The 230686-nt window shown below is 63.5% G+C and carries 197 protein-coding genes, 3 tRNA genes, 3 rRNA genes, 3 pseudogenes and 1 riboswitch (1 of these 207 cut by a window edge); of the genes and pseudogenes, 83 read left to right on the forward strand and 123 right to left on the reverse strand.

What is annotated here, in order from left to right:
- The coding region (locus HX613_RS00005; protein WP_235343434.1) for an aldehyde dehydrogenase family protein at nt 1–2124 on the forward strand (2124 nt) is incomplete at its 5' end.
- Here the strand turns inward: HX613_RS00005 and HX613_RS00010 are convergent.
- Nucleotides 2114–3043, reverse strand: coding sequence for an alpha/beta hydrolase (locus HX613_RS00010; protein WP_235343435.1), 930 nt, complete (start codon nt 3041–3043; stop codon nt 2114–2116). The genes HX613_RS00005 and HX613_RS00010 overlap by 11 nt on opposite strands.
- A 64-nt stretch (nt 3044–3107) precedes the next feature.
- On the reverse strand, nt 3108–4127 hold the full coding sequence (locus tag HX613_RS00015; protein WP_235343436.1) for an SDR family NAD(P)-dependent oxidoreductase: 1020 nt from the start codon (nt 4125–4127) through the stop codon (nt 3108–3110).
- A gap of 102 nt (nt 4128–4229) precedes the next feature.
- Here HX613_RS00015 and HX613_RS00020 point away from each other — a divergent pair, with 102 nt between their 5' ends.
- The gene (locus HX613_RS00020) at nt 4230–4919 is read left to right on the forward strand and encodes a TetR/AcrR family transcriptional regulator C-terminal domain-containing protein (RefSeq protein ID WP_235343437.1); all 690 of its coding nucleotides are present in this window, start codon (nt 4230–4232) and stop codon (nt 4917–4919) included.
- A 15-nt stretch (nt 4920–4934) separates the two neighbouring features.
- On the opposite strand, the gene HX613_RS00025 is transcribed toward HX613_RS00020, so the two are convergent.
- Entirely contained in the window at nt 4935–6119 is a 1185-nt protein-coding gene (locus HX613_RS00025; RefSeq protein ID WP_235343438.1) for an FAD-binding domain, read from the reverse strand.
- A gap of 185 nt (nt 6120–6304) precedes the next feature.
- On the opposite strand from HX613_RS00025, the gene HX613_RS00030 reads away from it, so the two are divergent.
- Nucleotides 6305–9172, forward strand: a complete 2868-nt coding sequence (locus tag HX613_RS00030; RefSeq protein WP_235343439.1) for an ExeM/NucH family extracellular endonuclease — start codon at nt 6305–6307, stop codon at nt 9170–9172.
- Between the two features lie 12 nt (nt 9173–9184).
- Here the strand turns inward: HX613_RS00030 and HX613_RS00035 are convergent, their stop codons facing one another.
- From HX613_RS00035 to HX613_RS00045, 3 genes are all read right to left on the reverse strand, one after another.
- Complete coding sequence (locus tag HX613_RS00035; protein WP_235343440.1) at nt 9185–10351, reverse strand: PrpF domain-containing protein; 1167 nt, start codon at nt 10349–10351, stop codon at nt 9185–9187.
- Nucleotides 10348–11607 carry an MFS transporter gene (locus HX613_RS00040; protein WP_235343441.1) on the reverse strand — a complete coding sequence of 420 codons (1260 nt, stop codon included), beginning with the start codon at nt 11605–11607 and terminating at the stop codon, nt 10348–10350. The genes HX613_RS00035 and HX613_RS00040 overlap by 4 nt, the downstream gene beginning before the upstream one ends.
- Nucleotides 11608–11673: 66 nt before the next feature.
- Nucleotides 11674–13137, reverse strand: coding sequence for a benzaldehyde dehydrogenase (locus HX613_RS00045; protein ID WP_235343442.1), 1464 nt, complete (start codon nt 13135–13137; stop codon nt 11674–11676).
- Nucleotides 13138–13359: 222 nt separating this feature from the next.
- On the opposite strand from HX613_RS00045, the gene HX613_RS00050 reads away from it, so the two are divergent.
- Entirely contained in the window at nt 13360–14133 is a 774-nt protein-coding gene (locus HX613_RS00050; protein WP_235343443.1) for an IclR family transcriptional regulator, read from the forward strand.
- Nucleotides 14134–14158: 25 nt separating this feature from the next.
- On the opposite strand, the gene HX613_RS00055 is transcribed toward HX613_RS00050, so the two are convergent.
- Nucleotides 14159–14545 (reverse strand): DUF1304 domain-containing protein, encoded by a 387-nt coding sequence (locus HX613_RS00055; RefSeq protein WP_235343444.1) that lies wholly within the window; start codon nt 14543–14545, stop codon nt 14159–14161.
- Nucleotides 14542–14805 (reverse strand): DUF2277 domain-containing protein, encoded by a 264-nt coding sequence (locus HX613_RS00060; RefSeq protein ID WP_235343445.1) that lies wholly within the window; start codon nt 14803–14805, stop codon nt 14542–14544. The genes HX613_RS00055 and HX613_RS00060 overlap by 4 nt, the downstream gene beginning before the upstream one ends.
- A gap of 112 nt (nt 14806–14917) precedes the next feature.
- On the opposite strand from HX613_RS00060, the gene HX613_RS00065 reads away from it, so the two are divergent.
- The gene (locus HX613_RS00065; RefSeq protein WP_235343446.1) at nt 14918–15661 is read left to right on the forward strand and encodes a GTP pyrophosphokinase; all 744 of its coding nucleotides are present in this window, start codon (nt 14918–14920) and stop codon (nt 15659–15661) included.
- A 17-nt stretch (nt 15662–15678) separates the two neighbouring features.
- On the opposite strand, the gene HX613_RS00070 is transcribed toward HX613_RS00065, so the two are convergent.
- Complete coding sequence (locus tag HX613_RS00070) at nt 15679–16242, reverse strand: dihydrofolate reductase family protein (protein WP_235343447.1); 564 nt, start codon at nt 16240–16242, stop codon at nt 15679–15681.
- Nucleotides 16243–16797: 555 nt separating this feature from the next.
- On the opposite strand from HX613_RS00070, the gene HX613_RS00075 reads away from it, so the two are divergent.
- The 3 genes from HX613_RS00075 (at nt 16798) to HX613_RS00085 (ending at nt 19146) form a co-directional block, all read left to right on the forward strand.
- Nucleotides 16798–17478, forward strand: coding sequence for a type IV toxin-antitoxin system AbiEi family antitoxin (locus HX613_RS00075; RefSeq protein ID WP_235343448.1), 681 nt, complete (start codon nt 16798–16800; stop codon nt 17476–17478).
- Nucleotides 17475–18263 carry a hypothetical protein gene (locus tag HX613_RS00080; protein WP_235343449.1) on the forward strand — a complete coding sequence of 263 codons (789 nt, stop codon included), beginning with the start codon at nt 17475–17477 and terminating at the stop codon, nt 18261–18263. Before HX613_RS00075 ends, HX613_RS00080 begins: the two co-directional genes overlap by 4 nt.
- A 124-nt stretch (nt 18264–18387) precedes the next feature.
- Entirely contained in the window at nt 18388–19146 is a 759-nt protein-coding gene (locus HX613_RS00085; RefSeq protein ID WP_235343450.1) for an SDR family NAD(P)-dependent oxidoreductase, read from the forward strand.
- Between the two features lie 3 nt (nt 19147–19149).
- Here HX613_RS00085 and HX613_RS00090 read toward each other — a convergent pair whose 3' ends face one another.
- The 5 genes from HX613_RS00090 to HX613_RS00110 are packed head-to-tail and all read right to left on the reverse strand — an operon-like array spanning nt 19150 to nt 21576.
- A complete protein-coding gene (locus HX613_RS00090; RefSeq protein ID WP_235343451.1) occupies nt 19150–19743 on the reverse strand; it encodes a thiamine pyrophosphate-dependent enzyme in 594 nt (197 codons plus the stop codon).
- Between the two features lies 1 nt (nt 19744).
- Nucleotides 19745–20287 (reverse strand): thiamine pyrophosphate-binding protein, encoded by a 543-nt coding sequence (locus tag HX613_RS00095; protein ID WP_235343452.1) that lies wholly within the window; start codon nt 20285–20287, stop codon nt 19745–19747.
- An 8-nt stretch (nt 20288–20295) separates the two neighbouring features.
- On the reverse strand, nt 20296–20664 hold the full coding sequence (locus HX613_RS00100) for a VOC family protein (RefSeq protein ID WP_235343453.1): 369 nt from the start codon (nt 20662–20664) through the stop codon (nt 20296–20298).
- Entirely contained in the window at nt 20661–20999 is a 339-nt protein-coding gene (locus HX613_RS00105; RefSeq protein ID WP_235343454.1) for a hypothetical protein, read from the reverse strand. The genes HX613_RS00100 and HX613_RS00105 overlap by 4 nt, the downstream gene beginning before the upstream one ends.
- Before the next feature lie 43 nt (nt 21000–21042).
- The gene (locus HX613_RS00110) at nt 21043–21576 is read right to left on the reverse strand and encodes an O-acetyl-ADP-ribose deacetylase (protein ID WP_235343455.1); all 534 of its coding nucleotides are present in this window, start codon (nt 21574–21576) and stop codon (nt 21043–21045) included.
- Nucleotides 21577–21686: 110 nt separating this feature from the next.
- Here HX613_RS00110 and HX613_RS00115 point away from each other — a divergent pair, with 110 nt between their 5' ends.
- Nucleotides 21687–22565 (forward strand): class II glutamine amidotransferase, encoded by an 879-nt coding sequence (locus HX613_RS00115; protein WP_235343456.1) that lies wholly within the window; start codon nt 21687–21689, stop codon nt 22563–22565.
- A gap of 12 nt (nt 22566–22577) precedes the next feature.
- Here the strand turns inward: HX613_RS00115 and HX613_RS00120 are convergent, their stop codons facing one another.
- The 7 genes and pseudogenes from HX613_RS00120 to HX613_RS00145 form a co-directional block, all read right to left on the reverse strand.
- Nucleotides 22578–22811, reverse strand: coding sequence for a hypothetical protein (locus HX613_RS00120; protein WP_235343457.1), 234 nt, complete (start codon nt 22809–22811; stop codon nt 22578–22580).
- 308 nt (nt 22812–23119) lie between these two features.
- Nucleotides 23120–24475, reverse strand: coding sequence for a signal peptidase I (locus tag HX613_RS00125; RefSeq protein ID WP_235343458.1), 1356 nt, complete (start codon nt 24473–24475; stop codon nt 23120–23122).
- Nucleotides 24476–24477: 2 nt separating this feature from the next.
- Complete coding sequence (locus HX613_RS00130; protein WP_235343459.1) at nt 24478–24924, reverse strand: hypothetical protein; 447 nt, start codon at nt 24922–24924, stop codon at nt 24478–24480.
- 57 nt (nt 24925–24981) lie between these two features.
- Nucleotides 24982–25209: pseudogene (locus HX613_RS22905) on the reverse strand (SipW-dependent-type signal peptide-containing protein); the annotation flags it as partial.
- A gap of 14 nt (nt 25210–25223) precedes the next feature.
- The gene (locus HX613_RS00135) at nt 25224–25829 is read right to left on the reverse strand and encodes a SipW-dependent-type signal peptide-containing protein (RefSeq protein WP_235343460.1); all 606 of its coding nucleotides are present in this window, start codon (nt 25827–25829) and stop codon (nt 25224–25226) included.
- A gap of 263 nt (nt 25830–26092) precedes the next feature.
- On the reverse strand, nt 26093–26317 hold the full coding sequence (locus tag HX613_RS00140) for a sulfurtransferase TusA family protein (protein ID WP_235343461.1): 225 nt from the start codon (nt 26315–26317) through the stop codon (nt 26093–26095).
- Entirely contained in the window at nt 26314–27369 is a 1056-nt protein-coding gene (locus HX613_RS00145; protein WP_235343462.1) for a YeeE/YedE family protein, read from the reverse strand. The genes HX613_RS00140 and HX613_RS00145 overlap by 4 nt, the downstream gene beginning before the upstream one ends.
- A gap of 277 nt (nt 27370–27646) precedes the next feature.
- On the opposite strand from HX613_RS00145, the gene HX613_RS00150 reads away from it, so the two are divergent.
- The 11 genes from HX613_RS00150 (at nt 27647) to HX613_RS00205 (ending at nt 39315) form a co-directional block, all read left to right on the forward strand.
- On the forward strand, nt 27647–28831 hold the full coding sequence (locus HX613_RS00150) for a 4-hydroxybenzoate 3-monooxygenase (RefSeq protein WP_235343463.1): 1185 nt from the start codon (nt 27647–27649) through the stop codon (nt 28829–28831).
- Between the two features lie 46 nt (nt 28832–28877).
- Complete coding sequence (pcaH, locus tag HX613_RS00155; RefSeq protein ID WP_235343464.1) at nt 28878–29678, forward strand: protocatechuate 3,4-dioxygenase subunit beta; 801 nt, start codon at nt 28878–28880, stop codon at nt 29676–29678.
- On the forward strand, nt 29671–30243 hold the full coding sequence (gene pcaG, locus HX613_RS00160) for a protocatechuate 3,4-dioxygenase subunit alpha (protein WP_235343465.1): 573 nt from the start codon (nt 29671–29673) through the stop codon (nt 30241–30243). The genes pcaH and pcaG overlap by 8 nt, the downstream gene beginning before the upstream one ends.
- Before the next feature lie 51 nt (nt 30244–30294).
- Nucleotides 30295–31680 carry a lyase family protein gene (locus HX613_RS00165; protein ID WP_235343466.1) on the forward strand — a complete coding sequence of 462 codons (1386 nt, stop codon included), beginning with the start codon at nt 30295–30297 and terminating at the stop codon, nt 31678–31680.
- 6 nt (nt 31681–31686) lie between these two features.
- Nucleotides 31687–32988: a bifunctional 3-oxoadipate enol-lactonase/4-carboxymuconolactone decarboxylase PcaDC gene (gene pcaDC, locus HX613_RS22910; RefSeq protein WP_442862575.1), complete on the forward strand. Its 1302-nt coding sequence runs from the start codon at nt 31687–31689 to the stop codon at nt 32986–32988.
- Nucleotides 32989–33158: 170 nt separating this feature from the next.
- A complete protein-coding gene (locus HX613_RS00180; protein WP_235343467.1) occupies nt 33159–34361 on the forward strand; it encodes an MFS transporter in 1203 nt (400 codons plus the stop codon).
- A 223-nt stretch (nt 34362–34584) separates the two neighbouring features.
- On the forward strand, nt 34585–36027 hold the full coding sequence (locus tag HX613_RS00185) for an MFS transporter (RefSeq protein ID WP_235343468.1): 1443 nt from the start codon (nt 34585–34587) through the stop codon (nt 36025–36027).
- A gap of 53 nt (nt 36028–36080) precedes the next feature.
- Nucleotides 36081–36551: an FABP family protein gene (locus tag HX613_RS00190; protein WP_235343469.1), complete on the forward strand. Its 471-nt coding sequence runs from the start codon at nt 36081–36083 to the stop codon at nt 36549–36551.
- A 200-nt stretch (nt 36552–36751) separates the two neighbouring features.
- Entirely contained in the window at nt 36752–37549 is a 798-nt protein-coding gene (locus tag HX613_RS00195; protein ID WP_235343470.1) for a transporter substrate-binding domain-containing protein, read from the forward strand.
- Nucleotides 37550–37735: 186 nt separating this feature from the next.
- Entirely contained in the window at nt 37736–38530 is a 795-nt protein-coding gene (locus tag HX613_RS00200; protein ID WP_235343871.1) for an amino acid ABC transporter permease, read from the forward strand.
- Nucleotides 38530–39315 carry an amino acid ABC transporter ATP-binding protein gene (locus HX613_RS00205; RefSeq protein WP_268826463.1) on the forward strand — a complete coding sequence of 262 codons (786 nt, stop codon included), beginning with the start codon at nt 38530–38532 and terminating at the stop codon, nt 39313–39315. The genes HX613_RS00200 and HX613_RS00205 overlap by 1 nt, the downstream gene beginning before the upstream one ends.
- A 112-nt stretch (nt 39316–39427) precedes the next feature.
- Here the strand turns inward: HX613_RS00205 and HX613_RS00210 are convergent, their stop codons facing one another.
- Entirely contained in the window at nt 39428–40474 is a 1047-nt protein-coding gene (locus HX613_RS00210) for a proline racemase family protein (protein WP_235343471.1), read from the reverse strand.
- A gap of 6 nt (nt 40475–40480) precedes the next feature.
- On the reverse strand, nt 40481–43351 hold the full coding sequence (locus tag HX613_RS00215; RefSeq protein WP_235343472.1) for an aminotransferase class I/II-fold pyridoxal phosphate-dependent enzyme: 2871 nt from the start codon (nt 43349–43351) through the stop codon (nt 40481–40483).
- A 110-nt stretch (nt 43352–43461) separates the two neighbouring features.
- On the opposite strand from HX613_RS00215, the gene HX613_RS00220 reads away from it, so the two are divergent.
- Both HX613_RS00220 and HX613_RS00225 read left to right on the forward strand, forming a co-directional pair.
- Nucleotides 43462–45219, forward strand: coding sequence for a thiamine pyrophosphate-dependent enzyme (locus HX613_RS00220; RefSeq protein ID WP_235343473.1), 1758 nt, complete (start codon nt 43462–43464; stop codon nt 45217–45219).
- Between the two features lie 232 nt (nt 45220–45451).
- Nucleotides 45452–47083 (forward strand): amidohydrolase, encoded by a 1632-nt coding sequence (locus tag HX613_RS00225; protein ID WP_235343474.1) that lies wholly within the window; start codon nt 45452–45454, stop codon nt 47081–47083.
- Between the two features lie 77 nt (nt 47084–47160).
- On the opposite strand, the gene HX613_RS00230 is transcribed toward HX613_RS00225, so the two are convergent.
- Nucleotides 47161–48522, reverse strand: coding sequence for an aspartate aminotransferase family protein (locus HX613_RS00230; RefSeq protein ID WP_235343475.1), 1362 nt, complete (start codon nt 48520–48522; stop codon nt 47161–47163).
- Nucleotides 48523–48622: 100 nt separating this feature from the next.
- On the opposite strand from HX613_RS00230, the gene HX613_RS00235 reads away from it, so the two are divergent.
- The gene (locus tag HX613_RS00235) at nt 48623–49234 is read left to right on the forward strand and encodes a YigZ family protein (protein ID WP_235343476.1); all 612 of its coding nucleotides are present in this window, start codon (nt 48623–48625) and stop codon (nt 49232–49234) included.
- Between the two features lie 15 nt (nt 49235–49249).
- On the opposite strand, the gene ybaK is transcribed toward HX613_RS00235, so the two are convergent.
- Together ybaK and HX613_RS00245 are read right to left on the reverse strand one after the other, a co-directional pair.
- On the reverse strand, nt 49250–49750 hold the full coding sequence (gene ybaK, locus HX613_RS00240; RefSeq protein WP_235343477.1) for a Cys-tRNA(Pro) deacylase: 501 nt from the start codon (nt 49748–49750) through the stop codon (nt 49250–49252).
- A 245-nt stretch (nt 49751–49995) separates the two neighbouring features.
- On the reverse strand, nt 49996–50343 hold the full coding sequence (locus HX613_RS00245; RefSeq protein ID WP_143922255.1) for a metallopeptidase family protein: 348 nt from the start codon (nt 50341–50343) through the stop codon (nt 49996–49998).
- Nucleotides 50344–50526: 183 nt separating this feature from the next.
- On the opposite strand from HX613_RS00245, the gene HX613_RS00250 reads away from it, so the two are divergent.
- The 3 genes from HX613_RS00250 (at nt 50527) to HX613_RS00260 (ending at nt 50862) form a co-directional block, all read left to right on the forward strand.
- Nucleotides 50527–50599, forward strand: a tRNA-Glu gene (locus HX613_RS00250).
- Between the two features lie 48 nt (nt 50600–50647).
- Nucleotides 50648–50721 (forward strand) — tRNA-Asp (locus tag HX613_RS00255).
- A gap of 68 nt (nt 50722–50789) precedes the next feature.
- Nucleotides 50790–50862: transfer RNA gene (locus tag HX613_RS00260), tRNA-Phe, on the forward strand.
- Nucleotides 50863–50937: 75 nt separating this feature from the next.
- Here HX613_RS00260 and HX613_RS00265 read toward each other — a convergent pair.
- The 4 genes from HX613_RS00265 to HX613_RS22420 all read right to left on the reverse strand — a co-directional run bounded on the left by HX613_RS00265 (nt 50938) and on the right by HX613_RS22420 (nt 54721).
- Entirely contained in the window at nt 50938–51636 is a 699-nt protein-coding gene (locus tag HX613_RS00265; protein WP_235343478.1) for a tyrosine-type recombinase/integrase, read from the reverse strand.
- Between the two features lie 384 nt (nt 51637–52020).
- Nucleotides 52021–52449 (reverse strand): hypothetical protein, encoded by a 429-nt coding sequence (locus HX613_RS00270; RefSeq protein WP_235343479.1) that lies wholly within the window; start codon nt 52447–52449, stop codon nt 52021–52023.
- A gap of 268 nt (nt 52450–52717) precedes the next feature.
- A complete protein-coding gene (locus tag HX613_RS00275; RefSeq protein ID WP_235343480.1) occupies nt 52718–53107 on the reverse strand; it encodes a hypothetical protein in 390 nt (129 codons plus the stop codon).
- A 774-nt stretch (nt 53108–53881) separates the two neighbouring features.
- A complete protein-coding gene (locus HX613_RS22420) occupies nt 53882–54721 on the reverse strand; it encodes a CPBP family intramembrane glutamic endopeptidase (RefSeq protein ID WP_235343481.1) in 840 nt (279 codons plus the stop codon).
- Between the two features lie 213 nt (nt 54722–54934).
- Here HX613_RS22420 and HX613_RS00285 point away from each other — a divergent pair, with 213 nt between their 5' ends.
- The 3 genes from HX613_RS00285 (at nt 54935) to HX613_RS00295 (ending at nt 57495) form a co-directional block, all read left to right on the forward strand.
- On the forward strand, nt 54935–55831 hold the full coding sequence (locus HX613_RS00285) for an SDR family oxidoreductase (RefSeq protein WP_235343482.1): 897 nt from the start codon (nt 54935–54937) through the stop codon (nt 55829–55831).
- Nucleotides 55832–55876: 45 nt separating this feature from the next.
- Nucleotides 55877–56932 (forward strand): patatin-like phospholipase family protein, encoded by a 1056-nt coding sequence (locus HX613_RS00290; RefSeq protein ID WP_235343483.1) that lies wholly within the window; start codon nt 55877–55879, stop codon nt 56930–56932.
- Between the two features lie 122 nt (nt 56933–57054).
- On the forward strand, nt 57055–57495 hold the full coding sequence (locus HX613_RS00295) for a hypothetical protein (RefSeq protein WP_235343484.1): 441 nt from the start codon (nt 57055–57057) through the stop codon (nt 57493–57495).
- Here the strand turns inward: HX613_RS00295 and HX613_RS00300 are convergent.
- Together HX613_RS00300 and HX613_RS00305 are read right to left on the reverse strand one after the other, a co-directional pair.
- Nucleotides 57490–58329: an isocitrate lyase/PEP mutase family protein gene (locus tag HX613_RS00300; RefSeq protein ID WP_235343485.1), complete on the reverse strand. Its 840-nt coding sequence runs from the start codon at nt 58327–58329 to the stop codon at nt 57490–57492. The genes HX613_RS00295 and HX613_RS00300 overlap by 6 nt on opposite strands.
- A complete protein-coding gene (locus tag HX613_RS00305; protein ID WP_235343486.1) occupies nt 58326–59036 on the reverse strand; it encodes an ArsR/SmtB family transcription factor in 711 nt (236 codons plus the stop codon). Before HX613_RS00305 ends, HX613_RS00300 begins: the two co-directional genes overlap by 4 nt.
- Nucleotides 59037–59141: 105 nt before the next feature.
- Here HX613_RS00305 and mgtE point away from each other — a divergent pair, with 105 nt between their 5' ends.
- Complete coding sequence (gene mgtE / locus HX613_RS00310) at nt 59142–60509, forward strand: magnesium transporter (protein WP_235343487.1); 1368 nt, start codon at nt 59142–59144, stop codon at nt 60507–60509.
- 28 nt (nt 60510–60537) lie between these two features.
- On the opposite strand, the gene HX613_RS00315 is transcribed toward mgtE, so the two are convergent.
- Together HX613_RS00315 and HX613_RS00320 are read right to left on the reverse strand one after the other, a co-directional pair.
- Nucleotides 60538–62349 carry an ABC transporter ATP-binding protein gene (locus HX613_RS00315; RefSeq protein WP_235343488.1) on the reverse strand — a complete coding sequence of 604 codons (1812 nt, stop codon included), beginning with the start codon at nt 62347–62349 and terminating at the stop codon, nt 60538–60540.
- Complete coding sequence (locus HX613_RS00320; protein WP_235343489.1) at nt 62346–64103, reverse strand: ABC transporter transmembrane domain-containing protein; 1758 nt, start codon at nt 64101–64103, stop codon at nt 62346–62348. Before HX613_RS00320 ends, HX613_RS00315 begins: the two co-directional genes overlap by 4 nt.
- 83 nt (nt 64104–64186) lie before the next feature.
- Between HX613_RS00320 and HX613_RS00325 the strand changes: the two genes are divergently transcribed.
- Nucleotides 64187–65065, forward strand: a complete 879-nt coding sequence (locus HX613_RS00325; RefSeq protein ID WP_235343490.1) for an oxidoreductase — start codon at nt 64187–64189, stop codon at nt 65063–65065.
- Nucleotides 65066–65102: 37 nt separating this feature from the next.
- Here HX613_RS00325 and HX613_RS00330 read toward each other — a convergent pair whose 3' ends face one another.
- The 6 genes from HX613_RS00330 to HX613_RS00355 form a co-directional block, all read right to left on the reverse strand.
- On the reverse strand, nt 65103–66077 hold the full coding sequence (locus HX613_RS00330; RefSeq protein WP_235343491.1) for a fumarylacetoacetate hydrolase family protein: 975 nt from the start codon (nt 66075–66077) through the stop codon (nt 65103–65105).
- The gene (locus HX613_RS00335; protein ID WP_235343492.1) at nt 66074–67156 is read right to left on the reverse strand and encodes an amidohydrolase family protein; all 1083 of its coding nucleotides are present in this window, start codon (nt 67154–67156) and stop codon (nt 66074–66076) included. Before HX613_RS00335 ends, HX613_RS00330 begins: the two co-directional genes overlap by 4 nt.
- The gene (locus HX613_RS00340; protein ID WP_235343493.1) at nt 67153–68292 is read right to left on the reverse strand and encodes an FAD-dependent monooxygenase; all 1140 of its coding nucleotides are present in this window, start codon (nt 68290–68292) and stop codon (nt 67153–67155) included. Before HX613_RS00340 ends, HX613_RS00335 begins: the two co-directional genes overlap by 4 nt.
- Before the next feature lie 34 nt (nt 68293–68326).
- A complete protein-coding gene (locus tag HX613_RS00345; protein WP_235343494.1) occupies nt 68327–69346 on the reverse strand; it encodes a cyclase family protein in 1020 nt (339 codons plus the stop codon).
- Nucleotides 69343–70404 carry a fumarylacetoacetate hydrolase family protein gene (locus HX613_RS00350; RefSeq protein WP_235343495.1) on the reverse strand — a complete coding sequence of 354 codons (1062 nt, stop codon included), beginning with the start codon at nt 70402–70404 and terminating at the stop codon, nt 69343–69345. The genes HX613_RS00345 and HX613_RS00350 overlap by 4 nt, the downstream gene beginning before the upstream one ends.
- 68 nt (nt 70405–70472) lie before the next feature.
- The gene (locus HX613_RS00355) at nt 70473–71492 is read right to left on the reverse strand and encodes a VOC family protein (protein WP_235343496.1); all 1020 of its coding nucleotides are present in this window, start codon (nt 71490–71492) and stop codon (nt 70473–70475) included.
- Nucleotides 71493–71610: 118 nt separating this feature from the next.
- Between HX613_RS00355 and HX613_RS00360 the strand changes: the two genes are divergently transcribed.
- Nucleotides 71611–72555 carry a LysR family transcriptional regulator gene (locus HX613_RS00360; RefSeq protein WP_235343497.1) on the forward strand — a complete coding sequence of 315 codons (945 nt, stop codon included), beginning with the start codon at nt 71611–71613 and terminating at the stop codon, nt 72553–72555.
- Between the two features lie 53 nt (nt 72556–72608).
- Complete coding sequence (locus HX613_RS00365; protein WP_235343498.1) at nt 72609–73745, forward strand: amidohydrolase family protein; 1137 nt, start codon at nt 72609–72611, stop codon at nt 73743–73745.
- A 23-nt stretch (nt 73746–73768) separates the two neighbouring features.
- On the opposite strand, the gene HX613_RS00370 is transcribed toward HX613_RS00365, so the two are convergent.
- The 4 genes from HX613_RS00370 to HX613_RS00385 are packed head-to-tail and all read right to left on the reverse strand — an operon-like array spanning nt 73769 to nt 79473.
- A complete protein-coding gene (locus tag HX613_RS00370) occupies nt 73769–74965 on the reverse strand; it encodes an acyl-CoA dehydrogenase family protein (protein WP_235343499.1) in 1197 nt (398 codons plus the stop codon).
- Nucleotides 74962–76266: a CaiB/BaiF CoA transferase family protein gene (locus HX613_RS00375; protein WP_235343500.1), complete on the reverse strand. Its 1305-nt coding sequence runs from the start codon at nt 76264–76266 to the stop codon at nt 74962–74964. The genes HX613_RS00370 and HX613_RS00375 overlap by 4 nt, the downstream gene beginning before the upstream one ends.
- A gap of 26 nt (nt 76267–76292) precedes the next feature.
- Complete coding sequence (locus HX613_RS00380) at nt 76293–78005, reverse strand: acyl-CoA dehydrogenase family protein (RefSeq protein ID WP_235343501.1); 1713 nt, start codon at nt 78003–78005, stop codon at nt 76293–76295.
- A 55-nt stretch (nt 78006–78060) separates the two neighbouring features.
- Nucleotides 78061–79473, reverse strand: a complete 1413-nt coding sequence (locus HX613_RS00385; RefSeq protein WP_235343502.1) for an MFS transporter — start codon at nt 79471–79473, stop codon at nt 78061–78063.
- A gap of 119 nt (nt 79474–79592) precedes the next feature.
- Here HX613_RS00385 and HX613_RS00390 point away from each other — a divergent pair, with 119 nt between their 5' ends.
- On the forward strand, nt 79593–80537 hold the full coding sequence (locus HX613_RS00390; RefSeq protein WP_235343503.1) for a LysR family transcriptional regulator: 945 nt from the start codon (nt 79593–79595) through the stop codon (nt 80535–80537).
- Between the two features lie 21 nt (nt 80538–80558).
- On the opposite strand, the gene HX613_RS00395 is transcribed toward HX613_RS00390, so the two are convergent.
- Nucleotides 80559–82295 carry a CocE/NonD family hydrolase gene (locus HX613_RS00395; RefSeq protein WP_235343504.1) on the reverse strand — a complete coding sequence of 579 codons (1737 nt, stop codon included), beginning with the start codon at nt 82293–82295 and terminating at the stop codon, nt 80559–80561.
- A 77-nt stretch (nt 82296–82372) separates the two neighbouring features.
- Between HX613_RS00395 and HX613_RS00400 the strand changes: the two genes are divergently transcribed.
- Complete coding sequence (locus HX613_RS00400) at nt 82373–82981, forward strand: TetR/AcrR family transcriptional regulator (RefSeq protein WP_235343505.1); 609 nt, start codon at nt 82373–82375, stop codon at nt 82979–82981.
- A gap of 28 nt (nt 82982–83009) precedes the next feature.
- On the opposite strand, the gene HX613_RS00405 is transcribed toward HX613_RS00400, so the two are convergent.
- From HX613_RS00405 to HX613_RS00420, 4 genes are all read right to left on the reverse strand, one after another.
- Complete coding sequence (locus HX613_RS00405; RefSeq protein WP_235343506.1) at nt 83010–84425, reverse strand: aldehyde dehydrogenase family protein; 1416 nt, start codon at nt 84423–84425, stop codon at nt 83010–83012.
- A 55-nt stretch (nt 84426–84480) separates the two neighbouring features.
- Nucleotides 84481–85986: an APC family permease gene (locus tag HX613_RS00410; RefSeq protein WP_235343507.1), complete on the reverse strand. Its 1506-nt coding sequence runs from the start codon at nt 85984–85986 to the stop codon at nt 84481–84483.
- 133 nt (nt 85987–86119) lie between these two features.
- A complete protein-coding gene (locus tag HX613_RS00415) occupies nt 86120–87085 on the reverse strand; it encodes a helix-turn-helix domain-containing protein (protein ID WP_235343508.1) in 966 nt (321 codons plus the stop codon).
- A gap of 96 nt (nt 87086–87181) precedes the next feature.
- Nucleotides 87182–87811 carry a TetR/AcrR family transcriptional regulator gene (locus tag HX613_RS00420; RefSeq protein WP_235343509.1) on the reverse strand — a complete coding sequence of 210 codons (630 nt, stop codon included), beginning with the start codon at nt 87809–87811 and terminating at the stop codon, nt 87182–87184.
- Between the two features lie 101 nt (nt 87812–87912).
- On the opposite strand from HX613_RS00420, the gene HX613_RS00425 reads away from it, so the two are divergent.
- A complete protein-coding gene (locus HX613_RS00425; protein WP_235343510.1) occupies nt 87913–89874 on the forward strand; it encodes a primary-amine oxidase in 1962 nt (653 codons plus the stop codon).
- Between the two features lie 23 nt (nt 89875–89897).
- Here the strand turns inward: HX613_RS00425 and HX613_RS00430 are convergent, their stop codons facing one another.
- The gene (locus tag HX613_RS00430; protein WP_235343511.1) at nt 89898–90302 is read right to left on the reverse strand and encodes a winged helix-turn-helix transcriptional regulator; all 405 of its coding nucleotides are present in this window, start codon (nt 90300–90302) and stop codon (nt 89898–89900) included.
- Nucleotides 90303–90395: 93 nt separating this feature from the next.
- Here HX613_RS00430 and HX613_RS00435 point away from each other — a divergent pair, with 93 nt between their 5' ends.
- The 5 genes from HX613_RS00435 (at nt 90396) to HX613_RS00455 (ending at nt 96823) form a co-directional block, all read left to right on the forward strand.
- Nucleotides 90396–91421 (forward strand): NADP-dependent oxidoreductase, encoded by a 1026-nt coding sequence (locus HX613_RS00435; protein ID WP_235343512.1) that lies wholly within the window; start codon nt 90396–90398, stop codon nt 91419–91421.
- Entirely contained in the window at nt 91414–92286 is an 873-nt protein-coding gene (locus HX613_RS00440; protein WP_235343513.1) for an alpha/beta fold hydrolase, read from the forward strand. Before HX613_RS00435 ends, HX613_RS00440 begins: the two co-directional genes overlap by 8 nt.
- Nucleotides 92286–93485 carry an MFS transporter gene (locus HX613_RS00445; RefSeq protein WP_235343514.1) on the forward strand — a complete coding sequence of 400 codons (1200 nt, stop codon included), beginning with the start codon at nt 92286–92288 and terminating at the stop codon, nt 93483–93485. Before HX613_RS00440 ends, HX613_RS00445 begins: the two co-directional genes overlap by 1 nt.
- A gap of 343 nt (nt 93486–93828) precedes the next feature.
- Nucleotides 93829–95460, forward strand: coding sequence for a GMC family oxidoreductase (locus HX613_RS00450; protein ID WP_235343515.1), 1632 nt, complete (start codon nt 93829–93831; stop codon nt 95458–95460).
- Nucleotides 95461–95587: 127 nt separating this feature from the next.
- Complete coding sequence (locus HX613_RS00455) at nt 95588–96823, forward strand: threonine/serine ThrE exporter family protein (protein ID WP_235343516.1); 1236 nt, start codon at nt 95588–95590, stop codon at nt 96821–96823.
- 6 nt (nt 96824–96829) lie between these two features.
- On the opposite strand, the gene HX613_RS00460 is transcribed toward HX613_RS00455, so the two are convergent.
- Together HX613_RS00460 and HX613_RS00465 are read right to left on the reverse strand one after the other, a co-directional pair.
- Nucleotides 96830–97654 carry an SDR family oxidoreductase gene (locus tag HX613_RS00460; RefSeq protein ID WP_235343517.1) on the reverse strand — a complete coding sequence of 275 codons (825 nt, stop codon included), beginning with the start codon at nt 97652–97654 and terminating at the stop codon, nt 96830–96832.
- Entirely contained in the window at nt 97651–99051 is a 1401-nt protein-coding gene (locus tag HX613_RS00465) for a flavin-containing monooxygenase (protein ID WP_235343518.1), read from the reverse strand. Before HX613_RS00465 ends, HX613_RS00460 begins: the two co-directional genes overlap by 4 nt.
- Nucleotides 99052–99098: 47 nt before the next feature.
- On the opposite strand from HX613_RS00465, the gene HX613_RS00470 reads away from it, so the two are divergent.
- Entirely contained in the window at nt 99099–99848 is a 750-nt protein-coding gene (locus HX613_RS00470; RefSeq protein ID WP_235343519.1) for a TetR/AcrR family transcriptional regulator, read from the forward strand.
- Between the two features lie 51 nt (nt 99849–99899).
- Here the strand turns inward: HX613_RS00470 and HX613_RS00475 are convergent, their stop codons facing one another.
- From HX613_RS00475 to HX613_RS22430, 3 genes are all read right to left on the reverse strand, one after another.
- Nucleotides 99900–100853, reverse strand: coding sequence for an aldo/keto reductase (locus HX613_RS00475; protein ID WP_328284874.1), 954 nt, complete (start codon nt 100851–100853; stop codon nt 99900–99902).
- Nucleotides 100854–100925: 72 nt separating this feature from the next.
- Nucleotides 100926–101768, reverse strand: coding sequence for a transketolase-like TK C-terminal-containing protein (locus HX613_RS22425; RefSeq protein ID WP_328284875.1), 843 nt, complete (start codon nt 101766–101768; stop codon nt 100926–100928).
- Nucleotides 101741–103279, reverse strand: coding sequence for a hypothetical protein (locus HX613_RS22430; RefSeq protein WP_328284876.1), 1539 nt, complete (start codon nt 103277–103279; stop codon nt 101741–101743). Before HX613_RS22430 ends, HX613_RS22425 begins: the two co-directional genes overlap by 28 nt.
- A gap of 138 nt (nt 103280–103417) precedes the next feature.
- Between HX613_RS22430 and HX613_RS00485 the strand changes: the two genes are divergently transcribed.
- On the forward strand, nt 103418–103939 hold the full coding sequence (locus HX613_RS00485) for an Lrp/AsnC family transcriptional regulator (protein ID WP_235343520.1): 522 nt from the start codon (nt 103418–103420) through the stop codon (nt 103937–103939).
- 23 nt (nt 103940–103962) lie between these two features.
- On the opposite strand, the gene HX613_RS00490 is transcribed toward HX613_RS00485, so the two are convergent.
- A complete protein-coding gene (locus HX613_RS00490; protein WP_235343521.1) occupies nt 103963–104808 on the reverse strand; it encodes a DNA-formamidopyrimidine glycosylase family protein in 846 nt (281 codons plus the stop codon).
- A gap of 145 nt (nt 104809–104953) precedes the next feature.
- Between HX613_RS00490 and HX613_RS00495 the strand changes: the two genes are divergently transcribed.
- Complete coding sequence (locus HX613_RS00495; protein WP_235343522.1) at nt 104954–106900, forward strand: aconitate hydratase; 1947 nt, start codon at nt 104954–104956, stop codon at nt 106898–106900.
- Between the two features lie 23 nt (nt 106901–106923).
- Here HX613_RS00495 and HX613_RS00500 read toward each other — a convergent pair whose 3' ends face one another.
- Genes HX613_RS00500 through HX613_RS00520 form a run of 5 tightly spaced genes read right to left on the reverse strand, consistent with a single transcriptional unit; the run spans nt 106924 to nt 112049 of the window.
- The gene (locus HX613_RS00500) at nt 106924–107688 is read right to left on the reverse strand and encodes a FadR/GntR family transcriptional regulator (RefSeq protein ID WP_235343523.1); all 765 of its coding nucleotides are present in this window, start codon (nt 107686–107688) and stop codon (nt 106924–106926) included.
- Between the two features lie 11 nt (nt 107689–107699).
- Complete coding sequence (locus HX613_RS00505; RefSeq protein WP_235343524.1) at nt 107700–108503, reverse strand: 3-oxoacyl-ACP reductase; 804 nt, start codon at nt 108501–108503, stop codon at nt 107700–107702.
- Between the two features lie 60 nt (nt 108504–108563).
- On the reverse strand, nt 108564–109916 hold the full coding sequence (locus tag HX613_RS00510) for an aldehyde dehydrogenase family protein (protein ID WP_235343525.1): 1353 nt from the start codon (nt 109914–109916) through the stop codon (nt 108564–108566).
- Nucleotides 109913–110704: a gamma-glutamyl-gamma-aminobutyrate hydrolase family protein gene (locus tag HX613_RS00515; RefSeq protein WP_235343526.1), complete on the reverse strand. Its 792-nt coding sequence runs from the start codon at nt 110702–110704 to the stop codon at nt 109913–109915. The genes HX613_RS00510 and HX613_RS00515 overlap by 4 nt, the downstream gene beginning before the upstream one ends.
- Nucleotides 110685–112049 carry a glutamine synthetase family protein gene (locus HX613_RS00520; RefSeq protein WP_235343527.1) on the reverse strand — a complete coding sequence of 455 codons (1365 nt, stop codon included), beginning with the start codon at nt 112047–112049 and terminating at the stop codon, nt 110685–110687. The genes HX613_RS00515 and HX613_RS00520 overlap by 20 nt, the downstream gene beginning before the upstream one ends.
- Nucleotides 112050–112515: 466 nt before the next feature.
- On the opposite strand from HX613_RS00520, the gene HX613_RS00525 reads away from it, so the two are divergent.
- Complete coding sequence (locus HX613_RS00525) at nt 112516–114078, forward strand: amino acid permease (RefSeq protein ID WP_235343528.1); 1563 nt, start codon at nt 112516–112518, stop codon at nt 114076–114078.
- 146 nt (nt 114079–114224) lie between these two features.
- Here HX613_RS00525 and HX613_RS00530 read toward each other — a convergent pair whose 3' ends face one another.
- The 4 genes from HX613_RS00530 to HX613_RS00545 all read right to left on the reverse strand — a co-directional run bounded on the left by HX613_RS00530 (nt 114225) and on the right by HX613_RS00545 (nt 118447).
- Nucleotides 114225–115712, reverse strand: a complete 1488-nt coding sequence (locus tag HX613_RS00530) for a catalase (protein ID WP_235343529.1) — start codon at nt 115710–115712, stop codon at nt 114225–114227.
- Between the two features lie 227 nt (nt 115713–115939).
- On the reverse strand, nt 115940–117322 hold the full coding sequence (locus HX613_RS00535; RefSeq protein ID WP_235343530.1) for a hypothetical protein: 1383 nt from the start codon (nt 117320–117322) through the stop codon (nt 115940–115942).
- A gap of 225 nt (nt 117323–117547) precedes the next feature.
- Nucleotides 117548–118063 carry a HutD family protein gene (locus HX613_RS00540; RefSeq protein WP_235343531.1) on the reverse strand — a complete coding sequence of 172 codons (516 nt, stop codon included), beginning with the start codon at nt 118061–118063 and terminating at the stop codon, nt 117548–117550.
- A gap of 21 nt (nt 118064–118084) precedes the next feature.
- The gene (locus tag HX613_RS00545) at nt 118085–118447 is read right to left on the reverse strand and encodes a VOC family protein (protein WP_198398124.1); all 363 of its coding nucleotides are present in this window, start codon (nt 118445–118447) and stop codon (nt 118085–118087) included.
- A 66-nt stretch (nt 118448–118513) separates the two neighbouring features.
- Nucleotides 118514–118619, forward strand: a riboswitch (TPP riboswitch).
- Between HX613_RS00545 and HX613_RS00550 the strand changes: the two genes are divergently transcribed.
- From HX613_RS00550 to HX613_RS00565, 4 genes are all read left to right on the forward strand, one after another.
- Nucleotides 118616–119308 carry a TenA family protein gene (locus tag HX613_RS00550; protein ID WP_235343532.1) on the forward strand — a complete coding sequence of 231 codons (693 nt, stop codon included), beginning with the start codon at nt 118616–118618 and terminating at the stop codon, nt 119306–119308. It overlaps the preceding riboswitch by 4 nt.
- 130 nt (nt 119309–119438) lie before the next feature.
- Nucleotides 119439–120428, forward strand: a complete 990-nt coding sequence (locus HX613_RS00555) for an ATP-grasp domain-containing protein (RefSeq protein ID WP_235343533.1) — start codon at nt 119439–119441, stop codon at nt 120426–120428.
- A complete protein-coding gene (locus HX613_RS00560; protein WP_235343534.1) occupies nt 120428–121096 on the forward strand; it encodes a uridine kinase in 669 nt (222 codons plus the stop codon). The genes HX613_RS00555 and HX613_RS00560 overlap by 1 nt, the downstream gene beginning before the upstream one ends.
- 9 nt (nt 121097–121105) lie before the next feature.
- Entirely contained in the window at nt 121106–122584 is a 1479-nt protein-coding gene (locus HX613_RS00565) for a phytoene desaturase family protein (RefSeq protein WP_235343535.1), read from the forward strand.
- Here HX613_RS00565 and HX613_RS00570 read toward each other — a convergent pair.
- The gene (locus HX613_RS00570) at nt 122556–123536 is read right to left on the reverse strand and encodes a DMT family transporter (RefSeq protein ID WP_235343536.1); all 981 of its coding nucleotides are present in this window, start codon (nt 123534–123536) and stop codon (nt 122556–122558) included. The genes HX613_RS00565 and HX613_RS00570 overlap by 29 nt on opposite strands.
- Before the next feature lie 178 nt (nt 123537–123714).
- Here HX613_RS00570 and HX613_RS00575 point away from each other — a divergent pair, with 178 nt between their 5' ends.
- Nucleotides 123715–124614 carry an AraC family transcriptional regulator gene (locus HX613_RS00575; RefSeq protein WP_235343537.1) on the forward strand — a complete coding sequence of 300 codons (900 nt, stop codon included), beginning with the start codon at nt 123715–123717 and terminating at the stop codon, nt 124612–124614.
- 87 nt (nt 124615–124701) lie between these two features.
- Here the strand turns inward: HX613_RS00575 and HX613_RS00580 are convergent, their stop codons facing one another.
- The 3 genes from HX613_RS00580 to HX613_RS00590 all read right to left on the reverse strand — a co-directional run bounded on the left by HX613_RS00580 (nt 124702) and on the right by HX613_RS00590 (nt 128364).
- On the reverse strand, nt 124702–125889 hold the full coding sequence (locus tag HX613_RS00580; RefSeq protein ID WP_235343538.1) for an aminotransferase-like domain-containing protein: 1188 nt from the start codon (nt 125887–125889) through the stop codon (nt 124702–124704).
- 187 nt (nt 125890–126076) lie between these two features.
- Nucleotides 126077–127315: a hypothetical protein gene (locus tag HX613_RS00585; protein ID WP_235343539.1), complete on the reverse strand. Its 1239-nt coding sequence runs from the start codon at nt 127313–127315 to the stop codon at nt 126077–126079.
- A gap of 104 nt (nt 127316–127419) precedes the next feature.
- Nucleotides 127420–128364 (reverse strand): EamA family transporter, encoded by a 945-nt coding sequence (locus HX613_RS00590; RefSeq protein WP_235343540.1) that lies wholly within the window; start codon nt 128362–128364, stop codon nt 127420–127422.
- Nucleotides 128365–128454: 90 nt separating this feature from the next.
- Here HX613_RS00590 and HX613_RS00595 point away from each other — a divergent pair, with 90 nt between their 5' ends.
- A complete protein-coding gene (locus HX613_RS00595; protein WP_235343541.1) occupies nt 128455–129342 on the forward strand; it encodes a LysR family transcriptional regulator in 888 nt (295 codons plus the stop codon).
- Nucleotides 129343–129373: 31 nt separating this feature from the next.
- Here the strand turns inward: HX613_RS00595 and HX613_RS00600 are convergent, their stop codons facing one another.
- The 3 genes from HX613_RS00600 to HX613_RS00610 all read right to left on the reverse strand — a co-directional run bounded on the left by HX613_RS00600 (nt 129374) and on the right by HX613_RS00610 (nt 131758).
- Nucleotides 129374–130237: a hypothetical protein gene (locus HX613_RS00600; RefSeq protein ID WP_235343542.1), complete on the reverse strand. Its 864-nt coding sequence runs from the start codon at nt 130235–130237 to the stop codon at nt 129374–129376.
- Entirely contained in the window at nt 130234–130803 is a 570-nt protein-coding gene (locus HX613_RS00605; RefSeq protein WP_235343543.1) for a hypothetical protein, read from the reverse strand. The genes HX613_RS00600 and HX613_RS00605 overlap by 4 nt, the downstream gene beginning before the upstream one ends.
- A 139-nt stretch (nt 130804–130942) precedes the next feature.
- Complete coding sequence (locus tag HX613_RS00610) at nt 130943–131758, reverse strand: hypothetical protein (protein ID WP_235343544.1); 816 nt, start codon at nt 131756–131758, stop codon at nt 130943–130945.
- A gap of 128 nt (nt 131759–131886) precedes the next feature.
- Here HX613_RS00610 and HX613_RS00615 point away from each other — a divergent pair, with 128 nt between their 5' ends.
- A complete protein-coding gene (locus HX613_RS00615) occupies nt 131887–132114 on the forward strand; it encodes a DUF3073 domain-containing protein (RefSeq protein WP_009881540.1) in 228 nt (75 codons plus the stop codon).
- Between the two features lie 139 nt (nt 132115–132253).
- On the opposite strand, the gene purM is transcribed toward HX613_RS00615, so the two are convergent.
- From purM to HX613_RS00630, 3 genes are read right to left on the reverse strand one after another with little or no spacing between them, the layout of a single operon-like run.
- Complete coding sequence (gene purM, locus HX613_RS00620; RefSeq protein WP_235343545.1) at nt 132254–133348, reverse strand: phosphoribosylformylglycinamidine cyclo-ligase; 1095 nt, start codon at nt 133346–133348, stop codon at nt 132254–132256.
- A 1-nt stretch (nt 133349) separates the two neighbouring features.
- Nucleotides 133350–134831 (reverse strand): amidophosphoribosyltransferase, encoded by a 1482-nt coding sequence (gene purF, locus HX613_RS00625; RefSeq protein ID WP_235343546.1) that lies wholly within the window; start codon nt 134829–134831, stop codon nt 133350–133352.
- A gap of 44 nt (nt 134832–134875) precedes the next feature.
- Nucleotides 134876–135262 (reverse strand): hypothetical protein, encoded by a 387-nt coding sequence (locus HX613_RS00630; protein WP_235343547.1) that lies wholly within the window; start codon nt 135260–135262, stop codon nt 134876–134878.
- A gap of 160 nt (nt 135263–135422) precedes the next feature.
- Between HX613_RS00630 and HX613_RS00635 the strand changes: the two genes are divergently transcribed.
- Nucleotides 135423–136400, forward strand: coding sequence for a universal stress protein (locus HX613_RS00635; protein WP_235343548.1), 978 nt, complete (start codon nt 135423–135425; stop codon nt 136398–136400).
- Between the two features lie 149 nt (nt 136401–136549).
- Here the strand turns inward: HX613_RS00635 and HX613_RS00640 are convergent, their stop codons facing one another.
- From HX613_RS00640 to HX613_RS00655, 4 genes are all read right to left on the reverse strand, one after another.
- Nucleotides 136550–137503: an EamA family transporter gene (locus HX613_RS00640; protein ID WP_235343549.1), complete on the reverse strand. Its 954-nt coding sequence runs from the start codon at nt 137501–137503 to the stop codon at nt 136550–136552.
- Between the two features lie 62 nt (nt 137504–137565).
- Nucleotides 137566–139008, reverse strand: coding sequence for an aldehyde dehydrogenase family protein (locus tag HX613_RS00645; protein ID WP_235343550.1), 1443 nt, complete (start codon nt 139006–139008; stop codon nt 137566–137568).
- Entirely contained in the window at nt 139005–139406 is a 402-nt protein-coding gene (locus HX613_RS00650) for a sterol carrier family protein (RefSeq protein ID WP_198398139.1), read from the reverse strand. Before HX613_RS00650 ends, HX613_RS00645 begins: the two co-directional genes overlap by 4 nt.
- A gap of 15 nt (nt 139407–139421) precedes the next feature.
- Nucleotides 139422–140582, reverse strand: a complete 1161-nt coding sequence (locus tag HX613_RS00655) for an asparaginase (RefSeq protein ID WP_235343551.1) — start codon at nt 140580–140582, stop codon at nt 139422–139424.
- 33 nt (nt 140583–140615) lie between these two features.
- Between HX613_RS00655 and purD the strand changes: the two genes are divergently transcribed.
- The 10 genes from purD to purQ all read left to right on the forward strand — a co-directional run bounded on the left by purD (nt 140616) and on the right by purQ (nt 153274).
- Entirely contained in the window at nt 140616–142883 is a 2268-nt protein-coding gene (purD, locus tag HX613_RS00660; RefSeq protein ID WP_235343552.1) for a phosphoribosylamine--glycine ligase, read from the forward strand.
- A gap of 250 nt (nt 142884–143133) precedes the next feature.
- Nucleotides 143134–144630 (forward strand): aminobutyraldehyde dehydrogenase, encoded by a 1497-nt coding sequence (locus tag HX613_RS00665; RefSeq protein WP_235343553.1) that lies wholly within the window; start codon nt 143134–143136, stop codon nt 144628–144630.
- Between the two features lie 80 nt (nt 144631–144710).
- Nucleotides 144711–146435, forward strand: a complete 1725-nt coding sequence (locus HX613_RS00670) for an amidohydrolase (RefSeq protein WP_235343554.1) — start codon at nt 144711–144713, stop codon at nt 146433–146435.
- Nucleotides 146432–147592: an ABC transporter ATP-binding protein gene (locus tag HX613_RS00675; RefSeq protein ID WP_235343555.1), complete on the forward strand. Its 1161-nt coding sequence runs from the start codon at nt 146432–146434 to the stop codon at nt 147590–147592. Before HX613_RS00670 ends, HX613_RS00675 begins: the two co-directional genes overlap by 4 nt.
- A complete protein-coding gene (locus tag HX613_RS00680; RefSeq protein ID WP_235343556.1) occupies nt 147576–148757 on the forward strand; it encodes a polyamine ABC transporter substrate-binding protein in 1182 nt (393 codons plus the stop codon). Before HX613_RS00675 ends, HX613_RS00680 begins: the two co-directional genes overlap by 17 nt.
- A complete protein-coding gene (locus HX613_RS00685; protein WP_235343557.1) occupies nt 148754–149698 on the forward strand; it encodes an ABC transporter permease in 945 nt (314 codons plus the stop codon). Before HX613_RS00680 ends, HX613_RS00685 begins: the two co-directional genes overlap by 4 nt.
- A gap of 1 nt (nt 149699) precedes the next feature.
- Nucleotides 149700–150563: an ABC transporter permease gene (locus HX613_RS00690; protein ID WP_143922320.1), complete on the forward strand. Its 864-nt coding sequence runs from the start codon at nt 149700–149702 to the stop codon at nt 150561–150563.
- A gap of 163 nt (nt 150564–150726) precedes the next feature.
- Nucleotides 150727–152148, forward strand: a complete 1422-nt coding sequence (locus tag HX613_RS00695) for an NAD(P)/FAD-dependent oxidoreductase (RefSeq protein ID WP_235343558.1) — start codon at nt 150727–150729, stop codon at nt 152146–152148.
- A 134-nt stretch (nt 152149–152282) separates the two neighbouring features.
- Nucleotides 152283–152537 (forward strand): phosphoribosylformylglycinamidine synthase subunit PurS, encoded by a 255-nt coding sequence (purS, locus tag HX613_RS00700; protein ID WP_009881520.1) that lies wholly within the window; start codon nt 152283–152285, stop codon nt 152535–152537.
- Entirely contained in the window at nt 152537–153274 is a 738-nt protein-coding gene (gene purQ, locus HX613_RS00705; RefSeq protein WP_235343559.1) for a phosphoribosylformylglycinamidine synthase subunit PurQ, read from the forward strand. The genes purS and purQ overlap by 1 nt, the downstream gene beginning before the upstream one ends.
- Before the next feature lie 98 nt (nt 153275–153372).
- On the opposite strand, the gene HX613_RS00710 is transcribed toward purQ, so the two are convergent.
- The 5 genes from HX613_RS00710 to HX613_RS00730 form a co-directional block, all read right to left on the reverse strand.
- Entirely contained in the window at nt 153373–154083 is a 711-nt protein-coding gene (locus tag HX613_RS00710) for a hypothetical protein (protein ID WP_235343560.1), read from the reverse strand.
- Nucleotides 154084–154535: 452 nt separating this feature from the next.
- The gene (locus HX613_RS00715) at nt 154536–155030 is read right to left on the reverse strand and encodes a peptidoglycan-binding domain-containing protein (protein ID WP_235343561.1); all 495 of its coding nucleotides are present in this window, start codon (nt 155028–155030) and stop codon (nt 154536–154538) included.
- A 322-nt stretch (nt 155031–155352) separates the two neighbouring features.
- Nucleotides 155353–157086 (reverse strand): hypothetical protein, encoded by a 1734-nt coding sequence (locus tag HX613_RS00720; protein ID WP_235343562.1) that lies wholly within the window; start codon nt 157084–157086, stop codon nt 155353–155355.
- Between the two features lie 396 nt (nt 157087–157482).
- Nucleotides 157483–159711 carry an ABC transporter ATP-binding protein gene (locus HX613_RS00725; RefSeq protein ID WP_328284877.1) on the reverse strand — a complete coding sequence of 743 codons (2229 nt, stop codon included), beginning with the start codon at nt 159709–159711 and terminating at the stop codon, nt 157483–157485.
- A 1-nt stretch (nt 159712) separates the two neighbouring features.
- Complete coding sequence (locus HX613_RS00730) at nt 159713–161446, reverse strand: ABC transporter ATP-binding protein (RefSeq protein WP_235343563.1); 1734 nt, start codon at nt 161444–161446, stop codon at nt 159713–159715.
- A gap of 229 nt (nt 161447–161675) precedes the next feature.
- Here HX613_RS00730 and HX613_RS00735 point away from each other — a divergent pair, with 229 nt between their 5' ends.
- Nucleotides 161676–162815, forward strand: coding sequence for a DUF6882 domain-containing protein (locus tag HX613_RS00735; RefSeq protein WP_235343564.1), 1140 nt, complete (start codon nt 161676–161678; stop codon nt 162813–162815).
- A gap of 813 nt (nt 162816–163628) precedes the next feature.
- Here HX613_RS00735 and rrf read toward each other — a convergent pair.
- From rrf to HX613_RS00800, 13 genes are all read right to left on the reverse strand, one after another.
- Nucleotides 163629–163747 (reverse strand): 5S ribosomal RNA (gene rrf, locus HX613_RS00740).
- Between the two features lie 160 nt (nt 163748–163907).
- A 23S ribosomal RNA gene (locus tag HX613_RS00745) occupies nt 163908–167024 on the reverse strand.
- Nucleotides 167025–167461: 437 nt separating this feature from the next.
- Nucleotides 167462–168995 (reverse strand): 16S ribosomal RNA (locus HX613_RS00750).
- The 16S, 23S and 5S rRNA genes sit together here, the layout of an rRNA operon.
- Before the next feature lie 536 nt (nt 168996–169531).
- Nucleotides 169532–170317 carry a sugar phosphate isomerase/epimerase family protein gene (locus tag HX613_RS00755; RefSeq protein WP_235343565.1) on the reverse strand — a complete coding sequence of 262 codons (786 nt, stop codon included), beginning with the start codon at nt 170315–170317 and terminating at the stop codon, nt 169532–169534.
- Nucleotides 170318–170370: 53 nt separating this feature from the next.
- The gene (locus tag HX613_RS00760; protein WP_235343566.1) at nt 170371–171846 is read right to left on the reverse strand and encodes a sugar porter family MFS transporter; all 1476 of its coding nucleotides are present in this window, start codon (nt 171844–171846) and stop codon (nt 170371–170373) included.
- A gap of 67 nt (nt 171847–171913) precedes the next feature.
- A complete protein-coding gene (iolG, locus tag HX613_RS00765; protein WP_235343567.1) occupies nt 171914–172927 on the reverse strand; it encodes an inositol 2-dehydrogenase in 1014 nt (337 codons plus the stop codon).
- A gap of 87 nt (nt 172928–173014) precedes the next feature.
- Nucleotides 173015–174091, reverse strand: a complete 1077-nt coding sequence (locus HX613_RS00770) for a Gfo/Idh/MocA family protein (RefSeq protein WP_235343568.1) — start codon at nt 174089–174091, stop codon at nt 173015–173017.
- Nucleotides 174088–174972, reverse strand: a complete 885-nt coding sequence (locus HX613_RS00775; RefSeq protein ID WP_235343569.1) for a sugar phosphate isomerase/epimerase family protein — start codon at nt 174970–174972, stop codon at nt 174088–174090. The genes HX613_RS00770 and HX613_RS00775 overlap by 4 nt, the downstream gene beginning before the upstream one ends.
- Entirely contained in the window at nt 174969–175940 is a 972-nt protein-coding gene (locus tag HX613_RS00780; RefSeq protein WP_235343570.1) for an NAD(P)-dependent oxidoreductase, read from the reverse strand. Before HX613_RS00780 ends, HX613_RS00775 begins: the two co-directional genes overlap by 4 nt.
- Complete coding sequence (locus HX613_RS00785; protein WP_235343571.1) at nt 175933–177183, reverse strand: Gfo/Idh/MocA family protein; 1251 nt, start codon at nt 177181–177183, stop codon at nt 175933–175935. Before HX613_RS00785 ends, HX613_RS00780 begins: the two co-directional genes overlap by 8 nt.
- Before the next feature lie 86 nt (nt 177184–177269).
- Nucleotides 177270–178058: an HpcH/HpaI aldolase family protein gene (locus tag HX613_RS00790; protein WP_235343572.1), complete on the reverse strand. Its 789-nt coding sequence runs from the start codon at nt 178056–178058 to the stop codon at nt 177270–177272.
- Nucleotides 178046–179980 carry a 3D-(3,5/4)-trihydroxycyclohexane-1,2-dione acylhydrolase (decyclizing) gene (gene iolD, locus HX613_RS00795; protein ID WP_235343573.1) on the reverse strand — a complete coding sequence of 645 codons (1935 nt, stop codon included), beginning with the start codon at nt 179978–179980 and terminating at the stop codon, nt 178046–178048. Before iolD ends, HX613_RS00790 begins: the two co-directional genes overlap by 13 nt.
- Before the next feature lie 134 nt (nt 179981–180114).
- Nucleotides 180115–181563, reverse strand: coding sequence for an aldehyde dehydrogenase family protein (locus HX613_RS00800; RefSeq protein ID WP_235343574.1), 1449 nt, complete (start codon nt 181561–181563; stop codon nt 180115–180117).
- Nucleotides 181564–181797: 234 nt separating this feature from the next.
- On the opposite strand from HX613_RS00800, the gene HX613_RS00805 reads away from it, so the two are divergent.
- Nucleotides 181798–182856, forward strand: coding sequence for a LacI family DNA-binding transcriptional regulator (locus HX613_RS00805; RefSeq protein ID WP_235343575.1), 1059 nt, complete (start codon nt 181798–181800; stop codon nt 182854–182856).
- A gap of 16 nt (nt 182857–182872) precedes the next feature.
- Here HX613_RS00805 and HX613_RS22435 read toward each other — a convergent pair.
- Nucleotides 182873–183016, reverse strand: a pseudogene (locus HX613_RS22435) (hypothetical protein); the annotation flags it as partial.
- 33 nt (nt 183017–183049) lie between these two features.
- On the opposite strand from HX613_RS22435, the gene HX613_RS00810 reads away from it, so the two are divergent.
- On the forward strand, nt 183050–184069 hold the full coding sequence (locus HX613_RS00810) for an epimerase (RefSeq protein ID WP_235343576.1): 1020 nt from the start codon (nt 183050–183052) through the stop codon (nt 184067–184069).
- Between the two features lie 39 nt (nt 184070–184108).
- Here the strand turns inward: HX613_RS00810 and trhO are convergent, their stop codons facing one another.
- Nucleotides 184109–185020: an oxygen-dependent tRNA uridine(34) hydroxylase TrhO gene (gene trhO / locus HX613_RS00815; RefSeq protein WP_235343577.1), complete on the reverse strand. Its 912-nt coding sequence runs from the start codon at nt 185018–185020 to the stop codon at nt 184109–184111.
- A 171-nt stretch (nt 185021–185191) separates the two neighbouring features.
- Between trhO and purL the strand changes: the two genes are divergently transcribed.
- Nucleotides 185192–187558, forward strand: coding sequence for a phosphoribosylformylglycinamidine synthase subunit PurL (gene purL / locus HX613_RS00820; protein ID WP_235343578.1), 2367 nt, complete (start codon nt 185192–185194; stop codon nt 187556–187558).
- Nucleotides 187559–187644: 86 nt separating this feature from the next.
- Here purL and HX613_RS00825 read toward each other — a convergent pair whose 3' ends face one another.
- Nucleotides 187645–188343, reverse strand: a complete 699-nt coding sequence (locus HX613_RS00825) for a hypothetical protein (RefSeq protein ID WP_235343579.1) — start codon at nt 188341–188343, stop codon at nt 187645–187647.
- Between the two features lie 167 nt (nt 188344–188510).
- Here HX613_RS00825 and HX613_RS00830 point away from each other — a divergent pair, with 167 nt between their 5' ends.
- The gene (locus tag HX613_RS00830) at nt 188511–189740 is read left to right on the forward strand and encodes a cobalamin-independent methionine synthase II family protein (RefSeq protein ID WP_235343580.1); all 1230 of its coding nucleotides are present in this window, start codon (nt 188511–188513) and stop codon (nt 189738–189740) included.
- A 15-nt stretch (nt 189741–189755) separates the two neighbouring features.
- Here the strand turns inward: HX613_RS00830 and HX613_RS00835 are convergent, their stop codons facing one another.
- Together HX613_RS00835 and betC are read right to left on the reverse strand one after the other, a co-directional pair.
- A complete protein-coding gene (locus HX613_RS00835) occupies nt 189756–191156 on the reverse strand; it encodes a TIGR01777 family oxidoreductase (RefSeq protein WP_235343581.1) in 1401 nt (466 codons plus the stop codon).
- A gap of 266 nt (nt 191157–191422) precedes the next feature.
- A complete protein-coding gene (gene betC / locus HX613_RS00840; protein WP_235343582.1) occupies nt 191423–192964 on the reverse strand; it encodes a choline-sulfatase in 1542 nt (513 codons plus the stop codon).
- A 138-nt stretch (nt 192965–193102) separates the two neighbouring features.
- Between betC and HX613_RS00845 the strand changes: the two genes are divergently transcribed.
- Nucleotides 193103–194140: a formylglycine-generating enzyme family protein gene (locus HX613_RS00845; protein WP_442862579.1), complete on the forward strand. Its 1038-nt coding sequence runs from the start codon at nt 193103–193105 to the stop codon at nt 194138–194140.
- On the opposite strand, the gene HX613_RS00850 is transcribed toward HX613_RS00845, so the two are convergent.
- Both HX613_RS00850 and HX613_RS00855 read right to left on the reverse strand, forming a co-directional pair.
- The gene (locus tag HX613_RS00850; protein ID WP_235343584.1) at nt 194099–196273 is read right to left on the reverse strand and encodes a BCCT family transporter; all 2175 of its coding nucleotides are present in this window, start codon (nt 196271–196273) and stop codon (nt 194099–194101) included. The genes HX613_RS00845 and HX613_RS00850 overlap by 42 nt on opposite strands.
- A 301-nt stretch (nt 196274–196574) precedes the next feature.
- Complete coding sequence (locus HX613_RS00855; RefSeq protein WP_235343585.1) at nt 196575–196943, reverse strand: hypothetical protein; 369 nt, start codon at nt 196941–196943, stop codon at nt 196575–196577.
- A 12-nt stretch (nt 196944–196955) separates the two neighbouring features.
- Between HX613_RS00855 and HX613_RS00860 the strand changes: the two genes are divergently transcribed.
- Nucleotides 196956–197324, forward strand: a complete 369-nt coding sequence (locus HX613_RS00860) for an alpha/beta fold hydrolase (protein WP_235343586.1) — start codon at nt 196956–196958, stop codon at nt 197322–197324.
- A gap of 11 nt (nt 197325–197335) precedes the next feature.
- On the opposite strand, the gene HX613_RS00865 is transcribed toward HX613_RS00860, so the two are convergent.
- The 4 genes from HX613_RS00865 to HX613_RS00880 form a co-directional block, all read right to left on the reverse strand.
- Complete coding sequence (locus tag HX613_RS00865) at nt 197336–198127, reverse strand: ABC transporter ATP-binding protein (RefSeq protein ID WP_235343587.1); 792 nt, start codon at nt 198125–198127, stop codon at nt 197336–197338.
- Between the two features lie 5 nt (nt 198128–198132).
- The gene (locus tag HX613_RS00870; RefSeq protein WP_235343588.1) at nt 198133–199173 is read right to left on the reverse strand and encodes an ABC transporter permease; all 1041 of its coding nucleotides are present in this window, start codon (nt 199171–199173) and stop codon (nt 198133–198135) included.
- Between the two features lie 81 nt (nt 199174–199254).
- A complete protein-coding gene (locus HX613_RS00875) occupies nt 199255–200241 on the reverse strand; it encodes an ABC transporter substrate-binding protein (RefSeq protein ID WP_235343589.1) in 987 nt (328 codons plus the stop codon).
- A gap of 334 nt (nt 200242–200575) precedes the next feature.
- On the reverse strand, nt 200576–202882 hold the full coding sequence (locus tag HX613_RS00880) for a S9 family peptidase (RefSeq protein ID WP_235343590.1): 2307 nt from the start codon (nt 202880–202882) through the stop codon (nt 200576–200578).
- A 224-nt stretch (nt 202883–203106) separates the two neighbouring features.
- Here HX613_RS00880 and HX613_RS00885 point away from each other — a divergent pair, with 224 nt between their 5' ends.
- Genes HX613_RS00885 through HX613_RS00895 form a run of 3 tightly spaced genes read left to right on the forward strand, consistent with a single transcriptional unit; the run spans nt 203107 to nt 206376 of the window.
- On the forward strand, nt 203107–204153 hold the full coding sequence (locus tag HX613_RS00885; RefSeq protein WP_235343591.1) for a Bug family tripartite tricarboxylate transporter substrate binding protein: 1047 nt from the start codon (nt 203107–203109) through the stop codon (nt 204151–204153).
- The gene (locus HX613_RS00890) at nt 204150–204827 is read left to right on the forward strand and encodes a tripartite tricarboxylate transporter TctB family protein (protein ID WP_235343592.1); all 678 of its coding nucleotides are present in this window, start codon (nt 204150–204152) and stop codon (nt 204825–204827) included. Before HX613_RS00885 ends, HX613_RS00890 begins: the two co-directional genes overlap by 4 nt.
- Nucleotide 204828: 1 nt before the next feature.
- On the forward strand, nt 204829–206376 hold the full coding sequence (locus HX613_RS00895; protein ID WP_235343593.1) for a tripartite tricarboxylate transporter permease: 1548 nt from the start codon (nt 204829–204831) through the stop codon (nt 206374–206376).
- 328 nt (nt 206377–206704) lie between these two features.
- Here HX613_RS00895 and HX613_RS00900 read toward each other — a convergent pair whose 3' ends face one another.
- A complete protein-coding gene (locus tag HX613_RS00900; RefSeq protein ID WP_235343594.1) occupies nt 206705–208279 on the reverse strand; it encodes an MFS transporter in 1575 nt (524 codons plus the stop codon).
- 87 nt (nt 208280–208366) lie between these two features.
- Between HX613_RS00900 and HX613_RS00905 the strand changes: the two genes are divergently transcribed.
- A complete protein-coding gene (locus HX613_RS00905; protein ID WP_235343595.1) occupies nt 208367–208888 on the forward strand; it encodes a TetR/AcrR family transcriptional regulator in 522 nt (173 codons plus the stop codon).
- A 291-nt stretch (nt 208889–209179) separates the two neighbouring features.
- On the forward strand, nt 209180–210121 hold the full coding sequence (locus HX613_RS00910) for a hypothetical protein (protein ID WP_235343596.1): 942 nt from the start codon (nt 209180–209182) through the stop codon (nt 210119–210121).
- 188 nt (nt 210122–210309) lie between these two features.
- On the opposite strand, the gene HX613_RS00915 is transcribed toward HX613_RS00910, so the two are convergent.
- Entirely contained in the window at nt 210310–212130 is a 1821-nt protein-coding gene (locus tag HX613_RS00915) for a flavin-containing monooxygenase (protein ID WP_235343597.1), read from the reverse strand.
- 113 nt (nt 212131–212243) lie between these two features.
- On the opposite strand from HX613_RS00915, the gene HX613_RS00920 reads away from it, so the two are divergent.
- Nucleotides 212244–213413, forward strand: a complete 1170-nt coding sequence (locus HX613_RS00920; RefSeq protein ID WP_235343598.1) for a GAF domain-containing protein — start codon at nt 212244–212246, stop codon at nt 213411–213413.
- Nucleotides 213414–213431: 18 nt separating this feature from the next.
- On the opposite strand, the gene HX613_RS00925 is transcribed toward HX613_RS00920, so the two are convergent.
- The 3 genes from HX613_RS00925 to HX613_RS00935 all read right to left on the reverse strand — a co-directional run bounded on the left by HX613_RS00925 (nt 213432) and on the right by HX613_RS00935 (nt 215771).
- Entirely contained in the window at nt 213432–213851 is a 420-nt protein-coding gene (locus HX613_RS00925; RefSeq protein ID WP_235343599.1) for a VOC family protein, read from the reverse strand.
- A 134-nt stretch (nt 213852–213985) separates the two neighbouring features.
- Nucleotides 213986–214819 (reverse strand): helix-turn-helix transcriptional regulator, encoded by an 834-nt coding sequence (locus tag HX613_RS00930; RefSeq protein ID WP_235343600.1) that lies wholly within the window; start codon nt 214817–214819, stop codon nt 213986–213988.
- A 37-nt stretch (nt 214820–214856) separates the two neighbouring features.
- Nucleotides 214857–215771, reverse strand: a complete 915-nt coding sequence (locus tag HX613_RS00935) for an arylamine N-acetyltransferase family protein (RefSeq protein WP_235343601.1) — start codon at nt 215769–215771, stop codon at nt 214857–214859.
- An 88-nt stretch (nt 215772–215859) separates the two neighbouring features.
- Here HX613_RS00935 and HX613_RS21945 point away from each other — a divergent pair.
- Nucleotides 215860–215979 (forward strand): annotated as a pseudogene (locus tag HX613_RS21945) (MarR family transcriptional regulator); the annotation flags it as partial.
- A 39-nt stretch (nt 215980–216018) separates the two neighbouring features.
- Nucleotides 216019–216489: an SRPBCC family protein gene (locus HX613_RS00945; RefSeq protein WP_235343876.1), complete on the forward strand. Its 471-nt coding sequence runs from the start codon at nt 216019–216021 to the stop codon at nt 216487–216489.
- Between the two features lie 6 nt (nt 216490–216495).
- Here the strand turns inward: HX613_RS00945 and HX613_RS00950 are convergent, their stop codons facing one another.
- The gene (locus tag HX613_RS00950) at nt 216496–216825 is read right to left on the reverse strand and encodes an ArsR/SmtB family transcription factor (RefSeq protein ID WP_235343602.1); all 330 of its coding nucleotides are present in this window, start codon (nt 216823–216825) and stop codon (nt 216496–216498) included.
- A 48-nt stretch (nt 216826–216873) separates the two neighbouring features.
- On the opposite strand from HX613_RS00950, the gene HX613_RS00955 reads away from it, so the two are divergent.
- Complete coding sequence (locus HX613_RS00955; RefSeq protein WP_235343603.1) at nt 216874–218154, forward strand: MFS transporter; 1281 nt, start codon at nt 216874–216876, stop codon at nt 218152–218154.
- A 2-nt stretch (nt 218155–218156) separates the two neighbouring features.
- Here HX613_RS00955 and HX613_RS00960 read toward each other — a convergent pair whose 3' ends face one another.
- From HX613_RS00960 to HX613_RS00985, 6 genes are all read right to left on the reverse strand, one after another.
- A complete protein-coding gene (locus tag HX613_RS00960) occupies nt 218157–218999 on the reverse strand; it encodes an urea carboxylase-associated family protein (protein WP_235343604.1) in 843 nt (280 codons plus the stop codon).
- Entirely contained in the window at nt 218978–220513 is a 1536-nt protein-coding gene (locus HX613_RS00965) for a tripartite tricarboxylate transporter permease (RefSeq protein ID WP_235343605.1), read from the reverse strand. Before HX613_RS00965 ends, HX613_RS00960 begins: the two co-directional genes overlap by 22 nt.
- Nucleotides 220510–221058: a tripartite tricarboxylate transporter TctB family protein gene (locus HX613_RS00970; RefSeq protein ID WP_235343606.1), complete on the reverse strand. Its 549-nt coding sequence runs from the start codon at nt 221056–221058 to the stop codon at nt 220510–220512. Before HX613_RS00970 ends, HX613_RS00965 begins: the two co-directional genes overlap by 4 nt.
- Nucleotides 221055–222047: a Bug family tripartite tricarboxylate transporter substrate binding protein gene (locus HX613_RS00975; RefSeq protein ID WP_235343607.1), complete on the reverse strand. Its 993-nt coding sequence runs from the start codon at nt 222045–222047 to the stop codon at nt 221055–221057. Before HX613_RS00975 ends, HX613_RS00970 begins: the two co-directional genes overlap by 4 nt.
- Nucleotides 222048–222292: 245 nt before the next feature.
- Entirely contained in the window at nt 222293–223579 is a 1287-nt protein-coding gene (locus tag HX613_RS00980) for an adenylosuccinate synthase (RefSeq protein ID WP_235343608.1), read from the reverse strand.
- Nucleotides 223580–223664: 85 nt separating this feature from the next.
- On the reverse strand, nt 223665–224180 hold the full coding sequence (locus HX613_RS00985) for a DinB family protein (RefSeq protein WP_235343609.1): 516 nt from the start codon (nt 224178–224180) through the stop codon (nt 223665–223667).
- 209 nt (nt 224181–224389) lie between these two features.
- On the opposite strand from HX613_RS00985, the gene HX613_RS00990 reads away from it, so the two are divergent.
- A complete protein-coding gene (locus HX613_RS00990; protein WP_235343610.1) occupies nt 224390–225661 on the forward strand; it encodes an aminotransferase-like domain-containing protein in 1272 nt (423 codons plus the stop codon).
- Here the strand turns inward: HX613_RS00990 and HX613_RS00995 are convergent.
- The gene (locus HX613_RS00995; protein WP_235343611.1) at nt 225655–226362 is read right to left on the reverse strand and encodes a TetR/AcrR family transcriptional regulator; all 708 of its coding nucleotides are present in this window, start codon (nt 226360–226362) and stop codon (nt 225655–225657) included. The two genes, HX613_RS00990 and HX613_RS00995, sit on opposite strands and share 7 nt — an antisense overlap.
- 63 nt (nt 226363–226425) lie before the next feature.
- Between HX613_RS00995 and HX613_RS01000 the strand changes: the two genes are divergently transcribed.
- The 3 genes from HX613_RS01000 to HX613_RS01010 all read left to right on the forward strand — a co-directional run bounded on the left by HX613_RS01000 (nt 226426) and on the right by HX613_RS01010 (nt 229167).
- A complete protein-coding gene (locus HX613_RS01000; RefSeq protein WP_235343612.1) occupies nt 226426–227181 on the forward strand; it encodes an SDR family oxidoreductase in 756 nt (251 codons plus the stop codon).
- 46 nt (nt 227182–227227) lie between these two features.
- A complete protein-coding gene (locus HX613_RS01005) occupies nt 227228–227557 on the forward strand; it encodes a nuclear transport factor 2 family protein (protein WP_235343613.1) in 330 nt (109 codons plus the stop codon).
- Between the two features lie 86 nt (nt 227558–227643).
- Nucleotides 227644–229167 carry an asparagine synthase-related protein gene (locus HX613_RS01010; RefSeq protein WP_235343614.1) on the forward strand — a complete coding sequence of 508 codons (1524 nt, stop codon included), beginning with the start codon at nt 227644–227646 and terminating at the stop codon, nt 229165–229167.
- Between the two features lie 29 nt (nt 229168–229196).
- Here HX613_RS01010 and HX613_RS01015 read toward each other — a convergent pair whose 3' ends face one another.
- The gene (locus HX613_RS01015) at nt 229197–230132 is read right to left on the reverse strand and encodes an ABC transporter substrate-binding protein (RefSeq protein WP_235343615.1); all 936 of its coding nucleotides are present in this window, start codon (nt 230130–230132) and stop codon (nt 229197–229199) included.
- 59 nt (nt 230133–230191) lie between these two features.
- On the reverse strand, nt 230192–230686 hold the 3' portion of the coding sequence (locus HX613_RS01020) for an ABC transporter permease (protein WP_235343616.1). The gene runs 300 nt beyond the window's last position; 495 of the gene's 795 nt are visible here — the last part of the coding sequence; its start codon lies beyond the right edge, outside the window; its stop codon occupies nt 230192–230194.

The following is a 230686-nucleotide window of genomic DNA, read 5'->3' on the forward strand; positions in this document are numbered from 1 at the left end:
CGGGAGGCCGACCGCTTCCAGGACTCCGTCAAACAGCTCGAGGAGATCCTCGCAGCCGATGGCGAGACTGCGCCCAGGCCGAACCGAAACCAGGATCGCTCGACCGAACGCGACGTTTCCGGGGCTGTCCCGACCGAGTTCTTCAATGAGCCGGATACCGATCCCTCGCTGCCGGCGAACCAGAAGTGGGCCAAGGAGATCATCGCCGAGGCGACCACCCCCGGATATCTCGACGACCGTCCGAAGACGCCGAAGGTCGACTCGGCCGCGAAGCTCGATGAGATGATCGCCGATGGCCGCGAGGCTGCCAAGGCCTGGCGTGCGCTGGGTGCCGCCGGTCGTGGAGAGGTCCTCCACCGGGCTGCCGAAGTGGTCGCCGCCCGCCGTGGTGAGTTCATCGCCGTCGAGGCCGCCGAGGTTGGGAAGATGCCGTCCCAGTCCGATCCGGAGATCTCCGAAGCCATCGACTTCATCCGCTACTACGCTCTCAATGCCGCAGAGCTGGACGGCCTCGAAGGAGCGAACTTCGTTCCCGATGAGATGGTCGTCGTGACTCCTCCGTGGAACTTCCCCATCGCCATTCCCACCGGCGGCACCGTGGCTGCGTTGGCGGCCGGTTCGGCAGTCATCCACAAACCGTCGAAGCCCACACCGCACTGCTCGGCCCTCATCATCGACTGCCTGTGGGAAGCCGGCGTGCCCAAGGACGTGCTGCAGCTGTGCACACCGTCCGACCGGGATCTCAGCCGTCACCTCGTCGCCCACCCGGATGTCGACCGTGTCATCCTCACCGGCGCCTCCGAAACGGCGGCCCTGTTCAAATCCTTCCGTCCTGACCTGCACGTCAATGCGGAGACCTCGGGCAAGAACGCACTGCTCATCACTCCGGCGGCTGACCGCGACCTGGCCGTGGCCGATCTCGTGTATTCCGCCTTCGGCCATGCCGGTCAGAAGTGCTCGGCCGCCTCGTTGGGCATCATGGTCGGCTCGACCTACGACTCCGAGCGCTACCGCAAGCAGCTCATCGATGCTGCTTCCTCGATGGTCGTCGACTGGCCGGCGAACATGTCGGCGACGATGGGACCGCTGACCGAGGATCCCTCCGACAAGCTCGAACGAGCCCTGACCTCCCTCGAACCGGGTGAGTCCTGGCTGCTCGAGCCCAAGCAGCTCGATGACACGGGTCGGCTGTGGAGCCCGGGAATCAAGGACGGCGTCAAGCCGGGATCCTTCTTCCACCTCACCGAGGTGTTCGGTCCGGTGCTCGGTCTTATGCACGCCCGCGACCTCGACGAGGCCATCGAGTTCCAGAACGATGTGGACTTCGGCCTGACCGGCGGCATCCACTCCCTCGACCCCGAGGAGGTGCGCACCTGGCTCGACCGCGTGCAGGTCGGCAACGCCTACGTCAACCGCGGCATCACCGGCGCAATCGTCAGGCGCCAGTCCTTCGGCGGCTGGAAGCAGTCCTCCGTCGGGCTCGGTTCGAAGGCCGGTGGCCCGAACTACCTCATGCTCTTCGGCCACTACACCGACGATCCCTCTACTCTGCCAGGCGCCACTGACGCAAGCCAGAGCCTCGAGCTCGCAAAAACTGACGATGAGCGTTGGCTGGCACGCGAATTCGGAGCGGCGAAGGATCACACGGGCCTGCAGTCCGAAGCCAACATCTTCCGCTACCGGCCCCGCCCGGTCACACTGCGAGTGACCTCGACGTCGTCGCTGTTCGATCTGGAGAGGTCACTGCACGCAGCGAAGTGCGTCGGGTCGACAGTGCAGCTGTCCGTCGCCGAGGAGGTGGCCTCCGAGGTGAAGATCGCCGCCACGAACGCGGGTGTCGCAGCTCGGACCGAGTCCGCAGCGACGTTCGCGAACATGGTCGGCGAAGGACGCTACGACGACTCCGTCGGTGCCCGCATCCGCGTGCTCGGACCGCAGGAACCTGAGCTGCTGGCTGCCACAGCACCACGCCCGGAGGTTGCGGTCATCGATGAGCCTGTGACCTCCTCGGCGCGGGTGGAGATGCGGTACTACGTGCAGGAGCAGGCAGTGTCGATGACCCTGCACCGCTTCGGCAATCCCAGCCGTGACTTCCACGAGCTGGCCGCCGAGCTCAAGGCCTGAGCTGTCGGACGGTCTCCGCGATCCTCTCGTAGACGGGAAGGACTGCCTCCCGTGAAGCACCGAGGATGTTGAAGCCGTGCCCCGCCTCGGGCAGGTCGATGTGGTCGATGAGAGACCCAGCCTGCTCGAGCCGATCAGCGTAGCGAACACCCTCGTCCCGCAGGATGTCCCGGCCGCAGGTGACCACCAGCGCCGGGGCTATCCTGTCGAGCGGCGCTGTGTCGTACTTGCCTGCCGGTGAGATGAGCCGATCCCGCCGCCGGCTTTCGTCGGGGCAGTACACGGCGTTGAAGATCGGGCCCATGTAGACGAGGAACTTCTCTTTGTCTGCCGTCCATTTCTGCGAGGAGGGAATGCTCAGGTCGAGCGCCGGATACATCAGCACCTGCAGCTCAATCGTCGAGAGTCCGTTCTCCAGCGCCAACCGGGCTGCCCCGGCGGCAAGCGAACCGCCAGCCGACTGTCCCCCAACGGCGCACCTGGCGCCGTCCCACGGTCGAGAAGCCTCCGTCGCCCACTTCACGACGTCGTAGGCCTGCTCGATGGGTCCCGGAAAACGGGACTGCGGGGCCGGTGTGTAGTCAACGTTGAGCACAGTGACGCCGGCCCTCGCTGCGAGGAACCGACACAGCGGATCGTCCTGTTCCGGATGGCGCAGGACGAATCCGCCGCCGTGGAAATTCACGTACACGCCACGACTGCCCAGGTTCTCCAATGCCGACCTGCTGTGGCCGTCCACGTCCGACGACGGCAGGTAGACCGTGGCAGGCAGGCGGCCATGACGAGTGGGTATCTCGATGTCCTCGGTGATCGCGTCGATCTCCGCGAACGATGTCTCCGGCGACTGCTGCGAGGAGCCCGGTGCCTTCTGCATGAGGCGGGCGAGGAGATCAGCAAGCCCTCGAGGAATCGTCATCATTTCTCACTTTCTCTGTCTGCTGTTTCATGCTGTGTCGACGTCCATCGCTGCCGGACCGACCAGATCACTGGACCGACCAGCCGCCATCGGAGGGAAGTATCACTCCGTTGATGTTGACTGCGTCGTCGCTGAGGAGGAACGAAATGGACGCTGCCAGCTGAGGCGCCGTGGCGATCGTCGGAATGGCACTCTGGAAAGGACCGAGTCGCGCAGATCCGGCTTCGGAGGTCTCACCCTGCGGCGGAATCCCCGTGGCCACGCCGCCTGGTGCGACTGCATTGACGCGAAGTCCCTGCGGTCCGTACATGAAAGCGGCGCTGCGCGTGAGTCCGACGACTCCATGCTTGGATACTGTATAGGCATTGCCCGAGGCGTTGCCCCGAAGCCCGGCCTCTGAAGCAACGTTGACGATCGCTCCGGCACCACGCTCAAGCATCGCCGGGATGACGGCCCGGGACAGTTTGAATCCACCGGTCAGGTTGATGGCGATGACGCGATCCCACATGGCGTCTTCGGTCTCGTGCAGCGGCGAGAAGTCGTCATTGATTCCGGCCACATTCGCCAGCCCGTCGATTCGTTCGCCCCCAGCTGCAACGATGGAATCAATGTCACTCTGCTTCGTGATGTCGCCGACGACGGTATCGATCTTCGCGTCAGGAAGCGATGACGACAGATCCTGCAGTCGATCAGCGCTGATGTCGACGGTAACAACGCGGCCGCCTTCGCGTGCAATCCTCTCGGCAACGGCGCGACCGATGCCGGAAGCGGCGCCGGTCACGATGACTGTCCTGCCCGAGAAGCGTCCCGAAGTCACCTGCTCCACCCATCCCGTTTCGTCACCCGCGTTCTCCGGGGCGACTCCGCCATTGGCCTGCATCACAAGGTCATCGACGACCGACTGCGGCATCTGCCCCTGGCTCATCACCACCAGCTGCTGCAGCGGCAGACCCCGCACCGGGGCGAGTGATTCTTCTCCTGCACCAGACGCTTCCAGAAGTCCTCGGACCAAGGGACCGCCCTCTGGGTGATCCAGCCACGTGCCGATCGTGCTGTTCGGAGTCAGAGGTGCTGATTCGTCAACCATCGGTGAAGCCCTTTCGCCAGAGGCCGCACTGATACGGCCGGTAGTTTCAGAGCCTAGTTATTCACGATCGTGAATACAAGACTTCCGAAGTAGACTGGTCAGATGACAGATACGGGCCAATCCGGTGATTCCGAACGTCGCAGCCGAGGAAGTCGGGCTGGACTGTCCCTGGCCGGCATCGCGGAAGCGGCACGTGGTCTGGACCCGAAGAAGATCACAGTGAAGGCCGTAGCGGACAGGCTTGGCGTCGACAGAGCCGCCATCCACCACCATGTCTCCGATCTCGACGGTCTGCGAGAACTCGTCGCCGGCGACGCATTCTCACTGCAGCTCAACCCTGTGGTCATCTCACAAGGGGCGGGATGGCGAGAAGCCTGCCGACTGCTCGCCGAATCGATGTATGATGCCGTGCTGACCTCAGGGGGCCTCGGTGCCTATCTGCGGATCAACGCCATCGACATTCGCCAGCTGGAATCGGTCGAGGATACTCTGCGAATCATGCTGGAAGCGGGATTCGACGACGAAATTGCGGCTCGCAGTCTTGCTGCTCTGGCATCATTGGCCTCCGCCAGCGCACGAGAGCGGATCCTTGCTCGCCGGTCGACCGGCCATCCGCAGGTGTCCGAGGTACGGCGTGTCCTCGATGACAGCATCTCATCCGAATTGCACAATCTCAGTCGATTGACGCAAGCGGACATGGTCAGCTTTGACCTCCGACAATTCGAGACGAGCATCGATCTGCTGCTGGACGGCATGGAGGCTAGGCTCGTAGACAACAGATCAGGGCCCTGAGCCGGAGGCCTGATGTCAGGCTACCGGCCAGGCGGGGAGCTCGATCGGGTCCCGCAGGCTGCGCCCCATGGCGAGATTCGCGACGGGCGGCAGTCCCATGAGCCTCATCAGTGTGTTTCGCAGCATGAGGCGTAGGCGATTCGGCGGAGCGAACGCCGTGCCGAGGCCCTTGGCCGCGTCCTGTTTGCTGCGCAGCATCGGCATCAGCCGACGTTCATAAGCATCGAAGGCTCGGCGATGGTCCTCAGGTGTGGCAGCCAGTTCGGCAGCCAGAACATAGGCCTCGACCATCGCCAACGCCGATCCCTGACCGGCGAGCAATGACGGGCTCGCCGCCGCATCACCGATCAGTGCGACCCTGCCACTGGTCCACGCGGGCATCCGGATCTGGTTCGCCCGGTCAAGGTAGAGTGTCCGTGCTCGCGGCAGCTCGTTGAGGATCGCTGGGATCTCCCACCCTGCATCGGCCAGGCTCGTGCGCAGCAGCTCCTGCTGGGCCCCGAGGTCATCGGTGGGGACAGGACCATGGTGGCGGAAGGTGAGCATGAACATCGTCAGGTCCTCGCGCAGCGCGACACGGATCGCTTGAAACCCGACTTCAGCATGCATGAGCGCGACGTGTTCATCGCGTGGGCGGTAGCCGACGACGTCGAACGCAGCGACGGCGATCCCAAGATCGCGCTCGTACAGGGCCTCTTCCCCGAAAGCCAGCTCACGGACGCGAGAATGCAGCCCGTCGGCACCGACGACGAGGTCGAATTCGCGTGGGGCGCCATGGTCGAACTCGACGCTGATGCTCTGTTCGCCCTCGGTGAGCCGGGCGACGGTGTCACCGAAGATCGTCTCGACTCCGTCGTCGAGGCTGTCATATATTGCGGCGGCGAGGTCTGCTCGAAGGATGCTGACATATTGGCCGCTGGCTCCCGCAACTAGACGCTGCGGATCAAGCGAGGCGATCCGGTGTCCGTCTCCTGCGACGTCGCGGGCCTCCCTGAGCTCGTATCCCTCTCGGCGCAGCCTGGGGACGAGGCCCATCCGCTCCGCCACGTCGAATCCTGTGCCCCAGAAGTCGATCAGGTATCCACCTCGGCGGAGGGCGGGCGCTCGCTCGAGGAGAGTGGGCTCATGCCCCGCTCGCTGCAGCCAATAGGCAAGCGTGGAGCCGGCGATTCCGGCACCGACGATCAGCACACGCATCATCTGCCTCCCTGCAGATCGATGGTTTGCCATCAGTCTAGATCTTTCAGCGTCAGTATCGGTGAGACATAGTACAGTCAGTTCACACCATATTCACAAGGTCGTCACCGATGACGCCTCGTCAACGGATAGTGTGCATGCGTCTGCGCCGTCATCCACCACGGTGCACAAAACTCCGAAAGGCTCCCATGACAGTCTCCAAGACGGCCTCATCGTGCGCGGCGCTCAGCCTCGTCGCGGCGATCGGCCTCACCTTTCCGGCGGCGCCGGCAACTGCCGCCGAGGATCCGCACATCAGCGAGATCGGGTACACGCTCGACACCGACTTCATTGAGATCGCAGCCGAGCCGGGAACCGATGTCTCCGGTTGGACTTTCGGGTCCGTGACTCGGGGCGGAAGCGTTCAGGCTGAGGAGAATCTCGCCAGCGTTCCCGCTGGCACCACCGTCGGCGACAGCGGAGCACTGGCGGTCGAGGTGTCGATCACGAACTCCGTGAAATCCGGGTCTGCCGGCGACGGCAGCTATGGCTCCTCGGCCTTCGCCATCGATGATGACGGCGTGCTCGTGGACTTCGATCAGGTCGGCGGAGTCGTCGACGGCAAGGGAGTCACGGGCAAGGCGAATACGAACACCCCGGAGGCTGTTGTCGGCACGGATGCCGAACCCACGGGTGCCACCGCCTCGGGCGGGCAGTCGATCCAACTCATCGACGGCATTTGGAACTCTGCGGCCCCGACCCCCGACGCACTTCCCGGCGACGATGGGGGCGGCGATGATCCGGCTCCTGAGGACGTCACGCCCATCGCCGACGTGCAGGGCACCGGCGAGGAGAGTCCCCTGGCAGGCACAACCGTCAAGACTCAGGGAGTCGTCACCGCCTCATACCCCACTGGCGGGCTGAATGGCTACTACGTGCAGACGCCGGGAACCGGCGGAGCCGTGGACGAGACCCCCGGAGCCTCGGACGGTGTCTTCGTCTACTCCCCCGACTCGGTTGACGATGTCAGCATCGGTGATCACCTCGAATTCACCGGCGCAGTCTCCGAACGCTACGGTCAGACCCAGATCTCCGTCAGCAGCAATGGAGTGACGGCCCTGGATGAACCCGCCGAGGCGGTCAAGCCCGTTGAAGACGCGTTCCCCACCGACGCTGCCGCACGTGAGGCACTCGAGGGCATGCTTCTGCAGCCCGGCGGTGAGATGACCGTGGCCGACAACTACAATACGAACACCTACGGAGAGATCGTCTTGGCCACCGGAGAGGGCACGCTCCCTCAGCCCACCGACGTCGCCCGCCCGGGCAGCGATGAGGCCAAGGCCATCGAGGCCGAGAACCTCGAGCGTGAGGTCGTCCTCGACGACGGCGCGACCGTCAACTACCTGCAGAACGACAAAGACATCCCTCTGCCCTATGTCTCAAACGACGCCCCTGTGCGTGTGGGTGCGAGCGCCACGATGACCTCTCCTGTGGTGCTGGGCTTCGACCATGAGAAGTGGCGCTTCCAGCCCACGACGCGTCTGACCGGGGACAACGCCGAAGCGATTCTGCCGGCGAGATTCTCGGACACCCGCACAGAAGCTCCGGAAGCTGTCGGCGGAGAAGTCAGCATGGCCAGCTTCAACGTCCTCAACTACTTCACGACGACTGGCGATCAGCTCTCCGGCTGTGATTACTATTCCGATCGCGAAGGCAACCCGATCACGGTTCGCGGCGGCTGCGATGCTCGCGGTGCTGCCAACGGAGAGAGCCTCAAGCGGCAGGAGACGAAGATCGTCTCGGCCATCAACAAGCTCGACACCTCGGTGGTCTCTCTCATGGAGATCGAGAACTCCGCCGCGTTCGACAAGGACCGCGATGCCGCGCTCGAGACGCTGGTCGAACGCCTCAACGAGGCCGCCGGCGCCGACAAGTGGGACTTCGTCCCCTCCCCCGACGACGTGCCGGCAGATGAGGACGTCATCCGCACAGCCCTGATCTATCAGCCCGCCGAGGTGGCCCCGCAGAAGGATTCGACGATCCTTGACGATGAGGCCGCGTTCTCAAACGCGCGCGAACCCCTCTCGCAGGCATTCGCGCCGAAGGACGAGTCAGGTGAGACTGACACGGACAAGACCTTCGTGACGATCTCGAACCACTTCAAGTCCAAAGGTTCGGGCTCAGGTCCGGGCAATGAGGACAGCGGCGACGGCCAGGGTGCCTCGAATGCTGACCGGGTGAAGCAGGCGGCGTCGCTCGTGGACTTCGCCGGGGAGCAGCAGGAGGCAGCGGACTCCGACTACGTCTACCTGCTCGGCGACTTCAACGCCTACACGCAGGAAGACCCGATGCAGGTCTTCTACGAAGCCGGGTTCAAGGATGTCGCGTCCGAGATGACGGACAAGTCGACCTACGTGTTCAAGTCCCGCACCGGCAGCCTCGACCATGTGCTGGCACTGGACTCTTCGGGCTCTGACGCCGTCGACCAGGCGGCGGCTCCCGGCGCACAGGCGGATCTGCCCTCGAGTGCCTTCGATGCGATCACCGGTGCCGATGTCTGGAACATCAACTCCGTCGAGGCCCTTGCACTCGAATACAGCCGCTTCAACTACAACATCAGCGACTTCTACGCCCCGGATCCGTTCCGTGCCTCGGACCACGATCCTGTGGTCGTCGGACTCTTCGGGCCAGAAGACGCGGACGGAAACGACGATGCAGGGTCGGCTGAGGCAAATGCTGACGGCGGAGAGGCTGAGGCATCGGCCGGTGCAGACGGTGCTGACTCGGGTACATCTGTGGGCGCGGATTCCGATTCCGACAGTGGCTCGAGCGACTCGTCCAGCGGTTCGGACGGTTCGAACGGTTCCTCGGCTGCGGGCGCAGGCGGGACCTCGGACTCGGCCGCAGATACCGGTGGCGCTGAGGATGACGCCAGCTCAGACAGCAATGCCGGCGCCGACCTGCCCCGCACAGGCGTTGATCCGACGCTGATGATGTCGATTGCGGCCGGACTGCTCGTCATCGGTGCGAGCATCGTGGTCTTCGCGCGGCGACGTCGACTGGGAGGACGCCACTAAGGCCGACACCCTTCAGACCGTGACGGCGACCTTTCCGACCATGAGCACCCGTGCGGTGCGGAACAGGGAAGTCGCCGCCACAGTCTTCTCCTCTTCATCCCAGACGGCCGCCGCGGTGACAGTGCCTGACGGTGTGCCCAGGCGGACCTCGGGGCCGGGCACCGAATGCTCAGAACGGGCGATGATGGCGTGGACGATGGTACCGGGGATCTGCGCGGCCGCGGCCAGACACATTGCCCCGGTACCCGGTACAGCCTTGTGGGTCTGGCCCATCGAGATCATGCGGACGACGACATCGGAATCTCTCGCGCCCAAGGTGGTGCCGTCGAGAAGGGTCGTCGGCTTCTGTGAGGTCACGACCGCGACCTTGGGTACGACCTGCGGAGCTTTCTCCGGAGTCTCGCACAAGCCCATTCGCACGGCCGCTTTGCGTCTCAGTTCCTCGATCATCAGCGTCGAGGGAACATTGGCGTCGATGGACTCCGGAGACTCATCGCCGTTGAGACTGATCGCTTCTGCGGGCACGATGACGACGGGCAGCGACGCATCGACCATGGAGACGTCGACCATGCGTCCGTCGACATCGATCGACTCCGACGGCGCTCCCGTGGGCAGAATCCCCGAGGTGCGGCTGCCTGCCGGATCGGGGTAGATGAGTTCGATCGGTGCTCCGGTGCCGCTGACACCGGTGAGTTCGAAGTCTCCCGCGACCGCAGCCTGTCCATCGACGACGGTGAGGCCGACGTCGACGAGCTTGTCCGTGTTCGTGTTGAACAGACGGAAGACGTGCCACCCATCCGCCGCGGAGACGATCTCGGCCAGCAGGGCGAAGGGCACGACACCCGAGGACAGATTTCCACAGTTGCCGGAATAGTCCACGACCGCCTCGGCGACATCGACCTGACCGAAGGTGTAGTCGAGGTCGACACCTGTCCGCATCGAGGCGGACACCACCATCACCTTCGACAATGACGATATTCCACCACCCATGCCATCAAGCTGACGGCCGAAGGCGTCCGGGGAGCCGAGTGCGGAACAGAAGATCGCATCCCACGCCGAGGTGTCGCCGGCGGCTCCCGGGGCTGGCACCGTGTCCAGCTCGGGCAGGGAATCGGCACGGAAGTAGAGTCCTTTGCTCGTGCCTCCACGTACGAACGCGGCATCGATCCAGTCGGTCATCGGCCTGCGGCGTCCACAGCCTTCGGAACGATGACCATCGCGGCGAAACCGAGAACGGCGACGACAGCGAAGAGATAGAAGCCCCACGGATAGGCAATGCCTGCCGTGACGAGGGTGCCGGTGATGAACGGTCCGACGATGGCGCCGATGCGGCCGACGGCCGAGGCCATGCCCAACGCCGTTCCGCGTGCGGTAGGCGGGTAGATCGCTGAGACGAAGGCATAGACGAGGACCTGGGCGGAGAAGACGAAGACACCGGTGATGAAGACGGCGATGTTGAGCAGGATCTGGCTCGTCATCGGGATGCTCAGTGCCGCGAGGAACACGGCCGCGAGGATGAACCACAGCAGCACGATCGGCTTGGTGCCGTGCTTGTCCGCAAGCCACCCGGCGATGACGAGGCCGACGACGGCGCCGACGTTCATCACGAACAGCATGACGAGGGAATCGGAGACCTCGTAGCCCGCATCGGCCATGATCTTCGGCAGCCAGGTGTTGAGTCCGTAGACGAGCAGCAGACCCATGAAGCTGGCGGCCCAGACGCCGATCGTGACCAGTTTGAACCGGCCGACGAACAATCCGGCCATGCCGGTCTTCGGAGCCACGGCAGTGGATTCCGCAGGTGCCTGCTTCGCCGCCTGAGCCTCGACGAACTCCTGAGATTCCGGCAGCTTCCACCACAGCAGCGGGACGAGGACGAGTCCGGCGACGCCGCCGGCGATGAAGAGCAGGTGCCAGTTGTGCGAGTAGAAGACGGCGAGCAGGGAGATCGCCACGGCGCCGGCGTGGTAGCCGGTCATCGTCAGGGTCGTCGCTTTGCCGGTCTTGCCTGATTTGTTGTGCTCGCTGATGTAGGCGAGGCAGCCGGGCATCACGGCACCCAGGGCAAGTCCGGCGATGAACCGGAAGGTCGTGAACAGGGCGACGTTCGGGGAGAACGCGACGAGAATTGTGAAGAGGGAGAAGACGAGCACGCAGAAGATGATCGTGTAGCGGCGTCCGAAGCGGTCGGCGATCGGTCCCACCGCCGCAGCACCGAGGCCCACACCCACCAGGCTCAAGGTCGCGACGAGCGTCGCAGCCTCAGGAGTGAAGCCGATGGCGTTGGTCGCCAGGAGTTCGGGGATCACGGCTCCCAGCACGACGAGGTCGAATCCTTCGAGTGCGACGGCCAGCCAGCACAGGATCGCCGGCCAGCGGGTATCGCCGGCGCGGGCAGTGTTGGCAGCGCCAGGGGCTGCGGCAGGTGTGGACATCAGTGTCTCCGGTCGTTCAGTAGGTCAGTGTGGTTGGACGGTCTTCGTGGTTGGACAGTCAGCAAATCAGAAGGGGTACGGCGCGATCTGCGAGCGCATCGTGACCCACTGGGTTTCGGTGAAGGCCTCGATGTTGGCTTCGGCCCCACCGAAGCGGGATCCGTTGCCGGAGTCCTTCGTGCCGCCGAAGGGCACATTGGCCTCATCGGAGACGGTCTGCTCATTGATGTGGACTTTGCCGGAGTCGACGAGGTCGGCCAGTTCGATGGCCATGCCCACATCACCGAGGATGCCCACCGACAGCCCGTATTCACTGGCGTTGATCAGTTCCGCGGCCTCCTCAAGAGTCGAGAAACGACTCACGGGCGCCACCGGTCCGAAGATCTCCTGCGTCCAAGCTGGGTTCGAGGGGCTGAGGTCAGCCAATACCGTCGGCGGCACGAATGCTCCTTCACCGGTTCCTCCGGCGACGAGTCGTGCACCGTCGGCCTGGGCCTTGTCGATGATGTCGCGGACGTGCGTCCGCTGTTTGTCGTCGATGATCGGCCCCAGCGCGACCTCCTCAGTGGCGGGATTGCCTACGGGCAGGTTCCTGGCGCGCTCGGCCAGCTGTTCGACGTATTCGTCGTAGATGGACTCGTGGACAAGGTGGCGCCCGGTGGTCATGCAGATCTGTCCCTGGTGCATCCATGAGCCGAATGCCCCCGCCGAGGTGGCCGGACCGACCTCTGCCCCGGGGAGGACGACGAGTGCGTTGTTTCCACCCAGTTCCAGGTGGCAGCGCTTGAGGAGGCGTCCGGCGGATTCGCCGACCTTGCGTCCGGCTGCGGTCGATCCGGTGAAGGAGATGACCGATACCTCAGGGGCGGAGACCACTGCTTCGCCGGCTTCCCGGCCTCCGGGCAGCACCTGCAGGAGCCCCTCGGGAAGCCCCGCCTCGGCGAAGATCCGGGCCAGACTCACGCCGCCGCAGACCGCGGTGCGTGGGTCCGGTTTGAGCAGCACCGCATTTCCCAGGGCCAGCGCCGGTGCGACCGAGCGGATGGAGAGGATGAGTGGGAAGTTGAACGGTGCGATGACCGAGACGACCCCGGCGGGCACCCGGCGGGAGAACGACCAGCGGGGCTCGTTCGAGGTCAGGACCTGTCCTTTGGGGTGGCTGGGCAGGGCGGAGGATTCGTAGCAGATCTGCTCGGCGGAGCTGACTTCCAGCCCGGCCTTGGCCGGAATCCCACCTGATTCGCGGATGATCCAGCCGGAGATCTCCTCGGCGTGCTCGGCCCACAGTGCGCCGGCCCGGCGGAGGACAGCGGCACGCTCGGCAGGTGGCGTCTTCGCCCACTCCTTCTGTGCTGCGGCCGCGCGGGTGGCGGCCGCATTCACGTCATCGGCGTTCGCAGCGCCCAAGCGCCCCAAGGTCTGACCTGTTGCGGGTTCGATGACGTCATAGGAGGCGTCTGCGCCGTTCGTCCACGCGCCGGTGAAGATCTTGCCGTGCCACTGGGTGCCTAGGAAACTGTTCTCGCTCATGTCGTTCTCCCCTATTCCTGCTCTGGTCGGGTTGTGACGGTGTTGACGTCGGTGAAGGGCGGTCAGGGCCCCGGCTGCCGCTCCTTCGAGGTCGGCCTTTTCGGGCACAGGTGATGCACATGACAGCCACGCTTACCGGCCACAATAGTGATGCGGACCACGAGGAGCCATCGGTGGTCCATTGATTGAGAATACGGGTGCGCTGGAGATACGATTGCGGACATGGCGAACTCTCAATCGGGCGATTCCATGATCGATCGACTGGTCCGGGTCCTCGGTTCGTTCGACCCCGATCATCAGAGCCTGAGCACCGACGAGCTCTCCGCGCGAGCGGCATTGCCGAAGTCCACGGCCTATCGGCTGATCAACGACATGATGCGGCACAATCTGCTGCAGCGCGACCCCGGCGGACGGCTGCGAATCGGCGTGGGAATGTGGGAGCTGTCGAACCGTGCCTCCGACGCCGTCGATCTCGCGACCGTGGCCAGACCGCACATGATGGCCGTCCACGATTTCGTCGGCGAGAACACCCAGCTGGGAATCCTGCGCGAACGCGAGGTCCTCATCATCGAGAGGATGTCGAAGCCGACTGCGGTCATCCACCGCTCGAAGACAGCGGGGAGACTCCCTGCGCATGCATCCTCGTGTGGGCTGGTGCTGCTCGCCCACGCCCCCAAGCACGTGCGGGAGGCCTACCTGCGCGGACCGCTGGCCGCAATCACCGAGAAGACGACGACCGATCCGGCGCTGCTGCGCAAGATGCTGGCCACGATCCGGACCTATCACTTCGCAGAGCTTGCCGGACATATCGATGACGGCACCACCGGTATTGCAGTTCCCGTCTTCGACAGTCATGGGCTGACGATCGCCGGCATCGGCGTCGTCGTCGACTCCGAACACCATGTGGGCGGGCCGGCGATCATGCAGGCCCTGCGCGCCGCCTCGGCGGGGATCACGAAGGATCTCGAGGCTCAGGGCAAGTCCGTGGTGGACTGATGAGAGTCAGCACCCGAGCACCGACTCAGACTGCAATGCCGATGAGCAAAGACGCGACCGCCAACAGAGGCAGGAGTCCCTGCTTGATCGCCGAGGCAGCGAGGCTCGGTGACGAGGCCACGAGCACCAAGGCCGCCGCCAGCATCGAGCCGACGCCGGTGAACACGAGAGTCAGGCCGATGATCGGCGCGCCCGCAAGGCAGACGATGATGCCGATGAATACTGCAAGGGCGAGGAAGAGATTGTAGAAGCCCTGGTTGAAGGCCATCGACTTCGTGGCCCCGGCTTCCTCCTCGCTGGTACCGAATGTCGCTCGAGCACGCGGACTCATCCAGGCAATCGATTCCAGATAGAAGATGAAGACGTGCAGAGCCGCCGCGAGACCGGCGAGAACGAGCCCGAGGATCGTCATGCGCGGGCTTCGTATCTGGCTCGTCGCTTCTCGGCCTCGACCTCACGGTTCTTCGGCGGAGCAGTGGTCACCAATGCGTCGAGGAGATGCTGAGTCGTGTGAGCGATCTCGTCGACGGCTGCCTCGAAGGCCTCCGCATTGGCCTGGGAGGGCTTCGTCGTGCCCGCGATCTTGCGCACGTACTGCAGTGCTGCGGCGTGCACTTCGTCCGAGGTCGCGTGGGGTTCGAAGTTATGAAGGGTTCTGATGTTCCTGCACATGTTCCAAAGGTACGCCGCGGGACTGACACGGGATAGGGGTCCGCCCCCGATAGACTTGTCGGGCGCCCCCTCAGCAGCCCAGCTCCCTCAATAGACCCAGCCATGGAGAACGATGTCCGATCGAATCCCATCCTCGAACATGGCGCTGACTCCTGGCCAAGTGGCGAGCGTGCGAGCCCTGCGGCGCGACTTCTCCAGGCTGCTCATGGAACACCGCTTCGTCATCGACGAGCTGCTGACCAAGATCTCCATCCTCAGCGAAGAGTCCTCCCACACACGCAGCTACAACCCGATCGAACACATCACCTCACGAGTGAAATCACCTCGGAGTCTGCTCGAGAAGGTCAATCGCCGTGAGCTTCCCCTCGACCTCGATGTCATCCGCACGAAGATCACCGACATCGCGGGCATCCGCATCACCTGCACCTTCATCGCCGACACCTATCATGTGCTCGAGATGCTGACCTCGCAGAATGATGTTCGGGTCGTGGAGATCAAGGACTACATCGCCCACCCGAAGCCCAACGGCTACAAGAGCCTGCATGCGATCCTCGAGGTGCCCGTGTTCCTCAGCGGCGGCCCGACCCCGGTGATCTGCGAGGTCCAGATCCGCACCATCGCCATGGATTTCTGGGCCAGTCTGGAACACAAGATCCACTACAAGTTCGCAGGCGAAGTTCCCGATCGGCTCGTCGAGGAACTCACTCGGGCCGCCGAGGTGGCCGGCCAGCTCGATCGCAAAATGGAACAGCTGCACACCGAGGTCCACGACGGTGAACCCGACGGCTCGGCCAGCGAGGACTTCGATGACGAGGCGATGCGCACCCTGTGGGAGCTGAGCAGGCGCGAGGCCTGAGGCCCGGGACCCGAGACCTACGGCTGCTTCGGGCGAAATCTGCGAAACCAAGCGTCTTTGTTGGCTTCATCCTCTGCGATGAGCTCCCAATAGACGCGCCTGCCTCCGGGAACATCGAAGATACGCGTGCCGTCGCCGAGGAAGATGGGCGCGACGAAGACCTGCATCTCGTCGATGAGGTCAACCTCGAGCGCCTGCCTGCCGATATCGGCGCTGATGATCTGGATGTCACGATCACCGGCGATGGCCTGTGCCCGGTCGACCACCTCGGCGATTGAGCAATTCAGGGCTGTGATCGTCGTGTCCTCGGCGAGCTCCTCGGGACGATGGGTGAGGATGAACTCGGTGCCCTCCCACGCTCCGCCGTAGGCTTCGGAGGTCATCTCGTCGCGCTCCGCCGCCTGTGCCTTGGCCGCGTCGTAACCGCGGCGGCCGGAGATGATGATGGCGACCTGCGATGCGAGGTCCTCGACGGTGCCATCTGAGAGCGAACCGAGCCCGGCCATCCAGGACATGTCGTGATTCGGGCCGGTGATGAACCCGTCGAGTGAACTCGTGAAACCCCACGTGACTCTTGCCATCGCTCCTCCTTGAACAGTCGGTGCAATCAGTATGACGATCTTTGGGTCACGCTGCTATGGCTCGTGTCGAAATTTGCTGCTAGGTTCCCAATTGAAGAGGGCCAGCTTCACAGGTAGGCCGGTGGAGAACCCGACTCAGGAGTGTCCTTGGATTGACAACTCCCCTGCCAAGTGTTCAATTTTTTCAGATGTTCAAGTATCCATGAACATATGGATGTGACTGAACATCGGAATCAAGATGCGCCCGCGTTCATCGAGCGGGCTGTCAGTCATCTCGCTGCGTTGGGCATGCGTGTCGGGTGGTCCGGTCATGCGGACGAATACGGGCAAGCCGTTTCAGGAACACTGACGATCCACAACGGGGGACGACCTCACAAGTTCTCAGCAATTGCGAGCCCTTCGAACACAAAAGCAGACGTCGCCATGTTCCCTCATGATCGAGACACGGTCCTGATTTCAGAGCGAATAACGCAAGCACGTGCGCAGCAGCTCGAAGACCGGGGGTGGGGAGGTTACGTGGACTCCTCGGGCAATGCTTCACTGCGCGGAGAGGGCTTGGTCATTGAAATCACGGGCCAACGCAATGGTGATTCGGCTCAGCAGGCTGCGACTACAGCACCGTTCACCCGCGCGGGGCTACCCGTGACGTTCTCACTTCTTGCCGCCAACGAGCATTTCGGCAGCACGCCCACTCAGCGAGCCCTTGCTGACAGTTCTGGAGCTTCCTTGGGAACGGTCAACCGTGTGATCAGGGCACTTCGCGAGCGCACTCCGTCGTTTCTGGACGGAAAGCACAATGAGCTGTTGAGAAGATCCACTTTGGAACACGAATGGATCTCAGCCTACTCAGCGATGCAGCCCACCGTCTGGCCCGAAGAACGTTTTACCAGCGACATCTGGAAGAAGCCCTCAGATCTGCTCGACGTGTCTCTTCCAACGGCTGCACTATTCGGCTCGGAAATCGCCGCCGCCCGCCTCGGCGCACCGATTCGGCCAGCATCCGTGCTCATCCACCTCGGCGGCAACGCCAGCGACCGGCGCGAGCTGATCCGACAGGGGAGACTCCGCAGAGACGAGCGCGGGATGATCCGAATCCGGCCTGCTATCTGGAAAAACCCACCGGCGCCGTCGCTCGATCAGACGGCTCCTCGCCTCCTTGTTCGCGCCGATCTGCTGCTCGAAGACGATCCGCGTGTCGACGAGATCAGAACTCAGTTCTTCGGTGACGACCGTTGATCGATCTCTTCGGACACAACGACGTCCCGGTGCCCGAAGAGGTCCTCGCCGAACTTGCAGCAGTCTGCAAGCAGGCAAACGTCGACATGCTCGTCGTCGGCGCAGCCGCTCGGGATCTCGTCATCCATTCCCAGCAGCAGAAAGAGCCCAGACACGCCACAGATGATATCGATATCGCTGTTGCAGTCCGCGCCGACGAACAGTTTCTCGAACTCACCGGAACCTTTGCCCGCAGAGGCAAAGCACCTCACAAGTTCAAAGTCCTCGGAGTCGAGGTCGACATCGTTCCGTTCGGCGGCAACGAAGCCGATCGCACTGTGACATTCACAGACGGCAAGCTTCTCGATGTCACTGGGCTTCAAGAAGCGCACTCGACCTCCGTCTCGGTGCGCATGCCGCGAGGAACCGAATTGCAAGTTATATCCCCTGCTGCTCTGACTGCACTCAAGATTCTCGCCTGGCATGATCGCCACACCGACAACCCCAAGGACGGACTGGGCCTCGCCGTCATCCTCAATGCGCTGTCTGAAAGACCATTCGATGATGAAGTTTGGGACGACGACGAAGCACTTGACGCTACCGATGCCGACATCATCACAGCGGCCAGTTACCACTATGCCCACATCGCAGCCCAGCCATTCTCGCCGCACGACGGGATGGCCGTGCTCGACATCCTCCGCGATCCGGCACAGAGACAGATGCTGATCCGTCACATGCGGAACCCGCTTGCCGGTGATCTCCTCACCGCCTATAGCCGAGGATTCGAAGCCGGCCTCAGACGATGACGAAAGACCGCCTGTCTGCTGTTCATCCGTCCTGGCAGGCGGAATGATCCCGCCGCCAAATCAGTTGCACCTGGTGAGGGCCCCGACAGTGGGCCCGAACCCGCGAAGGAAGAAGGCAATCGCAATGGCAGATTTCACGAACAAGGTCGCGCTCGTCACTGGCGGAGGCTCCGGTCTCGGCGAAGCCATTTCCAAGGACCTCGCTGCCAGGGGCGCGAAGGTCGTCGTCACCGATATCGACCTCGCCGCCGCACAGCGAGTCGTAGACGAGATCAGCGAGGCCGGCGGAACCGCCTCGGCGATCAAGCAGGACACCAGCGTCAAGGACGACTCCGCGAAGGTCGTGAAGTTCGCGATCGACACCTACGGCGGACTCAACTATGCCGTGAACAATGCCGGCATCGGCGGCAAGCAGGTACCAGCGGGCGAAACCGACCTGGACAACTGGGACAAGGTCATCGACGTCAATCTCAACGGCGTGCTCTACGGCATGCGCTACCAGATCCCGGCGATGCTCAAAGCCGGAGCCAAGGAATCGGCGATTGTGAACATGGCGTCTGTCCACGGCTCGGTCGCCGCGATCAACAACGGTGCCTACACCGCGGCCAAGCACGGCGTCGTCGGCATTACGAAGAACGCCGCCGCCGAATACGGGACACAGGGGCTGCGCATCAACTCCGTGGGGCCGGGCTACATCTCGACTCCGCTGCTGGAGAGCAGCATGGATGCCGAGGCCCTCGAAGGCCTCAAGGCCAAGCACCCGCTCGGCCGTCTGGGCACCGCCGAGGAGGTCGCAAAGGTCGTGAACTTCCTACTTTCGGACGACGCCTCCTTCGTCACCGGCGCCTACTACCTCATCGACGGGGGCTATACCGCGCTCTGATCCTCAGCTGGTTCCACTGCTGCCGACCAGTCTGGCGGTCAGCCAGGTCTGGAAGCGGTGGGCCAGGACGACTGGGTCGACGAGGAGCTTGGGGACGTCGGCCGTATTGCCGGCCTCGATGCTCGCATGCAGCAGCGTCGGCCCGGTCGTTGTCAGCAGGCGATCGAATTCGCCGCGCAGCTGAGATTCGTCCTCGGCTCGGCCGACCGTCCACCCCGCGGCTTCGGCGAGCGCGCCGAGGTCGACGTGTGAGGAGTAGGTCGGCAGGCCGGCCGTCGATCCGTACACCTGGTTATCGAGGAGGATGAGGAACAGCTTTTCGGCCCCTAGGAATCCACCGGTGGGCAGCACGTTCGGGTTCATCAGCAAGGATCCGTCGCCTTCGAGACCGATGACTTTGGGCAGGTCGGAGTCCTTCGCCGCCAGGGCGAGGCCTGTGGTGATGGAGCCGACGAGGCCCATCGAGTCGAGGACGTAGAAGTGGTTGTCCCGGTTCTCCACGGACGCCAGCTCACGGCTGGTCGCGGCACAGGTCACGACGACGGGCAATTCGGCGGTCAGTTCGTTGAGGACTTGGAGTGCTTCGATGCGCTTCATCTCAGGCCACCTTCCCATCGGTGTTCCAGAAGGAACCGAGCACGACGACCGGACGGTAGGTCATACGGGCATGAACACCCGCCTCGGCGACGGTCTGCTCCCAATCCTCGGACGACGAGCGCCGATCGAGTTCGAGGACTTGGAGTCCTACCGTGCGCAGCACCGTCGGCATGGGCTGGCTGATCGAGTGGATCATCGAGTTGTACTCCCCTGGGCCGCCACGGGTGTTGGCGAAGATGAGCAGCGGCAGGTGGTAGGACATCGAGCACGTCGTCAGTGCCGTGAGGCTGTTGCCGAAGCCGTTGTCCTGCATGACGACGGCCCCGAACTTCCCCGCCAGCGGCAGTGCCCCGAGTACGCCGATCGCTTCCTCTTCACGCGAGAGCGGCTTCACTCGCTCCGAGCTTCCGGCTCTCCCTCCATCGGCAGTGACCAGATGGTCGATGACGGGCGCGATGGTGACCGAGGGGATGTAGCCGATGAGATCGGCGCCTGCACCCCAGATCCCATCGGCGACGGCCTGCGTATATGACTTCGCTGTCACAGCATTCCTCATTCCCTGTCTTCGCTGGATCGGTGCGCGGTGATGTTGATGATGTTGCCGTCGGGGTCGCGGACGAAGAATCGCGTCACGCCCCATTCCTCGGTGGTGAGCGGATGGACGATGTCCAAGCCGCGATCAACCGCCTCGGCGTAGGCGGCATCGATGTCATCGACCTTGAGCGAGAGCACCGGGGTGATGGGAGCGGTGGCGTCCTTCGTGACGAGCTGGACGTGGGCTCCGGTCGCCGCCGAGGTGAAGCGGGCCACCCAGCCGAGGTTGAACTCCTCGATGCCCAGGCCGAGGAAATCTCCGTAGAAACCTCGGGCCGCGTCTATGTCGGAGACCGGAATGTCAGGGATGACGTCGTGGACCTTCATGTTCTGCCGCCTTCCGATCGAGCAGGGGGTACGAGCCCGGCCCTGATCTGCTGCACATTGTACTTGTTCTTTCCCCAGTCGAAGATCTGGAGGGGAAAGGCACAGGCGCTCCGGATGCGCACGAAAGTGCCGTCCGATGCCTGACCGACTTGGACGGTGATCTTCTCGCCCCAGCTCCTCCACGTCGTCCTGAAAGAAGCGGACAGCACCCCCGAATGCGACATCGCAATCGCCCCGGCGGCGCCCTGCTGACTCCGCAGCACTTCGAATGCCCTCTGCCAAACATCGGCGGCGGCGATGGGGACGGTCATCGTCTCTTCATAGCTTGTGCCCATGAAACCAGAGTAGCCGCGGGCTACTGTCCACGTCAGTTGATTTTCACCATTGGTCGTGGTCGAATACCTGGCAGAACACGCTCGTCATCGAGTCGCTGAAGAGGACGAAGACCACCTCGGCGATGGACTCCCAACGCCCGCGTTCGCGGCCGTCGACGATGACGGCGTGAGCCGCCTCGGCGACGGCCCGGGCCGACCAGCCGTAGACTCCTCCCCCGATGGCAGGAAAGGCCACCGAGGCGGCACCGAGCTCCTCGGCCACGTTGAGGCTCGATTCGAAGCAGGATTCGAGCACCTCGGGATCGGCTTCGCCCTGGTGACGATTCGGACCGACGGTGTGGATGACCCACTTGGCCTCGAGCGCGCCGGCGGTAGTGGCGACGGCCTGACCTGCGGGAAGGCCGCGCGGGTGGCTGGTTTGGCGTACCTCTCGGCAGGCCTCGAGCAGTTCGGGTCCGGCTGCCATGTGGATGGCGCCGTCGACGCCGCCTCCGCCGAGCAGACTTGAGTTGGCGGCATTGACGATCGCGTCCACGGACTGCTCGGTGATGTCTCCCTCGAGTACCGTGATCTTCATGGTTCGAGTCTAGTCAGCACTACGTTCCGGGAACAGTGTGCGGACGTACGATGAAGGTCATAGCCGCCTCGGCGAGGCAGACGGCCTTCTGCGGAAGGAAACGACGTACCATGTGCAGACTTCTCGGCTACATCTCCCCCACTCCGGCGAGCGCAGCGGATCTCATCGGTGCCGAGGAATGTCGGCCGTGGCAGAACTTGGGCCGACTCCATGCCGATGACTGGGGCACCGCGTGGATCCGACCGGAATCTGATTCAGCCGAATCACCCCGTCCGCAGGAAACCACCTCGGGCACCTTCGACACCGGCCCCGACGTGCAGGACACCGTGCCTCGGGGAGGACGTCTTGAAAGGTATCGCACTCCGCACGAGGGAGCCGACGACCCTCATCTCACGGAAGTCCTCACCTTCCGTCCGACGGTCGCGCGGATCACTCACTTGCGCATGGCCACGCACGGGGCCGTCGACCTCACCGAGAATTCGCACCCCTTCCTCGCCGACAACATCGCCTTGGCTCACAACGGGTCCATCCAACCGATAGAACGCCTACGCGAATACGTCACGGCTGCCGAGGCCGAGCGCATCGGCGGAACTACAGACACCGCAATCCTGTTCGCCCTCATTTTGCGACGATTGGGTCAGGGCGAACCTCTGTTCGATGCCACAATAGCGACCGTTCGGATGCTGCGGGCAGACTTCGACCATCCGGGGATCAATCTGCTCGTACTCAATGCCGAGGAGATGATCGTCGTCCATGCGACTGCGGGAACACCGATTCCATATAAGAACTTCGGCACTTCCGGCACTGGCGGCGAACTGCCACGCGATCACAAGGACCGCTGCCACCGAATGAACTGGCAGCACTTCGAGAACGGAGCGATGATCGTGTCGTCCTCGGGCCTTGATCATAAGGGTTGGAGTCTCATCGACCAGAACACGGCGATGCGCCTGACTGTGGCGGATGGTGCGAGGACTGTGGTGGGGGTGTGAGGCTCAGAATATTTATGTCAGGTTGCGACAGTTTCCGCCGATTCCGCCCAGCAGACCAGCGTTGCTCGCGACGGAGGCGGGCTTCGATTGCCAACCGCTTTCATGCTCGGCCACGAACGCGATCTCCAGTTCGGTTCCGAGACCGAGCAGCCCGCCGAGGAGGTTGGTGGGTACATCAGTTGTATAGGTGCCGTCACCGTTGGAAGTGGTGTTCGACGTGAGGCTGAACCCAGTCAGTGGTGCCAACACGGATCCAAGACCACGAGTAGATGCTTTGACGACGATGTCATCGAGTTGATAGCCCGCCGGCGGTTTCCAGTACACCCTAACTCGAGCCCCAAGGCCGAGGACCGATCTGAATTCGCAGGATTTGGTCAAGGCTGGTGCTGGGATCGTCGCGGCTGAAAACGACCCAGCCGATTCCTCTGAGTCAGCCCACCCGGCCATGGTCGAGCGCGCACCCGACAGGCCCAGCGCGAGCATGACGAGAGCCAGGCCAGCGATGAGGGCCTGAACTCGTCGGTTCCGAATTATCCGTAGCCTATCGTTTCGAGTCATGACGTTCTCCGACTACGCGTCCTGGCAACGACTGTCGAACCTGTTGCGATGAGTACGCTCGCGAAAAGCAGAATCCACATCCATCCCTCGATGCCGGTTCGCGGGAGGTCACCGGGGGCGTCAGGATCGTCAGGACCCGGTGCTACAGGTTCACCCGGGTTCCCAGGGCCGAGTGAGACCTCTTCTCCTTGACCAGTTGCGGTCAGACGGACTCCGCTGCGGTGGCCGGCGACCGCCTCCGCGTCGGCATTCTCATTCATCGTGACCGTCACCTGCACTCGTCGTTTCTCATCGCTGGGCATTTCGAGCAGTCGTCGATCATTGTCGGGTGCAGCCCCGAGGTCGGTCAGCGCCGCTCGAGTAATCGGCTTCGCCGCCCCGCCGGGGCACTCGTCGATCGGCACCATCTGTGAACAGGTGCGTACGTCGACAACCAGCTCGGAGGCGATCGGCTCCGTCAGCTGTCCGGAGCCAATCTCCAACTCCACTGTCCCTGGATCCGGCGCATCAGCCCAGACATCGACAGTCCAGTCCGCGGAGGCACCCGGGCTCAGGCTGAGCATCTTCGTCTCGTCACCAACGGCACGCATCCGCAGGTACTGCCCGCGCACCTCGGCGGTGGTGTTCTCTGCGGTGGCGCCGACTGCCGAGGCAGCGACGCCTTCAGCGGTTGCAGCCACTGGCATCGGCCCATCGATCGAGCCGAATGGACCGCTGTTGGTCGCCAGCAGCACAACCGCGACCGGCAGCACGAATGCATGCTTCGGTGAGCGGGTCACGGCTGATTGGGCAGTGAAGTGCGCCGAAGGCTGTGCAGCCGTGGTGGCGTCCTCGCCCTTCTCCGCGAGTTCATCACCATCGTCCTTCTTCGCGTGTCGTGGCCAGAAAGCCCAGACGACGAGCAGGGAAGCTGCGATCGTGATGCCGCCGAGCAGGAATGGATTACGCATCGATTGGATGGCGGGCGCGACCCCTGGAATCGAGAACATGACCTTGCGGACGGTGTCCGCCGTGTAGGGCTCGGGGTCCTTCGCTTCGTTGGCATCGCCCTTCATCTCGAAGGTGACCTGCCCGGACGAACTGCCAGCGTCCAAAATCGACGTCACGCGGTGGGTCACGGGAAGGACGTTCTCGCCGCGATCGGCGGTGATGATGTCTCCGACCTTCATCTCCTCGGCGGGGATCTCTTGGACGAAGGCGATCGATCCGGCTTCGATGGTCGGGCTCATCGATCCCGTCTTGAACATCATGATCGATATGTTGAAGACGAAGCTGAGGATGACGAGGACGATGCACACCGCCCCCAGTGCGGCGAGGACGTTGAGCAGTGCTCCGCCGAGCCACTTAACCACGATCAGCCACCTGCCGGAACAGATTCACCGTTGAACGTCCACGTATGAGCGGCGCTCGTTCCCTGGGCAGCACTCGGAGTGGCGGTCGGTAGGACGACTTCGAAGCAGTAGGCTTGGACCGACCCTGCTGTGGAGCTGACCGTCTGCTTCGATGCGCTCGTGACAGAATTTCTCAACGGCTGTTTGGAGGCTCCCCCACCGAAGACAAAGCTCGGCGAACCGGCGAACGCCGAGGCGTCGCAGGCAGAGGCGAAGGCCTCGGCAGCCGAGGGGAAGGATTTCGTCACCGCACGGTATTCGAGATTTCCGGCAATGGTGCTCGAGGTCCCGGCTACGCCGTTGCCTGCGACCTGGATCTGACCTTTCATCGTGGTATCGGCCGTCGTCCTCACATAGGCGGGAGCGTAGACAGTCGAGCCCGGGTACATTCCGGTGGCTTTGAAGGTCATTTCGCGGCTGTTGCTCCATGTCTTGTCGACTGACAGGTCGATTTTGAACCTGCCTGCCTCGAATGTCCCCGAGGCAGTCTCGGTATCGGTCCAGGCTGCAAGGGTTGCGGTGGCGCCGATGCCGAAGACCAGGCCTCCCGCGAGAACCGCTTTGATCCGCTGGTTGCGCAGCGCTCGACTATTCCGCGCATGAGCCCGGTTTTGCCGTCGACTGTCTGAGCGGGGCCCTGACGAGACCCGCTCAGACGGGTTGGGGTCACGCAGCGGACCCGAGGTGAACCTCACGGAGACCGATCTGACTATTCAGCCGAGGTCGCGGTGAACTGCCACTGGGCAGTTGCGGCCTGACCCTGTGTCAGGCTGTCATCGGCGGTGACCTGGAAGCACAGAGTGACGGGTGCACCTGCAGTGGCGTCTGCGCCGGCAGTGAGGTCAAAGCCCTGGGCGCCTGCGACAGAGCCTATGGCCGTGCCAGCAGGGACGATCGAGGTGCCGGTCGCGTCCGCACTGCAGGCGCCTGCGTTGGCGACAGAGACTATTCCGTAGGTCAGCGCCTCAGCGTTGCCGCCGCTTCCCGCAGCATTTTCGAGAACCACGCTCGCGTCATATGAGGTGTCGCCGTCGAGCCTGAGAACGAACGGTGCCGCCACGGTGTCGCCGGGGGTGAGGTTGTCGCCGCCGTCGAGGTCGAATGTCAGATTCGCCGCACCATCGGCACTGGTGTGATCGGTGAAGTCGGTGCCATTGGTGCTTCCCTGCACATTGAACGAACCGGCGCCGAAGGTCCCTTCGGCCCATTCGTTGTCCGTCCAGGCGGCCAGCGTCACCGCAGCTCCGACACCGAGAACGATGCCACCCGCGAGGATGGCCTTGAACTTGCGAGAACGCGTCGTGGACTGCGTCATTCTGACTCCTTGAAAAAGCACATATGTGCACAAAACACCAACAGTGGTGACTTGCTCATTATCATACAATTACTTTTGCAATAAAATCGTTAATCACACCTGTGCTTTTCGGCACAGCCACGAATGCCAAACAGCCACAGCCCCCGATCCCGGATCGATATTCGCAATCTGCCCGCGGGCAGCACAAAGGCGGCCCTGCGAATTTCGCAGGGCCGCCTCGGCAGTGGGGATGGTCGCGTGCTCGAGGGGAGCTCTGTGGCCGATCAGGCCTTCTGAACAGTGATCGTCCAGCTGGCGCCTCCGGTGCGATCGAAGTGGGTCACGGGGTATCCATTCTCCGCAGCCCACTGGGGAATCGCCTCGGTGGCTTGGGTGCAGTCGAAGTTGATGACGAGCTCATCTCCGTTGTCCATTCCGCCGATTGCATCCTTGGCCTCAACCAGAGGGAAGGGGCAGACAAGACCGTTTGTCTCTAATACCTGTTTCATACGCTCCTGCTCTCTACGGGCTGCGCGGCACCTGTCCGCGCTCCTGACTTGATGGTGAATTTCGCGGCGACTCCAGCGCCGACGATCATGAAGAAGGTCGCGACCCAACCCTGATATTCGAACTGTGCGGTCGAGACCATGGCGTTGCCGACGGTGCAGCCGCCGGCGATCGCGGCACCGACGCCCATCCCGCTTCCGCCGAGGATGGACTTGACCACGGTCCCCTGATCGGGAACGCGAATCCGGAACTCGCCTGAGGCCTTCGCCGCGATGAACGATCCGAGGAGGATGCCGATGACGAGCATGACGCCCCAGTCGACGAGCGAGGAGTCGCCCGTGCCGAGGAATGTCGTGAGATTCGCCGAGGGGGTCGTGATTCCCAGACCCGAGTTCCGTCCGGTCGCAGCCGAGAGCGGCCAGGCGATCGTGGCGATGACGCCGATGACAACGGCCGTGACGAACGGGTTCCAGCGCTTCTCCGTGAGGATATGGGCCAGGCCCTTCTTCAGCGGCGGCAGGGTCGCGACGGGCGTGGCGGTCTTCTTGTTGTGGTGGACGGTGACGGCAATGGCCACGGCGGAGATGATCGCAACGAAGACCCACGGGCTCAGCCCCGTCGATGCCTGGAGCGTGCCGCTCTCGATCGTGATCGAGCGCAGCCCCTCCGTCGCCGAGGCGAGCGGACCGTTCTTCATCACCGCGGAGACGAGCGCATAGAAGATCAGTGCGAACCAGCTGCCGACCAGACCTTCACCGGCCCGGTAATAGGTGCCGGTGGCACATCCGCCGGCCAGCACCATGGCGAAGCCGAAGATGAGGCCGCCGATGATCGACGCCAACCAGGGGAATGGCGAGGCCTCCAAGGTAATGACGCCGAGCCCGTTGAGCAGGAACAGCCCGATCGAGTGCACGGCGATGAGGAGGATGAGTGCCGAGAACCACCTGGTGTTCCCAGTCAGTGTGAGATCGCGGAAGGCTCCGGTCACGCAGAAACGCCCCCGCTGGAGGACGAACCCGAGTGCCAGGCCGACGATCAATCCGGTGATGATCATTCATGAGCTTTCTGCTTGTAGGCAGCTGGCTGCCGTGACGATTCATGTGTTGAGCTATCTTTTGCCGAGGCGGGCTGGGTAGAACGCTCGCACCTCACCTCGTGAACACAACGCCCTTCATTCTGCTCAACAATCTGATCGTTCGTCAACATCACCGCCCGAATCCCCGTCGATCCCGGAGTCCGCACAGACGTTCTTCTCATTCATTGATAACTTCCTCGCCTTGTGTCAGTGACTGGGCGCACACTGAGAGGACAGTTACGGCAAGGAGGCCCAGGTGCCAGAATTTCAGACCGACGTCGCTATCGTCGGAGCAGGTCCGGCCGGGCTTCTGCTCGCCCACACGCTGCATAATGCAGGGATCGACTCAGTCGTCATCGACAACCGCAGCCGCGACGACATCGCCCACACCCACCGGGCAGGCATCCTCGAGGCCGGGTCCGTGCGCATGCTCGAGGCCCAAGGCATCGAGTCCCGCGTGCACACCGCCGGCCACCGCCACGACGGCATCGACATCCGCGTCGACGGTGTCAGCCACTCCTTCGACTTCCCGAGCCTCGTCGGCGAATCCGTGTGGCTCTACCCGCAGAACGAGATCTTCGTCGACCTCTCCGCTGCCCGCGAACGCACCGGACGCCCCACCTTCTACTCGGTCACCGACACCGCGATCGGCGATATCGAGACCGAGCAGCCGTGGGTGAGTGCGACGACCGAGGACGGCGAGGAACTGACGATCAATGCCCGCTACGTCATCGGCTCCGACGGCTCCCGCGGGCCCTGCCGGGCGATGATCCCAGCAGGCACGAAGCAGCGCTTCTTCCACGAATACCCCTTCGCCTGGTTCGGGATCCTCTGCGAGGCACCGGCCAGCCACGAGGTACTCATCTACTCCCGCTCCGAACGCGGCTTCGCCCTGATCTCCCAGCGCAGCGAGTCCGTGCAGCGCATGTACTTCCAAACCTCCCCCGACACCGAGGTGGTCGATTGGTCCGATGACCGCATCTGGTCGGAGCTGCAGTCCCGAGTCGACGGACCCGACGGCTTCCAGCTCAAAACGGGTGCGATCATCGACAAGAACATCCTGCCCTTCCGCTCGGCCGTGACCGAGCCGATGCAGCACGGTTCCCTGTTCCTCGCCGGCGACAGCGCCCACACCGTTCCACCCACCGGGGCCAAGGGCCTCAACCTCGCCTTCGCCGACGTGTCAGTGCTTGCCCCGGCGCTGATCTCAGCGTGCAAGAACTCCGACGCCGAGGCGCTGGCCGGGTATTCGCAGACCGCGACGAAACGTGTGTGGAAGGCTCAGAACTTCTCCTACCAGATGACCCGGATGCTCCACACCGACCACAGCCAGGATGCGTTCGAAACGAAGCGCAGCCTCGGCGAACTCAATTCGATCCTCGAATCCGAGCACGGGCGGCGCTACCTTGCCGAGTGCTACACAGGCTGGCCCCAGGGCTGAGCAGGCACAACACAAAGAACCCCCACACCGAGAAGAAAGGTTCGACATGGGAGCACAGAAACTCTCCGGCCCGGACGATGCAGCCGAATCACAGCAGACGTTGTCTGCCGAGATCGAAGCCATCGAGACCGAACATAAGAACGCAGTCGCCGCCGGCACACCGGCCGAGACACAGCCGCGCCTGGACTACCCGCCGTACCGGTCCTCGATTCTGCGGCACCCGACGAAGGACCCTCGGCACACGGATCCGGAGACCATCGAGCTCTTCTCCCCCGCATTCGGCCACCGCGACCTGGCGAACCTCGAATCCGACCTCACGATTCAGGCTGGCGGGGAGCCGATCGGCGAACGCATCAAGGTCACCGGTCGCGTCCTCGACGGCAACGGCCGCCCGGTCCGAAACCAGCTCGTTGAGATCTGGCAGGCCAACTCCGCCGGACGCTACATCCACAAGCGCGACCAGCACCCGGCCCCGATCGACCCGAACTTCACCGGCGTCGGCCGCACCCTGACCGGCGACGACGGCTCCTACTCATTCACGACGATCAAGCCCGGCCCCTACCCGTGGAAGAACCACCACAATGCGTGGCGACCGGCCCATATCCACTTCTCGCTCTTCGGCTCTGAGTTCACCCAGCGCATGATCACTCAGATGTACTTCCCGGGCGATCCGCTGTTCGCCCTCGATCCGATCTACCAGTCGATCACGGATCAGAAGGCCCGCGACCGCCTCGTCGCCACCTACGATCACAACATCACCGAGCACGAGTTCCTCATGGGCTACAACTGGGACATCGTGCTCACCGGAGGCAACCGCACCTGGATGGAAGAAGAGGACGATGACTGACCAGAAGCTCACCGCGACACCCGGCCAGACCGTCGGCCCGTTCTACGGCTATGCCATGCCGTGGCCCGGCGACAACGAACTCGTTCCCCCAGGCAGGAACGGGGCCGTACAGCTCCACGGCTATGTCTACGACGGGGCAGGTGCACCCGTTCCCGATGCGATCCTCGAGATCTGGCAGCCTGATGGCAACGGCAATGTCTCCCGCAATTCGGGATCCCTGCGCCGTGATGGATTCACTTTCACCGGGTTCGGTCGCAACGAGGTCGACCCGGAAGGCCGCTACGTGTTCTCCACCCTCAATCCAGGGGCGACTGAGGCAGGCAAGGCACCGTTCATCAGCGTCGTCATCTTCGCCCGCGGACTGCTGAACAGGCTGTTCACCAGGATCTATCTCCCCGAGGACACCGAGGCTCTGGCGGCCGACCCGCTGCTGTCCTCCCTCGATGAGACAGAGCGGGACCGTCTCATCGCGACTCGCGGGGCTGACGGATCGCTGCGTTTCGACATACGGTTGCAGGGTGAGAACGAGACCCCATTCCTGCGGTTCCCCAGTCACGAAGACTGACAGGACTCACGAAGACTAAGTCACCGTTGCCGCCACCGGAGAGGACACACAATGACTGACACCGCTGCCCATACGCGCCTCCTGTTCGCCCCGGGCGACCTGCGAGGCGCAGAGGCCATCGACGATGTCGCCCTCGTGTCTGCACTCGGCGATGTGGAGTCGGCGTGGATCAACGCTCAGGCACATGCCGGGCTGATCTCCTCCGATGCCCGCGCCGAGGCGGTGACGGGCATCGAAGCCACCACCCGGTCGCTTCTCTCCGACTCCACCGAACTCGAGACGCTGGCCGCTGACGCCGAATCCGGTGGCAATCCGGTCATTCCGTTCCTCAAGACCGCGCGCTCACGACTCGGTCCGGATGCGTCCCGTGCATTGCACAAGGGCCTGACCAGCCAGGACGTCATGGATTCGGCGCTAGGACTGCTCATGGCCCGAGTTGCCCGCCAGACTCATGCACGCCTCGACGTCATCGCCGAGGTGCTCGTCGGGCTCTCCGAGGATCATGCCTCGACCGTGTGCTTGGCTCGCACCCTGACCCAACCGGCAATGCCGACGACCTTCGGGCTCAAGATCGCCTCCTGGGCCGCCGAAGTACACGAGGTCCAGAGCCTGACCCCGCGCATCGACTACGTGCAGGTCGGAGGGGCCGCGGGCACACGAGCCGCGATCCGCGAGTTCGCGGGGACCCAGACCGAGGCGCTGCTGCGCGAATTCCATGTGCAGCTGCGCGGACCCGACGCCGCGCTCACCAGCATCCCCGCGCCCTGGCACACCGACCGCGTCCGGGTCCTCAACTGGGCCTCTCACCTCACCCAATGTGTGACTGTCGGAGCCTCAATCGCCCGAGACGTGCTCATCGGCACCCGCCCGGAGGTCGGCGAACTGAGCCTGGCTGCAACCGGTGGGTCCTCGGCGATGCCGCAGAAGCTCAACCCCACCTCGGCGGTGCTGCTTCACCGCAACGGCATGCGCGCCCCCGGGCTCATGGCCACACTGACCTCGACCGCGGCCGAGGCGATCGAGGAGCGCTCCGACGGAGCCTGGCACGCAGAATGGCCTGCCCTGTCCGAGCTGATGGGCCTGGCCGTGTCCTCGCTCATCATGCTCCAGACGATGGTCGAAGGACTGAGCGTCAAGCCTGATGCGATGCGGAAGAACGTGGACGCCGCCAGTCCCGGCATCTATGCCGAACGCCTCAACATCGCCTTCGGCGACCGGCTGACGAAGACTCAGGTTCAGGACATCATCGCCCCTGGTGGCGACCCTGTGGCCGCGCTCAAAGCAGCCCTGGACCAGGCCGACGACGATCTGGAGAGCTTCTTCTCACCGGAGAACTACCTCGGCGACGCCGAAGACATCCGACAGACCATCATTGCCACAATCAACGGACCCGAGCCCGTATCGCCGGGGCTCCTCCCCTTCGCCTCAAGAAAGTGACCTGACGTGGAACTCACCGCATCTGTCCTTGCCGCCCCTGCCGCCGCCACTGCCACAGCGAACCCGCGCGTCCTCGTCGTCCTGCCTTCACTGGGCACCTCGGTGAGCGCGCTGTGGCAGTCAGCTGCCACCCACCTCGGCGGCGTGGATCCTGAGACGACGGTCATCGGCATCGACCTGCCCGGCCACGGCCGGTCGACGCCGGTCGACGTCCCCGCGGGGACGTCCGAGGTGCCCAGACTGACGATGAGCGACCTCGCCGAGGCGGTCCTGACCACCATCGACCGAGTCCTTCCCGACGTGGCCGGTTCTGCTGCCCGCATCAGCCTGGCCGGTGACTCGATCGGCGGCGCGATCGCCCTGCAGCTGGCCCTCGACCACGGTGACCGCTTCGACCGTGCCGCCGTGTTCTGCACCGGAGCCAAGATCGGTGAGGCCAGCGGTTGGGAGGAACGCGCGGAGGTCGTCGCTACCTCGGGCACACCCACACAGGTCATCGGTTCGGCCCAGCGCTGGTTCGGTGAGGGCTTCATGGATCGCGAGCCCGATGCTTCGGCTGCCCTGCTGCACTCGCTGCAGGACGCGGACCGCTTCTCCTATGCCGCGCTCTGCCACGCACTGGCCTCCTTCGACATCCGCTCGCGCCTATCAGAGATCGCCCTGCCGGTTCTCGCCGTCGCCGGGTCCGAGGATCAGCCGACCCCACCGACCAAACTCGCCGAGATCTCCAATGGCATCTCCGGTGCCCTCCTCGAGGTCATCGAGGGTGCCGCGCACCTCGTGCCTGCCGAAGCGCCGGCGGTCGTCGCGAGTCTGCTCCACGACTTCCTGGATGGAAACAACACGGGCGGAAACTCTGCGAACACACAGAGCTCGGACGCCGCCTCGGCGGAACTGCCCACTGCCTCCGGTCCACGTGAAGCCAGCCGGGACGAGGTTCGCGTGGCCGGAATGACCGTGCGCCGCCAGGTCCTCTCCGACGCTCACGTCGACCGCGCGAATGTGAAGGTCGATGACTTCACCGCCGACTTCCAGGACCTCATCACCCGCTACGCCTGGGGCGAGATCTGGACCCGCCCGGGCCTCGAGAAGCGCATGCGATCAGCGATCACACTGACCGCGATGATCGCCGGTGGGCATGAGGCCGAACTCGCGATGCACGTCAAGGCCGCCGTGCGCAATGGGCTCAGCCGCGACGAGATCAAGGAAGTCCTGCTGCAGTCGGCCATCTACTGCTCCGTGCCGAGTGCGAACACCGCATTCTCCGTGGCGTCCCAGGCACTGGCAGAGATGGACGAAGAAGGCTGAGCTTCCGGTAGCCCCGCTGTCGCTGTTCGAATCGTCACATTACGTCCGCGGGGCTATCGGCGGCTGTCGATGGGCAATAGGCTTGTTCGGTTGCAGTGAATCGCCCTATTGAGTCTCCGACCTCGGGCGTCACCGCGGTCCAAACCATTCACTTCACCCGAAGGAACTCCATGAGCGACGCTCCGGTGCCACGCCGCGTCTACAAATTCGCCGTCTTCGCCCTCGCGATCGGCGCATTTGCCATCGGTGTGACCGAGTTCGCCACGATGGGCCTGCTGCCCCATATCGCGCGCGAACTCGGCATCACCGTGCCCCAGGCCGGCCACGCCGTGTCGTTCTACGCCATCGGCGTCGTCGTCGGGGCACCCCTGATCACCACGATCGCTGCGCACATGGACCGCAAGAACCTGCTGCTGGGCCTCATGGGCCTCTTCGCCCTCGGCAACTTCGCCTCCATGCTCGCCCCCGACGCGACCCTGTTCAATATTGCGCGCTTCGCCAGCGGACTCCCCCACGGCGCCTACCTGGGCATCGGCGCAATCGTCGCGTCCTCCCTCGTGCCCTCGCACCGTCGGGGACGAGCGATGTCGCGAGTCATGCTGGGACTGACGATCGCGAACATCGTCGGCGTCCCCATCGCCACCGCACTGGGCAACATGCTCGGCTGGCGCAGCGCCTACGCCCTCGTCGCCGCTCTCGGCATCCTCACCGTCATCATGGTCGCCGTCGGCGTACCCCGCGTGAAGCTCAGCGGCGTGCCCTCGGCACGCGGTGAGATGAAGGCCCTGGCCCGACCGCAGATCATCCTCACCCTCGTTGCCGGCTCCGTCGGCTTCGGCGGCATGTTCGCCGTCTACACCTACATCGCCCCGACCATGACGGACGTCGCCGGCGTCCCCGAGGTCGCGATCCCCTGGGTCCTCGCGGTCTACGGACTCGGAATGACCGTCGGCTCCCTCATCGCCGGGCCCCTCGTCGACAAGTCCATCGAACGCTCCGGCATCGGCGGCATGATCCTCTCCGCCATCGTGCTCGCCGCCTTCGGCGCCTTCACCCACATCGCTGCCGTCGCGATCATCGCTCTCTTCCTCATCGGCATCGCCGGCTCGATGATCACGACCGCCCTGCAGATGCGTCTGCTGCGTGACTCCCACGACGCTCCGAGCCTGTCAGCGGCCATGAACCATGCCGCATTCAACCTCGCCAACGCCCTCGGCGCCTGGCTCGGCGGCATCGTCATCACCGCAGGCTTGGGCTACCGTGCACCCGCCTGGGTGGGCGTGGGCCTGTGCCTGCTCGGACTCATCGTCCTCATCATCGCAATCGCCCAGCGCCGAGGCGGCACCGCGAGCCGCACCACCGTCGAGCTCTGAGGCCGGTGGGGCTTGACGTCCTGGCGTGACGTGGCGTTCGGGTCGCGCAGATCGCTCGGACGTACAAGTAATCTCAACTTCTGATACCGTCGGATCGCACTGCGTGAGACAGGAGTAGTGTTTAGCAGTCGCCTCACACGCCAGTGTCCGGCGACTTTCATCTGACACGAGCACCATCCCGCCCGTGCCTTCGTATCTCGACAACAGCGGAGCACAAAAGAACATGTCCACCCATACACAGCCGGGAAACCCGAGCGCTCAGTCGGGCTCGGAGTCCGAATCCGATGTCATCGCAGCGACTCGGAAGAACAACACCCGGGGCAAGGTTCTCACCGCCTCGATGGTCGGCACCACGATCGAATTCTTCGACTTCTATGCCTATGCGACCGCCTCGTCGCTGGTGTTCCCGGCCCTCTTCTTCCCCAACCAGACGTCGACGACCCAGCTGCTGAGCTCCTTCGCGATCTTCGGTGTCGCCTTCGTCGCCCGACCCCTGGGCTCCATCATCTTCGGCCACTTCGGCGACCGCATCGGCCGCAAGAAGACACTCATCGCGTCCCTGCTCATCATGGGCATCGGCACCTTCCTCATCGGCCTCCTCCCAACCGCGAGCACTCCGGGCTGGATCGTCCTGGCCCCGCTGCTCCTCGTCCTCCTGCGCTTCTGCCAGGGAGTCGGACTCGGCGGCGAATGGTCGGGTGCGGCACTGCTGGCCACCGAGAACGCTCCGAAGGGCAAACGTGCCATCTGGGGAACCTTCCCGCAGCTGGGCGCCCCTGTCGGCTTCATCATCGCCAACCTGCTCTTCGTCGGGCTCAACAAATGGACCTCCCCCGAGGCGTTCCTCGCCTGGGGCTGGCGCATCCCGTTCCTGCTCTCAGCACTCCTCGTCGCCGTCGGCCTCTACGTTCGCATGTCCCTCATGGAGACTCCCGCCTTCCAGCTGGTCGCGCAGAAGCAGCAGATCTCCAAGGCCCCGCTCGCTGCTGTCTTCAAGACGAGCTGGAAGCCGCTGATCCTCGGCACCTTCATCATGTTCGCGACCTACGTGATCTTCTACTTCATGACCGCGTTCACCCTCACCTACGGCACCTCACCTGCCACCACCGGTCAGGCGAAGACCGCCGCCGAGGCTGCCGGCACGAGCTTCGACCCCGCCGGGTTCGTCGCTGGGCTGGGGTACACGAAGAGTGAGTTCCTCACCTACCTCATCATCGGCGTCGTGTTCTTCGGCATCTTCACCGTGGTCTCCGGACCGCTGGCCGAAAAGCTGGGACGACGCAAGATGCTCATGGGGGTCACGGTTCTCATCGCCACCTATGGTCTCGTCGTCAATGTACTGTTCAATTCAGGAACCCCAGGCGTCATCATCGCCCTGATCGTCGGCTTCATCCTCATGGGACTGACATTCGGTCCGATGGCCGCGTACCTGCCGGAGCTGTTCCCTGCCAATGTGCGCTACACGGGCTCGGCGATCTCCTACAACATGTCCAGCGTCATCGGTGCGGGCCCGGCACCGTTCGTCATGGTGGCCCTGTGGCAGGCCGAAGGTGGAACGATCTTCTACTGCGGCCTCTACATCATCGGGGCGGCGATCCTCACGCTCATCGCCCTGTTCCTGGCCAAGGACACCTCTGACCTCGACATGGAGGCTCAGCTGAGCTGAGTTCGATGCCCTAGGATCGAGACGAGGGCAACCGGCATCAGGGGAGGACGTCCATGGCACTTTCACCGCAGCTGCAACCCTTGATCGGCACCTGGCAGGGCACCGGATCGGGCCACTACCCCACGATCGACCCCTTCAGCTACAGCGAAGAACTGATCTTCCGCGACGTCGCCAAACCCTTCCTGGTCTATCAGCAGCGCACCTGGTCACCCGACGGACGGCCCATGCACATGGAAACGGGATTCCTGCGCAGCCCCACGCCCTCGACCGTCGAACTCGTGCTGGCCCAACCGACCGGGCACGCCGAACTGGCCGAAGGCACCCTGATTGCTGCGGAGGACGGACCGGTTCTCGAACTGCAGTCACCGCAGGTCCTCGTGGCTGCCTCGGCGAAGCCCGTTGAAGCAACCGCTCGAACCTACCGTCTGGTGGAGAATCAGCTGTCGGTCGACTTCTCCATGGCCGCCGTTGGAGCGGCCATGACTCACCACCTCCATTCGGACCTGGTCAGAGCCGAGGACTGACACAGATTCCGGGTCACGGCTGCCCGGGCCGAAACGGAACTTCAACACTACGATTTGGCAACGACCGCCTCGGCGAGGCTCCGTTCGTCATGTGTGTGACTCAGGACACGGTACGATTCCATTCAGACGTTGCTCAGACTTTTCCCGCGCGAGCGACACCTTTCTATGACATCGATGTCACTGACTCTCCTGGAGGAACTATGAAACGACGCTTGACTCTGGCCACGGTGGCCGTCGGCGCCATGCTCGCTCTGTCCGCATGCGGAGGAGGAGGCGAATCGGAGCCGGCAGCGACCGGCGAAGGTGGAGTCCCTCTGGTCAAAGAGGGCAAGCTGACGACCTGCACCCACCTGTCCTACCAGCCCTTCCAGTTCGAGAAGGACGGCGAGGTGGTCGGATTCGACGTCGACATCGTCGATGCCGTGGCGAAGAAGCTCGGCGTCGAGCAGGAGATCGTCAACACCTCGTTCGAAACGATCACCTCGGGCGCGGAATTCAACCAGAAGAAGTGCGATGTTGCGGCCGCGGCCACGACGATTCAGCCGAAACGTGAAGAAGCAGCCGATTTCTCCGAGCCCTACTTTGATGCGAACCAGGCGATCTTGACCAAGGGCGACAAGAAGGCCAAGGACGAGTCAGCGATTAAGGGTTTCAAGGTCGGCGCACAGGCGGGCACCACGGGCCTCGAGTACGCGACCGATCACTTCAAGGACTCCGAGGTCATCACCTATGAAGACCTGCCGCTGTCCCTCGAGGCGCTCAAGACCGGACAAGTCGACGCCGTGATCAATGACAACGGCGTGCTCTACAACTACAACACCGAGAATAAGGGCTTCGCGATCGGCTTCGATATCAAGACCGATGAGCACTACGGTATCAGCATGAAAAAGGGCAACACCCAGATGAAGAAGGCCGTCGACGACACTCTCAAGGAGATCAAGGATAACGGCGAGTACGACAAGATCTACAAGAAGTGGTTCGGCGAAGCTCCGAAATAGAAATCGCTGATCGGGCGGTCTGCCTCGGCTTTCAAGTCTGGGCTGGCCGCCCGTTGACCTGAGCAGACTCGGCACACCACGCCACCATCGTTGAAGGACTCACCCATGTCACCAACACCCGAGACCGGACGCGGCGGTCAGACCGGCCCCGCAGTCCCTCTCGCCACTGCCACCCCCAAGGCCAAGATGAGCAAGCGTCAGAAGGCGAAGCTCTCCCGTGGCATCCAGTACGCGATCCTCATCCTCATCGCCGTCGTCATCGCGCTCGTAGCGGATTGGCCAACGCTCATCGACACCTTCGGGCGCTTCGATATCGCCGTTGGAATGTTTCCTGAGGTCATCACCGGTGCGCTGAAGAACACCGTCATCTTCACAGCCCTCGGCTTCGTCCTCGGGCTGGCTATCGCTCTCGTCGTCGCTCTCATGAGACTGTCCTCGGTCGGCGTCTATCGCTGGCTCGCGACGATCTACATCGAATTCTTCCGCGGGCTGCCGGCGCTCGTTGTCTTCCTCGTCATGGGATTCGGGCTTCCCGTCGCGTTCCCCGGTTTCCTACTCCCCCAGCTGGTCATCATCATGATCGCCCTCGGCCTCGTGTCGTCGGCGTACATGGCGGAGACCATCCGCGCCGGCATTCAAGCTGTGCCCAAGGGCCAGGTCGAGGCAGCACGTTCACTGGGCATGTCGTCCTCGCGAGCAATGATCACGATCGTGCTGCCCCAGGCGATGCGCATCATCCTCCCGCCGCTGACCAATGAACTCATCCTGCTCACGAAGGACTCCTCACTGGCCTACATCCTCGGGTCCTCTGTCGACGGGCGCGAACTCGCCGCACTCGGCCGAGCCGAGATCGTCAACACAGCCAACCTCACCCCGTTCATCGTCATCGCGGTCTGCTATCTCATCATCACGATCCCGCTGTCCTATCTCTCACGCGTCCTTGAACGCAAATACGGTTCCGCCGAGCCAGGAGCGAAGTAATGTCCAGAACAGCCACCACCTCGGCGCGGGAGACCGCGACTCCGATCATCGCGATTCGGAACCTCAAGAAGAGCTTCGGGTCCAACCAGGTCCTCACGGACATCAACCTCGACGTCGACAAGGGCGAAGTCGTCTGCGTCATCGGTCCCTCGGGATCCGGCAAATCGACGATGCTGCGCTGCATCAACACGCTCGAGACCCCGACTGGCGGCTCGATCGTCGTCGACGGCATGGACATGATGGACCTCGATCTCGACATCGATGCCGCGCGCACCCGCATCGGCATGGTGTTCCAGTCCTTCAACCTCTTCGGCCACCTCACCGTGCGAGAGAACCTCACCATCGCCCAGACCAAGGTCCTGGGGCGCTCGAAGACGGAGGCGAACACCGTCGCCGAGGCGAACCTGGCGAAGGTGGGACTGTCTGAGAAGATCGCGGCCAAGCCCTCGTCCCTGTCTGGCGGTCAGCAGCAGCGAGTCGCAATTGCGAGAGCCCTGAGCATGGACCCCGATGTCATGCTCTTCGACGAGCCCACCTCGGCACTCGATCCAGAGACCGTGGGCGATGTCCTCCAGGTCATGCGCAACCTCGCCGAGGCCGGAATGACGATGGTCGTCGTCACGCACGAGATGGAGTTCGCCCGGCAAGTCGCCGACCGTGTCCTGTTCATGGACGGCGGGTACGTCGTCGAGTCCGGACCCGCCAGGGAGGTCATCGGCAGCCCGCAGGAGCAGCGGACGAAGGACTTCCTCTCCCGCGTGCTCAATCCCGGGCAACTGGGGTAAGGGCAATTCAGCTTCGCCGAGCGGGCACCTTAGCGTTGAGCGGCTATGGCAGAACCTAGCCCGTCAACGCTAATGTGACCGCTCGATGAAAGAGGTTGTCTGGGCAGCTTGCTCAGAGTGTGAAGCCGGCGGGGAACGGGTCGCTCGGGTCGAGTGTGTAGTGCGCGGTACCGGTGATCCAAGCGCTGCCTGTGATCGTGGGGATGACACCCGCATGCTCGGCGACGTTCGTCTCGTCGACCAGGCGGCCGGTGAACGAGGTGCCGATGAAGGACTCGTTGGTGAAATCCGTGTTCAACTCCAGCTCGCCACGGGCATGACGAACGGCCATGAGAGCGCTCGTTCCGGTTCCACCCGGTGAGCGGTCCAGCCAGCCGGGCGCATTGATGAGCACATGGCGCACGCCGAGGGAACTCTGCCCGCTGTCGCTTCCCGGTGCCAGGAACACCACGTGTTCGCAGCCGCGGTACCCCGACTCCGGATGCACCGGCTCCATCTGCTCGTTGACCGCGGCCATGACGTCCCGCCCGGCGGCGATGAAATCCTCCGCGCGATCACGCTCGAAGGGGATTCCGACTCCCTGCCCGTCAGAAGCGCCGTCCCCGATAGCGACCTCAGCAGCATTGACGAACGCATAGAAGTTGCCGCCGAAGCCGATGTCGCATGCCAGTTCACCGCGACCCGGCACGTCGACGATCTGGTCAAGCGCATGTGCATAGGACGGGACGTTGACGATAGTCACCGATTCGGCACGACCATCGTGCACGGCCACGTCGGCGGTGATGAGGCCGATCGGAGTATCGAGACGCACAGTCGTCACCGGTTCCTCCACGGTCACCATTCCGGTCTCGACGAGGACGGTGGCCACGGCGATTGTGCCGGCTCCGCACATCGGGAGCACTCCGGTGACCTCGATGAACAGCACGCCCCAATCGGCATCGGAATGCGTCGGCGGCTGCAGGATCGCGCCGGAGAGGCAGCTGCTGCCGCGCGGTTCGCACATGAGGAAGGTGCGCAGTTCATCGGAATTGGCGATGAACCATTCCCGACGCTCAGCCATCGTGGCACCGGGGAATGTTCCGCTTCCCCCGGTGACGACCCGCACGGGCAGGCCCTCGGTATGGGCTTCGACGGTCTGGATGAGTCGATTCGTGCGCATGTTCGGCTACTTCTTCGACTCGAGCGCATCCTTCGGCAGGATGACACGGTAGCCCAGACGGGCGTCGTAGCCGTGGATCTCCCTGGTGTCGAGGGCGGACATGAAGTCGAGCACCTCGGCGGTGATGACCTGGCCGGGTACGAGCACGGGGAATCCCGGCGGGTAGGGTGTGACGAACCCGGCAGAGACCGGCTGATCTCCTGACTCGATCCGACGGCCCAACTCCTCCGGGAGGACGTGTTCGATGTTCCACCGGCGCAGCCCGGCGTAGTAAGCGGTGCGCAGGTCACCATCGGGCAGCTGCCTCGACGGATCCTCAGCCAGTACCTCGGCGGCGTATTCCGGGGCGAAGGCGCTGAAGTCCGGCAGCGGCGGCATGATCTCGGCCGGCTCGTCGAGGGAGTACTCGGCCTGGAGTTCGTGCGGGTCGTTGAACTTCTCGGCCATCTTGACGAGGACCTCGATGAGGTAGGCCACGGCCGACCGTGACGTGCCGATGTTCGTCATGAACAGCACAGTGTTGCGGCTCGTTTTGTTGACCTGGATGCCGTAGCGGTCCATGAGGAAGTCGTGTTTGAAGGTGTCCCCGTCGACTCCGGTGCCGCTGATCTCGATGGTGATGCGGCTGGGATCGACGACGAACTCGTCGGTCGACCACGCATGCCAGAACGTCGCCAGACCATCGCGCAGAGGCATCGTGCGCTCGGTCTGCCGGTACTCCTCGGGGATGAGGTCGGCCGCGGTGAGCACCCGGAAGGTCTTCTTCAGCAGCGGATGGCGCGAGACGGCAGAGGCCAGGCTCATCGCCAAATCCAACTGCTTCTGCACGAGGGCGAAGCCCTCCATCTCGACCTGCCGGCGCCCCAAGTCCAAGGACGCGAGGATCTGGTAGTTCGGCGAGGTCGAGGTGTGCGTCATGTACGCCTCGTGGAACGAGTCCTCCGCTCCGTGTGAGAACTCCTGGTCGTAGACGTGGATCATCGAACCCTGCCGCAGCGAGGTCAGCGTCTTGTGCGTCGACTGGGTCGCATACACGCGCAGAACCGCGTCCGGCGGCGGCAGCAGCGACTCGTTCAGCCACACCTCGTCGGGGGCAGGTTCACCGGTCTCTGCATCGAAGAGACGCTCACGCTGCTCGCGATACGCCCTGGCATGGGCGTCCGTGTCGAGGGTCGCTTCGAGCCGCTCGGCTGCGACCATGGCGGTGCGCTTGCGGGTGACCGGGTGGAACCGGGCGAAGGCGAACCAGGCCTCGTCCCAGAGGAAGACCAGGTCGGGCTTGATCGCCAGGCATTCGGCCATGACCTTCTCCGGGTCGTAGACGATCCCGTCGAAGGTGCAGTTGGTCAGGGTGATCATCCGGACCTCATCGAGGCGGCCGGCGGCCCGGTAGTCGAGCAGGAGCTGCTTGATCCGGTTCAGCGGCACCGCGCCGTAGAAGGCGACGTCGTTGAGCGGGTACGCCTCGAGGTAGGCGGTCCTGGCACCCGTGAGCATGAGCGCATGGTGGTGCGACTTGTGGCAGTTGCGGTCGACCATGACGACCTCGTCGGGTGAGACGACGGCCTGGTGGACGATCTTGTTCGCCGTCGAGGTCCCGTTCGTCACGAAGTAGGTCCGCTTCGCGCCGAAGGCCCTGGCCGCCAGGGACTGCGCCTTCTTGATCGTGCCGACCGGCGCCAGCAGGGAGTCCAGCTCACCCGAGGTGGCACTGGTCTCTGCCAGCAGCAGGTTGAGGCCGTAGAAGTCGACGAAGTCACTGATCCACTTCGATCCGACGACCGAGCCGCCACGGGAGACGGGCAGGGCGTGAAAGACACCGGCCGGGCGGCGCGCGTGCTCACGGATCGCGGTGAAGAACGGAGTGTCATAGAGGTGCTGGACGCGGCGCAGCAGAGACAGGTGGAGCTCGAACTGGTCCTCACGGCGGAAGACACGACGGAACCGATGGGTCAGGGCTCCGGCCAGGCTCTCGATGTGGGCACCGGCCATGAGGTAGAGGTCGAGCTCCGGGCGCAGACCGGCCAGAGTGTCTGCCAGACGCAGCACTCGACGGACCGAATTGAGTGGACTCATCGGCATCGTCGGCGAGTCGGTCGTGCCCTGGTGGGCCAGCTCGACGGCGCTGCGCAGATCGCGGCTGAGCACCTGCCGGGTTCGGTCGGTGAAGCCGGGGCGGATGACGCAGGCGAGCAGGTTCGGGTTCGTCAGCGCCGCCGCGACCGCATCGTCTGCGGTGGGGACGATGACGTAGTCGTAGATGAACTGGTCGGAGGAGTGGCGCAGCTTGAGCAGGTCGGTATGCAGCTCATCGCGGCCACCCTCGGTGGTCTCATCGACGATGAGGACCTCGAAGCGGGGGCGCGAATCCTGGCGGTCCTTGTGCTCGGCACGCTCGTCCTCGGTGAGGTCATCCTCGGCGACGTCGGGGACTGTGGTTCCGCGCAGGCGGTTGACGGCACGCGTGATCATGTCGTGGGCCTTGTCGAACTCACCGTTGGAGAGCAGCTCGGCGATGTCCTCGACGTAGCGCTGCCCGAAGCCGCCCCAGTACAGTTCGATCGTCTTCAGCGACCGCAGCGAACGCCAGACCTCACCGTCGGCGGCGATCATCGAGAAGTCCCCGCCGCTGATGGCCAGACGCTTGATCGCGAACTTCAGGTACTCCCAGGCGTCCGAGCGCAGACGCCAGGTGCTCGCTGGCATTCCCGGATCGCGTTCGAGCTGCGACTTCTTCGGCCGAGACCGGAAGCCCGTCTCTGTGGATCCCCCAGACGAGTCAGAGTCCAGCCGCTTCCGGGGCGTCCCTCCGGCCGCTGCCGGTCCAGGCATGAATGATGCCTGTCCCGAGTGTTCGTCGGAGTCGATGCCGGTCATACTTGAGCCTCCTGGCGATGAAGTATCTCGATGTCGAGCGATCCCCTGCGGAATCCGTTGTGCCAAGATCATACGGCGTTGCGTGACCGAATGTTCAAGAGTCTGCCCACATGAGACAAAAGAATGATAAGCATGAAGCCATGGACAACTCCGCGCCTCTTTCCGCCGGCCATCTCCTCGTCAAGGAGCTCGAAGCCCACGGCGTCCAGCGTGCCTACCTGGTCCCCGGCGAGTCCTATCTCGACGTGCTCGATGGCCTCCACGACTCGACCATCACCCCCATCGTCTGCCGCCAAGAGGGCGGAGCCGGCTACATGGCCGTGGCCGAGGGACGCATGACCGGCATCCCCGGAATCGCCATGGTCACCCGCGGTCCCGGTGCCTCGAACGTCATGGTCTCCGTCCACACCGCCTACCAGGACGCGACACCGCTCGTCGTGTTCGTCGGCCTCATCCCCACGACACAGCGTGGACGTGAGTCCTTCCAGGAATTCGATCTGGGCGGCTGGTTCTCGACGACGACCAAGAAGGTCCTGACCCTCGATGACCCGGATAAGGCCGCCGAGGTGGTCGCCGATGCCATGCACACCGCCGTGACCGGCAGGCCGGGTCCCGTCGTCGTCGGCCTGCCCGAGGAGGTGCTCGTCCAGGCCAGCGGCGGTCGAGTTCTCGCCCCGCGCACACACGGTTCCGCCACACCGTATGCCGGCGATGTCACAGAGCTGCGGGCCCGCATCCTCCAGGCCGATTCTCCTGTGCTCATCATCGGCGGCGAGGACTGGTCCCCGGCCACCTCGCGCAGGATCGCCCAATGGTCGCGCGACCGCGGCCTCGGCGTGATCGGGACCTTCCGCGCCTATGACGGCATCGACCACGACTCCCCCAACTTCCTCGGTATGCTCGGCTTCGGTGCCTCCGCAGTAGCGAAGAGAACCTTCGCTTCCGCCGACCTGCATATCTTCCTCGGCTGTGTCCGCACCGATGTGGCCACCGAGTCCTACACGATCGGCACCGAGGCCAAGACTGTCGTCATCGGTCCCGACCCGGACGCCCATGGACACTTCGGCAGCCTCGCCCAGCACATCGTCACCTCGGTCAGCCGCTTCGCCCAGGCCCTGTTCACCGAGGACGGTGCCCGCGCCTATTCGGTCTCCTCGGACGGGTCCATCGATGAACCCGCCGTCGGCGATGAGCACCTGAGCGGCAACGATGAGCCGGTGCCGCTGCCGGACTGGATCCGCGAGGCCCGCGCCGAACTCGAGGAATGGAGGGTGCCGGTCACCACCTCGGCGAGCTCTGGCTCTGATGATGCCGGTGACGGCTTCGTCGACATGGATGAGGCCTTCGTCCATGTCAAGGAGCTGCTGCCGGACAACGCGATCATCACCTACGGTGCCGGGAATTTCTCGGGCTGGGCTACCAGGTTCCTGCCCACGCACGGGTTCCCCTCGGCGCTGGGGCCGCGCAACGGCTCGATGGGCTTCGGGCTCCCGGCCGCCGTTGCCGCCGGTCTCGTTCATCCCGAGCGGCCCGTGTTCTGCATCGCCGGGGACGGGGACTTCCTCATGAACGGCCAGGAGCTCGCCACCGCCGCACAATACGGGGTGAACCTCACCGTCGTCGTCAACGACAACTCCGTCTACGGCACGATCCGCGGCCACCAGGACCGCGAGTATCCGGGCCGGGCAACGGGAACTGCGCTGTCAAGCCCCGACTTCGCGGCCCTGGCCACGGCCTTCGGCGGCCTGGGGCTGACGGTCGAACGCACCGGGGACTTCCGGGACGCCTTCGAGAAGGCACTCGCCCATGAGGGTCCGGCCCTCGTCCGCTGCCTCACGGATCCCGCGATCCGCGGTGCCCGGGTGTGATTGGGCTGATGCGCTCCTTACCACCGGCTGCACAGCCACGGACCCAACGGTTGGTGACTTCTGGTCGAAAATTCGCTTCGAATCGACCAGGAGTTACCAACTGTTGGGCGCTCGGACCGCGTTCCGAGTACTCCGACACCGCGGCGGCCTCGGTCGCCGCGAAGTCACACGCTCTCTCGCTGTAGCCGATCCCCACGCTCCAACTGATTCCCACGCTGCAAAGGTGACTGACATGAACATCGACGCGATCTTCACCGATCTTGATGCCCACACGCTCGACCCGGCACGTCCGCGGGCGACGAAGATCGGCGTCTTCGCCGGGCGCATCATCGGCTTCGACGAGGAACTCGACGGCGTCACCGCGGATCGGGTCGAATCGCTGGGCGGGGCCACCGTGCTCCCTGGCTTCAACGACGTCCACTGCCACACCGCATGGTTCGGACTCACCCTGGCATCCATCGACGTCACAGCGCTGCCCGGCGGTCTGCCCGATGTCTACGCTGCGCTCGAGAAAGCGGCAGCGACGACGCCGGCCGGCGAGTGGATCAACGCCACCGGCTACGCCCACCGCGACTACGACGGGCAGTACCCGGAGCTCTCCCGCCTCGACGAGATCACCGGCGACCGGCCTCTGTTCATGCGGCAGACCTCGGGGCATGCCGCGATCGTCAACACCGAGGCGATGAAGCGAGCGGGGATCCTCGACCCCGGCTTCAGCGACCCCGTCGGGGGCAAGGTCGTCACCGATGCGACGGGCCACCCCACAGGTCTGGTCGAAGAGACCGCGCAGGGCCTCGTCCAGGACCTCATCCGCCCCTATTCACTTGACACGATTGTCGAGGCCATCGACCTTGCGACTGCGTACTACGCAAAGGAGGGCATCACTTCCTTCGGTGACTGCGGCGTCGCCTACGGGTGGATCGGGCACTCCCCCATCGAGGTCAGCGCCTACCTGCGCGCTCGCGAAGAGGGCAAGCTGCGTGCCCGCGCGCAGCTCCTGCCGCAGGCCGATGGTCTCCACGAGATCGCAGCGAACTCCGCCGACGGCTTCGGCATCGGCCTCGATGCGGGAGTGCGCACCGGCCTCGGCGATGACCTCGTCTCGCTGGGACCCGTCAAGTTCTTCATGGACGGGGCGCTGAGCGGGGAGACCGCGGCTCTCCGGGAGAACTACGAGGGCAAGGACCATCCCGGCTATCTGCAGGACGACGCCGAGGTGCTGCGCAAGCAGATCCTGGACACCTACGCCTCCGGGTGGTCCGTCGCGGTCCATGCGATCGGCGATGCGGCCGTGGATGCTGCGGTGGCCAACATCGTCGACGCCCAGGCCAAGTATGGTCGCCGAGCCGTTCCCAACCGGATCGAGCATGCTGGCCTCGTCCATGATGAGCACCTGTCCACCTTGGCCGACAACAGCATCGTCGTGACCCCGCAGTCAGCGTTCGCCGAAGGAATCGGCGACGGAATGAACGCCTCACTGGGACCTGCGCGCCGCTCACTGATCTACCGCGCGAAGTCCTTCCTCAACGCCGGTGTGCTCCTGGCCGGCAGCTCGGATCGCCCTTGCGCCGACGGCAATGCGCTGCGCGGCATCGAAGCCTTTGTGACCAGGAAGACCCGCGATGGCGACATCATGGGCTCGGCCGAGGAATGCCTGAGCGCCGATGAGGCGATCGCCGCCTACACCTCGGTCGCGGCCGAGGCCTCCGGGCATGGCGCAGACAAGGGAACACTGTCACGCGGGAAGCTCGCGGACTTCGTGGCCCTCGATGCCCACCCCGCCGAGGTGGAACCGGAGCAGATCTCACAGATCACGGTCCGCGCCACCGTCCTCGGCGGAGATTTCACCCACGACGCCCGCTGACTCCCCCAAACACCCGACGGCGGCCCTGCTACCTCGCGCGAGGTAGCAGGGCCGCCGTCGGGTAGCAGTTGGTGGGGTCAGCGGGAGAAGTCGAGGTCGATGAGGACCTTTTCGAAGACGCCCAGGCCGGTCTCGAGGTCCTCTTCGCTGATGTTGATCGGCGGGACGACGTGAAGCCGGTGGTAGTTGTTGAAGGGGACGACGCCGTGTTCCTTGAGTGCAGCAACCACCGAGGCGACTTCGGGCGAGCCCCCACCGTAGGGCGCCAGCGGTTCGCGGGATTCCTTGTCCCAGACCAGTTCGATCGCCCAGAAGGCGCCGACTCCGCGGACCTCGCCGACGTGCTTCGAGTTCTCCGCTATCTGACGCAGCCGGGGCCCGATGATCTCCTCGCCGATGCGTTCGGCGTGCTCCATCATGCCCTCCTCGTCCATGGCCTTCATCGTGGCCACCGCGGCCGCGCAGGCCAGAGGGTGGCCCGAGTAGGTGAGTCCGCCGGGATAGGGCCTGCGTGCGAATGAACCGTAGATCGCATCATCCATGATCACCCCGCCCAAGGGCACGTAGCCGGAGTTCACGCCCTTGGCGAAGGTGATGATGTCGGGCACCACGTTGAAGTGCTCGAAGGCGAACCATCTGCCGGTGCGGCCGAAACCGGCCATCACCTCGTCGGCGATGTAGATGATGTCGTGCGTGTCGCACAGCGCACGGACGCCGCGCATGTAGTCGCTTCCGGGGAGCATGATGCCGGCGGTGCCCGGAATGGTCTCGAGGATGATTGCGGCGATCGTCGACGGACCCTCGAGTTCGATGGTGCGCTCGAGGTGCCGCAGTGCCCGCTCGGTCTCCTCCGCCTCTGTGGTGGCAGAGAACTCGGACCGGTACAGGAAAGGCCCGAAGAAGTGGACGACACCTGAGTCACCGCGATCATTCGACCACCGACGTGGGTCGCCCGTGACGTTGACGGCGGTCTCGGTGCCACCGTGATAGGAGCGATAGCGGGAGAGGATCTTATGCTTGCCCGTGTGCAGCCGGGCCATGCGGATCGCGTGCTCGTTCGCGTCGGCTCCGCCGTTGGTGAAGAACACATGGTCGAGTCCGGCCGGGGTGCGATCGGTGATGAGGCGGGCGGCCTCCGAGCGAGCGGCGTTGACGTGGGCGGGACTGATCGTGCACAGCAGGTCCGCCTGATCCTTGATGGCCTGGACTACCTTCGGATGCTGGTGCCCGATGTTGGTGTTGACCAGCTGGGAGGAGAAGTCGAGGAACGACTGCCCCTGGCCGTCGATGATGGTCGATCCCTGCGCACGGGAGACGGTCATCGGATCAAGCAGCTCCTGCGCCGACCACGAGTGGAAGACATGCGCCCGATCGAGCTCGTAGGCCCTGGCGGATTCGTCCTTGATCGCTGCGATGTCTGCCTCGCTGAGCTGCTGCACAACGCATCACCCTTTCACCATTGTTCAGGTTCGTCCGCTCATCGTAGATCAGATTCCGGTGAAACGGTCCGCGTCCGTGGTTTTCGGTAGAGTGACCGGCATGCCTTACCGCACGCTCGCCGCCGTGTCCGAAGCCGAGATCGAGATCAAGAAGTCACGCTTCATCGGATACCTCGCACCGGTCGCCGATGAGGCAGAGGCCAGAGAGGTCATCGCCGAGCGCCGCAGCGCCCATCCGAAGGCGCGCCATCATTGCACCGCCTTCGTCCTCGATCCGGATTCGCGCACACAGCGCTTCAGCGATGACGGTGAACCGGCAGGAACGGCCGGGGCGCCGATCCTCGACGTCGTCTCCGGTCACCAGCTGACGTTCGTCGTTGCGGTCGTGACCAGGTACTTCGGGGGAACCCTGCTGGGGGCGGGAGGCCTCGTCCGCGCCTACGGCCAGGCCACCTCGGCGGCATTGGAGACGGCACGCGTGGTGACGAAGCATGAGCTGGTGCCTGTGCGCGCCGAGGTCGACTATGCCCAGGCCAACACCCTGGATCGGGCGGCCGGGAACAGAGGATGGACAACGCGTTCACGCTACGGTGCCACCGTGGTCATCGACATGATGGTCCCCGTCGCCGAGGTGGACGCGGCCCTGGCAATGTACGCAGACGTCACCGCAGGGCAGGCAGAGCCCGCCGTCGGTGACGTCGAATGGGCCTGATCAGTGCTGAACTGATCAGTCCAGGGCTGCGATCTTTCCGACCTGTGCATTGGTCAGCATAACGAGATCCTCGGGACGGATTTCGATCTCGAGGCCTCGACGACCTGCGGAGACGAAGACCGAGGAGTGCTCGAGTGCGGTGCGGTCGATGACGACCGGCACAGCATGGCGCTGCCCGAACGGGGAGACTCCGCCGACCGGGTAGCCGGTGCGACGCTCGGTCTCGGCGACGCCTGCCAGCTGGGCCTTCTTCGCTCCACGTGTGGAGGCGAGACCCTTGAGGTCAAGCTGCCCGGAAACGGGAACCAGGGCGGTGACGGGTTCGCCGTCGACCTGGATCATGAGGGTCTTGAATACCTGGTCGGAGCCGACGCCGAGCTTGTCGGCCGCTTCGGTTCCATATCGGCGTGTGCTCGGATCGTGATCGAAGCTGTGCAGGGTGTAATCGATGCCTGCCAGGTTGAGCACACGGACGGCCGGGGTAGCCGCGCTTGTCGGTTTGGATGCCACTGTCATAAAGGGGTCGTGCCTCCTGCCCGTAAATCTGCGAGGACACGCGGAGCATTTCTGCCCAGGGCATTCGCCCCTGTGTTCCCGCGTCGATACGGACGGAATGTTGTATCGAATGCTGATGGGTACCCGCCCACAATAAGCGAAGTCCCGGCTCAAGCGCCAATCAATGACGGTTGATGAAGAGTCAGCTACCACCTACGACCTGGGGTGACGCCGGTGTTCGCGGTCGACTGCGGAGGTTGTGGAGCTCAGCCCCAGCCGATCTCGTGGAGCCGTTCGTCATCGATTCCGTAGAAATGTGCGATCTCGTGGACGATGGTGATGACGATCTCGCTCCGCAGGTGGTCTCGGTCCTCGGCGAAGGCAATGAGGTTGTCGCGGTAGAGGAAGATATTGTCCGGCAGCTCGAGTCCGGAGATGCCGCGCTCCCCCACCGGTGTTCCGTCGTAGAGGCCCAGCAGATGTGTATTCCCGTCCTCGGGCCGGTCCTCGACGAAGAGAGCGACATTGTCGAGCTCATCGGTCACGCCCGCAGGAAGTTGGTCGAGCGCCTCGTCGAGGATCGCTTCGAACTCTTCTTCACTGAGGTCTTCCATGTCGCCGAGCCTACCGGGATGATCTCCGAGGGGACTGTGGGCCGTTCTCCCGCGGGCCTGAAACCGTCCTCCTCAAGGCCCCCGAAACAGTGTGACCGAGGACACGGGTTGCCGGTTTGCACTCTGCGAAATGGTTGGGATAAGCTTAACGTCGTTGCCCCGGGGAATCCGAGGTCAACCTGGGCCCCCATCGTCTAGAGGCCTAGGACACCGCCCTTTCACGGCGGCGACACGGGTTCGAATCCCGTTGGGGGTACGGTGTAGGATTGTAAAGTCCGACATCGGATCAGATGCAACATAGTTAGGCCCTGTAGCGCAGTTGGTTAGCGCGCCGCCCTGTCACGGCGGAGGTCGCCGGTTCGAGTCCGGTCAGGGTCGCGGAGCACAAGGCTCTTCTTCGGAAGGGCCTTTGTTTCTCTCAACATACTTCGGTATGTTTGCGGCCTGGCTCTGTAGCTCAGTTGGTAGAGCGTTCGACTGAAAATCGAAAGGTCACCGGATCGACGCCGGTCGGAGCCACAAACAGCGAAGCCCCCGGGAAACCGGGGGTTTTCTCTTTCTAACAGTCCGTCGCTCCGCATAAACTCCGCACTTTCAGATCACCCCTTTAAGCTGATCCTGCATCACTGCACCAGTTCGGGCGCTGCCCTTGAGCGTATTCATGTAGACGTCCTGGGCCATCGACGGGTTCGCATGGCCGAGGAAGGCCGCGATCTCGGTCGCCGACATCCCGGTACGGTCGAGCATCGCCGCCGCCTTGCGAAACGAGTGGGTTGAAAGTTTCGGGTACCCCAGTGAGTTGCGAACATCCCGAAGCTCACGCTGTGTGTTCGAGGGGTCCCGCAATGTGAGTGCCGCGGTCGGGAAAAGCAACGCTGTGTCCACCTTCAACCGCTCGTACCGGCGGCGCAGAAGGTCCATAGTTGGTCCAGGAAGTGGTGTGACGCGCCAAGCCGCATCAGTCTTTGGCACCGCTTGTCGGATGATCCCCCGCCCTTTCACACGAACGTTGCTCGCCACCACCTCTGCCGTGCTGGAGCTGAAGTCAATTGACGAAGCCTCCAAGGTGCAGGCCTCCCCTACCCTCCACCCCGACGCAACTATGAAGTCCAACAACTCAACGGTGTCCCGCTCAACGAGGGTGGAAGCCTGCCGAAGCTTTCCCATAAGGTCTAGAAGGTCGCCTGGAGAAACAGCGGCAGCTCCCTTCTTGCCCTTTGGCTGGGCAATCCGCTCCACATCGCGCACCGAGTTACGAGAAATGACTCCGTTCCTTACCGCCAGTGACATCATCCCACTCAGTGTGGACCTGCAATTTTTCGTCGCCCCATGACCAGACTTCTTGTGCACTGAGTTGAGGAACTTCTGCAACCGGTCCGGCTTTGCCTCGGCAATGGTAGGTCGCCAATCCTGGGAATGATATGCGCAGTGACGGCGTAGCCGTAGGTCTCAAGGGTGCCTTCGGAGCGTTCCAGGCCACGCTTATGCTCGAGGAACATCTGGCCAAGAATCCGTAGTGGCGTCGTCGGCATCAGCTCGCCACCACGGCCAGCTTCGATGGTGAGAAGCGAGTGTGACGTGGCCCCGATCGGGATGAGAGTCCATACTTCTCTGCTGGGGCAGTACCTCAGTCGGTTCTGCCCCAGCAGTTGCTAGCGAGGAGAGTTTAAGCCTCGGTTAGTTTTTGATTTTGTCCCAGTCTGCGGGTTCATCGACGATTGGGAAGTTGCCGTCTAGCCGAATGTCGCCGATGGTGATGACCTGAATATGGCCAATCGCAAGCATTTTGCGGGCGTTGGCCTGCTGGTACAACACGGACTCGACGGCTGCATCAGTCAACAGGTCGAGAACTTCCCCCTCAGGGGATTCTCTGATCGTCGACATGTAAAAATAGCCATACACGGTATCGCCAGGCTCAACCCAATGCCCCTCCGAATCATTGATGAACCGTTCCTCCCAACTGACTTCGTACTCCGAGTGTTCGGCCTCGAACCGCTCACAATCTCGCTCGTCAGTCACAATCCCTATGAACGGATCGATCATCTCTTCCGAGTCGAACGGCGAAGGCTGTTTAGCGAAGAGTAAAAATACCTTCTGGTTACCCATAATCACCTCATCTGCATGTCAGCGGGCTCTAGTGCGGACCGCATTGCACTGAGAGTATCGGCGAAGTCACCCGCGCCCAAAGCGTCCGGCCCTGATACCGCAGTCGGCCGATCGAGCTGGCTGACCATTTGTGTGTCTTCGTTCCCTTGCACTTGTAATTTATGTTCGTCTGCGTGAATTTCACCGTATAGTGCTTCTTCTTGTATTTGCCGCCAGTGCGCAGGTCCTTGTCGTTGGCGGTTTGCGGGATTTGGATCCCGGCCTTGGCCTATATGAGACTGTTCTTCACCCTCAGCTGAGAAGCCATTTTGATTCCGGTCACCCTTTTTGTGCAGACCGTGACCGGTTTCACGCCAGCGTACTTGTGTCCGGCTGACTTTCGGGTGTGGAATCCGGCAGGGTGCAAGGTGCAGGGGCCGTACCGTTTGTATGCTGCTTGGGTCGAGATGCCTTGCGGGTGTTCTTTCTCGATCGCGTCGAGTTTCCGCATCGCTTCTTCTTCAGTGTCGGCCTCAACGTAGGGAGACGCTCCCTGGGAAGATGTGATTTCTTCTTCGCTGACTTCGTCTGTGTCGGAAGCTGTAGCTGTCGTGACTGTAGAACTGAGAAGGAGGAACGTCAGAGTTGTGCAAGCCAATGCTGGTTGCAGTTTCCTCATAGTGGTGCCTTTCGACGACCGTAGAGTGAGTCCGCTACCAGTAGTGAACTCACTGACACTATGCCGAGTTCGGAATCGAGCACATCCCTCAAAAATATGAAATTTGAGCAGTTTAACTAGGAGCAGCCGGGAACGAACTGAAACTTAAGGCGGAGCCATTTCAAGATGACACAGCCAGTCTCAATAGCTCCCAACTGAGACACAGACTTATGAGACTGGGCCATTGAGACGTAGGCGTCCGCGCTCCAAGGCGAGGTGCGGGTGTCTCGTTTAGGTGGTGTCTACGAGACGGTCAGTGGAGAGACAACTTCATAATCGACATGAACCGCGCGGACGTACGATCCGTGCTGTCGTGCTGCACTGGTTACCCAAAGTGTGCTGCACTTCGAATGTGTGTCCGTAAGCGGAACGCTCGAGGGAAATGCCGGACGCGGTCGCCGTCCAAGAGGGTGATGCTCCTTTTCAGTGGACTGATGTTGTCATCGCAAACACCATTACCCCTGGTCAGGGGCACTTTCTTCTTGCTAGTCCAGCATCTGGCAACGTCTAATCATGAAACCCGAGGCTAGGAGGACGGTGGTGTGCGTGCGTGACAATTACTGATTGTTGAGCATGCGTGTATGAAGGACTGCCCATAGACCCCGCATCTATTCCGCACATTCAACAACAGCTCCTGACAGACCGTGAAAGCCAATTGCACCCATGACCAGGCAGGACCGAATTTCGCAACAGTCCGCAGACATCCCCGATAGAGCGGAAGTCTTACTCGAAAGGTCACCGGATCGACGCCGGCCGGGAGGCCCCGGGCACCTGCCGCCGATTGCGCGGTGGAAGTATCGTATCGCGACGATGAGCCATCCAGATGAAGACGGCACCCGCAAGCGTGCAGACGGCGATGGAGAACACGCTGCCTTCAGGTCCGAAGTCTCCGCCGGTGATGAGCACCGGTCCGGACATCGTCGCATCCAGCAGCCCCTGCGGCGTATTGGCCCCGGAGACCTCGGTGCTGAAGATTCCACCGGCGGCTATGTTCCAGCCGAAATGCAGACCGATAGGAACCCAGAGTCTCCTCGTCGCCATGTAGGCGGCGGTCAGCATGAAGCCGGCCTCGACCGCGATGGCGATCGCACCGAAGAGGGAGGCGTTGGGGTTGAGCAGATGCATGAGGCCGAACACCATACCGGTGGCCGCCATGGCGATCCATGAGCCTGTCCGCTCTTCGATGACGCGGAACAGGACACCGCGAAAGATCACTTCCTCTGTGACGGCGCCTGCTGCCATGAACCCGAGCATTCCCAGCAATGCCCCCGGGGATCCGAGCCCGTCGACGGCGTATCCGCCGAGGAGGCCAATTGTCGCGATCACGAGAGAGAACAGGCTGATGCCGATGAGCGCTCCGAGGCCGAGCGACCGGGCGGCGCCTGTCCGCGACACCTCGGTGACAGTGCGATTCTCCGTGCGCCGTACTACAGCACGGTAGACGACGAGCGTGAGGGTCGCAGTGATGAGTCCGGCCACGAGAGCCGCCACCCCGTTTCCCCCGATGATGTTTGTGACGACGCTTCCGAGGACGGTGACTGCCACGACGGCGATGAGCTGTTTGATGAGACGCACGACACTGACTCCATTCGCAAGAAGACCGTGAGCGTTTGCCTCGGCCATCGGCGACGATAGGGGGCATCCATCCGGGCCGGCGACACCCCTGAGAGTGAAAACAGATGGGACCAAACGGTTACGCAACGGTAACCATGGCATGTATTGTGATGGCGGTAACAGAGTTCCCAACCGAACCATGCGCTGAAACTCAAGATGCAAAGGAGCAAAAATATGACACGTGGTACCCGAATGAATGGTGCACGAGTGCTGATCACCGGTGCAGGCAGCGGAATCGGACGCCTGATGGCCCTCGACGCTGCAGCACGTGGAGCCGCAGAGATTCTGATCTGGGACCTCTCGGCCGAGAGTGGACAGCGCGTACGCGATGAACTCGTGGCGGCAGGAACGCCGGCCCGCTCATTTGCCGTCAATGTGGGCGACTCCAGCCAAGTCACAGCCACCGCAGAGGAGACCGGCCCGATCGATGTCCTCATCAACTGCGCCGGAATCGTCACCGGCAAGAAGCTGCTGGACGCCGATGAGGACGCCATCCGACGGGTCTACGACGTCAACACCCTCGCTTTGTATTGGACGACACGTGCTTTCCTGCCCGGAATGCTCGAACGTGACCGCGGCAGCGTGGTCACCATCTCCAGCGCCGCGGGCCTCACCGGAGTGGCCAAGCAGACCGACTACTCGGCCAGCAAGTTCGCCGCCCTGGGCTTCACCGAGTCCCTGCGCAACGAGCTGCGCACCGACGGCAGCAACGTCGGAACTCTCGTCGTGTGCCCTTTCTACATCAACACCGGCATGTTCGAGGGCGTGACCACGAAGTTCCCTCGCCTGCTGCCCATCCTCGAGGAGAACAACGTCGCCACCAAGGTCATCGACTCCATCGAATCCGGGCGCGAACAGCTGGTCATGCCCTCCCTGGCCCGTCTGCTGCCAAGTATGCGGATGCTGCCGACGCAGGCCTTCGACCGGGTCCTGGACTTCCTCGGCGTCAACAAGACAATGGATCATTTCACCGGCCGTCGGCCCGCGGCGGCGGAGTCGAATACCGCCTCGCCGGCACAGGAGCTGAATTCCGCCGATCCGACCGCCGCCCCGGCCCCTGCGCGACGCTGACGAGGGACACGAGCTCCTCCTCATCATTGGCTATACGCCTACTCGATGGACAATGATGAGGAGGAGCATCGACCCCGCGGTGGCTCAGACACCGAAGCTGCGCAGAAGGAGGAGGCCATGGCCCTCACCGATCTGGTCCTCGAAGGCGGAGGAGCCAAACTTCCTGGTCTCGTCGGCGCGATCAATGCGCTGACCTCGGCCGACTACTCCTTCAACCGCATCGCCGGAACATCGGCCGGTGCGATCGTGGGCGCGCTGACCACCGCGGGCATTCCGCCGGAGCAGCTCATCGAGACGATCCTCGGCAAAGACTTCACCGATTTCGAAGATCTCAACCCCGCCTTCAGCCTCGTGCCGTGGCTCGGAAAGGTCCAAGGCCTGCTGTTCCACAAGGGAATGTACCTCGGCACCGCCCTCCACGACTTCCTCGACGATATTCTCTCCGCACAAGGCATCCGCACCTGGGGAGACCTCCGCCTGCACGACCCGGAGAGTGCGCTGCCTCCCGAACGGCAGTACCGCCTCGTCGTCATCGTCTCCGATGTCTCCCGCGGTCGGATGCTGCGCCTGCCCTGGGACTACCGATCGGCTCTCGGTGTCGATCCGGATTCTCAGTCGGTCGCCGAGGCGGTCTGCGCCTCTGCCGCGACACCGTTCTTCTTCCGGCCCCGCTCGTTGAAGGCCGAACCGAGTGTCGCAGGCGGCGCCTCGGTGCTCGGCTCCGACGGCGGGCTGCTCTCGAACTTCCCCGTGGACATCTTCGACCGCAAGGATGCACAGCCTGCCCGCTGGCCCACGCTCGGGGTCATGCTCTCGGCCCGGACGACAGCTGAGGCAGAGTGGCGACCGAATGCGAACACCTACGAGTACGCCGTCTCGCTTCTGTCGACCATGATCAATGCCCACGACCGACGCCACATCGATGAGCCTTCGGTCACCGAGCGGACGATCTTCGTCGACACTGACCGCCACAGCAGCACCGATTTCGCCCTGTCACGGGAGGACAAACTCGACCTCATCGACTCAGGCACGAACGCGGCTCGATCGTTCCTCAACCACTGGGACTGGCTTGAATGGAAAGAGCACTACGGGCGCCGATGAGCGGTGGCGCGCCTGAGCCGCCGCACCTCAGCTATCGCCATGGACCCTCTCGGCAAGGCCGAGCTCGCGTGCAACAATGTCCGTGAGAGTTATACTGATCGACCACACGCGAAGGAGAGATCATGAGCGACAATCCCAACGAACCGACGCAGTGGCAGGACGAGCTGGAGGTCGAGGACCCGACGCTCGACGAGCCCACCGCTGATGACTTGGACGACCCAGAGCTCAACGCGGCTGAGGCCGACGCCGTCGACGTCGACAGCGATCTCGACGCTTCGTCCGCTCCCTCTGTCGAACCCGGCGCCGAAGGTCCGGAGGGAACCGGCATCGAAGGTGCCGATAACGAGCTGTTGGACGCCAAAGACATGGAATCGGGAAACGCAGCGCCCGACATACCGGACGAGTTCACTGCCGATTCCTCACCCGCGGCCGAACAGGGAAACCGGCGCAGCGATCACATGATCTCCGAAGACCACGACGATGCAGAGGTAGCCGAACTTTCCGGTGATGACCTCGATGTCGACGCACTCGCCGACGATGGGATCGAGCGACGGGGGCTATGAGTCCACGTCCGAGACCGTGAAATATGACAGGACGTTCGCGGTCTGTACCGGTCGGCCAGAAGCCAGACCCTCCAACGACTGCAGAGCCATGGACACCGCAGTTCGATAGAGCAGCGAACCCGTGCTGATCCTCGCCACGCCCGCTTCGGCCAACTGCTCGAGCGAGAAGCGAGGACTGGCGAGGACGTTGACCGGCAGCGGGCAGACATCGACGATGCCGCTGATGACGTTCAGTTCGAGGCCGCCGGGAACGAAGATCCCATCGGCTCCGGAATCAACGTAGCGCCGCATCCGGTCGAGGGTATCGCCGAGGTTGTCCTGCCCTGTCCAGTAGGTGTCGATCCGAGCATTGACGAAGAGATCCGGAAATTCGTCCTTGATCGCGTTCACCTTGCCAGCGAGCGCCACCGCGGGGAGGAGTCGACCGCGAGCGGAATCCTCGATGTTGATGCCGTCGACGGCGAGGACACCCTCAGCTGAGGCGCGATGTTCGCCCGCCGGGGCAGGCAGACTCGGGAAGCTCCTTCGCAGAATATCGACGACGCCCTTCGGATCGTCGCTGTATCCATCTTCGAAGTCGCAGGTGAGCAGGCCCTCTGGCAGTGCTCGCCGCATGTTCGTGATGAGAGCGGCCATCGCGGTCAGAGTCTCGCGGTCCTCATCGGCGGCGCCGATCCCGGCTGCCACACCGAGACTGGTCGTGCCGACGGCAGGGTGACCAGCCTCGGTGAACAAGCGGGCACTCGCCACGTCCCAGGCGCAGGGCAGAATGAACGGCTCCCCCGGGCGGTGCAGACGGTGGAAGGCCGGGATCGGTGCGGACTGTCTGCTCATAGCTGTGTCACCTCTGCGGCAAGGATCCAGTCGAGGTTCTCCCGACCGGTCGGTGTGAGTTTGAGTGCTCGACTGCTCGGTCGGCGCGTGATCCACGTGCGGTCGATGAATTCTCGGCACAGTTCGTCTCCGAGCCACCCGCCGAGGTGGGTCCGCCGTTCCGTCCAATCGAGGCACCGTTGTGTGACCGGTCGGGCAGATGTCGCTGTGGTCGGCACGTCGATGCCCCACGCCTTCGCGATTGCCTCCCGACCGGAATCGGTCACGGTCACCGCCTCGTCGATCCACCCGCGTGCGGTCAGGGCTGCGAACAATCGGACGCCGAGTTTTCCTGCGATGTGCCTGTAACAGGTCCTCGCCTCGAGGAGGTGACGGTCACGAGTCTTCGCAGCCAGAGACGAGGCCGATTCGACCCGCTGGCCTGCCAGGGCTCCGGTGTGCTCGAGCCAATCGGCGATGTCTGCCGAGGCGAGTTGGACGTAGCGGTGCCTGCCCTGACGGCGTTCCGCCAGGACTCCGCGGTCGATGAGGATGCTGACATGTTCCGAGGTCGACGACATCGGCAGCCCGAGTGCACGGGACAACTCGGTCAGCGTCCAGGCTCTGCCGTCGAGGACGCAGGTGCAGATCATCACTCGTGTGGGCTCGGCGATGGCCGATGCGAGTGCGGCGATGTCCGGTGCCGATTCCTGGTGTGCCCTGCTCATGCCTCCATGCTAGGACTCCAACGGTTCGGGCAGTGCCGAAGTAACCTCGCGCTGTGGCATATGGTGGACAGCGATGACAGAGACAGCGGATGTAAGGGGGCAGTCATGACAGACATGACGGTGGACGACTCGGCGGCAGACCGCCTCGAATCCGCACTGTCGGGACGAATCGACCGATCGGCCATGGACACCGTTGCGAATCTCGCGCACCAGGTCTCCCTCCCTGAGCTCACCCGGCTCGTCCACACGACGACCCCGCTGCAGTCGGCGGTCCTGTTCCGAGTGCTGGACAAGGACGGGGCACTTGCGGTGTTCGAGAATCTGACACCGAGCTATCAGGCGGACCTGATCCAGAACCTCCGCGAACCGGAGATCGCCGATATCGTCGAGGGCCTGGACCCCGACGACCGTGCCGAACTCTTCGGTGAGCTTCCGGCCAATGTCACCCGACGGCTCATGAGCGGACTCGACGCCGAGGAACGGGAGATGACGACGGCGGTTCTCGGGTATCCGAAGTCCGCGATCGGCCGGTACATGTCCCCGGAGGTGCTCAGCCTCCACGAGGATTGGACGGCCGCCGAGGCGATGGAGGTCGTGCACTCCCGCATCGACGGCCCCGAAACCGTCTACCTGCTGCCGGTCGTCGGCCCTGGCCGTGTGCTCCTCGGTGTCGTGTCGCTGCGCAATCTCATCGCCGCCGACGCCTCGACGATCATCGGTGACATGGTCCGCGATTCGATCAGCACCCATGCGCTCACCGACCGTGAGGAGGCATCCCGGCAGTTCCTCTCGCACCGGCTCATCGCGATGCCGGTTGTCGACGAGGAGGAACGGCTCGTGGGCATCCTCACGATGGACGATGTCCTCGACATCGTCGACGAGGAGGACGCGGAGGACATCGCTCGGTCCAGCGGTTCCGAACCCCTCGACCGTTCTTACCTGTCGAGCACCATCGTTCGCCTGGTGCGGAGCCGCATCGTCTGGCTGCTCGTCCTCGCAGTCTCCGCGATCCTGACCGTCCAGGTCCTCGAAGTGTATGAGGACCGGCTCGATCAGGTAGTCATCTTGGCCCTGTTCATCCCCCTGCTGACCGGCACGGGCGGCAACACCGGCAACCAGGCCGCGACGACAGTGACCCGGGCGCTGGCCGTCGGCGAGGTGAGGGTACGCGACCTCGGCCGCGTCATCTGGAGGGAGCTGCGGGTCGGCGCACTGTTGGGAGCCGTGCTCGGCCTGCTGGGCTTCCTCGTCGCCGGCCTCGTCTACGGGTGGGCGATCGGCCTGGTCATCGGGCTCACCCTGCTGTCCGTATGCATCATGGCGGCCACCGTGGGCGGTCTGATGCCGATCATCGCGAAGAAGGTGGGGGCGGACCCTGCGGTGTTCTCCAACCCCTTCATCTCCACGTTCTGCGATGCCACTGGCCTCATCCTCTACTTCTCGATCGCGACGGCGGTGCTGGGTCTGAGCTGACTCGCGATCCTCGCTGACGCCTGAGGCCTCAGGCCGACCACGCCTCCCACAGCCGGGCGTAGCGGCCGCCTTGAGCGACGAGTTCCTCGTGTGGGCCCTCTTCGACGATCTGTCCGTGCTCCATGACGAGCACGCGATCAGCGGTCTCGGCCTGGCTGAGGCGGTGGGCGACGACGAGAGCTCCGCGCCCGGCGAGTGCGGCCCTGGCCGATTGCTCGAGAGTGTGGGCTCCGGCGGATCCCGCCTCGGCGGTGGCCTCGTCGAGGATCGCGAAGTCCGGATTCGCCAGCACCAGACGGGCGAGTGCGATCGTCTGCTCCTGCACCGCGCTCAGACGGGTTCCGCCGTCACCGATCTCGGTGTCGGAACCGTGTGCTAGCTCGCTCACCCAATCGGCTCCGACCGTGTCCAAGGCCGCAGTGACCAATTCGTCCGAAGCGTCCGGGACGGGCAGGGCCACGTTGTCGTGCAGGGTGCCGTTGAAGGTATGGACCTCCTGGGCGACCATCGTGATGTGGCCGCGCAGCACGGATTCGGGCAGCGCGGTCAGAGCCTCCGGCTGTTCATGTTCGGTGCACTCTTTCGCCGAGGCGGCTGTGCCGGATTCGAGTCGCGCCAGTCCGCGCGTGGGTGCGGAGAGTCCGGCCGCGATCCGTGCCAGCGTGGACTTCCCGGCCCCGGTGGTGCCGACGACGGCGACGACTTCGCCCGGCTCCAGTCGCAGAGTCACACCCTTGAGGACGTGGTTGCTCGATTCCGGATCCTCGTCGTAGGTGAACCACAGGTCCTCGAGCACGAGGGCCGGAGAGTCGATGATGACGTCGCTCGTCCGCCTCGGCGAACTGCCTGCCTCATCGATGACGCCGACCATGCGCGTAAGCGAAGCGCCGGCGGATTGGATCTGGTCGAAGAGCCCGACCAGCGCCCCGATGGGGTTGAACAGACGGTGGAAGACCAAGGCAGCGGTCGTGACTGCCCCGGCCGTGGTCTCACCGGTGAAGACCAAAGCGAATCCGGCGACGAGGAGCAGGGAGAGCACGACGGCCTCGGCGCGGTTGTTGCGTCCGAAGGCACGGGTCAGGAAGCGGAAGACATTGATCGACAGGTCACGGGCCTCGCCGGAGGCCGAGTCGATGCGGGTCAGCTCGCCGTCCTCGGCGCGGTAGGCACGGAGGGTCTGTGCTCCGGTGAGTCCGCCCAGCAGCCGACCGGCGCGCCTGCCGAACGCCGCCCGCTCCTCCTTGTAGATCGGTTCCGAGCGGGGCAGATACCAGCGCAGGGTGAGCCAGTACATCGGCAGTGCGACGAGGCCGACGATGCCCAGTCGCCAGTCGATCGTGCCCAGGCCCACGGCGGAGACGATGACGATGAGCAGCGATTCGACAACGAGCGGCAGCACCTGGGCGGCGGCCTCGCTGATCTTGCGGGAGTCGTCGGCGACGCGGGAGACCAGGTCGCCGGTGCCGGTCTTCTCGATGCGCTGGGAATCCAGTCTGAGCGCGGATTCGACGACCTGGGTGCGCAGCTCGGCGACGACGGGCATGGCGATATGGGCCAGTGACCACGCGCTGACCCACGTGCCCACCGCCATGACGATGCCGGCGGCCGCAACGGCGATCGCGCAGGTCCAGACGAGATCCGGGCCGGCGCCGGTGGGCAGTTCGTCGACGAGGCGGCCGATCGCCCAGGGCCCGACGAGACCGGCACCTGCGTTGGCCAGACCCGAGACGGCGAGCACAACGAGCCATCCGCTTCGCGCCCTCAGCAACGGTGTCAGGTGGGAGAAGGAGCGTCGCCTCGAGGCGATCGACAGAGTAGCGGGCGCGGGAGATTCGGTCATCGGGTCACCGCCTGACGGTAGGACTCTGCGGCCGCGGACTCCGCGGCGAGGAGTTCGGCGTGGCCGCCGATGAGAACCTGTCCGTTCGCAGGAACGAAGACAACCGTGTCAGCGGCTGCCAGGAATGCCGGAGAGCTGGTGACGATGACGGTGGCAGCCGATCGGCTGGCCCGACGCAGATCGCTCACGCCGCTCGAGATGCGTGCCTCGGTGACGGCATCGACGGCGGTGGTGGGTTCGTGGAGGACGAGGATGCTCGGGTCGGCATTCAGCGCTCGGGCAAGGGCGACGCGCTGCCGTTGGCCGCCCGAGAGGTTGCCGCCGAGTTCCTGGATTCGGTGGTCCAGGCCCCCGTCGACGAGTCCGAGAAGTTCGTCGACCCCCGATGCGAGGAGCACCTCGGCGGGGACGGGGTGGTCGGTCGTGCCGACGACCATGGTGATGTTGGAGCGGATCGTGCCCTCGAAGAGGTCGACGGTGTGGGGCGAGACGATCATCTGGTCGGGACTCGTCCCACGGGCATGGGATGCCAGCGCTGCGAGGAGTGCCGTCGTCGGCTCGGCGCTCTCGGTGACGATGCACGTCAGTGAGCCGAACTCGGTGGTCAAGTCGACGCTGCGGTTCTCACCGACTGCCCAATCGCGGACGTCGACCGCAGTGTCACTGATGTGGATCCTTGTCGGCCTCCCGCCTCGGCGCGGGGCCCTCTTGTCGGATTCTGTCTCGTCGGATTCTGTCTCAGCGGCTGCGTCGGTCGAGGTGAGTGTCGCGTCCGAGGGAACAGCCTCGGCGGAGTCGATGTCGGTCAGGAGCCGGGCGATCCTGCCTGCCGCGCCGTGTGATTGGGCGAAGAGGCCGACGATCTCGGCGAGCGCGCGCATCGGTTCGGTGAGGAATGCGGTCATACCGAGGATGCCGATGAGTGCCCCGACGCTCATCTGCCCTTCGATGAGCCGCAGGCTTGCGACGACGAGGACGATTGCGAGCACCGTCGACATCACGAGAGCACCCAGGCCTGCGAGTCGGCCTGTTCTCTCACCGGTGGCGATGCCGGCTGTCGCGGCCTCGTCGGAGGTCTTCTCGTAGCGGCGGACGGCCCAGGGCTCACCGCCCATGGCCTTGATCACGCGCAGACCGTGCATGAGGTCGGATGCGGAACGACCGGCACCGGCCACTGCTTCGAGCTGGGTTGCGGCCTTCGCGGATACGGAACGGCTGGGAAGGGCGACGATGAGCAGCCCGATGGGCACGGCGATGAGGACGACGAGCCCGGTCACTGGGTCAGCGATGAGGAGGAATACTGCGGCGGCGACCATGCCCAGCACCGAGGCGATGCCGCGCCCGGCCTGGGCGAACGACTGCGCTGCGGTGTCGGCGTCTGCAGAGGCGATCGAGAGGACCTCACCGGAGGCGCGATCGGGCGGCAGGTTCGCCGAGGTGAGCGCGGCGTGGGTGATTTCAACGCGCAGGGCGTGGGCTTCGTGTTCGCGCGCGGCATTGCAGAACCGCGCACCGAAACGGTAGCCGAGGCTGAGCACGGTGAAGAGCAGACCGAGGCCGATGATCGAGACGATGAGCATCGGAAGGGACAGGGGAATGATCGCACGGTCGACGATGATTCCGATGGCGACGGGCACGAGGGCTTCGCAGACCTGCCACATCGACAATGTGATGGCTCCCGGCACAAGCAGCTTGAGGCGGCGCCGGGCGGCTCTGCGGAGGAGGATCGAACCTGATGAGGGAGTCTTCGGCACGAAGGCAACCCTAACATTGTCCGCCGCCGGCCGACCCTCCGTCTGCTATCCGGTGCTGGCGCGCAGAGTCTACGATGGCGTGTATGCCGACAACCCTTGAGTACACCATCCCCTCGATGACAGGACGCACCGTTGTCATCACCGGAGCCAACAGCGGACTCGGCAAGGCCGCCGCTCTCGTCCTCGCCGGAGTGGACGCCCGAGTCGTGCTTGCGGTGCGCAGCCTCGAGAAGGGGCGGGCTGCCGCGGAGGCCATGGGCGGAGATGTCGAGGTCCGAGAACTCGACCTCGCCGACCTCGGCTCGGTGCGATCGTTCGCGGAGACGTTCACTGACCCCATCGACATCCTCATCAACAACGCCGGGATCATGATTCCGCCGCTCAGACGCACGGCCGAGGGCTTCGAGTCGCAGTTCGGGACCAACCACCTCGGGCATTTCGCACTGACGAATCTGCTCCTTCCGCAGATCCGCGATCGCGTGGTCACGCTCTCCTCCCTGGCCCATAAGTCCGGGGCGATCGATTTCGATGATCTCAATTGGGAGCGCAGACCTTATAAGCCCATGGTTGCCTACGGGCAGTCCAAACTGGCGAACCTGCTCTTCACGTCCGAGTTGCAGCGCCGACTGACCGAATGTTCCTCGCCGGTCATTGCGATCGCGGCCCATCCTGGACTGGCGGCGACGAATCTGTTCGGCCGGAGTGGACATCGTGTCCGTGATGCCATCAGCGCTGCCGCCATTGGCCTGATTTCCCAAAGTGAACAGCACGGAGCTTTGCCGACGCTGTGCGCGGCCACCGCGGACATTCCGGGCAACAGCTATGTGGGTCCGGGAGGCTTCCAGCAGACTCGCGGCGAACCGAAACTCGTCGGCCGCTCTGCTGAGGCAAGTGACGCCGAGGTCGCCCGACGTCTGTGGACTGTGTCGGAAGAGCTGACGGGGATCGGGTTTCCGCTCTAGAGAGATCCTCCCCTGCGGTGACGACAGTGGAGGTTGGTCAGCTGCTCCTCCGGCGTGATCGCGAACGCACCCGTGCTCGGGGTATTTCCGGAGCGGCTACTCGTTCGCCCACAGTGTTCGTGATCTCGCCGATTCCTTCGAAGCTGATTGCGACCACATCACCGGGTTCCAGCGCAGCCCGAGCGCTGCCGATGCCCCACAGCTCTCCGAGGCAGCCGCCATTGCCGATCGTGCCGGAGCCGAGCACGTCGCCGGGCACGATGCAGGAGTTGCGGGAGGCGTAGGCGACGAGTTCGGGAAAGGGCCATCCCATGTTCGACACGAGGTCCTCGCCGACGAGCTCGCCGTTGATGTGGACCTCGCCGCGCAGCTCGAGGAATCCATCCTCGTCGACGAACGTCTCGAGTTCATCGGCAGTGACGATCCAGGGGCCCAACGTCATACCGAAGTCCTTGCCCTTGCATGGCCCCAGACGCACCTTCATCTCCCGTGACTGCAGGTCACGCGCGGACCAGTCATTCATGACCGTGTATCCGAAGATGTGAGCGCCCGCCTGGTCGACGGTGAGGTTCTCACCCAAGGATCCCGCCACTCCCCCGATGATGGTTGCGAGTTCCGCCTCGAAATCCATGGCCTGGGTCTGGGGAATCGGCACAGTCGCTGCCGTGGGTGAGACGGTGTGCGGGTTCGTGAAGTAGAAGGTGGGTGCCTCGTACCACTCGGGCACGACCTCACTCTTTCCATCGACTGATCCGCTGATGCCCTCCACGTGCTCTTCGAAGGCGACGAAGTCACGAATGCTCGCTGGTGCCAATGGCACCTGCAGAACCACCTCGGACAGAGGCGTTCCTGTCGTGGTCGTCGACTGGGCCAGCAGCTCACGGGCGTAATCGAGTCCCCCGGCCACCACCTCGGCGACGGTGGCTCCCTGCGGGAACGGCACCACCCGATCATCGATGACGAAGCCTTCGCCGGTCTGCCCGGTCGACGTTTCCCAGCGTGCAATCCTCATTGTCTCGTCCTCTCCTGTCCGGAAACGGTTGTCGGCCTCAGCATCGCTGCGGCATTGCTGCGCAGCAGCGCATCTGAGACCTCGGTGTCGAATCCCTCGGTGCTCAGCATTCCCGCCACTTCGCGTGCGGGATCATCCAGGCCCATGTCGAAGGGATAGTCGCTGCCGAGGAGCACACGGTCGGCTCCGACGACCTCGATGAGATGGCGCAGCTGTCTGGCGTCGTGGACGACGGTGTCGTACCAGATTCTGTTCAGATAGGACGAGGGCTCTTCGGCGCAGCCGTGGGCATCCTCCCGAACGTTCCATGCGTGGTCGGAGCGCCCGATGGTCGTCGGCAGGTAGCCGCCACCGTGCGCGGCGACGACCTTCAATCTCGGGTGCCTGTCGAGAACGCCTGCGAAGATGAGGTGCGACAGTGCGGTCGCGGTCTCCACCGGCTGACCCACGGTGTTGCTGAGGTAGAACCGGTCGAGGCGTTCATCGAGGCTGCAGCCGAAGGGATGCACGAAGACGACGGCGCCCAGTGCTTCCATCCTCGCCCAGAACGGTTCGAGCCGGCCGTCGGAGAGTTCGACGTCTCCGGCGAATGAGGGGATCTCGATGCCGATGAGACCGCGTCCCAGTACCGCGTCATCAACGCACTCGACGATGCGCTCCGGATGCTGCAGGGGTACGAGGCCCAGACCGAGCAGCCGGTCAGGTGCCTCGGCGACAAGGTCGGAGATTCTCAGGTTCGCCTCCCGGGCGATCCACACCGCCAGGTCTTCATCGGCCCAGGGATAGTAGTGGTTGGGTGAGGGGCTCACCCATTGCAAGTCGACTCCCTGCGCGTCCATGTCCGCGATGCGCGTGCCGAGGCTGGTCAGTTTCGGTATCCGAGAACCGACCATGGCGCCGGAAACTGCTGCCGATTCGGAGCCGTTGCGTGTCAGATCCAGTTGTGCGGCGAGCGCGAACTGCTCTGGTGCCCGCTGCTGCACGGAGTCCTCCAGCCCGGCGATGATCGCGTGCGCATGGACATCGGTGACGGGGGCGGGGGCTGTGCTGGCGTCTTTCGCCTCGGCGCCGGCGCTCATGCGGGTTCCGCCATCGTCTGTGCCACTCCCATGATGAGAGCTCCCGGGTCCGCGTCCCGGTTCCCGTCCAGCTGCCACTGCGCCAGCTGACGTGAGGCTTCGACGACTGCCGACGCTCGCGGAACTCGGCGGGCGTGGAATTCGTCCCAGAGGGAAGAGCCGAGGCTGTCGTGTTCGAGGAGCAGTTCGGTGAGGACCGATGCGTCTTCGAGCGACTGTGCTGCGCCCTGCGCGATGGTCGGCGGGCAGGAATGGGCCGCATCGCCGATGATGACCACTCGACCGCGGTTCCACTCGCCCTCGACGAGGTGAGAGGTGAATTGCGTGTAGTTCACATGAGCGTTCCCCACGGCCAAGGATTCCCGGATGTCATTCCAGGGACCCTCGTAGGCAGCGGACTCCTCGATCATGATCGCCCTGCCCAGCTCGCTCGTGACTCCGGTGCGGTCCTGGGCGCATTCGACGAGGATGGCGTAGAGCGAATCCTGACTCGTCGGCGTGTACCCGGCGATGAACACGGGTCCGCCGTAGTAGAGCTCGGTATGCACCACCTCGGCGGGACGGGGGACGAAAGCACGCCAGATTCCCATGCCGTTGGGCACCGGTGCGGTCTCGATTCCCAGCAGCGATCGCACCGAAGAGTTGAGGCCATCGGCTCCGATGACCACGTCGTAGCGGCCTGCGTGCTCACCGTTCGTTTCGAGGTCGACCCCGCTGTCGTCCTGGGACAGTCCTGTCACCGTATTGCCGAAGTGGATTCTGGCCCCGGCCCCGACGGCGGCATCGAACATGATCGATGCCAGATCCGGCCGGTGCATTCCCATCCCCGCCGGGTAGTCCGGCCCACCGGTCTTGACCTCCGGCAGTTCGGCGACGACGGGTGCTCCGGGGCCGGGCGCGCGGAGAGTCAGGCCGTCGAAGATGAACCCCTTGGCACGGATCTTCTCCCAGATTCCCAGATCGTCGAAGACTCGCAGGGCGTTGCCCTGCAGGGTGATGCCGGAGCCGGTGGCGGCAAGCTCCGCCTTGTCTTCGTACAGGTCGACGTCGACTCCCCTGCGCGCGAGTCGGATGGCTGCTGCGAGCCCTGCCGCCCCCGCTCCGACGATGGCGGCGGTGTTCACTGCTCTGGTCATGATCGAACCTCCTTGGTCACGTTGTGCGGGCGCATCAGAACACGGCGATCGGGTTGACCGGAGTGCCCACGGCACCGGTGATGGGCAGGGACGGTGCGCTCAGCAGGAAGTCCCACCGGCCCTCGCCGAGGCAGGTCTGAGCCAGCTCGTCGAGTTTCCACATCTCCCCGATCGTCAGACCCATATTAGGAATGGCCACCTGATGCAGCGGCTGGAATGCCGGCACGTCGAATTCGTTGGGACGGACCTCGAAGCCCCAGGTGTCTGTGGCGATCGCAGCGATGTCTGAGTCGTGGATCCACCCGGCGCACGTCAGTGACAGCCCTGGTGCGGGACCGCCCGCGTACTCGCCCCACCCGTCGCGCAGTGCTCGGGTCAGCTGACCGGTGCGCACGAGGACGATGTCGCCTCGGCGGATGTCGACGCCCTGGGCGGCCGCGGTGGCGGCCAGATGCTCGCCCGTGATGGCGAAGGAGTCCGGCAGCTCTGTACTCTCGGGCTCAAGATGGCGTCCCACGTCGAGGAGGACTCCGCGGGAGACGAGAACGTCGGCGGTGTGCTCGATGCCGGTGACCAGGTCGCCTTCGCTAGTGACCACGCTCCCGGATCGGCGACCGTTCCAGGCATGTCCGTGGTCGAAGATGTGTCCCAGTCCGTCCCACTGGGTTGAGCACTGCAGCGGCATTGCGATGACATCGTCGGCTCCGCCCATTCCGTGGGGGAACCCCTGGTTGGCCGCTTCGGCATCCGTACCGGTGTCGAGCATCGTGTGCACGGGGTTCGTGCGGCGCCTCCACCCTTTCTGGGGGCCGTCCATCTCGAAGGGAAGCGACAGTGACACGGTCTGCCCGGTGCGCACGAGGGCCGCGGCTTCGATGCGCTTGGCCTGATCGATGAAGTTGAGTGTGCCCAACACATCGTCATCACCCCAACGCCCCCAGTTGCGATAGGCCTGGGCCCGTTTGCCGACCTCCGCTTCCGGGTCGCGCCTGTCGATCGAGCCGGGATCCTCCAGGCTCCCTTGATTTCCCGCCGAGGTAGTCGATGCGTTCATGATCGGACTCCTTCCCGTACGCCATCGGCTGTGCTGGGCTCGTCGACGCAGCGGATGGTCTGTGTGCCCAGTCCTGAGATGTAGCCGGTCAGCACGTCACCGTCACGCAGGAACCGCTTCCAGTGCTGGCCGTTGCCGGCCGGACTGCCGGTCAGCAGCAGGTCACCGGGCAGCAGCCGTGCGGTCTGGCTGGCGGTCGACAGCAGCGCGGCGAGGTCGAACATGAGATCTGAGGTGTTCGCGTCCTGTTTGACCTCGCCGTTGAGTTCGAGCCTCACATCCAGGTCTGCCGGATCGACGAATCGGTCCGGGACCAGGAATGGGCCCGTGGGCAGGAAACCCGGTGAGTTCTTCGACTTCAGCCAGTCCGAGCCGATCTCCTTCATGTCCTTCCTGAAGGTGAATTCTCGGGTGGAGATGTCGTTGCAGATCGTAAAGCCGGCCACATGCTCGAGCGCTTCCTCGCGACTGACCCGGAAGGCCGGTTTGCCGATCACGGCCGCCAGCTCCAGCTCCCAGTCATGGGTGTCACTCGACGTGGGAAGCTGCAGTGCCTCATCATCTCCGACGACGCAGGAAGGCAGTCCGATGAAGATGTAGGGCTCACCGTTGGCAGCACGAGCATCCATCATCGTCGCCGCCTGATCTCTGGCGGCGTCGAGTGAGAGGTCGGTGTTGGTCGAAAGCCCCGAGGCAACGAGCTCGATGACATGATCGCGATAGTTGGCGCCGGCCTGAAGCACCTGGCGTGGTTCGACCGGCGCGGTGAGAGTCACGGAGTCCAGAGGACGCCAGAGCTGACCTGCATCGGCAGAAGCCTCCGCCGCCAATGCCGCCAGGCGGTCCCAGTCCGGGTCGGCGAGGAACTCATTGAGGTTCGCAGTTCCCAGGTCGGCTGTGCTCAGTGCTCGGATGAGATCGCCGGCGACGAGTCCGAGGGCGGCCGGCTCCTGTCCTGCGACCGAGCCGACGACGGTGGTTGCGGTGGCACCGGGGCCGGTGCTGGTGGTGCCGTTGTCGCGAAAACGTGCGAGGGCGAATGGTGAGTCAAGTGTCATGGTGGTGCCTCTCCTATGCGTGTGGATTGCGTTGCGTGTGGATCCCGAAATCAGTTCTGCGAAATCCTTCAGCCGCGACCCTGCTGCGCATAGGGGTTGAGCAGCGCCGACTTGATCTCGTCGGGGACGCCTTCCTCGGTTGCCGAAGGGCCGTCGGCCGGCGGGAAGGATTCGGTCATCGACATGGGCATCTGAGAGTTCTTGTAGAAGTTGTTCGACCCCTGCGAAGGGTGCCAGGTCTGCGCTTCCCAGTCCGGGACATAGTTGCGGTACCCGCCGGTGTTGAGTTCGATGCGCATCGTGGACGGATCCCGGTAGTAGAGGAAGTTCTGCTCGCCGATGCCGTGGATGGACGGTCCATACTCGATTCCGACGCCGTTCTCAATGAGAGTATCGGCGGCGATGAGCAGTTCCTCACGAGTGTCGACCCAGAATGCGAAGTGGTTGACGCGACCGAGGCGCGACGATCCGTCCATGACGACGCCGAGGTCGTGGGACTTCTCGTTCGTCGTGAGCACCGAGAACACGGAGACCGGGGCCTCGTCGAGCTCGGTGCGCGCCATGAGCCGAAAGCCCAGGACGTCGTTGTACCACTTGGCGAACGCGTCGACATCGGCAGTTGCGACGGTGACGTGGTCGAGCTGGCGCGGCGCACCCGCGAAGCGGCTGCGGCGTGTGGGCCGGTCCGGGTAGACGGAGGCCCCGTCCCCGGTCGTCTCACGGTAGTGCTCGACGTCCCAGTGGAGGGTCATCGTGTGTCCCCACGGTCCGGTGAAACGCAGTGAGCGACCGGTCGTGTGGCCGTCGAACCATTCGACGTCGACTCCGGCCGCGGCGATGCGGTCGGCGGCTTCGCTCAGGGCTTCGGCGGAGGAGGTGCGCCAGGTCATCGACTCCAGTGCGGGTTCGGCGCCGGGCACGATCACCAGGCTGTAGCGGTAGTAGTCGCCCCAGCAGCGCAGATACACACGACCGTCGATCCGATCGACGACAGTCATTCCGACCTGTGTTTCGTAGAACTTGACCGAGGCCTCGACATCGGGGGCTGCGATGGAGACGGAGGACAGGTGGGAAAGAAGTTTGATCATGGTGGATTCCTTCATCGTTGAGTTGATCTGCACTTCACGCTAGTGACCCCCATCGCATAAATCCAACGAATATTGGTGATGTCTACCATAAACCGTAATGATGTGATTGACTGCCCTCATGACCACATCTCCGCTGATGTCGCGGCTTGATCTCAACCTGCTAGTCGCCCTCGATGCGCTGCTCACAGAGCGCAACGTCACCCGAGCGGCGGACAGCTTGGGCCTCAGCCAACCCGCGCTGAGTGCTTCGCTGGCTCGCCTGCGCAAACACTTCGGTGACCCATTGCTGGTCCGGCGCGGCAATGCAAGTGAGCTGACTCCGATGGCGGTGAGGCTGGCCGCACAAGTCCCCTCTGCCATCGACGCGGTTCGCCGGGTGTTCGAGAGCCAAGCCGAGTGGTCACCGGAGACGTCGACGCGACAGTTCCGGATCTTCGGATCGGACTACGGATTCGCCACGATCGGGCAGTCCGTATCGCGTTTGGCGAAGGAGGCCGCCCCCAGAGTGAAATTCCGATTCGAACTGCACACCCCAGGGATCGTCGAGGACCCCAATCGCCTGCGGGCCTCTGACGGGATCATGATCCCCCACGGGCACCTCGAGGACCTCAACCACCTCGACCTGTGGACCGACCATTGGGTGGTTCTCGTCAGCGAGGACCACCCGAGCATCGGTGATGAACTGACTCTCGCGGATCTGGAGGACAATCCCTGGGTCTTCACGTACCAGTCGCGCACGGCTTTCACCTCGGTGAACAAACAGCTCGAAGGGATGGGGGTAGAACCTGTCGTCGACTCTGTCGTTGAGAGCTTCCTCGCACTCCCCTTCTTCATCCGCGGCACCAATCGGCTCGGGATCGTCCAGGCCGGACTGGCCAGCGAATCCCGCTACTTCGAGGGGCTGCGAGCTCTCCGTCCGCCCTTCGAGGCTGTGCCTGTGGTGAATGCACTTTGGTGGCATCCCGCCCATAAGAACGATCCGGAGCATCAGTGGATGCGGTCGCTCTTCCGTCGGGCAGGACAGCAGATGAGACGAGTGGTGGGCGAGTCAGCAAAAGTCTGAGCATCCTCCGGCGCCATGAGGAACTGTACGGTAATGGGTCGTACAGTGACGATATGACTGTGCTGCACAATATCCGACTCGTCGATCCAGTAGGCAACGGTTCCCCCGCGCCGAAGGGCAACGGTTCTACCGCATCTGACTTCGACTCTTCTGCCTCGACCGGCGCCGAACTCGTCGATGTCGAGTTCTCCTCGACGATCACCTCCATCCGTCCGGCGACAAACCCGGACCCTGCCGCCGCCCGATTCCTGGTGCCCGGTCTCATCGACACCCACGTCCACCTCGGCGAACGCTCAAGGCTGATCGACGCCGTCAGGTCCGGACTGACCACCGTCGTCGACCTCGGCACCCACCCGGATTCGCTCGTGCATGAGCTTCAAGCCGACGACGCACTGCCGGCGATTATCAGTGCAGGTTCGGCCGCCTCGGCGCCTGGCAGCACCCAGATCGAGATGATGGGATTCCCTGCCGAATCCGGCGTCACCAGCCCCGACGACGCGAAGCGATTCCTCGACTGGCGAGTCGACAACGGCGCCGATCTCATCAAGATCATCATCGAGGACCCTGCCGCCACAGAGGTCCCGGCCCTAAGCATCGAGACGCTGAGGGCGATCGTCGATGGAGCACATGCGCGTGGGCTGCTGACCGTGGCACACGTCGTCACAGCGGCGGCCTTCGACCGCGGTCTCGACGCCGACGTCGACGTCCTCACCCATGCCCCGCTCGACCGAGCGCTGGAACCGCGAACCCTGGATCGGATGCGCGAATGCGGCACCGTCGTCTCCCCCACACTCGTGATGATGCGAGCAATGGCCGACGCCCGCCTCGGCGACCATGCGGATGCCGCCTTTGCGGTCGTATTCGATAATGTTCGCGCCATGCTCGCTGCGGGAATCACGGTCATCGCCGGCACCGATGCGAACGAAACTCCGTTCGCCCCGGTCCACCATGGGCCCTCACTGCACGACGAGCTCGACTACCTCATCACCGCCGGGATGACGACTGGGGAGGCGATTCGTGCGGCCACTTCGTCTGCCGCCGAGGCGCTGAACCTGCGTGATCGGGGCCGGATCGTCGAAGGTGCCCGGGCCGACCTCGTGCTCGTCGACCGCGATCCAATCACCGACGTCGGAGCTCTGCGCACCCCCGCCGAGGTATGGGTGGCAGGAGTCTCGCGGCACCGCTCCTAGGGTCGGCCGTTCCAATCCGGGTTCTACCTGAACGCCTGCTCACCGGTGATGTGGCGGCCGAGGATGAGCGTGTGAACCTCGTCGGTGCCTTCGTAGGTGCGCACGGATTCGAGATTGTTCGCGTGACGCAGCGGTGAGTATTCGAGCGTGATGCCGTTGCCGCCGAGCATCGTGCGCGCCTCCCTGCAGATGGCGATGGCCTCGCGGCAGTTGTTGAGTTTGCCGACCGAGATCTGGACCGGGTCGAGATTTCCTGCGTCCTTGAGCCGCCCCGTCTGCACGGCGACCAGAATCCCCTTCTGGATCTCGAGGACCATGTTGACGAGCTTCTCCTGCGAGATCTGATAACCGGCCAGCGGCTTATCGAACTGGAGACGCTCCTGCGCATACTTCAGCGCCACCTCGTAGGAGTCACGGGCCGCGCCCATCGCGCCCCACATGATTCCGTAACGGGCCTCATTGAGGCAGGAGAACGGGCCCTTCAGCCCTCTGACCTCGGGCAGGATGGCATCGGCTGGGAGGACAACCTCGTCGAGCGTGATGTCGCACTGGATCGAGGCGCGCATCGACAGCTTCTGCTCAATCGGAGTCGCCGTGAAGCCTGCAGTGTCGGTGGGGACGAGGAAGCCGCGGATCCCGTCGTCGCTCGCAGCCCAGATGACGGCGACGTCGGCGATCGAGGCCAACCCGATCCACCGTTTGGCACCGTTGAGCGTCCAGGTGCCGTCGTCGCCGCGCGTGGCAGTCGTGGCCATGGACGCTGGGTCGGACCCCGCGGTGGGTTCGGTCAGGCCGAAGCACCCGATGATCTCGCCCTTGGCCATGCCCGGCAGGTACCGGTTCTTCTGCTCCTCAGAACCGAACTTGTGGATCGCAGACATCGCCAGTGATCCCTGAACCGAGACGAAGGTGCGCAGTCCGGAGTCCCCGGCTTCGAGTTCGAGTGCGGCGATGCCGTATTCGACTGCGGATCGGCCGGGGCATCCGTAGCCGTGAAGGTGCATGCCGAGGAGCCCCAGATCGCCCATTTCGCGCACGATCTCAACAGGGAAATGCGCGTTCTCGTACCATTCGGCGATGTTCGGGCGGATCCGCTCGTCGACGAAGTTCCGGACCGCGGCCTGGAGCTCGAGTTCGGCCTCGCTGAAGAGACCGGCCAGATTGAGCAGGTCGGAGTTATCCCGGTTCGCCTGATCGCGGTCGGTGGTGGTCGTGGTCATGTCAGTCTCCAGTCGTTGTCGAGATGGCGGTCGTCGTTGTCGAAGTGGCCGTCGCCGCGGGTGGGGGCAGCGGTCGGTGCTGTCGGTGCCTTGGCGGTCGGATGCGATCCCGCGCCGAGGATGTCCTCCGTATCCGCGCCCAGTACGGGTGGTGCGGAGCGGACCGGAGGGCGAACTCCGTTGAAGTTGACGGGGAAGGCCACCTGTCGCATCGGTCCGGCGGTGGGGTGCTCGACGGTCTGAACCATTCCCAGGGCCTCGGTCTGCGGATCGGCATAGACCTCGTCGAGGTGTTTGATCGGTGCTGCCGGGATACCTGCGGCCGAGAACTTCTCACACCAGTGGTCGACAGAGTTAGTGCGCAGAGTGCGGGAGAGCTCCTCGTTGAGGAACTCCCTGTTCTCCACACGTCCCCGGTTGGCCATCAGACGTTCATCGTCGCCGAGGTCGGGGCGATCGATGACCGTGCACAGACCCTGCCAGAGTGAATCGTTGCCGATGGCGATGACGAAGTAGTCATCGGCGGCAGGATAAGCCTGGTAGGGCACGAGGTTGGGGTGACCGGAACCCAGAGCCTGTGGGCGTTTGCCGTCGGCGAAGTAGTTCGTCGCCCAGTTCACGTGCAACGCCAGTTGCCCTTCGTAGAGGGAGGTCGTCAGGTACTGGCCGCGGCCGGTCCGGCTTCGTTCGAAGAGCGCAGAGACGATGCCGATGATTCCGAACAGTCCCGCACCCAGGTCGCCCATGGCGAAGCCTGACTTCATCGGCGGGCCGCCTGCCTCACCGGTTAAGGACATGAGGCCGCCGCGAGCCTGGGCGACCATGTCGTAACCGGGTTCATCGCGCATCGGGCCGTGGTCCCCATAGGCGGAGATGTGGAGGATGACGAGGTGCGGAAACAGCGCCGAGAGTTCCTTGTAGTCAAAGATCGTCTGCAGGGAGCTGCCAGGCCTGAAATTCTCGACGAGGACATCGGCCTCGGCCAACAGTTCGTGGACCTGCGCCCGTCCCCGATCGGATTTGAGGTCGATCGTCACGGACTTCTTGCTGTGGTTGGCGGCGTGGAAGTAGGTGGCATCGGCGCCGACCATCGGCGGGCCCCAGGCACGTGTCGGGTCTCCCCCATCAGGGTGCTCGATCTTGATCACCTCGGCACCGAGGTCGGCCAGTGACATCGTGGCATAGGGTCCGGCGAGGATCTTCGAGAGGTCGATGACGCGCACGCCGGCGAGTGGTCCTTCGAAACTCCCGCCTGCCGCAGTGCTCACATCGGGAGTGGATTCTGTTTCTGTGGTTCTCACGACTTGCTCCGGTGTTGTGCGTGGCTTCAGGCCACGGGTGCGGGTGTTGGGACGACATCGGCTGGCACAGCGTCGCGGGGCACGGTCTCGCCATCGACGATGTCCTCGAAGTGAGACAGGGTCTCGACCACGGTGTGCTCGTCGCCTGTGATGTTGCCGCCGATGAAGGCCTTGGCGACGAGCAGCTTGCGGAAGTTGGCATCGCGGGTGACTTCGGCATCAGCTTGTTCGAGCAGCAGGGTAGCCATGATCAGCTGCGCCAGATCGTCGGCATAGCCGCCGATGAGAGCTTCGCCGGCATCAGCCTCGGCATTCAGAACCGCGTCACCGCGATCGACGATCGTGCTCCATCTGTTCAGAAGCTCACGGAGCTCAGGGCCCGCCTCGGCGAGGGTGATGGGGGTCAGCTTCTCTTCCATCGTCTTCGCCAGGAGGCGGTGGGTGTCTTGTTTGCGCATACAGCGCAGGACGTCGAGGGCGATGACATTGCTCGAGCCTTCCCAGATGGAGCCCAGGTGGGAGTCGCGGACGAGGCGAGCATCGGGGAATTCCTCGATGTAGCCGCGACCTCCGCGGACCTCCATCGCCTCTCCGGTGACGAAGCGAGCCCGTTTGCAGATGTAATGTTTGGCCAGCGGGGTGAGCACGCGGATCTGTGCGGCCGCGGAATCGTCGCCGGCATCGGCCCGTTGGAGCATGTCACCGCAGTAGAAGACGAGTCCGAGTGCGGCTTCGGCTTCGGCCTGCAGCGGCAGCAGGGTCATGCGCATCAGGGGTGCTTCAATGAGGGTCTTGCCGAAGACCACACGTGTGCGGGCGTGGGTGAGCGCTTCGTTGATCGACCGGCGCATGAGCGCGGTGGCACGCATCGCGTTGGACAGTCGGGAGGTGTTGACCATCTCCGCCATCTGCCGGAACCCGCGTTCGAGCGCCCCGACCTGCACGGCATAGGCACCGTTGAGGGTGACCTCACCGCTGGGCATGGACCTGGTTCCGAGCTTGTCCTTGAGCCTGTCGATGACATAGGAGTTCTTCGTCCCGTCCGGACGGTGCTTGGGCAGCATGAACAGTCCGACTCCACGTGTGGTGTCATCGCCGCCGGGAAATCTGGCGAGGGTGAGGATGACGTCGGCGTCCGGGTTCGAGGCGAACCATTTGCGGCCGGACAGCGCCCAGTTTTCGCCGTCGCGTTCGGCGACCGTCGAAGTCTGGGCGATGTCGGTGCCAGCATGGATCTCGGTCATGAACATCGCACCGGTGAACCGACGATCGGGATCGGTCGAGATCAGACGATCGATCGCCTCGGCGTTCTGCTCGCCTTCGCCGAATTTCCGCAGGGTCCTGGCTGCGGCATCGGTCATCGACACCGGGCAGGCCAGACCGAACTCGGCCTGGACGAAGACGTAGGAGAGGATGTACTTCACCAGGTGAGGCGGCACGTCGTCCCAACCATGGAGACCGCGATGGGAGAGCGCGGAGAGACCGTACTCCTCGTAGGCGGCCTTCTGCAGTTCCTGGTAGCTGGGGTGGTATTCGATACTGTCGACGCGATCGCCCTCGCGGTTGAACTGAGCCAGAGTCGGCGGGTTCTTGTCGGCAACGTCAGCCAACGGTGCGAGCCTGTCGGCAGCATCGGCACCCAGAGCGGTGAGCACGGGGGCTAGGCGCTCCCGATCTGCTGACTCGAGATAGGACTCGATGAGGGGCTGCAGGGCTGGGTCGAGATCGACGTAGTTCATGGTTCCTTCTCTGGTCATCGGTGGTTGCTGTGCTGATCGGTCGGATCGGTGCCGATCAGAGGCTGGTTGCGGGTGCCGTGATGGCGGAATCTGCCGGATTCGCCGAGGTGGTTCCTTCCTTCGCGATGTGCCCAACTTCTCCTTCGCGGTTGATCCAGGACTTTCCGCGCAGCAGCAATGACATACACACAATGGAGATGAGGACGTATCCGAGGCCGAGGCAGACGACGACCCAGATCGATCCAGTTGTGCTGAGCAGAAACTGGCTGAGGAAAGGCGCGGTGCCCGCGAACAGAGCCGTCGAAACCTGATAGGCCACGGAGATCCCGGTGTAGCGGATGGTGGTGGGGAACAACTGAGCGAGGACGCCGGCTAGTGCCGCGTAGTACATTGCGTGGGGCGCGGTGGCCAAGACCATGCCGAGCATCGCCAGTCCGTAGTTGCCGGTCTGGATAAGGAGGAACATCGCCGGCAGCAGCACCAGTTCTGGCAGCAGCATGACGAGGATGGCTTTTTTGGTGTCGATCTTCGACGCAAGGATGGCTCCGAAGGGCTGGATGATCACCTGGGCGATGAGGGCCACAGTCACGATCTGAAGGAATTCGGTGCGCCCGAAATCCAGGTCGGTCGTCGCCCAGGACAGCGCGAAGGTGGTTTTGACGTAGGTGATGGCCACGCCGGTGACGACGGCGCCGATGGCCAAGCCGACGACCTTCCAGTGGTCACGCAGCAGTTCGACGATCGGGGTGCGCTTCTGCGGTGCTTTCTCCGTCGCTGCAATCATCTCGGGAGATTCGGTGATCTTGAGGCGAATGTAGAGACCGACGGCAATGAGAATCGCCGAGGCGAGGAAGGGAATTCGCCAACCCCAGGCACCGAAGTTCTCCGCGCTCATATAGGTCAGTCCGAGGAAGGAGACGGTAGCCAACAGATTGCCCACCGGCGAACCCTGCTGCGCAAAGGCGCCGTAGAGGATCTTCTTGCCAGGCGGCGCGAACTCGGTCGCGATGAGGACCGCACCGCCCCATTCGCCTCCCATAGCGACTCCCTGGATGATGCGGAGGAGGACCAAGAGGATCGGAGCCATGAAGCCGATCTGCTCGTAGGTGGGCAGGAGGCCGACGCCGACCGTGGCCATCCCCATCAGCAGGAGTGTCGTGATGACGGTGTTCTTCCGACCGAATTTGTCGCCGAAGTGACCGAAGATGACGCCACCGAGTGGCCGGGCGATGAAGCCGACGGCGAACGTGGCGAAGGCGGCGAGTGTGCCCATCGCTGGGCTGACTTCCGGGAAGAAGAGCTTGCCCAGCACCAGCGCCGAGGCGGTGCCGTAGATGTAGAAGTCGAACCATTCGATGGTGGTGCCGACGAAGGCTGCGGTGCCAGCGCGGCGCCCCTGCTTGGGATCGACTGTCGAAGCTGGTGTCGCGTCCGTGTCGCGGATCGGCGCTGATCCAAGGTTGCTCATGTCTGCTCTCTCGTTGCTGGAGGTGGTGGCTCAATCTGTGCCAATGATCACTGTTCCACTTGTATTACTCAGAGTCCAAGACGTAATCTCTAGGGTATTAATTGGATGTTGTTATTAATATGGCATCGCTGGTCGACGCGGGAAGCCTCGCCGCCCCTCAAAGGAAGGTTCATGGGATGGAGCTGCGGCACTTCGCGGCATTCACTGCTGTGGCGCAGGAGCTGCATTTCGGTCGGGCCGCCGAGACTCTGCACATCGCCCAACCTGCGCTGAGCCAGATGATCCGTTCGCTGGAGAAGGACATGGGGGTGCAGCTGTTCGAACGCACCACACGCAGGGTCAGACTCACGTCCTCCGGTGAGGCACTCCTCGAACCAGCTCAGGCGATCCAAGCCCAAGTCGACGGGGCTCGTCGCATCGCCCGGGCCGCGCAGGAAGGTGTGGTGGGCCGGGTGAAGATCGGATTCGGCGGCACCAGCGGCTATTCGATCCTGTCGCGGCTGTCGAGGGAAGTGGCCCGCCGACAGCCGGGGATCAACCTCGACCTGCATCCGCAGACGTATTCCGGAGAGGCCGCGCTGGCGGTCCGTGACGGGACGATGGATCTGGCTGTGATCAGCCCACCCTCGCCTGCCGGGGTCGATGTCCACGTCATCCGGCAGGAGCGGGTGATGGTTGCCATTCCCACCGGTCATGCGCTTGCCGATCGTGACTTGGTCTCGATAAGCGAGCTGACTGACCAGCCGTTCATCTCCTATGCCCCGTCGCATGGCTCCCAAGTCCGTGAGGTGATGATGCGACTGGCTGATGAGGCCGGATTCCTCCCTCACATCACACAGGAGGCCCCCGATCCTTATAGCCTGCTCGCACTCGTCGGTGCGCAGGTCGGAATCGCGATTGTCGTCGAATCCTCAGACCACATCCGCATCGACGGCGTCACCTATGTTCGCCTCGCCGAGGGTGGGGATGCCTTCACCCTCGCGTTGGGTTGGCGCCGCAACAACCCTTCGGAGGCCCTGGCTCGGGTGATCGAGATCGTCAGGGAGATTCTGCCCGAGGCCTAAGCAGGCGACTTGCTTCGCCGACTACTTGAGCACAGGCAGCTGGAGGTAGGAAGCATTCTCTCCACCTGTGTGAATCACATGCTGACCGCTGTTCGCACCGACGTACTCCTGGATTCCCGGCATCATCGTACCCAGCAGGTTCCGTGAGCTGATGACGAAGCGCAGCCGCTCTCCGGGGTGGAAGGCCAAACCGATGGGAAGCAGGTCGATCTCCACTTCGGTGACCTGACCCGGCTGCAGCTTCTCGACCCGGTCGAAGGTGTGGGCAGGCACATCCTCGGTGGACAGCGCCTCGTCGAGGTGGCGCATCGAGACGCGCAGTCTTCCGTCAGATCCTTTGTATTTCAAGATCGTCGCCCCATGATCGGTGACATCATGGATCCGGGCATTCTGGTTCGGCACAGTGAAGGCCTGCAGCGGAGTCCCGTGTGCGTCGAATTTCTGGATCAGTACGAACAGGTCCATGTCATCGGAACCGCGGGCCTCGACCCACAGGTGGGCCTTCGGGTATCCGACCAGTTCGGTCTCTTCATCGAATCGGGTGATGAAGGAGACCGCGTTCGGGGTGGCGTCGATGTCGTAGCCGACTTCCGCCGAGGCGGCCGGTGCCGATGGTGTCAGGCTCCGCGAGTTCGCCTCGAGGTAGAACTTCGTCGACTCCGCCTCGGCGGGTGGGAATGATTCGGCAGGGATGCCGGTACGGTCACCACCTTCGAGGTCGAGGACCGAGTAGCGCACCCGCGGCGTCTCGTCCCACCCGTTGTTCTCACCCTTGAGATAGCGGTCGAAGAATCGGCGAAGGTCCTCGACATTGGCTTCGTCGTAGTAGTCGGGCCATTCCTGAGAGTTGTGGATCCGCAGCCACTTCTCGTCCGGGACAATCCGCCTCCAGGCTCGGAAGGTGCCTGCAGTGTGCAGGGTGTTGGAGTAGCTGGCCACGACGTAGGCGGGCACGTTGATCCGGTCGAGCTCGGGGATCTTGTTCTCCCACAATTCGTCCATCAGAGGATGAGCATCAACCTCAGCGAGAATGTCCTCTTTCCGGTTCTTGCCGAAGAAGCTTCCCTCCTGGAGCTGGCGAGCGAACCCGGTGTCGGGCATTCCGCCGCGCATCACGAGGTCACGGTAGACGTCGCTGACTCCTTCCCAAGGGTTGATCGCGGCGAGGTGCGGGGGCTGTTCGGCCGCGGTGAACCACTGCGAGACAGCCAAGTAGGACGTTCCGCTCATGCCGACTTTCCCGGAGCACCACTCCTGACCGGCAAGCCATTCGACGACGTCAAAGCAGTCCCGACCCTCCTGTCGATCCCAGAGCACGCTGTCGCCGTCGGAGTCCACGACACCTCGGATGTCGGGATTGGCGATCGCGTATCCACGGGCGCACCAGTATGCGGGATCCGGGCCTTCGAACTTCTCGAGACCGGAGACGAGCGAGTTGTCGAGTCCGACGAGTCCGAAGACTCCCATGACACTCGCCGAGGTGCCCTGGGCCTTGCCATAGGGACTCCAGGCCACGATCACCGGAACCTGCTCGGCTCCTGCCGGGCGGAAGATGTCGACGTGGACGGTGGTGCCGTCGCGCAGCTGGACGGGAGTGTCCTTCTCGAACACGATATCGACCGGCAAGTCACGGAACTGCGGTGCGATTCGGAAGCCGGCTTCAAGGGTTCTGGTACCCGGATCGAAGGCGGTGAGAATGCCGGTCCTGGCCTCCGGCAGCGGGCTGGATGGAATGTACGTCTTCTGGTCATCGCTCATGATAAGAGCCTACGTCCGCATCGGTCACAAACTCAACACGCGTTGAGTTAAATTTTCCTGGGAGATACATTTGTCTTATGAGCAAGGACAGCAAATCGTCGTCAATGACCCGGCGCGGCAGGCGCCCCGGGTCCGGAAGCACCCGCAAGGCGGTCCTCGATGCCGCACGGGCTCGGTTCGCGAACCAAGGATTCACCGACACGACGATTCGCCTCGTCGCCGCCGATGCCGGGGTCGATGCTTCCCAGGTGATGCAGTTCTACCGCTCGAAGGAGGAGCTCTTCGCCGCGGTGATGGCTGTGCCGGCTTCGGCATTGCAACGGTTCGACACCGCCTTTGAGGGACCCGACGACCACCTCGGCGAACGAGTCGTGCGAGCGTTTCTGCACGCCTGGGAATCTGTCCCCGAGGAATCACAGCCGCTGATGGCGATGTTGCGCGGTGCGATCGTCAATGAGAACGCCAGCAATCAGCTGGCCGATTTCATCCAGTCCCGGCTGCTGGAGGGCACTGCGGATAACAGTGATGCCAGCGCCGCATTGCGCGCAGCACTGGCATCGTCGATGCTCGTCGGCATCGTCACCGGCAGGTCTGTCGTCGGAGTGCCCACTCTCGCCGAGGCGGCGGTCGACGACATCGTCGCTATCACCGCGCCGGCAATCCAGCAGATCCTCACTGACGGCTGAGCCAGGGACCCGCTGACTCCGGTGAGTGTTACCAGCTGATCACGTGTGGGACGCTGACGTGCTTGAGTCCTTCGAGACCGAACTCGAGGCCGAAGCCTGACTTCTTCACACCGCCGAAGGGGATGCGCGGGTCCACGGCGCCGTGCTTGTTGATCCAGGTCGATCCTGCCTCCAGGCGGGCCGCGACCTTCTTGCATTCTTCGAGGTCACTGCCCCACACGGAGGAGCCGAGTCCGACTTCGAGCTCATTGGCCCAGGCGATGGCTTGCTCCAGATCCGTGTACTTGATGATTGGCAGGGCCGGACCGAATTGCTCCTCGGCGACCAGTGGGTTGTCGTTGTCGATGTCGGAGACGAGCGTGGTCGGGTAGAAGTAGCCGGGCTGATCGGCGACAGGATCACCACCGGTGAGTACGCGCGCTCCCCCGTCCTTGGCTGCCTGGACGAGCTTGGCGACGATGTCGTACTGCTGCTTGTTCTGCAGCGGACCGAGGACGTTGCCCTCCTCGAGGCCCACGCCCATCGGTGACTGTTTGGCCACCTCGACGAGAGCATCGCAGACCTGGTCGTACAGCGACTCAGGCACGTAGAGGCGCTTCATCGCCGCACAGGTCTGACCGGTGTTGATGAACGCGCCCCAAAACAGGTCGCCGGCGATGGCAGCGGGATCGGCGTTTTCGAGCACGATGCCTGCGTCATTGCCGCCCAGCTCCAAGGTCAGACGGGCCAGGGTGTCAGCTGCCGATCGCATGATTGCCTGACCGGTCTTCGTCGATCCGGTGAACATGATCTTGTCGACATCTGCATGAGATGTCAGGGCCGCGCCGACCTCGCCGCTGCCGGGAACCACGGTGAGAACGTCGGCGGGCAGGACCTGGTTGATGACTGCGACGAGTGCCTGCACCGACAAAGGCGTGTACTCGGAGGGCTTGAGAACGACGGTGTTGCCCATCTTCAACGAGGGGGCGAACTGCCACACGGAGATCATCATCGGCCAGTTCCAGGGCCCAACTGCTCCGATGACGCCGACGGGTCCGTAGTGGAGGTCGGCATGGGTCTCCTCGTCGTCGACAAGAACTTCAGGCTCGAGCTCGAAGGCGGCATTGGCCCGCAGCCATGCGGCGCAGGCACCGACCTCGAAGCGGGCATTGGGTCCGTTGAGCGGCTTGCCCTGTTCACGCGAGAGCAGTTCGGCCAGTGCCTCGGCGGAGGCTTCGACCGCGTCAGCGGCCTGGTTCAGCAGATCGCTGCGCTCCTTCGACGTCCGCGACGCCCATTCCGGCTGAACCTTGCGTGCAGCTGCGACGGCGGTGTCGATGTCGGCGGCGCTGCCCTCACGGGTGCGACCGACGACCTCGCCGGTGGCAGGATCGAGCAGTTCTCGACCGTTGGGGTCTTCGATGATCGACAGCAGTCCTGCGAAGGTGGTGAGGTCGGTGCTCATGATTCTCCTTTTCTGGGGGTGGATCGTGTGGTCATGGGGTGGGTATGGCGAGGTCTCATCCCAGGCTTCCACCTGAACCGACACCTGCATAGAGCTGTGGGCGCCTCGCTCGGAGGACGAGGGCCCAGGCGGTGCCGATGATGCCGGGCACAAGCACGATGGCGGGCAGCAGCCAGGAGAGCACCGAGGTGCCTTCGAGGCCGATGAGGACGTTGAAATTGATGACGATGGACATGAACAGAACGATAAGCCCCAGCGCCGAGAGCCCTGGTGCGATCGCCCTGGTCCACAACGAATATTCGCGCGAGTGAGAGCGCAGGAATCCGACCACGGCCAGCGCGGTCAGCGCCATGAGCAGGACGAGTCCGAAGGCCCCCATGTTCGTCAGCCAGGTGAAGAGGGTGACAACAGGGAAGAGCGGATCCTCACTGCCGGCGCCGACGAATGCGAAGACGAGGATGACGATGAGAGCGATCCCTGACTGGGCCAGAGACCCGGCAACGGGTGCACCCGTTCGGCGGGAGGTTCTGGCGAGGACGGTCGGCAGCACCCGATCACGGCCGAGGGCGAAGAAGTATCGCGCCACGATGTTGTGGAAGGCGACGAGCGCGGCCAGCAGCGAGGTGAGGAAGAGCAGGTTCGCGAGGTCGACGAACCATACCGGGGCATGCTCACCGAGGAAGACGAACATGAGATCGGGACCGAACTTCTGAGACCGCCCGACGACGCTCGAAGCGCCTTCGCCCACGGTCATCGCCCAGGCGGAGAACGCGTAGAAGACGGCGATGATGCTCACAGCGATGATCGTCGCCCGGCCTGCTGTTCGCTTGGGGTCCTTGACCTCTTCGTTGTAGATCGCACCGGATTCGAAGCCCATGAACGCCGCGATCGAGAATGCCAGCGCCGCGCCGACTCCGGGCGCGAAGAGCTGGTCGGGCAGCAGTCCGTCGGCGGTGACGCCTTCGGGACTGTGACTGAAACCGATGATGTCGAAGACGATGACGACGAGGAACTCGGTGCCGACGATGATCCCGAGGACCTTCGCGGAGAAGTCGACACGGCTGATGCCCATGAGTCCGACGATCACCCAGGCGATGAGCGCACAGATCCACCAGGCGACCTGCAGACCGAAGAGGGAATCGAGGAAGGAGGAGAAGACGAAGCCGAACATTCCGGCGATGCCGATCTGCATCGAGTTGTAGGCGACCAGAGCCGTCAGAGCGGCTCCCATCCCCACGGGCTTTCCCAGCCCTTTGGAGATGTAGGCGAAGAAGGCACCGGCATTGTGCACGTGTCGGCTCATGGCCGCATACCCGATCGCGAAGAGGACGAGAATGATGCCGAGGACGACGAACGACAATGGGATTCCGAGGAGACCGGTGACCGCGAAATTGCTCGGGACGCCGCCGGCGACCACGGTCAGGGGCGCCGAGGCGGCGATGATCATGAACACGAGCGCCGGCGTTCCGATCCGGCGCGCCCCGAGACCTGCTCTTGAGTGACTCGAGGCTGTGGTGCCTTCCGCCTCGGCGCCGGTGCCGAGGATTCCGTGCGTGCTCATGTGATCCACCTAACAGAAAGGATTGTCTGTTCAGGATCTCGCACCGAAGCCAGCCATGTCTTGGCTTTGGAAGCACTCCGCTTGACGCTCGACGCAGTCTTCACGTGCGCCTCGGATCACGCCGACTAGCGCCTCAGCCCAGGCAGCCTCTGCGGTACTGGGCCGGCGGCCGGCCCACAACACTGCGGAAGAGCCGGGAGAAATGAGCAGGATCGCTCAGTCCCCAGCGGGCCCCGATCGCGGCGACGGGCACCCGAGCCTGCAACGGGTCCGCAAGATCCAGGCGACAGCGGGCGATCCGACGCCTGCGGATCTCTCCGGAGACCGTTTCGCCGCTGCCTTCGAAGATCTGGTGGAGGGCCCGCACGGACATGAAGTGTGCGGCGGCGATCGTCGAGGGCGAAAGCTGCGGATCCGCGAGGTTCGCATCGATGTACTCAGTAATCTCCGCCCAGAGCTGCTGCCTCTCCCCCGGTGCATCCCTCGCCTCGGTGAGCTCATCGGCCATGACGGTGGTGAGCAGGTCGACGACGTTGCCGGCCAGCCTGATCCCGACCGACCTGTTGAGAGTGGGAAGCATGGCCCCGGCCTGGGTGATGATCTGCGTGGCGACCGCACCGAGCTGATGCTCAGCGCCGATCGAGGTCGCGGTGAGTTGGCCGACGGTGTCGGCGGGCAGATTGACCCGCGACTGCGGGAACATCATGACGTAGGAGGAGAAGTCGCAGTCGAAGCTCAGGGTATAAGGACGCGAGGTGTCGTAGATCGCCAGCGAGCCGGGTGCCAGGGACACCTCTCGACCGTCCTGGATGAGCAGCCCGTGTCCTTTGAGCTGGAGTGAGACCTTGTAGTAGCTGTCCGGACTCGGGGCCGAGCCGTTGGAGTCGGTGTCAGTGCCGCGAGCAATCAGGTTCGGCGTCCGCAGCACCGCGTGAGGATTGGCAGAGATGTGGGACATGACGACGGAGTCGTAATCGCGCGCGCTGATTGCTCCCCGGAATCCGCCGCGGCGCTGGGGCTCTGTGTCCAACGGCACGAACGAGTCCGAGACGAGGGACTTCCATCCGTCGAAGTCCGATGCTGTGTTCTCAAGTAACATCTTCGTCCTCTGCAGAAACGACCGATCGTCGACCTCTGCGTCGGCGATCACTTGGCGCTCACTCTATCCCCAACCGAGCGGGGAGTCACGAGCACTTCATGATTTACCGACCGATTGGTCATTGTCCTTCAGCGCTGCGGCCGACATGCGGTCGATGACATAGTCGAGCTGGGCACGGAAGCCCGCGAAGTCGACGGTCTCACCACCGATCATCGCGGCGGTCTGGGCACCAAGCAGATATGTCAGGAGGACATCGGCCGCGGGCTCGAGGGCCACCTCGGCAGCCAAATCACCATCATCACGGGCCTGCCCGAGCCAGCCGAGGATCCAGGTCCGCCACCGTGCCATGGTCTCGCGCGTGGTGCGGGCATGATCGGGACTTTGGGCCACCTCGGCGAAGAAGGACAGGACGACCCTGGCCTCGTCGTGGAGCTCGGGCGTGATCGGCAGGACCTCCGAAGCGAAGGCACGCAGAGCGTCGACCCCTCGCAGGTGCGAGGTCGAGAACTCGACGCGGCGATTCGTGGCATCGAAGACGAACAGGTAGGTGGCCTCGAGCAGGTCGGACTTGGATGGATAGTAGGACTTGATCGCACCGTTGGCGAAGCCCGCCTCGGCGGCGATGTCGCGCATTGTCGCCCCGGCAAGCCCCTGCCTGACGATGATCCTCAGGGTCGCCTCGACGAGTTCGCGCCGACGCTGGTCGTGATCGACGATCTTGGGCATACGTCCTCCGGTTCACTTCGGCGGCGGCTCTTGACTTTAATTTCTACAAGTGTAGGTTATTACGTGAGTCAGCACACACATTTCGTTGCAAAGGTGCACACATGTCCTGCCATTCCACTCCCGCCGAGCCGTCCCCTCCGAGCACCCCCACCCCGTTCTCGCTGCCCACCGAGGATGAGATCGCGACCGTCACGACGGTGCTGCGCGAGGCCGGGCACTTCCCCGCCGAGGCGCGCATGGCCTACGTCGGACTGCTCGATCCCGTGCGCGGCCAGGCCCGCACCGCCGCCGAGGTGGACCGCCGTTTCCGTGCCTTCATCATCGACAAGACCGCTGGCACGGCCCGCGACATCATCGTGTCCGCAACGCATGCCCGGGTCGATTCCGTGACCGAAGTGGACTCCACGAGCGAGGGTGAGTTCCCCGTCATGGAGGAGGAGTTCGGAATCGTCGAGGAGGTGCTTGCCGCAGACCCGAAGTGGCAGGAGATCCTCGCCCGTCGCGGCCTGCCTGTCGAACAGGTGCGTGTGGCACCATTGTCCGCGGGCGTCTTCGAATACCCGGAGGAGAGTGGTCGGCGGATCCTGCGAGGCCTCGCCTTCCACCAACAGCATGAGACCGATTCCGCGTGGGCGCACCCGATCGACGGCCTCGTCGCCTATGTCGATGTCACGAACAAGTCAGTCGATCAGATCCTCGACCTCGAGGATGTCCCGGTGCCTGCCGAGCACGGGAACTACACCGACCCCGAACTGACCGGTCCGATGCGCACCACGCAGAAGCCGATCGAAATCACCCAGCCCGAAGGCCCGAGCTTCACCCTGTCCGAGGGCAATCACATCGAGTGGGAGAAATGGTCACTCGATGTCGGCTTCGACATGCGTGAAGGTCTGATCCTCCACAACATCGCCTTCACCGACGGCGAGCGCACCCGTACGATCCTCGACCGTGCCGCCATCGCGGAAATGGTCGTACCCTACGGCGATCCCTCACCGGTGCGGTCCTGGCAGAACTATTTCGACACCGGCGAGTACCTCGTCGGGCAATGCGCGAACTCACTCGAACTGGGGTGTGACTGCCTCGGTGACATCACCTACCTCTCCCCGTGGGTGGCGAACAACCTCGGCGAGCCGCGGCAGATCAAGAACGGCGTCTGCATGCACGAGGAAGATGCCTCGATCCTGGCCAAGCACTCGGACCTGTGGTCCGGTGTCGATTACACCAGACGCAACCGACGCTTCGTCGTCTCCTTCTTCACCACCGTCGGCAATTACGACTACGGCTTCTACTGGTACCTCTACCTCGACGGCACCATCGAGTTCGAGGCCAAGGCCACGGGAGTCGTGTTCACCTCGGCACTGCCGGACGGATCGAGCGATTTCGCCTCGGAGATCGCGCCCGGGCTGGGTGCTCCGTTCCATCAGCATCTCTTCGGGGCGCGTCTCGACTTCGCCCTCGACGGCGGCAAGTGCCGAGTCGAAGAGGAAGACGTGGTGCGCCTGCCGGTCTCCGAGACCAATCCGCGCGGCAACGCCTTCAGCCGCAAGCGCACGGTGCTGCGGTCCGAGCGTGAAGCTCAACGGGATGCTGATCAGTCGGTGGCCAGGACCTGGGTGGTGTCGAATCCGGAGTCGGTCAACCGCCTCGGCGAGCCTATCGGGTACAAACTTCATCCCACGGGACTGCCGACTCTGCTGGCGGCCGAGGATTCCTCGGTTCACCGGCGGGCGACGTTTGCGTCGAAGGCGCTGTGGGTATCGCAGTATCACGAGGACGAACGCTATCCGACCGGTGATTTCCCGAACCAGCATCCCGGTGATGCCGGACTGCCGGGCTGGACTGCTGCTGACCGCAACGTCGATGGCGAGGATATCGTGCTGTGGCACAGTTTCGGCCTCACGCACTTCCCCCGAGTCGAGGACTGGCCGATCATGCCCGTCGATACCGTCGGCTTCAAGCTGCGCCCGGAAGGGTTCTTCGACCGCTCCCCTGTCCTTGATGTTCCTGCGCCGGCCTCGGGTGGACACTGCGAAGGATCCGACGGCGGCTGCTGCGAGGGCTGAGGCTCTTACTCAGGACTCCGGCTTCAGAGGTGCGCTTCCCGCAGAGAGCGCAGTCGGTCCTCAAGACCGTCGGGGCCCTCGGCAGCGAATGCGGGAGCATTCCCGGCGGTGCTCGGGTCGATCGTCGCGCCGAGTCGGCCGAGCTCGACGAGGACTGGAATGACTTCGAGTCCGCGCTCGGTCAGCGAGTACCGACCCTGCTTGCCGCGGCCGACCTCCGATTTGCGGAGGAATCCGGCCGCAGTCAGGTCGGCCAGCCTGCGAGACAGGACAGGCGCGCTGATACCCTCATCGCTTCGGGCGAGCAGTTCACGAAACGAACGTCGATCGCGCATCGCGATATCGCGCAGAATCAGCAGGCTCCATTGGTCGCCGAGCATCTCCAGCGCACGGTTGATCGGGCATTTCGACCGTGGGGTGGTGATCATGCGAGCTCCGAAGTGATTGCAAAGTGTTACTGGATAGCTCTAGGGTACTACTGGTAACAGAATGTAACTACCTATGCTTGCCAGGAGCTCACAATGAAGGCGTTCGTCCTCGAGAAGTACGGATCCCCACTGCGGCAGACCGAGATGCCCGTTCCGAGCCCCGCACCCCATGAGGTGCTTGTGCGCATGGTTGCGTCCGGCATCAACCATGCCGATGAGCGGCTCAGGGTCGGCGAGTTTAAAGCCCTCTTCCCTGTCAGCTTTCCCAAGGTCATGGGCGGCGAATTCGCTGGAGTCGTCGTCAAGGTCGGTGCCGCAGTCACCGATTTCACCATAGGCGAGACCGTGTACGGATATGTGGGCTTGTCGGCCGCCGGGACCCTTTCGGAGTTCGTCCCCGTCGATGCTCGGGCCGTAGCACGTGCGCCGGAATCGCTGAGCCTGGTTGAGGTCGCGGGCCTTCCCGTCGCAGCACTCACTGCATGGCAGGCCCTGGTGGACATGGGGCACACGGCAGAGGGCCATACGGTTCTCGTGCACGGCGGCACCGGAGGTGTCGGCTCTGTTGCGATCCAGCTCGCCAAGCATCTGGGGGCTACCGTCGCCACCACTGTCTCGACGAAGAACATCGATGCCGCTCGAGAACTCGGCGCAGACATCGTCATCGACTACACACGCGACGACCTTGTGCAACGCCTCGACAGCACTCCGGTCGACCTCGTCCTCGACACTCAGGGCGGGACCACACTTCTGACTTCGCTTGAGGTGCTGCGCTCCGGCGGCACAGTCATCGGAGTCACGGGACCGCCAGAACCGATGTTCGCCCGCCGCATCGGAGTCAATCCGGTGGTCCGGCTGGCCATTCGAGCCATGAGTGCACGTGTGCGCCGCAGGGCGCGCGCCCTCGGCGTCACCTACCGATTCCTGTTGATCGCTCCCGACGGCGCCGCCATGCAGAAAGTGGCGGAACTCGTCGACGATCGGATCCTTCGCCCGATCATCGATCGTGCACGGGCTTTCGACGAGACCCACGAGGCGCTGGACGATGTGCTCGCCGGTGGCACACGCGGCAAGATCGTGGTCACCACCGATCCGAAATCGGTGACCGCTCGTGGATGAGAAGTTCGCTCTGCAGCGCCCGACCACCTGGGCCTCGACGCCCAATCGCCGCATCGTCGCCGGTCAGCATATGTTCGTCTATCGTGATCTGGGCCCGGATCGGGGCGTCCCGCTGGTCCTCCTCACTCACCTCGGCGCCACACTCGATGAGTGGGATCCGAGGTTCGTCGATGCAATGGCCACCGACCGGCGAGTCATCGCCGTCGACTTGCCCGGTGTGGGCGGTTCTACAGGCCAGGTCCCGGGCACCGTCGCAGAGATGGCGGATTCCGTCGAAGGATTCGTGACCACCCTCGGACTGACCCAGTTCGACCTGCTCGGTTTCTCACTTGGTGGATTCATCGCACAGCAGGTGGCGCTGGAGGCCCCGGGGCTCGTGCGACGGCTGGTGCTTGCCGGCACCGGCCCTGCCGGCGGGGCCGGAATCGACCATCCGACCGGCGGCACCTATATCTACTGGGACATGGTTCGGGCCTCACTGGCCCGCACCGATGCGAAGGAGTTTCTCTTCTTCCCTCGCACTCGCGCAGGAAAAGCGGCGGCGCGGGCCTATCTTGCTCGTCTGCGTGAGCGGGTCATGGACCGAGATGAGCCCATCTCGCTCTCGTCCTTTCACCGTCAGATCTCGGTCATCGGAGCCTGGGGACGGGCAGCTCCCCAGGATCTGTCCCGCATCAGTGCCCCAACACTCATCGCCAATGGCGACCACGACCGGATGGTGCCCACCGCTCTATCGCGCGATATGCATGCGCGCATCCCCGGCAGTGCGCTCATCATCTACCCCGACTCCGGGCACGGCGGAGTGTTCCAACACGGAGACGAGTTCACCGCCGCGGTCCGCTCCCACCTCGGCGCCGACGACTGATGCCCGCGCTGCGCAGGCTGGGCAGGACGGGCGCCTTCTGGGCCTCGGCATCGGTGCTTGCGCTAGTGCTGTGGTCGAGCGGGGCGCCGAGCGTGCTCTATCCGATCTACGCCCAGAAGTGGGATCTGAGTCCGGCCGTCATCACATTGGTGTTCGCCGCCTATCAGCTTGCGCTGATCGTTGTCCTCCCACTCTTCGGCAATCTCTCGGATCAGTTCGGGCGTCGCCTGGTGATGATCTGGGGCGTGGCCCTGATCGCAGCCTCGGCAATCACTTTCGCCATCGCCCCGAACGTCACGTTCCTCTTCGTCGGACGTGTGCTCCAGGGAGCCGGTTCCGGGCTGGCGATGGGTGCCGCGACGGCGTCCCTGGTCGAGAACAATACGACGGGCAATGCCCGATTCGCCAGTTCTCTGGCGACCGTGTCGACGGCAGCCGGGCTCACCCTGGCGCTTGTGTTCAGCGGAGTGTTCGCCCGTTTCATCCCCATGCCCCTGTTCTGGAGTTACATCCTCCTCCTGGGACTGACCATCACTGCCGGGATCGCGCTTGCTCTGACCCCGCACGATCACCCCTCACAAACACGCCGCTGGCGGCCCCAACCTCTGCGCCTCGCTCCGGGACTGCGTCTGAGCTTCTCGATCGCGACCTTGTCGGTTTCGCTGGCCTACTGTGTGGGTGCGATCTTCCTCTCGCTCGGAGCACACATGATCGGCCAGTTCACCCACACGACCAACGCGGCAACGGTGGGTGTGCTGTTGGGATGCTCCTCGGCGGCGATCGGTGCCACCGGCCTGCTGCTCGCACGTATCCGCCCACTCGTCTCGGTACTGGTGGGGACGCTGCTGACCCTCGTCAGCCTTGCGCTCATGGCCGCAGCGGCGACTTTCGGGACGATCGGACTGTTCCTGGCCTGGTGCCTCGTCGGCGGGGTCGCCTACTCGTTCGCGTTCACCGGCGGGCTGGGCGTGATCAACCAGGCGACCACTGTCCATCACCGAGGCACGACCCTATCCCTGCTCTATCTCATCGCCTATGTTCTCCAGGCTGCCACGGCCATCGGCATGGGCGCTCTTGCCACCGCCGGCACTCTGGGGGCAGCGATCAGCGTCGCCTCTGCCGTGATAGCCGGTCTGTGCCTGGTGTCGCTGGTGCTCATCATTCTCGGTGCGCGAACACGGCGCTCAGCGGCACGTTGATCGGGTGCCTCACCGAGGTGGGCGAAATGAACTCAGGTCTGCCTGAGCTTCAGAGCTGGCGGAAGAAGTCGTCCGTGGTCTCATCGGTCATCGATTCGGGAAATACGACGTCCATGCGTGCAACGAACAGCATTCGTGCTTCCTGTGTTTCTTGAAAGAGCCTTCGAACTGTCACCTTAGGCCCTTTCTCCGATCGGGCCGAATTTCAGCGGGACGCTCCTCTGGCTGGACGTGGCAGCTCGAATTGACCCTCCGCGCACAGGTAGCGGCACAGCTTGCCCGTGCGTGCAGAGTCGGCGACCGCCCCCTGTACCGCAGTGAACCAGATCACTAGTCTGGCGGCATGAATGCCACCACCGCGGACAGCGCAGTCAGCCCAACAGGTTCGATCACCGCGCACAGTGAGACCTTCCCGACCGAACTGCCCACCGAGCACTTCGACTATGTGGTCGTCGGTGCCGGATCCTCCGGGTGCGTCATCGCCCGCAGGCTCATCGACGCCGGTAAGAAGGTCTGCCTCATCGAGGCCGGAGGGGACGAGACTAACCCGAACATCGACCACCTCAACACCCTAGGCCTGCTCTGGCATTCGGCTCAGGATTGGGACTACTACACGACCCCGCAGCCGGGCGCGATGAATCGCAAGATCCACCTGCCGCGCGGCAAGGTCCTCGGCGGTTCCAACGCCCTCAACGCCGTGATCTGGGTCCGCGGCGATGCCTGGGACTACGAGCAGTGGGTCGAATCGGGCTGCCCCGGCTGGTCCTGGGACGAGGTCCTGCCGGTGTTCAAAGCCATCGAGACCTACGACGGTGAGATCACAGAGACACGCGGCACCGATGGCCCGATGGATGTGCGCATCGACTACGAACGCAACCCGATCCAGGAGGACATGGTCGCATCGGGTGAGCAGACTGGCCTCGACTACAACCCGGACTACAACTCAGGCAGCGTCGAAGGCATCTCCCGGATCCAACTCAACGTCCGCGACGGAAAGCGATTGAATACGTGGCGGGCCTACCTCAAGCCCCGCCTCGGCGATGGGAATCTCACGATACTCACGTCGACACATGCTCGTCGTCTCCTCACCGAGGACACGCAGATCACCGGCGTCGAGGTCGACTTCCGCGGACGGGTGGGGACGCTGAACGCAGACGAAGTCATCCTCACTTCGGGGGCGCTGGCCTCACCGGAACTGCTCATGCGCTCGGGAATCGGTCCCGCCGATGAGCTGCGCGAGGTCGGGGTCGAGCCGATCCACGACCTGCCGGGTGTGGGTAAGAACCTCCAGGATCACTGGCTCTCCCCGGTCATTTTCACCACCGGCTCCGAGCCCGTGCCGATGGGTGAGGTCGCCCCCGCAGAGGTGCATCTGTTCTGGAAGTCCGACCCGGACCTTCCGGTGCCCGACACCCAACCGCTGTTCTTCTCCGTGCCGATGTACGCCCAGGACTCCGCGCCGAACGTGCAGACGGGACCGGACAACGGCTTCACCATGCAGGGCGGGCTCGTCCGGCCGAAGAGCCATGGTGAGGTCACGCTCAGTGGGCCGAACCCGCAGGACCCGGCGCTGGTCAACCCGAATGTGCTGTCCGAACAGGCCGATGTCGACGCCCTCGTGGCCTCGGTGAAGCAGTGCCGGGAGATAGGACGCGCCGAGGCCCTGGCACATTGGCAGCCCACCGAGATCTTCCCCGGCCCCGAGGTGACCGATGAGGATCTCGAGGACTACGTTCGCGGATCTGTCGTGACCTACCACCACCAGGTCGGCACCTGCCGGATGGGACAAGATGAGACGTCCGTCGTCGACCCGCAGTCGTTCAAGGTCCACGGACTCGAGGGACTGCGCATCGCCGATGCCTCGATCATGCCGCAGGTGCCCACCGGCAACACCAACGCCCCGACGATCATGATCGCCGAACGCGCGGCGGCCGTCCTCGTCGGCTCCTCCGTCGAGGGGATCACCGCCCCCTGACCCACCCAACTGCTACCTGACGGCGGCCCAGCAACCTCGCGCTAAGTTGCTGGGCCGCCGTCAGGTAGCAGTTGGGGGCTGGTAGTCTTCGATTCCGTCGGCTGAACTGCGATCGAGAGGGGCACGCGTGTCCGAGGCGAGCGATTCGACGCAGGACTCCCAGGAGCTGCTGGTCACCATCGGGGCGGGGCTGCTCGCGGGCGGAATCTCCTCGGTCGACGTCGAGGATGCTTTGACCGGCCTTGCCCGCACGCTGGGCATCAGCAAGTTTCGCATCGCGGCCCTCCCCCGTGGACTGTTCCTCACATCCGCTTCCGGGGATTCGACGAAGTTCGAACGCATCGGTCCCGACCTGCGCTTCGATCAGACGGCAAAGCTCCTCGACATCGTCGACGCACTTCGTGCACGGCGACTCTCGGTCGAGGCCGCGGGACGGATGATCGAAATCGAGGTCCACGCGAGGCCGCCGCGGTGGCCCGTTTGGCTCTCCCGCCTCGGCGCCGTCCCCATCGGAGTCGGACTGTGTCTGCTGCTCGAGCCCGGTCTGATCAATCTGGCGTTCGCGGCCTTCGGCTCGCTCATCGTCGCAGGCATCCTGGCAGTCAACGGTCGCTGGCCCAACCTCAGCCCGCTGCTGCCGGTGAGCTCGGCGTTCATCGTCTCCGTCATCGTGCTCATCGGCTACAGACTCGACTGGCTTGAGAGTCCCCTGCGCACGATCGTCGCGACCCTCGCGCTGCTGCTTCCTGGCAGCGCCGTGGTCACCGGGCTGACCGAAATCTCGGCCGGAGCACTCTCTGCCGGCAGTTCACGGCTCGTCTCGGCCACGGTGCAGCTGGCGATGTTCATCGCCGGGGTCGCCGGCGCCGCCGCGATCACCGGAACCGGGGCCGAAGCACTGCGGAACACTCAGCTCACCGATTCGGCCTGGCAGCTCTCCGCTCTCGGTGTCCTCTCCGCCACCATCGGGCTGATGATCTACCTGTATACCCCGCTCGAGCACACGCTGCCGATCGTTCTCACGATCGCGGTCGCCGCGCTGGCACAGCTGGGCATCGGGGCCGAGCTCGGTGCCGCCGTGGGCGGTCTTGCCGGAGCACTGACCGCCTCATTGGTCGCCGTCATCCTCTCCCGCCTGCCCCGCGGGCCGATCTGGCGAATCAGCTACGTTCCCGCATTCCTCATCGTCGCACCCGGCTCGTTCGGCCTGCTCAACGCCTCGCAGCTCGAGTTCGGCGATGGCAGCAGTGTTGAGGGCGGCCTGCTGGCGGCCGGGGCAACATTCTTCTCGATCGCCATCGGCACGGTCATCGGCGCGGCCATCGCTCACGCCGTCGAACCCAAGGACGAGATCGTCGCCTGAGGCCCATCAGTGCTTCGGGTCAGCGAACGCGGCCTCGTAGCTCTGCCTCTGGTTCTTGCGCGCCTGCAGCTGGTTGGGCACCATCGCCTTGAACAGCCGATCGCGGATCGCAGTCGGCAGCAGATTGACCACCTTGACGGCCGGGCCGATGAACCCGGGAACGGTGACCTCGAATCGCGGTCTGGCAGCGGCATTGACAACGGCACGCGCCGCCTCGGTGGGGGTGAGCAGCTTGGCCGCACCGCTGGAGGTTCCTGCCGCCAGCGCGGTGTCGACGACTCCGGGCATGATCGCCGTGACCTGAACACCGGTGCCGCGCATCTCCGCGCGGATGGCCTTGAGGTAGCCGAGCACTCCGTGCTTCGTGGCACCATAGGTCGCCTCTCCCGGGATGGGCAGGATCGATCCCGCCGAGGCCACGGTGATGAGGTGGCCGCGCCCCCTGGCCAGCATGGCCGGTGCCGCGGCCTTGATTCCGTTGATGACGCCGAGCAGGTTGACCTCGATCTGAGCCCGCGCGGCTGACTGGGATTCGTCCGTGAAGGAACCGACCCACATCAGACCCGCATTGGAGACGAAGATGTCGATGGGGCCCAGCTCCTGCGTCACCTCTTCCAGGAAAGCACTCTGGCAGGCGGGATCAGTGACGTCGAGTCTGCTGGCGTGGACCCCCAGCTCTGCAGCGGTTGCCCGCGCAGCATCGAGGTCGATGTCGCCGATGGCCACGTTCGACCCGGCGGCTGTGAAGCCGGCGGCGATCTCCCGCCCGATGCCTCGGGCCCCGCCGGTGATCGCCACGACCTGGCCGCTCAGTGTGCGCTTGTCACTCATGCCGCCACCCTTCCTCTGCGCATCTCACGCTTCAGTTCCAACAGATAATGGTCGAAATCGACCTGCATCGTGTGCCTGGGAGAATCGTAGAACTGCCGTTTGTTTCGTCGATCGTCCTCGCGCATGCGTCTGGTCATCTCCTGCCGATTCGGCAGCTCGTAGTTGCCGGTGAGCGCCTTGACGACCAGCCCGCTCTGAGCCTCGGCCAGCGGCATGACGGCACCGACTGGCTGGAGGAGGCCGATGAAGAACAGGCCGGGGCGATCGGGGTGGGCCATCCGCTTGAATAGCGGCAGATCGTTGCCCTCGGCAGAGATCAGGTCCGCGTCGAAGAACGGAAACTTCACCCGATAGCCCGTCGCCCACACGATGAGATCGGCCGGAGCTTCACTTCCATCGGTGAACACCACCCGGTCTCCCGCGAGTCGTTCGATGCCAGGTTTCACCGTGATCGCACCGGCGCCGAGGCGGTCCCTGATTGCGTCCGACTGCACCGGATGCGATTGGCCGGGTGCGTGGCCCGGGGTGGGCAGACCGTATCTGCGCAGTCCCCCGGACAGCAGAGCGGCCAAGCGCAGGCGAGCGCTCGTGGCCCACCAGGGCGCCCAGCTGGGCAGGGCGATCTGATCGGCGGCCTGACCGAAGAGGGTCTTCTTCAGCACCCATTGGCCCCGGCGGATCGAGAGATTGACGCGCCGCGCCCGGTGGGAGCCCTCGACTGCGATGTCCATCGCGGAGTTGCCGGCGCCGACGACGACAATGTCGCGGCCTTCGAGCTGATCCCCGCTGCGGTAGTCATGGGCGTGGATCTGCTCGCCGTCGAAGTGACCCGGATACCCGGGCTCGGGCCAGCGCGCATCCCAGTGATGGCCGTTGGCGACCATCACGGCGTCGTAATGGCGGGTCTCGGTGGCTGCTGTCTCGATCGCCCCGGCATCAGTGGAACCGGCGTCGGTGGAACGGATGTCGACATCCCAACCGCCGCGCTCACCTCGGCGAACATGGGTCACCTCGGTGTTGAATGTGATGGTGTGGCCGAATCCGAAGTGGGCGACATAGTCGCGGAAGTAGGCGTAGACCTGATCGTGGCTGGCGTAATCGGGATAGTCGGCCGGCATCGGGAAATCGGAGAAGGCCATGCGCGGACACGAGGTGTTGATCTGCAGGGTCTCGTAGCAGGCGCTGACACCGTTGGGGTTGTCGAAGAGCCAGTTGCCGCCGAATTCGGTGCCCTTCTCGAAGCAGTCGAAGGGGACGCCCGCGGTGTAGAGGGCTTTGGCGGCGGCGAGGCCCGAGGCTCCGGCGCCGATGACGCAGACCCGCGGCAGTGCGGGGTCTGGTCGGATCTCCTCGGTGATCGCTGGGGCTCGATGTTTCTGTCTGACGCTGTAAGGCATGTCACAATACTGCCATTGAAAATCAAAATTTTCACTACACTGGAGTAATGAACCTTCGAGATTCTGCTCGGCCCGCCGAAGTCTCCGGCACGACCGCGCCGGGACTGTGGCGTGGGACTTCACGAACCGACCGTGATGGGGCCCGCCGGGAAAGGCTTCTCGAGGCCGCTCTCGAACTGTACGGAACGCTGGGCTTTCGCGGAACGTCGATCCAGGCGCTGTGTCACGAGTCCGGGGTCTCGAGCCGGTCCTTCTACGAACTCTTCCCCGCCCGCAGATCGGGTTCTGCACGGGAGTCGATCACCGCTCAGGAGTCGCTGCTCGAACAGCTCTACATCGTCCTCAACGAGGAGATCGGCGAGGCGATGGCGGCGCTGACGATCCCGGCCGAGTCAGACCTCCTCGACACGACCGTCCGCATCGTCTCCGCCGCGCTCATGCCGATGCTCGCCGATGAACGCAAGGCTCGCGTCCTCGAAGTTGAGGCCGTCGGTGTCAACGAGTCACTCGAGGCCAGACGGCGGGAAACGATGCGCATGCTTGCGGCCGCGGTCGATGCCGCGTTCACACGCGTGCGCTCGACGTTCGATCTGCCGCTGCCTGGATCGTCACCGCACTTCAACGACGGCGGCCTCACCAGCCTCATCATCGTCGGCGGAATCACCGAAGCCCTGGTTCAGCGTGTGCACACACCCGTGCCGGAGCGTATGCCCACGTCTGACTTCCTCCTGCACATCTCCGAGGTCGCCCTGCGCGCCTATGGTGCGGGACCGGATCTGGCCGCCGGGTCAGCATAGACGTTTCCGCGGAGGTACACGGGCGGGCCGCCCCGGCGGATGGTGTCACACTCAGGCGAAGGGAGCCGAGGCCTGATCCAGACGGGCGAGCTCTTCGTAACTGAGTTCGAGGGCCGGGGCCGCCATCAGTGCGTCTAACTGTTCGGGCGTGCGAGCCGAGACGATGGGTGCGGTGGCCCCCTTGGCCAGCAGCCAGGCGAGCGCAATGGTTGCCGGTGCCACGTCATGGGCTTCGGCCACAGCAACCAGCTCGGCGACAGCCTTGAGGCCATCGGCGTTGAAGTAGCCCTGCACCATACCGCCGCGGCTTGCGCCTTCGAGGTCTTCCTCGGTGCGGTATTTTCCTGTCAGGAATCCTGCGGCAAGACTGAAGTAGGTGAAGACGCCGAGGTTGTGCTCCTGTGCCAGCGGCTTCAGCTCAGTCTCGTAGTCGCGGCGGAAGACCAGGCTGTACTGAGGCTGGATCGCCACGGGTTTGGCCAGGTTCTCCTGCTCGGCCACGGCCAGCCACTCGGCCAGACGGTCCTTCGAATAGTTGGATACCGCGACATGCTTGACCTTACCGGCACGCACGATCTCATCGAAGACCCGGGCCACCTCGGCGATGGGGGTGACCTCGTCATCGCGGTGGGCGTAGTAGAGGTCGACGTAGTCTGTCTGCAGTCGTTCGAGGGAGGCGTCGATGGCGGTGCGGATGTACTCGGGGTCCTGCGTCTTGTGGTCCGGGTGGTCACCGACCTTCGTGGCGATGACGACCTTGTCGCGGTTGCCGCGGGCGGCGAGCCAGGTGCCGATGATGGTCTCGGATTCGTGACCGGTGTTGCCGGGAACCCACGCCGGGTAGGACTCTGCGGTGTCGAGGAAGTTGCCGCCAGCGGCGAGGAACGCGTCGAGCACGGCGTGTGATCCGGCTTCGTCGGCGGTCCAACCGAAGGTGTTCGTGCCCAGGTTGATGGGGAAGATCGAAAGGTCTGTACCGGGGATCTGCAGCTGCTGCGTCATCATGCTCCTGTATCGGCTCGGGGTCGGGTTGTCTGCTCGGTGCAACGATGATCGCGGGAGGATTATTTCCCCTGCTCAGCTGCGGACTGCGTCGAGCGCCGCGAATACGATCGATTCGGTGTCGATGCCGTGATAGCGGTAGACGTCGTCTATGTCGCCCGATTGCCCGAAGGTGCTCACGCCCAGCGCCACATGTTCGACCTGATTGATCGTCGCGAGGAATGACAGCGTGTGCGGGTGGCCGTCGAGGACCGTGACCATGGGCACCGCGCTCGAGGCAGGGAACACCTGATCGAGGATCCATCCACTCCCACCAGCGGCAGAACCGACTGAACCGACTGACTCCATCGCCGGCGAACGTAGCTGCCCAGATCGGAGCGCACGGTAGAGCAGACCGGGACTCGTCACGCACACGACCTCGGCCTCGATCCCCATCTCCGCGAGTCGATCGGCGGCCGCGAGCACCTCGGTCATGAGCGCGCCCATTCCGACGAGCTGCACGACCGGTCGGGTCGAAGTTCTGAGCCGATAGGCCCCGGCGACGACCTGCTGCCGACGACGCTCTCTGGCAGCAGGGTCCGCGGGAACGCGGGCCATACTCTGGTCGACGCCGCGGGTGGACAGGCGAAGGTAGGCAGACTCACCGCCGGGCCTGCCCATGAGCGACATCGCATGCAGAAGCGACCACTCGACGTCCTGTGCGAAGGCCGGTTCATACGTGACCAATCCTGGCACTTCGATGCCCGTCGACGGGGTGGTGATCGACTGGTGCGCCCCGCCTTCCGGAGCCAGAGTCACTCCGGATGGAGTCCCGACGAGGATCGACTGGCCACCGGCATAGATGCCGAATGTCCACGGTTCGAGCGCACGATTGACGAACGGGTCATACATCACCCCGATGGAGAACAGCGGCTCCACGTCGCACCCAATTCGCCGAGGAGTCCGACGAGGTTGGTCTCGGCGATGCCGAGCTCCATGTGCTGGCCCTGTGCCGATTCGTTCCACTGCAGGATCGTCTCCGCATCGTCGGCGAACCAGTTCTGCGCCGCATCCGCGCTCCACACACCGACCTTGTTGACCCACCCGCCGAGGTTGGTCGTCGATGACACATCGGGACTGACGGTCACGACTCGGCGGGCTGTCTCCGGCGATTGCCGACTGAGGTCCATGAGGACCCGGCCGAGCGCCGCCTGCGAGGACGAGGTCCCTTTGTGCGTCCGTTCCAGATCACGGGGCAGCTCGACCGGTGCGGCCGGCGCGAATTCGGGCCGGGCCAGTCGCTGTGCGGTCTCGGCCAAGATTCGACCGGCGGGGGTGTCGGGATCGAAGCGCGACCACGGCGCCTGCGGATCCTGGCCGCTGAGTTCGGCCAGTGCCGAGTACTCGTCCGCGTCGATGAGGGCCGAGTGGTTCTGCGGATGGCCGGAGCTCGGCAGCCCGAATCCCTTGATCGTGTAGGCGATGACAGCGGTGGGACAGGAGTCGTCGATTTGCGCGAAGGCCTCGAGCAGGGTCGGAATGTCATGACCGCCGAGGTTCCTGATCGCAGCCAGGAGCGTGGCATCGTCGAGGTCGGAGATGAGGGCCCTCAGTGCTTGACCGCTCTCGCTGTCACCGTCGCCCTCACTTCCTGCTTCTCCGGGCAGACGAGTGCGCAGTTCATCGGCGCTGCAGCGCAGGATCCGCTGATACTCGGGGTTGGACATCGTGAGGATGCGCCGGCGCAGCGCGTCCCCGCCCTCACGGGCGAAGAGGTCTTCGAGCAGACGCCCGAACTTCACTGTGATGACCTGCCACCCGGCGGCCTCGAAGGTCGCCTCGATCCGTCCGGCCGCGATGTCGGGGACGACGCGGTCAAGTGACTGCCGGTTGAGGTCGATGATCCACACGATCTCGCCGAGATGCTTGACTCCGGGATCGTTGACGGCTTCCCAGACGGCTCCTTCGTCGAGTTCGGCATCGCCGACGAGTGAGTACTGGCGTCCGGTGCCGATGTCGCGCAGGCTGGAGTCGACGTAGCGGCGGGCAACGGCTCCCCAGATCGGGGCAGTGGCACCGATACCCACTGATCCCGTCGAATAGTCGGCCGGGACCGGGTCCTTGGTGCGACTCGGGTAACTCTGGAGGCCGCCGAACTCCCGCAGCGTCGTCATCTGCTCATCATCGAGTTCGCCGAAGAGATAGTTGATGGCATGCCACACGGGACCGGCATGCGGTTTGATGCTCACGCGGTCCTCGGCCCGAAGTTCGTGGAACCACAGCGCGGTCATGATCGAGGCGATCGATGCACATGAGGCCTGATGGCCGCCCACTTTGAGGCCGCTCCGGTTGGGCCGGACTCGGTTGGCGTGGTGGATGATCGAGGTCGAAAGCCACAGGATGCGGTCATGGATCTCGTCGAGGGCGTCGAGAGCAGAGTGGTCGGACACGTATTCCTCCTTGAACCGCAGGTCGGTCCAGATCCGGACCGTCTCACAACGATCCAAACAGGTCTGATCGGAGTGCTCAATATGTCTATTTGACATTGAGCACTATGCTCAGTCGGGAAAGATGCGATTGAGCAGCTGGTGAGCATTTCGCTGAGGAAAGATGGTGGTGTCATGGCCAAGGGACAGCAGCGACGAATCGCTGATGTGCTGGATGCGAGGATCCTTCTCGAACTCATCCGCGAGCCGCGAGCGACTATCGCGGGACTGGCCCATCGCCTGCAGGTGGCCAGGAACACCGCTCAGGCACGGTTGGGCAGGCTCGAGTCCGAGGGGCTGCACCCGTTCGGACATCGTGTCGACACGACTGGCCTCGGCTATCCGATCCGCGCACACGTGTTGGCCAACCTCAAACAGTCACGACTCGACGAGGTCGGTGAGGCGCTGAGTCGGATCCCCGAAGTTCTCGAGGTCATCGGTGTCAGCGGAACAGCCGATACCCTCATCCAGATCGTCGCCCGAGATACCGATGACCTCTATCGCGTCGCCGGGCAGATCCTCGGAACTCCCGGCGTCAAACGCACACGCACCCTCGTGTCGATGAAGCAGATGGTGCAATACCGCGTCACTCCCCTGCTGCAGAGGACGATCGAGAACGGCTGAGCCGACGTTCCAAGAGTCCGCCGCTATTTGAGCAAACGGTCCATACGGCGATCGCTGAGTTTCTTCCCGCCGGTCTGACAACCGGGACAGTACTGCAGTGACTTGTCGGCATAGGAGACCTCGGCGATGGTCGAACCGCACACCGGACAGGTCTGACCGGTGCGACCGTGGACCCGAAGTCCGCGCTTCTTCGCTGTCTTGACCTTCGCCGGCGGCAGGTCGTTCAGCGCCTCGCAGGCAGCACCGAGCACCCCACGGATCACCTCGAGCAGCGCCTCCGCATCGACACCGTTGGCCGGGGCGAAGGGAGAGAGCTTCGCAGTATGGAGGATCTCGTCGGAGTAGGCGTTGCCGATGCCGGAGATGAGCGACTGATCCTCGAGCACGGTCTTGATCCGTGCCGTCGACCCCTTCAGCACCGCGGCGAACTGGTCGTCCTCGATGCTCAGGGCATCGGGACCGGCGCCAGCCACAGCAGCCACCTCGGCGCGGTCATGGACGAGAGCCACCGAGGCGTTCTTCTTCGTTCCCGCCTCGCTGATGTCGAAACCGGCACCGGAAGCCAAGTGGATGCGCAGGCCCAGCGGCCCCTTGCCCATCCTCACCGGCCCGGTGGGCACCTGTTCATGCCAGATCAACCAGCCTGCGCGGGCGAAACGGCAGACCAGGTCGAGTCCGTCGAACTCGATGATGAGGGCCTTGCCCACCCGGGAGACCCCACTGATCTCAAGCCCGCTGATCGCTTCCAAGGGCGGATCGGCCGTCTTGAGGATGCTCAGCTCACCGATATCGGTTCGGGTGATGAAGTCCCCGACGATCCGCGAGCCCAAAAAGTGGACGAGTGCGTCGACCTCGGGCAGTTCCGGCATGAGACCAGTATGCGCCTTCGCGCGCGAGCCCGCACTGCTCCCGGACATACCGCCCTTGTGAGTTCCCTGAACGAGAGCTAACGTGGACAGACCACGTGAGAGCGTGCAGCACCAGCAATTCGACCACTTCATAAGGAGGGTGACGATGGCTGAGAATGTCGCTCAGAAGCTCATCGGCTCACATCGGGAATCCGGCACGTTTGAACCCGGCAACGAGATCGGAGTCCGCATCGATCAGACGCTGACTCAGGACGCGACGGGAACGCTGGTGATGCTCGAGCTCGAAGCACTGGGCATCGACCGGATCCGCACGGACACCTCTGTCCAGTACGTTGACCACAACCTTCTGCAGACCGATGAGAAGAACCCGGAAGACCACATGTTCCTGCGCTCTGCCGCGCAGCGATTCGGTCTGTGGTTCTCCCCGGCCGGCAACGGTGTCTCCCACCCGGTCCACCAGTCACGGTTCGGCAAACCCGGTGCCACCCTCATCGGCTCCGACTCCCACACCTGCGCGGCCGGGGCCTTGGGAATGCTGGCCATCGGCGTCGGCGGTCTCGAGATCGCGATGTCCATGGTCGGCGAACCGCTCTACATCAGTGCACCCCAGATCATGGGAGTCGAACTCACCGGCACGCTGCCGCCGTGGGTGTCGGCCAAGGACGTCATCCTCGAGATGCTGCGTCGTCACGGGGTCAAGGGCGGGGTCGGCAAGATCATCGAGTACTACGGCGAGGGGCTCAAGGACCTCACCGCCATGGACCGCCACGTGATTGCGAACATGGGTGCCGAACTCGGCGCCACGGCCACGGTCTTCCCCGCCGACGACGCGGTCCGGGACTTCCTCGAAGCCAGCGACCGGGGAGAAGACTTCACCCGGATCGAAGCCGACGAAGGCGCGCAGTACGATCTCCACGATGCCATCGACCTCTCGCAGCTCGAACCGCTCATCGCCGCGCCGTCCTCGCCGGGCAACGTCCGCCCCGTACGCGAAGCCGCCGGTGAGGACGTCTTCCAAGTCGTCATCGGCTCCTCGGCCAACCCGGGACTGCGGGACTTCGCCGTCGTCGCCGAGACACTCGAAGGTCGCCGCATCCACGAGCAGATCTCACTCGACGTCAACCCGACATCGCGAGAGATCCTCGCCGACCTCATCGCCGGCGGATGGCTGACCTCACTGGTCGGATCCGGCGCCCGCATCCACCAATCGGGCTGCATGGGCTGCATCGGTATGGGACAGGCCCCAGCCGTGGGTCGCAACAGCCTGCGCACGATGCCGCGGAATTTCCCCGGCCGCTCGGGCACCGACGAAGACGCCGTGTGGCTGTGCTCTCCGGAGACTGCCGTAGCCGCAGCACTGACGGGCAAGATCACGGACCCACGCGAGCTGGGCATCGAGTATCCGCAGGTCAGACTCCCGGAGAAGTTCTCCGCCAATCGGTCGATGCTGGTCCCACCGCTTCCACTCGACGAGGCGCGGCAGGTCGAGCTGGTCAAAGGATCGAACATCTCCTCACTGCCTGACTTCGATCCGCTGCCCGAGGACATCGATCTCGAGATCATGCTCAAGGTCGGCGACAACGTCTCCACCGACGAGATCATGCCCGCCGGCTCCCGGGTCCTGCCCTACCGGAGCAACATTCCCAAGATCTCAGAGTTCGTCTACATCCAGGTCGATCCCAGCTACGCCGAACGGGCAGCTGGCCATGCCGGCGGCCATGCGATCATCGGCGGGGAGAACTACGGCCAGGGCTCATCGCGTGAGCATGCCGTGATCGCCCCGCGCTATCTGGGACTGCGCATCGTCATTGCCAAATCCCTGGCGCGCATCCACTGGCAGAACCTCGCGAACTTCGGCGTCCTCGCCCTCGAATTCTCAGATGAGAACGACTACGAGACCCTGTCCCAGGGTGAGGTCCTTCAGTTCCGGGGACTGCGCGATCAGCTGGCCGACGGCGGGACCGTAAGCGCCGAGGTGGACGGACGACAGTTCGAATTCCGCCATACGCTCTCGCCCCGGCAGGTCGAGATGGTCCTGGCCGGAGGTCGCATCGCCCAACGCGCCCAGCAGGAGGCGGCCGGGAAGGGGTGAGGCCTGCTCGAAGCCGCTCGTGATCAGGGCTCTGCGAGGAAGCCGCGCAGCAATGCTGCAGTGCCGTCGAGATGCTCAGCCATCGCCGTGCGGGCCCCGTCGGCATCTCCGGCGAGGATCGCGTTGTGGACCCGCTGGTGCTGTTCGTGCGAATGGGCCAGATTGGGTTCGATCATCGGGATCCGCTCGAGCAGTTTGTTCGCCCGAGTCCGACTCTCGACCATCGAGCGCACCAGGCTCGGTGAGCCTGTCACCTGCGCCCAAGTCAGGTGCAGCTGGGAGTCCAAACGCCGGTACTCGGCCAGGCTCGACTGCCGACTCGCGTCCATGGCTCCAACCAGCTGACCTCGCTGAGGTGCAGTGAGATCCTGCCCGGCAGCCACCTCGGCGACTCCCATCTCGATCACACGACGCCAGGTCAGGGTGTCTTCGACCTCAGCTGCGGAGAACCCGGACCCGAGGCCGGTGTCAGCGTCATGGGTCGGACTGGGCGCCCAGCCGCCTGCGGGAGTGCGGGAGACGAACGTTCCGCCACCACGACCTCGGCGGACATTGACCCAGCCGGCGGTCTGCAGCTCCGAGATCGCCTCACGCAGGGTCGCCCGGGAGACCCGCAGCTGCTCGGCGAGTTCGCGTTCGGGTGGGAAGCGATGACCGGGCGGGATGATCCCGAGGCGGATGATCTGGAGCAGACACTCGATCGTCTCCTCGAAGATGTTGCCCGAGCGGGCGGGAGCGATCGCCCGCAGCGCCGTCACCTGGCTGCGCGCGGACTGCCCCGCCGTCATGCCATCGCCGCTCACAGCGGGGTCGTGTAGGCGTTGGTCAGGCCGCCGTCGACGGTGAACGACTGTGCGGTGACGAACGAGGCATCGTCGCTGGCGAGGAAGGCCACGGCGGCAGCCATTTCGGAAGCGTCGGCGAAGCGCCCCATCGGCACGTGCACCAGCCGCCTGGCCGCCATCTCCGGGTCCTTGGCGAACAGTTCCCGGAGCAGCTCGGTGTTGACCGGCCCCGGGCACAGGGCGTTGACGCGGATGCCTTCCTTCGCGAACTCCACGCCGAGTTCCCGCGACATGGCCAGCACTCCGCCCTTCGACGCGGTGTAGGAGATCTGGGAGGTCGCCGAGCCCATCAGCGCCACGAAGGAGGCCGTGTTGATGATCGAGCCGCGGCCCTGCTTGCGCATGTGCTTCAGCGCCGCCTTCGAGCACAGGTACACCGAGGTCAGGTTGATGTCCTGGACCTTGCGCCACACGTCGAGGCCGGTCTCCGTGATCGAGGCGTCTGCCGGTGGGGAGACTCCCGCATTGTTGAAGGCGACATCCACGCTGCCGTAGGTGTCGAAGGCCGTCTGGAACAGGTTCTCCACCTGGTCAGCATCGGTGACGTCGGTGGATACGAAGAGGCCTCCAACCGCCTCGGCGGCGGCTGTACCCGAATCTGCGTTGGTGTCGGCGATGACGACGTTCGCGCCTTCGGAGGCGAGGCGCTTCGCGGTGCCCAGGCCGATGCCGCTGGCACCTCCGGTGACGACTGCGGTTCGCCCCGGGAGGCGCCGGCAGATGATCTGGGTCGAGTCCGTCGCTGCTGTCTCGTTCATGGTGTGTCCTTTGCCCGTTGGTGGTGTTCACGTGTGTGGGTGATTGCGGCAGCCAGCCGCTCAGTCCGTGGCGATGAAGAGGTTCTTCGTCTCGGTGAATGAGTCCATCGCGTGGGGGCCGAGTTCGCGGCCGATGCCGGAGCGTTTGAACCCGCCGAAGGGGGTCGAATAGCGCACCGCGGAATGGGAGTTCAGCGACAGCGCCCCCGAGTCGACGCCGCGAGCGACCCGCAGTCCGCGACCGACATCGCGGGTCCAGATCGATCCCGAGAGTCCGTAGGGTGAATCATTGGCCATGGTGATCGCCTCTGCTTCGTCACTGAAACGCTGCACGGTCACGACGGGCCCGAACACCTCCTCGGTGACGATGCGATCACGCGGTGACTTCGGCAGCACGACCGTCGGCGCCATCCAGTAGCCGGCACCCTCGGGGGCGCTGCCGGTGAACGCGATGTCCACACCATCGAGGAATCCGGCCACGCTCTCGTGGTGGCCGGCGGAGATGAGCGGTCCCATCTCTGCCTCCTCGAGGCTGGGATCGGTGACGACCACTCCGGAGACCGCTGGTTCGAGGAGTTCCATGAAGCGGTCGAAGACCGAGTCGTGGACGAGGATGCGCGAGCGGGCGCAGCAGTCCTGGCCGGCATTGTCGAAGACGCCGTAGGGTGCGGTGGCCGCGGCGAGTTCGAGGTCCGCGTCGTCGAAGACGATGTTCGCGGACTTGCCGCCGAGTTCCAGCGTTGTCCGTTTCATCGTCTTGGCCGCGTCGGCCATGATCGCCTCGCCCACCGCGGTTGATCCGGTGAACACGATCTTTGCGACTCGGGGGTCATCGGTGAAGGTCTGGCCGACGACGGATCCTTTGCCGGGGATGACCTGGAAGACGTCGGCGGGAATTCCTGCCTGCAGGGCCAGTTCGCCGAGGCGGATCGCCGTCAGAGGGGTCAGCTCGGCGGGTTTGAGGACCACGGTGTTGCCAGCGGCGAGCGCCGGTGCGAAGCCCCAGCCGGCGATCGGCATCGGGAAGTTCCACGGCACGATGATTCCGACGACCCCGAGGGGTTCGTTGAACGTGATGTTGACTCCCCCGGCCACGGGAATCTGATCGCCGAGGTGGCGCTCGACCCCGCCGGCGAAGTAGTTGAGGACATCGCGGACGTTTCCGGCCTCGCCCCGTGCGTTGCCGATGGTGTGCCCGGCCTCGGCGACCTCGAGCGCGGCAAGGTTGTCGATGTCGGCATCGACGGCGCGGGCGAAGGCACGCAGCAGTTCGGCCCGCTCGGCCGGGGCTGTGGCCCGCCACCGAGCGAAGGCGTCGGCGGAGCGGCCGATCGCGCCCTTCGTCGCCTCGGCGCTGTGGGCATCGACCGAGGTGATGAGTGCCTCGGTCGCGGGGTTGATCACTTCGGTCATCGGTGGGCCTCCGCATTCGTCTCGGGTGTCGTGGTGTCGGGTTTCGTCAATGGTGCGCTCATGCGCTGGGTCGCAGCCGCCACAAGGCCGGCGAACAGCCGCAGATCGTCCAGGGTCTCCTCGGGATGCCACTGCACAGCGAGCATGGCACCGTCTGAAGTCTCGAGGGCCTCGATGCAGCCGTCCTCGGAGCGTGCGCTCACGATAAGCCCATCGCCGAGGCGGTCGATGGCCTGGTGATGATGGCACCTGACCGTGGTGCCGGTTCCGAGCAGATCGGATACCGCGGTGCCGGATTCGGTCCGCACGGCCACCTCGGCGAAGTCGTCCTTCTTCACTGCCTCATGAGCACCGAAGCCCTCGACATCCGGCAGGTGCTGGTGGAGGGAACCGCGGTGGACGGTGTTGACGATCTGGGCGCCGCGGCAGATCGCGAAGACCGGCACCTTCGCAGTGCGAGCATGACGGTACAGGGTGGTCTCGAAGGAGTCGCGACGCACGTTGGGAACCTGGGTGCGGGGGTGGGCCTGCGCATCGTAGAGTCCGGGGTCGACGTCGTCACCGCCGGTGAGGATGATGCCGTCGAGATCGGCCACCTCGTTCAGAGTCCAGGGGTCTTCCGGGGGCAGGAGGACGACTCGACCGCCGGCGCGCGTGACAGCGGTGACGTAGACGCTGGGCAGGAACGCCGCATCCCGATCCCAGACTCCGAATTGGCCGCGGCCGTAGTAGGTGGGAAGCCCGATGAGCGGGCGGCGCGTCCTCGGGTCAGAGTCGTTCGAAGCCACGCCGGACCTCCCAATCGGTGACTGCGGCGTCGAAGGCCGCCATCTCCACGCGACCGGCGTGGGTGTAGTGGTTCACGACCTCGTCGCCGAAGGCATGGCGGGCGACCTCGGAGGATTCGAAGGACGCAACGGCATCGTGGAGGCGGCGTGGGATGGTCGGGGCATTCTGGGTATAGGCGTTGCCGGCAAGGGCTTCGGGCAGTTCGAGTTGGTTCTCGATTCCGTGGATTCCGGCCGCAATGAGGGCCGCACTCGCAAGGTAGGGGTTGGCGTCTGCGCCGGGGACTCGCTGTTCGAAGCGCAGGGCGGGACCGTGGCCGACGATGCGCACGGCACAGGTTCGGTTGTCCCACCCCCAGCCCACTGCGGTGGGGGCGAAGGAGCCGTCGGCGAAGCGTTTGTAGGAGTTGACGTTCGGGGCGTAGAGGTAGGTGAAGTCATGTTGGGTGGCGACGACTCCGGCGACGAAGTGCTGCATCGTCTTCGACATCTCAGTGCCGTGGCCGGCGGGGAAGACCGGTGTGCCGTCCGTGTCGCTGAGGCTCATGTGGATGTGGCAGGAGCTGCCTTCGCGGTCATTGGGTTTGGCCATGAAGGTCACCGACTTGCCCTCTTGGTCTGCGATCTCCTTCGCCCCGAGTTTGTAGACGACGTGATTGTCGCAGGTGGTCAGCATGTCGGTGTAGCGGAAGCCGACCTCGAGCTGGCCGAGGTTGCACTCGCCCTTCGCGCTTTCGGTGTAGAGCCCGGCGCCGTCCATCTCGTTGCGCAGTCGTCGCAGGTAGCCTTCGACCTGACCGGTGCCGAAGAGGGAGTAGTCGATGTTGTAGGTGCTGGCGGCTTCGAGGTTGCGGTAGTCGCCAGCCATCGCCTCGCGGTAGCCGGTGTTGTAGAGGGCGAACTCGAGTTCCGTGGCACCGATGGGCGAATAGCCCAGCTTCTCCAGTCGCTCCAGCTGAGCCTTGAGCACCTGTCGTGGTGAGACGCTCAACGGTGATCCGTCGAGGAAGGCCAAGTCGCATTGGACCATGACCGTCGCCGGGTGCCAGGGAATGCGGCGCAGGGTCGAGTAGTCGGGGACGAACATGAGGTCGCCGTAGCCGCGTTCCCAGGAGGTGAGTTCGTAACCGTCGACGGTGTTCATCTCCACATCGGCGGCCATGAGGTAGTTGCAGCCTTCGGTCCCGTTGTCCATCACCTCATCGAGGAAGAAGCGGCCGGTGATCCTCTTGCCCTGAAGCCTGCCCTGCATGTCCGTGGCGGCGACGAGGACTGTGTCGATGCGGCCGGCGGCGATCTCTGCCTGCAGCTGCTCCAGGGTCATATCTGATGAAGTCACGCTCATGGTTCCTCTTCTCGGTAGCCCACCCAGGCGATGTGTTCGCAAGCTTGCGACGGACTGGGTCACGCATCGTTGCGGGGGTGATTCTGTGCGGCAGTGGCGGTTCAGGAAGACTCTCATGTTTAAGGTATGCCACTGGACCATTTGTGCGCAATAGCTGAAGCGAAATTGGCGACATCACTGCTTTGCGGTATGAACAAATACCTATTGACAAACCATAGGCGCGGTGACAAGCTCAACGTCAGAACAAGGCTGTGAGCTGCATCATGCACAAGTTTCGCGACTTCCGCACACGTTGTACGGTCGCGTTCCCAATGGAGGTGCAAGCGTCAGCCGCAGTGTCAGTGTCTGGCCGAGCGCCGGAACCCGACGAAGCCGATCGGTCAGCGACGACCGATCCAGCCAACCAGGCAGGCAGCCAGGCAACCGGCCAGCGGAAGCAACCATTTCGAGAAGAACGGTGTTCTCCATGAGCAATGAATCCTCTCCACCCGACGATCCGGCCCCAGCCCTCAGCGCTGACGAGGCCGGTCTTGCCGAGCTCGGCTACAAACAGGAGCTCAAGCGCGGCATGTCGGGCTTCGGCAACTTCGCAGTCTCCTTCTCCATCATCTCGATCCTCGCCGGCTGCATCACCTCCTACAGCATTGCGTTGGGATCGGGCGGGCCGGCAGCGATCACGATCGGGTGGCCGCTGGTCGGCATCTTCGTCCTCTGCGTGGCACTGGCCATGGCCGAAGTCTGCTCGAAGTACCCCACGGCGGGTGGCCTGTACTTCTGGGCCGGTCGTCTGGCCAAACGCAACAAGCGACATTGGGCCTGGTACGTGGGATGGTTCAACTTCCTCGGCGAGGTGGCAGTGACCGCAGCCATCGACTACGGCGCGGCGACGACCATGATGGCCTTTGCAGCACTGACCTTCGGGGTCGTGCCTACTGCGCTCAACACCTTCATCCTGTTCCTCGTCATCATCACCCTGCATGGCCTGCTCAACACCTTCGGCGTCAACCTGGTCAACCTGCTCTCCGGCGTCTCAGCCTGGTGGCACATCGTCGGTGTGCTCGTCATCGTGACAGCCTTGTGGATCATGCCCACGAAGCATCAGTCGTTCAGCTGGACAATGACGGCCTGGCACAACGAAACCGGGTTCACGTTCATGCCGTTCGTCTTCCTCATGGGCCTGCTCATGGCTCAGTACACCTACACCGGCTATGACGCTTCGGCGCACGTGGCCGAGGAGACCAAGAACGCTTCGATCGCAGCACCCAAGGGCATCGTCATGAGCGTCCTGATCTCGATCATCGGCGGTTGGATCCTGCTGTACTCGATCACGGCTGCGATCCAGGACGGTTCCGAGGCGGGCCTGACCGCTCTCAACGCCACCGCAACGGGACTGCCGCCAGCGCAGGTGTTCCTCGATGCCCTGAACAACCCGACGATGGCGAAGTTCCTACTCTTCATCGTCTGCGGCGCCCAGTTCTTCTGCGGCATGGCCTCGGTGACGGCGAACTCGCGGATGAGCTACGCGTTCTCCCGCGACGATGCGATCCCCGGATCCAAGTACTGGAAGAAGGTCAACCCACGCACCGGCACACCGACGAACTCGATCTGGCTGTGCATCGTGCTGTCCTCGATCCTGACGGTGCCGGCGCTCTTCAATGAGACCGCTTATCTGGCGGTGACGAGTGTGGCGGTGATCGGGCTCTACATCGCCTACGTTGCCCCCGTGCTGCTGCGCCGACTCAAGGGCGATGCGTTCAAGCCGGGTCCGTGGAATCTGGGACGGTGGAGCGCAGTCATCGGGTGGATCGCCGTCGTCTGGGTGATCTTCATCTGCATCCTGTTCGTGCTGCCACCGACACTGCCGATCACCATCTCGACCTTCAACTACTCACCCATCGCGGTCCTTGCCGTGCTCGTCCTCAGCGTTGTGCTCTGGTATGCCCGAGGCAAGAAGCACTTCATGCAGCACCTCGACAAGGAGCAGCTGGCCATTGATGAGAAGAAGCTTCTCGACGAGATCGACGACTGAACGGGCTGAGCCTTCGCAGACTCGAACGACCCGGATGCCTCGCTTTGAGGCATCCGGGTCGTTGACATGTCTGGCCGCTGGCGGCCGGGAGCAGACATCAGCTTCGCGCCGATGCTCACACCACCCGACTCACACCGACCCTAGGATCACGCGGTCTCGGACTTGTACTTGTCCTCGATTGCGCGGCCGACCTCTTCATCGATGTTGCGCCAGTACGCGAAGACGTTAGAGAGCACTGGCTCTTCCACGCCGTCCTTCAGTGCACCGACGACGGTCTCGATGAGACCCTGGCGCTCCTCTTCGGAGTAGACCTCACGGACCAGAGTGTGTGCCTGACCGAAGTCGTCGTCCTCCGCGTGGAGAGTGGCGGCGCTGCGGACCAGTTCACCATCAGACTCCCACCGTGCTTCGACCTGAGTCTCCTCGGCCTGGTAGGACCTGCCGTAGGAGTTCGGTGCGTAGACAGGGGCATCACCTGAGTGGTGGTACTCCATCTGACCTTCCTTGTCATAGGAATTGGTATTCGTGATGGGAGCGTTGACCGGCAGTTGGTTGAAGTTCGTGCCGATGCGGTTACGCTGTGCATCAGGGTAGGAGAAGACGCGGCCCATGAGCATCTTGTCGGGCGAGATTCCGGTGCCCGGCACGGTGTTCGAGGGGCTGAATGCAGCCTGCTCGATCTGCGCGAAGTGGTTCGACGGGTTCTTGTTGAGCGTGAACTTGCCGATCTCCATGAGCGGATAGTCCTTCTTCGACCAGGTCTTCGTGAGGTCGAAGGGATTGAAGCGGTAGGTCTTCGCCTCTTCGTACGGCATGATCTGGACGTGGACGGTCCACGACGGGTAATCGCCGCGCTCGATCGCATCGAACAGATCGCGACGGTGGATATCGGCGTCCTCGCCAGCGAGCTGGCCGGCTTCCTCGTTGCTCATGTTCTCCACGCCCTGATCGGTGTGGAAGTGGTACTGGACCCAGAAGCGTTCGCCGGCTTCGTTCGCCCACAAGTAGGTGTGCGAGGAGTAGCCGTTCATGTTCCGCCAGGTCTTGGGCAGGCCACGCGGTCCCATCAGGTAGCTGACCTGGTGTGCCGATTCCGGCGAGAGCGACCAGAAGTCCCACTGCATGTTGTTGCTGCGCAGACCCGAATCGGGGGTGCGCTTCTGCGAGTGGATGAAGTCGGGGAACTTCATGGGGTCGCGGACGAAGAACACGGGGGTGTTGTTGCCCACCATGTCGAAGTTTCCGTCTTCGGTGTAGAACTTGAGTGCAAATCCGCGCACGTCGCGCCAGGAGTCCGGTGAGCCCAGCTCACCGGCGACGGTGGAGAACCGTGCGAGCATCGGGGTCTTGGCGCCCTTCTGCAGGAACTTCGCCCGGGTGTAGGCAGAGACGTCTGCAGTGATCTCCAGTTGACCGAAGGCACCGGATCCTTTGGCGTGCGGGCTGCGCTCGGGAACGCGTTCGCGGTCGAACCGAGCCAGCTTCTCAACGAGTGCAACATCGTGGAGGAGGAGCGGGCCGTCTGCTCCGACGCTCAGTGAGTGCGCGTCGGACTCACGTGGGGCACCTGATTCGGTCGTCGAGGGCTTCGTGCCGTCGAATCCTGGATGTTCATGATCAGCGTGTTTAGTCATTGCTTCTCCTTCAACCGATTGAGCGACGGGGAGTCATACTTCCCGGTCCACTTCAACCATCATAGGACGAGCATCGCTCGCCTGTATGCGATGAAGCGAAGGCCGATCACGGCTCCCCTGATATCGAGTTCCTGGCAGCGTGCAGAAGACTGGCGCAACCGATTTTCACGGTATCCAGGTTCCCTACTCGGTACAACCAAGGCCACCCTGTTCAATATTCCTGCCCCTCAGCCTTCGGCAGTCGCGGTGCTTCCACCGCCTGCAGAGCTCGAGCCGGAACCGCTGCCGACACCGTCGCCCGAGCCTCCGCTGGAGCTGGATCCTCCACTCGAACTGCCGGAGCCAGAGCTTCCCGCTCCACCCTGCGAGCCGGAACTCGAGCTCCCGTCCGTCGAAGTTGCGCCCCCGCCCGAGGTATCCGCTTCGGCACTGCTGGATCCGCTCGAATCGCTGGCGGCTCCTGTAGTGTCGTCGCCGGTGGTTGTGGATGAACCGGCATCGGTGCCCTGGTCGGTCCCCGTCTGATCTGCGGTCGAGGAGGTGGTGGAGCTGCCCTCGTTCGCCGAGGTGGACTGTCCTTCACTCGTCGTCGAGCTCTCGGCTCCGCTCCCCTGGTTCGGGTTCTGGCCGGGCTGGGAATCGTCGCCGGAAGAGCTGGATTCGGCAGTGCCGCCGCCGTCTTGCGATGTTTCGGAGGCATCCCCGGCGCCGGAATCTCCGGTCACTGACCGTGAGATCTGAGAGGTCCCGGGCGAGATGTCGGCGTCGGTGAATGATTCGGCCATGACCACGGCACCCAGCCCGATCCCGAATGTCGCCACCCCGATAGCCACCGGGTAGAGGACGCGTTTGCGGCGCAGCTTCTGCCACCACGATTTCGGTTCATCGTTGGCCGCGCCGGTGGCATCGGGTGACAGGTGCTGCGCTGACGGGGCGTCGACGGTCGTGGCCGCGTCCGCCTCGTCGCTCAGGCTCCCGAAGGTGCTGGTGGCGTGGGATCGCTGAGTCTTGGCACCGAGTGACTTCGCCTTCACTGCCGGAGCAAGCTTCGTGCCGACTTCTTTGATCTTCTCTTTGCCCTTGTCGAGGCTGCTGGTGTAGAGCGTCACCGCGAGTCCGGTGATGATGCTCGCGACCCCTGCACCGACGACCGTTCCGGCCACGCCCAGGTGTCCGCCGATGACCGAGGAGGTGGCTGCGGCTGCGGCACCCGCGACGAGCTGGGTCGCCGAGACCCTGCTCTCGCTCTTCTCCTTCTTCTCGGAGACGTCGCCCTTCGCATTCTCGGCGACGCCATCCTTCGCTGTCGACTCACCGACTGCAGTGGTGTTCTCCTGCATCATCCGAGTCGCCGACCCTGCTGACACCGGCTGCTCTTCGCGTCGGATCGGATTCGGCGGCATCACCGGTGTGGTCACGTGCGAGGTCGGCGTCGGTGTCGACTGGGTGTTCCTGGCGTGTGTGGCGGCGAGTTCTTCGGTGATCAGAGGCAGGGTCTGTGATGCCTGCACGGTCGATTCGGATCCGCCGTCTTCCGATGCTGATCTGTCGTAATCGGACGCTGCGACGTTCTGCCCGTTCAGTCTGCCTGACTCATTCTGATTCGACACCAAAATACCTCCGATGACTGGTCTCTGAGTCCAGTATCGGCCGTAGATTTTCGGAGTTCCTGACCCACCCCCTCAGAAGCTGAGACAACACTGTGAGAAGGCAGCGCCCCCATGGCTGTTGACCTGCGATGATGCCGATCTGTGTGACGCACAGGACATGCGCTTTGCAGGATACTCGCAGGTCCGAATTCGACCGCCTCGAGGACCGCCGTCTCAGTCGCCGTCTCAGTGCAGAATGGCCACGCCGAGGTGATCGGGAAGTACGTCCGATTCCTCGAGTTCCAGCACTTGGAATCTCGGGTAGCCGGCACCCGACTCCAAGGTCACTGCGAAGAGGTCAGAACCGGTGAATCGCGTCGACATCTCCATCCCGACTTGTTCCGATTCTGCGCCGTCGTCCGACTCGACCATGAGGTTGAGGGCGAAGCACGGAGTGCCCAGTTCGATGAGGGAGACAATCTGGTCCCCACGGAATCTCTGAGGTTCATCGTGGGCGACGCGGTGCACCTGTCCGTCGATCTCAAGGACAACCTCGGCGCCGATAGGAAGGAACGTGCGCGCCAGGCCCGGCAATGGGGAGAACGCAGCCGGACGGTCCAGACGCGCGATGCTCAGGCGCCACCGCCGTCGGCTCGGGGTCAGATTCTGGGATTCGGTGAGCGAGACGAGCTCGGTCGTCTCCCCCGCACCATTGGCCCATGGAACCGGTTCGAGGTCATCGAAGGAGGTGATCACGCGCATGTGATCACTCTAAACGGGAGTTCAGTTCGCGCAGAGGCAGAACGGGTGCCCGGCAGGGTCGAGGAAGACGCGGAAGGTCTCCCCCGGTTGCTCGGCAGCCTTACCGGCGCCGATTTCGGTCACCGCTGCCTCTCCGACGTCCAAGTCGTCGACCATGACGTCGATGTGCATCTGCTGCGGATGCGCCTGGCTCGGCCAACTGGGAGCGTGGTAGTCCTCGACCTGCTGGAAGCAGATCGGCGGCCAGGAATCGGATGTGATCTCTGCCCAGGTGCCGTCGTCATCGACTCTGACTTCCCAGTCGAGGAGTTTGCCGTAGAACTCCGCGAGTTCGCGGGCGTCAGGGGCATCTAGCACGATGACGGGCTGCTTTGCGATAGCCATGATGTGAGTCTACGCCGCGGGGGTGACATGGGGAACAGCCTGACGATCATAGCTGGTGTTAGGCTCGAACCACCCCAGGGGAGCGCCGAGAAATGGCGCTGAGAGTGCGCGAGCAGACCCTTTGAACCTGATCCGGTGAGCACCGGCGGAGGAAGTGAGGACACAGCAATGACCACTATTCATTTGCAGCCGGGTGGGGCCGTGGCAGCGATGAGAGCACAATCAGCAAAGACCTGGGAGGCGGCAGTCGGGCATAGGTTCGTCACCGAGCTGTTTGCCGGCACGGTCGATGACTCCGTGATGAGTCGGTACCTGGTCCAGGACTACCAGTTCTTCGAATCGTTCCTCTCGATGCTCGGCGCGTGCGTCGCTCACGGCGATGCGCTCGGGCCCAAGCTGCGGTTCGCCAAGCAGCTCGGCTTCCTCGAAGCCGACGAGGATTCGTATTTCCTCATGGCCTTCGCCGAGGTGGGTGTCCCTGCCACCGACTACGCTGACCCCCGGCTGGCTGAGCCGACCGAGGGCTTTCGTGACCTCATGGACGAGGCCGTCGACTCGGCCTCCTACGCAGAACTGCTCGTCGTGCTCGTCATCGCCGAATGGCTCTACCTCGATTGGGGCGAGCGCTCGGATCCGATGCCTCCACGCCGGGTCCATTCCAGGTGGATCGACCTGCACCGCGGTGACGCCTTCCGGGCCTGGGTGCAGTTCCTCGTCGACGAACTTGAGCGCGTATTCCCCACCGACGAGGACGCAGAATCCGCCGCGGCGCGAAGTCGACTGACTCACATCTGGCACCGTGCGGTCGACCTCGAACTGGCCTTCTTCGACGAGGCGTACGCGCAGAACGAAAGCCGGTGAAGCTGGAGCGCTCGGTTCACATTCTGCGTCCCTCGCATAAACGAGGTCGCTCGGATTAGGATTGTTGAGCAGAACAGGTGTGCGGGTGCAGTCACCCTTCGCCGTCGCTGCAGGATGCGAGGTAATACAGATGAGCACACAGCTGCTTCCCGTAACGGACGGTCCGGCGGTCTACATCATTCATGACAATCCCGAATGGATCGCACCTTTTGCGCAGGCCCTCGATCGACTAGACATCCCCTTCGTCGAATGGCTGCTGCCTGAAGTCTCGATCGATCTCACCACAGAGCCGCCGCAGGGCCTGTTCTGGTCGCGGCTGTCCGCCTCGGCGCATACTCGCACGGATCCACACGTCAAGGACTACGGGCGTGCGGTGCTCGCCTGGCTCCAGACTGCAGGACGCACCGTCATCAACGGCGCAGACGTCTACGAACTCGAAGTGAGCAAAATCCGCCAAAACCGTGAGCTCGCCATTCGCGACTTCGACACCCCGCGCACCTCGGCGGTCTTCGGCAGTGCTGCGCTGTCCACGGCGGCGCGCGATTTCGCACCGCCCTTCATCACCAAGCACAACCAGGGCGGCAAGGGACTTGGCGTGCGCCTTTTCGAGTCTCATGCCGAACTCGATGGGGCTGCAAATGACTTCGCCGCAGGTGGTGCGAACGAGCCGATCGACGGAATCACACTGGTCCAGGAATATGTGCAGCCGGCGCAGCCGTTCGTCACCCGTGCCGAGTTCATCGGCGGCCGGTTCCACTATGCGGTGCGAGTCGATGTCTCCGATGGGTCCTTCGAATTGTGCCCCGCCGAAGCATGCGAGATCCCCTCCGCATCTGCCGCACCACTCGACCCGTTCTCCGTGCGTGAGGACATCACCGCGCGCACGCCCCTCATCGGCAGGCTGGAGACGCTCCTGACCGAGCTGCACATCGACATCGCTGGCATCGAGTTCATCGAGACTGCCGATGGCCGCCAGGTCGTCTACGACATCAACACCAACACGAACTACAACCCGAGCGTTGAAGATGGCGAGCGCACGGCCGGACGCACCGCTGCCGCGGACCGGATCGCCGAGTACATAGCCTCTGAGGTTGCCGCGATGTCCGTATCCCGCACTTGATGCCTGACCGTCGTGTAGTTCTCCGCCAACTGCTCTCACTGCTGCGCGAGGTCAATATCGGCAAACGAGTTCTAGTCGCCATTGATGGGCTCGACGGTGCGGGCAAAACAGTCTTGGCCGAAGAACTCGTTGAGGTTGCCACCCAGGACGGATTGCGCCCCATTTCGTCACTGAGCATCGACGGATTCCATCATCCCCGCTCGATTCGGTACGCGAACGGCCGGGGCCCCGATTCCTTTTATCGCGATTCCTATGACCACGAAGCCTTCATCCGATCCGTCGTGACTCCGTTCAGACATGGTCTGTCGATCACGCCAGCGGTCTGGGATGTTGATGCCGACCTAGCCGTCACACCTGCAGAACTCGATCTGCCAGACGACTGTGTCCTCCTCGTAGATGGGATCTTTCTCCACCGGCCCGAACTTCGAGAGCTGTGGGATGTAAGTGTGTGGGTGCAGGTGCCTTTCGCCGTCTCTGTTCCCCGCGGGAACGAACGCTTCCCCGGGCAGTTCGATTCTGATCCCGAGGCGCAGTCCAACCATCGCTATGTCGGCGGACAGCGACTCTATTTCGCGCAATGTTCGCCCTGGGACCGGGCCACTTGGATCTTCGACAACGAAGATCTGGCTCGTCCCGCGATCAGAGGCGTCCTCACACCTCTCCCCTAGACTGATCCCATGAGCAACGCTGAGGTAGATGCCGTCGTCGTCGGATCGGGCCCCAATGGCATGGCAGCGGCCGTGACCATGGCTCGAGCCGGTCTGTCCGTGCAGGTGTACGAGGCCCAGTCGACCGTCGGCGGTGGTGCTCGCACCCTTGACCTGGGCCTGGCTCCGGGCATCACCCACGACATCTGCTCTGCCGTGCATCCCTTGGCGATCTCGAGTCCCTTCTTCGTCGACTTCGACCTGCGTGCTCGGGGACTCGAGTTCACCACTCCGGAGGTCTCCTACGCCCAGCCGTTGGACGATCAGCCCGCTGCGCTGGCATTCCACGATCTCGAAACTACGGTCGACCACCTCGGCGCGGCCGGACCCGAATGGCGACGGTTCTTCGCCCCGCTCCTCGAACGTGTCGATGACGCGATCTGGCTCTCCCTCGGTGACAAGCGCTCCATTCCTGAGACCCTGCGTGATGTTCCCGGCATCGCGAATGTGGTGAAGTTCGGGCTGCGGCTGCTGTCCCAGGCGAGCCCGGCTTGGAACATTCCGCTCTCGCATGAGACGTCTCAGTCACTGTTCACCGGTGTTGCCGCACATGCGATCGGCGGGCTACCAGCCATGGGCACGGCCGCCACGGCCACCATGCTCTCGACCGTTGCCCACGCCGGCGGCTGGCCCTCCCCCGTCGGTGGTTCGCAGGCGATCATCGACGCCATGGTCGCCGACCTCGAGGCCCACGGCGGCACGGTGACGACGAATGCGCGCATCGAGCACGTCTCCGATATGCCGGCTGCCCGGGCCTACCTCCTCGACACCTCGGCACTGAATGCCGCCCAGATCTTCTCCGGCCTCATCCCGGGCAAGGTCGACAGATCGCTGCGCAGCTTCAAGCAGGGCAATGCTGCGGCCAAGGTCGACTTCGTCCTCAACGGGCCCGTGCCCTGGGCCGACCCGAACATCAATCGCGCCGGCACCATCCACGTCGGAGGAACCCGGGCGCAGATGGCCGCCGCCGAGGCTGACGTCATCGCCGGACGCATGCCGGCCGACCCGGTCTGTCTGGTCTCCGACCCGACCGTGTTCGACCCATCACGTGAGGTGAATGGTCTGCGCCCGCTGTGGACGTACTGCCACGTACCCTTCGACTGCCCGATCGATCCGGCCGAGTACATCATCAGGCAGATGGAACGTTTCGCCCCCGGCTTCCGCGACACCATCGTCACCTACAACTCGATCCCCGCATCGGAGATGGCAGGCCACAACCAGAACTACATCGGCGGCGACATCGCCACCGGGCTCGTCTCCTTCTACCGAATGATGGCCCGACCGCGCACCAGCTGGGACAACTACAGCCTCGGCGTCCCCGGCGCCTACCTGTGTTCGGCAGCGACCCCACCGGCACCCGGCGTGCACGGCATGAACGGTTGGTTCGCCGCCAAACGGGCGCTGAAGACACGGTTCGGCATCACAGAGGCACCGAGCCTGGCGCCGTGAGATCGTCCCCTGGACTCCGAGCAGCGTGGGGTCTCCTCCGCAGTCGCCACACTCCGTTGGCCACTGCCACCGCGAGGACAACGAGGCCGGCGCCGATCGCCTGTCCCAGGGTGAGCATTTCGCCGAGGGTGAGCGCCGCGAGCACGAGCGCGAGCACGGGCTGGATGAGCAGCAGGCTCGCCGTCATCGTCGGCACCAATCGGACGCTGCCCCTGTTGATGAGCAGCCACGCCACCACTTGCCCGAGCAGGGCCAAGGCGATGAGGTACATCCAGGACTTCGGGCCGATCCCTGCCAGGTGGAGGCCGCCGGTGAACTGCGCGATGATCGCCGAGGTCACCGCCGCCGAGGCTGTCGCCCAGGCCAAGGGCTGAAGTGTCCCCTCGGCCTTGCGCCTGGTCCCACGGCGGGTGAGGAACATGTACACCCCGTAGCCGATTCCCGCGATCAGACCGAGAACGGTGCCGAGGACGGCACTGTCCCCCACCTCGGTCAGCGTGACGATGCCTCCCACCAGGCCGACGCCGATGAGCATCAGCGGCAGGGAGACGAGGAAGCGAGCACTCACACGCTCACGATCGATGAGCAGGGCGAGCAGGGGCAGGACGATGACCTGGACATTGACGAGCACGGTCGAGACGCCCGCGCCCACGAGGTAGATCGACGCCGTCCACGCAATGTAGTCGATGCCCAGCGCGATGCCGGCCGCGATCGCCCAGAGGATCCCGGCTCGGGAGAGCCCACCGTGGCGTCGACGCTCAAACAGAGCCAGGGGCACGAGGGCGATGACCGCGATCGCACACCGCAGCACGGCGGTCGTCGCCGCGTCCACGCCCGCGAGCTTGACCAGGATCGCCGAGATCGAGAGGCACAGCGCACCCGCGAGCACCGCCGAGACGGCGAGCGCGGTCGGCGGCTCCGGCGTTGGAGCGACCCTGGGTATGACGGTCATGAGACGACACTATGCCCACGGAGGCGATTCGGCACCGCTCGTGGGGTGAAGTGACCAGTTCGGCAGTGGGGTGCATCGCTGTGCTGACTCACGAACGCGCACATGATTGAATCGGGCAGAGATTGTCGGGCGGTGTACACCGCCTGCGCGGAACCATTGATGAGTGAAGGGAGACACCGTGATCGCTGAACTCAATACGCTCATCGACCTCATCGAGTCGGACCTCGCCGATACCGGCAGCACTGTCGGAGTCGAAGGGGTTTCGCATCTCGACATCGAATCGTTGGCACGGACACTCGGCACGAGCGAATACCATCTGCGGCGCATGTTCTCGTCCCTGGCGGGGATGTCGCTGTCGGAATACGTTCGACGTCGCCGGATGACCGTGGCTGCCGCCGATGTGGCGGCCGGCCGTGGCCTGTTGGGCATCGCGGTCCGCTTCGGATACGGATCGGCTGAGGCCTTCGGGCGAGCGTTCCACTCAGTCCACGGTGTGAGCCCATCAGCGGTTCGGCGCGACGGTGGCCCCCTTCGCAGTCAATCAACCATCAGGTTCCGCCTGACGATCGAAGGGAGTTCTTCCATGGACACTCGAATCACCGACAAACCGGCATTCTCACTCATCGGCCACGCCAAGCGCGTGCCCCTCATCCACGAGGGAGAGAACCCGCACATCCGCGAGCACATCGAATCTCTGCCTGCGGATGAGCACGCTCGCCTCAAATGCCTCAGCGACGCAGAGCCCACCGGACTGCTTCAGGTCACAGCCGATGTCGACCCGGACTACCGGGAAGGCACCGAGCTAACCTACCTGCACGGCGTCGCGGTCGGGACACCCGCTTCGGCACCTGAGGACCTCGACGTCATCGACGTTGAGGCGGGAACTTGGGCGGTCTTCACCACTGCCGGCCGCTTTCCCGAAGCACTGCAGACGACCTGGTCGGCGACGGCAGCTGAGTGGTTTCCGTCGAATCCGTGGCAGCTGCGGCCCGGGCCCTCGATCGTTGCGATCATCGACCGGGCAGCGGACTTCAGCACGGCCACCACCGAGCTCTGGCTGCCGATCGAACGCGCGTGACACGATGCTTGTGCGTCCCTGCGGGGACGCACAGGCGTCACCACTGCCCAGTCTCAGCAGCGTCCGCCGTCACCTCGTGCTTCTCGCTCAGATGTGTTCGTTGAGGATCGCGCCCAACCGGGTCAGGGCATCGACCATCTCATCATCGGACTGGCCCGAGTAGCTGAACCGGGCATAGTTGCTGCGTTGTTCGGTGGGGAAGAACGACCCGCCGGGCACGTAGGCGACTCGCGCTTCGGGCAGGGCATGCTCAGCCATGAATGCAGTCGTGTCGAAGCCTTCGGGGAAGGTCACCCAGGTGAAGAGCCCGCCTTCGGGCCTGGTCACGGTCACCTCGGCGGGGAAATGGTCGGTCATCGTCGATACCATGAGGTCGCGCTTGGCGCGGTAGACCCCACGCATCGCTGAGATGTGGGCGTCGATGTCGAAGGTGTCGAGGAACCGTGTAACCGCTGTCATGTTCAACGTGCTCGACTGGGTGTCGGCGGCGAGCTTGAGCAGACCGAGCTTGTCGAGGATCTCCGGTGCCGCGCTCACCCAGCCCAGCCGCACTCCGGGGGCGAGGATCTTCGAGAAGCTGCCGAGGTGGATGACCCGATGCTCGGTGTCGAGTGAGGTCAGGGTCGGCTGCGCTTCGCCCTCGAAGCGCAGCTCACGGTAGGGCGAATCCTCAAGCACGAGAACGTCGTATTCGTTGGCCAGCTCGATGATGCGCTTCCGGCGTTCGAGGCTGAGGCTGACACCGGTCGGGTTCTGGAAGTCGGGGATGACGTAGATGAACTTGATGTTCTCGGTCGTGGCCAGGGTCGTCTCAAGGGCGTCGACGTCCATACCCTCGGAGTCCATGTCAACGGCGGCGTACTCGGGCTGGCAGGAGTTGAAGGCGATGAGAGCACCGAGGAAGGTCGGGTTCTCCGTGATGATGACATCGCCCGGGTTGATGAGCAGCTTCGCCACCAGGTCCAGGCCCTGCTGGGCGCCCTGGAGGATGAGAACATCATCAGCATCCGTCGCCGAACCCGCGCTCGACATGCGTTCGGCGATCTGCGCCCGCAATCCGGGCAGTCCCGCCGAGACGGTGTACTGCAGTGCGGTCGCACCCTCCTTGCTCAGGATCCCGGTGTAGATCTGCTGGAGTTCGGCCGCGGGGAAGAGTGCGGCATCCGGGTACCCGCCGCCGAAAGAGGTGATGGAAGGATCGTCACCGTATTTGAGCAGCTCACGGATGGCGGACGGCTGAACGCGAGCGATGCGATCGGCGAACTTCGATGACACTGTTTCTCCTTTGAATACTCAGCTATGAGCACTGGCGACATGCGGGTGCTGACGGTACGGACACCACCGGTGATCCGCTGAGCATACAGCCGAATCATGGTGCTCGGGTGTGGTGTCCGTGGAGCACTTCACAGCGCTCAGATCATAGTTCGGTGCGTTCGCGCGGGGACGTTTCTGCTCGCCGACTTCACTGTGTCGGCGTTTGCTGCCACGCATCTGCATCGTTGTCGTAGACCCACTCGACCACCTCGGTGACAGTATCGACCACGTCATTCAGCCAGAACGTCATATCCGGGTGCCAGCCCGCCATGAGGCTCGCGGTGCGCTCATCGGTGTTCCCGATCGTGGGCAGGGTCGGTGAAGCTTCCACGAGACTGTGATCTCCGACTTCTACGACGGAGCCTGCGGTGCGCAGGTACCCGGCCAAACTCACGTGCACCCCATCGAAGTCCTCGGCCACTCGTGACCAGTCGGGGATCACCCACCGGCCTTTGCGCCCGGTCGTCTCGAACCAGACATAACGGCGTTGAGCAGTGACGTCGAGCGGAAAGCGCCGACACAGCTGCGCCCAGTCCTCGGGCCAGCGGATCTCAGCGATGCGGGCCTCCGGGCGCAGGCGCAGGCGGCAGGCCCGCGCGCGTTCGAGCCCGAAATCGTCTTCGACCAGTTCGACCCCGATCAGGGTCTGGCCCGGCCAGGTTGATGTTGAGGTCCAGAGCCCATCGGGCGGGGTCGACCACCATTCGCCGCTGAGCTCGTCATTGGGGTCATTGGCCAAGTTGTGACGGTACTGGGTTTCCGTGGTGAGGACGTGGCCGAGCCACTCATCAAGGCCCCATGGCAGTTTGACTCCGTCCCCGTCCGCAGGTGAGAAGAGATCGGCGAGCGAGATCGCGGGCCGGCTCTCTGCTTGGTTGATCGGGCCTGTCGGGTGCGTGAACATCGCTGGCAGGCCGCCGCGATGTTCCTCATCGTCCCAGGCCAGAGCCCATTGGTTCTCCGTGTCGAGGGGCCGGGACCACGCGTCGAGCAGACCGGTGCCGATGAGCACCTCTGCGAAGGGTCGCAGGGCCTCACGCATCTTGGGTTCAGCGGCGATATGATCAGCGCCGTGCGGAGGCTGCCAGTACACGGCACCTCCGATCACTTCAGCCATGGCGTGCTCGAGCTCGGCCTGGTTCGGGTTCGAGGGTGTGACGAATCGCAGCTTCTCGGCGACGCCGCCGGCCGTCACAGCGCCGGATTGCGGTTCCGAGTCACCCTCGCCGGGGTACATCGCCACCGCGGCCCCCTTCGCCTCGTCGGCAAGATCGCCGGCCATGAAGACAGCACTGCGGAACTCGTCCAAGGCACGCGCCGACGCTGTGAGGGCCTGGCCTTCGCCATCGAATTCGTCCTCACGCCCGCTCAAGGCCAGTCGGAACACGAGCGAGCGTCCCGCGGGGACGCCAAGAGATCCTCAGCAGTGAGCGGGCGGTCATGCGACATAGTCATGGGCACAACACTAGTTCGGTGTCAGGGACCGCGCCGTCAGGACGTCCCCGCGGGGACGTCGGCCACGTCTTCGACGTCTGTGGGCACCACCTCGGCGAGGATCTTCGGCCCCTTCGCAGCGCGCATGCCTGCTCCGAGGACGCCGATGATGACGAGGACGGCTCCGCACATCTCCGCCACAGACACCGTCTCGCCGAGCACGAACCAAGCGGCACTCATACCGACGATGGGAACGAGCATCGAGAACGGTGCGACGACTCCAGCGGGGTTGCGCGACATCAGCCACGACCAGATGCCGGAGCCGAGGATGGTGGCGATGACAACGGTGTAGGCGAGCCCGGCGAGGCCCAGCCATCCGGTGGGAGTCACGAGCGTCGTCAGCGACTGCCCGATGGTGGCTGGCCCCTCGACGACCAACGCAAGAAGGAGCATCGGCACGGGCGGAACCACCGACATCCACATCGTGAACTTCACCGGCTCGACCGAGTGCGCCTGACGGTTGCAGATGTTGCCGATCGCCCACCCCAGCCCGCCGGCCAGTGTGAGCAGGAACGGCAGGAAGCTCGCGCTCGAGTCCAGTCTCTGCCAGCCCACGACGCCGAGCCCGGCCATGGCCACGATGAGGAACGCCATCTGCGATCCGCGGACCCGCTCTCGCAGGAACGTCATTCCCAGCAGCACCGTGAACGGCCCCGAAGCCTGGAGCACGAGGGAGGCCAGACCCGCAGGCATCCCCGCCGCCATCGCCCAGTAGAGGAACAGGAACTGGAGGAGCCCGAAGCCGAGTCCGTAGCCCACGATCCAGCGGAACTTCACGTCCGGTTTCGGGATGAACAGCAGCGCCGGAATGGCCAGCACGGCGAAACGCAGGGCGACGAGGAAGAAGGGTGGGAACTGTTCGAGCGAGAAATCGATCGCCAGAAAGTTCAGCCCCCACATCACGGCCACCGAGGCGGCGAGCAAACAGTGTTTGAATGACATGACTTCATTCTCGAGTCGCCAGACAGTTAACACAATCGAAATGTTCTACATACACCTTGTAGCTGGGCTTCACTCTTGTAGCATTGGCACATGGACCCCAGGCATCTTGAGCTGCTGCGCCGGCTCGACGAACTCGGCAGCGTGACCGCCGTGGCCAGGGCGACGTATCGCACACCTTCGGCGATATCGCAGCAACTCAAACAGGCCACACGGGAACTCGGACACACCCTCGTCGACCCCGAGGGCCGCGGACTGAAGCTGACCAGCGCGGGCAGACTGCTGGCGGCAGGTGGCAAGGACGTGGCCTCAGCAATCTCCCGCGTGCAGGCCGACTGGGAGGACTACCTCGGCGATCCCTCCGGTGAAGTTCGGATTGCCGGGCTGCCCAGCGCTCTGGCCTACCTTGTGCCTTCTGCATTGCGACAGCTGCGGGAGACGAGCCCGAGGATCACCCTGCGCACCGTCGATGTGGATCTGGCCGAGCACGAGTTCGCGGGTCTGACCTCCGACGTCGACATCGTCATCGCCCACAGCCTGATCTCCGAACGTCCGGCCGGGACCGAAGGGCTGAGCATCGAGTGCCTTGCGACCGAACCCATCGACGTCGCGGTCGCGAACGCCCATCCCCTGGCTAGCCGGGACCAGCTGAGACCTAAGGACCTCGTCGACGCTCAGTGGATCGGCGTTCCCCACGGATTCCCATTCGCCACTATCTTGTCGTCGATCGAACACGTCACAGGACGTGAGCTCGAGGTCACCCAGCGCATCCGGGACAACCGACTCATCGAGGCGATCGTGGCCTCGAGCGACCAGGTCGCCCTGCTGCCGCGATTCACGACCCCGAAAGACGCCGGGCTCACGCTCCTCCCGCTGACAGGGATCGCAACCACACGTTGGGTCGTGGCGGTCATGGCTCCCGATACGGCCGAGCGCGCAGCCGTCAAACGTGTACTGGACGCCCTGCGCCGGGACGCTTAGCGGCCGGGGCCCTCAGCAAGTGGCGAGAGGCTCAAGCAGTCGCGGCGAACCGCTTCGGGATCAGCTTCTCCAGGGGCAGGAACGCCGCCCAGCAGATGACCGTCGGCAGGAAGTGGATGCCCAGGGCGATGTAGGTCATAAGGTGGAAGAGCATGAAGAAAATGACGGCACCATAGAGCCATCTGCCCTTGAGGAACAGCACGATCGGTGAGAGGAACTCGAACACCAGAGTCGCCCACTGTCCGGCGATGAGCAGGCCCGGCATCTCGAGGAACGGCTTCGACCATTCGGCCCCGCGGCGCATCAGGGCCCAGATGATCACGGCTCCGTTGGCCCAGTGGGTGATGTTTCCTGAGGCGATCCACTTCATCACCACCGAATAGAAGTAGGTGAGGACGACGGAGATCTGCACGACTCGCAGCGCCCATCCTGCCTTCGCCGAGGTGGTCCCGACCTCCCTGAACCGTGCGACTCCGACAGTCGGCAGCACCACGACGGCGATGACGAGCGCCATGTGATCGTGGGCGACATAGCCATAGCCCTGGGTATAGAACATCCACAGCCCGAAGGTGATCGCGACAATCCAGCCGCTGATTCGCTGGAGGACGCCGGCGGCAGCCATGAGAGCGAAGACGATGATCGCGGCGAGCAGGATCTGCGCACCGAGGACGCTGACCGGTGGGATGTGGAGGAATCTGGCCAGCCACAGCGGTTTGTAGAGGTCGGGAGTCCAGCCGTGCGGGATGACGTCGGCGGAGATCGTGAGCACGTCGATGATGACGAAGATGTAGACGATGACGCGGAAGACTGCGACGCGGGCCAGAGAGATCTGGGGCGTGAACCAGGCGATGATCTGATTGCCGACCTTCGCCTCGGCGGTGGTGGAATTGCTCACTGCACCTCCCAGGTCGCTAGGATCTTGTGTTCGGGTTCGCCGACGCTGCGGCCGTTCTCCAACTGGGTCACGGTGCGGCAGAGGATCATCTGCTCCGGTTTCGGCTCGTCCGGATGGAGGCGCTCAAAGGAGTCGGCCATGGTCTGCAGAAGTTCCGGGTTGGCGATGACCCGATCGAGCTGGGATTCGATGTCCCCGCGTTCGATCCCGACGGTGTCCGTGTTGAAGCCGAGTCGGCGTGGTTCGTCCTCACCGGGGAACTGCGCTTCGATGCACGTCGCGTTCACCGTGCCGTTGAGGTCCTTGGCGGTCGCGTACTGAGTGAGTGACCCGAGCGGGAAGAAGTCGTTGGTGTTGAGGAACTGTCCGCAGGTGAGAATGACGAGGGCCATGGCGGTTGCTCCGAGACGCCATACGATCGACCACGTCGTCATCGGCTTCGGCTTCGCGGCAGTCGCAGTCGCAGACTCGGCGGCGGTCGTTGGTTCGTCGGCGGTCGTTGACTCCTCAGCGGACCCCGACGGCGGTTTCCTGTTCGTCACAAGTCGACGCTTCTTCTCATCCATGCGCTGTGTGGTTCATTCTCTCGACGCCGCGGGTACGCAGACTATAGTAGCCGCCACCCCGCCTTCCCCAACTACCTGGCGGCGGCCCAGATACCTCGCGCGAGGTATCTGGGCCGCCGCCAGGTAGTTGGAGGGTGGGTCAGGAGCTGCGCGCGTAGAGATTGAGCTGTTCCCACATCGCCGCGTACTTCTGGAAGGATGCGACAGCGGTTTCAGGATCGTCGTTGCTCAGCGCGGTCACCCACGAATCGACGAGCTCCGGTGCCTCGTTGGGCCAGAGCACATCGCTCATCCCGCCCAGGTCGAGTTCGAGCACGGAGTTCATGTCGAAGCCGTCGACCCACTGCGCCAGAATCGATGTCTGCTCGACCATGTCGACGACCTTGGACTTATCGGCCACGGTCTCCGCTGCCCATTCCATCCTCGCCGAGGCTGCCAGAATGTCCGTACGGATGAGCACTCTCAGCCCGGCATCGGTTTCATTCGTGATGATCTGGTCTTCGCTCAGCGAGAAGAACAGCCACCATGACGGCGGCACATCCCACGCCGCGACGCGTGTGAAGACGCGAGTATCCTTTGTGTCCTGGAGCCACTCGGCGCGACGACTGGCCGCACGCCTGCGCGTCGACTTCGGAGCGATGATGTCCAGCGTCGCCTTCGAGGTGTGCTCACTCAATGCCTCGAGTGCCTCCCACCCGCGAATGTCCTCCTGGGCGGGGCAGTACCGATCCACGCCGTCCGAAGTCTGAGACGCCGGGAGGAAGATCGGAGTGTTGCGAAAGGACTCGGCCACAGGGCTCGGCGGCAGTGAGATCAAGCGCTGATCCGCGTCTTCGGAGATCTGCTCCTCAACACGAGAACGGTTGTCTTCCACCTGCTCGTCTTGCAATACGGAATGAACCACGGTGGGCTCGAAGATCCGCAGAGAGACAACATAATCGCGACTGTAGGACATGGGTTCACCCTATCCAAGGTCGGGCTTCAAAATGGAACTTCCCACTACGAACAGGTAGGATTTAAGCGCATAGCAGAGATCTAGTCCGGGGCGCTTCGCCCCAAATGACGACGGAGGGGGTCACGCCAGTGGGTCGCGGCCGCGCAAAGGCAAAGCAGATCAAGGTAGCCCGGAAGCTGAAATACTACAGCCCGGACACCGACCTGAATAGACTCCAGCAGGAACTGGGTTCCGAGTCGCAGGCGTCCGGTTCGTCAGATCCGTACGACAACGAGCCGGACTATTCGGATTACGCCGACAAGTACAACGTCGACGATGACGACGAAGAAGACGACTATACACAGCGCGAATCTTGACCGATCAGCACTGATGTGATCGGCGCTCAGATACGGGAGCATCGGATTCGATCAAGCGAGAAGGCGGAGGCTGCGGCCTCCGCCTTCTGCTTTGCCTGATTGCTGCATGGGACAACCTCAGGCTTACGCCCACACAACCTCAGGCGAGGATTGCGGCTCCGCCGTCGACGCCCTTGGCGCCCTGGACGTAGTCGAGTTCGGAGGCCAGTGAACCGTCGTCGACCCTGACATCACCGAGCACCCATGAGCCTGGGGAGGCTGCGAGCACACTGTCAACGGACTCAGCAGAGGCCACGAGGACCATGCCGACGCCGAGGTTCCAGGTCCGTTCACGGTCTTCCTGCGGGACTCCGCCCAGATCGCCGAGGGTGGAGAAGACCGGAGGGATCTCCCACGAAGCTCGGGACATCTTCGCCACGAGGCCCTTCGGCAGCACACGCGCCACATTGGCAGACAGTCCCCCGCCGGTGACATGCGAGACCGCATGCACGGCATCGGGCAGAGAAGAGAAGAGGGCGTTGAGTTCGCCGGTGTAGACATGGGTGGGGACGAGGAGCTCTTCACCCAGGGTGCGGCCGAATTCCGGCACGTTGCGATCCAGACCCCAACCCGCCTCGGCGATGATGTGCCTGACCAGGGAGTACCCGTTCGAGTGGATGCCAGAGGATGGCATCCCGATGAGCACGTCACCGGCGGAGACCTTCTCAGGTCCCAGCAGTTTGGAGGCCTCGACGACACCTGTGGCGGCACCGGCGACATCGTAGTCATCGACCCCGAGCAGGCCCGGGTGTTCGGCGGTCTCCCCGCCGACGAGGGCGACATCGGCACTGGCACACGCCTCGGCGATGCCCCGGACGATGTCCGCGATGCGCTCGGCCACGACCTTGCCGCAGGCGATGTAGTCGGTCATAAACAGGGGCTTGGCACCGCACACGATGATGTCGTCGACGACCATGCCCACCAGGTCATATCCGATGGTGTCGTGCTTGTCGAGAGCCTGCGCGATCGCGACCTTCGTGCCGACGCCGTCGGTCGATGAGGCCAGCAGCGGCCGTTCGAAGTCCTTGAGCACTGAGACGTCGAAGAGTCCGGCGAAACCGCCGACTTCGCCGACGACATTCGCGTTGTGTGTGGCGCCGACCGCGGACTTCATCAGTTCGACGGCGCGGTCACCGGCCTCGACGTCGACGCCGGCAGCGGCATAGGTGGTGGACTTAGCTGGATCGGTGCTCAACTCAACATCCTTTGTCGGCGGGGGTGTTGTTGACGGGAATCGGGTAATCGCCTGAGAAGCAGGCGGTGCACAGCTGGCTGCGCTCCTGCTGGGTGGCCTCGACCATCCCGTCGAGGGAGATGTATCCCAGGGAATCGGCGCCGAGGTTGTCGCGGATTTCGTCCATATTCAGGCCGTTGGCGATGAGCTCGGCCCGGGTCGCGAAGTCGATGCCGTAGAAGCAGGGCCACTTGACCGGTGGAGAGGAGATGCGCACATGGATCTCCTTCGCTCCGGCTTCGCGGAGCATTCGCACGAGCGCGCGCTGGGTGTTGCCGCGCACGATCGAGTCGTCGACGACGACGAGGCGTTTGCCCTCGATGTTCTCACGCAGCGGGTTGAGTTTGAGTCGGATGCCGCGCTGTCGCAGGGTGTCAGAGGGCTGGATGAATGTGCGGCCGACATAGGCGTTCTTCATCAGTCCCTGGCCGAAGGGTATGCCTGAGCGTTCGGCATAGCCGACGGCGGCCGGTGTTCCCGATTCGGGGGTGGCGATGACGAGATCGGCGTCGACGGGGAACTCGTCGGCCAGCTGGCGGCCCATCTGAGTCCTGGCCGCATGCACGGTCTTGCCGTTGAGCACGCTGTCGGGCCGGGCCAAGTACACGTACTCGAATACGCAGCGAGCCTGGTCCTGTTCGGCGAAGCGGAAGGAGCGCAGACCGTCTTCGTCGATGGCGATGAGTTCGCCCGGTTCGACGTCGCGCACGAAGGAGGCACCGACGATGTCGAGAGCCGAGGTCTCGGAGGCCACGACCCAGCCGTTCTCCATCCGACCCAGCGACAGCGGCCGCACACCGTGACGATCACGGGCGGCGTAGAGGGTGTTTTCGTCCATGAAGGCCAGGGAGAATGCACCTTCGACCTTGGGCAGGAGATTGAGCGCGGCCTCGGTGAGGTTCTCGCCCTCTTCGGTGGCGAAGAGCTCGGTGACCAGGGAGGTGTCATTGGAGGAGTCGCGGAAGGGCCTGGTCCGGCTGACCTTCTTCGTCGCGTCCTTGACGACCTGGTCGGCGTCGTCACGACGGCCATCGGCCAGAGCTTCGAGCTCATCGAAGTTCGTCAGATTGCCGTTGTGCGCCAGTGCCACTGTCCCGAACGGGGTGGGTCCCAGCGTGGGCTGGGCATTCTCGAACGAGGGTGAGCCCGTCGTCGAATACCGCGTATGCCCGAGCGCGATGTGTCCCTGCAGAAGTTCGAGATCCCGCTCATGGAAGACCTGCGAGACCAAGCCCATGTCGCGGTAGATCAGGATCTGCTTGCCGTTGCTGGCAGCGATGCCCGCAGACTCCTGTCCGCGGTGCTGCAGAGCGTAGAGCCCGAAGTAGGTGAGTTTGGCTATTTCCTCGCCCGGCGCCCAGACTCCGAATACTCCACAAGCATCCTGAGGTCCGCGGTCCAGGGGGTCGATTTCGTGCGTTAGTTGCCCGTCTCCTCTTGCCACGTGAAAGATTGTCTCACATCGGTGAGCTCTGCTTCACAAGTGGATCAGACTCCGGAACTCGGGGCTTCGTTTCGGAGCTCGTCCTCGGCATCGGGATCTTCGCCGTTGGCTTCGGCGATGCGACGACGCGCGATCTCCTTCGGATCATCGACCATGTCGATCTCCGCGTCGACTCGGTACTTACGTGACTTCCTCCGACCCATCCAGTCGAGGAGCACTGCCAGCAGGCCGCCGAGGAACAGTCCGCCCACGGCGAGGACGAGCAGCAGCAGCCCCGCTCCCTTGGCCACTGTGTAGCCGGTGGGCATCGCTTCGGGATCGACGAAGAGCGTGAGCACACCCGCGACGAGTACGCCGAGGATCGCGCCGAGTCCCATGAATACCGAGTACTTGGGGCTGCGACGAACGGCGACGTCGATCTGGTCCTTCATGATCTCCTTGGGCAGCAGTGTCGGTGGCGGGTCGATGGTGCCCGCATTTCACGTCGCGGACAGTCTAGTCGAGAACTCCTTCGCCGACTCCCAGGCAGTTATGCGGCCGATCCCATAAGGTGGAGGAAGACACAGTAGGGCTTCTCACATAGGGGTGGACATGTCTCAAACGATCATCGTCGGAGTGGACGGCTCCGCCAACAGTCAATGCGCACTGCAGTGGGCGATCAGACACGCTCAGCTGACCTCTTCCGAGATTCGCCTCGTGGCGGCGTACACCGTTCCCGGCGTCAATATGACCCAAGCGGACATCGTCTACCCGGCCGATTTCGATGCGGAGGTCAAGAGGTCGGTGCAGAAGCTCGTCGACGACAGCGCACGAACCGTCACCGATGCCTCGGTGCCGGTGTCGACCGTGGTCTTCCCGGGAGATGCTTCTGGGGCGTTGGTCGACAACTCGAAGAATGCCGATCTCGCGGTCATCGGCGCCCGCGGTCGCGGTGGGTTCGCCGGCCGCCTGCTGGGGTCCGTGGCCTTGGCGATGCCCGCGCACGCTCATTGCCCCACCGTGGTCATCCCCAGCACCTGGCCCCAACGCCCGATGCCGGAGCGACCCCTGCCGATCGACCTTCCTGTGCGCTCCTCCGACGCGCAGACGACAACCGTCGAATCCGGCGACAGGCGCCCCGACTTCACCGGTGAGATCGTCGCCGCGATCGATCCGTTCGAGACCGATGGGCCGGTCCTGCGTGAGGCCGCACTGCAGGCTCGGATCTATGATCTGCCGCTGCACCTGGTCGGCATCACCGCTGCCCACGTGCTCTCGCCGGAATGGATGCCCAGCGAAACGCACCTCGAGAAGATGTACGACGAAGCCGTGACCTCGCGAGAAGAAGCCGCGCAGTCCCTCCACGAGGAGTTCCCCGAGGTTGACGTTCGCTGGTCGATCTTCGATGCCCCCGCCACCGAGGTGCTCATCAGCGCCACCTACACCGCCGAACTCATGATCATCGGCTCCCGCGGCCGCGGCGGTTTCGTGTCAACGATCCTCGGGTCGACTTCCCAGGCCGTCCTCTCACACGCTGTGTGCCCGACCCGAGTGGTGCGCGTGCTCCGTCGGAAGGCGAAGAAGCGCTGAAGCTGCGCCGGTGCTCCGCCTTCATGACCGCGCCGGTGCTCCGCCTTCATGACCGCTTGGTGAAAGTGCTGAAGTAGGGCACAAGTGCTCAACGTCTGCACTTTTACCCAGCGGTGGCTCGGAGTGGGAATCTCGCCGGGATGGGAGCCTCACCCGAGGGCGATGAGGCCGATGCCGGCGACGACGACCACCGCGCCGGTCAGCTTCATGCCGATGTTCTTCTCCCCGAAGAACCACCAGGCCAGCAGTGTGCCGACGATGATCGAGGTCTCGCGCACGGGAGCCACAAGGGACACCGGTGCCTGCTGCATGGCGTAGAGGACGAGCAGGTACGCCAGCGGGGAGAGGATGGCGACGGTGAGCAGGGCCCGTTTGTGCCCGGCCAGAATCGATGTGAAGTCCGCGCGACGTCCTGCACCTCCAGGGATCGTCACGATGCCCACGGCCATGATGGTCGCGACGCAGATTTCGGAGAGGGCGAAGTAGAGCAGCGGTGAGTCGGTGATGTGGTTGACGGAGAAGTCGTCCCACAGGGTGTACGAGGCGATGAAGGTTCCGATCAGTGCGCCCCAGGCCAGACCACGACCCACGCCGTGGCTGCTCATCCCGTGACCTCTGCTCATCCCGTGACCTCTGCTCTTCCCGTAACCTCCGTTCGTCGTCCGGCCTCCGCCCACCCGCCTCGGGTGCACGGTCACGACCGCAATGCCGGCGAGGACGATGAAGGCGCCGATGGTCTCCGGTGCTGTGGGTCGCTCGCCCAGGAACAGCACGGCGATGATGATCGTGATGATCGGCCCGACCCCGCGCGCTGTGGGATAGACGACGCCCAACGGGGCATGGTCATAGCCGGACTGCAGGGACACCGAGTAGGCGATGTGGAAGACCGCGCTGAGAGCGGCGGCACCCAGCAGGCCCAGACTGAACGCATGTGTTCCGGAGACGAGCAGCCAGATCGCGATCGGGGCCAGCAGGATCGCCGACAGTCCGTGATAGGCCAGCACGAAGGCGTAGCCCTTGCCCGACACCGACTTCGCCGCGATGTTCCACAGGGCATGGGCGACTGAGGCGAAGAGCACCAGCCCGAGGACGGCAGGAGTCATCGACGACCGTATCCAGTCCGCTGCACTGCGTCGTGACCAGTCCGCTGCACTGCGTCAGGACCTCACAGCTTCACGACAACGGTCTTCGTCTGCGTGTACTCGTCGAAGGCTTCGATGGACTTCTCACGGCCATAGCCGGATTTCTTGAACCCGCCGAAGGGCAGCTCCACTCCCCCGCCGGCACCGTAGGTGTTGATGAAGACCTGCCCGGCTTCGACCTCGGCGGCGACCCGATGAGCCCGGGAGATGTTCTGCGTCCACAGGGCCGAGACCAGGCCGTAGTCGGTGCCGTTGGCCAGGGAGATCGCTTCCTCTTCATCGCCGAAGGTCATGGCCACGACGACGGGGCCGAATACCTCCTCCTGCGCGATCCTCGAGCCCGGGGACACATTGTCCACAAGAGTGGGGGTGATGAAGGCACCGCCGGTGAGGTCCTCGGCGAGACCTTCGGGTCTGGTCCCTCCGGTGATGATCTGCGCGTTGCCGATGTCGGAGAGGAACCCTTCGACGCGGGACTGCTGCTTCTTCGAGATCAGGGGTCCCAGCATCGGGTCGTCGATGCCGTAGCCGATGGTCACCTTCTCCATCGCGGCCGCCATCTTCTCCACCACCTCGGCGTGGATGTCCTGGGCGACGATGAGTCGGGACCCGGCCGAGCAGGTCTGGCCGGCGTTCTGGATGATCGAACGCACCAGGGACGGGACTGCCGCGTCGACATCGGCGTCGGAGAAGACGATGTTCGCGGACTTTCCGCCCAGTTCGAGCACCGTCGGGATGACCCGATCGGCGGCGGCGTGGGCGATCTGTGAACCGATCTGAGTCGAGCCGACGAAGCCCAGGTGAGCAATGCCCGGATGCGCCGCCAACGCGGCCCCCGCCTCGGCGCCCAGGCCTGTCACCACGTTGAACGCACCTGCTGGAAAGCCAACGGAATGGATGAGTTCGGCCAGGCGGACCGTGGAGCGCGGAGTCTCGTCGGCGGGTTTGGCCACGGCGCAGTTGCCGGTGGCCAGTGAGGTCGCGGCGGCGCGTCCGATGAGCTGGAGCGGGTAGTTCCAGGCCACGATGTGCCCGGTCACGCCGTAGGGTTCGCGGCGCGTGTAGACGTGCATGTCCTCGGCCATGGGGATCGAGTGCCCGTAGTAGGACTCGATGGTGTGGCCGTAGAACTCGAAGTAGCGGGCGCAGACGTCGACATCGGCGTAGGCCTGGGTCAGCGGTTTGCCGGTGTCCTCGGATTCCAGTGCGGCCATCTCATCGCGGTTGGCTCGGATCACTTCGGCGGTGGTGACCAGCAGCTTCGACCGCTGCTCGGTGCTCGAGCGCCTCCATTCCATCTGCGCCCGGGCCGCTGCCTTGACCGCACGGTCGACCTCGTCGGCCCCGCCGCGGGAGACATCGCCGAGGTGTTCGCCGGTGGCCGGGTCGACGTTGGCGTAGGTGGTCAGTGAGGGAACGTGGCGTCCGCCGATGAATGAGGTGGTCTGGGTGATCTGGGCGTTCATCGCCGACCTTCCAATTCTGCTGAGGTGTACAGGGGGACGAAATCGCTGATGTCGGCGCGCGTGCCCGAGGCATCAACCGAGCCTTCGGCGAGCGCGGCGGAGAATTCGGTCCTGCCGGTCACGATCTCCAACCACACCTGCGCCGAGGTTTCGACGACGTTGGGCGGTGTGCCGCGGGTGTGCCGGGGCCCGGGAATGCACTGGGTGACGCCGAAGGGCGGGACGCGGACTTCGACGCTGTTGCCCTCCGCCCGCGAGGCGAGCTCCTCGAGCGTGAACCGCACGGCCGTGGCCAGGGTCGACCGGTCTGCCGGTGCCGCGTCGGCCTCGGAGTGCGCAACCCACATCTCAAGGGCGTTGCGGCCCTCGTCGGGGTCGATCCTTCTGCGAATCGCCATCAGTGACTCTCCCTCTTACCTGATCTTCGCTACATCTTCGCCCAGCTCGAGCCTGCCCACAATGCTCGTCCGTCCCTCGGAATCGGTGCCGCCGGTGATCGGGTCGGTGATCGCCGCGATGACTTCGTCGAGGAGCTCATCGGTGATGACGACATCCCCCGCCGAGGTGGGGGCTGAGCCCGTGGACGAAGCCGTGCCCGGGGCGAGGGCTCCCACCTTCGCCAGCAGAGTCAGTGCCACGATTCCGGTGGCGCGAGAGGACCCGTCGAGACATTTCATCGCGACCGAGTATCCGGACTTCGTGGACATGGCGATGACGCCTTCGGCCCCGCCCTTAGCGAAGACGCCGAGGCCCTCGATGACCGTCGTATTCGGTTTGCCGTGGCCTTCGATCGCCCACGGGTCTGCGAATACGGCGTCCATGAGGGTGCGGGCCTCGGTGGCGTAGGAGACATACGGTTCCCTCGCCGAGGTGGTCCTCGGGTTCTCGTCTGCCGTGGCAGCGTCTGCGCTGCCCAAACAAACCACACGGCCGATCGCCCGTGCCAGGCCGGTGAGGCTGAGCGCGAAGACGGGAGCACCGCAGCCGTCGGTGCCCACGGCTGCCGGCGTCTCACCGGCGAAGGATTCGACCACCTCGGCGACCCTCTTCTGCACGGGGTGGTTCGGGTCGAGGTAGTCTGCGGTGTCCGCACCGATGGCCGCCGCGGCCATCAGGAACGCCGCATGCTTGCCGGAGCAGTTGAAGTACAGTGCCGATGCCGGATCAGTGTCGTCTTGCTCGAGATGACGTGCGGCCTCCTGAAGGCTCCGGCGGAAGGCACCGTCGGCGGGATGCGCGGACGGGCATTGCAGGTCATCCACGCTCAAGCCAGCGGATTCGAGCATTCCGGCAACCGCCTCGGCGTGGCCGGCCTCGCATTTGTGGGACGCGGTCGCCAGCGCCGCCCAGGTGCCGGACACCTGCGCCCCGAGACTCATCGCGGCAATCGCCTGCAGCGGTTTGAGGCTCGACCGGGTGAACACGGGAGCCTCCGGCGCACCCAGGCTGATCAGGGGTGATCCATCAGGGTCGAGGACGACGGCGGAACCGATGTGGCGGGATTCGACGAACCCACTGCGCTCGACGAAGGCCAACTCGGCGGCGTCGGCGGAAACGAAAGTGGAACGAGTCACGCACTCAAGCCTACGACCTTATAGGCTGGTGGGGTGAAGGTTCTTGTCATCGGTTCGGGCTCCCGCGAACACGCCCTCGTCCTTGCTCTCAGTCGCGACCCCCAGGTCGACGCCGTCATCGCCGCCCCCGGCAACCCGGGAATCGCAGCGATCGCGCACACCGAAGCCGTCGATATGAACGACTCCACCGCAGTCACGGCACTGGCGGAGACGCTCGATGTCGACCTCGTGGTCATCGGCCCCGAAGCGCCACTGGTCGCCGGGGTCGCCGACGCCCTGCGTGAGTCCTCGTTCCCGGTCTTCGGACCCAGTTCCGAGGCCGCGGTCCTCGAAGGTTCGAAGGCGTTCGCCAAGGAGGTCATGGAGTCCGCTAATGTGCCCACCGCACGCACCGTGGTCGCCTACACCTCCGAGGAGGCGGCCGCCGCCCTCGATGACTTCGGTGCTCCGTACGTGGTCAAGGCCGATGGCCTGGCCGCGGGCAAGGGCGTCGTCGTGACCTCGGACCGTGCCGAGGCACTGACTCATGCCAGTTCCTGCCTCGAGGTCTCAGACAGGGTCGTCATCGAGGACTATCTCGACGGCCCCGAGGTCTCCCTGTTCGTCCTCTGCGACGGCCAGCACACGCTGCCGCTGGCTCCCGCTCAGGATTTCAAGCGCATCGGCGATGGTGACACCGGCCCGAACACCGGCGGCATGGGCGCCTACTCGCCGCTGCCGTGGATCCCGGCCGGCACGGTCGAGAACATCGTCAACGCCGTCGCCCAGCCAGTCGTCGACGAGATGACCCGCCGCGGCACCCCGTTCGTCGGGCTTCTCTACTGCGGGCTCGCCCTGACCTCGAAGGGCATGCGGGTCGTCGAGTTCAACGTCCGCTTCGGCGATCCGGAGACCCAGTCCGTGCTCTCACGTCTGCGCAGCCCGCTGGGCCAGACCATGCTCGCCGCCGCCGAGGGGCGCCTCGACGAGGTCGGTGAACTCGACTGGGATCCGCGCACCTCGGTGACTGTGGTCATGGCCGCAGAGAACTACCCGAACACTCCGCGCACCGGCGACATCATCCGCGGCCTCAACACGGCCGATGGGCTCGACGACGTCCACATCCTCCACGCCGGGACCGCTCGTGCCACAGACACGGGCGCCGGATTCGCCCCCGAGGACACCGTCATCTCCGAGGACGTCGCCGAGACCGGAGACATCGTCACCGCCGGCGGACGTGTGCTCTCCGTCGTCTCGCTGGGCACCGGACTCCACGAAGCCCGGGCCAAGGCCTATGCCGCTGTGGCCGAGGTCAAGTGGGACGGTGAGCAGCACCGCACCGACATCGCCGAGGTGGCCGCTCGCGGGCAGATCACGGTGGCCGACATCTACCCTGCCCCCGAAGAGGCACCGGCCGCCGCCGCGCTCGACTCCACGGCGCCCGAACTTCCGGGGTGGACGCATGTCTACTCGGGCAAGGTCCGCGACCTCTACATTCCCGACACGGCCGCCGATGCGGCTTCGGCGAAGCAGCTGCTCATGGTCGCCTCGGATCGCATCTCTGCCTATGACTGGGTCCTCGACTCCGAGATCCCAGATAAAGGGAAGGTGCTGACCGGGCTGAGCCTGTGGTGGTTCGACCAGCTCTCCGAGGTCATCGGCAACCATGTCATCAGCTCCGATGTTCCTGAGGCAGTGGCCGGTCGCGGCCTCATCGTCAAGAATCTGTCGATGCTGCCCATCGAATGCGTGGCCCGCGGCTACCTCACCGGCTCCGGGATGGCTGACTACAAGGCCACGGGCTCCGTGTGCGGAATCCAACTGCCGGCAGGCCTCATCGAAGCCGACCGCTTGGAGCCCGCGATCTTCACGCCCGCAACCAAGGCTGATCTGGGAGACCACGACGAGAACGTCAGCTTCGCCCAGATCGCAGAGACCATCGGCACCGAAGCGGCCGAGAAGGTCCGCGACCTGACGATCGAGATCTACCAGAAGGCAGAGTCGATCGCCCGTGAACGCGGCATCATCCTCGCCGATACGAAATTCGAGTTCGGGACACTGCCTGACGGCACACTGGTCCTCGGCGACGAGGTGCTGACCCCGGATTCCTCGCGCTTCTGGGATGCGGCGAGCTACGAATCGGGTCAGCCGCAGGCGAGCTTCGACAAGCAGTTCGTCCGCGACTGGCTGACTGGTGAGTCCGGCTGGGACACGTCCTCGGACACTCCCCCACCGCCCCTTCCCGCCGAGGTGGTCGAAAAGACCCGCGCCCGCTACATCGAGGCCTTCGAGAAGCTCACCGGCCAGAAGTTCCCCGGCTGAGACTGGTCCCAGCCGGGGAACTCCTCCTCCTCTCACACCACCGCAGCCAACGACATAGCGCGAAAATCGCAGGCGCGGCCACTGATTCAGCAGGGGAATATGCTGGGTGGTAATTGTTTTCAGCTCGAAACCGTCTCACACAACGGAATCGGTGGATTCAACCCACTGATTCCGATACTCTGTGTGACCAGGCCCACACTGGCCCGCGCAGGCTCACACACAGACGTGCAACTCGGTTGGAAGTGACGATATGCATTATTGGAATGGCAGCTATCACGAAGGCAGCGGTGACACCTTCACCTGCATCAACCCCGCCACCGGTGAGACAACCGGAGAGTACACGCTCGCCAACGCCGAGGATGTCAATGAAGCCGTCGCCTCGGCGAAGGCCGCCTATCCCGCCTTCAAAGCACTCACCCCTGGCGAGCGCGCGGAGCTGATGCTCGGCCTCGCCACCCAGCTCGAGGCTCGCGCCGACGAACTCGCCGAACTCGAGTCGCAGCAAACAGGCAAGTCCATCCGCCTGGCCAAGGAATTCGATGTGCCCGGCTCAATCGACAACGCGAAGTTCTTCGCCGGGGCCGCCCGGCAGCTCACCGGCCTGGCTGCCGGCACCTATTGGGAGAAGTCGACGTCGATGACCAGGCGCGAACCCCTCGGCGTGGTCGGCTCCATCGCCCCGTGGAACTACCCGCTGCAGATGGCCGCATGGAAGATCTTCCCCGCCGTCGCGGCCGGCAACACGATCGTGCTCAAGAGCTCGGAGATGACTCCCGGGACCTCACTCATCCTCGCCGAGGCGGCCACCGCCGCCGGCTTCGCCCCCGGTGTCATCAACGTCATCGCCGGTGATGGGCTCGAGGCCGGTGAAGCACTCATCACCCACCCCGATGTCGTCATGTCCTCGTTCACAGGATCGACGAAGGTGGGCCGACGCATCATGGAACTCGCCGCGGCGAAGGGCTCTCGCGTCCACCTCGAACTCGGCGGCAAGGCACCGTTCGTCGTCTTCGACGATGCCGACATCGAAGCCGCCGCCCGCGGTGCCGTGGCCGGGTCGCTCATCAACTCCGGCCAGGACTGCACTGCGGCGACCCGAGCCATCGTCGCCCGCGAACACTTCGAGGCCTTCACAACCCGCGTCACCGAACTCATGAACGGCGTCCGCGTGGGCACCCCGTCGAACCCCGCCACCGACATGGGCTCCCTCATCTCGCTGACTCACCGCTCACGTGTCGCCGACATGGTCGACCGCGCCCGGGCAGCCGGGGCCACGATCCACTGCGGCGGAGCGATCCCGACGACGAACCACCTCGGCGAGGCTCTGCCCGGGGACACCGACTCAACGGCGTATTATGCACCCACCCTCATCAGCGGAATCGACACCGACGCCGAGGTGTGGCGTGAGGAGATCTTCGGTCCCGTCCTCGTCGCGATCGCCTTCGACACCGATGACGAAGCCATCGAACTGGCCAACGACACCCCCTACGGGTTGGCGGCGAGCGCCTGGACGACGACCACGAACCGGACGCTGCGTGCCGCGGCCGACATCGAAGCCGGATGCGTGTGGATCAACGAGCACATCCCGATCGTCTCCGACATGCCTCACGGCGGATACAAGGCCTCCGGATTCGGGAAGGACATGAGCCAGTACTCGTTCGATGAGTACACGCAGGTCAAGCACGTCTTCATCGACCAACACGAGGACCCGCACCACGAATGGCAGGACACCATCTTCACGTCCTGACGTCCTGACGTTCTGCCGCAGGTTACCGGTCACGGTCTCGGACACGAACGGATAACAGCCGGTCCGAGCCCTGTGGCCCGATGCCCCGGGCGACATACAATGACATCCTGCCAAGTGCGTCCAGCGCGCTCGGCCTCACCTTCGACAAGGAAGTCGGGAGGAACATGAACCTCGACGTTCTCGACGTCAGCATCTTCGACGGACACACGGTCCTGCCTGCGAACCGCATCAGCATCCGCGATGGAATCATCGCCGAGATCAGCACCGGAGCGGCCGCGGAGCCTTCCGAACACACCATCACGGCCACGGGGAAACTGATCACACCCGGGTTCGTCGATGCCCATGTGCACACCACCTTCGGCGGACAGGAGTCCCTGGCCTGCAATCTCAGCGAAGCACAGGGCCTCGAGGCCTCGCTTGAGGTGATTCGCGACTATGTGACCGCGACCACCGCCGGCACCGCGACCGCCGACGGAACGTCAGACGACAGCTGGGTCACCGGCGGCGGTTGGTCGATGGCCGACTTCCCCGGCGGTGCACCGACCGCTGTGATCCTCGACGAACTGAGCCCGGACCGGCCCGTCATCCTGCTCAGCGCTGACCATCACTCGGCGTGGGTGAACACACGGGCCATGGATCTCGCCGGCCTCGATGCCTCCACACCCACCCCGCCCGGTGGAGTGATCGAGAAGGACGAAGCGGGGGCACCGACCGGGTGCCTGCACGAATCTGCCATGGATCTCGTCTCCGCCCATGTCCCGGCCGCCACCGACGACGACATCCGCGCCGGACTCCTCGCCGGGCAGTCCTACCTCCATGCGTTCGGCGTCACCGCCTGGATGGACGCCATCGTCGGCGACTACTCCGGCCACAGATCGCCCTTCGACGCCTACATCGAAGCAGAGGACACAGGCGATCTGACCGCCGAGGTTGTCGGCAGCCTGTGGTGGCCCCGTGACGTCGACGACATCGACGCCCAGGTCGCAGCCCTGCTCGACCAGCGGCGAACTCACGGGGCCTTCCGCACCACCTCGGTGAAGTTCATGCTCGACGGCATCGTCGAGTCCCGGACCGCCGCGATGAGTGCCGAATACAGCTGCGCCTGCGGCGGATTCGGCACCAGCTACTTCACCCGTGACCACCTGCACCGAGCCTTCGCCGCCCTCGACGCGGCAGGCTTCGACATCCACTGCCATGCGATCGGTGATGCGGCGATCAAGGCGGCCCTCGATGCCTTCGAAGCCATCGGGAACAGCGTTCGCCGGCACCACATCGCCCACGTTCAGGTCGTCGACCCTGTCGACATCGGCCGATTCGCTCAGCTCGGTATCACCGCGAACCTGCAGGCGCTGTGGGCCTGTCACGACCAGCAGCTGCTCGACCTCAACCTTCCCTACCTCGGGACCGAACGCTCCCGCTGGCTCTATCCCTTCAGGTCCTTCGCCGATGCCGGCACCCGCCTGGCCATGGGGTCGGATTGGCCGGTCTCGACGCCGAACCCGTGGGAGGCCATCCATGTGGCGGTCAACCGCTCGCATCCGGACGCCGGCGACCCCGCTCCGCTGCTGCCCGAGCAGGCCATCGACCTGACCACCGCGCTGCGTGCCTACACCTCCAGTTCCGCGCACCTGCTGCGCTCGGAAGCCAACGGAACAATCCGCACCGGCCAGATCGCGAACCTCGCTCTGGCCAGCGCCGACCCCTTCGCCCTCGCCCCCGGCAGGCTCGCCGAGGTGCACAACGAAATGACGATCGCGGGCGGCCGCATCGTCCACGACGCCATCGCCGCTGAAAGGCAATCATGACCACGACAACCACTCCCGATGCAACGACGCCCACACAGCTTCAGCACTTGGAAGTTCAAGGGGTGAAGAAGGTCTTCGGCAACAACACCGCAATCGAAAGGCTCGATCTGTCGGTGCGCAAGGGCGAGTTCCTCTCACTGCTGGGGCCCTCCGGCTGCGGCAAGACGACCTTGCTGCGCATGATCGCCGGCTTCGAAGCTCCCACCGACGGGGCGATCCTGCTCTCGGGCAAGGACATCGTCAGCCTCCCGCCGCACAGACGCCCCGTGAACACGGTGTTCCAGTCCTATCTGCTCTTCCCCCACATGAACATCGCCGACAACATCGCCTACGGCCTCAAACAGGCCAAGACTCCGAAGTCGGAGATCGCGGAGAGGGTCCGTGAGGTTCTCGCCCTGGTCCAGATGGAGGACTTCGCCGGACGCAAACCCGAACAGCTCTCCGGCGGTCAGCAGCAGCGCATCGCACTGGCCCGAGCTCTGGTCAACCGTCCGCAGGTCCTCCTCCTCGACGAACCGATGTCGGCTCTGGACCGGAAGCTGCGTGAGGAGATGCAGCTCGAGCTCAAACGTCTCCACACCCGCCTGGACACGACCTTCGTCTTCGTCACCCACGACCAGGACGAGGCGCTGGCGATGAGCGACCGGATCGTGGTCATGTACAACGGCGTGATCCAGCAGATCGGCTCCGGCGAAGACATCTACTCCAATCCCGTCAACGGCTTCGTGGCCGGCTTCATCGGCAAACAGAACTTCGTCCCCGCCGAGGTGACCGAGATCAACGGCTCCACCGCGACGTTGAGAACGGCGAACGCTGTCATGGAGACGCCGACCCTCGACATCCGACCCGCCTCGGCGTCGGGGACGGCTTCGACGCTGAGCGTCGGAGACAAGGTGCGGGCCGCCATTCGGCCCGAACGCATGCGCGTTGCCCCTGCCGGAACCGATGGATTGGCCGCGAACTCCGCTCGTGGTCGGGTCCTGTCGGTGTCATTCCTCGGCGATGTCATCCAGTACATGCTCGTGGCCGGGGACAACGATGAACTCCTGGCTCGGGTGCCGGCCGCCGGCAACGAAGTGCTTGCCGCCGACGCCGAGGTGGATCTGAGTTGGAATGCCGACGACGTGGCCGTCTACGACTATGAGAGCGGTGTCTGAGATGGCGGGCAGGATCCCCGATGTGCATTTCCTGGCGCCCCGGGCCGCCTCGACGAGGCTGAGCAGGCGAGCGCTCCTGGCCGGGTTCGGTGTCGTCGGTCTGGGCGCGCTGAGCGCCTGTGGCCGCAACACGACGATGGCCGCTTCACCGCCCACGGACGGTGAGCTCGAGTCGAAGCTCAACCTCTACTCCTGGGGCGACTATGACAACCCCGAGCTCATCGAAGCCTTCAAAACGAAGTACGACGTGCTCGTCCAGGTCGACTCCTACGGGTCGAACGAGGAGCTCATCGCGAAGCTCTCCACCTCACGCGGAACCTCAGGCTATGACGTGGTGGTGCCGACGGGATCGAACATTCCGCAGATGCTCAAACACGATCTGCTCCAGGAGCTCGACCTCGATCTCATCCCGAACTTCAAGCATATGGACCCGAACTTCACTCACCAGTACTTCGATCCCGACAACACATACTCGATCTGCAAGGCCTGGGGGACCACGGGATTCGTCTACAACACGAAGAAGATCCAACACGAGATGACGAGTTGGCAGGACTTCATCGACACCGCACAGAAGGAGGCGGCCGGGACCACCTCGCTGCTCGAGGACCCGTGGGAGGTCTCCGCCATCGCACTGGCGGCTCTGGGCTACAGCCTCAACACCCAGGACGAGAAGGAACTCGAGGAGGCGCGCAGCGTCGTCCTCGATAAGCTCGCACCGAACACGAAAGCCTATATCGGCAATGTCGCCACGGGCATGATCCAGGGCAGCTTCACCTTGCTGCAGGCCTTCAACGGCGATGCCCGACAGGGACTGTCCGAGGCGGCCGATCCCGAGGACTGGAAGTTCGTGTTCCCGACTCCCTCGGCGAACCTGTGGATGGACTGCTGGGCCATCGCCACCGGCGCTCAGCATCCCGACTCCGCCCATGCCTTCATCAATCAGATGATCTCTCCGGAGACCGCGGTCGAACAGCTCGACTACATCGGCTACCCGATCGGCACGAAGGGCCTGGCCCAACAGGCGAAGAAGGCCGACCTCGACGAGCAGGACCTCATCTTCCCCGCTCAGAAGGTCCTCGACCGTCTCGAACCCAGCAAGCAGACCCCGGCCGATCAGATCCGCACGAAGATCTACGCCGATGCGCAGGCAAGGAGCGGAGCATGAGCACGCAGACAGCCAGATCAACGTCCGAGAAGAAGCCCGGAGGCATGTCGGCGAGGTTCTTCGGCGCCTCGGCCATGTCGTTCCCAACCTGGGCGTATGCGCTGTTCTTCTTCATCATCCCCGTGGCGTTGGTCATCTTCTACAGCTTCGGCTACAAACCCGACGAGTTCACGGCCGTGGCCACCGATCGACTCTCCTTCGACCGGTATCCCGAGGCCATGTCGGCCAGCTTCGTGTCGACGTTCTTCGCGACCCTGCGGATCTCCATCGTGGGCACGATCCTGTGTCTGATCATCTCCCTGCCCTTCGCCTACTGGCTGGCCATCAAGGTCTCGCCGGCCCGCAGATCCTTGGCTCTGGCCCTGGTCATGGTTCCGTTCTGGACGAACTTCCTCGTCCGCACCCTGGGGTGGCAGATCATGCTCTCCCCCGATGGCTTCCTCTCGAAGTGGATGCAGGGCATGGGGATGCTCGACGGACCGCTCGACATCCTCTACACGCGATCGGCGGTGCAGATCGGCGTCGTCTACAACTATCTGCCGCTGATGATCCTGCCGCTCTTCGTCGCCATCGATGCCTCGGGACAGAAGCTGCGTGAAGCCAGCTACGACCTCGGCGCCGGCAAGGTCACGACGTTCCTGCGGGTCACGCTGCCGATGGCGATGCCAGGTGTCGTCTCGGGGTGTCTGCTCGTGTTCATCCCACTCAACGGTGACTACGTCACGGCGACCGTCCTCGGCGGGGCCAGTGGTTCGATGATCGGGCAGCTCATCGCCAACCAATTCAACACGGCCCAGAACTGGGCCGCAGGTGCGGCCATGGCGGTGATCTTGATCCTCGCGACCCTGGCGGTCGTCGGGATCGGATTCGGTCTGCTCAAACTGGGGCAGACGATCGCGGCCCGACTGAACAGTGTGCCGCTGAAAGATGGGAGGGCCTGAGATGTCGAAGAAGAATACGTTCGCCCGCCGAACCCCGACTGACATCGGACTCCACGTCTGGGGGATCCTGGTCTTCGCCTACCTGTTCCTCCCGATCGCAGTCATCATTGCGTACTCGTTCAACACCGGGAAGGTGCTGGCGAACTTCCGCGGCTTCGGCCTCGACGCCTACATCTCCGGGATCAACAACGACATCATCATCTCCTCAGTCGTCACAAGCCTCCAAGCCGCTGTGGGTGCCGCACTCGTCTCAACGATCTTCGGCACCCTCGGAGGTGTGGCTTTGGCCAGGGCACCGAAGGGCGCGTGGTGGGCGCTGGGCCTGACAGCGATCCTCGGACTGACGCTGGTCACCCCCGAGATCGTCGACGGCATCTCGTTCCTCCCGTGGTTCGTCACCGTCGGCGTCGACTGGGGCATCACACCGCTGAACAACGGTCTGGTCAGGCTCATCATCTCGCACGCGATGTTCTCCATGGCAATCGTGACGTTCATCGTCCGCGCCCGTCTGGCCGGCATCGACTCCCAGCTCGAAGATGCGGCCGCAGACCTGGGGGCGACGCCGTGGAATCGGTTCAAGGACATCACCTTGCCGATCGCGGCTCCCGGCATCCTCGCCGGTGCGCTGATGTCATTCACGGTCAGCCTCGACAACACGATCCTCTCGAGCTTCGTCCAGCAGCCCGGATACACCCCGTGGCCGGTCTACATCTTCTCTGCCGTCAGGGTGGCGCTGCGACCAGAAGTCGCGGCGATCTCGACCCTGATGTTCCTTCTCACCCTCCTGGCCTTGGCCTTCGTCGGCTTCGTGCTGCGCAAGGCGGGTGGAAGTCCGACAGAGATCATCAAGACGATGGCCGGATGAACCCCCGCCGAAGCAGGCGGGTGGCCCCGCCGAGGTGGGTCCTGGGACTTCAGGGTTGCCACCCCTGCAATGATTGCCGCAAGGCAGAAGACGAATGCCGACAGATGGCAGACGAATGCCGTCGGGCCGCAGACGACTGCGGTCAGACAGAAGGAGAAGTGACATGGACGTCAAAGCCGCACTGGCCGATGCCTCCACCGTGCCGTTCTGGCTCGATTCCGCGCAGCGCCCGGAGCCACTGCCGCCGCTGACCCACGACATCGAGGCCGACCTCGTCATCGTCGGGGGTGGTTTCACCGGGCTGTGGACGGCGCTGCAGGCCAAGGAGCGTGACCCGAAGCGCCACGTCGTCCTGGTTGAGGCGAACTCGATCGGATGGGCCGCCTCTGGCCGCAACGGCGGGTTCTGCGCAGCCAGCCTGACCCACGGCTATGACAACGGTGAGTCCCATCTGCCGAATGAGAACGAACACCTGGCACAGCTGGGGCGGGAGAACCTCGATGCGATCGGCGCGGCCGTGACCAGGTACGGCATGGACGTCGAGTTCGAACGCACCGGTGAACTCGACGTCGCGACCGAGGACTACCAGGTCCCGGAGCTGCGAGAAGCTCACGATCCAGAGGCCGGTTTCATCTTCTACAACCAGGAGGAGCTGGCTCAGATCGTGAAGTCCCCGACCTACAAGGGCGCCCTCTGGGACTCGCGCGAGGTCGCCATGGTCAACCCTGCCAAACTGTGCTGGGAGCTGCTGCGGGTCATCCGGGAACTCGGCGTCGAGGTCTTCGAAGGTACAAAGGTCACGGATGTCAGTGACCGGAAGTCGACGGTCCAGGTCACGACTCTGGTGATCGGCCAGAGCTCAGAGGACTGCAGAGCCGCTCCCTGCAGCAGCATCACAGCCGATCGCGTTGCCTTGGCCACGAACGTCTTCCCCTCGCTGCTCAAGCGGGCCAGTCTCCATACCGTCCCCGTCTACGACTATGCCCTGATGACCGAACCGATCAGCGATGAGCAGCTGGAGTCCATCGGCTGGAGCGGACGGCAGGGCATCGGCGACTGCGCAAACCGATTCCACTACTACCGGCTCTCGGCCGACAATCGCATCCTCTTCGGCGGATGGGACGCCGTCTACCACTACGGGAGGCAGGTGTCGTGGAAGTACGACCAGCGCCCCGAGACCTTCGAAACCCTGGCCGAGCACTTCTACGAGACCTTCCCGCAGCTGTCTGATCTGAAGTTCAGCCACAAATGGGGTGGGCCGATCGACACCTGTTCGCGCTTCTTCTCCTTCTTCACCACGGCCTACGGCAAGAAGGTCGCCATGGCCGCCGGCTTCACCGGACTGGGCGTGGGCGCCTCACGATTCGCCGGCACGGTCATGCTCGACCTGCTGTCCGGGCAGGACACCGAGCTGACCCAGCTGGAGATGGTGCGCAAGCTGCCGCTGCCCTTCCCGCCGGAACCGGTGGCCTGGCTGGGCATTCAGATGACGACGAATGCGATGATCAAAGCCGACAACAACGAAGGCCGACGAGGTCCACTGCTCAAAGCTCTCGATGCTGTGGGCATGGGCTTCGACTCCTGACGCCGCCGGCGACGTCCGGGCAACCGGTGGCGTCCGCAGCTCGGACCGAAGGCGGGAGTTCCTTCCGCGCTTGATAGACTTTCAGCGAGCGCGGGAGGAACTCCCGAACACTTTCTTGAAGGAGCAGAACACGCATGGCACGTGTCGTCGTTGAGGTGATGCCCAAACCCGAGATTCTTGACCCTCAGGGTAAGGCGATCTCCGGTGGAATGTCCCGACTCGGCTTCACCGGTTTCGGTGAGGTCCGACAGGGGAAGCGCTTCGAACTCGAGGTCGAGGGTGAGGTCACCGAGGAGGTTCTCGCGCAGGCTCGTGAGGCGGCGGAGAAGCTCCTGTCCAACCCGGTCATCGAGAACGTCGTGGCCGTTCGCGCCGTCGAGGAAGCCTGATGACCGCAGTCGCCACCGACCCCACCATCGCCGAGGCGGGTGCTGAGTTCGGAGTCTCGATCGGTGTTGTGACGTTCCCCGGCACCCTCGATGATCGTGATGCCGCGCGTGCGGTTCGTCTTGCGGGTGCGAAGCCGGTCAACCTGTGGCACGCCGATTCCACGCTTGCCGGTGTCGACGGTGTCATTCTGCCCGGTGGGTTCTCCTACGGGGACTACCTGCGCTGCGGCGCGATCGCGGGCTTCGCTCCGATCATGGAGGCCGTCGTCTCCGCCGCCAACGCCGGAATGCCGGTCCTGGGCATCTGCAACGGATTCCAGATCCTGTGCGAATCGCACCTGCTGCCTGGCGCCCTCATCCGCAATGACCACCAGCATTTTATCTGCCGCGACCAGGAACTGGTCGTGGAGAACACGAATACTGCCTGGACCGGTGACTACACACAGGGACAGACCATTCGCATTCCGCTGAAGAACGGTGAAGGCGGGTTCGTCGCCACCGACGAGGTCCTCGACGAACTCGAAGGCTCCGGCCGCGTGGTCTTTCGCTATCAGGGGCTCAACCCCAACGGTTCTCTGCGCGACATCGCCGGCATCACCAATGAGGCTGGAAACGTCGTGGGGCTCATGCCCCACCCCGAACACGCTGTCGAGGCCGGTTTCGGACCCGAATACGGCGGCGGCATCGACGGTCGGGGGTTCTTCTCTTCGGCCGTGCGCACTCTGGTCAGGGGCTGAGCTCACCGACCGGCGCACGAAAGGGCCCCGAAGCACGGCATGACGCCGCGCCTCGGGGCCCTCAGCAGTTCGTGCCTTGTTTGCGGGCCGGAATGATCTCACTCCTGCGGTTCGGTCGGGTTGACCGTCACTGATGCCGTGTCCTCGAGATCACCGCACGTGGCGACGGCCTCGTACTCGCCCGTATCGGGCATGCCGTCCCTTGGCATGTACCTCACTGATGCAGACTCGTCCTCACCGGCGAGCTGCCTCTTCTCCCAGACCTTCGACCGGCCTTCCTCGTCCTCCTTGAACACCTGGAACAAGACTTCGTCCTTGCTCGAGCAGTTGACCATCGTCAGGTTGAGTCCCTCTTGGTAGAGCGACTCGTCGAGCGTCGTCGATTCCGGGTCCATCACGAGAGTCCCGTCATCGTAGTCACCCCGATCTCCCTCGATGATGTGGACGCGAGCGTCAAATACGCGGTCCGGCTCATCACCGCGTTTGACCGTAACCGTGAACTTCACGTTCGTGTCGTCGGGCTTCTCCTCCATGACAACCGCCCCGTCGTACGGTCCGTCCTTCTCCGCTGTCTGCAGCTCGTTGTCCAGGCTCGTGGTGACCTCGTCTCCCTTCTTGAGCCCGTCGATCGTGAACTCGATGCCCTTGCCCTGCGTGACCTCGAGAGGCGTCATCTCCCGGTATTTCAACGCCAAGTCCGCTTCCTTCATCACCGAATCCTGATTCGAGCCATCTGAAGCCGTCGCCGGTCCCACTCCGAAGGCGGAGAGGCCAAGAGCGATGGAAGCTGCCAGTGCGAGCTTCTTCATTGTGATCATCCTTCTTTCGCAGCAAAGGGTCATAACAGCCATATTCGGTTATGCCAATCACACTACGAAGGTTGGATGACGGTTGTGGAGTTGTGTTCATTGTGGTCATGACAAGTCCGTCATGACAGATCTGTCACTCCGTGATGGCAACGAGACTTGCTCACCAGACGAGCTGAGTCGATGCTGAGACTGCTGAAACGGAGCTGGCTCGCAAGCTGCCCGAAGCACGTCGTCGTTCCTGTTCAGTGCGTTGCTGCAGTCGTGAATACGAGGTGGAACTCTGCTTCTGCCCGGCGAGTCCCTGAGCCGGGCACGGTTGGTGCCCAGCTGATGCTCAGCTTCGGGGTCACACACTGATGTCTTCGCGCGTCGCGCGCGATCCAATCGTAATGAGCGATTTCGGACTCATTGCCTGGACCCACTGCTGAGCGGGCCCAGGCAATGAGTCCGAGTCAGTCCTCAACCCATTTGAGGCCGACGGCCGTCTCGAGAGTCGCGGATGCCGCATGCATCTCCACCGACCACGTCTCGTCACCGACGACGCCGTCGACGTCGGCCTCGCCCCACTTCTGGAAACCCTCCACAGCAGCCTTCGTCTCGGCTCCGAAGTTGCCATCCGGCTCCCCTGGTGAGGGCCAGTCTCCCTCGACCGAACCGTTTTTCAGCACTTCCTGCAGGTCGGCGACGGCCTTATGGGTCGAACCTTCCTTGAGCACGGGCATCGGTCCGCCGTCAGGCAGTGCTTCCCAGGTCTTGTCGCCGACGATGCCATCATCGTCCAGCCCGGCTCCTCGCTGGAAGTTCTTCACCGCTTCTTCCGTGACGGCTCCGAATATTCCGTCGACCGCCACTGAATGATCCGGCACTCTGCGCAGTGCTCGCTGTGCCCTCTTGACGACCTCGCCTTGTGACCCTTTTTCGATGATCGGCTGACCGGGATTCGACATGTTTCCTCCTCTGTCGGTGCCGGTGGATCCTCATTGAGAGAGGCACCGGCTGTGAATTTTTGTGGAAGCAGCCTTGCCGCCACAGGAGTCAATCTATGACCGCAGTTCTTCTTGCGACAAGGGTCCGACGGTACTCAGAAGACATGCCCGCGAGTTGGTGCCGACACAGTTTCGCTGCGTGGGTCATGGCACGCAGTTCGGCCCCGGTGCACTGGCTCATCTGCAGATTCGATGAGTCGGTTTACCGGGGCCGAACGCCCTTCTGTCAGTGCCGATTCGCGCCGACGGGCCGGGGGTTCTCACCAGCCCGTCGGGTCACCGATCACTGCCCGGGCTGTGAGCGGCGGCGGGCGAAGAGAACTGTCGCAGCACCTCCCACGATCAACACTGCTCCTGCGCCGAGGCCGGTGATTTCGGCACCGGTACGAGGCATCGAGCCGGCATTGCCGGAATCATCCGCTGGGCCGGAATCGCCGGCCTCGCCACCGTTGCCGCCATCGGTGCCGCCACCGTTGCTGGTGACGAGGAATTCGCCTTCCATCTCCGCTTGGTCCGCGCACATCGCAAACACCTTGTAGGTGCCGACGTAAGGTGCGGGATCGTCGCCGAGTCCGTAGATCTGGACCGAGGCCGCCGAGTTCTCATTCGCCTCGGCGCTCTGTTCGTAGAGCTTCCCACTGGGTTCGAGTCCCCAGACCTCGAACTTGACCTCACTGCCCGGCTCACATTCGGTGACAGTGATCGTCACCCCCTTGTCTCGGTTGATGAAGTCGACTGCAGAGATCTTCTCCGGATCGATGGAGAGCTTCGCTTCGGAGCCGGCGTCGTCGCCGGTCACGGTGAAGGTCGTCTCCGCGCTCTTATCCCCGCACGAAGCCATGACGAGGAACTCGTCGACCCACGCCTTGCCGCCTTCTCCTTGGGGCATGAACCTCGCATGCCCGGCTGCGTCTTCACCGGCCTGCTGCGTCTCTTCCCAAATGGTGGTGTCGGGGTCGCTCTTGGTACTCACCTTGAACGTCACCTCTTCGTCCACATGGCAGTTGACGAATGTCATGTGGACTCCGTCGTTGAGGAACTCATCCAGGTCCTGAATCTTGGGCGACACGGTGAGATCTGAGTTCGCATCGTCGCCGTCGCCATATGTCACGGTGAAGGTCGTCTCCGCACTCTTGTCGCCGCACGAAGCTGTGACCACGAAGTCACCGACCCAGCCGTCACCGCCCGTGCCGGGGATGAACGTGGTGGATCCGGCAGCATCTTCACCGGCCATCTGCGAGTCCTCCCAGATGGTGGTGTCTGGGTCGCCCTTGCGAGCGATGCGGAAATTGACCTCTTCATCCATCACGCAGTTGACCAGAGTGATCTGGACACCGTCGTTCATGAAGTCGTCCAAGTTCTGAGTCTCCGGCGAAACTGTAAGGTCTGCCTCCTGCTCCTCATCATCGGGAGCCACGACCTCGACGCTGCCGCTGAAGGTCGTCGATTCCGCTCCCTCACGCTTGACGGTGACTGTGACATCGAGCGTGTCACCGGTCTTGAGCTCTGTGTTGCCGAGGATCGTCCCAGAGAATGCACCATCGCTCTCGACAGTCGTCGAGGTGGCCTCACCGGGTTCAGCGGTGACGACGTCCCCAGCTTTGAGGGAACCGACGGTGTACCGGATGCCCTGGTTGGGGTCACCGATCTCTTCGGCGGTCATCTCCGTCTTCTCGAGGGAGAAGCTGGCATCGATCGCTTCGGTTTCCTCTGCACCATCGGCGGCGCCATCCTTCTCCGCTCCGTCTTCAGCTGCATCCGGATCGGCTGCCTCCTCCGCAGGTGGATCGGTGGCCTCGGCATCACCCTCTGCTTCAGTCGTGCCTGTGCCCGGGTCGGCTGCGTCAGCACCGGGGTCGTCTGCTTCACCGGGATCGGCGGCGTCTTCACTCGGAGACTCTGTGCCTTCTTGCGCAGCCAATGCTTCAGTTGTGGTCAATGTGCTCGCGACCGCCGGACCGACTCCGAGCGTGGATATCGCCAGTGCGATGCTTGCTGCAAGTGCCAGCCGTTTCATGATGATCCTTCCAGAGATCTGCGTGGCTGCCATGTTCGGTTATGAAATGGACCGTACGTACGTAGTTAGCAGGTCGCGACTTTTGGTCTTTTAGTTCATGACGGAAATGTGATTGAGAAATTCCAGAATGTTTATCCGTTTGAGACATCGTCATGGTCCGGACAACGCTCCGTCCTGCCTATTTCGGTGCTGGTTCCTCCACCCACCACGGCTTTCTCTCCCAGTACAGCACCACGGACAGCGTGAGAGCAGAGTCGAGTCCATGTCACGATTGTGCAGAGACGGGCGTCTGCGGCCGATAATCGTTACTTTCGAAATGAATTGACTTCGGCCCCCACAGCCGAAGCTGCAGGGGCCGATGCGCCAGTTGCGACCATGTCATCAGTCGCAATGGGTTCAGGCGTCCGTGACTGTGTCGTCCTTCAGCCCCCTCGCGGCCGGCCCCGAGTCGTCGTGGCTTCCTTCCGCAGACTCGGCGTCGTCAGCGCCATAGGCGTCGTCAGCGCCATAGGCGTCGTCAGCGGCATCCGTGTCCGTGTTCGTACGATCTTCGACGACGATTCCGATCTCGGTCTCTGACTCAGCGAGCACCTCGGCGGTGAATTGCTCCTCCGCATCCTCCCCGCGGAACTGTGACATGTAGAGGCGGTAGTACGCTCCTTCCGCATTCAGCAGCTCCTCGTGGCTGCCGTGTTCGACGATTGCTCCGTCCTCCATCACCAGAATGGTGTGGGCATCACGGATCGTCGACAGGCGGTGTGCGATGACAAACGATGTTCTGTCCGTTCTCAGAGCAGCCATAGCTTGTTGGACGAGGACCTCGGTACGGGTGTCGACCGAAGATGTCGCCTCGTCGAGGATGAGCAGTGACGGGTCGGCGAGGAACGCCCGCGCGATCGTGATGAGCTGACGTTCACCGGCAGAGACGCTGCCACCGTCGGAGTCGATGACCGTGTCGTATCCATCGGGGAGCTGTCGCACGAAGCGATCGACCATGGTCGCCTGCGCGGCAGCCATGACCTCTTCGTCGGTCGCGTCGAGTCTGCCGTACCGGATGTTCTCTCGAATGGTGCCTTCGAACAGCCATGCGTCCTGGAGCACCATGCCCACGTGGGATCGCAGGTCTGCTCGGGTCAGGTCCTGGGTGTCGGTGCCGTCGAGGTAGATGTGGCCACCGGTGATTTCGTAGAAGCGCATCACCAGGTTGACCAAGGTGGTCTTGCCCGCCCCGGTCGGTCCGACGATGGCCACCGTGTGACCGGGTTCGGCCGTGAACGAGACCTTCTCGATGAGCGGGGCGTCCTCGGTGTAGCGGAAGCTGACCTCGGAGAACTCGACCCGGCCCGGGGTACGCTGTGGCAGCGTCTCCTGCGCGTCGTCGGGTTCTTCCTCCTCGGCATCCAGCAGTTCGAATGTCCTCTCCGCCGAGGCGACACCGGACTGCAGCATGTTCGCCACTCCGGCCATCTCGGAGATCGGCTGGGAGAACTCACGGGAGTACTGGATGAACGCGGTCGCGTCACCCAGCGTCATCTGCCCCGAGGCCACTTTCAGGCCGCCTGCGACAGCGATGAGCACGTAGCTGAGGTAGGACACGAACTGCATTGCGGGCATGATCATGCCCGACACGAACTGCGCACCTGCCGAGGCTTTGTACAGGGACTCGTTGCGACGGTCGAACTCTTCGAGCATGATCTCGTCGCGGCCGAAGGCCCGGACCACGTCGAGGCCGGAGAACGATTCTTCGACGTGTCCGTTGACTTCGCCGGTGTGTTTCCACTGCGCCTTGAACATCTTCTGCGACCGGGTGCCGATGACTCCGGCGATGACCGCGGAAAGCGGAAGCGCGATGAGTGCCAGCAGCGCCAGCTGCCAGGACACGATGAACATCATCACGCCGATTCCCACAATTGTCAGTGCAGACTGGACGAGCTGAGAGAAGGCCTGCTGCAGTGCCTGCTGGATGTTGTCGACGTCGTTGGTCACCCGCGACATCACGTCGCCGCGCTGCCTGGTGTCGAAGTATCGCAGCGGGAGCTTGTTGATGGTGCGTTCGATATCTTCGCGGAGCCGGTAGACGACCCGCATGACGAGGGCGTTGAGGATGTAGCCCTGCGCCCACATGAGCATCGAGGCCACGAGGTACATGAGGAGGACGATGATGATGATCTGGCCGAGCGCGGTGAAGTCGATGCCCTGGCCGGGAACGACCTCTGCGGTGGCCAGCATATTGGCGAAGTCGTCTCTGCCTTCCGCGCGGGCACCGGCGATGATGTCGTCGATGTCGGCTCCGGCCGGCAGCTGCGATCCGATGACACCGGAATAGACGATGTCCATCGCCTTGCCCAGGACCTTCGGTGCGATCACGGTGAGGATGACCGAACCGATGACGAGCAGGACGACGTTGATGAGCCCGAGCTTCTCCGTTGCCATCAGTCCGAACAGTCGTTTGACCGAGGGCCAGAAGTGCTTCGCCTTTCTCGCCGGGGTGTCGCCGAACATGTCCCCGTCGTCGCCCTGGGGCAGGTAGTCCTCGTCGGTGGCCGGTGCCGTGTCGGGGTCGGCAGTCGTCGTTGCCGCCGAGGTGTTTGACCTCGTTGACTCGTTGGATTCCTGGTGCGTCATGTCAGTTCACCCCTTCCGTGGCCAGCTGGGATTCGACGATCTCCTGGTAGGTCTCATTCGCATCCACAAGTTCTTCGTGTGTTCCCCGGCCGACGATCTTGCCCTCGTCGAGGACGATGATCTGGTCGGCATCCCGAATCGTGGAGACTCGTTGAGCCACGACCACGACTGTCGAATCGCCGGTAGTCTGCGCCAGGGCGCTGCGCAGTCTGCCGTCGGTGGCGACGTCGAGAGCTGAGAACGAGTCGTCGAAGACGAAGATCTTCGGCTTGGCGGCCAGTGCTCTGGCGATGCAGAGCCGTTGCCGCTGTCCGCCGGAGAAGTTCGTGCCGCCCTGGGCGACGCCTGCCTCAAGCTGGTCGGTCTTGTCGGTCACAAAGTCCGTTGCTTGGGCCGTCGTCAGCGCCTCCCACAGTTCCGAGTCATCGGCGAATTCATTGCCGAACCGGAGGTTGGAGGCGATCGTGCCGGAGAATAGATACGGCTTCTGCGGCACCAGACCCACCAGCTGTGCCAGCTGGTGCCGGTTGAATGCGCTGACGGGAACACCGTCGATGAGCACGTCTCCTGACTGTGGGTCGAGCAGACGCGGGATGAGGTTGACGATGGTGGACTTGCCGGCACCTGTGGCGCCGATGATCGCTGTCGTCGTCCCCGGCTGTGCGGTGAAGCTGAGGTTCTCAAGAACGGGAACCTCGGCTCCGGGATAGCCGAAGGTGACATTGCGGAACTCGAGCTCACCTCGGCGAGGGAGTTCGTCGACGCCCTCCGGGATGATCATGGACGAGGTGGAATCGAGGACTTCGGAGATGCGCTCAGCGCAGACGACGGCGCGGGGAATCATCATCATCATGAACACACCCATCATGACGGCCACGAGGATCTGCAGGAGGTACTGCAGGAAGGCTGTGAGTGAACCGACTTCCATCTGGCCTGCGTCGACGCGGTGGCCGCCGAACCACAGCACGGCGGCGGTGGCGAGGTGGAGGATCATCATGATCGCGGGGAACATGAGCACGAAGAGGTTGCCGACCTTGACCGAGGTCTCTGTCAGTGCCCGGTTGGCGTCGGCGTAGCGGTCGGCCTCGAAGGGCTCGCGCACGAACGCACGGACGACCCTGATGCCGGTGATCTGCTCGCGGAGGACTCCGTTGATGTCATCAACCTGTTCCTGCATCCGTCGGAACAGCGGCATTAGCAGGTAGACGAGGATGCCGACGACGATGAACAGCGCTGGCACGGACACCCACACCAGCCAGGACAGCCCAACGTCCTCGCGCAGTGCCATGATGATTCCACCGATGCACATGATCGGCGTGGAGACCATGAAGTTCAGGGTCATGAGCATGAGCATCTGGACCTGTTGGACATCGTTGGTGTTACGGGTGATGAGTGTGGCGCTGCCGAATTTGCCGACTTCCAGCGTCGAGAGCTCGTCGACCTTGCTGTAGATGGCCCGACGCAGGTCCCGCCCGACGCCCATGCCCGTGCGGGCGCCGAAGAAGATGGCAGTCACGGCGGTGACGACCTGGACAAGGCAGACGATGATCATCGTCATGCCGGTCGACCAGATGAAGTCGGTATCGCCCTTGGCGACTCCCTGGTCGATGATCTGCGCATTCAGACTCGGCAGGAATAGAGCTGCGATGGTCGCGGCCAGCTGGAGGACGACGACAAAGACAATGTAGAGCCAATAGGATCGAGCGTATTTCAGGGACAGGCGTAATAGGGCCACAGTGGACGTCCAGAGATGTTAGTAGTTCGCGAATAGGCGTTGAGTTATTCAAAAGCGCAACAGATCATCCTACATGCATTATCCTCTCCGGCAATAGGTCGAACCCGACACTCATTTCGTTACAGTTCACCACGCGCCACTGACATGACCCGGCGAAACCGGCTCCGACCTGGGCGGTCGCTCCGCGTGCCTCCTCGATAATCGGGCGCACACCTCTAGTCTTGAAATCATGAGCACAACTTTGCAGGACCTCGTCAATCGCGCCGTCTTCTTCTCCACAGAGATGCAGACGCACTTCGGCGCACTCATCGCCGATGCCGAATGGGAGGTCGATTTCACCTCCGACCCGCATCTGACCTTCACCTCCTCAGAGGGGACTGTCCTGCGTGGTCGCCCGCATCTGCTCGGCTCGGAGTCGAACGGGCAGAGCACGTGGCTGTGGGGATGGGAGAACATCAACGAGTTCCCCGAACCCGTCGTCGGTCTCGCCCACGACGTGCGCAAGTTCGGTGCCGCCGAGGATGTCGCTGAGCTGATCACGGAAGAGCTCCCCCTCGACGAGGAGCTGGCGCTGCGCCTGACCCTGGCGGCGAAGGAGATCACCGGAAAATGGGCACACTACCCGGCCGGAGCGGGTGCCGGTACGACTGTCTGGCTCCTTGTCGATGCTCCGGAGCTCGCCCTTCCCGAGCCTCAGGTCAAGACCACAGTGCGCGCCCTCATGCAGGGGCTGACCCAGACAACGGTGACTGATCATCGCGCTGCGCTTGTGGCGTATGTGAGCAAGCGGGGCATCCCCACTGCGGAGCTGCCCGAGGGGGGCCTGCGTCTGCTCTTCGCCGATGGTTCGGCCGACCTGTCCTTTGACGAGGAACGCCGGATCTCCAACTGCGAGATGGGTGCACCACTTGAGGGGGAGGCTGCCCAGCAGTATGCACAGGCCACCGGGGCTTCCTTGACTAACCAAGAATCCGTTGGAACTCCTGCCGCCGAGACCGCTGCACAGCCGTCTCCCACTGCGCCGAGCCCAGCTCCTGAAACCGCTGCCTCCGACACGGGTGCGGCCGCATCCCCATCGATGGATTCAACACCTGCGTCGACGCCAATGGAGTCCACCGCCGAAGCCTCCCATGAGACCACCCCGGCCCCATCCCCCGCCGAGGCGCGTCCGGGTGACGAGAGCGACTCCGATTCTGTTCGTCCCACACCCGAGACCGGGTCCGAGCAGCCGTCCGTCTCCGAACCACAGCCTGCGGCCTCGTCGGAGGACAAGGCACAGGACGCCGATCGCCAGCCGGAGGAGCAGGAGACCAAGGCGGAGGAGCCGAAAAAGAAGAAGGGGCTGTTCTCGAAGCTCTTCGGACGTTGATCTGCGGGTAGTGCGTGCCCATCACCGGTTGATCGGCACGCGTGGTTCCCATCTTAGTATCGCAGACCCACGCCGCTGATCCGTCTTTCGTCAGTTGGCCGAAGGCTCCTTGGCTGAGCTGGGAGTCGCTGAAGTTCGGGCATATTTCCCATTTCGGCTCCGGCGCTACCCAGCATTGCGATCGCGAGCAGAGGTCCGGTCAAGGATCGCCAAGAAGATGCGGTTCGTCGATATCTGCCGTGCCACGGTCGATCCTGTCGGCTTGCACACTAGGAGGCGGAAGAGCTTTGGCAGGTTGGGGTCGAGAAGGATGATCCCCTCCCAACGCTATGATCTCTGAAAGCCGATTGACGGGCACGTCGAAGGTCAGGTTGAGCAGGAACACGGCAGTCAAGTCGAGCGCGGCGAGGGAGGGCTCCCGGCCACGCGGCGAGATGGAACAGCAGGACGGCTGCGGCTGCGACGCTCTGTCTTCAACCTGCCAGCCATCCCAGTGAGTCCAGTCGCGTACAACACTCAACAAGAAAATCCCCGAACACACGACACACATCTTCGGCAGTACCCCACACCACGGAACTGAATATAAAAAAGGGGCTATCCCGTAATACACGAGACAACCCCAACACAAATGAATACGAGAAAGGGGTCACCCCGCAACACACGAGACAACCCCAACACAACCCCACGCACATGAAAACACACAAGGCCATGAATACGAGTCAGGGGCCACCCCACCAAACATGGAATGACCCCTCACCACACACAAGAAGGCCACCCCGTCAACGACAGGATGGCCTCCCCTTTTAAAGAATATTGCGGCAGTCACTTACTCTCCCACAACCACCAAGTTGCAGTACCATCAGCGCGAATGGGCTTAGCTACCGGGATCGGAACGGTTAACCGGGCGTTTCCCCACCACTATCACCACCGCAAAACCACACGAACCACCACCACCCCAAGCAACCAAATGCTCAAAGAGTGTAGTAGCAGTCCAAGAACCGTACAGCGAACGCGAACACCATCATGCAACATGACCCGTTAAGCCTTATAAAACCCGTAAACGTTACTCCCACACACCAACCAACAAAATGGTTGTATGAGTGATCGGCGTATTAGTACCAGTCAACTCCACACCTCACAGTGCTTCCATACCCGGCCTATCAAACCCATAATCTATAGGACACCTCACCCCCAACAAGTGGGGTTGGAAATCTCATCTCGAAGCAGGCTTCCCGCTTAGATGCTTTCAGCGGTTATCCTTCCCGAACGTAGCCAACCAGCCATGCACCTGGCGGTACAACTGGCACACCAGAGGTTCGTCCGTCCCGGTCCTCTCGTACTAAGGACAGGCCTCCACAAATTTCCTACGCACGCAGCGGATAGGGACCGAACTGTCTCACGACGTTCTAAACCCAGCTCGCGTACCGCTTTAATGGGCGAACAGCCCAACCCTTGGGACCGACTACAGCCCCAGGATGCGACGAGCCGACATCGAGGTGCCAAACCATGCCGTCGATATGGACTCTTGGGCAAGATCAGCCTGTTATCCCCGAGGTACCTTTTATCCGTTGAGCGACCACGCTTCCACAAGCCATGGCCGGGTCACTAGTCCCAGCTTTCGCTCCTGCTCGACACGTCCGTCTCACAGTCAAGCTCCCTTGTGCACTTACACTCGACACCTGATTGCCAACCAGGCTGAGGGAACCTTTGGGCGCCTCCGTTACTCTTTAGGAGGCAACCGCCCCAGTTAAACTACCCATCAGGCACTGTCCCTGAACCCGATCAGGGTCCGAAGTTAAGAAATCCAGTATAGTCAGAGTGGTATTTCACTTGACGACTCCACCCCAACTAGCGTCGAGGTCTCACAGTCTCCCACCTATCCTACACAAACCACACCGAATCCCAATACCAAACTATAGTGAAGGTCTCGGGGTCTTTCCGTCCTGCTGCGCGTAACGAGCATCTTTACTCGTAATGCAATTTCGCCGAGTTCGTGGTTGAGACAGCAGAGAAGTCGTTACGCCATTCGTGCAGGTCGGAACTTACCCGACAAGGAATTTCGCTACCTTAGGATGGTTATAGTTACCACCGCCGTTTACTGGGGCTTAAATTCTCCGCTTCACCCCTAAAGGGTTAACGAGTCCTCTTAACCTTCCAGCACCGGGCAGGCGTCAGTCCGTATACATCGACTTACATCTTCGCACGGACCTGTGTTTTTAATAAACAGTCGCTTCTCTCTGGCCTCTGCGACCACCACCAGCACATCACCAAGCAAGTTGGCTTCACCAGGATGGTCCCCCTTCTCCCGAAGTTACGGGGGCATTTTGCCGAGTTCCTTAACCACGATTCTCTCGATCACCTTAGTATTCTCTACCTGACCACCTGTGTCGGTTATAGGGTACGGGCAACACACAACCTCACGCCGATGCTTTTCTCGGCAGCATAGGATCACCAGATCACCCCACCAAAATGGGGCGCCCATCAGCTCTCACACTACGTGTGGGGACGGATTTACCTACCCCCACGTGCTACGACCTTAGACCACGACTACCATCGCGTGGCCTGGCTACCTTCCTGCGTCACACCTCGCGCTTACCGACTCCACACTCAGGTCCTTACCAACTCGCCAACATCACATCCGAAGACGCAAAGGACGAGCCAGAAAGTTAGTATCATGTGTTTTGGTATTGACGGTTGAGCGTCGGTACCAGAATATCAACTGGTTGTCCATCGACTACGCCTGTCGGCCTCGCCTTAGGTCCCGACTTACCCAGGGCGGATTAGCCTAGCCCTGGAACCCTTGGTCATCCGGTGGACGGGTTTCTCACCCGTCTTTCGCTACTCATGCCTGCATTCTCACTCGTACCGGCTCCACCACTCGTTCACACGGCGACTTCACTGCCAGCACGACGCTCCCCTACCCAACACCCCACCATTACGGCTATAAAGGGATGCTGCCACAACTTCGGCGGTGTACTTAGCCCCGCTACATTATCGGCGCTCAATCACTTGACCAGTGAGCTATTACGCACTCTTTCAAGGATGGCTGCTTCTAAGCCAACCTCCTGGTTGTCTTCGCAACTGAACATCCTTTCCCACTTAGCACACGCTTAGGGGCCTTAGTTGATGGTCTGGGCTGTTTCCCTCTCGACAATGAAGCTTATCCCCCACTGTCTCACTGCCACGCTGAACCTTACCGGCATTCGGAGTTTAGTTGACGTCAGTAACCCGGTGGGGCCCATCAGCCATCCAGTAGCTCTACCTCCGGCAAGAACCACGCAACGCTGCACCTAAATGCATTTCGGGGAGAACCAGCTATCACAGAGTTTGATTGGCCTTTCACCCCTAACCACAGGTCATCCCCTCCATTTTCAACTGAAGTGGGTGCGGGCCTCCACGCGCTCTTACACACGCTTCACCCTGCCCATGGCTAGATCACTCCGCTTCGGGTCTAGGACACGCGACTGGGACGCCCTATTCGGACTCGCTTTCGCTACGACTACCCCTCTCGGGTTAACCTCGCCACGCACCGCTAACTCGCAGGCTCATTCTTCAAAAGGCACGCCATCACCCCAACAAAGGAGGCTCTGACGGATTGTAAGCACATGGTTTCAGGTACTATTTCACTCCCCTCCCGGGGTACTTTTCACCATTCCCTCACGGTACTATCCGCTATCGGTCATCAGGAAGTATTTAGCCTTACCAGGTGGTCCTGGCAGATTCACACGACATTCCACGAGTACCGTGCTACTCGGGTGTATGCACAACGTCGGGGTCACATGTTTCGTCTACGGGACTCTCACCCACTCCGGTACTGTTTCCCACCAGCTTCGACTACACGCAACACACATCAACGTCCCCACCATGCTGGATGAGACACGCATACCCCACAACACCACGTCAGCAACACCAGCACGCTTGACACTGACACGGTTTAGGCTCTTCCAGTTTCGCTCGCCACTACTCCCGGAATCATATTTTATTTTCTCTTCCTACGGGTACTGAGATGTTTCACTTCCCCGCGTTCCCCCCACACACCCTATATATTCAGATGCGGGTCACCACACTCTCATGTGGCGGGGTTTCCCCATTCGGACACCCTCGGATCACAGCCCGTTTATCGGCTCCCCGAGGCTTATCGCAGATTTCCACGTCCTTCATCGGCTCCTGATGCCAAGGCATCCACCATGCGCTCTTACACACTCATACCAACCAACTGTGTTGGTTGATGATTGTGTGCGCGAAAAAAACACTTTCGGATTTCACAAGAAAAATCACATTACATAACAACACAACAAAGTTGTGTTGTTGATGCTCGCGTCCACTATACGATTCTCAAACCACTACCAAACACCACCCACACCCACCCTGCATAGCAGCGCACGTATGGTCTGGGTCGGTCCGTTGATTGAAACCACCACACCACACACCACACACAACCCAAAAGGTTACGCGTCCGTGTGGGGCCTGTGATTCCAGGACCCAATAACGTATTCATTCATATCCACCCACCAACACGCTCACACGAGGCACATACCCCGGTCACCGCTGTATGGACGAGCCAGATAGGGATGTTCCACCCTTGAGCTACCCAACCAGACACACAATCGGTGTCTGCTGTCGGGGTTCTGATGTGTGCTCCTTAGAAAGGAGGTGATCCAGCCGCACCTTCCGGTACGGCTACCTTGTTACGACTTAGTCCCAATTGCCAGTCCCACCTTAGACGGCCCCCTCCACAAGGGTTGGGCCACCGGCTTCGGGTGTTACCGACTTTCGTGACTTGACGGGCGGTGTGTACAAGGCCCGGGAACGTATTCACCGCAGCGTTGCTGATCTGCGATTACTAGCGACTCCGACTTCACGTAGTCGAATTGCAGACTACGATCCGAACTGAGACTGGCTTTAAGGGATTCGCTAAAACCTCGCGGTCTCGCATCTCTCTGTACCAGCCATTGTAGCATGCGTGAAGCCCAAGACATAAAGGGCATGATGATTTGACGTCATCCCCACCTTCCTCCGAGTTGACCCCGGCAGTCTCCTATGAGTTCCCACCATCACGTGCTGGCAACATAGAACGAGGGTTGCGCTCGTTGCGGGACTTAACCCAACATCTCACGACACGAGCTGACGACAACCATGCACCACCTGTACACCAACCTCAAAGAGGAGGACCTGTTTCCAGGACGGTCTGGTGTATGTCAAGCCTTGGTAAGGTTCTTCGCGTTGCATCGAATTAATCCGCATGCTCCGCCGCTTGTGCGGGCCCCCGTCAATTCCTTTGAGTTTTAGCCTTGCGACCGTACTCCCCAGGCGGGGCACTTAATGCGTTAGCTACGGCGCGGAGAACGTGGAATGTCCCCCACACCTAGTGCCCAACGTTTACGGCATGGACTACCAGGGTATCTAATCCTGTTCGCTCCCCATGCTTTCGCTCCTCAGTGTCAGTTACAGCCCAGAGTCCCGCCTTCGCCACCGGTGTTCCTCCTGATATCTGCGCATTTCACCGCTACACCAGGAATTCCAGACTCCCCTACTGCACTCTAGTCAGCCCGTACCCACTGCACGCGCAACGTTAAGCGTTGCGTTTCCACAGCAGACGTGACCAACCACCTACGAGCTCTTTACGCCCAATAATTCCGGACAACGCTTGTACCCTACGTATTACCGCGGCTGCTGGCACGTAGTTAGCCGGTACTTCTTCTGCAGGTACCGTCACCCCCAAGGGGGCTTCTTCCCTGCTGAAAGCGGTTTACAACCCGAAGGCCGTCATCCCGCACGCTGCGTCGCTGCATCAGGGTTTCCCCCATTGTGCAATATTCCCCACTGCTGCCTCCCGTAGGAGTCTGGGCCGTGTCTCAGTCCCAGTGTGGCCGGTCGCCCTCTCAGGCCGGCTACCCGTCGTCGTCTTGGTGAGCCATTACCTCACCAACAAACTGATAGGCCGCGAGCCCATCCCCAACCGAAAAAACTTTCCACAACCAAAGATGCCTTCGGTTGTCATATCCGGTATTAGACCCAGTTTCCCGGGCTTATCCCGAAGTCGGGGGCAGGTTACTCACGTGTTACTCACCCGTTCGCCACTCATCCACCCACAGCAAGCTGCGGGCTTCAGCGTTCGACTTGCATGTGTTAAGCACGCAGCCAGCGTTCGTCCTGAGCCAGGATCAAACTCTCCATAAAAAAATTATGTTACGAATGAATCCCAGCAAGACAGCCAACACTACGGTCACGGGGTGACCGCGGTCAGCTTAAAAAAATCATGTTCACACACGCTGGCGTCACCACCCCGGCGAGGGGGCCGTGACTTGTGTGTGAACATGTGATTGTCTTACCAGAAATAATGTTTCTGGCATCACTATCTGTTCAAACAAATACGCTATTGGATTCTCAAACCACACACACTCACCCGTCACCACACACCATCAAACATGGCGGCGTACACCGGGGGTGTCAGTTTCAATTGTCGTTGCCATCCGCAACCTGTCATGTACCGAACTCAAACTGTGTTTGTGCTGGTCATACCGGGTGAAAACTGTTCTCGAAGAGTTCGTTTTCTGCGGGGCAACGAGATACAACTCTAGACCAGGCCGTGACGCTCGTGCAACTCGAAACCGGTCCTTACGTTGTGACACCCGTCACCGGCGCCAAGCCGGGGGACCACTACCCGCGGATTCTCGGGGGTGGCGGCTCTTTGAGCAAGATGTTCTATCGGGATTTCAGTCGAGAACCGTGAGAGCGGTCTGATACGACTCTTCCAGGGCCTCATGCAGGGGTCTCTGTCGATGCTCGGCCGACAAGATCTCGACCCCCCAAGGGCCTGCAAAGCCGACGTCGCGCATTGCCTGGACGAAGCCGGCCACGTCCTGTTCACCTTGGCCGATGAGCTTCCGGTTGTCTCGGGTGTCCTCGAACAGGGTGCCGATCACCTCTTCGGCGGCGTCGCAGAGCTCGACGCCGAAGACCATGTCGGCGCTCAGATTCTCTCGCAGCTCATCGAGGCTGGTGAGCGCACGGAAGACGTGCCAATAGTCGACGATCAGCCCTGCACCACGATGGTCGGTCAGCCGAATCAGCTCCGCGCCTTGCGGCATCGAGGAGATCATGCCGAACGGCAGAGGTTCGAGCGCGACCCTGGTCCCATGTGCCTCAGCCTCCTCAGCCAACCGCCTCAAGGGCATGACGAAAGGTTCCACGTCGTCAACTCTCGGCGCGCTATCGGTGCCGATCTTGATGAAGGCCGCATCGAGTGCTTGGGCAGCTTCAAGGAGCTCGTTCCAATGGGTGCGCCAGCCATCGTCTTCGCGCCACCACCCCGAGCACAACTCGACTTCGACATGTCGTAGCCCTGCAGCTGTGACCTCGTCAGCAAGCCGTTCATACCCGATGGTGCTTCGGATCTCTCGTAGGTCATCTAGGACGAATCCGATGCCGGCCCACCCGGTTTCGGCTGCTGCACGCACACGGTCGATCGCATTGAACGAACTGCGCTCAGACTTGCGCATCGGTGCTGCGTCTCCTGCTGTGGTCCAACATGTTGCGATCAATTCTGGATTGCTCATTTTCCGTCACGCAGCTTTCTCCATCCGCGGAAATTGTATGCGAGACCCGATTCGATGCCTTCTTCCATCTTCTCCAGTGAAATCCCCCGAGTCTCTGGAACCTGCGTCGCAACGAAGATCAACGCCAGGACGCCAACTATCGCGAAGATGAAGAAGACGCCGGATATTCCGACTCCTGCAACCAAGGACGGAAACACGAGCGCAATGACGCCATTCATCCCCCATCCGAACAACTGAGAGATGCCGATTCCCACGCCGCGCATTGGCAACGGGAACACTTCTGCAAGCCAGACCCACACAGCCACGTTGAGGAAAGACTGCATCGAGGCGACGAACCCGACAATGAGTGCCAGGATCACCCATGCTCGCAACGGATTGTCCTCCGCCATGTATTTGGAACACAGCCCGATAAGCAGATGGAAGGTCGTCGTCAGAGACAGCCCGATGATGAATGTAGTGCGGCGGTCAACACGATCCATCATGTACAAAGCGAACAGACCGCCAAGGACTGCAACGATTCCAGGCGCGATATTGGCTATCAACGCGGCATCCGCAGCAAATCCCGACTCGATGAGGACGATCTGACCGTAGTACATGATCGAATTGATTCCGGTGAGCTGCTGACAGACTGCAACTCCCATTCCCACAAGGACGATCCTGATGAGCCATTTGTTGAAGACGAACTTTCGGTATCCGACCCGCTTATCACCTGTCGAGGCATCCGCAACTACCTCAACAGCCCCCAACTCGGCACGGGCACGTTCTTCGGTCCTGACAGTCATCAGGACGGCAAGTGCCTCTTCGTGACGATCGTGCTCCACCAACCACCTCGGTGATTCAGGCATTCGCAGCATTCCGATGAATAGGCAGACGGCGGGAATCGCACAGATCGCGAACATGACGCGCCAGATGCCGTCGATGTGGCCCCAGACGTTGCCGATGATGGCGTTGACGACGAAGGCCGCCAGCTGACCGGAGACGATGGCGACTTCATTCCGCCCACTGATGGATCCCCGTATCTCATGGGGAGCAAGCTCCGAGAGGTACACCGGGACAACGATGGAGGCGCCACCAACCGCCAGACCAAGGAGGATTCGTCCGATGACCAGCACAGTGACACCCGGAGCGAACACGACAAACATCGTTCCTAAGAAGAACAACAGCGCCAGGAATATGATGGTGCGGCGTCGCCCGATCATGTCGCAGATCTTGCCGCATGTCACGGCACCGACCGCAGCAGCGAACACAAGCGAACTCGTGACGACGCCCTCGCTGACTGCGGTCAGTCCAAGCTCTTGGGACATGGGGCGCAGCGCCCCGTTGATGACTCCCGTGTCGTACCCGAACAGAAGCCCGCCGAAACATGCGACGATCGAGATCAGACCGATGCGCTTCCGGAACACCCCAGTCTTCGGCATTGCAGGCAGTACTGAGTCTTTGAGAATTGGTGACTCTGTTGAATTGGCAACCATGATGGTCTCCTTATGATGTGCTTCTTTGCACTCTGATAGGCATCGCAGTGATTGAGCGGTGTTGCGATCAATTGCTCAGATCGACGTGGACTGCTCTTCCCTCCGTTGCAGAGGCTTCAGCCGCATTGGCCAGGATCAGTGCGGCACGGCCATCGGCGAAGGTGGAGCACCGGGATGTATCACCGCGTACGAGTTTGCAGAATTCCCGCAGCTCCTCGACGTAGGCCTGGGCATACCGTTCCAGGAAGAAATGCTGGTAGGGAGCGTATGTCTTGACTGCCGAGGCGTTCGAGTAGCTGACGAGACTGGTTCCTGCGTTGCTCACCTCGAGCATCCCCTGGCCGCCGAAGATCTCCAGTCGCTGGTCGTAGCCGATGGAGCTGTGGCGGGAGTTCGCGATGGAGATCTGGACCCCTGTCGAGGTCTTCATCGTCACCATGGCGGTATCGAAGTCGTCGGTCTCCTTTGCGCCCGGGTCGAACAGCTGCGAACCGGTGGCGAAGACCTCGACGATATCGGGAGCGAAGTACCGGGCCATGTCGAAATCGTGGATGGTCTGATCGCGGAAGATCCCGCCCGTGGTCCGCAGATTCTCGACCGGTGGCGGCGCAGGGTCACGACTGATGATCGACAGCTGTTCGAGGTCACCGACTTCACCGGCGACGAGGCGGTCCTGGGCAATCGCGAAATCACGGTCGAATCGACGGTTGAATCCGACGGCGAACGGAACCCCGGAGCTTTCGACGAGGGGTGCGAGCTCCTCGACTCGCGCGATGTCAAGGTCGATCGGCTTCTCGCAGAGAACCGGGATTCCGGCCTCGATCGCCGCCTTGATGAGATCGGCATGGGTCGACGTCGGTGAAGCGATGATCACCGCGTCGAGTTCGCCGGATCCGAAGGCTTCGTCGGGGTTGCCGGTGGCCTTCGCGCCGGTCCCGGCAGCAATGGCTTCTGCTCCGGCGATATAGGGGTCGATGACCCAGGTGAGAATCGTCTCCGGGCTGGCGGCAATATTGGTGGCGTGCACCTTGCCTATACGCCCCGTGCCGATCAGGCCGATGCGCAGCTGGTTGTTCGTCATTGAATCTGTCTCCTCATTGAAGTGTCGGGCTTGGTCAATGCAGTGGTGCTTACTTCACATGCGTTTCGGAGTGTCGTGTCGTCGCCCTCAGACAGTGACTGCGTCGAGTGCGACGGGGGTACCGCAGCGAACCGATTCCTCGGCGGCCAACGCCAGTCTGGCTGCGACGATGCCGTCGGACGGCAGGGTCAGAGAGGTGGCGTCGCCGTTGATGACGGCCAGGAAGTGGCGGACTTCGCGCCTGAAGGCCGGTTCGAAGCGTTCGATGAAATCGGCGTAGGTCGACTCCGGAGGTGCGACACCCGGTTCCGTCGAGATGACGGGCGAATGGGAGTCGATCCCTGCGGCGAATGCCGCATCGCTGCCGTAGACGACGGTGTTGACGTCCTGGCCGGAGGCGATGTTGCGAGCCCCGCTGATGAGCGCCTGCACCCCAGATTCGAAGGTGATCACGGCCGTGGCCGTGTCCAGATCTCCGCTGTCCGCATAGGCCTGCTCATCGAGAACCGCTCCGGAGGCGAAGATCCACACCGGTGTCTGCCCAAGGAGCCAGGGGATCGTGTCGAACTCATGGATGAGCAGGTCACGCCATACCCCTCCCGAGGTGGGGATGAATTCCGGATCGACGTGGAAGTGATCGTGTCCAGCAGAGTGGATAACCCTGATCGTACCCAAGTCACCACTGTGGATCCGTTCTCTGAGGTTTTGGAACCCCTCGTCGTAACGGCGGTGGTAGGCCACCATGATCGGGACGTTGAGCGATTCGAACTCGGCCGAGAGTGCAGCGGTCTCTTCGAGTTTGAGCCCGATCGGCTTCTCGAGGAGGACGGGAACCCCCGCGGCGAGCGCGCTTCTGGCGAGATCGGGGTGAGTGTGAGTCGAACTGGCGATGATGACGCCGTCGAGCCCGTTCGTCCAATCCTCGGTGAGCAGAACCGTGTCGACCTGCGGGACGGGGCCGGACGGCGAGGGAGCGTGTGCACCCCGCAGCTGCGGCCCAGCATCTTCGGCCAGCTCCGAGTGCAGCTGCGCCTTGGCGTCCTGGAGCTTGTCTTCGCTGCGGCCGATGAGGACGAGTTCGTCGACGCCATCTTCTTGTGCGATGTTGCGAGCGTGCATTCGACCGATTCGGCCGAGACCCACGACGCCGATCCGTACGCTCATCGGTTCTCCTCGACGATTGTCTTGAGATAGGTGAGGCTGGCGCGTGCCTGTTCGATGGGGCCCGAACCGGGTGCAGGCTCGTCCGCGACGACGGTGTCTTGCTCGAGCGTGAACCAGCCGTCGAACCCGGCACGGATGAGGGTGCCGACGATCGACTCGATGTCGATGTCACCCTGGCCCAGAGGCTGGTACATTCCGTCGACGACGGCATCATAGTAGGTCTGTTCACCGGCCTGAACACGGCGGGCACGGTCGAGGGAAACATCCTTGAGGTGCGCGTGGGAGATGCGTCCCGTGTGCTTCTGCACGAATTCGACCGGGTCAACTCCGCCGATGAACATGTGGCCGGTGTCGAAGCAGAAGTCGACGTCTGTGCAGTTGAGGATGTGGTCGACATCGTCCTGGGTTTCGATCATCGTGCCGACGTGCGAATGCAGGCTGACGGTGACACCATGCGCCTTGGCCGCCGTGAGGATTCGGTCGATGTTGCCGTAGACGGTGTCCCACCCGGCCTCATCGAGCTCGGGACGCTTGGCATCGTAGCCGTCGATGCCCGTGGCAGCAGCCAAGACGAGGGTGTCCGCTCCGGCAGCTGTGTAGGCTTCCAGCTCACGTTCGATTCCCGGCAGCGGGTCGTGGTCGGGATCGTGGATGATGGCCGGGTAGAACCCGCCGACGGCCTGCATCGAATGTTGTCTGAGGGTCTCTGCCCTGCCTGCGGCGTCGTCGGGAAGGAACCCTTCGGGGCCGAACTCCGTGGCGTCGAATCCGAGTTCCTGCATTTCGGAAAGAACCCGTTCGGGGCTCAGCTGATATCCCCAGTCGGGGACTTCGCAGACGCCCCAGGAGATGGGGGCCGCGGCGATTTTGACGTTGCTCACCTTGGTTCTCCTTTGCTTCCGGCTGCAAGTGCAGTCGGAGTATCCACCTCGTTGACCGCTGCATCCGGGCGACCGCCCTTGAGGACAGCGTCCACGGCGCGGGCCGCGGCGATGAAGGTGGCGTGGCTGGCTTTTGCGCTGAGTCCCATCACGTGAGGGGTCAGCACGGTGCGGGGATGCTGGTAAAGGGGGTGTGGCTGGGGAGGCTCGGATTCGAATGAGTCCAGTCCCACACCGCCGAGCTTGCCGGACTCAAGTCCGGACAGGGCCGCATTCTCATCGACCAGTCCTCCGCGGCTGGTGTTGATGAGGATCGCTCCGTCCTCCATCAGGTCGATCGTGCGGGCGTTGATCATGTGGCGCGTGCTCTCAAGGAGCGGCACGTGCAGTGTGACGATGTCCGATGCGCGCAGGATCTCGTCGATCGTCTCGACCCTGTTGGACTCGGGCACCTCGGCGACGGGGTCGTAGGCGAGAACGGTCATGCCGAATGCCTCGGCGATCGCTTTCACCCGGCGTCCGATGTTTCCGAATCCGATGATGCCAAGGGCCGCCCCGTCGAGGTCACCGACCGGGACGCTGGTGCGCTCGGTCCATCCTCCGGAGCGAACGATCTCGGTCAGCGGAGCCAGAGACTTCACGAGCTGGAGCATGTGTGCGAACGCGCCCTCGGCGACCGCGGTGGAGTTGACTCCTGGGGTGATCGCCACGTGGATTCCACGTTCGGTGGCAGCGTCGACGTCGACGTCGTCGACGCCGACACCGGTTCGTGCGATGACCTTGAGGTTGGGCATGGAGTCGAGTTCGGTGGGGCCGACCTTGACGGCAGCGCGAACGATCGCTCCTTCGGCCCTGGCGTAGTCCTCTGGCCCGGGAGTCTCGAAGAAGTCGACGCCGGGCCCGAGTTCGGTCTCAACCAGGTTCTTCGGTACCGGTCCGAGTCCGATCACGGTGGTCTTCTCAGGCATCGACGGTCTCCTTCCGGTTGGAGTTCGCCGTGGTGCGCGTCGATGCGGAGGTGCCTTCGACTTGCTCGACGGTCTGCCAGGACTCGGTGGCGATCGCACGCTCACCCGCGTAGACGACGCGGTTGGCTGCGAGTGCGTCATGGACGTCGGCATGGGCGGATTCCTGGCCGACGTGGGCGAGCAGGAACTTCTTCGCTTCGATGACCTTGAGGTCGTCATAGCCCATCGAGGTGCCGGCACCGGGCTGGAACTTCGAGAAGTCACCGAATTCGGGGCCGGCCATGATGCGGGTGAAGCCCACATGGGGTCCCCGATACCCGAGAGCCAGCTCGAGTTCATTCATGCGTTCGAAGTTCCACCTCAGCGACCCTTCGGTTCCGTAGACCTCGAGCGAGTACTCCGCCCGTGGGCCCACGCACACACGTGATGCTTCCAGCGTGCCGACTGCGCCTGCACCCTGAGCCTCGGAGCCGAAGTGGACGAGGAGCCCTGCGTAGTCCTCGTTCTCGACCGGGGCCATCTCGCCGCCTTCGACGACGTCGAAGTGGGTTCCGCTGCCCATTTCCTGCTTGGGACGCTCGGTGTAGGCGGTGTTGGCGACGCCGGTGACCTTGTCGATCGGGCCCACGACGTAGTGAGCGAGATCGGTCAGGTGGCCGAGGAGGTCACCGAGGACACCGGATCCGGCGAGCCCCCGAACGAAACGCCAGGACAAAGCCCCGTTCGGTTCGGCGGAGTAGTCAGCGAAGAATGCGCCGCGGACGTTGGTGATGCGTCCGAGTTTGCCCTCGGCGATGATCTTCCGTGCGTATTCGATGGCCGGAGCATTGCGGTAGTTGAAGCCGACGGCGGTGACGACCTTGGCTGCGTCGGCCGCGTTGACCACGGACTCCGTCTCTTCGGCGGAACGTCCGACCGGCTTCTCGATCCACAGCGACTTGCCTGCCTTGGCGACGGCGGTGCCGATCTCTTCGTGCAGGAAGTTCGGAGCGCAGACGGAGACCACGTCGACGTCCGGGTGGTTGAGGACGTCGTGATAGTCGCTGGTCGAGCTTTCGTATCCCAACACGTCCTGGGCGAATTGAGCCCGCTCCTCGTTGGTGTCGGCGGCGATGATCAGTCGCGTTCTGATTCCGAGTTCGGGGTAGACCACGGGGACGTCCGTGTAGGCCCGACTGTGCAGCTGTCCCATCCAGCCGACGCTGATGAGTCCGACTCCGATGGTCGTGGTGGTAGTGCTCATGGTGCTCCTTGGTTAATCAGTCCTGAGGCATGTGCCTCATTCAGTGCTGAGGTTCCAACCTCGTGATGTGCTGGTCTCTGGGTGTCTCAATCTCTCAGCGACGCGACGACCGAGGCTGCGGTGTCCGCCAGCAGCGTCGAATCGGAGCCGACGGGCAGGAACGTGAAGCCCTGCTCTGCTCTGGTTCTGGCGATCGCAGCGTTCGCGCTGAGGATGCCTGCGGACTTTCCGTAGTTGCCGGCAGCGGCGATGACCGTCTCCAAAGCTTCCCGGAAGACCGGGGCTTCGAAGTCCAGCGGCACGCCGAGTGCGTACGACAGGTCCAGCGGTCCCACGAACAGGACGTCGACGGCGGCGAGTGCGGCGATGTCGGCTATCTCGGCGAGGGCGCCTTCGGTTTCGATCTGAACGATGGTGAGCACCTCGTCGTTGCTGGTGCCCAGGCCGGCTTTGTCCATACCCCACCGCAGGGAACGGTTGTAGGTGGCCACTCCCCGATCGCCGAGCGGCGGGTAGTGCAGGTGCGGGATGATCTCGGCCACTTCTGCGGCGGAGTTCACTCGCGGCAACATGACTCCGGCGGCTCCGGCGTCAAGTGCCCGGCCGATTCTGATTCGGTCCGGCGTCTCGACGCGAACCAGGGTGGCGGCGCCGTACCCGCCGACGGCTGCGGCGGCGTCACCGATCGAGGCTTCGTCACCGCCTCCGTGCTCGAGGTCGACGAGGACCCAGTCGAGTCCCGCTGCCGCGAGGACTTCGATGGCCATGGTGGAGCCGAGTCCGGCGAAGCTGCCGATGGTGGTTTCGCCCGCGCGGATTCGTCCCGCCAGGGCACCCTTGTCCAAGGGTGTCGGCGATGTGTTCAGATGTGCCATTTCTGGTCCTTCAGTCCGTTTTCGTAGTCGGTGCGCAGCGTCGAGACCCATTCCTGTTCAGCGACCTCTGCCGGCGCCACATCCCAGAACACTTCCGAGCCGGGGAGGTCGACGAGCGGAATGGTCGGGACGACGATGGCGATGGGCCCGTGGGCATCGCGGGTGTCATCGAGCGCTGCGCGAATCTCGTCTGTGTTGGTTGCGCGGATGGTCGTGGCGCCGAGGCCCGAGGCGATCTCGCCGAGGTCGACGTGCAGATAGTCCCCGGAGAGCCGGGTGGCGTCGTCCTCGTCGCGGTAGCGGAAGTCATTGCCGAACTGCTCGCCGTATTTCATCATCTGGAGTCGGCGGATGACTTGGAAGCCGTGGTTCTCGGAGATGACATAGGTGATGTCGAGGTGCTCCTGAGCCGCGGTGAGGATCTCTGTGGGGTTCATGAGGAACGTTCCGTCGCCGATGAAGACCGAGACCCGGCCGGTGTTCTGCGGTTCGGCGAGCCGAACCCCGATGCCTGCGGGGATTTCGTACCCCATGCAGGAGAATCCGAATTCCAGGTGGCACCGACGATCTCCTGTGGCGTCCCAGACCTTGAGCAGGTCGCCCGGAGGGCCACCGGCAGCCGCGATGAGGGTGTCCCCCGACTGTGCCTGCTCCTGGAGCAGGCCGATGAGCTGGCCTTGGGTGATGACGGCGTCCGTGTCCGGAATTCTCAGCTCGGCGTTCTCCGGTGCCTGTTTGTCGAATGCGGTGTCGGGGTCGAGAGCCCGACCGCGCAGCACTGCCCAGTCCGCTTTCTGCTCTGCAATCTCCGTGGACCATTCCGCAGGCACTGAGAATTCGGAGAGCTTCTGCGACAGTGCTTCGAGGCCGAGTCGGGCATCCGATAGCACCGCGACCGCACCCTGTTTGAGGGCGTCGAGCTCCGTGATGTTGATCGAGGCGAAGCGCACGTCAGGGTTCTTGAACATGGTCTGCGATCCGGTGGAGAAATCCGTCAGTCGCGTGCCGACACTGAGGATGACATCGGCCTGAGCCACGAGGCGGTTGGTGGCGGGGTTCCCCTCGAGCCCGATGCCGCCGAGCACCCAGTCGGCGTCATGGAGCGCGGCCCCCTTGCCGCCGAAGGTCTCCGCGACCGGAATACCGGTGGCATCGGCGAAGTCGACCAGAGCCTCGCGGGCCTGGGAGTAGTGGACTCCGCCGCCGGCGATGAGCAAGGGCTTCCTAGCGGATGCGAGCACGGCGGCCACCTCGTCGATCTCCTTCGGCTGCGGAATGGTGCGACGGATCGTCCAATCCCGATCGCGGAACAGGCTGACGGGAAAGTCGTAGGCGTGGGACTGGATGTCCTGCGGCAGCGAGAGCACGACGGCTCCCGTCTCGGCGGGATTGGCGAGCACTCGGAAGGCCTTGGGCAGCGAAGTGATGAGCTGTTCGGGGCGGGTGATCCGGTCGAAGAACGCCGAGACCGGCCGGAATGCGTCATTGACCGTGAGGTTGGGGTCCTGTGGGTTCTCCAATTCCTGCAGAACGGGGCCCTGGCGTTTGGTCGCGTAGGTGTCGCCCGGCAGCAGGAGCAGAGGGAGCCTGTTGACAGTCGCCAAGGCGGAGGCCGTCACGAGGTTCATCGCTCCGGGTCCGATGGACGCGGTGACCGCCAGCGTCTGCTTCCTGTTGCTGGCCTTGGCCAGGGCGCTTCCCGCGTGGGCCAGCGCCTGCTCGTTGCGGCCCTGGATGAAAGGGATGTCATCGGCGTATTGCGAGAAGGCCTGGCTGAAACCGGCGACGTTTCCGTGGCCGAAGATGCCTGCGGCGGACGGGATGAATCGTTGCCGATCCTCGTCGAGGACCGAGTACTGGTGAGTGAGGAATTTGACGACGGCTTGGGCCACCGTCAGTCGGACGGTCTGTTCGTGACTCATGTGTTCTCCTTCGAACGGATCTGCTGCGCCGGATGATGCAAGGATCATGGGCGCCGAGGCTGTGGTGCCGACATGTGTGCAGCGTCGGCCGGAATGTGTGAGGGGTCAGTGCCGGTAGAGCCACTGCTGACCGGTCAGTTCCACGGTCGTCCGTGGATGACGATGGTCTTGGATTCGGTCATCTCGGCGACTGCGGCGCGCACGCCTTCCTTGCCGACGCCGCTGGCTTTCAGTCCTCCGTAGGGCATGAGGTCGGCCCGCCACAGCGGAGTCCAGTTGATGTGGATGTTTCCGGCGTCGACTTCGCGCATGTACTGCACGCCCGCGTCGATGTTGTTCGTGAAGATTCCGGCGGAGAGACCGTAGTCGGTCGAGTTCGCCAATTCGACGGCGGTTCTGATGTCGGGTGCCGTGGTCACGGCCACTGCGGGTCCGAAGATCTCGTCCTGGGCGATCGACGCTGCGGGGTCGACGCCGCTGAGGATGACGGGTTCGACCATGGCTCCGTCTCGGTCGCCGCCGAGTTCGAGTCGCGCTCCTGCATCGACGGCCCGTCGGATGGAGCTCTCGACTCGCTTGGCCTCTGCTTCCGTGATCAGGGTTCCGACGGTGGTGGAGTCATCTTCGGGATCTCCGACTCGGTGTTCCCGGACCTTCGCACTCAGGGCATCGAGGAAATCACCGTGGATGTCTTCGTGGACGATGACTCGCTGCACCGAGATGCAGACCTGACCGGCGTTCGCATAGCCGCCGGCGGCGACGGCGGACGCGGCAAGCTCGATGTCGGCATCGGGCAGAACCACGACAGGCGCTGAGGAGCCCAACTCCAGGGACAACTTCTTCACCCCCGCGATGGACGCAAGGTGTTCGCCGACGGAAGTCGATCCGGTGAAGGAGATCTTCCGCACCCGCCTGTCGGTGGCCAGACGATCGCCGATCTCGCCGCCTGAACCGGTCAGTACGGAGAGGACCCCCTCGGGCAGCCCGGCATCGATGAAGCATTCGGCCAGCGCCAATGCGGTCAGCGGAGTCGTGCTCGCAGGCTTGAGGATGACGGAGTTGCCGGCTGCCAGAGCCGGTGCGATCTTGTGATTGACCAGGAGCGCCGGGTAGTTGAAGGGAGTGATGGCGACGACGACGCCGACCGGCTGAGGGAGGGTGAAGCCGACCTTGTCCAGACCTGTGCCCGGATTGGCGTCGAGGGGAAGAGTCTGGCCGTAGAGCTGTGTGCCTTCGAACGCCGCCAGGCGAATGATCGAACCCGAGCGGCCGGCCTCTGCGCGGGCCTCGCGAAGCGTCTTCCCGTTCTCGGCCGAGAGGACCTGGGCGATCTGCTCAGCACGCTCATCCGCAAGATCCGCGGCTCGCAGCAGGATTTCGCTGCGCTTGTGGGCCGGCGTGCGACGCCAGACCTGAGCACCGCGAGAGGCCGCTTCGAGAGCTGCGTCTACATCGGCGGGCCCCGCGATCGCTACCTGCCCGACGGTGCGACCGTCGAACGGTGACACCACGTCCTTCAGCTGTCGGCTGCCTTCACGTGAGGACTGCCAGCTCCCACCGATCAGCAAGTCGCTGTGCTTCATTGCATACTCCAGAATCATTCGTCGTGCAGAGACTTCATTCCCCATTTTGAACCGGTCCAATTGGAAGTTCATCGCATTTGATCCAAAGTTTTGGACCGGTTCAAAATGGGATTAGTGTGAATCTAGTGTGACTCGGTTCATATTGTCAAGCACTTTCTCGGCATCGACTCTCGCCCCCACTTCGAGTCGAACCTGGAAAATATCTCGCGCCCACGAGTGTGTGATGATGAGCATATGGGCAACGCCAACAGTGATGAGCCGGGGAACTCGAGGTCACGGCCGACCATTCGTGACGTCGCAACAGCAGCCGGCGTATCCAAGTCACTGGTCTCTCTGGCCTTCAAGGAACCCCAACGGGTAGGAGAACGGCGCCGTGAACTCATTCTCCGCACAGCCAGATCCCTGGGCTACCAGCCGAATTTCCTCGCCCGTTCCCTCGCCACGGACGGGTCTCCGTTCGTCGGCATCCTCGTCGTCAATCTCCACAATCCGATCTTTGCCGAGATCGCCGATGCCGTACGTTCCGAGTTGGACGCACACGGCGAATACGGCTTGATCACCAGCGCGACGATCCCGAATGGTCAGAGCGCGTCGGAGTCCTATGGCCGAATCGACTCCCGAATCATCGCCATGCTTCAGGACCTACGGCCGAAAGCTCTGATCGTCGTCGGGACAGTCATCGAACATGAAGCGCTGTTCACCGGGATACCCACCGTCTACGCCAGCGCAGCGCCGAACCCGGCTTCGGGCTTTTCCTCCGTGCGAATGGACGATGTCAAGGGAATCGACCTGGTGATCGATCACCTGCAGGAACTCGGCCATGATCGAATCGCGTTCGCCGGAGGACAAGGCAGTGCGGTCGCAAAATCAAGAGAAACCGCCTATGTCGAAGCCATGCACTCGAGGGGGCTGGTGCCGATAGTCCAATCGGCCGGATTCTCGGAGCAGGAGGGCTACTCAGCTGCCAGCAAACTCTTGCGATCAGATGTTCCACCCACAGCAATCGTGTCAGTCAATGACATTTCCGCCTTCGGTGTTCTCTCCGCTGCCGATGATGCGGGCGTCCGCGTACCGGAGGAGCTGGCAGTCGTCGGCTTTGACAACATCTCCCTGTCTGACCTTGAGCGAATCTCTCTCACCTCCGTCGACCCTCAGAATCAGGTGATCGGACGGCTGTCCGCTCAGGTAGTTTTCGATATGCTAGCGGACCCCGATGGGCCCGCCCGGGAAGATCTCATCTCCCCTTCACTTGTGGTCCGGCGGTCCACACGCTCGACTTCACCTGGCCCCTGAGGACCTGACGGTGCAGGGTCGCCTTCTCGCACGCGACGCAGTGACCGAGCGATTCGGCTCCGTCACCGAGTTCCACGTGCATGCGCGTGTCGAAGACATAGAGCGACCCATCCCAGTACCCGGTGTTGCCGAAGGTCTCCCCGTAGCGGACGATCCCGCCGCTGCTGGCTTCTGGCGGTGTTATCGTCACCTCATGACTGAGGAAAACGTTTCTTCCCGTGCTGAAGATGACTCATCGCCAATTGCTGTTGTCGCCGGAGCATCCGGTTTCATCGGCAGAACTCTCCTTGCTCCCCTTCAGTCGTGGGGCTATCAGGTGCGCACCATCGGGCGGGCCACTTCCTCGGGCACACATGTCTCCTGGGACGATCCGGACGGGATCGCTGCCATGATCGATGGTGCCGATCTGCTCATCAACTTCGCCGGCCGCAGCGTGGGGTGTCGATACAACGATCGCAACCGGCAGGAGATCTGGGACTCACGAGTGACGACGACTCGGACCTTGAACGATGCGGTCAGGGCCGCCTCGGCGCCACCGCGTCTGTGGATCAACTCGAGCACGGCCACTATCTACCGCCATGCCATGGACCGGCCGCAGACCGAGAACGACGGGGACATCGGTGAGGGCTTCTCAGTCGATGTGGCCAAAGGGTGGGAGCGAGAGTTCTTCCGTGGTGATCTCCTCCAGACCAGGCGGGTCGCTTTGCGGATGGCGATCGTGTTCGGTGACGGCGCGGCGTTGAACATGCTCGCGAACGCAGCCAGATTCGGCGCCGGTGGTCCCCAGCTGGAAGGGCGCTGGTTCGGCCACACTCGCTACCGCGGCATCGGACCCGAGGCGTCAGGACCTGAGGTCTGGCGGGGACATCCGCTCAGTCATGGGAAGCAGAGGTTCAGCTGGGTGCACATCGACGATGTTGTACGTGCGATCCGTTTCATCGATGCCCATGAGGAGCTCACCGGTCCGATCAACGTCTCGAGTCCCGGTGTCTCGGACAACACCTCGCTGATGGGTGCCTTGAGACGAGCCGTCCGGATGCCGATCGGCATTCCGGCACCACGCTGGCTCTTGGAAATCGGGATGATCGTCCTCCGACAGGAATCGGAGCTGGTGCTCAAGAGCCGCTGGGTGCTGCCCAAGCGATTGGATCAGGCAGGGTTCGAGTTCAGGTGGACGGATATCGGTGCGGCGACGAAGAGGCTGCTTCGGTAGAAGCTGCACCACACGGATCCAGATCCAGCACGGACGGCGTCAGCCGGCGGTCACCTCGGCGGGTATCCCGGCCTGCACACAAGCGGGGCAGTAGGGCTGACGGTTCTTCTCCGTGCAGTCCTCGCAACGCAGGTACTGCTCACGGCAGTCCAGGTTCGCGCAGTTGACGAAGTTCGGGGTCGCCTTCTCACACGCGACGCAGTGACCGATCGATTCGGCTCCTTCGCCGAACTCCACGTGCATGCGCTTGTCGAAGACGTAGAGGGAACCGTCCCAGTACCCGGTGTTGCCGAAGGTCTCCCCGTAGCGGACGATGCCGCCGTCGAGCTGGTAGACCTCTTCGAAGCCCCGGTTCTTCATCAGCACGGACAGGACCTCGCAGCGGATGCCGCCGGTGCAGTAGGTGACGACCGGTTTGTCTTTGAGGTCGTCGTACTTGCCCGATTCGATCTCGGCGATGAAGTCCTTGGTGGTGTCCGTCTCGGGCACGATCGCATCGCGGAACTTCCCGATCTGAGCCTCCATCGCATTGCGACCGTCGAAGAAGACGACATCGTCGCCGCGTTCGTCGAGGAGCTTGTGCAGGGCTCCCGGTTTGAGATGCTCGCCGCCGCCTTCGACTCCGCTCTCGGTCACGGTGATCTCGTCGTCGGTTCCGAAGGTGACGAGCTCGGGTCGGACCTTGACGCTCAGGCGGGGGAAATCGTCTCCCTCGCCGTTGGACCATTTGATGTCGGCTTTCTTGAACGGCTCATAGGATCGTGTCGCCCGCACATACTGCTTGACGTCGAAGATATCGCCGCCGATGGTGGCGTTGATGCCGTCCTTCGACACGATCACGCGCCCTTTGAGCCCGAGACTCTCGGCCAGAGTATGCTGCCACAGCTTGACTGCCTCTGGGTCCGCCAAGGGGGTGAAGACGTAGAACAAGACGATTTTGGGAGTTGCCATGGCCCATATTCTAGTTGGCGAGACCTCGGGCGATATCAGCATGTGGCGCAGACTACTGGTCGACTCGGTCACATCATCCACTCATCGATGAGACCGGTTTCTTCCCCTCCCCCGCACCACGGCTAAGATTGGCCCTGATGCCGTGTCGTATGAAAGGGCCGTTAAGAGGACATGTCGAGTAACCTCAACTCTGCGAATTCCACGCAGGTCGAATCCCAGCAGGTCGAAACCGATCAGGCCGCCTCCAAGAAGGTCAAGGAGACCGTCGAGTTCGCTGCTGCGAATCCCGACGTGGACCAGCCCTATGCCGACCTCGGACTGAAGGCCGACGAATACGCGCAGATCCGCGAGATCCTGGGCCGTCGCCCCACCTCGGCCGAGTTGGCGATGTACTCGGTCATGTGGTCCGAGCACTGCTCCTACAAGTCCTCGAAGGTGCATCTGTCGAAGTTCGGTGACAAGGTCACCGAAGACATGAAGAAGCACCTGCTCGTGGGCATCGGCGAGAACGCCGGCGTCGTCGACATCGGCGACGGCTGGGCCGTGACCTTCAAGGTCGAGTCCCACAACCACCCCAGCTACGTCGAGCCCCACCAGGGTGCGGCCACCGGCGTAGGCGGAATCGTGCGCGACATCATCTCGATGGGCGCGCGCCCCGTGGCCGTGATGGATCAGCTGCGCTTCGGTGCCATCGACCACCCCGACACCTCTCGCGTGCTCCACGGAGTCGTCTCCGGAATCAGCAACTACGGCAACTCCCTCGGCCTGCCCAACATCGGCGGTGAGACCGTCTTCGACTCCGTCTACCAGGGAAACCCCCTGGTCAACGCCCTCGCAGTCGGCGTCATGCGCCACGAGGACATCCGTCTGGCCAATGCTTCGGGCAAGGGCAACAAGGTCATCCTCTTCGGTGCCCGCACCGGTGGCGACGGCATCGGCGGAGCCTCGATCCTCGCCTCGGAGTCCTTTGATGACACGAAGCCCTCGAAGCGCCCTGCCGTCCAGGTGGGCGACCCCTTCGCAGAGAAGGTGCTCATCGAATGCTGCCTCGAACTCTTCCACGCAGGCGTTGTCGAAGGCATCCAGGACCTCGGTGCTGCCGGCATCAGCTGCGCCACCTCCGAGCTGGCCTCGAACGGCGACGGCGGTATGCACATCGCCCTCGACGACGTGCTGCTGCGCGATGAGACCCTGACCCCTGAGGAGATCCTCATGTCGGAGTCCCAGGAGCGGATGATGGCCGTGGTCACCCCCGAACGCCTGGATGACTTCCTGGCGATCGTGGGCAAATGGGACGTCGAAACCTCCGTCCTCGGCGAGGTCACCGACTCCGAACGCCTCATCATCGAATGGCACGGAGACGTCATCGTCGATGTGCCGCCTCGCTCGGTCGCCCACGACGGCCCCGTCTACGAACGTCCGATGGTCGAGCCATCATGGACCGCCGAGGTCGCCGCGAACACCGTGGAATCGGCTGGTCTGGTCAAGCCCGAGGGCGACGATCAGCTGCGCGCGACTGTCCTCCAGCTCGCAGGAGCACCGAACCTGGCGTCGAAGAACTGGATCACCTCCCAGTACGACAAGTACGTGCAGGGCAACACCGCCCAGGCGTTCCCCGACGATGCGGGAGTCATCCGCGTCGACGAGGAGTCCGGGCTCGGCGTGGCCATCTCCACCGACGCCAACGGTCGCTACTGCTACCTCGATCCGGCCCGCGGCGCAGCGCTGGCGCTGGCCGAGGCCTACCGCAATGTCACCACCGCCGGGGCCATCCCGCGCGCGGTCACCGACTGCCTCAACTTCGGTTCCCCCGAGGACCCTGAGATCATGTGGCAGTTCGCGGCCGCAGTCGAGGGCCTCGCCGAGGCGTGCCAGGACCTGGGCATTCCCGTGACCGGTGGCAACGTTTCCCTCTACAACCAGACCGGTGGCGTAGCCATCCACCCGACCCCAGTCGTCGGTGTCCTCGGCGTCTTCGACGACGTCACCCGCGCCACACCCAGCGGCTGGAAGGAACCGGGCCAGACCATCTACCTCCTCGGAACGACCGAAGCCGAACTCGACGGTTCGGCGTGGGCCGACGTGACCGCCGGCCACCTCGGCGGAGTGCCTCCCCAGTACAAGCCGGGCACGGAGAAGGAACTCGGTGAGATCCTCATCAACTCCTCGCGTGACGGCATGATCGATGCCGCGCACGACCTGTCCGAGGGCGGTCTGTCGCAGGCACTCATCGAATCCTGCCTGCGCTTCGGCACCGGTGCCCGCATCTGGCTCGACGAGGTGTGCGAACGCGATGGTGTTGATGTGTTCACTGCACTGTTCTCCGAGTCCACGGCCCGTGCGATTGTGGCCGTGCCGCGGTCCGAAGAGGTCCGCTTCAAGGACATGTGCACCGCCAGGCATTTCCCGTTCATCCGCATCGGCATGACCGACACCGGCGACGAGGCACCTGTCCTCGAGGTCGTCGATCACTTCGAGATCGGACTCGACGAGCTGCGCGAGACTCATGAGGGGACGCTGCCGAAGCACTTCGACTGAGCCGGACTTCGGCTGAGTTCGTTGGCTTGGCTGGCTTCAGCGAGGGGACCACTGAACATCGAGGGAGCCGGTTGCGACTGGCTCCCTCAACGCTCGGTGGTCCCCTCGGCGATCGAGCGGGCACTGGCCTCGGCATAGCGATCCGATGGTCCGCTGGCCACTCGGCCGAGCAGGTGCAGGAGCACGAGGCCACCGAATGACACTCCCAGCAGGACCAACTGGGTGAGGACCATTGACGTCGCGAACGAGGAACCGAGCGAGTTCATCGCCCATTCGACGAAGGCGACGACGAGTCCCGTGCACATCGCAAAGCCGGCGGCGACGAGGTGCGTCCACCAGGCTCTGTTGCGCGCGAGGTTCCAGGCGATGAGCATTCCGGCCAGCACCACGCCGCCGTGGAAGGTCCAGATGATGCTCTGGATGTTCATCGCGAGATCGACGCTGCTGACAACACGGTTCACGATGATCGGCAGCAGGTGAGGCAAGGCGAATGCGTAGATGCTGATGAAGATGAGCAGTCCCATCCCGAACAGTCGCATCGTCATCGGACTGGCTTTCACGATGAGCAGCGCGACGACGCCGAGGATGAGTTCGAGGATCGCGACCACGACGGTCACGGCCGGATACAGGGTGAAGATGTCCGGGCGCACTCCATCGATCATCATCGGCATCAGCACGAATTCCGGCAATGAGCCGACGGCTATGGCGGCCCAGAAGAGGATTCGCGCCGTCCACCCTGGACCGACTGCCCGTTCGTATCCTCCCGAGGAAGCCTGCTGACTCATGTCATCACTGTAGGTCTGCAAGGGCGGGGACCGCATTCTTTTCAGCAGGTGAACGCCACAGCACGTGACCCAACATGACAACCCCCTCGCATGCGGGGCCGCTTATGTGATTGCCTGAGGGAGAACGCCACGGCGCAACTGCCGCCGAACAACCAGAGGAGTCACCTATGGCCACGATCCGCACCTCGCACGCAGGATCCTTACCCCGCACCCCCGAACTCATCGAAGCCAACAAGGTCAAGCAGGCCCAGAACCACGCTCGCCTCGCCGGTGAAACCGTCTCCGAGGCTCAGACGCAGGAATTCGATGAGCTCCTCGCCGCCAGCGTGGCCGACCTCGTCAAGCGCCAGAAGGATCTCGGCATCTCGAACCCCAACGACGGGGAGTACGGCCATTCGATGGCCGCAGAATTCGACTACGGCGCCTGGTGGCACTACTCCTTCGCCCGCACCGGCGGACTCGAACTCGACAATGTCGACAAGTGGGATGCACCGGCCGTGCGCTCAGAGCCGGGTAGGACGGTGCTGACCAGCTTCGGCGACCGCCGCGACCGCAATCTCTTCCCCGGCGTCTACGGCGATGCCAACGCCGGCACCGACACAGGTGACCAGCCGCAGTTCCCCAAGGCCACCAGCGCCATCAGCTACGTGGGCCAGGACCAGGTCGCCAGCGACATCGCCAACCTCAAGGCCGGTCTCGCAGCCGCCGGGTACGGTGAACGCGACGGCTACATCAACGCCCTGTCCCCCGGCTCGGCTTCGCGCATCGCCAATGAGTACTACAAGACCGATGAGGAGTTCATCTGGGCGTGGGCCGATGTGCTGCGTGAGGAATACCTCGCCATCACCGAGGCGGGTCTGACCGTCCAGATCGACGATCCTTCCCTGGCCGAGAACTTCGACCAGATCAACCCGGAACCCTCCTTCGCCGACTACCGGTCCTTCATCCAGGTCCGCATCGATGCACTCAACCACGCACTGCGCGGCATCGATCCGGCTCAGGTGCGCGTCCACACCTGCTGGGGTTCCTGGCACGGTCCCCACGTGACGGACCTGCCGTTCAAGGAGATCGTCGACCAGGTGCTCACGCTCAATGCCGCTGGCATCACCTTCGAGGCTGCCAACGTCCGCCACGAACACGAATGGCGGATCTGGGAGGACATGAAGCTGCCCGAGGGCAAGTACATCATCCCGGGCATCGTCTCCCACTCCACGAATGTCGTCGAGCATCCCGAACTCGTCGCCGATCGCATCGAACGCTTCGCGAAGCTCGTCGGTCCCGACAATGTCATGGCCTCGACGGACTGTGGCCTGGGCGGACGCGTCCACCCTGAGATCGCCATTGCGAAGCTGCAGTCGCTGACCGCCGGTGCCGAGATCGCCGGAAAGCGTCTCTGAAACCCTTCGCCCACTTCACGCTCCGCTGCCGAGTTCCTCCTCGAGGCAGTCGGACAGCGTGGGGTGGGCGAACTGGTATCCGGTCTCTTCCAGCTTCTCCGGACGCACCTTCTGGTCGGCCAGGGCGAGCTCCTTGGCTCCGTCGGCCCCGAGTACCAACTCGGTGACGAAACCGGGCGTCGCGATGCGGGCCGGGCGGTGCAGGTGGGCGGCGAGCGCCTCGGCGAACTCCTGCTGCGAGATCATGTCCGGGGCCACCGCGTTGACGGGTCCGCGGACATAGTCGGTGAGCACCGCATGGACATAGGATCTGGCCAGATCGTCGAGGGAGACCCAGGCCAGGCCCTGTTCACCGCTGCCCAATCGCCCTCCGGCCCCGGCCAAGTACAGAGGTGTCTGGAGTCTGAGGAATCCGCTCAGTGAGGTCAGCGCAATGCCAGATCGGATCGAGACCCGGCGGATGCCCAGCTCTTCGACCCGTGCGGCTGCGGCTTCCCATTCCTGGCACACCTCGGCGAGGAATCCGTCCCCGGCCGGAGCGGTCTCGTCCACCGGCGCTTCAGCCTGGGATCCGTAGATCCCGACGGCGGAGGCGCAGACGAAGACTTCGGGTCGTTTCGCCTCGGGCAGGGTGCGCATCGTCTCCGCCAGCAGGGTCGTCGAGTCGATGCGTGAGGAGCGGATCTCCTCCTTCGCCTTCTTCGTGAACCGGGTGGCGATGGTGCGCCCGCCGAGGTGGACGACCGCATCCGCCCAGGCCAGGTCGCGTGGGTTGATGATTCCCAGTCCGGGATTCCAGTGAGATTCGTATTCGGCCTTCGGAGTGCGACGCACGAGCAGACGCACGAAATGTCCTGCCGTGGAGAAGAGTGCAGCGACCTGCCGGCCGACGAGTCCGCTGCCGCCGGCGATGAGGATGCGTTTGCCCTTCTTGCGCGACAGCAGTGGTGCGTGCATGCGTTCGAGGAACTCGATGTCCATGAGCATGCGCTGTTGTCTGGCTTCGAAAGTCGCTTCCAAGTTGTGGATGAGGCTGCGGTCGATCGAGTCGAAGCCCGCCGGTGCCATCGAGAACTCGATGTGGTCGTCGATCTTGGTTCCCCCGGCGACCGAGGAGAATTCGTGGGTGTGCTTCCACTGGCTCAGTGGGCCCTTCTTGAGCTCATCGACGAACGAGAACCGGGAGGGGCCCTCGGAATGCACCGAACTGAATGGTCGTCGGACGAGGCCGTAGCTGCCGGGCAGACTGGTCTTGACCTGAGCCACCGACCCGGGCGCGAGCGGAGGGTAGCTCTCCTCGACGATCTCTTGGGCCCAGTGCGGGGACAGCCGAGTCAGTGCTCCGGGCTGTGCGTGCCACAGATAGGTTGTCTCGGCGGCGAGCGGGACTTCAGATGTCCACTCGAAATTGGTCATGACATCCCTCCTACTCCAGATGATGCCACCGGAGTCTGAGAGTGTGACCTGCAACTCGCCCAATCCTGAGTGAATTATTCCTGCCGAGGTGGGGGTCGGCTCGAGCCGGGGATCCGCTACTCCCTCGTCTCGATCTCACCGAAAGACGACCGCAGCGTCGAGGGCAGAGGGTATACAGTCTGCTCTCGACGCTGCGATCTGCGCTCGATGAAACGTCACGGCTGGAGCGTGAGGCTCAGGCCCCCGCGGGGCGCTTGCGCCTCGCCTCAGACGGTGGTGTCGGGGATCTTTCCGAACCTGAACGCGGTCCAGAAGTCGCCGCGGACGTAGCCGTTCTCGGGTTCCGGATCGTAGTCCCAGTGCCGGACCGTGCCGATCTTGAGCGCATCGGCGACGAGCTGGCGGCTCGACTGACTGCCCAGCACATGCTCCTCAAGATGTTCGAGGTCGTAGCGCGAATCGAGCTCGGCTCGCATCGTGGCCACGAGCTCCGCATATCCGGCGTCGCCGGCACGGTTGACCAGCTCGTCCGGATCCGTTTCGAGGTCGAAGAGCAGTTCCGGATCTCCCGGGCAGATAGTCAGCTTGTACTGTCCGCGGATGAGCGTCACCTGCGGTCGGTATGTGCCCTCGGCGAAGTACTCGATGATGACGTCACGATCGGCAGGTTCCGTCTCTCCTGCGGCTTCCCGCCGAGCCGACTCGAGCAGAGAGACACCTGTCGCATCGGGGTCCGAGGTTCCTGCCAGGTCCAGCAGAGTCGGCATCAGGTCGACGAGGCTGACGGGGTTGGCATACCGACCTGGCGTGACCGCCTCGGCGGGGCCGTTGATGATGATCGGGACACGGGAGGACTGCTCGTACGGGGACATCTTGTACCACAGCCCCTTCTCCCCCAGCATGTCTCCATGGTCGCTGGTGACGATGATGACCGTGTTGTCTTCGAGGTCGAGCTCGCGCAGACGCTGGCGGATCTTGCCGATGTGATCGTCGATGTAGCTCACCGACGCATAGTAGGCGCGGCGGGCCCGACGGATGTCCTCGGTTCCCGGTTCTCGCTTTTCCAGCCCGCTCATCGTGCGCAGCCGGTGGCTGTGCGGGTCCTCGGCGATGTCGGGGACCTCGGGGTGGGCTGGGTCCGGGATGTCCACCTCGGCGAATCTGTCCCAGTTCTCCCGCGGCGGCTCGTACGGGTCGTGCGGGTGGATGAACGAGGTGACCATGAGGAACGGCTGGTTCTCACCGGCCGCCTGGTTGGCGCGCACCCGTCCGTTGAGGTGACGCAGGGTCCGGAAGATCACCTCGTCATCGAAGTCCTGCTGGACGTTCGCCTTCGCAGCACCGGCGGTGAACACCGGATCGGCCTCGTGATACCACTGGAGCTTCTGGTCGAGGGGACGCTGCCAGTCGGGAACCATGTCGAGGTCGGCCGGGTAGACGTCGGTGGTCAGGCGCTCTTCGAATCCGTGGTGCTGATCGGGGCCGATGAAGTGCATCCGTCCGATGAGCGCGGTGTGGTATCCGAGCTTGCGCAGGCGGTGGGCGAACGTCGGCACCGAGGCGGCGAAGTCGTCGCCGTTGTCGAGGCAGTCGATGTCGGAGGGCATCCGACCGGTCATCATCGACGCCCGCGAGGGTGAGCACAGCGGAGTGTTGCAGTAGGCGCGATCGAAGACCGCTCCGTCCTCGGCCAGGGAGTCCATGTTCGGGGTGAGTGCGGCGGTGTCTCCGTAGGCACCCAGTGCCTGTGCGGCCATCTGGTCGGCCTGGATCACTACGATGTTCGGCGGTTGCATATGCTTGGTCACGTCCTTTCTCAAAAACGTATGGTCTGCTTGTGAAAGCATGATCTGCGAAGTCAGCTGCGTTGAAGACCTGCGCAGGTGTGTCAGATGGAACAGATTCTTGCGAAACCGGTTCTTAGATATGGATTGAAGGTGGCGACATTGGCCTCATGCTGTGGCCCGGCACGGAACTCGCCCGTCGGAGCGAGCCAGGGCAGTCCTGGGTCCGCCGAGGTGGGTGTTGAGGAAGAAGAATCCCCCGCCGAGGTGCGAACGTCGAGCCGGGAATCGCCCACCGTGCCCACTCCCGATCGGCAGCTGCTGACCGAACTCGCGGCTCTGGCCCCGCGGAATCTGGCGATGATCGGCCTCAGCGGCGGCACACTCCTCATGGGCAGCGAGGACCCGCTGGCCTATCCCGAGGACGGTGAAGGCCCGGTCCGCGAAGTCGGCGTCGAGGGTTTCGCCATCGGTGCGACGACCGTCACGGTCGTAGAATTCGCCGCGTTCGTTGCAGCGACGGGTCATCGCACTGATGCTGAAACTCATGGTGACTCCTTGGTTTTCACAGGCCTGGTGGCCGAAGGGCTGGCCGAGACCTCTCCCTCTGTGCAGGCTACCCCCTGGTGGCGTCAGGTCACAGGGGCCACCTGGCTCCACCCCGGCGGACCCGGGCCGACCGGTGTGGCTGGCGTGGCTGGTATTCCGGGCTCGAGTCTCGACGGCTCGAGTCTCGAACAATGGGCCAGGCATCCGGTCACCCATGTCTCCCACACCGACGCCGAGGCGTATGCGCAGTGGGTGGGTGCCCGACTGCCGACCGAAGCCGAGTGGGAGTTCGCCTCCCGCGGCGGCCTTGAGCAGAAGCCCTATCCCTGGGGTTCGGTGCGCGAACCCGACGGCGTGGCCCGCATGAACACCTTCGCCGGGGTCTTCCCCAACGGACCGACGGCGCCGGTCGGCACCGTTCCCGCCGACGCGTTTCCTCCCAACGGCTTCGGTCTGCACAACACGACCGGAAACGTATGGGAGTGGACGAGCAGTCACTTCAGTGCACACGACCAGCGCCCGGTGCTGCGTGGCGGGTCCTATATGTGCCATGACTCGTATTGCCGCAGGTACCGGACCTCGGCACGCTCGGCCGCGACACCGGACACCTCACTCGGTCACACGGGATTCCGATTGGCCCTCAGCGTCTGAACTCGCCGAGGTGGTGTCGGGGTCTTCGCTCCCCTCCTCCTCGGGGGTCCACCCATCGGCCCACTGTCCGGTTTCGTAGTCGTAGCCGACCGGCTCACCGTCGGCATTGGTGCGCTGGTACCAATCGGTGTAGTCCCCATGCTCGGAGTCGATGCCGCCGTTGGCGCCGTCGCCCGGTTCGGTCTGCACGACCTGGAAAGCGAAGTCGTCACCGAATCGGTCGGCACCTTCGACCACCGCATTGTCCACAGCGTTCTGCGCGTACTGTCGCCTCAGTGCCAGCGGGTCGGTGCGCAGTTCTTTGAACCAGGCAATGATGATGAACAGCATGATGACGGCGAACGGCACTGCGGTGACGATGACGAGCTGCTGCAGACCTTCCAGTGCATTGGCATTTCCCAGCAGCAGCATGACCACGGCGATGCCGGACATCACGAGACCCCAGAAGACCACAACCCATTTCCTGGGTTCCTGGTCGCCGCGACTCGTGAGCATTCCCATCACGATCGAAGCGGAGTCCGCAGATGTGATGAAGAAGATGGCGAGTACGACGATCGCAACGAAGGGCAGCCACTCGACGAAGGGCAGATTGTCGATGAGGGTGAAGAACACCTCGGGGGCGGCCATGCTGTCGGTGAATCCGGCCGCGCCTTCCCGGTACATCCAGATCGACGTTCCGCCCATGATGCCGTAGGCCACGAAGAGCAGGGTCGAGGGAATGAAGATTGTGCCCAGGATGAACTGCCGAATGCTGCGTCCTCGTGAGATGCGGGCGATGAACGTGCCGACGAACGGGGACCAGGAGATCCACCAGGCCCAGTAGTAGACGGTCCACACGGACTGGAATTCTTGGGTTTCGCCGCCCCAGGACAGTGACTTGCCCATCATGTCGAAGAGCGAACCGAAGTATTCCATGAGCGCCGAGGGGAGAAGGTTGAGCAGGAACAGTGTCGGTCCGAGGAAGAGCACGAGGCCCACGATTCCTACGGTGAGGATGATGTTGATGCTCGACAGGTAACGGATGCCCTTAGAGACACCGGAGACCGCGGAGATGATGAAGCCGACGGTGAGGACGCAGATGATGACGACGAGCATGTTGTTCGTCATCTCACCGACGCCGCTGACGATGCTGACGCCGGAGCCGATCTGCATCGCAGCGATGCCCAATGCCGCGGCGGTGCCGAACAGGGTCGCCACGATCGCGAAGATGTCGACGAGCTTTCCTGCGAGGCCTTCGGTGTGGCGCTTGCCGAAGAGCGTCTGGAAGATCGAGGACAGAAGCAGGGAGCGACCGCGCCGGTAGGCAGCATAGGCGATCGCCCCGCCGACGAGAGCGTACATTGCCCACGCATGGAAGCCCCAGTGGAAGTATGTCTGGGCCATGGCGCCGTGCAGTGCCTCGGTGGTTTCGGGAGCGTTCGTCATCGGCGGCGGGGACACGAAGTAGGTGAGCGGCTCCGATGGTCCGAAGAAGAGCACGCCGATCCCGATGCCGGCGGCGAAGAGCATCGCCACCCACGAGAAGGTGCTGAACTCGGCCTTCTCATCGTCCTTGCCCAGCGGAATCTTGCCGTAGGGGGAGAACGCGAGAATGATCAGCGCGACGAGAACGATGATCGCCACGAGGTTGAAGAACCAGCCGACGTTCAACGTCGACCAGTTATAGGCGGCTGTGGCCACCGTGGAGACGCTTGAGGGACTGGCGATTCCCCAGATCACGAAGGCAACTGTGAGTGTGCCGGCGACGGCGAAGATGATCTTGTCGAGGGAGTAGTGGCGACGCTGTTCGTCGATCGCGATTCCCGGGACCAGGATCGGGTGGGTGTTGTGCGGGTACTGGGTGTTGATCTCCGGCGCATTCTCGGCAGGATGTCTGGGGCGACTGTAGTCCAGTTTGCCCAAGCCCTTCCCCGTCTCGCGGCTCACTCGTCGGGCATCGGCCTTGAGCTTCTCGCGGGAGGCCTTGCGCTCGGGGCGAAGGGAGCCGGAACCGTCAGAACCGAGGGTCGGCGCGGTGGTCGCCGAGGTGTCGGCAGCTGTTGCCGAGGTGTCGGTTCCCGTGGTGTCGGTTCCCGTAGTATCAGCGTCGGTTCCCGTGGGTCTGGATGTGTCTGGTGTGGAGTCATCGGACATGCAGCGATGGCCCTTTCTCAATCGTCGAGGAAACTGATGATCGAAAGTTGCCAGTGTGACCTAAGGCTCTGAACCGCACCACCCGATTGCTGCGCGTTCCCAGGAATCATTGGCGAAACCGCCAGTGGGATGGGGTGCTGTGCGTGTGGCAGAAAGGGTCCGGGCACAGAGGTCTGCCCCGAAAATACCCGTCTGTGCCATAGCTTCGGACCTTAACAGTTTCCTGAGAGCTTCTCAAAGGAATCCTGCCATGTTGCTGCGGCACCGCACGCAATCGTACGAAGGTTCGCACTGCCCCGGGTCAGTCGGTGAGGAAACGCTGCTCGACGAGATCCACGATCTCCTCGCTCGCGGCCACGGCGTCGTACCCCGGGTCCTCAAGTGCCTCGCCGACGACAGCGTCGATGGCACCGCCGATGATGAGTGCAGCAGTCCGCGAATCGGACAGCCCCTTCACTCCGCGCGCTTCGCGTGCCGACTTGAGGAGCGCAGCCACCGGCTTCCACCTTGCGGAACTGTCAGTTCTTGCCCCACCGTGGATCAGCGCTTCGACGCTCAGTCGGGAGTGACTGCGATGGCTGACGAAATGGGCGACGATGGATCGCACATAGACCCTCGGTCTCTCGGCCACCTCGGCGTAGGCAACAGCTTCTCCGACCGATTCGACCATGGCGTCCAGGACATGCTGATAGGCACTCCGTGGATGCCCAAGGCCGGACGGGATGCGTTCAATTCATATACCGCCGGCGGCATCAAGGTCGAGGATGTCCCGGTAGCCGACATGATCGAGTCCGGGATGCATCATTACGCCATGAAGAAGCCCCAGCCATCCCGGATCGCCGAGGGTCAGCTGTCCGACCTAACGATGCCGGTGCTCGCGATCATTGCGGGACGCTCGGTCATGCATGACCCGGAAACTGCCTCGGCGACGGCAAGGCGAACCCTGGGTGCTGGTGCGGTGCATGTCTATGAGGACGCCTCACACGCCGTCACCGGCGAATATCCCGACGAGGTCTCAGCTGACATCGGGGAATTCATCACTCGACGGTGACCGGCGGCAGATCAGTTCAGCAGCGCCCGGTCCCCCAGTGTTGCGCCCTTGAGTTTGGAGAACTCGCCCAGCAGAGTCTTCACCGTCAGCGTCTTCTTCTCTTCGGCCGAGGCCTGGTAGATGATCTCGCCTTCGTGCATCATGATGAGTCGGTTGCCCAGCGCGATCGCCTGTTCCATGTTGTGCGTGACCATGAGCGTGGTCAGCCCGTCATTCGACACGATCTTCTGCGTCAGGTCCGTCACGAGTGCCGCACGCTGGGGGTCGAGTGCCGCCGTGTGTTCGTCGAGGAGCAAGATGCGAGGCTGGGTGAATCCGGCCATGAGCAGGCTCAGCGCCTGGCGCTGTCCGCCGGAGAGCAGGCCCACTTTGGTCTTCAACCGGTTCTCCAGGCCGAGTTCCAAAGTGGCAAGCTCATCGCTGAACAGGTCCCGCCTCGCCGAGGTGGTTCCTCGTCCCAGCCCACGTGCTTTTCCGCGCTTGAGTGCCAGAGACAGGTTCTGTTCGATCGTGAGGTCAGGTGCGGTGCCGGCCATCGGGTCCTGGAATACCCGGCCCAGATATTTGGCCCGTTTGTATTCGGGCATCCGGGACACCTCGGCGCCGTCGATCGTGATCGATCCGGAGTCGATGGGCAGTCGGCCCGAGATCGTGTTGAGCAGTGTCGATTTTCCTGCGCCGTTGGAGCCGATGACGGTGACGAAATCGGATTCTTCGAGCTCGAGCGACAGATTCTGCAGGGCCTTGCGTTCATTGACGGTGCCGGGGAAGAAGGTCTTCGAGATGGTGTCGATCTTCAGCATGTGACTCAGTCCTCCTTCGGATCTGACGCTGCAGTGGTTCCTGCGGTCCTCGCAGACGTCCCCGCGGGGACGTCTGTGGTGCCGACGGGGACGTCGACTGTGCCGGCGGGCACTTGGGCACCCGCCTCGTTCGCAGGATCGTCGGCTGCCGCAGCTCCTGACGCGGCTCGGTTGCCGCGCGATCTCAGCGACGGTACTCGCTTGAGGAATCCCCACCTGGGCAGCAGCAGTGCGACCACCACGAGCAGTGCGGTTGTCAGCTTCATGTCGTTGGTGTCGAGGCCGGCACGCAGCGCCAGGAAGATGATGAGGCGGTAGATGACCGATCCCATGAGAGCTCCGAGGCTGGCCATGAAGATGTTGCGGCTGCCGAAGACTGCCTGCCCCAGGATGACCGAGGCGAGTCCGACGAGGATGAGGCCGATGCCCATGCTGATGTCGGAGAATCCCTGGTATTGGGCGATGAGCGCGCCGCAGAGTGCGACGAAGCCGTTGGACAGGGCCAGGGTGAGCATCGTCGTGTTGTCGGTGTTCACGCCGAGGCTGCGGATCATCTGTCGGTTGTTGCCGTTGGCCTGGATTGCCAAGCCCAGGTCGGTGGTGAGGAACCAGTCGATGGCGAATTTCAGAATCAGGGTGAAGATGAGGAGCACTGCGATGGAGACCCAGGTGCCTAGCCACATGTTCTCCCGCAGCGGGGTGAACACGGTGTCTTCTCGCAGGAGCGGGAGATTCGCCTTGCCCATGATCCGCAGGTTGATCGACCACAGTCCGATCATCGTCAGGATTCCGGCGAGCAGGCCGTCGATGCCGCCCTTGGTGTGGAGGAGTCCGGTGATGTAGCCGGCGATGAGTCCTGCGCCGATGGCTGCCAGGGTCGCCAGGAAGGGGTTGACCCCGGCGATGATCAAGGAGGCTGCGGTGGCACCACCCGTGGTGAAGCTTCCGTCGACGGTGAGGTCGGGGAAGTTGAGAACCTTGAAGGTCAGGTAGACCCCGAGCGCCATCGCTCCGTAGATGAGCCCGAGTTCCAGTGCTCCGAACATGTGTTTCCGATCAGGTGGTGATGTGTGGCGGGGGTAGGTGTCGCCGACCGGTCCCGTGTCCCGGCCGGCGACGGGGGTCGATCAGTCGATGACCTTGTCGGCTTCGTCGATGAGCTTCTTCGGGATCTCAACACCCTGGGCCTTGGCGGCCTTCGGGTTGACGACGAGCTCGAGGTCGGAGCTGGTTTCGACTGGCATGTCGGCTGGCTTCTCACCATCCTGGAGGATCTTCAGCGCCATTTTGCCGGTCTGTTCGCCCAGCTTCGTGTAGTCGATGCCGCGAGTGATCGCCGCACCTTGTTCCACCTGGCCCGCTTCAGAACCGACGAGGAGCGCCTTGTTCTTCTCAGCCGCCTGGACCATGGTCGTGACGGCGGAGACGACGTTGTTGTCGGTCGGAACATAGTAGGCGTCGACCTTGCCGAGGGAGTCCACTGCCTGCGCCAGCTCACTCGAGTTGGCGATCGTGGCTTCCTTGATCTCGACGCCCATGTCCTTCGCGGCCTTCTTCGCGAGTTCCACCTGCACCTCCGAGTTGACCTCGCCGGAGCTGTAGACGATGCCGACGGTCTTGGCATCAGGCTTGAGATCCTTGACCAGTTGGAGCTGTTCGGCGACCGGGTTGAGGTCGGAGGTGCCGGTGACGTTGGCTCCCGGTGCATCGTCGGACTTCACGAGGCCTGCTTCTTGGGCGTCGGTGACGGCGGTGAAGAGCACAGGAACGTTGGTGATTGCCTGTGCGGCTGCCTGTGCTGCGGGGGTCGCCACTGCGAGGACGAGGTCGAGGTCTTCGTTGGCGAATGTCTGCGCGATCGAAGTCGCGTTGGCCTGCTCGCCCTGAGCGTTCTGTTCGTCCCATTCGACGGTGACGTCGGCATCTTCGAAGGACTTCTTGAATCCTGCGCTGGCCGCGTCAAGCGCCGGGTGCTGAACGAGCTGGGAGATGCCGATCGAGTAGGAATCGCCGCCCTCCCCGCCACCGCTGGAGCCGTCTCCGCCCGAACATGCTGACACCGCAATAACCGAACTCACCGCCACAATCGCTGTGGCCAGATGCCTGAGACGCATTCTTCTCCCCTTTGAAAAAACCGGTCCACCTGCGCGGAACCGGAACGAACCCTGTCACTTGTTCCCGGTCGGACCCATCGGTGGGCCGCACGTGGAACTGCAGACGACCCACGCACCGATGCAGCTCAGTTCATTCTGATTCCGCAGTCGGTCAGGGGTGCGACTGTGATGACAACCACTCTATTGGGCGCCGCTGACACGACCGACCAAAACAAGGTTTTGGAGACAATCGTCCCGGTATTGTTATCTGTCGCGACAAACGTCCCCTGGCGCCGCACATCCGCCACCCAAGCGTCCTGGTGCGGCGTCCCCGCAGGGACGCCGCGCCAGAGGATCAGGCATCGATGTCGACGTCCGATCGACCCAGCACATCAAGGATCCACGCGAAGTCGAAGGCGGTTTCCTTCCAGGAGTCGTAACGTCCCGACGCACCACCGTGACCGGCGACCATTTCGGTCTTGAGCAGCGCATCGGCACCGACCTCACGCAGTCGGGCGACCCATTTGGCGGGTTCGACGTAGAGGACTCGGGTGTCGTTGAGCGAGGTCACGGCCAAGATCTTCGGATGGGCCACCTCGGCGACGTTCTCGTAGGGAGAATAGGAGCGCATGTACTCATAGACGTCCTGGTCGTGGAGCGGGTCTCCCCACTCCTCCCATTCGATGACAGTCAGCGGAAGTTCGGGCATGAGGATCGAGGTCAGTGCGTCGACGAAGGGCACATGGGCGCTGACCCCGGCGAAGAGATCCGATGCCATGTTCGTCACCGCTCCCATCAGCAGCCCTCCGGCCGATCCCCCGGTCGCGACGAGCCTGTCCGGGCTCGTCCACCCCTCGGCGACGAGGTGGCGTCCGGCGGCGATGAAGTCAGTGAAGGTGTTCTTCTTCGTCGTGGTCTTGCCCTGGTCGTACCAATGGCGGCCCATCTCACCGCCGCCGCGCACGTGGGCGATGGCGAAGACGACCCCGCGGTCGAGCAGGGAGAGCCGGGACACGGAGAAGTACGGGTCCATGCTCATCTCATAGGAGCCGTACCCGTAGAGCACCAGAGGTGCAGGCTCGACGGGGGCTGCTTCGTGGCCTTCGGTTTCACTCGCCGAGGTGGTGGTGTCATTGGCAAGCGCGATGAGGTCGGTGCGATAGACCAGAGAGATCGGAACCTGAGTTCCGTCCTCGGCACTGGCCCAGACGAGGGATTCGCTGTAGCGGTCGAGGTCGACCGAGCCGAGGACGGGCTGGCGCTTGAGGACCGTGTCAGTGCCGTCTGCCACGCTGTGCTGATAGATCACAGCGGGCGTGGACATGGAGGTGAAGAGCAGTCGGATGCTCGTCTGTGTGAACTCTGGATTGCCGGCGAATCCGAGGGTTCCTGTTTCGCGGTCGAACGGGAGCTCCTGCAGCGGACCGTAGGGTGATGCGGCCCCGGCTTCGGAAGTGCTGCCGGCTCCGGAACCAGCGTTGCTGACTGCGGCTCCGGAGCCTTCGGGCGCGAGCTCAACGATGCCGACGCGGGCGAAACCGCCTCGGCGGTAGCTGATGACGACGAAGTCCTCGAAAGCGTCGACGTCTTCGATGCGCAGACCCTCGACATCTGCCAGCACCGGTCGGCCGATGTCGGCAGGCTCTGCGATCGTGTCCGGTTCGTCGGCGGCGTCGACGCTTTCGCGTGCCGTACCGGCTGGATCGGAGACTGGCACATCGACGATGTCGAAGTCCTCGCGCTCCTGGTTGTGCGTGATGAGGAAGCGATCCTCACCGGCGATGATCGCGTGCTCCACAGAGTATTCGACCCCGTCGACGCGGGGCCAGACGACCTGCGGTGCGGATTCGAGGTCATCGGCTTCAAGCGACCAGAAGCCTGTGGTGGTCTTGGACCCGGTGACGATGAACATGTATCTGCCGGAGCGGGAGAATCCCGAGCCGACGAAGAAGCGCTCGTCGGGCTCATGGAAGATGCAGACATCGTCGCTGCTGTCGGTGCCGACACTGTGACGCCAGACCTTCTCCGGTCGCCAAGCCTCGTCGACAGTGGTGTAGAAGACGTAGCGGCCGGTGGGGTCGATCGAGGCTCCGGCGAATGTGCCGTCGACGGTGTCGGGCAGATCCTCGCCCGTGCTCAGGTCGCGCAGTCTCAGTGTGTACCGCTCGTCGCCGGAGTTGTCCACGCCGAAGAGCAGATACCTGCCGTCGTCGGTCAGCGAGAAGGTGCCCAGCGAGAAGAACTCCTGGCCTTCGGCGGCGATGTTCGAGTCGAAGATGACCTCTTCGCCGAGGAGCGCCTCCTCGCCGACCTCGGGAGGAGTCCAGTCATCGACGTCCGCGATGGGCACGCGAACGCTGATCCCGTAGTCGAGCCCGGCCTTCGTCCGGGAGAAATACCAGTAGTTCCCGCGTCTGGTCGGCACCGACATGTCGGTCTCCTTGATACGGGTCTTGATCTCGGTGAAGATCGATTCGCGCAGTGGCTCGAGCCCGGATGTCTGCGTACTCGTCCACTCATTCTCGGCTTCGAGGTGGGCGATGACCTCCGGGGACTCCTTCTCGCGCATCCATTCGTAGTTGTCGACGAAGGTGTGGCCGTGATGGGTGCGCTGATGGGGGATCTTCTTGGCCACGGGGGCGCTGGGGGCAGTGTCGTTCATGGTCCCAGCCTAGCTACCTCAATGCCGACGACGCAGTACAGGACTACGAAGTACCAGAAACACCGCTGAGACCGGATGCCCTCGCGACGTTCCAGTCCCGTACCACCGAGTGAGCAGAATGAGCAGAACGCGATCAGTGCGCACAAGCGCGTAATGTGACCTGCATCAATCTAAGCTATGACGAGCCTCACATGCAGTTCACAACAGATATGAAAGTTTGGTCAATGACGAACCAATCCGCCTCAGATCCTGGCGCAGATCCAGGGTCCGCGCCGCCCCATCCGACTCGGCGCATGTTCGGCCGAATCGCCTACGGCGCGATCGCAGTGGCAGCCATCGGAACGGCCACCACTTACTCGGTCAAAGCCGCCTCGTCCAAGGGTGATCTCGCATCGAACCTCACGCTCATCGCCCCAGCCGGTGCCGGTGGCGGCTGGGACGGCTTCGCCCGAGAGACCCAGCAGGCCATGCGTGTGACCCGACTGGCCAATAACGCCCAGGTCGTCAATATCCCGGGCGCCGGTGGAACCATCGGCCTCGGGAAGTTCTCGACCATGCACGGCCAGGCGGACACCATCCTCGCCACAGGAACGGCCATGACCGGCGGCATTGCACTGAACAAGTCGCCCGTCGGCTTCGAGAACACGACGCCCCTGGCCCGAGTGGCCGAAGACTACGACGTGCTCATCGCGGCCGCCGATTCCCCCTACGACACCATCGAGGATGTCATCACCGCCTGGAAGAAGGACCCGGAAGGGTTCGTCTGGACCGGCGGATCCGCGGGGTCCGTCGACCACCTCACGATCGCTCAGCTCGCGCTCCTCGGTGACATTCCCGCCTCGGGGATCACCTATATTCCGAAGTCGGGCGGCGGCGAGGCGATCCAGACCCTGCTCTCGGGCACCACGGATTTCGCCTCCTGCGGTTTCAACGAGGTCTCCGACCAGGTTGAGGCCGGACGCGTGAAGGCAATCGGCGTTGCCGCACCCGAACGCGTCGCCGGTTTCGAGGACGTACCCACGATGACCGAACAGGGCTACAAGATCACGCTGACCAACTGGCGCGGTTACCTCGGCGCACCCGATATCACCGGTGAGGAGACCCAGCAGCTCGTCGAGCTCCTGCAGAAGACCCGCGACAGCGCGGAATGGAAGGACGCCCTCGACCGCAACAAATGGACGGACGTGTGGCAGACGGGTGAGGAATTCACGGAATTCATCAAAGAGGACACCTCACGCGTCGAGAAGCTGCTGAAGGAGTTGGGACTGTGAGCACCGAAACCTCAACGACCGCGAGGACCCGGACGGGCCACCTCGGCGAAGGTACCTGGTGGCAGGGCCGATCGGGTCTGATCGTGCCACTGATCATGGGGGCGTTCTCGACCTATCTGCTCGTGGGCATCGTGACGATGAACGTCTCCGAGGAGGCCGAGCAGCCGGGACCGCAGTTCTTCCCGATCATCATCATGGTCATCGGCTATGCGCTCACGATACTGCTGACGATCGCCTATATCCGCAATCCCGAACCAGTCGATGTCGAGGACGAGCTGCCCGCCGAGGCGGAGGAGGACGAGGCATTCTCCACTCCCGTCACCTCGGCGGTATCGGCCTCCCGTCTGACCCCGCATGAGGAAGACGAGCCCACAAGTGACCTCAAGGCCATCGCCGAGGCGCGGGCTGCGGATTCGAAGCACCGCACCCACAGCGACTTCGTGTCCCTGGCCTGGGGTGCCGGCGGCTTCGCGGCCTTTGCTCTCATCCTCGAATTCGCCGGGTGGATCATCGCCGCGGCACTCCTGTTCTGGTGCGTGGCCAGGTCGATGGGTTCGAAGAAGCCCCTGTTCGACCTCACCGTGGCACTGACATTCTCGTCCCTTGTCTACATCGCCTTTGCGGTGCTGCTGGGACTCAACCTTCCTTCGGGAATCCTGGGAGGTGGCTTCTGATATGGACGCAATCTTGTCCCTCTTCGAGGGCTTCACACATGCATTTACGCCGATGAACCTGCTGTGGGTCGTCGTCGGCTGCTTCCTCGGCACCGCCGTCGGCGTGCTGCCGGGACTGGGTTCGTCGATGGCGGTGGCTCTGCTGCTGCCGATGACCTTCGCCCTTGACCCCACCGGTGCCTTCATCATGTTCGCCGGTGTCTACTTCGGTGGTCTCTTCGGCGACTCGACGATGGCCATCCTCATGAACACCCCCGGCCAGGCCTCGGCGATCGCCTCAACCTTCGAGGGCCACAAGATGGCTAAGGCCGGGCGAGCGCCGCAGGCTCTGGCAACGGCCGCCATAGGTGCGTTCATCGGCGGGTTCATCTCCTGCATCCTCGTCGTCTTCGTCGCCCCGGCGCTGGCGGAACTCTCGACGAGCTTCGGCCCGGCCGAGTACTTCGCTCTTGCCCTGTTCGCCTTCGTCGCCACCTCCTCGGTGGTCGCGGACTCCGTGCTCAAGGGCCTCATGGCTCTGGTGCTCGGCATCGGATTCTCGGTCATCGGCATCGACTCGGTCTCGGGCACGGAGCGCTTCACCTTCGGCGTTCCCGAGCTCTTCGACGGAGTCTCCCTGGTCACCGTCACGGTGGGCATCCTGGCGCTCGGCGAGGTCTTCTTCATCGCCTCGCGGATCCGCCGGAAGGCCAACGACAACACGATCAACGCCTCGGGACGCCCGTACCTGTCCCGCAAGGAATTCGCCGAGGCTCTGCCCGCGTGGCTGCGCGGCACCGCGATCGGTCTGCCCTTCGGCGTCATTCCCGTCGGCGGTGCCGATGTGCCGACGTTCATGGCCTATGGGCTCGAGCGCAATCTTGACAAGAGGCGCAAGGATCCTCAGTTCGGCAAGGGCGCGATCCGTGGTCTGGCCGGCCCCGAGGCGGCAGGGTCGGCGACGACCGGCATCGCTATGGGTGCGCTGCTGGCTCTGGGTCTGCCGATCTCGGCAACCGCGGCGATCATGCTGGCGGCGTTCCGTCAGTACGGGCTGCAGCCGGGACCGCTGCTCTTCGACCGCTCCCCCGAGCTCGTCTGGGGACTGCTCGCCAGCTTCTTCATTGCGATGATCGTCCTGCTCATCATCAACCTGCCCTTCGCTCCGCTGTGGGCGAAGCTGCTGAAGATTCCGGATCCCTACCTCTACGGCGGCATCGCGGTGTTCTGTGGGTTGGGCATCTACGCCACCTCGGCGTCGACGTTCGAGCTGCTCATCCTGCTGGCCATCGGTGTCATCAGCTTCGTGCTCAAGCGCTACGGTGTGCCGCTGGCTCCGCTGATGATCGGCATGGTCCTTGGGCCGCTGGCCGAGTCGAGCCTGCGTGATGCGCTGCTGGCCTCGGGCAATGATGCCTCGACGCTCGTGTCCTCACCGATCACGATCGTTCTCTACATCGTCCTCATCGGCGCCCTCGTCTACACCGGCATCGGTCGTGTGCTGGCGCGCAGGCGCCAGAAGCAGACGACTCAGGAGATGCTCTCTCCGATGAGTTCGTCGCAGCGCTGATCACCTGAGCCCAGGGGCGTGCTCGGCCCTCGGCCGCGGTGCTGAAGGTTCGGCCGCGGTGCTGAAGGTTCGGCCGCGGTGCTGAAGGTTCGGCCGCGGTGCTGAAGATTCGGTCCCGGAGGACCGGAATCTTCGGTCCCGGAGGACCGGCAGCAATTAGGGCACGAATTGCAGTGGGGAGCCGGTCGGTCTCGTCAAGAGAATCGACCGGCTCCCCACTGCAGTTCTGTGTTCAGACGGCATTTCTGTGCTCAGATGGCAGTTCTGTCTGCCCACGGCCGCCTCGTCCTAGGACAGAACTCAGCTCCGTCAGTAGGTCTCGGCTCCGTCAGCAGATCTCGGCCGCCGCGGAGTCCTTCGCTGCAGATCCCGCCGAATCCGCCTTCGCCCCGGGCAGGAGTCGTCCGGCACCCTTGAGCCCGAACGTCGTGAGCACCGCCGCGATGAGAACGAGGACCACGGCAGCCCCAGCCGCCCACTGCACGCCGAGGTCGAAGGCCGCCACAGCCGCCTCGGCGATCCGGTCTCCGGCACTGCCGCCGAGCCCGAAGGCGTACTCGAGCGCTGAGCCAAGGGTCTCGTACTGGGGCTGCCCGGCCCTGGCACCGATCGTCGACTGCAAGGCGGTTCCGTAGACCATCGTCGAGAGTCCGCCGAGCACGGACGTTCCCAACACGGATCCGAATTCGTACGCGGTTTCCGATATCGCCGAGGCGGCACCTGCCTTGTTCGCCGGCACCGCGGCGAGGATGAGGTCGTTGGTGATGACCTCGGCCGTGCCGAGACCGATGCCCAAGATGAGGAAGGAGATGGCCATCCCCAGCACCGAGTGCTCGGGTGTGAAGGCCACGATTCCCATTCCGATGGCATTGAGCATCAGAGCGCACGGGACCACGACCCGCGGCTGCAGGCGAGCCATGAGCGGCACCGCCAGATAGCCCGAGGCGATCGAGGTGATGAGCCCGGGGATGAGGACGAGTGCCGCCTGGATCGGCGAGAGACCGAGGACGAGCTGGAGGAGCTGGGTGCCGAAGTAGAGGAAGCCGGCCAATCCCATGACGCTGAGCAGGTTCGATGTCACGGCCGAGGTGAAGACTTTGTTCGCGAAGAGCCTGACCTCGAGCATCGGGTTGGGTGTTGCCAGCTGTCGCAGGATGAAGCCTGCACCGGCGACAACGGCCACCGCGATGCTGACCCAGAAGAGAACGTCGACCCCGTCGGCCATGACATGTTTGATGGCGAAGACGAGCGGCGTGAGCATGAGCATCGACAATGCGATCGACAGCGGATCGATGCGCCCCGGATTCGGATCGCGCGATTCCGAGAGCAGCATGATGGCTGCCGGAATGAAGATCGCGATCAGAGGCAGGTTGATGAAGAAGATCGCGCTCCAGTGGAAGTGCTCGAGCAGGAAGCCGCCGACGATGGGACCCAGCGCGGCGCCGCCGCTGAACATGGCCGCCCACGTGGCGATCGCGACGCGACGGTCCCTGTCGTGGAGGAAGATATTTCGGATCAGCGACAGGGTCGAAGGCATCAGAGTGGCCCCGAAGAGCCCGAGGAGGGCGCGGGCGATGATGAGCATCTCGGCCGAGGTGGAGAACGCCGCCAGAAGGGAAGCGAGCCCGAAGCCGATGGCACCGATGATGAGGAGCTTGCGACGCCCGACCCGGTCGCCGATGCTGCCCATGGCCACGAGCAGGCCCGCGAGCATGAGCGCATAGATGTCGACGATCCAGAGAAGCTGGGTGCCGGTGGGATGGAGTCCGGTGCTGATGGCCGGTATCGCGAATCCCAAGACGGTGTTGTCGATCGAGATGAGCAGAACAGGGATCATCAGCACAGCCAGGCCAGCCCATTCGCGCCGGCCGGCGCGCACTTGTGGTGTCTGTGTGGTGAACATGAAATCTACTGTACCGTCTAGACGGTACAGCTGGCAAGGTAGGGCGCAACGATGATTGGTCTGCGGGCTTCGGCTAGGCTCGGCGCTATGGCACGCAACTCCACCGACACCAAAGAGAAGCTCCTCGACGCCTTCGACATCCTCCTGGACAAGCAGGGCATCTCCGGCGCAACCCTGGATGCGGTCGCTTCGAAGGCTGGCGTGTCCAAGGGAGGCCTGCTCTACCACTACGGATCGAAGGCGGAGCTGATCAAGGGAAGCCTCGAGAGGCTCGACAGGCTCGTTGATGAGGACGTCGAGTCGATGAAGGCCGCCGGTGACCGACTGCACATGTACTATCTCGAGACGTCAGCCGAGACCGGTACGCCGCTGGACCGCAGCCTCATCGCGGCGAGCTGCCTGGCGCAGGAGAATGACGAAGCGAAGGATTCACTGCGGAGGACCAGGGAAGCATGGTTCGACGCACTCAATGAGCATCTCGGTGATCCCGATCTGGCGATGACGGTTCAGCTCATCGGCGATGGCATGTACTTCAATCAGAACTTCAGCCTCTCCCAGGACGAGGCTCTCAAACACGTCAAGAACGTGCTGGCGCGGTTGGGACTATAGGCAGCTCACCGGTGCGTTAACACTGCGCCCCGGGGCAGAGGTCGCCTAGGCGAACTTCGTCCGCGCATGCGGAGCCTCCACGCGCAGCCATGTGCCTTAAGTGGTCGAAACGGTCAGATTCTGCTGCCCAGAACGTGTCCATTCTGACCAGCTAAGGCCCACGCTGAGCTATTTCTACGGCAGCAGGGGCCAACTTCTTGACAGTCACTTGCGCGCTGATTCCTGTGGACAGTAATTCTCTTTCCACAGGGCAAAAATTAGTGCTCCCCTTCCCGGCAAGAATGCTGCACGATGGCAATCATGTTCAACGACAGCAGGTGGGAGATGCGCGACTATCCACGCTTGTTTGCAGCAAGTGAGGCAGAGGCTCTGGGGATAACCCGCCACTACCTGTTCAGAACACAACGCTGCCCGATCATACTTCCCGGCGTGCGCATGGACCGGGAGACTCTCGAAAGCCGCCGCACACCACGTTGGGCCGATGACCGCTGGGAATGGGATTCCTTGCGCCTACGAGCGGCCCGATTGAAGTTCGATCAGGTGCTCGCCGATCATGCGACAGCGGCCCGGATCTACGGGTGGCCGATGCCGGCGAATTTCAGGACAGATCCCCGCCTCAGCCTGTGCACAGCTGATTTGGCATTGCGGGTCCGACTGCCGAACGTCATACTTCGTCGATCCGCGCAGATCTCCAATGCAAGGTGGCTCGATCTTCCTGTACTGGCTCCCGCCGATGTCTTCATCTCCATCGCGCCTGACCTGACGATCCGAGATCTGGTGAAGGTCGGGGATGCAGCTGTCGGCTGGTGGCACGGACCGCCTCAGCTGACTGTCGACATGTTGTCTAATCGAGTAGGGCAACGCAAAAGACTGAGGGCGCGTCGTCGTCTGTGTCATGCGATTGATCTGATCCGGTCCGGTGTCGATTCCCCGACTGAGACCGATCTGCGCTTGTGGATCGTCTCCGTCGGACTCCCCGAACCGACCGTTCACCCGAAGATCAGCAGTGACCTGGGCAGAGGCGCCATAGAGCCCGATCTCGGCTACGAGAATGCACGTCTCGCACTCGAGTACGAAGGCGATCACCACAGGTCATCGCCAACCCAGTGGGCTCGCGACATCGAACGCGATGAAGCGATGAGGGACGCAGGTTGGACAGTGTTCAAGGTGACCCGCCGGACTGATTATCGCCTACTCCAGACCAAGATCCGCCGCCATCTAGGCTTGACATGATTCGCATTGCGGCAACCCAAACTGAGACGGCTCGCGATCTCGCCTCTCGAACCGGCCATCAGCAGCGCTCTCGGCCCCTCAGTTGAAATGTCACGACATGGCAGAACTTCTTAGGTGGTCGAAATGGGCTGTTTCCGACAATCGGAATCAGCCCATTTCGACCACCTTAGGCAGCACACACAACGAGGTCAGCTCAGGTGGTGCACGTCCTGCAGGCGATACACCGGGGTATCCAACCCCTCATAGCGCGCCTTGAGCTGGAGCCCCAGGTACAGCGAGTAGTGCCGTGACTGGTGGAGGTTGCCGCCCATGAACCAGAGGTTCTCCTGTTGAGTGGGCTTCCACATGTTCCGCTCCTCGCCTTCCCACGGGCCGGGATCCTTTGTGGTCTCCGAGCCCAGGCCCCAGCATTTGCCCACCTTGTCCGCCGTCTCCTGATCCACGAGATCGGCGACCCAGCCATTCATCGAGCCGTATCCGGTTGCGTAGACGACAAGGTCAGCAGGCAGCTCTGTGCCATCGGCAAGCACCACCGAGGTCTCGGTCAGATGGTCGACGTCGCCCTTGGCCAGCTTCACCTTGCCATCGGCGACGAGTTCTGCCGAACCGACGTCGATGTAGTAGCCCGAGCCGCGGCGCAGGTACTTGAGGAAGAGCCCGGATTCGTCGTCGCCGAAGTCGAGATCGAATCCGGCGGCCTCCATGCGCTGGTAGAAGTCCTTGTCACGTTCCTTCATCTGGTCGTAGAGCGGAATCTGGAATTGGTGCATGATCCGATACGGCAAGGAGGCGAAGATGAGGTCGGCCTTCTCGGTCGTCACGCCGTTGGCAAGTGCCTTCTCCGAGTAGAGGTCGCCGAGCCCGATCTCCATGAGGGAGTCGCTCTTGACAATGTGTGTGCTCGAGCGCTGCACCATCGTGACGTCGGCACCGTGTTCGTAGAGCGCTCCGCAGATGTCGAAGGCGGAGTTGTTGCTGCCGATGACGACGACCCTCTTGCCCGTATAGGCGTCGGGGCCACGGTGCTGCGAGGAATGCTGCTGCTCTCCCCTGAAGATGTCGGCACCAGGAAAGGATGGGACATTCGGTTTGCCCGACATTCCGGTGGCCATTACCAGGTGTGTCGGGTTGAGCGTGACCTTCTTACCATCGCGGTCGACTTCCACCGTCCACTGTTTGGCCTTCTCGTCATACTTCGCCGAGTTCGCCGTCGTCGATGACCAGTACGGAATCTCCATCACCTTGGTGTAGAACTCCAACCAATCGGCGATCTTGTCCTTGGGTGCGAAGACGGGCCAGTTGTCGGGGAATTTGAGATAGGGCAGGTGGTCGTACCACACGGGGTCGTGCAGGCACAGTGACTTATACCGAGAACGCCACTGGTCTCCCGGCCTCTCCCACCGATCGATGACGAGCGCCGGGACTCCCATCTGACGCAGGCGAGCGCCGAGAGCAATGCCGCCCTGTCCCCCGCCGACGACGAGTGTGTACGGCTGTGCGGTGTCTCCCCAGGCTGCGTCCTCCTCTGCAAGCTTCTCCGACCAGCTCTTCCGCTCAGGATCCACGCCGTGTTCGGCGCCCTTGATCCGTCGGTCTCCGCGAGGCTCTTCATAGCCTGTCAGTTCCTGCAACGCGGTGAGCATGGTCCATGCTTTGGTCCCGTCCTCGTCGATGAGCCGCACCAGGCCCTTGCCGCGGCCGACAGAGGTGGCGAAGGTGAACCAGGCTTCGGTGACTCCGTCGGCGGTGGTGGCGGGATCGCTGAGCTCGAAGTCAGATGGTGAGACCCGGTCCGCGTTCACGGTCAGCAGGTCTCTGACCCCGTCATGGTTCTCCACCGTATTGAGGTTCCACGTGAAAGACACGAGATCCCTCCAGTAGCTGGCAGTGGCGAACAGTCCCACTGCTGCTTCGACGTCACGCGCCCGCAGTGCGGACTCGAACTCGTTCAGCCATTCGGTCGCGATGTCATCGGCGGTGAGCTGCGGGCGATCAATTGTCGTTGTCATGTCACTCCTCTTCGTTGAGCTGTGTGTCCTCAAGCTATCCCGCCAAGAACACTCGCGGAAGAGTTGCATCGAGTTGCATGGCCAGTGCCGACGACCACGCCTATACTCGTCGTATGCCTCAGCCGGATCTGGCGCATCTCGCCAGAGATCTGACACGCATTCACGATGCAGTGATCACCGGCGCTTCGCCGCCGGAGCAGCCGCGAGCGCTCGTTGCGCGCTCGTGGGATCGAATGCTGCGTTTGGGCCTTGACCCGTCCGGAAGCAACCGCAGAATCCTCTCCGCCGAGGCGGATGTTGAGTCCCGAAGGCATCGTTCGAAGCTGCGCCTCATCGTCGAGGAGCTGAAATCCGTGCTGCTGAGGATGCCCGATGCAGGCAGCTTCATCCTTGTCGTCGCCGATGCCGAGGGAGTGATCCTGTGGCGAGACGGCGCCACCGCAGCCAGACGTCAGGCGGATTCGCTGGGATTCGTCGAGGGTGCCCACTGGTCCGAGTCCAAGGTGGGCACGAATGCCATCGGCACTGCTCTGGCCGAGGAGGCCGCGGTCCAGCTGTTCTCCGCGGAGCACTTCGAAACCTCGCAGCATCCCTGGTATTGCAGTGCGGTTCCCATCCACGATCCCATCGATGGCAGCCTCCTGGGCGTCGTCGACATCAGCGGGCCAGCACTCACCCTCCATCCTGCCGTGCAGTCTCTGGTCACAACTGCCGTCCATCTGGCGCAGGCGAGGCTCTCGCTCATCCAGCAGGAGCAGCTGAGCAGCCTGCGCAATCGCATGTCCATCGTCCTCAGCGGCAGTCGCGGTCCTGCGCTGGTCGTCGATGACGATGGCTGGGTCGCCTACCAGCAGGGTGTGCGCAGCCGCGATCGGATCGAAGTGCCGGCAGCTGACCGCACCATCCTCATCCCCGGTGCTGGACTGTGTCTGCCGGAGAAGATCACTGGCGGGTGGCTGCTGAGGCCGGCAGAGGCCGTCGACGAGGCACAGGTCTCGGTCACGCTGAGACAGACAAGCCAGCCCGCGGTGCTCGAGATCGATTCGGGGGCCGACCCTCTCCGCGTTCCGCTCACGCCACGGCGTGCGCAGATCCTCGCCGCGATCACCTCGGCGGGGCCATCTGGAATCAGCGCCGCTGACCTCAGCCGCACGCTCTATGGTGATGCCGAGCATCTGGTAACGGTGCGCGCCGAGGTCTCCCGCCTCCGCCGCTCGATCGGAGCACTTCTTGCGACGCAGCCTTATCGCTGGGCCGAGGGAGTGAGCGCGAGACGCGCGTAGTCCAACTTGATCTGCAGGTCACTCCTGATCTGCGCCCGCACCCCGATAGGTCCCGCAGCTCCACAGCACCCCTTCGGGATCGGTGACGCTGAAGTCCTTGGACCCATAGTCCTGTTCGGTCAGACCCATGACCTCTGTCGCCCCGGCCGCGATCGCTCGATGGTAGAGCTCCTCGACTCGGCCCGTGGCGATGTAGACCGAGCCGGCGGCGACTCCGGTCTTCGTCATGACACCGCCGTCGTCGCGCGTGGAGCCGAGCATGACTCCCCCACCTTCTGGCCAACGCAGTTCGGCGTGATCGACTCGCTGCGGGACATCGGCGTTCGTGTACTCAGCGACGACTTCGAAGCCGAAGGCGTCCTGTAGGAACGCGATCGCGGCCTTCGCATCTCGGTAGCGGAACGTGGGCCAGACATTGGCTCCGGTGGTCGTTGACATGATGTGTCCTTTCCTCGTCGTATCGGTCCACACCATCGTGGACCCGGCGCCACCTCGGCGGCTTGGACATTTGGGAACTGCGCGGGCTGAGGCGACAAAGGGTGCAGCTGCACCGACGCTCGCCGAGGCGGCGTTCACCGATCCGGCGGACGTCGATCCCGGTCCTGGCGCACCACGGGATCCTCGGTCAGCCACAGAGACGGACTGGTCCCGGTGAGCAGTCGGAAGTCGCGGTTGAGATGAGATTGGTCGGCATAACCGCAGGTCGCGGCGATATCTGCCAAGGTTCGAGACTGCGCCGAGATCATTCGTCTCGCCCGATCGAATCGCATGACCCGCGCCGCCTCCTTGGGTCCGATGCCGAATTCTGCACGGAACACTCCGTTGAGGTGGCGTCTGCTCCAACCGATCCGATCCGCCACAAGTGAGACGGGCAGCCCACCATGGCTGCGGGCGATCTGCTTCCAGGAGCTGACCACCTCGGGCCGAGGCTGGGTGCCCTCGTGGACGGCGCGCACGAGGACCTCGTCGACGGCCTCGAAGCGGGCAGACCAGGTCGTGGCTTCATTGACGCGTTCGTGCAGCTCGGTGGCGATGGGTCGTGAGATCTCGGCAAGGTCGTGCGTGCGATGAGCGAGGTCGACGGCAGGGGTGTCGAAGAGGATGCGAGGAGCGAAGGGGGTGAAGTTGATCTGGATTCCGGCCATTGCGCCGTTGTGCCTGATGAGGGTGGGCCGCAGATGCAGACCCGCGAGCAGTACGTCGAAGGACTCGGTGCACTCGGTTGCCGCGTCGTACTGGTGCAGCGGTTCGTCGATGGAGACGATGAACGTCAGGGTGCCCGATGGCAACCCGAGATGTGTCCCCGCGGGGACGCCCGAAATGTCGTAGGCGACATAGTCACCCACATAGGGACTCAGGCGCGGGTGTGGCCTGCGAATGAGGTCATCCCGAGTCGCCGCGGACATGACAGCAGTGTAGACCCGGGGGCTGACACCAGGCACCTCACCCCTCGGCGGTCGCGCTCCACACCAGGCCCGTGAACTCCTTGTCGAGGTCGAGTCCGAAGTCGGTCGACAGCACCTCGGCGAATCCCGTGGCATCAGTCAGGGTCCGTTCTTCTCGGTCGGGTCGCACACCGCCGATCATGCGCCGCAGTCGGCGCCCCTCCAAAGTGACCCTGCCGCCGTCAGGCAGCGGCAGAGCGAGAATCGGCGGGCCTGTGAACCGCGATCCGGGCTTCGTCGAGGTGAACCAGTTCGCCAGGTCCAGATCGGCCTGCGGGCGAGGGACTTCGCTGAACGCATAGACGGTGCGAAAGTCCTGGTCATCTCGTGCTCGTGATTGGAGCACCCAGTCGCTGTCGGCGCGCAGCTGCGGTGTGAGAACAGTCCTCGCGGGGACAAGTCGGTGCTCGCCGTGGGACGTCATTCTCGCCGCAGCGGATTCGGAAAGCTCGAGCGCAGCTTCCGGTGTTCCCCCACCGAAGCCGGAATCAATGAGAAAACGACGGTCGTCGAGGTCGACGATGGTCGCCTGGTGAGTCAGTGCTCCCGGTGCCATCTGCCCGTCGCCCAGGTGGACCCGAGCCAGAATCGGGTGTGCCCTCAGCCCCAAATCGGTGACGACCCCGCGGATGAGTGACGCATGCTCGTGGCAGTATCCGCCCCGACCATCAGTGAGCAGTTTGTCCGCGGCTCCGTCGACGTCGATGGCGACAGCTTTGAGGTCTCCCCTGGTGCGAAAGGCAACTACGTCGAGATTCTCAAAGCAGATCGAGTGCGTGTGCGCGACCAGGATCTCGTCGAGAAGTTCGACAATCTGCGCACAGGATCCCTGAGCACGTCGGAGCAATTCGGGGGCGGAATCACTCAACCCGAGCCGATCCGTATAACGGCTGAGAAGCGAAGCGTGCGTCATGTGTCGACCTCCCTGGGGTGCCGCGCAGTCGTTGTCACTGTCTGATTCGATCCTATGGCTGAGGGGATTGGAACGCTATTTCAGTTTGATGCCGCCAGCCCATCGACGACTCCTTGACGTCCTCCGCCATGAGGACGGGCAGTCACTGAGCGAACTCTGTGAAGGCCTCTCGATGGCCAGACAGTCAGTGACACAGCACTTGAATCTGCTCATCGACGCCGTCAAGAGAAGAGCTGAGGAGACAGCCATGACCACCACCGAAGAATTTCCCGATTTCGTCTATGTCACCTATATCCGAGCCACTCCGCAGCAGGTCTGGGACGCGCTCACCGATCCCGAGATCACGCAACGCTACTGGGATGGCGTCGCCGTCGTCTCAGACTGGCAGGTCGGGTCGTCATGGGCTCACCACAAAGGCGGACCGGACGGTAAGGCCGATGTCTGGGGCAAGATCCTTGAGACCGATCCACCGAGAAAGCTCGTCTTCACCTTCCAACCCATCGACCAGGATCTCGAAGACGAAGGTTCGATCGCCAGTTACCTTATCGAGCAGTCCGGCGAGGTGGTGAAGCTGACCGTCACCCACACGAACTTCGCCGACGCCGGCCTGCACACCGGAATCTCGAAGGGCTGGCCCGCGGTTCTCGCCGGGCTCAAGTCCTATCTGGAGACCGGTCAGGCACTGCCCGACGACAGCTGGGACATGGCGGTGCGCTGAGCGCCGTCACTCCTGCAGAGCAGACTCCGCCTGCAGTACGGACTCCAGCAGGCCTGGAAAACGAGCGTCGATATCGTCTCGACGCAGCGTCAGGCGGCGGTTCCGGCCGTGCAGTTCGCTGATGATGACACCGGCTTCGCGCAGCACCTTAACCTGGTGCGAGCGCGTCGACTTCGGTGCGTTCGGATCCAGCGCCGAGCAGTTCGCCATGTCCATCGGACCCTCCTTGAGCTGCTGGACCAGGGCCAGTCTGGCCTCGTCGCTCAGCGCGAACAGCACCGATGTCAGCTCGATGTCCTCGCGCTCCGGATGCGGCAGTTTTTCATTGGCAACCATAGTTCGATAATAGTTGAACTGTTTGAGAATGTCGTATAGCCTCCAAGAATGGTTCCAAAACTTTCGAACACTATGGAGGAGGCTTCTGTCTCCGCAATTCAGCCGGCTCCCACCTCTGCTTGGTGGTCGCGCGAGCGCTGGCGTCTGCGCCTAGTCCTGATCGCCACCTCGGCGATGATGGCCGGAGCCAGCGCTCCGTCGCCGTTCTATCCGGTCATCCAGGCCGATTTCGGCTTTGCTCCAGTGATGATCACGGTGGTGTTCGCCGCCTACGCCGTGGCATTGCTGGCGGCACTGCTCACTGCGGGCGCACTCTCCGATCACATCGGACGCCGCCCCGTCATCTGCGCGGCGTTCGTCGTGCTCGCCATCAGCATGTTTCTGTTCTGGCATGCCGACAGCGCTGCGGCACTGATCCTCTCCCGGGTCGTCCAAGGAATTGCCAGCGGAATTCTGCTGTCGACTCTCTCGGCGACGGTCGTCGACCTGGAACTGCCGCACAAGCCTGGCTCAGCCTCCTCGTGGAACGCGATTTCGGCAATGGCGGGCCTGGCCATCGGCGGACTGTTCGCCGGAGCGACTCTCGCCGTATTCGTCGAGGGCAGCGGAGCCGCGGTGGTCTTCGGAACCCTCGTGGGAACATATCTGCTGCTGGCCATCATCGTCTGGGTCCTGCCGGAGACCTCGGCCCGACGACGAGGAGCCTGGGCATCTTTGCTGCCGCGCGCGGCTCTGCCCAGGGAAGTCCGCAAGGCGTTCCTGTTCGCTGTGCCGGCCTTCGTCGCCGGCTGGGCCACGGGAGGCTTGTACCTCTCCCTCGGCTCAAACATCATCACCACCGAGTTCCATACGAGTTCCCACCTCGTCAGCGGACTCGTCGTCACGATGCTCGCCGGTTCCGGAGGACTGGCCGGATTCTTCATGCGCAACCGATCCGCGCGCACCGTCACCCTCTACGGCACGGTCTCACTCGCCGTCGGCAGCTCTCTCACCCTAGTCGCCCTGACTCTCACTTCGCCCGAACTGTACTGCCTCGCTGTCATCATCACCGGAACCGGCTTCGGCACGGCCTTCCCGGGTGCGCTGAAGACCATCCAGGCAGTCGTGAAGCCGGAGGCCAACGCCGAGGTGATGGCCGCAGTCTTCGTCGTCTGCTACCTGGCATTCGGCCTTCCGGTCGTCATCGCCGGGATCCTCGTGCCCGCCATCGGACTCTTCGCAACCGCATGCTGGTATGGCGGCTTCGTGGCATTCCTTGCCCTCTGCGCGGCATTCCTCCGCTGGTTCGGCGGCGGGCACTTGCACTCGGCCGGCACCCATAGCGCTTAGGCTCACGCCCAGGGCTGGGGCTTCAGCCCGTGCCCGCCCCGGTAGTTCGGTGAGCTCGGTTCGCTCCACTCGCCGAGGAGGTTCTCCGGCAGCGCATAGACGGTGACCTTGAGTGGGTGGCAGTTCTCGACAGGGTCCTCGTTGTCCTCGCCGAACATCGGCTTCGACAGGTCTCCCCCGGGACAGGTCGAGAGTGCAGCCAACAGATCCTGCTCCGCGAAGAACTCGAAATGGTCACCCGGCTGTGCAGGACAGGTCTTCATGAAGTATTCGTCGTTGTCATTCAGCCCCGTGCATTGGAAGACGTTGAGGACATCGTGGACGTCGAACTCCGTCAGCCCGAACGGGAGGACAGCGCGGACCAGGTTCGAATGGCAGTGGTAGTCGAAGTCGATGCCGTTGAGCATCTGTGAGACATAGGGGTCGCAGCGTGTGCCGAGGGTGTCGTGGAGGCGACCGCCCTCGGGATCTGTGCCGTAGTCGGCCAAGGTGTCGCCGACGATCGTGGCCATGGGGCGCAGGAACGGCAGCGTCGACCACAGCCGGTCGAACGTCGAGACGTGCGCGGCCTGCAGCTGACGGGTCCGCGAGGCCCAGAACCTCTCCCTCGGATCGTGCCGATTCCACAGGTTGAGGTCCCCGACCTGCGGGCCCTCAACGGTGGAGATCCGACAGACATGGCCGGCTGGCACCTCCCAGGCCTGACCCGAACGGATGGGGATGGTGATTTCCTCGACGACTTCGCGCCGTTCGGTCTGCTCACCGATGGGCCGGTAGAAGTCACGATCGGCTTCGAGGGCGGACCCCTGGTAGGCGGCTTCGGTCAATCGCGGTTGCTGCGACATTCGGTGTCCTCTCTTCGGGCGGTGGCCTTCTGCTTCCCCAGCATCTGCTTCCACGGTAATGCTGTCAGCAGGGAGAGGACAGCGATGGCCAGGAACACAATCACGATCGGCTGCGAGACGACTGCCCCGAAGTCTCCACCGGTCAGGCCGAGGGCCTGCTGCAAGTTGCGTTCGAGCATTTCCCCCAGAACCAATCCGATGACCAGCAGCGCCGGTGACATTCCGACCAGACGCATCACGTAGCCCAGAACGCCGAAGCCCAGCGCAATGTAGACATCGGTTGCCGAGTTGTGGATGCTGTAGCAGGAGATGAGGGCCAGCATGAGGATCACCGGTGCCATATACGGCATGGGAATCGCGAGAATCTTAGCCAGCAGCGGAGAGGCAGCGATGTTGATGATCACGCCGAGGACGGCACTGATCAGAAGCGCGCCGATGATCGTCCACCCTAAAACTGGGTTGGCGTCGAAGAAGCCCGGTCCGGGGTTGAGCCCGTACATCATCAGATAGGCCAGCAGCACCGCGGTCGTTCCTGACCCGGGGATGCCCAGAGTCAGCAGCGGAACCATGGACCCGGATACAGCAGCGTTGTTCGCTGCCTCGGGTGCGACGAGTCCTCGCACTGCTCCCTTGCCCATTCCTGCGGAGGCGGGCGCCAGCCGCTTCTCCAGACCGTAGGAGAAGAATGCGGCGATCGTCGTCCCCGCTCCTGGAAGGACTCCGGAGACGAATCCGATGACCGAGCCGCGCAGGCTCGGCAGAGTTCCCTGTCTGAGTTCTCCCTTGGTCGGGAAGAAGCGGCCACTGAGGCGGGACAGACCCTGGCTGGTGCTGCCCATCATTGTGCTGGCAAGGATCTCACCGACTCCGAAGACTCCGATGATCGCTACGATCGGTTCGACGCCTTCCAGCAGTGTGAACGTGCCGAACGTGAATCGCGGCAGCCCCGATTGGAGTTCGATGCCGACCATGGAGATCGCGACACCGATCACCACAGCGGTCAGACCGAGCATCGGAGCATTTCCCACCAGCGTGGCGCTGAGCACGAGGGCCATGACGACCACGGCGAAGTAGGCGGCTGGGCCGAATGCCAACCCCAGCTCGGACATCGGGCCTGCGATGAATGCCAGCCCCAGAAACGCCAGAAGGCTGCCCACGAATGAGGCGAGGGCTGAGATCGTCAGGGCTGTCGCAGCTTTGCCCTTGAGAGCCATCGGGTGTCCATCGAGGGTGGTCATGATCGCGCCGGGGTCGCCTGGGATGTTGAGCAGGATCGCCGAGATCCGGCCTCCGTATTCGGCGCCGAGATACAACGAGACCATCAGCGGCAGAGACAGTTCGGCGGGCATGGTGATCGCCACAGGCAGCAGCAGTGCGATCGCTGTCGAGGGTCCGACCCCGGGGAGGAGACCGGCGACGGTACCGAGGAGCACGCCGAGGAGGATGACGAGAAGCAGGATCGGCGAGGTGGTGATCGTGCCCAGTGCGCCCAGCAGTTCAGTCCAGGAGTTCATAGGTTCAGTCCTCCGAAGAGCAGGTACTCGATCCAGCCAACGGGCAGGAGCACGTTCAACCACACGTCGAAGACGAGGAAGAGCACCAGGCCGATGACCAGGCCCACGACCAGCAGCCACGCCGCGCGCTTGAGTGACAGCTTGACTCCGAAGACGAATGTGGTGGTCAGGACCGAGAAGATGGCAGCCGCCTCGGCGAATCCGATGAGGAAGATCGACGCAGCAAACAGCGCGAAGAGCACGATGCAGATGCCGACTCGCGCCAGCTCAGTCTTCGATACCGCCTGCACCTCGACGCGTCCGCGAAGCAGGGTGAGCGCGCCGAGTGCGGTGGTGCAGATCAGGACGATGGCGACGACGACAGGGAAGGTTTTGGGCCCGATCCCTTCGTCGGTCTCCGCGTTCGGCAGCAGCAGAGCGTTGACCAGATAGAAGACGGCGATGGCGCCGAGGACTGCCGCGGCGATGCCCGTCGACAGGGCGGTGCTCTCTGTCTTAGACCCCGCTTCGTGCGGCGTCTCGATCAGTGTAGGTTCAGATGTCATTTCGCCAATCCCACCTTTTCGAGCACTTCGGTCGACTCCTTCTTCTCAGGCAGAATGACCGAATCCAACCATTCGTCACCCGGCATATAAGCGGGGTCGATGCCCAAGGCATCTGCTTGGTCCTTGAACTCTTCCGACTCGACGCTGCTCTTGAGGGAGGCCCGCCACCACTGAACGGCTTCGTCCGACATTCCGGCGGGACCGAATACGCCGCGCCAGTGGTTGATCGTGATGTCCATGTCGAGGTCGTGCCAGGTCGGTGCGCCCTTGGCCGGGCCGTCGGTGAGGGTCTTCGGCGCTGAAACGGCGATGATCTCGACGTCGCCGGATTCGACGAGCTCCATCGCTTCTGAGAGTCCTGTCGAGGCAACGTCAACGCGACCACCCAGAAGTTCGTTGTTGAGGTCGCCCCCGTCGGAGAATGCAACCAGGTTCAACGACGCCAGGTCGTCGATGCCGTATTCACTGGCCGGTCGGAGCACATTGAGCTGGTCATCGCTGGGAACGGTGCCGATGCCGAACTTCACGGACTTAGGATCATCCTTGACACTGTCGAGGACCTTCTCAGGTGAGTCGAACTCCGAGTCGGACCTGGCCAACCAGACTTCATAGTCGGTGGTCAGCTGGGCTATCGGAGTGAAGTCGTCAAGTGACATGTCAGTCGTCCCGGTGATGTGGGACAGGAAGATGCGATTGGATTCGAAGACCACGCTGGTTCCGTCATTCTCACGCTGCAGGACGGCTGCACGGGCAGGGTTGCCGCCGCCTCCGCCCATGTTCTCGATCGTCATCAGGCTGTCGACGCCTGCGGCTTCGAGACCGTCCTTCGTCATCCGCGCAGCCAGGTCGAGACCGCCCCCTGGCGATCCCGCTGCAATGGCAGTGATCCGTGGTGGCGGAAAGCCCTCGTTGCGATCGATGTCGGGCATACAGGCAGTCGTCGACATGAGGGTCATCAGCACGACTGCGGCAGCCAAGGGCTTTCGCATCGGACGATTCGGTGGCAAAGAAGCTGATGTCCGCATCGGCGCGAACAGCGTAGTGAACATAGCGTCCGACGCTAGCAGTCAACAAGGTGGATTCTCAACGAAGCTTGCGAATATGAGATGAGTAGCCTGAACCGGCGACCGCCAGTGCCGGAATTCAGGAATCGGAGACTGAGATGACTTCGGCGGTGACCTTCGCAAAGAAGATCACCGCCGAAGAGACAAAGCCATTGCTGTCCGTCAGACGCTCAGTCCAGCAGGTCGTGCCGCACGATCGACTGTTCGCGGTCGGGGCCGACGCCGATGACCGACATCCGGCAGCCCGAACGCTCTTCGAGTGCGAGCACGTACTTCTGAGCGTTGACCGGCAGGTCCTCGAAGGTGCGAGCCCCGGTGATGTCCTCTGCCCAGCCCTCGAAATATTCGAAGATGGGCTTGGCGTGGTGGAACTCGGTCTGCGACATCGGCATCTCGTCCTGGCGGACTCCGTCGACCTCGTAGGCCACGCACACGGGGATGGATTCGATGCCGGTGAGCACGTCGAGCTTCGTCAGCACGTAGTCGGTGAATCCGTTGACGCGTGCGGCGTAGCGGGCGATGACGGCGTCGTACCAACCGCAGCGACGCGGGCGTCCAGTGTTGACTCCGAACTCGCCGCCGGCCTTCTGCAGGTATTCGCCCATGTCGTCGAAGAGCTCGGTGGGGAACGGTCCCGCCCCCACACGCGTGGTGTAGGCCTTGACGATTCCGACGACGCGGTTGATGCGTGTGGGTCCGATGCCCGAACCGACGCAGGATCCTCCGGCGGTCGGGTTCGAGGAGGTCACGAAAGGGTAGGTGCCGTGGTCGACGTCGAGCATCGTGGCCTGGCCGCCTTCCATGACGATGACCTCGTCACGATCCAGGGCGTCGTTGAGCAGCTGCTCGGTCTCGGCGACGTAGGGGCGCAATCGTTCGACGAAGGGCAGGAAGTAGTCGACGATCTCTTCGACGTCGACGGCTCGGCGGTTGTAGACCTTGACGAGGAGTTCGTTCTTCTGCCGCAGCGAGCCTTCGATCTTCTGGCGCAGGATCGACTCGTCGAAGATGTCCTGGACTCGGATGCCAAGGCGTCCGATCTTGTCCATGTAGGCCGGTCCGATGCCGCGTCCGGTGGTGCCGATGGCGCGCTTGCCCAGGAACCGTTCGGTCACCTTGTCCAGGGTCTGATGGTAGGGCGCGACGAGGTGGGCGTTGGCCGAGATCCGCAGCTTCGAGGTGTCTGCACCGCGAGATTCAAGGGCTTCGATCTCTTCGAAGAGGGCTTCGAGGTTGACCACGACGCCGTTGCCGATGACCGGCGTGACGTTGGGCGAGAGGATGCCTGCCGGCAGAAGCTTGAGTTCGTACTTCTCACCGCCGACGACAACCGTGTGGCCTGCGTTGTTCCCACCGTTGGGCTTGACCACGTAGTCGACGCTGGTGCCGAGGATATCGGTCGTTTTACCTTTACCTTCGTCGCCCCATTGAGCGCCGACGACAACGATTGCTGGCATGAGAGTTCTTCACCTCAAAGTGAAAGCGGGGATGTCATTACCGCATTAGTCTACTGGGTCACCATGACACGACGGCGAGCAGGCTCTACATCCGAGTGCTCGGAATCTGAGCCCGCTGCGCGAGGACCTGCTCTCGCAGGATCTCCGCATGGCCGCAATGCTGGGCCAGCTCACGCAGCATGTGAAGGTAGATCCAGCGCAGCGGCATCGGCCCCGACCGGTGCCCGGTGAGCACCGTATCCAGAGCCATCTCCTCCACCGCGTGATGTGAGCGCTCGACAGCCTGCCAATACGCCTCGGTGACGCTTGCCACCGTGTCCTCATCAGCAAGGATGAACGAGTCTCCGGAGTCACTCGGCAACCCGTATTCGGTTCGGTACCGCCCAGTCACGACCTCCCCGAACCACACGGTCTCGACGAAGATCGCGTGCTTGGCCAAGGACAGCAGAGTCGTCCGGCTTGGCACCAGAGAACGGCGCGCCTCGTCCTCGCTCATTCCCTCCAGACATGCCAGGAGCTTGCCCCGGTATTCGTCGACGAGTGCGGGAAGCTGTACATCGATGGGAGCAGTTCTGATGTCACGCTCTTCGGAGTCGGCCATGGCCACCAGCATAGGCCTCACTCTCGCCGAGGTGGCCCGCCGTTGGCCTGCCGCTGTCCCGCCGACTCACCCGCCCAGCCGCGCCTCTTGCCCCGCCGAGCTCGTCGTACTTATGCTGAGACCACCAGTAGTTCCGTCGTTCGGGCAAATTGCTCCTGAACATCGCCGGTGACGTCGACGTCAGGCTTGCAGCCCCGTTGGAGGTCGTCATGTCAATCGCGAGCCCGTCAGCTTCATCCTCAGCGTCATCGCGTCCCACTCTTCCCTTCGCCAGCCGGGCCGACAGCCTCGTCGGCTCTGTCATCGATTCCTCCGTGGCGATGCTCGCCGCCTATGACCACGACATCGTCAAGTTCGGCATGGGCTCGCCTGCCCCCGATATGCTGCCGGCCGAGGACTTCGCTCGAATCGCGAACAGCGTCTTCACTCCGGAGAGCTTCACCTACGGCGAGACGCAGGGCGAGCCTGTCCTCATCGACGCGCTGCTCAACTACCTGCAGGAAACCTCTCAGATCCCGGTCGAGCACTTCGGCAACCGTGAGCGCCTGGTCATCACCACCGGCGGTATGCAGGGAATCGACCTCGGGTTCAAGCTCTTCGTCAGCCCCGGCGACCTCGTTCTCTGCGAGGCCCCCACGTACACGAACGGCTCGGCCACAGCACTGAGCTATGAAGCGGAGATCGCCGAGGTGCCGGTCGACGACGAAGGGATGCAGGTGGACGCGCTCGACGACATCGTGGCCCGGGCCGGTCGCGCCCCCTCGGTGATCTATACGGTCCCGACGTTCCAGAATCCGGCTGGCGTGACGATGTCCCTGGCCCGCCGTGAGAAGCTCCTCGAATTCGCCCACCGCCACAATTCGGTCATCCTCGAGGACAATCCGTACGGCACTCTGCGCTTCTCCGGCGAGGACATCCCCTCCCTCAGCCAGCTCAGCCCCAATGATCCGCTGATCTTCGGTGTGCGCACCTTCTCGAAGTTCGTCGCCCCCGGCCTGCGCATCGGCTGGCTCGACATCGACCCGGAGCTGCGCGGTCTGATCATCAACGCCAAGCAGACAATGGACTCGTGCACGAGTCTGCCCACCCAGCACATGGTCGCGAAGTGGCTCAATGACGGCAATGCCGAGACCCACGTCGCCCATCTGCGCAGCTCCTATGGCGAGCGCAAGGCGGCCATGACGTCGGGGCTCGAACGGCTCTTCGGCGAGGAGATCCGGTCAACGGATCCCGATGGGGGCTTTTTCCTGTGGGTGACGTTCAACGACGAGACCATCAACACCGAGGACCTCATGCCCGTGGCTCTGGAGGAAGGCGTGGCCTACATTCCCGGAACCGCGTTCTCCCAGACCGGTGACTTCACGAACGCGCTGCGCTTGTGCTTCGCCTCGGCGGAACCGCAGCGCATCGAGGAAGGGCTGCAGCGACTGCGCCGAGCCGTCGACAAGTACTCCTCGGCTCGCTCACACGCCCGTCACTGATTCTTTTCTGACCACTCACCCTCGGCGAGGCGGCTGATCCATTGGATGAGCAGCTGGGTCTCGGCTGCACCGAGGACTTCCGGGTGCGCTGCCGCACGTTCGATCACTGAGTGCCCCAAGTGCTGCCCATCGTCGCTGGCCTGCGCTGTTCCGGTGATCGCGTCGAGCACGCCTTCGCGCACTCCTGCTGAGAGATCCGGATCGGCTCGGCCCTGGATGATCAGCCGCAGTGTCACTCCGATGTTCGTCGCCAGAATGTGGGCCGCGGCCTGCTCATAGCCGACCACCAGCCGGCCCTGTTCCTCGGCCAGTCGTGTCAGTGACCGAAGGATCTCGCTCGGCTTCGACTGCGCCTCCGGTGAGTACCCGGGCCTGACCTTGCCGTACATGAGCGTGTAGAAACCGGGGTTCTCCAACCCGAAGGACACATGAGCATCCCAGCCCATCCGCAGGTCCTGGATCGGATCACCGCTGGATTCGGAGGCGGACTTGGCAGACAGATACATGTCGAAGCCACGCTCGATGACGGCCTCGATGAGCCCCTGCTTGTTGCCGAAGAAGTGATACAGAGTCGGCATCTTCACGCCCACGGCATCACAGACCGCGCGCAGGGAGAAGTCCGCCCCGGGGGTTGCAGCAATGAGGTCCGCAGCCGCATTGAGCAGCCGAGTCCGTGTATCAAGCGATGCCACCTCTGTCATGTCGCTATATTATCGTGTATTGTCGCTATAGTCAGATGTACCACCGATATAAGCGGAGATGCCATGACCGATCAATCACTCCAGGGCAAGCACATCCTCATCGCCGGCGGCGGAAAGAATCTGGGCGGGCTCATCGCCCAACAGGCCGCCGAGGCGGGTGCCGATATCGCCATTCACTATAATTCCGAATCCTCCCGAAGCGAGGCCGAGGCCACTCTCGCCGCGGTTGAGTCGAACGGGGCAAAGGGCGTACTCCTGACCGGAGACCTGACCCGGCCCGCCAACGTCGAGAAGCTGTTCACTGACGCCACCTCGGCGCTGGGCACGATCGACATTGCAGTGAATACGACGGGCAAGGTGCTGCGCAAGCCGATCGCGGACACCACCGAAGACGAGTACGACTCGATGTTCGACATCAATTCCAAGGCCGCCTACTTCTTCATCAAGGAAGCCGGCAAGCACCTTGCCGACAACGGCAAGATCATAACCATCGTCACGGCTCTGCTTGCGGCATTCACGGACGGGTATTCGACCTATGCAGGCGGAAAGAGCCCAGTCGAGCACTTCACCAGGGCGGCGGCGAAAGAGTACTCTGAGCGTGGAATCTCGGTCACGGCGATTGCCCCGGGGCCGATGGACACTCCGTTCTTCTACGGTCAGGAAACACCCGAACGGGTGGAGTTCCACAAGTCGCAGGGCATGGGCAATCAGCTCACTCAGATCGAGGACATCGCTCCGATCGTGCGGTTCCTCGCCACCGAGGGCTGGTGGATCACCGGCCAGACGATCTTCGCCAACGGCGGCTACACCACTCGCTGACACACCGCACACACAGCACGTACCTCAAGGAAGCTAAGGAGCACCCATGTCAGATCTGCAGATTCCCGAGCCCGTCGCCGGCTTCATCGACACCGTCAACGCCCACGACGCACAGGGCTTCCTCGACGCCTTCACCGCCGATGGCACCGTCGATGACTGGGGCAGAGAATTCACCGGCCGCGATGCCATCAAGGCCTGGAGCGACAAGGAATTCATCGGCGCGACCGGTGTCCTCACACCCGAAGAGGTCTCGAACGATGGTGATGAGGTCACCGTCATCGGCGATTGGCGCTCAACACATGCGAATGGGCGATCATCGTTCACCTTCGCCGTCGACGGCGACAAGCTGAGCCGGATGACGATCCGCGAGGGCTGAGGCTCAGGTTTGCGCTGGGCCCGGGGGCCCCGGGCCCAGACTCTGCGGCAGTGGTCTTAGACTGAAAGCCCAACGGGAGGACAGTCATGTCAGGTTTGGTTGCGGCTCACGGCCCATTCGACGCGAAGATGGGTTCGCGCATGGTGGAGAGGCTCATCCATCGCGGACCACATGGTTCGGGCCACAAGGAGTTGGACAAGGCGTGGCTAGGCAGCCGCTACCTGTCGATCGTCGATCCGCAGTCCGGGGATCAGCCGTTGTCGGGCGGTGCGAATCGAGACATCTGGCTGGTCGGGGACGGCATGATCCACAACCATCGTCGTATCCGCGCCGAGGTGGGAGCACAGCGATTCTGCACCGAATCCGACCTCGAAGCGGCAATCGTCCTCTTCGAAGACTACGGGCCAGCCGCATTCCAGCGGCTGTGGGGCCCATTCGCGCTGGCCATCGCCAGTTCCGACGGCCGATTCGCTGTCGGCCGCGATGTGCTGGGGCTCTCGCCTTTGTACTGGGTGAAGGACGGTGGCACAGTCGTCTTCGCCTCGGAACTCAAGGCCTTCGACAAGAGTCTGCGGCCTCACGTGGAACCCTTCCCTCCTGGGCATGTCTGGACACCGGAGGGTGGCCTCGAGGCCACCCGTGAGTTCCCCGGCGCCTCGCCCGTCCTGCTGCAAAGTCGCGCACCTTACGAGGAGCCGCCGGAATGGATCTTCGATGCCATCCGTGAAACCTTCATCCGCGCGGTCGAACGTTCCCTGGCTGGTCGGCAATCAGTCGGTGTGCTGCTCTCCGGTGGTGTCGATTCGAGCATCGTCACAGCAATCGCCGCTCGCCGCAGCGCCGAGGCCGGTCGCAGACTCAAGACTTTCGCCGTCGGTCTTGCCGACAGCGGCGATCTGCACGCGGCCCAACTGGTGGCCGAACACTGCGGCACCGATCATCGCGAGCTCGTCTACACCGCTGAGGATGCCATCGAGGTGGTGCCCGAGGTGATCGCTGGCCTCGAGTCCTTCGACCCGACGCTCGTCCACTCCGCCGTGCCCAACTACTTCGTCTCCCGGCTGGCGGCACGACATGTCAAGATCGTGCTGGTCGGCGAGGGGGCGGACGAGCTCTTCGCCGGGTACACGCACTACGGTCGCCACGAGGTCGGTGAGGAGCTGCACGCCGAACTGCTCGAGACGCTCAAGGGGATGCACATCGGCGGACTGCAGCGGGTCGACCGGGTGGCAGGCGCACTCGGCGTTGAGCCTCGACTGCCGTTCTTGGACCTCGACGTGGTCGAGCTGGCGATGGCATTGGCCCCGGAGTGGAAACTGGTCACCGAAGACAGACCAGCCAAATGGCTGCTGCGTCGGGCCTTCGACGGTTGGCTGCCCGATGAGGTGCTATGGAGACGCAAAGAGCAGTTCGGCGAGGGTACCGGCATGAACGACGTGCTGCGTGAGCACTTCGAGTCCACGGTGACATCTCAGGAGCTCGCCGCGGAAGCCGGTGCCCTGAACCCTCCGCTGCGCACCCTTGAGGAACTCGTCTACTACCGCATGTTCACTGCCTCACTGCAAGGAGTCGATGCTCAGGCGACGGTCGGCCGGTTCGTCGACGCCTGAGGCGACAGAGGGCAGCAGGGAGGCAGCGGTCAGCCGCCGATGAATCCCTGTTCTTCGAGCCATTCCTGAGCAACGTCTTCGGGCATCTCGCCTTCGGTGTCGACGCGGCCGTTGAGCTCCATGACGACTTCGTTGGTCAGCTTCTTTGAGATCGGGGCCATGATCTTTGCGATCTCCGGATATTCGTCCAGAGTCTCCTGGCGCATGGTCATCGCACCCTGATACTGGACGAAGAAGTCCTTGTCATCTTCAAGCACCGTCATATCGTTGGCTTTGATTCGGGCATCGGTGGAGAACACCTCACCGAACTGGCACTTCTCCCCTACCTGCGGGTAGATGAGGTTGAGGTCCAGTTCCACGACATCGGCGAACTTGAACCCATAGGCCTTCTCAAGCCCGGGCAACCCATCGTCACGGTTGATGAACTCGCTGGCCGCGCACACCTTCGCCTGATCCTTATGGGCGCCGATGAACTTCGCAGCATCGGACATCGTCTTCAGCCCGTTCTTCTCCGCGAAGTCGTTCTTGACCGCGATCCGATAGGTGTTCTCGAACGGTGCCGGTTCCAACCAGGCGATGCCGTTCTTCCCATCGGCCTCGGAGACGGCCTTGAACAGGTCTTTGGGCGCGTCCTTCGTCGTGTGCCCCAGAATGTTCACCCAGCCAGTGCCGGTGTAGTCCCAGTAGAAGTCGACCTCGTCACTCTCCAGCGCCTCTCGCACCGTGGCGCTGCCGGAGATGCCGGTCTGGTCCTCGATCGAGGCACCGGCGTCTTCGAGTGCCTTCGAGGTGATCTGCGAAAGGACCACGGATTCGGTGAATTCCTTCGAGCCCGCGGTGAGCTCGGCTCCGTCGAGAAGCCCTGCGTTGGGACTCTCTCCCCCACTGTCACCGCAACCGCTGAGCATAAGTGTGGCTACGGCGGTGGCGCCGATCAGGGTGCTGAGTATCGATTTCCTGGACATGAGTTTCCCTCTCTAGATGATCTTCTTCGAATATCGCCGCAGAGCAAGTCGTCGCTTCCTCATAAACCTTTGGGACGCAGGAAATCTTCCGCGATGCCGGCGATGTAGTCGATGAGCAGCGCGAGCACTGCGGTGAGGGCAGCACCGACGATCTGCACGAGAACGCGGTTGGTGGACAGTCCGGCGACGATGATGTCGCCTAAGCCACCAGCGTTGATATAGGTCACCAGTGTGGCTGTGCCGACGTTGATCACCAGCGCTGTGCGCACGCCGGCCAAGATGACCGGCACCGCCAGAGGCAGTTCGAGTCGACGCAGCACCTGCATCTTCGACAGCCCCATCCCGCGCCCGGCTTCCAACACATTCGCGTCGACCTGTTCGAGGCCGACCATGGTGTTGAGCAGCACCGGGATGATCGCATAGAGCACGAGACCGACGATGGCGGCCTGGAACCCGAGGAAGAGGAAGGCCACAGCCAGCAGCACCAGGATGGCGATGGTGGGAACAGCCTGCAGGATCGTCAGCACACCGATGATGAATGGGCGGACCCGTCG

This window comes from Brevibacterium sp. UCMA 11754 (assembly GCF_021532275.1).
Lineage (GTDB): Bacteria > Actinomycetota > Actinomycetes > Actinomycetales > Brevibacteriaceae > Brevibacterium.

Bases quoted from the DNA above. Each gene is read 5' to 3' on its own strand.
- HX613_RS00010 (WP_235343435.1), bottom strand. From the start codon at position 3,043: ATGATGACGATTCCTCGAGGGCTTGCTGATCTCCTCGCCCGCCTCATG.
- HX613_RS00015 (WP_235343436.1), bottom strand. From the start codon at position 4,127: ATGGTTGACGAATCAGCACCTCTGACTCCGAACAGCACGATCGGCACG.
- HX613_RS00020 (WP_235343437.1), top strand. From the start codon at position 4,230: ATGACAGATACGGGCCAATCCGGTGATTCCGAACGTCGCAGCCGAGGA.
- HX613_RS00025 (WP_235343438.1), bottom strand. From the start codon at position 6,119: ATGATGCGTGTGCTGATCGTCGGTGCCGGAATCGCCGGCTCCACGCTT.
- HX613_RS00030 (WP_235343439.1), top strand. From the start codon at position 6,305: ATGACAGTCTCCAAGACGGCCTCATCGTGCGCGGCGCTCAGCCTCGTC.
- HX613_RS00035 (WP_235343440.1), bottom strand. From the start codon at position 10,351: ATGACCGACTGGATCGATGCCGCGTTCGTACGTGGAGGCACGAGCAAA.
- HX613_RS00040 (WP_235343441.1), bottom strand. From the start codon at position 11,607: ATGTCCACACCTGCCGCAGCCCCTGGCGCTGCCAACACTGCCCGCGCC.
- HX613_RS00045 (WP_235343442.1), bottom strand. From the start codon at position 13,137: ATGAGCGAGAACAGTTTCCTAGGCACCCAGTGGCACGGCAAGATCTTC.
- HX613_RS00050 (WP_235343443.1), top strand. From the start codon at position 13,360: ATGGCGAACTCTCAATCGGGCGATTCCATGATCGATCGACTGGTCCGG.
- HX613_RS00055 (WP_235343444.1), bottom strand. From the start codon at position 14,545: ATGACGATCCTCGGGCTCGTTCTCGCCGGTCTCGCGGCGGCTCTGCAC.
- HX613_RS00060 (WP_235343445.1), bottom strand. From the start codon at position 14,805: ATGTGCAGGAACATCAGAACCCTTCATAACTTCGAACCCCACGCGACC.
- HX613_RS00065 (WP_235343446.1), top strand. From the start codon at position 14,918: ATGTCCGATCGAATCCCATCCTCGAACATGGCGCTGACTCCTGGCCAA.
- HX613_RS00070 (WP_235343447.1), bottom strand. From the start codon at position 16,242: ATGGCAAGAGTCACGTGGGGTTTCACGAGTTCACTCGACGGGTTCATC.
- HX613_RS00085 (WP_235343450.1), top strand. From the start codon at position 18,388: ATGGCAGATTTCACGAACAAGGTCGCGCTCGTCACTGGCGGAGGCTCC.
- HX613_RS00090 (WP_235343451.1), bottom strand. From the start codon at position 19,743: ATGAAGCGCATCGAAGCACTCCAAGTCCTCAACGAACTGACCGCCGAA.
- HX613_RS00100 (WP_235343453.1), bottom strand. From the start codon at position 20,664: ATGAAGGTCCACGACGTCATCCCTGACATTCCGGTCTCCGACATAGAC.
- HX613_RS00105 (WP_235343454.1), bottom strand. From the start codon at position 20,999: ATGGGCACAAGCTATGAAGAGACGATGACCGTCCCCATCGCCGCCGCC.
- HX613_RS00110 (WP_235343455.1), bottom strand. From the start codon at position 21,576: ATGAAGATCACGGTACTCGAGGGAGACATCACCGAGCAGTCCGTGGAC.
- HX613_RS00115 (WP_235343456.1), top strand. From the start codon at position 21,687: ATGTGCAGACTTCTCGGCTACATCTCCCCCACTCCGGCGAGCGCAGCG.
- HX613_RS00130 (WP_235343459.1), bottom strand. From the start codon at position 24,924: ATGACCTTCAAAGCCACCGGAATGTACCCGGGCTCGACTGTCTACGCT.
- HX613_RS00135 (WP_235343460.1), bottom strand. From the start codon at position 25,829: ATGACGCAGTCCACGACGCGTTCTCGCAAGTTCAAGGCCATCCTCGCG.
- HX613_RS00140 (WP_235343461.1), bottom strand. From the start codon at position 26,317: ATGAAACAGGTATTAGAGACAAACGGTCTTGTCTGCCCCTTCCCTCTG.
- HX613_RS00145 (WP_235343462.1), bottom strand. From the start codon at position 27,369: ATGATCATCACCGGATTGATCGTCGGCCTGGCACTCGGGTTCGTCCTC.
- pcaH (WP_235343464.1), top strand. From the start codon at position 28,878: ATGGGAGCACAGAAACTCTCCGGCCCGGACGATGCAGCCGAATCACAG.
- pcaG (WP_235343465.1), top strand. From the start codon at position 29,671: ATGACTGACCAGAAGCTCACCGCGACACCCGGCCAGACCGTCGGCCCG.
- HX613_RS00165 (WP_235343466.1), top strand. From the start codon at position 30,295: ATGACTGACACCGCTGCCCATACGCGCCTCCTGTTCGCCCCGGGCGAC.
- HX613_RS00180 (WP_235343467.1), top strand. From the start codon at position 33,159: ATGAGCGACGCTCCGGTGCCACGCCGCGTCTACAAATTCGCCGTCTTC.
- HX613_RS00185 (WP_235343468.1), top strand. From the start codon at position 34,585: ATGTCCACCCATACACAGCCGGGAAACCCGAGCGCTCAGTCGGGCTCG.
- HX613_RS00190 (WP_235343469.1), top strand. From the start codon at position 36,081: ATGGCACTTTCACCGCAGCTGCAACCCTTGATCGGCACCTGGCAGGGC.
- HX613_RS00195 (WP_235343470.1), top strand. From the start codon at position 36,752: ATGAAACGACGCTTGACTCTGGCCACGGTGGCCGTCGGCGCCATGCTC.
- HX613_RS00200 (WP_235343871.1), top strand. From the start codon at position 37,736: ATGAGCAAGCGTCAGAAGGCGAAGCTCTCCCGTGGCATCCAGTACGCG.
- HX613_RS00205 (WP_268826463.1), top strand. From the start codon at position 38,530: ATGTCCAGAACAGCCACCACCTCGGCGCGGGAGACCGCGACTCCGATC.
- HX613_RS00210 (WP_235343471.1), bottom strand. From the start codon at position 40,474: ATGCGCACGAATCGACTCATCCAGACCGTCGAAGCCCATACCGAGGGC.
- HX613_RS00215 (WP_235343472.1), bottom strand. From the start codon at position 43,351: ATGACCGGCATCGACTCCGACGAACACTCGGGACAGGCATCATTCATG.
- HX613_RS00220 (WP_235343473.1), top strand. From the start codon at position 43,462: ATGAGACAAAAGAATGATAAGCATGAAGCCATGGACAACTCCGCGCCT.
- HX613_RS00225 (WP_235343474.1), top strand. From the start codon at position 45,452: ATGAACATCGACGCGATCTTCACCGATCTTGATGCCCACACGCTCGAC.
- HX613_RS00235 (WP_235343476.1), top strand. From the start codon at position 48,623: ATGCCTTACCGCACGCTCGCCGCCGTGTCCGAAGCCGAGATCGAGATC.
- ybaK (WP_235343477.1), bottom strand. From the start codon at position 49,750: ATGACAGTGGCATCCAAACCGACAAGCGCGGCTACCCCGGCCGTCCGT.
- HX613_RS00245 (WP_143922255.1), bottom strand. From the start codon at position 50,343: ATGGAAGACCTCAGTGAAGAAGAGTTCGAAGCGATCCTCGACGAGGCG.
- HX613_RS00265 (WP_235343478.1), bottom strand. From the start codon at position 51,636: ATGATGTCACTGGCGGTAAGGAACGGAGTCATTTCTCGTAACTCGGTG.
- HX613_RS00270 (WP_235343479.1), bottom strand. From the start codon at position 52,449: ATGGGTAACCAGAAGGTATTTTTACTCTTCGCTAAACAGCCTTCGCCG.
- HX613_RS00275 (WP_235343480.1), bottom strand. From the start codon at position 53,107: ATGAGGAAACTGCAACCAGCATTGGCTTGCACAACTCTGACGTTCCTC.
- HX613_RS00285 (WP_235343482.1), top strand. From the start codon at position 54,935: ATGACACGTGGTACCCGAATGAATGGTGCACGAGTGCTGATCACCGGT.
- HX613_RS00290 (WP_235343483.1), top strand. From the start codon at position 55,877: ATGGACAATGATGAGGAGGAGCATCGACCCCGCGGTGGCTCAGACACC.
- HX613_RS00295 (WP_235343484.1), top strand. From the start codon at position 57,055: ATGAGCGACAATCCCAACGAACCGACGCAGTGGCAGGACGAGCTGGAG.
- HX613_RS00300 (WP_235343485.1), bottom strand. From the start codon at position 58,329: ATGAGCAGACAGTCCGCACCGATCCCGGCCTTCCACCGTCTGCACCGC.
- HX613_RS00305 (WP_235343486.1), bottom strand. From the start codon at position 59,036: ATGAGCAGGGCACACCAGGAATCGGCACCGGACATCGCCGCACTCGCA.
- mgtE (WP_235343487.1), top strand. From the start codon at position 59,142: ATGACAGACATGACGGTGGACGACTCGGCGGCAGACCGCCTCGAATCC.
- HX613_RS00315 (WP_235343488.1), bottom strand. From the start codon at position 62,349: ATGACCGAATCTCCCGCGCCCGCTACTCTGTCGATCGCCTCGAGGCGA.
- HX613_RS00325 (WP_235343490.1), top strand. From the start codon at position 64,187: ATGCCGACAACCCTTGAGTACACCATCCCCTCGATGACAGGACGCACC.
- HX613_RS00330 (WP_235343491.1), bottom strand. From the start codon at position 66,077: ATGAGGATTGCACGCTGGGAAACGTCGACCGGGCAGACCGGCGAAGGC.
- HX613_RS00335 (WP_235343492.1), bottom strand. From the start codon at position 67,156: ATGAGCGCCGGCGCCGAGGCGAAAGACGCCAGCACAGCCCCCGCCCCC.
- HX613_RS00340 (WP_235343493.1), bottom strand. From the start codon at position 68,292: ATGACCAGAGCAGTGAACACCGCCGCCATCGTCGGAGCGGGGGCGGCA.
- HX613_RS00345 (WP_235343494.1), bottom strand. From the start codon at position 69,346: ATGAACGCATCGACTACCTCGGCGGGAAATCAAGGGAGCCTGGAGGAT.
- HX613_RS00350 (WP_235343495.1), bottom strand. From the start codon at position 70,404: ATGACACTTGACTCACCATTCGCCCTCGCACGTTTTCGCGACAACGGC.
- HX613_RS00355 (WP_235343496.1), bottom strand. From the start codon at position 71,492: ATGATCAAACTTCTTTCCCACCTGTCCTCCGTCTCCATCGCAGCCCCC.
- HX613_RS00360 (WP_235343497.1), top strand. From the start codon at position 71,611: ATGACCACATCTCCGCTGATGTCGCGGCTTGATCTCAACCTGCTAGTC.
- HX613_RS00365 (WP_235343498.1), top strand. From the start codon at position 72,609: ATGACTGTGCTGCACAATATCCGACTCGTCGATCCAGTAGGCAACGGT.
- HX613_RS00370 (WP_235343499.1), bottom strand. From the start codon at position 74,965: ATGACCACGACCACCACCGACCGCGATCAGGCGAACCGGGATAACTCC.
- HX613_RS00380 (WP_235343501.1), bottom strand. From the start codon at position 78,005: ATGAACTACGTCGATCTCGACCCAGCCCTGCAGCCCCTCATCGAGTCC.
- HX613_RS00385 (WP_235343502.1), bottom strand. From the start codon at position 79,473: ATGAGCAACCTTGGATCAGCGCCGATCCGCGACACGGACGCGACACCA.
- HX613_RS00390 (WP_235343503.1), top strand. From the start codon at position 79,593: ATGGCATCGCTGGTCGACGCGGGAAGCCTCGCCGCCCCTCAAAGGAAG.
- HX613_RS00395 (WP_235343504.1), bottom strand. From the start codon at position 82,295: ATGAGCGATGACCAGAAGACGTACATTCCATCCAGCCCGCTGCCGGAG.
- HX613_RS00400 (WP_235343505.1), top strand. From the start codon at position 82,373: ATGAGCAAGGACAGCAAATCGTCGTCAATGACCCGGCGCGGCAGGCGC.
- HX613_RS00405 (WP_235343506.1), bottom strand. From the start codon at position 84,425: ATGAGCACCGACCTCACCACCTTCGCAGGACTGCTGTCGATCATCGAA.
- HX613_RS00410 (WP_235343507.1), bottom strand. From the start codon at position 85,986: ATGAGCACGCACGGAATCCTCGGCACCGGCGCCGAGGCGGAAGGCACC.
- HX613_RS00415 (WP_235343508.1), bottom strand. From the start codon at position 87,085: ATGTTACTTGAGAACACAGCATCGGACTTCGACGGATGGAAGTCCCTC.
- HX613_RS00420 (WP_235343509.1), bottom strand. From the start codon at position 87,811: ATGCCCAAGATCGTCGATCACGACCAGCGTCGGCGCGAACTCGTCGAG.
- HX613_RS00425 (WP_235343510.1), top strand. From the start codon at position 87,913: ATGTCCTGCCATTCCACTCCCGCCGAGCCGTCCCCTCCGAGCACCCCC.
- HX613_RS00430 (WP_235343511.1), bottom strand. From the start codon at position 90,302: ATGATCACCACCCCACGGTCGAAATGCCCGATCAACCGTGCGCTGGAG.
- HX613_RS00435 (WP_235343512.1), top strand. From the start codon at position 90,396: ATGAAGGCGTTCGTCCTCGAGAAGTACGGATCCCCACTGCGGCAGACC.
- HX613_RS00445 (WP_235343514.1), top strand. From the start codon at position 92,286: ATGCCCGCGCTGCGCAGGCTGGGCAGGACGGGCGCCTTCTGGGCCTCG.
- HX613_RS00450 (WP_235343515.1), top strand. From the start codon at position 93,829: ATGAATGCCACCACCGCGGACAGCGCAGTCAGCCCAACAGGTTCGATC.
- HX613_RS00460 (WP_235343517.1), bottom strand. From the start codon at position 97,654: ATGAGTGACAAGCGCACACTGAGCGGCCAGGTCGTGGCGATCACCGGC.
- HX613_RS00465 (WP_235343518.1), bottom strand. From the start codon at position 99,051: ATGCCTTACAGCGTCAGACAGAAACATCGAGCCCCAGCGATCACCGAG.
- HX613_RS00470 (WP_235343519.1), top strand. From the start codon at position 99,099: ATGAACCTTCGAGATTCTGCTCGGCCCGCCGAAGTCTCCGGCACGACC.
- HX613_RS00475 (WP_328284874.1), bottom strand. From the start codon at position 100,853: ATGATGACGCAGCAGCTGCAGATCCCCGGTACAGACCTTTCGATCTTC.
- HX613_RS00490 (WP_235343521.1), bottom strand. From the start codon at position 104,808: ATGCCGGAACTGCCCGAGGTCGACGCACTCGTCCACTTTTTGGGCTCG.
- HX613_RS00495 (WP_235343522.1), top strand. From the start codon at position 104,954: ATGGCTGAGAATGTCGCTCAGAAGCTCATCGGCTCACATCGGGAATCC.
- HX613_RS00500 (WP_235343523.1), bottom strand. From the start codon at position 107,688: ATGACGGCGGGGCAGTCCGCGCGCAGCCAGGTGACGGCGCTGCGGGCG.
- HX613_RS00505 (WP_235343524.1), bottom strand. From the start codon at position 108,503: ATGAACGAGACAGCAGCGACGGACTCGACCCAGATCATCTGCCGGCGC.
- HX613_RS00510 (WP_235343525.1), bottom strand. From the start codon at position 109,916: ATGACCGAAGTGATCAACCCCGCGACCGAGGCACTCATCACCTCGGTC.
- HX613_RS00520 (WP_235343527.1), bottom strand. From the start codon at position 112,049: ATGAGCGTGACTTCATCAGATATGACCCTGGAGCAGCTGCAGGCAGAG.
- HX613_RS00525 (WP_235343528.1), top strand. From the start codon at position 112,516: ATGAGCAATGAATCCTCTCCACCCGACGATCCGGCCCCAGCCCTCAGC.
- HX613_RS00530 (WP_235343529.1), bottom strand. From the start codon at position 115,712: ATGACTAAACACGCTGATCATGAACATCCAGGATTCGACGGCACGAAG.
- HX613_RS00540 (WP_235343531.1), bottom strand. From the start codon at position 118,063: ATGCGCGTGATCACCTCCTTCGATGACCTCGAACCGGTTCCATGGGCC.
- HX613_RS00545 (WP_198398124.1), bottom strand. From the start codon at position 118,447: ATGGCTATCGCAAAGCAGCCCGTCATCGTGCTAGATGCCCCTGACGCC.
- HX613_RS00550 (WP_235343532.1), top strand. From the start codon at position 118,616: ATGACCACTATTCATTTGCAGCCGGGTGGGGCCGTGGCAGCGATGAGA.
- HX613_RS00555 (WP_235343533.1), top strand. From the start codon at position 119,439: ATGAGCACACAGCTGCTTCCCGTAACGGACGGTCCGGCGGTCTACATC.
- HX613_RS00560 (WP_235343534.1), top strand. From the start codon at position 120,428: ATGCCTGACCGTCGTGTAGTTCTCCGCCAACTGCTCTCACTGCTGCGC.
- HX613_RS00565 (WP_235343535.1), top strand. From the start codon at position 121,106: ATGAGCAACGCTGAGGTAGATGCCGTCGTCGTCGGATCGGGCCCCAAT.
- HX613_RS00570 (WP_235343536.1), bottom strand. From the start codon at position 123,536: ATGACCGTCATACCCAGGGTCGCTCCAACGCCGGAGCCGCCGACCGCG.
- HX613_RS00590 (WP_235343540.1), bottom strand. From the start codon at position 128,364: ATGTCATTCAAACACTGTTTGCTCGCCGCCTCGGTGGCCGTGATGTGG.
- HX613_RS00595 (WP_235343541.1), top strand. From the start codon at position 128,455: ATGGACCCCAGGCATCTTGAGCTGCTGCGCCGGCTCGACGAACTCGGC.
- HX613_RS00605 (WP_235343543.1), bottom strand. From the start codon at position 130,803: ATGGATGAGAAGAAGCGTCGACTTGTGACGAACAGGAAACCGCCGTCG.
- HX613_RS00610 (WP_235343544.1), bottom strand. From the start codon at position 131,758: ATGTCCTACAGTCGCGATTATGTTGTCTCTCTGCGGATCTTCGAGCCC.
- HX613_RS00630 (WP_235343547.1), bottom strand. From the start codon at position 135,262: ATGAAGGACCAGATCGACGTCGCCGTTCGTCGCAGCCCCAAGTACTCG.
- HX613_RS00635 (WP_235343548.1), top strand. From the start codon at position 135,423: ATGTCTCAAACGATCATCGTCGGAGTGGACGGCTCCGCCAACAGTCAA.
- HX613_RS00640 (WP_235343549.1), bottom strand. From the start codon at position 137,503: ATGACTCCTGCCGTCCTCGGGCTGGTGCTCTTCGCCTCAGTCGCCCAT.
- HX613_RS00645 (WP_235343550.1), bottom strand. From the start codon at position 139,008: ATGAACGCCCAGATCACCCAGACCACCTCATTCATCGGCGGACGCCAC.
- HX613_RS00650 (WP_198398139.1), bottom strand. From the start codon at position 139,406: ATGGCGATTCGCAGAAGGATCGACCCCGACGAGGGCCGCAACGCCCTT.
- HX613_RS00665 (WP_235343553.1), top strand. From the start codon at position 143,134: ATGCATTATTGGAATGGCAGCTATCACGAAGGCAGCGGTGACACCTTC.
- HX613_RS00670 (WP_235343554.1), top strand. From the start codon at position 144,711: ATGCCCCGGGCGACATACAATGACATCCTGCCAAGTGCGTCCAGCGCG.
- HX613_RS00675 (WP_235343555.1), top strand. From the start codon at position 146,432: ATGACCACGACAACCACTCCCGATGCAACGACGCCCACACAGCTTCAG.
- HX613_RS00680 (WP_235343556.1), top strand. From the start codon at position 147,576: ATGAGAGCGGTGTCTGAGATGGCGGGCAGGATCCCCGATGTGCATTTC.
- HX613_RS00685 (WP_235343557.1), top strand. From the start codon at position 148,754: ATGAGCACGCAGACAGCCAGATCAACGTCCGAGAAGAAGCCCGGAGGC.
- HX613_RS00690 (WP_143922320.1), top strand. From the start codon at position 149,700: ATGTCGAAGAAGAATACGTTCGCCCGCCGAACCCCGACTGACATCGGA.
- HX613_RS00695 (WP_235343558.1), top strand. From the start codon at position 150,727: ATGGACGTCAAAGCCGCACTGGCCGATGCCTCCACCGTGCCGTTCTGG.
- purS (WP_009881520.1), top strand. From the start codon at position 152,283: ATGGCACGTGTCGTCGTTGAGGTGATGCCCAAACCCGAGATTCTTGAC.
- purQ (WP_235343559.1), top strand. From the start codon at position 152,537: ATGACCGCAGTCGCCACCGACCCCACCATCGCCGAGGCGGGTGCTGAG.
- HX613_RS00710 (WP_235343560.1), bottom strand. From the start codon at position 154,083: ATGAAGAAGCTCGCACTGGCAGCTTCCATCGCTCTTGGCCTCTCCGCC.
- HX613_RS00715 (WP_235343561.1), bottom strand. From the start codon at position 155,030: ATGTCGAATCCCGGTCAGCCGATCATCGAAAAAGGGTCACAAGGCGAG.
- HX613_RS00720 (WP_235343562.1), bottom strand. From the start codon at position 157,086: ATGAAACGGCTGGCACTTGCAGCAAGCATCGCACTGGCGATATCCACG.
- HX613_RS00725 (WP_328284877.1), bottom strand. From the start codon at position 159,711: ATGACGCACCAGGAATCCAACGAGTCAACGAGGTCAAACACCTCGGCG.
- HX613_RS00735 (WP_235343564.1), top strand. From the start codon at position 161,676: ATGAGCACAACTTTGCAGGACCTCGTCAATCGCGCCGTCTTCTTCTCC.
- HX613_RS00755 (WP_235343565.1), bottom strand. From the start codon at position 170,317: ATGCGCAAGTCTGAGCGCAGTTCGTTCAATGCGATCGACCGTGTGCGT.
- HX613_RS00760 (WP_235343566.1), bottom strand. From the start codon at position 171,846: ATGGTTGCCAATTCAACAGAGTCACCAATTCTCAAAGACTCAGTACTG.
- iolG (WP_235343567.1), bottom strand. From the start codon at position 172,927: ATGACGAACAACCAGCTGCGCATCGGCCTGATCGGCACGGGGCGTATA.
- HX613_RS00770 (WP_235343568.1), bottom strand. From the start codon at position 174,091: ATGAGCGTACGGATCGGCGTCGTGGGTCTCGGCCGAATCGGTCGAATG.
- HX613_RS00780 (WP_235343570.1), bottom strand. From the start codon at position 175,940: ATGCCTGAGAAGACCACCGTGATCGGACTCGGACCGGTACCGAAGAAC.
- HX613_RS00785 (WP_235343571.1), bottom strand. From the start codon at position 177,183: ATGAGCACTACCACCACGACCATCGGAGTCGGACTCATCAGCGTCGGC.
- HX613_RS00790 (WP_235343572.1), bottom strand. From the start codon at position 178,058: ATGGCACATCTGAACACATCGCCGACACCCTTGGACAAGGGTGCCCTG.
- iolD (WP_235343573.1), bottom strand. From the start codon at position 179,980: ATGAGTCACGAACAGACCGTCCGACTGACGGTGGCCCAAGCCGTCGTC.
- HX613_RS00800 (WP_235343574.1), bottom strand. From the start codon at position 181,563: ATGAAGCACAGCGACTTGCTGATCGGTGGGAGCTGGCAGTCCTCACGT.
- HX613_RS00805 (WP_235343575.1), top strand. From the start codon at position 181,798: ATGGGCAACGCCAACAGTGATGAGCCGGGGAACTCGAGGTCACGGCCG.
- HX613_RS00810 (WP_235343576.1), top strand. From the start codon at position 183,050: ATGACTGAGGAAAACGTTTCTTCCCGTGCTGAAGATGACTCATCGCCA.
- trhO (WP_235343577.1), bottom strand. From the start codon at position 185,020: ATGGCAACTCCCAAAATCGTCTTGTTCTACGTCTTCACCCCCTTGGCG.
- purL (WP_235343578.1), top strand. From the start codon at position 185,192: ATGTCGAGTAACCTCAACTCTGCGAATTCCACGCAGGTCGAATCCCAG.
- HX613_RS00825 (WP_235343579.1), bottom strand. From the start codon at position 188,343: ATGAGTCAGCAGGCTTCCTCGGGAGGATACGAACGGGCAGTCGGTCCA.
- HX613_RS00830 (WP_235343580.1), top strand. From the start codon at position 188,511: ATGGCCACGATCCGCACCTCGCACGCAGGATCCTTACCCCGCACCCCC.
- HX613_RS00835 (WP_235343581.1), bottom strand. From the start codon at position 191,156: ATGACCAATTTCGAGTGGACATCTGAAGTCCCGCTCGCCGCCGAGACA.
- HX613_RS00850 (WP_235343584.1), bottom strand. From the start codon at position 196,273: ATGTCCGATGACTCCACACCAGACACATCCAGACCCACGGGAACCGAC.
- HX613_RS00855 (WP_235343585.1), bottom strand. From the start codon at position 196,943: ATGGTCGAATCGGTCGGAGAAGCTGTTGCCTACGCCGAGGTGGCCGAG.
- HX613_RS00860 (WP_235343586.1), top strand. From the start codon at position 196,956: ATGCTGATAGGCACTCCGTGGATGCCCAAGGCCGGACGGGATGCGTTC.
- HX613_RS00865 (WP_235343587.1), bottom strand. From the start codon at position 198,127: ATGCTGAAGATCGACACCATCTCGAAGACCTTCTTCCCCGGCACCGTC.
- HX613_RS00870 (WP_235343588.1), bottom strand. From the start codon at position 199,173: ATGTTCGGAGCACTGGAACTCGGGCTCATCTACGGAGCGATGGCGCTC.
- HX613_RS00875 (WP_235343589.1), bottom strand. From the start codon at position 200,241: ATGCGTCTCAGGCATCTGGCCACAGCGATTGTGGCGGTGAGTTCGGTT.
- HX613_RS00880 (WP_235343590.1), bottom strand. From the start codon at position 202,882: ATGAACGACACTGCCCCCAGCGCCCCCGTGGCCAAGAAGATCCCCCAT.
- HX613_RS00885 (WP_235343591.1), top strand. From the start codon at position 203,107: ATGACGAACCAATCCGCCTCAGATCCTGGCGCAGATCCAGGGTCCGCG.
- HX613_RS00895 (WP_235343593.1), top strand. From the start codon at position 204,829: ATGGACGCAATCTTGTCCCTCTTCGAGGGCTTCACACATGCATTTACG.
- HX613_RS00900 (WP_235343594.1), bottom strand. From the start codon at position 208,279: ATGTTCACCACACAGACACCACAAGTGCGCGCCGGCCGGCGCGAATGG.
- HX613_RS00905 (WP_235343595.1), top strand. From the start codon at position 208,367: ATGGCACGCAACTCCACCGACACCAAAGAGAAGCTCCTCGACGCCTTC.
- HX613_RS00910 (WP_235343596.1), top strand. From the start codon at position 209,180: ATGGCAATCATGTTCAACGACAGCAGGTGGGAGATGCGCGACTATCCA.
- HX613_RS00915 (WP_235343597.1), bottom strand. From the start codon at position 212,130: ATGACAACGACAATTGATCGCCCGCAGCTCACCGCCGATGACATCGCG.
- HX613_RS00920 (WP_235343598.1), top strand. From the start codon at position 212,244: ATGCCTCAGCCGGATCTGGCGCATCTCGCCAGAGATCTGACACGCATT.
- HX613_RS00925 (WP_235343599.1), bottom strand. From the start codon at position 213,851: ATGTCAACGACCACCGGAGCCAATGTCTGGCCCACGTTCCGCTACCGA.
- HX613_RS00930 (WP_235343600.1), bottom strand. From the start codon at position 214,819: ATGTCCGCGGCGACTCGGGATGACCTCATTCGCAGGCCACACCCGCGC.
- HX613_RS00935 (WP_235343601.1), bottom strand. From the start codon at position 215,771: ATGACGCACGCTTCGCTTCTCAGCCGTTATACGGATCGGCTCGGGTTG.
- HX613_RS00945 (WP_235343876.1), top strand. From the start codon at position 216,019: ATGACCACCACCGAAGAATTTCCCGATTTCGTCTATGTCACCTATATC.
- HX613_RS00950 (WP_235343602.1), bottom strand. From the start codon at position 216,825: ATGGTTGCCAATGAAAAACTGCCGCATCCGGAGCGCGAGGACATCGAG.
- HX613_RS00955 (WP_235343603.1), top strand. From the start codon at position 216,874: ATGGTTCCAAAACTTTCGAACACTATGGAGGAGGCTTCTGTCTCCGCA.
- HX613_RS00960 (WP_235343604.1), bottom strand. From the start codon at position 218,999: ATGTCGCAGCAACCGCGATTGACCGAAGCCGCCTACCAGGGGTCCGCC.
- HX613_RS00965 (WP_235343605.1), bottom strand. From the start codon at position 220,513: ATGAACTCCTGGACTGAACTGCTGGGCGCACTGGGCACGATCACCACC.
- HX613_RS00970 (WP_235343606.1), bottom strand. From the start codon at position 221,058: ATGACATCTGAACCTACACTGATCGAGACGCCGCACGAAGCGGGGTCT.
- HX613_RS00975 (WP_235343607.1), bottom strand. From the start codon at position 222,047: ATGCGAAAGCCCTTGGCTGCCGCAGTCGTGCTGATGACCCTCATGTCG.
- HX613_RS00980 (WP_235343608.1), bottom strand. From the start codon at position 223,579: ATGCCAGCAATCGTTGTCGTCGGCGCTCAATGGGGCGACGAAGGTAAA.
- HX613_RS00985 (WP_235343609.1), bottom strand. From the start codon at position 224,180: ATGGCCGACTCCGAAGAGCGTGACATCAGAACTGCTCCCATCGATGTA.
- HX613_RS00990 (WP_235343610.1), top strand. From the start codon at position 224,390: ATGTCAATCGCGAGCCCGTCAGCTTCATCCTCAGCGTCATCGCGTCCC.
- HX613_RS00995 (WP_235343611.1), bottom strand. From the start codon at position 226,362: ATGACAGAGGTGGCATCGCTTGATACACGGACTCGGCTGCTCAATGCG.
- HX613_RS01000 (WP_235343612.1), top strand. From the start codon at position 226,426: ATGACCGATCAATCACTCCAGGGCAAGCACATCCTCATCGCCGGCGGC.
- HX613_RS01005 (WP_235343613.1), top strand. From the start codon at position 227,228: ATGTCAGATCTGCAGATTCCCGAGCCCGTCGCCGGCTTCATCGACACC.
- HX613_RS01010 (WP_235343614.1), top strand. From the start codon at position 227,644: ATGTCAGGTTTGGTTGCGGCTCACGGCCCATTCGACGCGAAGATGGGT.
- HX613_RS01015 (WP_235343615.1), bottom strand. From the start codon at position 230,132: ATGTCCAGGAAATCGATACTCAGCACCCTGATCGGCGCCACCGCCGTA.